Origin of the sequence: Aliivibrio logei (assembly GCF_001691055.1) — a bacterium.
Taxonomy (GTDB): domain Bacteria; phylum Pseudomonadota; class Gammaproteobacteria; order Enterobacterales; family Vibrionaceae; genus Aliivibrio; species Aliivibrio salmonicida.
The window spans coordinates 415,932-646,617 of the sequence record NZ_MAJU01000008.1; the positions used below are offsets into that span (position 1 = coordinate 415,932).

The 230,686-nt window shown below is 38.2% G+C and carries 196 protein-coding genes, 1 tRNA gene and 3 pseudogenes (1 of these 200 running past the window's edge); 81 read left to right on the plus strand and 119 right to left on the minus strand.

Annotated features, from left to right (window positions below; genetic code table 11):
• Positions 1-498: pseudogene (locus A6E04_RS20920) on the plus strand (transposase); the annotation flags it as partial.
• Positions 499-698: 200 nt separating this feature from the next.
• Here A6E04_RS20920 and A6E04_RS06100 read toward each other — a convergent pair.
• From A6E04_RS06100 to A6E04_RS06115, 4 genes are read right to left on the minus strand one after another with little or no spacing between them, the layout of a single operon-like run.
• The gene (locus tag A6E04_RS06100) at positions 699-2,510 is read right to left on the minus strand and encodes a hypothetical protein (RefSeq protein WP_065610500.1); all 1,812 of its coding nucleotides are present in this window, start codon (positions 2,508-2,510) and stop codon (positions 699-701) included.
• Positions 2,497-4,866: a polysaccharide lyase 8 family protein gene (locus tag A6E04_RS06105; RefSeq protein WP_065610502.1), complete on the minus strand. Its 2,370-nt coding sequence runs from the start codon at positions 4,864-4,866 to the stop codon at positions 2,497-2,499. The genes A6E04_RS06100 and A6E04_RS06105 overlap by 14 nt, the downstream gene beginning before the upstream one ends.
• A gap of 8 nt (positions 4,867-4,874) precedes the next feature.
• On the minus strand, positions 4,875-7,262 hold the full coding sequence (locus A6E04_RS06110; protein WP_065610504.1) for a polysaccharide lyase 8 family protein: 2,388 nt from the start codon (positions 7,260-7,262) through the stop codon (positions 4,875-4,877).
• Positions 7,263-7,271: 9 nt separating this feature from the next.
• The gene (locus A6E04_RS06115) at positions 7,272-8,228 is read right to left on the minus strand and encodes a hypothetical protein (RefSeq protein WP_065610506.1); all 957 of its coding nucleotides are present in this window, start codon (positions 8,226-8,228) and stop codon (positions 7,272-7,274) included.
• 421 nt (positions 8,229-8,649) lie between these two features.
• On the opposite strand from A6E04_RS06115, the gene A6E04_RS06120 reads away from it, so the two are divergent.
• From A6E04_RS06120 to A6E04_RS06195, 16 genes are all read left to right on the plus strand, one after another.
• Complete coding sequence (locus A6E04_RS06120) at positions 8,650-9,447, plus strand: DeoR/GlpR family DNA-binding transcription regulator (RefSeq protein WP_065610508.1); 798 nt, start codon at positions 8,650-8,652, stop codon at positions 9,445-9,447.
• A gap of 20 nt (positions 9,448-9,467) precedes the next feature.
• Positions 9,468-9,956, plus strand: a complete 489-nt coding sequence (locus A6E04_RS06125; RefSeq protein WP_065591057.1) for a PTS sugar transporter subunit IIB — start codon at positions 9,468-9,470, stop codon at positions 9,954-9,956.
• Between the two features lie 11 nt (positions 9,957-9,967).
• A complete protein-coding gene (gene agaW, locus A6E04_RS06130) occupies positions 9,968-10,738 on the plus strand; it encodes a PTS N-acetylgalactosamine transporter subunit IIC (RefSeq protein ID WP_065591056.1) in 771 nt (256 codons plus the stop codon).
• 76 nt (positions 10,739-10,814) lie between these two features.
• The gene (locus tag A6E04_RS06135; protein ID WP_422614047.1) at positions 10,815-11,630 is read left to right on the plus strand and encodes a PTS system mannose/fructose/sorbose family transporter subunit IID; all 816 of its coding nucleotides are present in this window, start codon (positions 10,815-10,817) and stop codon (positions 11,628-11,630) included.
• A 9-nt stretch (positions 11,631-11,639) separates the two neighbouring features.
• The gene (gene agaF, locus A6E04_RS06140; RefSeq protein WP_065610510.1) at positions 11,640-12,080 is read left to right on the plus strand and encodes a PTS galactosamine/N-acetylgalactosamine transporter subunit IIA; all 441 of its coding nucleotides are present in this window, start codon (positions 11,640-11,642) and stop codon (positions 12,078-12,080) included.
• Positions 12,081-12,097: 17 nt separating this feature from the next.
• Complete coding sequence (locus A6E04_RS06145) at positions 12,098-13,138, plus strand: glycoside hydrolase family 88/105 protein (RefSeq protein WP_065610512.1); 1,041 nt, start codon at positions 12,098-12,100, stop codon at positions 13,136-13,138.
• A 9-nt stretch (positions 13,139-13,147) separates the two neighbouring features.
• Positions 13,148-13,909: a 2-dehydro-3-deoxy-D-gluconate 5-dehydrogenase KduD gene (gene kduD / locus A6E04_RS06150; protein WP_065610514.1), complete on the plus strand. Its 762-nt coding sequence runs from the start codon at positions 13,148-13,150 to the stop codon at positions 13,907-13,909.
• Entirely contained in the window at positions 13,909-14,445 is a 537-nt protein-coding gene (locus A6E04_RS06155; protein WP_065610516.1) for a YgjV family protein, read from the plus strand. The genes kduD and A6E04_RS06155 overlap by 1 nt, the downstream gene beginning before the upstream one ends.
• A complete protein-coding gene (locus A6E04_RS06160; RefSeq protein ID WP_065591051.1) occupies positions 14,442-15,086 on the plus strand; it encodes an RpiB/LacA/LacB family sugar-phosphate isomerase in 645 nt (214 codons plus the stop codon). The genes A6E04_RS06155 and A6E04_RS06160 overlap by 4 nt, the downstream gene beginning before the upstream one ends.
• Positions 15,087-15,145: 59 nt before the next feature.
• The gene (gene kdgK, locus A6E04_RS06165) at positions 15,146-16,069 is read left to right on the plus strand and encodes a 2-dehydro-3-deoxygluconokinase (protein WP_065610518.1); all 924 of its coding nucleotides are present in this window, start codon (positions 15,146-15,148) and stop codon (positions 16,067-16,069) included.
• A gap of 8 nt (positions 16,070-16,077) precedes the next feature.
• A complete protein-coding gene (gene eda / locus A6E04_RS06170) occupies positions 16,078-16,692 on the plus strand; it encodes a bifunctional 4-hydroxy-2-oxoglutarate aldolase/2-dehydro-3-deoxy-phosphogluconate aldolase (protein WP_065610520.1) in 615 nt (204 codons plus the stop codon).
• Between the two features lie 85 nt (positions 16,693-16,777).
• Positions 16,778-18,295 carry a DUF2264 domain-containing protein gene (locus tag A6E04_RS06175; protein ID WP_065610522.1) on the plus strand — a complete coding sequence of 506 codons (1,518 nt, stop codon included), beginning with the start codon at positions 16,778-16,780 and terminating at the stop codon, positions 18,293-18,295.
• A 538-nt stretch (positions 18,296-18,833) separates the two neighbouring features.
• Positions 18,834-20,156, plus strand: coding sequence for a PTS cellobiose transporter subunit IIC (gene celB, locus A6E04_RS06180; protein ID WP_065610524.1), 1,323 nt, complete (start codon positions 18,834-18,836; stop codon positions 20,154-20,156).
• A 2-nt stretch (positions 20,157-20,158) separates the two neighbouring features.
• Positions 20,159-21,121 (plus strand): glycosylasparaginase, encoded by a 963-nt coding sequence (locus A6E04_RS06185; protein WP_065610526.1) that lies wholly within the window; start codon positions 20,159-20,161, stop codon positions 21,119-21,121.
• Positions 21,122-21,135: 14 nt separating this feature from the next.
• The gene (locus A6E04_RS06190) at positions 21,136-21,441 is read left to right on the plus strand and encodes a PTS sugar transporter subunit IIB (protein WP_012550287.1); all 306 of its coding nucleotides are present in this window, start codon (positions 21,136-21,138) and stop codon (positions 21,439-21,441) included.
• Between the two features lie 10 nt (positions 21,442-21,451).
• The gene (locus A6E04_RS06195) at positions 21,452-21,772 is read left to right on the plus strand and encodes a PTS lactose/cellobiose transporter subunit IIA (protein ID WP_012550288.1); all 321 of its coding nucleotides are present in this window, start codon (positions 21,452-21,454) and stop codon (positions 21,770-21,772) included.
• A 34-nt stretch (positions 21,773-21,806) separates the two neighbouring features.
• On the opposite strand, the gene A6E04_RS06200 is transcribed toward A6E04_RS06195, so the two are convergent.
• Entirely contained in the window at positions 21,807-22,619 is an 813-nt protein-coding gene (locus tag A6E04_RS06200) for a helix-turn-helix domain-containing protein (RefSeq protein ID WP_065610527.1), read from the minus strand.
• 480 nt (positions 22,620-23,099) lie between these two features.
• Here A6E04_RS06200 and A6E04_RS06205 point away from each other — a divergent pair, with 480 nt between their 5' ends.
• Positions 23,100-23,873, plus strand: a complete 774-nt coding sequence (locus A6E04_RS06205) for a helix-turn-helix domain-containing protein (RefSeq protein WP_065610529.1) — start codon at positions 23,100-23,102, stop codon at positions 23,871-23,873.
• Positions 23,874-23,915: 42 nt separating this feature from the next.
• Here the strand turns inward: A6E04_RS06205 and A6E04_RS06210 are convergent, their stop codons facing one another.
• From A6E04_RS06210 to A6E04_RS06225, 4 genes are all read right to left on the minus strand, one after another.
• The gene (locus A6E04_RS06210; protein ID WP_065610531.1) at positions 23,916-25,169 is read right to left on the minus strand and encodes a GGDEF domain-containing protein; all 1,254 of its coding nucleotides are present in this window, start codon (positions 25,167-25,169) and stop codon (positions 23,916-23,918) included.
• A 382-nt stretch (positions 25,170-25,551) separates the two neighbouring features.
• The gene (uxuA, locus tag A6E04_RS06215) at positions 25,552-26,736 is read right to left on the minus strand and encodes a mannonate dehydratase (RefSeq protein WP_065610533.1); all 1,185 of its coding nucleotides are present in this window, start codon (positions 26,734-26,736) and stop codon (positions 25,552-25,554) included.
• Positions 26,737-26,866: 130 nt separating this feature from the next.
• Positions 26,867-27,658 (minus strand): FCD domain-containing protein, encoded by a 792-nt coding sequence (locus A6E04_RS06220; RefSeq protein ID WP_023603175.1) that lies wholly within the window; start codon positions 27,656-27,658, stop codon positions 26,867-26,869.
• A gap of 95 nt (positions 27,659-27,753) precedes the next feature.
• On the minus strand, positions 27,754-28,737 hold the full coding sequence (locus A6E04_RS06225) for a TRAP transporter substrate-binding protein (protein ID WP_023603174.1): 984 nt from the start codon (positions 28,735-28,737) through the stop codon (positions 27,754-27,756).
• 285 nt (positions 28,738-29,022) lie between these two features.
• On the opposite strand from A6E04_RS06225, the gene A6E04_RS06230 reads away from it, so the two are divergent.
• From A6E04_RS06230 to A6E04_RS06255, 6 genes are all read left to right on the plus strand, one after another.
• On the plus strand, positions 29,023-29,532 hold the full coding sequence (locus A6E04_RS06230; protein WP_023603173.1) for a TRAP transporter small permease: 510 nt from the start codon (positions 29,023-29,025) through the stop codon (positions 29,530-29,532).
• 24 nt (positions 29,533-29,556) lie between these two features.
• Complete coding sequence (locus A6E04_RS06235) at positions 29,557-30,858, plus strand: TRAP transporter large permease (protein ID WP_023603172.1); 1,302 nt, start codon at positions 29,557-29,559, stop codon at positions 30,856-30,858.
• A gap of 81 nt (positions 30,859-30,939) precedes the next feature.
• Entirely contained in the window at positions 30,940-32,403 is a 1,464-nt protein-coding gene (locus tag A6E04_RS06240; protein ID WP_065610535.1) for a fructuronate reductase, read from the plus strand.
• Positions 32,404-32,462: 59 nt separating this feature from the next.
• Positions 32,463-33,887, plus strand: coding sequence for a glucuronate isomerase (gene uxaC / locus A6E04_RS06245; RefSeq protein ID WP_023603170.1), 1,425 nt, complete (start codon positions 32,463-32,465; stop codon positions 33,885-33,887).
• Positions 33,884-34,831 (plus strand): sugar kinase, encoded by a 948-nt coding sequence (locus tag A6E04_RS06250; RefSeq protein WP_065610537.1) that lies wholly within the window; start codon positions 33,884-33,886, stop codon positions 34,829-34,831. The genes uxaC and A6E04_RS06250 overlap by 4 nt, the downstream gene beginning before the upstream one ends.
• On the plus strand, positions 34,831-35,457 hold the full coding sequence (locus A6E04_RS06255) for a bifunctional 4-hydroxy-2-oxoglutarate aldolase/2-dehydro-3-deoxy-phosphogluconate aldolase (RefSeq protein ID WP_065610539.1): 627 nt from the start codon (positions 34,831-34,833) through the stop codon (positions 35,455-35,457). The genes A6E04_RS06250 and A6E04_RS06255 overlap by 1 nt, the downstream gene beginning before the upstream one ends.
• Before the next feature lie 516 nt (positions 35,458-35,973).
• Here the strand turns inward: A6E04_RS06255 and A6E04_RS06260 are convergent.
• The 10 genes and pseudogenes from A6E04_RS06260 to A6E04_RS06305 form a co-directional block, all read right to left on the minus strand.
• A complete protein-coding gene (locus A6E04_RS06260; RefSeq protein WP_083198925.1) occupies positions 35,974-39,444 on the minus strand; it encodes a type I restriction endonuclease subunit R in 3,471 nt (1,156 codons plus the stop codon).
• A complete protein-coding gene (locus A6E04_RS06265; RefSeq protein WP_065610541.1) occupies positions 39,441-40,217 on the minus strand; it encodes a hypothetical protein in 777 nt (258 codons plus the stop codon). Before A6E04_RS06265 ends, A6E04_RS06260 begins: the two co-directional genes overlap by 4 nt.
• Positions 40,218-40,223: 6 nt before the next feature.
• On the minus strand, positions 40,224-41,471 hold the full coding sequence (locus A6E04_RS06270) for a restriction endonuclease subunit S (protein ID WP_065610543.1): 1,248 nt from the start codon (positions 41,469-41,471) through the stop codon (positions 40,224-40,226).
• Complete coding sequence (locus A6E04_RS06275) at positions 41,465-43,069, minus strand: type I restriction-modification system subunit M (RefSeq protein ID WP_065610545.1); 1,605 nt, start codon at positions 43,067-43,069, stop codon at positions 41,465-41,467. Before A6E04_RS06275 ends, A6E04_RS06270 begins: the two co-directional genes overlap by 7 nt.
• A gap of 14 nt (positions 43,070-43,083) precedes the next feature.
• Positions 43,084-43,989, minus strand: coding sequence for a restriction endonuclease (locus A6E04_RS06280; protein WP_065610547.1), 906 nt, complete (start codon positions 43,987-43,989; stop codon positions 43,084-43,086).
• Positions 43,990-44,578: 589 nt separating this feature from the next.
• Positions 44,579-44,962 carry a hypothetical protein gene (locus A6E04_RS06285; RefSeq protein WP_105063114.1) on the minus strand — a complete coding sequence of 128 codons (384 nt, stop codon included), beginning with the start codon at positions 44,960-44,962 and terminating at the stop codon, positions 44,579-44,581.
• Entirely contained in the window at positions 44,959-47,208 is a 2,250-nt protein-coding gene (locus tag A6E04_RS06290) for a pesticin C-terminus-like muramidase (protein WP_065610548.1), read from the minus strand. Before A6E04_RS06290 ends, A6E04_RS06285 begins: the two co-directional genes overlap by 4 nt.
• 200 nt (positions 47,209-47,408) lie before the next feature.
• Entirely contained in the window at positions 47,409-47,744 is a 336-nt protein-coding gene (locus A6E04_RS06295) for an RNase H family protein (RefSeq protein WP_065610550.1), read from the minus strand.
• A pseudogene (locus A6E04_RS06300) lies at positions 47,699-48,679 on the minus strand (integrase arm-type DNA-binding domain-containing protein); the annotation flags it as partial. The gene A6E04_RS06295 and the pseudogene A6E04_RS06300, both read right to left, overlap by 46 nt.
• Before the next feature lie 173 nt (positions 48,680-48,852).
• Positions 48,853-48,929, minus strand: a tRNA-Val gene (locus tag A6E04_RS06305).
• A gap of 199 nt (positions 48,930-49,128) precedes the next feature.
• Here A6E04_RS06305 and A6E04_RS06310 point away from each other — a divergent pair.
• On the plus strand, positions 49,129-50,682 hold the full coding sequence (locus A6E04_RS06310; RefSeq protein WP_017021102.1) for a diguanylate cyclase: 1,554 nt from the start codon (positions 49,129-49,131) through the stop codon (positions 50,680-50,682).
• A 160-nt stretch (positions 50,683-50,842) separates the two neighbouring features.
• On the opposite strand, the gene A6E04_RS06315 is transcribed toward A6E04_RS06310, so the two are convergent.
• A complete protein-coding gene (locus A6E04_RS06315; RefSeq protein ID WP_065610552.1) occupies positions 50,843-51,676 on the minus strand; it encodes a CvfB family protein in 834 nt (277 codons plus the stop codon).
• An 89-nt stretch (positions 51,677-51,765) separates the two neighbouring features.
• Here A6E04_RS06315 and A6E04_RS06320 point away from each other — a divergent pair, with 89 nt between their 5' ends.
• Positions 51,766-53,121, plus strand: a complete 1,356-nt coding sequence (locus A6E04_RS06320; protein ID WP_012550330.1) for a hypothetical protein — start codon at positions 51,766-51,768, stop codon at positions 53,119-53,121.
• 154 nt (positions 53,122-53,275) lie between these two features.
• On the opposite strand, the gene A6E04_RS06325 is transcribed toward A6E04_RS06320, so the two are convergent.
• On the minus strand, positions 53,276-54,160 hold the full coding sequence (locus tag A6E04_RS06325) for a putative PEP-binding protein (protein ID WP_017021105.1): 885 nt from the start codon (positions 54,158-54,160) through the stop codon (positions 53,276-53,278).
• 221 nt (positions 54,161-54,381) lie between these two features.
• Between A6E04_RS06325 and A6E04_RS06330 the strand changes: the two genes are divergently transcribed.
• Complete coding sequence (locus A6E04_RS06330; RefSeq protein ID WP_012550332.1) at positions 54,382-55,434, plus strand: 3-deoxy-7-phosphoheptulonate synthase; 1,053 nt, start codon at positions 54,382-54,384, stop codon at positions 55,432-55,434.
• A gap of 15 nt (positions 55,435-55,449) precedes the next feature.
• On the plus strand, positions 55,450-55,932 hold the full coding sequence (locus A6E04_RS06335; RefSeq protein ID WP_012550333.1) for a YajQ family cyclic di-GMP-binding protein: 483 nt from the start codon (positions 55,450-55,452) through the stop codon (positions 55,930-55,932).
• Positions 55,933-56,001: 69 nt separating this feature from the next.
• On the opposite strand, the gene A6E04_RS06340 is transcribed toward A6E04_RS06335, so the two are convergent.
• From A6E04_RS06340 to pheS, 5 genes are all read right to left on the minus strand, one after another.
• Positions 56,002-57,783, minus strand: coding sequence for a M3 family oligoendopeptidase (locus A6E04_RS06340; protein WP_065610555.1), 1,782 nt, complete (start codon positions 57,781-57,783; stop codon positions 56,002-56,004).
• A 109-nt stretch (positions 57,784-57,892) separates the two neighbouring features.
• On the minus strand, positions 57,893-58,906 hold the full coding sequence (locus tag A6E04_RS06345) for a succinylglutamate desuccinylase (protein ID WP_065610557.1): 1,014 nt from the start codon (positions 58,904-58,906) through the stop codon (positions 57,893-57,895).
• Between the two features lie 203 nt (positions 58,907-59,109).
• A complete protein-coding gene (ihfA, locus tag A6E04_RS06350) occupies positions 59,110-59,406 on the minus strand; it encodes an integration host factor subunit alpha (RefSeq protein WP_012550336.1) in 297 nt (98 codons plus the stop codon).
• Between the two features lie 523 nt (positions 59,407-59,929).
• Positions 59,930-62,317, minus strand: a complete 2,388-nt coding sequence (gene pheT, locus A6E04_RS06355) for a phenylalanine--tRNA ligase subunit beta (protein ID WP_065610559.1) — start codon at positions 62,315-62,317, stop codon at positions 59,930-59,932.
• A 17-nt stretch (positions 62,318-62,334) separates the two neighbouring features.
• A complete protein-coding gene (pheS, locus tag A6E04_RS06360) occupies positions 62,335-63,318 on the minus strand; it encodes a phenylalanine--tRNA ligase subunit alpha (protein WP_017021109.1) in 984 nt (327 codons plus the stop codon).
• A gap of 331 nt (positions 63,319-63,649) precedes the next feature.
• Between pheS and A6E04_RS06365 the strand changes: the two genes are divergently transcribed.
• On the plus strand, positions 63,650-65,848 hold the full coding sequence (locus tag A6E04_RS06365; protein WP_065610561.1) for a TonB-dependent hemoglobin/transferrin/lactoferrin family receptor: 2,199 nt from the start codon (positions 63,650-63,652) through the stop codon (positions 65,846-65,848).
• Between the two features lie 85 nt (positions 65,849-65,933).
• Here A6E04_RS06365 and A6E04_RS06370 read toward each other — a convergent pair whose 3' ends face one another.
• From A6E04_RS06370 to hutW, 8 genes are all read right to left on the minus strand, one after another.
• Entirely contained in the window at positions 65,934-66,665 is a 732-nt protein-coding gene (locus A6E04_RS06370; protein WP_065610563.1) for a hypothetical protein, read from the minus strand.
• A complete protein-coding gene (locus A6E04_RS06375; protein WP_244886255.1) occupies positions 66,652-68,616 on the minus strand; it encodes a hypothetical protein in 1,965 nt (654 codons plus the stop codon). Before A6E04_RS06375 ends, A6E04_RS06370 begins: the two co-directional genes overlap by 14 nt.
• Before the next feature lie 196 nt (positions 68,617-68,812).
• Positions 68,813-69,169, minus strand: coding sequence for a toxin VasX (locus A6E04_RS21475; RefSeq protein ID WP_244886256.1), 357 nt, complete (start codon positions 69,167-69,169; stop codon positions 68,813-68,815).
• A 14-nt stretch (positions 69,170-69,183) separates the two neighbouring features.
• Complete coding sequence (locus tag A6E04_RS06380) at positions 69,184-70,023, minus strand: DUF4123 domain-containing protein (RefSeq protein WP_244886257.1); 840 nt, start codon at positions 70,021-70,023, stop codon at positions 69,184-69,186.
• Positions 70,020-72,110: a type VI secretion system tip protein TssI/VgrG gene (gene tssI, locus A6E04_RS06385; protein WP_065610565.1), complete on the minus strand. Its 2,091-nt coding sequence runs from the start codon at positions 72,108-72,110 to the stop codon at positions 70,020-70,022. The genes A6E04_RS06380 and tssI overlap by 4 nt, the downstream gene beginning before the upstream one ends.
• 274 nt (positions 72,111-72,384) lie before the next feature.
• Positions 72,385-72,915 (minus strand): heme utilization protein HutZ, encoded by a 531-nt coding sequence (gene hutZ / locus A6E04_RS06390; RefSeq protein WP_012550343.1) that lies wholly within the window; start codon positions 72,913-72,915, stop codon positions 72,385-72,387.
• A gap of 25 nt (positions 72,916-72,940) precedes the next feature.
• Entirely contained in the window at positions 72,941-73,447 is a 507-nt protein-coding gene (gene hutX / locus A6E04_RS06395) for a heme utilization cystosolic carrier protein HutX (RefSeq protein ID WP_065610567.1), read from the minus strand.
• Between the two features lie 20 nt (positions 73,448-73,467).
• Positions 73,468-74,832, minus strand: coding sequence for a heme anaerobic degradation radical SAM methyltransferase ChuW/HutW (gene hutW, locus A6E04_RS06400; protein WP_065610569.1), 1,365 nt, complete (start codon positions 74,830-74,832; stop codon positions 73,468-73,470).
• A gap of 162 nt (positions 74,833-74,994) precedes the next feature.
• Between hutW and A6E04_RS06405 the strand changes: the two genes are divergently transcribed.
• From A6E04_RS06405 to A6E04_RS06430, 6 genes are read left to right on the plus strand one after another with little or no spacing between them, the layout of a single operon-like run.
• Positions 74,995-75,729: an energy transducer TonB gene (locus A6E04_RS06405; protein ID WP_065610571.1), complete on the plus strand. Its 735-nt coding sequence runs from the start codon at positions 74,995-74,997 to the stop codon at positions 75,727-75,729.
• A gap of 9 nt (positions 75,730-75,738) precedes the next feature.
• Entirely contained in the window at positions 75,739-76,419 is a 681-nt protein-coding gene (locus tag A6E04_RS06410) for a MotA/TolQ/ExbB proton channel family protein (RefSeq protein ID WP_017020450.1), read from the plus strand.
• Positions 76,419-76,844 (plus strand): ExbD/TolR family protein, encoded by a 426-nt coding sequence (locus A6E04_RS06415; protein ID WP_017020451.1) that lies wholly within the window; start codon positions 76,419-76,421, stop codon positions 76,842-76,844. Before A6E04_RS06410 ends, A6E04_RS06415 begins: the two co-directional genes overlap by 1 nt.
• Positions 76,834-77,706: a heme/hemin ABC transporter substrate-binding protein gene (locus A6E04_RS06420; protein ID WP_017020452.1), complete on the plus strand. Its 873-nt coding sequence runs from the start codon at positions 76,834-76,836 to the stop codon at positions 77,704-77,706. Before A6E04_RS06415 ends, A6E04_RS06420 begins: the two co-directional genes overlap by 11 nt.
• A gap of 3 nt (positions 77,707-77,709) precedes the next feature.
• Complete coding sequence (locus tag A6E04_RS06425; RefSeq protein ID WP_065610573.1) at positions 77,710-78,747, plus strand: FecCD family ABC transporter permease; 1,038 nt, start codon at positions 77,710-77,712, stop codon at positions 78,745-78,747.
• Positions 78,744-79,526: a heme ABC transporter ATP-binding protein gene (locus A6E04_RS06430; protein WP_017020454.1), complete on the plus strand. Its 783-nt coding sequence runs from the start codon at positions 78,744-78,746 to the stop codon at positions 79,524-79,526. The genes A6E04_RS06425 and A6E04_RS06430 overlap by 4 nt, the downstream gene beginning before the upstream one ends.
• 90 nt (positions 79,527-79,616) lie before the next feature.
• Here A6E04_RS06430 and rplT read toward each other — a convergent pair whose 3' ends face one another.
• The 9 genes from rplT to A6E04_RS06475 form a co-directional block, all read right to left on the minus strand.
• On the minus strand, positions 79,617-79,970 hold the full coding sequence (gene rplT, locus A6E04_RS06435; RefSeq protein ID WP_012550351.1) for a 50S ribosomal protein L20: 354 nt from the start codon (positions 79,968-79,970) through the stop codon (positions 79,617-79,619).
• Between the two features lie 41 nt (positions 79,971-80,011).
• The gene (gene rpmI / locus A6E04_RS06440) at positions 80,012-80,206 is read right to left on the minus strand and encodes a 50S ribosomal protein L35 (protein WP_012550352.1); all 195 of its coding nucleotides are present in this window, start codon (positions 80,204-80,206) and stop codon (positions 80,012-80,014) included.
• 107 nt (positions 80,207-80,313) lie between these two features.
• The gene (gene infC / locus A6E04_RS06445) at positions 80,314-80,865 is read right to left on the minus strand and encodes a translation initiation factor IF-3 (RefSeq protein ID WP_012550353.1); all 552 of its coding nucleotides are present in this window, start codon (positions 80,863-80,865) and stop codon (positions 80,314-80,316) included.
• A 3-nt stretch (positions 80,866-80,868) separates the two neighbouring features.
• Positions 80,869-82,797, minus strand: coding sequence for a threonine--tRNA ligase (thrS, locus tag A6E04_RS06450; RefSeq protein WP_017020456.1), 1,929 nt, complete (start codon positions 82,795-82,797; stop codon positions 80,869-80,871).
• Between the two features lie 227 nt (positions 82,798-83,024).
• Positions 83,025-83,771, minus strand: coding sequence for a sporulation protein (locus A6E04_RS06455; protein WP_023603152.1), 747 nt, complete (start codon positions 83,769-83,771; stop codon positions 83,025-83,027).
• 66 nt (positions 83,772-83,837) lie between these two features.
• Complete coding sequence (locus tag A6E04_RS06460) at positions 83,838-84,920, minus strand: site-2 protease family protein (protein WP_017020458.1); 1,083 nt, start codon at positions 84,918-84,920, stop codon at positions 83,838-83,840.
• Between the two features lie 23 nt (positions 84,921-84,943).
• On the minus strand, positions 84,944-85,261 hold the full coding sequence (yqfB, locus tag A6E04_RS06465; RefSeq protein ID WP_017020459.1) for a N(4)-acetylcytidine aminohydrolase: 318 nt from the start codon (positions 85,259-85,261) through the stop codon (positions 84,944-84,946).
• A gap of 90 nt (positions 85,262-85,351) precedes the next feature.
• Positions 85,352-86,704: a molecular chaperone gene (gene yegD, locus A6E04_RS06470; RefSeq protein WP_017020460.1), complete on the minus strand. Its 1,353-nt coding sequence runs from the start codon at positions 86,702-86,704 to the stop codon at positions 85,352-85,354.
• Between the two features lie 63 nt (positions 86,705-86,767).
• Positions 86,768-87,331, minus strand: a complete 564-nt coding sequence (locus A6E04_RS06475) for a phosphatase PAP2 family protein (RefSeq protein ID WP_023603150.1) — start codon at positions 87,329-87,331, stop codon at positions 86,768-86,770.
• Between the two features lie 213 nt (positions 87,332-87,544).
• Here A6E04_RS06475 and A6E04_RS06480 point away from each other — a divergent pair, with 213 nt between their 5' ends.
• Together A6E04_RS06480 and A6E04_RS06485 are read left to right on the plus strand one after the other, a co-directional pair.
• Positions 87,545-88,252: a DUF3581 domain-containing protein gene (locus A6E04_RS06480; protein ID WP_017020462.1), complete on the plus strand. Its 708-nt coding sequence runs from the start codon at positions 87,545-87,547 to the stop codon at positions 88,250-88,252.
• A gap of 178 nt (positions 88,253-88,430) precedes the next feature.
• A complete protein-coding gene (locus A6E04_RS06485; protein WP_241802830.1) occupies positions 88,431-88,655 on the plus strand; it encodes a hypothetical protein in 225 nt (74 codons plus the stop codon).
• Positions 88,656-88,735: 80 nt separating this feature from the next.
• On the opposite strand, the gene gyrA is transcribed toward A6E04_RS06485, so the two are convergent.
• Positions 88,736-91,375, minus strand: a complete 2,640-nt coding sequence (gyrA, locus tag A6E04_RS06490) for a DNA topoisomerase (ATP-hydrolyzing) subunit A (RefSeq protein WP_026025273.1) — start codon at positions 91,373-91,375, stop codon at positions 88,736-88,738.
• A gap of 322 nt (positions 91,376-91,697) precedes the next feature.
• Between gyrA and ubiG the strand changes: the two genes are divergently transcribed.
• The 5 genes from ubiG to yfaE all read left to right on the plus strand — a co-directional run bounded on the left by ubiG (position 91,698) and on the right by yfaE (position 99,072).
• Positions 91,698-92,402, plus strand: coding sequence for a bifunctional 2-polyprenyl-6-hydroxyphenol methylase/3-demethylubiquinol 3-O-methyltransferase UbiG (ubiG, locus tag A6E04_RS06495; RefSeq protein ID WP_017020465.1), 705 nt, complete (start codon positions 91,698-91,700; stop codon positions 92,400-92,402).
• Between the two features lie 483 nt (positions 92,403-92,885).
• Entirely contained in the window at positions 92,886-95,162 is a 2,277-nt protein-coding gene (nrdA, locus tag A6E04_RS06500; RefSeq protein ID WP_012550363.1) for a class 1a ribonucleoside-diphosphate reductase subunit alpha, read from the plus strand.
• Positions 95,163-95,330: 168 nt separating this feature from the next.
• On the plus strand, positions 95,331-96,464 hold the full coding sequence (nrdB, locus tag A6E04_RS06505; RefSeq protein WP_012550364.1) for a class Ia ribonucleoside-diphosphate reductase subunit beta: 1,134 nt from the start codon (positions 95,331-95,333) through the stop codon (positions 96,462-96,464).
• 184 nt (positions 96,465-96,648) lie between these two features.
• Positions 96,649-98,739: a sensor domain-containing diguanylate cyclase gene (locus A6E04_RS06510; protein WP_065610575.1), complete on the plus strand. Its 2,091-nt coding sequence runs from the start codon at positions 96,649-96,651 to the stop codon at positions 98,737-98,739.
• A 57-nt stretch (positions 98,740-98,796) separates the two neighbouring features.
• The gene (gene yfaE / locus A6E04_RS20925; RefSeq protein WP_017020468.1) at positions 98,797-99,072 is read left to right on the plus strand and encodes a class I ribonucleotide reductase maintenance protein YfaE; all 276 of its coding nucleotides are present in this window, start codon (positions 98,797-98,799) and stop codon (positions 99,070-99,072) included.
• A gap of 58 nt (positions 99,073-99,130) precedes the next feature.
• On the opposite strand, the gene A6E04_RS06515 is transcribed toward yfaE, so the two are convergent.
• A complete protein-coding gene (locus A6E04_RS06515) occupies positions 99,131-100,363 on the minus strand; it encodes a CinA family nicotinamide mononucleotide deamidase-related protein (protein WP_017020469.1) in 1,233 nt (410 codons plus the stop codon).
• 227 nt (positions 100,364-100,590) lie between these two features.
• Here A6E04_RS06515 and A6E04_RS06520 point away from each other — a divergent pair, with 227 nt between their 5' ends.
• On the plus strand, positions 100,591-101,763 hold the full coding sequence (locus A6E04_RS06520) for an aromatic amino acid transport family protein (RefSeq protein WP_065610577.1): 1,173 nt from the start codon (positions 100,591-100,593) through the stop codon (positions 101,761-101,763).
• A gap of 161 nt (positions 101,764-101,924) precedes the next feature.
• On the plus strand, positions 101,925-102,839 hold the full coding sequence (locus tag A6E04_RS06525) for a DUF3943 domain-containing protein (RefSeq protein WP_012550368.1): 915 nt from the start codon (positions 101,925-101,927) through the stop codon (positions 102,837-102,839).
• Positions 102,840-103,134: 295 nt separating this feature from the next.
• On the opposite strand, the gene A6E04_RS06530 is transcribed toward A6E04_RS06525, so the two are convergent.
• The 9 genes from A6E04_RS06530 to A6E04_RS06570 form a co-directional block, all read right to left on the minus strand.
• Positions 103,135-103,521 (minus strand): hypothetical protein, encoded by a 387-nt coding sequence (locus A6E04_RS06530; protein WP_012550369.1) that lies wholly within the window; start codon positions 103,519-103,521, stop codon positions 103,135-103,137.
• Positions 103,522-103,723: 202 nt separating this feature from the next.
• Positions 103,724-104,377, minus strand: coding sequence for an MBL fold metallo-hydrolase (locus tag A6E04_RS06535; RefSeq protein WP_012550370.1), 654 nt, complete (start codon positions 104,375-104,377; stop codon positions 103,724-103,726).
• Between the two features lie 59 nt (positions 104,378-104,436).
• Positions 104,437-105,558 (minus strand): DUF1513 domain-containing protein, encoded by a 1,122-nt coding sequence (locus A6E04_RS06540; protein ID WP_035470301.1) that lies wholly within the window; start codon positions 105,556-105,558, stop codon positions 104,437-104,439.
• Positions 105,539-106,552: an imelysin family protein gene (locus A6E04_RS06545; protein ID WP_065610579.1), complete on the minus strand. Its 1,014-nt coding sequence runs from the start codon at positions 106,550-106,552 to the stop codon at positions 105,539-105,541. Before A6E04_RS06545 ends, A6E04_RS06540 begins: the two co-directional genes overlap by 20 nt.
• 9 nt (positions 106,553-106,561) lie before the next feature.
• Positions 106,562-107,950 (minus strand): di-heme oxidoreductase family protein, encoded by a 1,389-nt coding sequence (locus A6E04_RS06550; protein ID WP_065610580.1) that lies wholly within the window; start codon positions 107,948-107,950, stop codon positions 106,562-106,564.
• Positions 107,951-108,079: 129 nt separating this feature from the next.
• A complete protein-coding gene (locus tag A6E04_RS06555; RefSeq protein WP_065610582.1) occupies positions 108,080-109,333 on the minus strand; it encodes an imelysin family protein in 1,254 nt (417 codons plus the stop codon).
• A gap of 207 nt (positions 109,334-109,540) precedes the next feature.
• Positions 109,541-110,140 carry a GTP cyclohydrolase II gene (locus A6E04_RS06560; protein ID WP_017020478.1) on the minus strand — a complete coding sequence of 200 codons (600 nt, stop codon included), beginning with the start codon at positions 110,138-110,140 and terminating at the stop codon, positions 109,541-109,543.
• A 307-nt stretch (positions 110,141-110,447) separates the two neighbouring features.
• Positions 110,448-111,593: an L-threonine dehydrogenase gene (yiaY, locus tag A6E04_RS06565; RefSeq protein WP_065610584.1), complete on the minus strand. Its 1,146-nt coding sequence runs from the start codon at positions 111,591-111,593 to the stop codon at positions 110,448-110,450.
• A gap of 510 nt (positions 111,594-112,103) precedes the next feature.
• On the minus strand, positions 112,104-112,454 hold the full coding sequence (locus A6E04_RS06570) for a hypothetical protein (RefSeq protein ID WP_017020480.1): 351 nt from the start codon (positions 112,452-112,454) through the stop codon (positions 112,104-112,106).
• A gap of 253 nt (positions 112,455-112,707) precedes the next feature.
• Between A6E04_RS06570 and A6E04_RS06575 the strand changes: the two genes are divergently transcribed.
• Positions 112,708-113,898, plus strand: a complete 1,191-nt coding sequence (locus A6E04_RS06575; protein WP_065610586.1) for a cystathionine beta-lyase — start codon at positions 112,708-112,710, stop codon at positions 113,896-113,898.
• Positions 113,899-113,992: 94 nt separating this feature from the next.
• On the opposite strand, the gene A6E04_RS06580 is transcribed toward A6E04_RS06575, so the two are convergent.
• From A6E04_RS06580 to A6E04_RS06605, 6 genes are all read right to left on the minus strand, one after another.
• Positions 113,993-114,379 (minus strand): DUF2750 domain-containing protein, encoded by a 387-nt coding sequence (locus A6E04_RS06580; RefSeq protein WP_023603139.1) that lies wholly within the window; start codon positions 114,377-114,379, stop codon positions 113,993-113,995.
• 289 nt (positions 114,380-114,668) lie between these two features.
• Positions 114,669-117,746 (minus strand): efflux RND transporter permease subunit, encoded by a 3,078-nt coding sequence (locus tag A6E04_RS06585; RefSeq protein WP_065610590.1) that lies wholly within the window; start codon positions 117,744-117,746, stop codon positions 114,669-114,671.
• Positions 117,746-118,825, minus strand: coding sequence for an efflux RND transporter periplasmic adaptor subunit (locus A6E04_RS06590; RefSeq protein ID WP_017020483.1), 1,080 nt, complete (start codon positions 118,823-118,825; stop codon positions 117,746-117,748). Before A6E04_RS06590 ends, A6E04_RS06585 begins: the two co-directional genes overlap by 1 nt.
• A 2-nt stretch (positions 118,826-118,827) precedes the next feature.
• The gene (locus A6E04_RS06595) at positions 118,828-119,862 is read right to left on the minus strand and encodes an efflux RND transporter periplasmic adaptor subunit (RefSeq protein ID WP_026025275.1); all 1,035 of its coding nucleotides are present in this window, start codon (positions 119,860-119,862) and stop codon (positions 118,828-118,830) included.
• A gap of 92 nt (positions 119,863-119,954) precedes the next feature.
• Positions 119,955-120,317 (minus strand): DUF2799 domain-containing protein, encoded by a 363-nt coding sequence (locus tag A6E04_RS06600; protein WP_023603136.1) that lies wholly within the window; start codon positions 120,315-120,317, stop codon positions 119,955-119,957.
• A gap of 152 nt (positions 120,318-120,469) precedes the next feature.
• Positions 120,470-122,014 (minus strand): fumarate hydratase, encoded by a 1,545-nt coding sequence (locus A6E04_RS06605; protein WP_065610592.1) that lies wholly within the window; start codon positions 122,012-122,014, stop codon positions 120,470-120,472.
• Positions 122,015-122,184: 170 nt separating this feature from the next.
• On the opposite strand from A6E04_RS06605, the gene pabB reads away from it, so the two are divergent.
• The 5 genes from pabB to A6E04_RS06630 all read left to right on the plus strand — a co-directional run bounded on the left by pabB (position 122,185) and on the right by A6E04_RS06630 (position 127,818).
• The gene (gene pabB / locus A6E04_RS06610; RefSeq protein WP_065610594.1) at positions 122,185-123,555 is read left to right on the plus strand and encodes an aminodeoxychorismate synthase component I; all 1,371 of its coding nucleotides are present in this window, start codon (positions 122,185-122,187) and stop codon (positions 123,553-123,555) included.
• Between the two features lie 26 nt (positions 123,556-123,581).
• Positions 123,582-124,163: a CoA pyrophosphatase gene (locus A6E04_RS06615; RefSeq protein ID WP_065610596.1), complete on the plus strand. Its 582-nt coding sequence runs from the start codon at positions 123,582-123,584 to the stop codon at positions 124,161-124,163.
• Positions 124,164-124,354: 191 nt separating this feature from the next.
• Positions 124,355-125,605, plus strand: a complete 1,251-nt coding sequence (locus A6E04_RS06620; RefSeq protein WP_017020489.1) for an aromatic amino acid transport family protein — start codon at positions 124,355-124,357, stop codon at positions 125,603-125,605.
• 97 nt (positions 125,606-125,702) lie between these two features.
• Entirely contained in the window at positions 125,703-127,064 is a 1,362-nt protein-coding gene (locus A6E04_RS06625) for an L-serine ammonia-lyase (RefSeq protein ID WP_017020490.1), read from the plus strand.
• 211 nt (positions 127,065-127,275) lie between these two features.
• Entirely contained in the window at positions 127,276-127,818 is a 543-nt protein-coding gene (locus A6E04_RS06630; RefSeq protein ID WP_017020492.1) for a hypothetical protein, read from the plus strand.
• A gap of 62 nt (positions 127,819-127,880) precedes the next feature.
• On the opposite strand, the gene A6E04_RS06635 is transcribed toward A6E04_RS06630, so the two are convergent.
• The 8 genes and pseudogenes from A6E04_RS06635 to sbcD form a co-directional block, all read right to left on the minus strand.
• Positions 127,881-128,240, minus strand: coding sequence for a DUF2799 domain-containing protein (locus A6E04_RS06635; RefSeq protein ID WP_065610598.1), 360 nt, complete (start codon positions 128,238-128,240; stop codon positions 127,881-127,883).
• A 49-nt stretch (positions 128,241-128,289) separates the two neighbouring features.
• Positions 128,290-128,649 carry a DUF2799 domain-containing protein gene (locus A6E04_RS06640; RefSeq protein ID WP_023603131.1) on the minus strand — a complete coding sequence of 120 codons (360 nt, stop codon included), beginning with the start codon at positions 128,647-128,649 and terminating at the stop codon, positions 128,290-128,292.
• 65 nt (positions 128,650-128,714) lie between these two features.
• Positions 128,715-129,884 (minus strand): amino acid permease, encoded by a 1,170-nt coding sequence (locus tag A6E04_RS06645; RefSeq protein ID WP_017020495.1) that lies wholly within the window; start codon positions 129,882-129,884, stop codon positions 128,715-128,717.
• An 82-nt stretch (positions 129,885-129,966) separates the two neighbouring features.
• On the minus strand, positions 129,967-131,121 hold the full coding sequence (locus A6E04_RS06650; protein ID WP_017020496.1) for an amino acid permease: 1,155 nt from the start codon (positions 131,119-131,121) through the stop codon (positions 129,967-129,969).
• Positions 131,122-131,650: 529 nt separating this feature from the next.
• Positions 131,651-131,827, minus strand: a pseudogene (locus A6E04_RS06655) (MATE family efflux transporter); the annotation flags it as partial.
• A gap of 477 nt (positions 131,828-132,304) precedes the next feature.
• Complete coding sequence (locus tag A6E04_RS06660) at positions 132,305-132,790, minus strand: acyl-CoA thioesterase (protein WP_012550040.1); 486 nt, start codon at positions 132,788-132,790, stop codon at positions 132,305-132,307.
• A 56-nt stretch (positions 132,791-132,846) separates the two neighbouring features.
• Positions 132,847-136,527: an AAA family ATPase gene (locus tag A6E04_RS06665; protein ID WP_065610602.1), complete on the minus strand. Its 3,681-nt coding sequence runs from the start codon at positions 136,525-136,527 to the stop codon at positions 132,847-132,849.
• Positions 136,524-137,768, minus strand: a complete 1,245-nt coding sequence (sbcD, locus tag A6E04_RS06670; protein ID WP_065610604.1) for an exonuclease subunit SbcD — start codon at positions 137,766-137,768, stop codon at positions 136,524-136,526. The genes A6E04_RS06665 and sbcD overlap by 4 nt, the downstream gene beginning before the upstream one ends.
• Before the next feature lie 231 nt (positions 137,769-137,999).
• Between sbcD and A6E04_RS06675 the strand changes: the two genes are divergently transcribed.
• Positions 138,000-138,977 carry an endonuclease/exonuclease/phosphatase family protein gene (locus tag A6E04_RS06675; RefSeq protein WP_096325302.1) on the plus strand — a complete coding sequence of 326 codons (978 nt, stop codon included), beginning with the start codon at positions 138,000-138,002 and terminating at the stop codon, positions 138,975-138,977.
• A gap of 54 nt (positions 138,978-139,031) precedes the next feature.
• Here the strand turns inward: A6E04_RS06675 and queD are convergent, their stop codons facing one another.
• A complete protein-coding gene (gene queD / locus A6E04_RS06680; protein ID WP_012550036.1) occupies positions 139,032-139,394 on the minus strand; it encodes a 6-carboxytetrahydropterin synthase QueD in 363 nt (120 codons plus the stop codon).
• Positions 139,395-139,650: 256 nt separating this feature from the next.
• Between queD and asnS the strand changes: the two genes are divergently transcribed.
• Positions 139,651-141,051, plus strand: coding sequence for an asparagine--tRNA ligase (gene asnS / locus A6E04_RS06685; protein ID WP_012550035.1), 1,401 nt, complete (start codon positions 139,651-139,653; stop codon positions 141,049-141,051).
• Positions 141,052-141,173: 122 nt separating this feature from the next.
• On the opposite strand, the gene mepK is transcribed toward asnS, so the two are convergent.
• The 3 genes from mepK to A6E04_RS06700 all read right to left on the minus strand — a co-directional run bounded on the left by mepK (position 141,174) and on the right by A6E04_RS06700 (position 145,041).
• Complete coding sequence (mepK, locus tag A6E04_RS06690; protein WP_017020501.1) at positions 141,174-141,725, minus strand: peptidoglycan L,D-endopeptidase MepK; 552 nt, start codon at positions 141,723-141,725, stop codon at positions 141,174-141,176.
• A gap of 165 nt (positions 141,726-141,890) precedes the next feature.
• Complete coding sequence (locus tag A6E04_RS06695) at positions 141,891-143,429, minus strand: L,D-transpeptidase family protein (protein ID WP_017020502.1); 1,539 nt, start codon at positions 143,427-143,429, stop codon at positions 141,891-141,893.
• A 202-nt stretch (positions 143,430-143,631) separates the two neighbouring features.
• On the minus strand, positions 143,632-145,041 hold the full coding sequence (locus A6E04_RS06700) for an amidohydrolase (RefSeq protein WP_023603126.1): 1,410 nt from the start codon (positions 145,039-145,041) through the stop codon (positions 143,632-143,634).
• A gap of 430 nt (positions 145,042-145,471) precedes the next feature.
• Here A6E04_RS06700 and A6E04_RS06705 point away from each other — a divergent pair, with 430 nt between their 5' ends.
• Positions 145,472-146,755: a dicarboxylate/amino acid:cation symporter gene (locus tag A6E04_RS06705; RefSeq protein WP_017020504.1), complete on the plus strand. Its 1,284-nt coding sequence runs from the start codon at positions 145,472-145,474 to the stop codon at positions 146,753-146,755.
• A gap of 197 nt (positions 146,756-146,952) precedes the next feature.
• Complete coding sequence (locus A6E04_RS06710; RefSeq protein WP_231850897.1) at positions 146,953-147,381, plus strand: hypothetical protein; 429 nt, start codon at positions 146,953-146,955, stop codon at positions 147,379-147,381.
• A 90-nt stretch (positions 147,382-147,471) separates the two neighbouring features.
• Here the strand turns inward: A6E04_RS06710 and A6E04_RS06715 are convergent, their stop codons facing one another.
• The gene (locus A6E04_RS06715; protein WP_065610606.1) at positions 147,472-147,969 is read right to left on the minus strand and encodes a YehS family protein; all 498 of its coding nucleotides are present in this window, start codon (positions 147,967-147,969) and stop codon (positions 147,472-147,474) included.
• A gap of 143 nt (positions 147,970-148,112) precedes the next feature.
• On the minus strand, positions 148,113-148,988 hold the full coding sequence (htpX, locus tag A6E04_RS06720) for a protease HtpX (protein WP_012550028.1): 876 nt from the start codon (positions 148,986-148,988) through the stop codon (positions 148,113-148,115).
• Positions 148,989-149,295: 307 nt separating this feature from the next.
• Between htpX and A6E04_RS20930 the strand changes: the two genes are divergently transcribed.
• A complete protein-coding gene (locus A6E04_RS20930) occupies positions 149,296-149,457 on the plus strand; it encodes a hypothetical protein (RefSeq protein WP_012550027.1) in 162 nt (53 codons plus the stop codon).
• Between the two features lie 89 nt (positions 149,458-149,546).
• Here A6E04_RS20930 and A6E04_RS06725 read toward each other — a convergent pair whose 3' ends face one another.
• Positions 149,547-150,137, minus strand: a complete 591-nt coding sequence (locus A6E04_RS06725) for an acetate uptake transporter (protein ID WP_017020505.1) — start codon at positions 150,135-150,137, stop codon at positions 149,547-149,549.
• Positions 150,138-150,379: 242 nt separating this feature from the next.
• Between A6E04_RS06725 and A6E04_RS06730 the strand changes: the two genes are divergently transcribed.
• The 3 genes from A6E04_RS06730 (at position 150,380) to A6E04_RS06740 (ending at position 154,421) form a co-directional block, all read left to right on the plus strand.
• Positions 150,380-152,062, plus strand: coding sequence for a sensor histidine kinase (locus tag A6E04_RS06730; RefSeq protein WP_017020506.1), 1,683 nt, complete (start codon positions 150,380-150,382; stop codon positions 152,060-152,062).
• Positions 152,055-152,771: a two-component system response regulator BtsR gene (btsR, locus tag A6E04_RS06735; RefSeq protein WP_023603123.1), complete on the plus strand. Its 717-nt coding sequence runs from the start codon at positions 152,055-152,057 to the stop codon at positions 152,769-152,771. Before A6E04_RS06730 ends, btsR begins: the two co-directional genes overlap by 8 nt.
• A 183-nt stretch (positions 152,772-152,954) precedes the next feature.
• Positions 152,955-154,421, plus strand: a complete 1,467-nt coding sequence (locus tag A6E04_RS06740; RefSeq protein ID WP_017020508.1) for a carbon starvation CstA family protein — start codon at positions 152,955-152,957, stop codon at positions 154,419-154,421.
• Positions 154,422-154,594: 173 nt separating this feature from the next.
• On the opposite strand, the gene A6E04_RS06745 is transcribed toward A6E04_RS06740, so the two are convergent.
• From A6E04_RS06745 to A6E04_RS06770, 6 genes are all read right to left on the minus strand, one after another.
• The gene (locus tag A6E04_RS06745; protein WP_012550023.1) at positions 154,595-155,041 is read right to left on the minus strand and encodes a hypothetical protein; all 447 of its coding nucleotides are present in this window, start codon (positions 155,039-155,041) and stop codon (positions 154,595-154,597) included.
• Positions 155,042-155,050: 9 nt separating this feature from the next.
• On the minus strand, positions 155,051-156,373 hold the full coding sequence (locus A6E04_RS06750) for a DEAD/DEAH box helicase (protein WP_065610609.1): 1,323 nt from the start codon (positions 156,371-156,373) through the stop codon (positions 155,051-155,053).
• A gap of 173 nt (positions 156,374-156,546) precedes the next feature.
• On the minus strand, positions 156,547-157,836 hold the full coding sequence (locus A6E04_RS06755; RefSeq protein WP_017020510.1) for an NAD(P)/FAD-dependent oxidoreductase: 1,290 nt from the start codon (positions 157,834-157,836) through the stop codon (positions 156,547-156,549).
• A gap of 355 nt (positions 157,837-158,191) precedes the next feature.
• A complete protein-coding gene (ycfP, locus tag A6E04_RS06760) occupies positions 158,192-158,743 on the minus strand; it encodes an alpha/beta hydrolase YcfP (RefSeq protein ID WP_012550020.1) in 552 nt (183 codons plus the stop codon).
• Between the two features lie 128 nt (positions 158,744-158,871).
• Complete coding sequence (locus tag A6E04_RS06765; protein WP_065610612.1) at positions 158,872-159,702, minus strand: phosphotransferase; 831 nt, start codon at positions 159,700-159,702, stop codon at positions 158,872-158,874.
• Positions 159,703-159,718: 16 nt separating this feature from the next.
• Positions 159,719-161,059, minus strand: coding sequence for an aminotransferase-like domain-containing protein (locus A6E04_RS06770; protein ID WP_023603120.1), 1,341 nt, complete (start codon positions 161,057-161,059; stop codon positions 159,719-159,721).
• A 160-nt stretch (positions 161,060-161,219) separates the two neighbouring features.
• Here A6E04_RS06770 and A6E04_RS06775 point away from each other — a divergent pair, with 160 nt between their 5' ends.
• The 4 genes from A6E04_RS06775 to A6E04_RS06790 all read left to right on the plus strand — a co-directional run bounded on the left by A6E04_RS06775 (position 161,220) and on the right by A6E04_RS06790 (position 164,947).
• The gene (locus A6E04_RS06775) at positions 161,220-162,242 is read left to right on the plus strand and encodes a TauD/TfdA family dioxygenase (RefSeq protein ID WP_065610614.1); all 1,023 of its coding nucleotides are present in this window, start codon (positions 161,220-161,222) and stop codon (positions 162,240-162,242) included.
• A 9-nt stretch (positions 162,243-162,251) separates the two neighbouring features.
• Positions 162,252-163,148, plus strand: a complete 897-nt coding sequence (locus A6E04_RS06780; RefSeq protein ID WP_065610616.1) for an NAD(P)-dependent oxidoreductase — start codon at positions 162,252-162,254, stop codon at positions 163,146-163,148.
• Positions 163,149-163,158: 10 nt separating this feature from the next.
• Positions 163,159-163,941 (plus strand): sulfite exporter TauE/SafE family protein, encoded by a 783-nt coding sequence (locus A6E04_RS06785; protein ID WP_012550014.1) that lies wholly within the window; start codon positions 163,159-163,161, stop codon positions 163,939-163,941.
• 262 nt (positions 163,942-164,203) lie between these two features.
• Complete coding sequence (locus tag A6E04_RS06790; RefSeq protein ID WP_065610618.1) at positions 164,204-164,947, plus strand: class I SAM-dependent DNA methyltransferase; 744 nt, start codon at positions 164,204-164,206, stop codon at positions 164,945-164,947.
• Positions 164,948-165,030: 83 nt separating this feature from the next.
• Here the strand turns inward: A6E04_RS06790 and A6E04_RS06795 are convergent, their stop codons facing one another.
• The 7 genes from A6E04_RS06795 to hinT form a co-directional block, all read right to left on the minus strand.
• A complete protein-coding gene (locus A6E04_RS06795; RefSeq protein ID WP_017020519.1) occupies positions 165,031-165,369 on the minus strand; it encodes a YggL 50S ribosome-binding family protein in 339 nt (112 codons plus the stop codon).
• A 152-nt stretch (positions 165,370-165,521) separates the two neighbouring features.
• Complete coding sequence (locus tag A6E04_RS06800; RefSeq protein ID WP_065610620.1) at positions 165,522-166,409, minus strand: hypothetical protein; 888 nt, start codon at positions 166,407-166,409, stop codon at positions 165,522-165,524.
• A 2-nt stretch (positions 166,410-166,411) separates the two neighbouring features.
• Positions 166,412-169,993: a T6SS effector BTH_I2691 family protein gene (locus A6E04_RS06805; protein WP_065610622.1), complete on the minus strand. Its 3,582-nt coding sequence runs from the start codon at positions 169,991-169,993 to the stop codon at positions 166,412-166,414.
• Between the two features lie 213 nt (positions 169,994-170,206).
• Positions 170,207-170,797: a penicillin-binding protein activator LpoB gene (gene lpoB, locus A6E04_RS06810; protein WP_012550009.1), complete on the minus strand. Its 591-nt coding sequence runs from the start codon at positions 170,795-170,797 to the stop codon at positions 170,207-170,209.
• 46 nt (positions 170,798-170,843) lie between these two features.
• Positions 170,844-171,233 (minus strand): YcfL family putative periplasmic lipoprotein, encoded by a 390-nt coding sequence (locus tag A6E04_RS06815; protein ID WP_012550008.1) that lies wholly within the window; start codon positions 171,231-171,233, stop codon positions 170,844-170,846.
• Positions 171,233-172,630 carry a COG3014 family protein gene (locus A6E04_RS06820; protein ID WP_065610624.1) on the minus strand — a complete coding sequence of 466 codons (1,398 nt, stop codon included), beginning with the start codon at positions 172,628-172,630 and terminating at the stop codon, positions 171,233-171,235. Before A6E04_RS06820 ends, A6E04_RS06815 begins: the two co-directional genes overlap by 1 nt.
• Before the next feature lie 67 nt (positions 172,631-172,697).
• Entirely contained in the window at positions 172,698-173,048 is a 351-nt protein-coding gene (gene hinT / locus A6E04_RS06825) for a purine nucleoside phosphoramidase (protein WP_012550006.1), read from the minus strand.
• Between the two features lie 297 nt (positions 173,049-173,345).
• Here hinT and A6E04_RS06830 point away from each other — a divergent pair, with 297 nt between their 5' ends.
• On the plus strand, positions 173,346-175,337 hold the full coding sequence (locus tag A6E04_RS06830; RefSeq protein WP_065610626.1) for a methyl-accepting chemotaxis protein: 1,992 nt from the start codon (positions 173,346-173,348) through the stop codon (positions 175,335-175,337).
• Between the two features lie 135 nt (positions 175,338-175,472).
• A complete protein-coding gene (locus A6E04_RS06835) occupies positions 175,473-176,501 on the plus strand; it encodes an OmpA family protein (RefSeq protein ID WP_065610628.1) in 1,029 nt (342 codons plus the stop codon).
• A gap of 111 nt (positions 176,502-176,612) precedes the next feature.
• On the opposite strand, the gene A6E04_RS06840 is transcribed toward A6E04_RS06835, so the two are convergent.
• Positions 176,613-177,989, minus strand: coding sequence for an alpha-amylase family protein (locus tag A6E04_RS06840; protein WP_065610630.1), 1,377 nt, complete (start codon positions 177,987-177,989; stop codon positions 176,613-176,615).
• Positions 177,990-178,151: 162 nt separating this feature from the next.
• A complete protein-coding gene (locus A6E04_RS06845; protein ID WP_012550002.1) occupies positions 178,152-178,625 on the minus strand; it encodes a LabA-like NYN domain-containing protein in 474 nt (157 codons plus the stop codon).
• 95 nt (positions 178,626-178,720) lie between these two features.
• Here A6E04_RS06845 and A6E04_RS06850 point away from each other — a divergent pair, with 95 nt between their 5' ends.
• Both A6E04_RS06850 and A6E04_RS06855 read left to right on the plus strand, forming a co-directional pair.
• Positions 178,721-179,179 carry an RNA methyltransferase gene (locus A6E04_RS06850; protein WP_012550001.1) on the plus strand — a complete coding sequence of 153 codons (459 nt, stop codon included), beginning with the start codon at positions 178,721-178,723 and terminating at the stop codon, positions 179,177-179,179.
• A gap of 32 nt (positions 179,180-179,211) precedes the next feature.
• Positions 179,212-180,189: a phosphotransferase gene (locus A6E04_RS06855; protein ID WP_065610632.1), complete on the plus strand. Its 978-nt coding sequence runs from the start codon at positions 179,212-179,214 to the stop codon at positions 180,187-180,189.
• Between the two features lie 131 nt (positions 180,190-180,320).
• Here the strand turns inward: A6E04_RS06855 and A6E04_RS06860 are convergent, their stop codons facing one another.
• The 5 genes from A6E04_RS06860 to A6E04_RS06880 form a co-directional block, all read right to left on the minus strand.
• Positions 180,321-181,217 carry an HNH endonuclease gene (locus A6E04_RS06860; RefSeq protein WP_065610635.1) on the minus strand — a complete coding sequence of 299 codons (897 nt, stop codon included), beginning with the start codon at positions 181,215-181,217 and terminating at the stop codon, positions 180,321-180,323.
• A gap of 83 nt (positions 181,218-181,300) precedes the next feature.
• Positions 181,301-183,151: a UvrD-helicase domain-containing protein gene (locus A6E04_RS06865; protein ID WP_065610636.1), complete on the minus strand. Its 1,851-nt coding sequence runs from the start codon at positions 183,149-183,151 to the stop codon at positions 181,301-181,303.
• Positions 183,138-184,895, minus strand: coding sequence for an ATP-dependent nuclease (locus A6E04_RS06870; protein WP_065610638.1), 1,758 nt, complete (start codon positions 184,893-184,895; stop codon positions 183,138-183,140). Before A6E04_RS06870 ends, A6E04_RS06865 begins: the two co-directional genes overlap by 14 nt.
• 613 nt (positions 184,896-185,508) lie before the next feature.
• Positions 185,509-185,637, minus strand: a complete 129-nt coding sequence (locus tag A6E04_RS21555) for a hypothetical protein (protein WP_280513400.1) — start codon at positions 185,635-185,637, stop codon at positions 185,509-185,511.
• 167 nt (positions 185,638-185,804) lie between these two features.
• A complete protein-coding gene (locus tag A6E04_RS06880; RefSeq protein ID WP_065610640.1) occupies positions 185,805-187,409 on the minus strand; it encodes a BCCT family transporter in 1,605 nt (534 codons plus the stop codon).
• A 649-nt stretch (positions 187,410-188,058) separates the two neighbouring features.
• Between A6E04_RS06880 and A6E04_RS06885 the strand changes: the two genes are divergently transcribed.
• Positions 188,059-189,363, plus strand: coding sequence for a dicarboxylate/amino acid:cation symporter (locus tag A6E04_RS06885; RefSeq protein WP_012549995.1), 1,305 nt, complete (start codon positions 188,059-188,061; stop codon positions 189,361-189,363).
• Positions 189,364-189,443: 80 nt separating this feature from the next.
• On the opposite strand, the gene A6E04_RS06890 is transcribed toward A6E04_RS06885, so the two are convergent.
• On the minus strand, positions 189,444-191,480 hold the full coding sequence (locus A6E04_RS06890) for a prolyl oligopeptidase family serine peptidase (RefSeq protein WP_065610643.1): 2,037 nt from the start codon (positions 191,478-191,480) through the stop codon (positions 189,444-189,446).
• Between the two features lie 448 nt (positions 191,481-191,928).
• On the opposite strand from A6E04_RS06890, the gene A6E04_RS06895 reads away from it, so the two are divergent.
• Positions 191,929-193,881, plus strand: coding sequence for a BCCT family transporter (locus tag A6E04_RS06895; protein WP_017020533.1), 1,953 nt, complete (start codon positions 191,929-191,931; stop codon positions 193,879-193,881).
• Between the two features lie 149 nt (positions 193,882-194,030).
• Here the strand turns inward: A6E04_RS06895 and A6E04_RS06900 are convergent, their stop codons facing one another.
• The gene (locus tag A6E04_RS06900) at positions 194,031-194,888 is read right to left on the minus strand and encodes a Vmh family MBL fold metallo-hydrolase (RefSeq protein WP_065610644.1); all 858 of its coding nucleotides are present in this window, start codon (positions 194,886-194,888) and stop codon (positions 194,031-194,033) included.
• A gap of 142 nt (positions 194,889-195,030) precedes the next feature.
• Here A6E04_RS06900 and A6E04_RS06905 point away from each other — a divergent pair, with 142 nt between their 5' ends.
• The gene (locus A6E04_RS06905) at positions 195,031-195,924 is read left to right on the plus strand and encodes a LysR family transcriptional regulator (RefSeq protein ID WP_065610647.1); all 894 of its coding nucleotides are present in this window, start codon (positions 195,031-195,033) and stop codon (positions 195,922-195,924) included.
• A gap of 7 nt (positions 195,925-195,931) precedes the next feature.
• Here A6E04_RS06905 and A6E04_RS06910 read toward each other — a convergent pair whose 3' ends face one another.
• From A6E04_RS06910 to murQ, 4 genes are all read right to left on the minus strand, one after another.
• The gene (locus A6E04_RS06910; protein WP_039798246.1) at positions 195,932-196,645 is read right to left on the minus strand and encodes a sulfite exporter TauE/SafE family protein; all 714 of its coding nucleotides are present in this window, start codon (positions 196,643-196,645) and stop codon (positions 195,932-195,934) included.
• Positions 196,646-196,756: 111 nt separating this feature from the next.
• On the minus strand, positions 196,757-197,296 hold the full coding sequence (locus A6E04_RS06915) for a YaeQ family protein (RefSeq protein ID WP_012549986.1): 540 nt from the start codon (positions 197,294-197,296) through the stop codon (positions 196,757-196,759).
• A 152-nt stretch (positions 197,297-197,448) separates the two neighbouring features.
• Positions 197,449-198,903, minus strand: coding sequence for a PTS N-acetylmuramic acid transporter subunit IIBC (gene murP / locus A6E04_RS06920; protein ID WP_065610649.1), 1,455 nt, complete (start codon positions 198,901-198,903; stop codon positions 197,449-197,451).
• A 59-nt stretch (positions 198,904-198,962) separates the two neighbouring features.
• On the minus strand, positions 198,963-199,865 hold the full coding sequence (murQ, locus tag A6E04_RS06925) for an N-acetylmuramic acid 6-phosphate etherase (protein ID WP_023603099.1): 903 nt from the start codon (positions 199,863-199,865) through the stop codon (positions 198,963-198,965).
• 261 nt (positions 199,866-200,126) lie between these two features.
• On the opposite strand from murQ, the gene A6E04_RS06930 reads away from it, so the two are divergent.
• A complete protein-coding gene (locus tag A6E04_RS06930) occupies positions 200,127-200,981 on the plus strand; it encodes an SIS domain-containing protein (RefSeq protein ID WP_065610651.1) in 855 nt (284 codons plus the stop codon).
• Positions 200,982-201,123: 142 nt separating this feature from the next.
• Positions 201,124-201,483 carry a DUF805 domain-containing protein gene (locus A6E04_RS06935; protein ID WP_065610652.1) on the plus strand — a complete coding sequence of 120 codons (360 nt, stop codon included), beginning with the start codon at positions 201,124-201,126 and terminating at the stop codon, positions 201,481-201,483.
• A 245-nt stretch (positions 201,484-201,728) separates the two neighbouring features.
• On the opposite strand, the gene A6E04_RS06940 is transcribed toward A6E04_RS06935, so the two are convergent.
• Complete coding sequence (locus A6E04_RS06940) at positions 201,729-202,628, minus strand: DnaJ C-terminal domain-containing protein (protein WP_023603096.1); 900 nt, start codon at positions 202,626-202,628, stop codon at positions 201,729-201,731.
• Positions 202,629-202,911: 283 nt separating this feature from the next.
• Here A6E04_RS06940 and A6E04_RS06945 point away from each other — a divergent pair, with 283 nt between their 5' ends.
• Complete coding sequence (locus A6E04_RS06945) at positions 202,912-203,190, plus strand: LysR substrate-binding domain-containing protein (protein WP_065610654.1); 279 nt, start codon at positions 202,912-202,914, stop codon at positions 203,188-203,190.
• A gap of 75 nt (positions 203,191-203,265) precedes the next feature.
• Here the strand turns inward: A6E04_RS06945 and A6E04_RS06950 are convergent, their stop codons facing one another.
• The 3 genes from A6E04_RS06950 to A6E04_RS06960 all read right to left on the minus strand — a co-directional run bounded on the left by A6E04_RS06950 (position 203,266) and on the right by A6E04_RS06960 (position 205,682).
• Complete coding sequence (locus A6E04_RS06950) at positions 203,266-204,042, minus strand: outer membrane lipoprotein-sorting protein (protein ID WP_026025282.1); 777 nt, start codon at positions 204,040-204,042, stop codon at positions 203,266-203,268.
• Positions 204,043-204,156: 114 nt separating this feature from the next.
• On the minus strand, positions 204,157-205,020 hold the full coding sequence (locus tag A6E04_RS06955) for a LysR family transcriptional regulator (RefSeq protein ID WP_017020544.1): 864 nt from the start codon (positions 205,018-205,020) through the stop codon (positions 204,157-204,159).
• Between the two features lie 194 nt (positions 205,021-205,214).
• Positions 205,215-205,682 (minus strand): methyltransferase family protein, encoded by a 468-nt coding sequence (locus A6E04_RS06960; protein ID WP_017020545.1) that lies wholly within the window; start codon positions 205,680-205,682, stop codon positions 205,215-205,217.
• 274 nt (positions 205,683-205,956) lie between these two features.
• Here A6E04_RS06960 and A6E04_RS06965 point away from each other — a divergent pair, with 274 nt between their 5' ends.
• The 7 genes from A6E04_RS06965 to A6E04_RS06995 all read left to right on the plus strand — a co-directional run bounded on the left by A6E04_RS06965 (position 205,957) and on the right by A6E04_RS06995 (position 211,196).
• Positions 205,957-206,400: a hypothetical protein gene (locus tag A6E04_RS06965; RefSeq protein ID WP_023603092.1), complete on the plus strand. Its 444-nt coding sequence runs from the start codon at positions 205,957-205,959 to the stop codon at positions 206,398-206,400.
• A 170-nt stretch (positions 206,401-206,570) separates the two neighbouring features.
• Complete coding sequence (locus A6E04_RS06970) at positions 206,571-206,915, plus strand: YajD family HNH nuclease (RefSeq protein ID WP_017020547.1); 345 nt, start codon at positions 206,571-206,573, stop codon at positions 206,913-206,915.
• Positions 206,916-207,005: 90 nt separating this feature from the next.
• The gene (locus A6E04_RS06975) at positions 207,006-207,926 is read left to right on the plus strand and encodes a 1-aminocyclopropane-1-carboxylate deaminase/D-cysteine desulfhydrase (RefSeq protein WP_065610656.1); all 921 of its coding nucleotides are present in this window, start codon (positions 207,006-207,008) and stop codon (positions 207,924-207,926) included.
• A 4-nt stretch (positions 207,927-207,930) separates the two neighbouring features.
• Positions 207,931-208,794 (plus strand): class A beta-lactamase, encoded by an 864-nt coding sequence (bla, locus tag A6E04_RS06980; protein ID WP_065610980.1) that lies wholly within the window; start codon positions 207,931-207,933, stop codon positions 208,792-208,794.
• 142 nt (positions 208,795-208,936) lie between these two features.
• Positions 208,937-209,434, plus strand: a complete 498-nt coding sequence (locus tag A6E04_RS06985; RefSeq protein WP_065610658.1) for a peptidylprolyl isomerase — start codon at positions 208,937-208,939, stop codon at positions 209,432-209,434.
• Between the two features lie 151 nt (positions 209,435-209,585).
• A complete protein-coding gene (locus A6E04_RS06990; protein WP_017020551.1) occupies positions 209,586-210,494 on the plus strand; it encodes a glucosaminidase domain-containing protein in 909 nt (302 codons plus the stop codon).
• A 129-nt stretch (positions 210,495-210,623) separates the two neighbouring features.
• Positions 210,624-211,196 carry a TetR/AcrR family transcriptional regulator gene (locus tag A6E04_RS06995; RefSeq protein ID WP_017020552.1) on the plus strand — a complete coding sequence of 191 codons (573 nt, stop codon included), beginning with the start codon at positions 210,624-210,626 and terminating at the stop codon, positions 211,194-211,196.
• A 233-nt stretch (positions 211,197-211,429) separates the two neighbouring features.
• Here the strand turns inward: A6E04_RS06995 and A6E04_RS07000 are convergent, their stop codons facing one another.
• The 7 genes from A6E04_RS07000 to A6E04_RS07030 all read right to left on the minus strand — a co-directional run bounded on the left by A6E04_RS07000 (position 211,430) and on the right by A6E04_RS07030 (position 220,662).
• Entirely contained in the window at positions 211,430-212,998 is a 1,569-nt protein-coding gene (locus A6E04_RS07000) for a S8 family serine peptidase (RefSeq protein ID WP_065610660.1), read from the minus strand.
• 589 nt (positions 212,999-213,587) lie between these two features.
• The gene (locus tag A6E04_RS07005) at positions 213,588-214,823 is read right to left on the minus strand and encodes an anaerobic sulfatase maturase (protein ID WP_065610662.1); all 1,236 of its coding nucleotides are present in this window, start codon (positions 214,821-214,823) and stop codon (positions 213,588-213,590) included.
• A 105-nt stretch (positions 214,824-214,928) separates the two neighbouring features.
• Positions 214,929-216,677 carry an arylsulfatase gene (locus A6E04_RS07010; protein WP_065610664.1) on the minus strand — a complete coding sequence of 583 codons (1,749 nt, stop codon included), beginning with the start codon at positions 216,675-216,677 and terminating at the stop codon, positions 214,929-214,931.
• A gap of 63 nt (positions 216,678-216,740) precedes the next feature.
• A complete protein-coding gene (locus A6E04_RS07015; RefSeq protein ID WP_065610666.1) occupies positions 216,741-217,169 on the minus strand; it encodes a tetratricopeptide repeat protein in 429 nt (142 codons plus the stop codon).
• A gap of 162 nt (positions 217,170-217,331) precedes the next feature.
• Positions 217,332-218,513: an iron-containing alcohol dehydrogenase gene (locus tag A6E04_RS07020; RefSeq protein WP_065610668.1), complete on the minus strand. Its 1,182-nt coding sequence runs from the start codon at positions 218,511-218,513 to the stop codon at positions 217,332-217,334.
• 248 nt (positions 218,514-218,761) lie between these two features.
• A complete protein-coding gene (locus A6E04_RS07025; protein WP_017020558.1) occupies positions 218,762-219,205 on the minus strand; it encodes a hypothetical protein in 444 nt (147 codons plus the stop codon).
• Between the two features lie 41 nt (positions 219,206-219,246).
• Positions 219,247-220,662, minus strand: coding sequence for a coniferyl aldehyde dehydrogenase (locus tag A6E04_RS07030; RefSeq protein ID WP_065610670.1), 1,416 nt, complete (start codon positions 220,660-220,662; stop codon positions 219,247-219,249).
• 185 nt (positions 220,663-220,847) lie between these two features.
• Here A6E04_RS07030 and A6E04_RS07035 point away from each other — a divergent pair, with 185 nt between their 5' ends.
• A complete protein-coding gene (locus tag A6E04_RS07035; RefSeq protein WP_065610671.1) occupies positions 220,848-221,621 on the plus strand; it encodes a hypothetical protein in 774 nt (257 codons plus the stop codon).
• 96 nt (positions 221,622-221,717) lie between these two features.
• Here A6E04_RS07035 and A6E04_RS07040 read toward each other — a convergent pair whose 3' ends face one another.
• From A6E04_RS07040 to A6E04_RS21285, 3 genes are all read right to left on the minus strand, one after another.
• Positions 221,718-222,923 carry a NupC/NupG family nucleoside CNT transporter gene (locus A6E04_RS07040; protein WP_017020561.1) on the minus strand — a complete coding sequence of 402 codons (1,206 nt, stop codon included), beginning with the start codon at positions 222,921-222,923 and terminating at the stop codon, positions 221,718-221,720.
• 286 nt (positions 222,924-223,209) lie between these two features.
• Positions 223,210-224,145 (minus strand): LysR family transcriptional regulator, encoded by a 936-nt coding sequence (locus A6E04_RS07045; protein ID WP_017020562.1) that lies wholly within the window; start codon positions 224,143-224,145, stop codon positions 223,210-223,212.
• Between the two features lie 134 nt (positions 224,146-224,279).
• A complete protein-coding gene (locus A6E04_RS21285; protein WP_175286796.1) occupies positions 224,280-224,453 on the minus strand; it encodes a hypothetical protein in 174 nt (57 codons plus the stop codon).
• A 96-nt stretch (positions 224,454-224,549) separates the two neighbouring features.
• On the opposite strand from A6E04_RS21285, the gene A6E04_RS07055 reads away from it, so the two are divergent.
• Positions 224,550-225,413, plus strand: a complete 864-nt coding sequence (locus A6E04_RS07055) for a LysR family transcriptional regulator (protein ID WP_065610673.1) — start codon at positions 224,550-224,552, stop codon at positions 225,411-225,413.
• Positions 225,414-225,429: 16 nt separating this feature from the next.
• Here the strand turns inward: A6E04_RS07055 and A6E04_RS07060 are convergent, their stop codons facing one another.
• The 4 genes from A6E04_RS07060 to A6E04_RS07075 form a co-directional block, all read right to left on the minus strand.
• A complete protein-coding gene (locus tag A6E04_RS07060; RefSeq protein WP_017020565.1) occupies positions 225,430-226,530 on the minus strand; it encodes a transporter substrate-binding domain-containing protein in 1,101 nt (366 codons plus the stop codon).
• Positions 226,531-226,712: 182 nt separating this feature from the next.
• Positions 226,713-228,626: a TRAP transporter permease gene (locus tag A6E04_RS07065; protein ID WP_065610675.1), complete on the minus strand. Its 1,914-nt coding sequence runs from the start codon at positions 228,624-228,626 to the stop codon at positions 226,713-226,715.
• 83 nt (positions 228,627-228,709) lie between these two features.
• The gene (locus A6E04_RS07070) at positions 228,710-229,642 is read right to left on the minus strand and encodes a TAXI family TRAP transporter solute-binding subunit (RefSeq protein ID WP_017020567.1); all 933 of its coding nucleotides are present in this window, start codon (positions 229,640-229,642) and stop codon (positions 228,710-228,712) included.
• Between the two features lie 233 nt (positions 229,643-229,875).
• Positions 229,876-230,686, minus strand: the final stretch of a protein-coding gene (locus tag A6E04_RS07075; protein WP_065610677.1) for a choice-of-anchor I family protein. The gene runs 995 nt beyond the window's last position; the window shows 811 of its 1,806 coding nt (coding positions 996-1,806); its start codon lies off the right edge, out of view; its stop codon occupies positions 229,876-229,878.

Here is a 230,686-nt window from a genome sequence, read left to right on the forward strand (position 1 = left end):
CCCTTTATCATCATGCGTTTCAGAGCTTTATTAACTCGATTTTCAAACTAATGGAAGTACCGTTAACATCCCTTGACTATACTTGTATTAGCAAGCGTTCAAAGATGGTAGAAGTAAAATATCGTAATAAGTCTCGAGGCAGAATTTGTCATTTAACAAGTCTGAAATATTTGGGGATGGATCTTATGATACAAAAAAGTGCTATGACGTACTGTAACGAAAAAGTATAACTCCACTGATACCTCCTCATAAAAACGCTCGTTTCTGGGACCCAGAACATCCAAAAAATAAAGCAGTTAAAGCGCTAAAATCTAACTAATTAATCCAATAGAAAATCGATTCGAGTTACCATACTCGATAATTCTCTAAGACAGTAATATCTCAATACAAAAAACTATCAAATAAGCTTGAGTAATTATGACACTCAAGTGGTCAGGTGCTGGCTAATGTGAAACCATAAATAAAGTCATAAGGCTAGGTATACCAGTTAGAAATTAATGGGTGGCTACTGGACTCAACTATACAATCTATCAATTTAACTAGTAACAAATTTAAATCCGCTACTGCTTAATTAGTTCACTATTACATGATACTTATATCATTAACTAGATATTTTAATTCACTCAGATCTAAAACTAGGTTTAACGTCAATAGAAATGAGTAAGATGTACTTCCTAAGAAAGAAGTACAACCCACAACTATTTCCAACCAATCGCAATATTTTTAAAGCGAATAATCTGATTTTCTTTACCACCAACAGTATGACGGTAAGAATCAAAGTTAGCAGTAAAACTAACAGTATCTAAGAATTCAGGTTCAACAATTTGATGCTGCACCACATTAAACGCCTCTCCACCAAATTTATTGGGGTCAGTTTTAAAATATGTATTTCCGCTTAAAATATAATCAATATTACCTAGCCCTTCCTCATCGAACAATAATGTTTGAATGGTTGGATGCCAAGTACCTTTACTTGTATATGATTTACCGATATCTAACCAGCCTAAATCTTTATGTGGTGGGTTGTTAAATTTAGCTGAAAAACGCTTATATTTACTGGTTGAATAACGATGATCTGAAAGCATATTCATGCCATTATTCAATGTAATGTTAGGCAAGAAAATCAAGTCATTATTAGTTGATGAATCCTTATCTAAAAACACATCATAAGCAATACAGGCTCCGGAAAGAGAGGTATCCGGCATAGGGAATGGAACTTTCAAGCTAGAACCATTTTCTGCATCATTAACTGAACCTTGCCCTGCCATATACGTTACTTCAAGAGCCAGCTCTCCACCAAAATCAACAACAGCCATGTTATTACGATTCGTATCATAATCAGAAGGTAAACCATTATTATCACCTATCTGCTTTGCAATACCATCAATAAGCGCCTGTCCAGTTAATCCCTTAAGTTTAGAAAGATCTAGATTTCTTGCTTGATTAAACCCTTTCTCAGTACAAGCATTTACTGGTGTAGGTTCAACAGGAACATCTGGCAACGTCACTATTTCATCATTCCAGGCAATGGCTAAATCTTTAATTTGAATGACTTGCTCTTGTAGATCACTATCTTGATCTGCACCATGTTTATAATGACGGTAGAATTCAAATAACGTTGCTAATTTATAATTATGAGTACTATTGATTAACGTTCGATCATTAAACGATCCTGCTTTAGGTGCAATTTGTACTGTATCATGCAGAACGACAATTGAACCATTATCTAAGGGCACCCCTGCAAAAAAATCATTCGTTTTAATATTTAATTGGACAATATTCCATGTTTGATTATTTGCTTTTAATGGCTTATTAAGCTTTTGAAACTGTTGATTAAATAGATCTTTATTTCCATCCATGAATCTTGTATTTAAATAACCATAACGATCGGTAGAGAATTTATAAGTGAAACCTACGCCTTCAGCACTTGGTTTGTTTTCAACTAATGGGTCACCACTTGTAAAACCTCCTAAGAAAATATAATCCGGTGATTTAGAAAGACTACCAAAACCAAGAGATGTACTTAATTTAAACTGATAAGACATTGATGCTTCTTTAACTAAACCATTTGGTAATTCAATCAGTAAACTAAATCCATTAGCAACAGCATTAGAGCTTGATGGCGCACCCATTACACCTTTATCTATTTTAGTTTCAAGTACATACTTATCACCATTTTGAACTACATTTAAATTTGTTACATCCCATGCATTAGCTCCTCCCATCCCCCATTTTGGGATGATTTTAAATTGGCCTGATTTCGCAGTTAAGTCCGAATTTAATTGCTTTTCAATTCCTGAAATAAGTTCGGTTCCACTAAGGCCTGCAAGCTCTTCTAGGTTAGGTACTATTATATTTTTAAAATCACCAATAATAGGTTTGCTACTATCAATCGGAGGTAACGTTGGTGCTGTTGGTTTACGGGGTTTATCTGCACTTTCATTACCGCAACCAGCTAGAGTAAAAGATATAACCATAGCTAAAATATATTTAGTCTTATTCGAGTTCATTAGTTTTTCCCTTTAATGAAAAAGTATAGGTATCGCCATGTAAATCATTAAGATCAACAGTTAAGTTTCTGTCATCTATATAAACGCGATCATGTACATCATCACTTATTACAAATGATGCATTTAACGCAAACTTTATTGGTTGTTGCGAATGCATAGGGTCTGAAACTGAAATTTTCATTTCATCTCCAGTTGTCTTTATCATAATAGATAAAGGGGTTAACGCATTAACAATTCCCACTGAACCTGGTTTCCAAAAATTAGAAGTTAATATATTTAATCTTTTATGATTAACGGCATGTGCCACCGAATCATTTCGTATGATTTCAATTGCAACCTCAGAGCCCTCTTTATTATTAGAGTTTGGAATAATCATATATTGATAAGAATCATCCATTATTTCATGTTTTATAGAAGCAGTAACAAAACAATTAGATAATGTCCCATAACCAGTACCAATATCAGACCAATTTCCTTTATTTTCTTTAATTTCAACCGTTGTATTATTACTACCAAATACAATATAAGAAATTGGATTAATTTGATTTTGAATTTTTATATCTAACTCTTTAAGTTCCCCTACAAAATTAGGATTACTAGTATAATTAATATTATTTATTCCAATTTCAGAACCACATTCTATTTTTCTATTTTCAATAATAGTCCTTGCATTACTACTGCTATTATTTTGAATACTAGATCCTAAGGCAACAATTTCATTATCAAACATAAACCATGATTTTTTCGCTCTTAAAAGATCGTTGTGGTTTGTAAAATCAAAACCCGCAACACCGTAACCTTCTAAAGAAGTACCTCCTGACCATTCAATTAGATCTTGTCGTCCATCACGTTGTTCACTTCTTTGCCCCGAACAGTTATCTCTAACTTCATCAAGAACTGTTGTTCCTGCTAATTGATAGGGATCTACAATCGCAAAGTAACCCGTATAGTGATCACGTTGACCATTATATAAATAGTTCATTCCATCAGATGTATACCACCCCTTTAAATTTTCACCATTAACGCATTCATAGTTACCGACACGATTTGAGTGCATTGCAATCCCAAATGACCAAGTATCACGATGGTGTACAACTCTATCCATTGCTGGGAATTGATGATGCTCTTTTTGCTGATCCAACAATAAAACGCTATCATCACTCACAATGTTCTGTGCTAATTGATATGTATTAATTGAAGTAACAGAACTAAAATAATCAAGGAAGGTATCATTCAATATTTGAGTTTTAATTAAGGATTTCAGTTTATCTTTATCATCCCCTTTTGCTGATCCGACATACAACAGCATTGACTCAATAACAGAGTGCCCAACCTTATGATTTTGTCCAGAAACCCTTGAGATTGCCCGACCGTTAACAAAATCCATCATTCGACCATCAATCATTAAAGGTGTAAATGAATTAAAGATAATAGGATAAATATTAGAAAACTCATCTGTAAGAGAAACATCAGTCTCTCGAATCGATCCTAATATCATCCCTAACCCTTTGATTAATTCATTTCCATACGTCCCTGTATATGGAATATCTTTGTGTTGAACAAATGAATTATCAATATAAAAACCGTCACTATTATCAACATAATTGATAACAGGCATAATGGCATCGATAGCAGCTTTAAATTCATTTTCATTATTTTCTAAAACACTACGAATTAATACAACTCGTGCATTATCAATTCTATTTGCTCCAGTTGTTTCAAAAGGTTTTGGACTACTTGAACTTCCAGCACCAAGTCCTTCACTAAAATGTGTCGGGTTTGGAACAAAATATCGAGTGGCATTAATGTATTGTTTTAGTAGTTTACTATTAACATTACTTCCCATTAGCAATAAAATATCATTTATATTTTTAGGAACACCAACTTGCCAATGCCACCAATTACCAAACTCTTGTACATCAGTTTTGTAATATTGTTGATTTAATAATTCTAAACTTTCAATAATGATTCTATTTAAATCAGCATTTCCTTTAAATTCGCCTCCAGGTAAATTATACACACGAGCCATAGACAACAATCGTTGGTATGTTTTGTGTAATTGATTACCCAATTCATTATTAGGAACATCAAGACGTATATCAGACCACAAACCAGTTCTAGATAAAGTGTGGTTTGCCAACCACACTTTAGTTTGAGAATTAAGCTTGTTAACTACTGCATGTAGATCGTCATCAAACGGTAGTGATGAATCGCCAATAAAATAACTATTCCACTGTGTACGAAAATCAATAAATTGAATTTCAGATTTTAATGGTTCATTTTTTTCATCTGAACCACCACAACCAGTTAACACTCCAACAATTAATGCTATGGTAGTATATTTAAACGATTTCATCACTTATCTTACTTAATGCGTTTTAATGTAAACGTATAACTTGAACCAGCTAAATCAGATAGATCCGCCGAAATTTTATTACTATTTAACGCTATACGACTTTCAATATCAGTCATCATTTCAAACTGACCATCAATAACAAACTTAGTGTTAAACCAGCTACGAGTAGGGTCCGATACTGAAATAGTAATTAACCCATTACTCTCTTTAGTTATAATAGACATGGAAGAGTCAGATTTAATATGACCTGCTTTACCATCATCAAAAAAGTTAGCTGCAAAAATACCCAGTTTGTTATGCATTACTGCTTGAACATCGCTTGTATTAGACACTATGGTTATTGCAGGTATAGCTATTGTTTCTTGTTCTGGAATAATTGCATAAGCATATGTACCAAGATCCCCTTTATGCTCGATTGTAGCTTCAACAAAACATGCCTCTACAGAACCTTTATTATTACCAATATCAGACCAATCACCAGAACGACATTTTTTAGAAATTGTTATTGGTTGCTCATCTAAACTCACGTATTGCAGCGGAGCTTTTGAATCACTGTATTTAATTGATAATCGATCTAATTTACCAACAAACTCATTATCTAGGCCTAACACGCTACCATTAACTTTAACGACTGACTCTAAATCAATTTTACGGTTTTCAATCGTAGTAATCGCTTTATTATCGCTTGAATTTTCAATAGCAGACCCTAAAGCAATAATTTCATCATCAAACATGAACCAGGATTTCTTAGCCTTCAGATCACGATTAAAATTAACAAAATCCATACCAGTGACACCGTAACCTTCTAATACCGCACCACCAGTCCATCCCATTGAACGGTTACGTCCATCTCGCTGAGTTGAAAGCTGACCAGTACAAATATCCCTTTCAACTAAAAGAGTCGTCGTACCTGCCAACTTATATGGGTCAACTGTTACCCAATAGCCATTTTGATAATGATCTTGTTCATTATACAAATACGTCATTCCATCTGCTGTATGCCAACCTTTTAGGTTTTCATTATTTATACATTCGTAGTTACCAACACGTTTTGAATGCATTGCAATACCAAAAGACCAATTATTGCGGTGGTGAACAGCTCGATCCATTTCTGCAAATTGTTTATGGAATACAGGCTTATTCACCGTTATATCTTTGGACTTCATCAATGCATGAGCAATTTGATATGAGCTTAAAATGCCAGATCTTTCTAGTCCATTATTTGAATTCACTAATTGAGATTTAATAAAAACTTCGAGTTGCTGTTTATATTCTGGTGGTGCGCCATCTAAATAGAGCATCATTGCACTTAGAATCGACTGACCAACTTTATCATTTTGACCATATAAACGAGAAATAGCACGGCCATTAACCATATCCATCATGCGGCCATCAACCATTAATGGGGCGAAAGATTCTAGTAACAGCGGGTATATTTTTTGCAAATTAGGATCTGTTGCTTGGTATGGTGTATTCGATACCACACCTAGTAACATGCCTAGCCCTTCAATCATTACCTGTCCATACGTACCACTATAAGGTAAATCTTTATGTTGAATATAAGATCCGTCCTTATAAAAACCATCCCCTTCTTTTACATAAGGAATGACACTTGATAATGCTTCAATTGCCTCTTTTATTTCACTTTCATTATTTTCAAGCAACCCTCGGATCAGTACAACCTGAGCATTATCAGTACGATTTCCCCCTGTAGATTCCCACATTAAAGGCGCACTCGAATACGGAGCCCCATAACCTTCACTTAGATGGGTTGCTCGAGGTACAAAATAACGAGTCGCATCAATATAATTGGCTATAATTTCATAGGGGATATCATCATATAGAATGACTAGTGTATTATTAACAACACGGCTAATTCCTAGCTCCCATTGCCACCAATTACCATACTCTGCAGTACCTACCTGATAATAATGCTCGTTTAGAAACGCCAAACTATCAATGACCATTTCACGTAATTTTGAATCACCTTCAAGCTCTCCGCCTTTTAACTTATATGCACGAGCAAGCGTAAAAATGCGTTGATAAGTCTTATATAACTGAGCTCCTAATTGTAAACGACCTTCTGAACTGTCATTATCAAGAGAAACATCTGTCCATAATCCTTCTTTATTAAGTTGCAAGGTTTTAAGTAACTCTAATGCTTCATTATTAATCGCTGTAACTTCAGCACTTAACTTTGCATTCATTGGTAAATTAGGATCACCTAAGAAGTACGAAGCCCAACGAATTCGCATCGCAGAAAATGTCTCTTCTTGTGAAGATATTTTTATTTGTTGATCCGTGTCATGTGATGTAATTGCCAAAACTGGAGTACTTAACGCACCAAAAATGATAGACATTGACACAGCAAGAACGGATAGATTTAAATTTTCCAAAATATGTCCTTAAAATACGTATTGCATACCAAGCTTTGCAAAGAATTTATTGCGATAAGGCAATGCTTTTACAGTGCCACTTCCACCATCGTAATAACTGTTTTTTTCTTCTTGCCAATACGTTTCATAAACCAAATTCAACTTACCGGAAATCCCAACATTTCCGAAAACACCTGCTCGTGAGTAGTTTTTATCAAGTTCTATCCCCCAACGTTCAGGGTCATAATGAGAACGTTCTATAATATTTCGACCCAGACCAATCCGCACAAATGGATTTATGGTTACACGCCCAACCTTTTGGGTATAAACCAAACGAAATTGCCAATAATCAATGTCATAGTTATTTTCAAAGCTATCGAACTCAGTATAAAAGTGTGGCTTTATTGATGAGGTAGTATTAATACGATGAATTAAACCAAATTCATATTCATAACCCCAATCAACATAGTCTTCTGCTTGTGAATCCATCGAACGTTTACCGCGAGCTTGTCCAAGATAGACATGACCATTAGTAAATAATTGATTTGTCGGATTAATAAAATAATCTACTTGTGGATAGACACGATATTCAACCTCATAACGATCAATATCATATCCGTTGTAGCGAACGCCTACACCAGAACGAAAACGCCATGCACCAAATCTGTCTGATTGCGTGTAATGCATTTCTGCACGCTCTGTCATTGATGTAATTTCGTTAGGAAATAAATCAGCATTTATGTATTCTTTTTTAAAATATCTCCCCCAAATATTCCATTCATTACTATTTGGTGAATGTGAAAATCGAATATATGGTACATAAGCAGTTAATTGTTCGTATAAATGTTCCTTACCCGACTCATCAATTTCATTGAAATATTCTTCATATTCCGATCCGACCTCAACCCATGTTCGAGCTGATAACGGCAATGCAATTGCGGTAGCTGCCAATCCAAGAATGACAACAGTGCAAGCATTAATTCTCATAGTGTTTTACCTCTAAATAATACGATCAAGTAAAAATCCCCAACGCTTTCTTTTTTCATTATATTCATAAAATTTTTACTTTCTTTCACTTTGATCACAATTTGAGAAACTAAAAGAAAAAAGAATTAAATTGCTGTATCATTAAATAATGCTGTATATAGTTTGCTCTATAGCAGTAAATATTATAATTGCTCAACCATAATTACGTTTTTACACAAAATATTGAGTCTCACTTCAACCATTAATACTCATTTGGTATTAGTAAAAGTGTATTACTGCTATATATCACGCAAGTAAATCATCAATTGTATGATGTATGTCACGTATCAATAATGAGAATGTGAGCTTCATCATGCTTATTGTAAAAATCAATTGCCGAAATTATCGTCCTACGCCAGACTACAAATGAAAGTGAAAACAAATGAAAATTACATTAAACAGCGATACCACTAAACCGTCATTAGAAAGACGATTAGAAATAGTAAACCTTGTCGGATTAAGAGGAAAATTACATGTTGATGAACTATCAACAATTTTTCATGTGACAGGAGCAACAATTAGAGCTGATTTAAGATTTCTTGAAAAGAATGGATTTCTAATCAGAGCTCATGGATATGCACTAGTTAACAAAGCTGTACTTTCTCAACTATCTGATAGTAATAAGAAGGCTCAGCAAACCGTTGATTCAAGACTAGATTTCTTTGGCCAAACGGTCGCGAAGTTACTACAAGAAAATGATTCTATTTTCATTGATAGCAATAAGTTAATTAGACAGTCAATGAGAGCAGTAAAAGACTGGCGTCATTCAAAGGTAGTTAGTAATGATTTGAACTTAGTAAGAACCTTACATATTCAAAATATACACTTATTTATGACGGGTGGTCGCGTTAACCTTGATCTAATGAAGTTCACAGGTTCACAAATGATAAAAAATGTGAAAAGTCATCGATTTAGTAAATCATTCATCTTTATTGATGGATTTAGCTCTTCACAAGGTGTGTTTGCTAATAGTGAATCAGACGCTGAGTTAATCAAAACACTACGTGACATATCTGAACAAATTATTGTGATTGCCACTTCAGAATGTTTTGAAAACCATAGTCAATTTTGGGTTTTTGACACGAGTTCAATTGATGCGGTTATCACTGATGAAAATGTGTCGATGGAAGTTTTAGATAATTTAAAATCTAACAACGTAACAATTTTTAAACCAACTTAACTTACTTAAAGGAAAAACAAATGGCTAATATCGTTTTAGCTCGTATTGATGAACGCCTAATTCACGGTCAAATCCGATTACAATGGGGCAAACATTCAGGTGCGAATACTATAATTGTTGCAAATGACGAAATTGCAGGGCTTGAGCCGCTTCAAGGTCCATTCAAAGCTTCTGCCGGTAGTGATTTTGCTGTTCTATTTCGAACTATTCAGCAAACAATAGATAACCTACCTAAAGCAGGGCCAGATCGTAAAATTTTAGTTCTTTGTAAAGATCCAATAGATTTTGCCCGCATCGTTCAAGGTGGTATCAAACTACCTCATATTAACATTGGTAATATGCATTTTCATGAAGGTCGCATTCAAGTTAACAAATATATAAATGTTAACGAAAAAGACATGGAAGCATTTGAAATCCTTAAAGAACATGGTAGCTCGTGCACTGTTCAACACATGCCAGAAAGTGAAAAAGAATGTATTTTCTCACTAACTAAAAACCTAAATATTTAAGGCGAATTAAAATGTTAATGGAAGCTATTTTAGTCGGTATATGGGCCGCATTATGTGGTATTGATAAATTTGATATCTTTACTGGTATTCACAGACCGCTCGTCACAGGTACTGTTGTTGGTTTAATTCTTGGGGACTTACAAACAGGATTAATTGCGGGTGCTACATTTGAACTCGCTTGGTTAGGTCTAGTATCAAATGCTGGCGTTCAACCACCAGATACAACCATCGGCGCAATCGTTGGTACCATGTTCGCAATTAAATTAAACATGACACCTGAAGCTGCTATTGGTATGTCGATCCCTTTTGCTCTTGCAATGCAAACTGCCGTTATTTTCTTATTCACATCTTGTGCACCAATGATGCAAAAAGCGGATCAGTACGCATCTGAACTTAACTTAAAAGGATTAGACAAACTACTTTATTTAGGATTAAGCGCTCGAGCTTTGCTTTACGGCATTGTTGGTTTTAGTGCGATTTTCTTTGGCGTGTCAGGTGCTGAGTTTATTCAAGAATATCTACCAGAAAGTATTGTTAAAGGTATGGCGATTGCCGGTGGCATGATGCCAGCAGTAGGTTTCGCGATGCTACTTCGAACCATGTTCAACATTCAAATATTACCTTACTTCTTTTTAGGATTTATTTGTGCAACTTATTTCGATCTTCCAATTTTAGCTGTCGCTGTAATCTTCACATGTATTGCAGTCCTTGATTATTTAAATAGTAATAAATCAGATTCAAACAATGCTTCTAACACAAAAGGATTTGACGATGAGCTCTAATATTAATATGGATTTGAACGATAACTTCTACCAAGGTCAATCACCTAATAAAGTAAACACTGATACCGAAGTAGATATGAACCATGACACTTATCATGACCAGACAACTAAAAAAGTCATCACTAAGAATGACTTATGGAAAATTGGTTTTCGTGGATTATTAATGGAAGGTAACTTTAACTATAACCGTATGCAAGCGGGTGGTTTCTGTTATTCAATAAGCCCAGCATTAAAAAAGATCCACTCTAACCCTGAGGATCTTAAAAAAGCATTGAAGAACAATTTACAATTTTACAATGCTAATCCAAAAATGTTTACCCTTCCCCTTGGCTTAGCTATTGCAATGGAAGAGAACAAAGAAAAGCCATCAACTATTGCTTCAGTTAAAGCGGCAACTATGGGCTCAGTGTCTGGTGTAGGTGATGCACTGGACCACTCTGTTATGCTCCCTCTAACATTAGCTATCGGTTGTTCTATTGCTCTACAAGGCAATCCTTTAGGTGTTTTAGTATTCTTTGTTTTATACCAAGCGTACCGTATTCCTATGTATTTCTGGTTACTGTTCTTAGGCTATAACGCTGGTGTTTCAGCATTAGAAAAATTATCAGACCAAGCAGAGAAATTAGGCCGTGCAGCTAACATCGTTGGTTTAGGTGTTATTGGTTCAATGGTAGCAAAATTCGTTAAAGTGAAAACGGATATTGTTCTTGAGGCTGGTGCTGCATCTATCAGCTTACAAACTGGTATGTTCGATAAGATAATGCCAAACATATTACCAATGCTACTGGTTTGGTTAATGTACTACTTTGTTAAAAAAGGTAAATCTCCAACAGTTTTAATTTTTGGTACTTTATTTGCCGGTGTTGGCGGTCATTTACTTGGTATTTTTTAAGGATTAAAAATGATTGGTATTATTGTTTCTGGACACATAAATTTCGCGTCGGGTATGAAATCAGCAGTTGATGCCATTGTTGGTGAACAAAGTTCTATCGAGTTCATTGACTTTGTTCCATCAATTACCACTGAAGAGCTTGAACATAAAATGATCAACGCTGTTGAGAGAGTAAATAATGGTCAAGGCGTTTTATTTCTGACTGATGTTATCGGGGGTTCTCCTTGTAACCGAGCAGTAGCTATCATGCTCTCTCGAAATGACGTTAAGGTTATTGGGGGTTGTAATCTGCCAATGATTACAAATGCATGTTTTGAACGTGATGATGTGTCATTAGAAGAACTGTCTGAGATCGTTTTAGAGATAGGTCGATCAACAATGAATGATATGCACCTTGTCATCCAAGAACAAGAAGCAAATACAAGTGACGAATTTGAAGACGCTCTTTAATTACTCAAGGATTGGAAATGAACAAGCAACACATTCAAGACTTAATGAAAAAAGTCTATCAATGGCAGCATACGAACCGTACTCGCTTTGTTATTCGAAGCACTGGTAAAAAACGTTTTCTACGTGCAACAGATTGGGAACGTGGCGTATTTTGGTTATCCGTGGCTGATGCCTGGAAAGAAACCAATGATCAAGACTACCTTGATGGTTTAATGGACTACACACTCAATACAGGATTTAGACCCGGTCATTTACCTCGTTTTGCTGATGACCATGTCTGTATTCAAGCCTATTTACCACTCTACCCTTTGATGGATACGCCTGAAATCATTGAGTATGCAACAAATGCATTCGATATCATGACCAATGACCCTAAAAATGGTCGTAACGACTGGTGGTGGTGTGACTCATTATTTATGGCACCTCCTGCATTTGCTGGTATTTCTGCGATTACAGGTGATAAAAAATACATCGATTATATGGATACTGCATTCTGGGATGCAGTTGATAATCTGTATGACCCTGAAACTGGTTTGTATTATCGAGATCATCGATATATTCCAAATGATGAACAAACCGAGCTTCGAGAAAAGAACGGTGAAAAAATATTTTGGTCACGGGGTGTTGGTTGGGTTCTAACAGCAATCCCTAGAATTCTAGAACATATGCCACAAGACTACCCTACTCGCGGGCAATACATTGCAATGTTCACTGCGCTAGCTGAAGAAGTCATTAAATATCAGCAAGAGGATGGATTCTGGCGCACAAGTTTACTTGACCCAGAGAATTACCCATCGCCAGAAAGCAGTGCAACCTCTTTGTTTGTCTGCGGCCTAGCATGGGGTGTTGAAAAAGGTTTATTAGATAAATCTATTTACTTACCAATCATCACTAAATCGTGGGAAGCATTAAAAACCTGTGTTCACGACAACGGCATGATTGGATGGGTTCAACTACCCGCTTACAACCCACGTGATGTTGAATTTGAACACAACATTGATTATGGCGCAGGTGCATTTTTACTTGCAGCTACACAAGTTATGAAAATTTTAAAATAAGGTTATCCCATGATTCTTGATTCATTTAATTTAAGCGGCAAAGTAGCAATAGTAACGGGTTGTGATACTGGCCTTGGTCAAGGTATGGCTCTAGGTCTTGCTGAAGCTGGTTGTGATATTATCGGTGTTAACATCACTGAACCAACTGATACTATTAGTAAAATCGAAGCTATCGGCCGTAAGTTTTTTGATATTCGTGCTAATTTAATGGCAATGGACTCTATTGATTCTATCGTAGAACAAGCGGTTGCTGAGTTCGGCCGCATTGATATTCTAGTAAACAATGCTGGCATTATTCGCCGTAATGATGCAATTGATTTCACAGAAAGCGATTGGGATGATGTAATGAACATCAACATTAAGACGACTTTCTTCTTATCTCAAGCAGTTGCAAAACAATTCATCGCTCAAGGTGAAGGTGGCAAAATTATTAACATCGCATCAATGCTATCTTTCCAAGGTGGGGTTCGTGTTCCATCATATACAGCATCAAAAAGTGCGGTTATGGGTGTCACTCGTGCGATAGCTAATGAATGGGGTCAATACGGTGTCAATGTTAACGCTATTGCCCCTGGATATATGGCGACCAATAATACACAAGCATTACGTGAAGATGCAGAACGCAACAAGGCTATCCTTGAACGCATCCCAGCAAATCGTTGGGGAACACCTGAAGATCTACAAGGAGCTTGTGTATTCCTAGCCTCAAAAGCATCTGATTATATCAATGGCTATACAATTGCTGTAGATGGCGGTTGGCTGTCTCGTTGATGGATCCCAGTTTGGTTGATATTTTCTCATTTGCACAACTATTAGGTCTTCTTAGTTTCATTTTAGGCATTGCTGCATTCTATCAAAAAAATGATAAACGATTGAAGATCCTTATGTTGGCTTTAAACATCAACCATATGTTTCATTATCTATTACTAGGCTCGACAGTATCGGCTCTCAGCTCCTTGCTATCGGCAATGAGAACCACAACAGCGATTTTTATTCGAAATGGTTATATCGCATTTGCTTTTGTATGTACCAGCTTGCTATTTGGCATTTTAACGACCGATTACATGTGGCAACTATTCCCTATAATAGGAACTGCAATTGGTAGTTACGCGATATTTATGCTCGACGGAATAAAAATGCGCTGTTGGTTTTTTATCGGCGCTACATGTTGGCTAATTAACAATCTTTTAATTGGTTCAATTGGTGGTGTTCTTTTAGAAACTACGGCGATGTCAGTAAACATAATCACCATCATTCGATTGTATAAAGACGATCGAATTTTAAACAAAAATTTGGAATTAAAATGAAAATTGCATTAACTATGGAAAATAGCCAAGCGGCTAAAAACTCAATCGTTTTAAATGAATTACTTACAGTAACAGCACAAAGTAACGATGAAGTATTTAACGTCGGCATGTCTGATGATCAAGATCACCACCTGACTTATATTCACCTTGGCATCCAAGCTTCTATTCTTTTAGCTTCTAAAGCGGTTGATTTTGTATTTACTGGCTGTGGTACTGGTCAAGGTGCAATGATGAGTTGTAATGCTCATCATAACGTTGTTTGTGGCCTTGCTATTGAACCATCTGATGCGTTCTTATTTACTCAAATCAACAATGGTAATGCACTTGCTCTTGCATTTGCTAAAGGATTTGGTTGGGCTGCAGAATTAAACATCCGTAATATTTTTGAAAAAGTATTATTATCTGGCTGTGAACGTGGCCAAGGCTACCCTATTGAACGCGCACTTCCACAACAACAAAATGCAGCTATTTTGAATCAAGTTAAACTTGCTGTCGCTAAAGACAATTATATTGACGCACTAAAGTCGATGGATCCTGAATTAGTTAAAACTGCAGTTATGGGTGAACGTTTTCAAGCGTGTTTATTTAACAATGCTGAAAACCAAGAAATCGTTGATTATGTTCGTTCTATCCTAAACTAATATCAATTAGCAACCTAGGCCGATCTTAATGATCGGTCTTTTGTATAAATAGGAATTTTATGGATATTACAAACATAGCCATTATTGGTGAATGCATGGTTGAGTTAAAAGAAATCAATGGTGTTGTTACTCAAGGTTTTGGTGGTGATACTCTCAATACGGCAATCTACCTTTCTCGTGCACTAGAAACACATAATACGACAATCTCTTATCTCACTTGTGTTGGTAAAGATAATTTTACCGAAAGAATGGTAGATAATTGGAAGAAAGAAAACATCTGCACAGATATGGTAAGAAGTTCTACAGATAAAAATAACGGTATTTACTCAATCAAAACAGACAGTGAAGGAGAACGAACCTTTAATTACTGGCGTAATGATTCCGCTGCAAAATATTGGATCACTAGTGAAAACGCCTCTCAAATCACGGCTGATTTATTGACTCATCAACTTATTTATTTAAGTGGAATTAGTCTTGCAATCCTTACTTCTGAATGTAGAGATACACTGTTTTCTATCCTTGAAAATTGTAAATATAAAGGTATAAAAATTGCCTTTGATAATAACTACCGCCCTACTCTTTGGAATAACCAATCAGAAGCCCAGTCTGCTTATACAAAAATGTTATCTTTAACTGATATCGCCTTCTTAACTTTTGATGATGAGCAGTTATTATGGGGAGACGATACCGCAGACCAAGCAATGCATCGTACAATCGATTTAGGTGTGTCTGAGATCATTATCAAACGTGGTAAGGATGATTGTATTGTTTACTCTTCTGATAACACCTCTTTTATTCCATCCGTAAAAGTAAACAATATCATTGATACTACGGCTGCTGGTGACTCCTTTAGTGCAGGTTACCTATCTAAGCGAGTATTAGGCTGTAGCGGCTCTGAATCGGCGGTTGCTGGTCATAAACTTGCAAGCACAGTTATTCAATACCACGGGGCCATTATCCCTAAATCTGTTATGCCAATCTGAGGTTCAAAATGAATTTAAACGAAAAACTAGCAAAAATTAAAGTGGTTCCTGTTGTGACAATCAAAGATGCATCTAAAGCAGCAATGATTGCAAAAGTTCTCGTCGAAAATGATTTACCTTGTGCAGAAGTTACTTTTAGAACAGAAGACGCTGCACAAGCGATTAAGAATATGCGTAAAGCTTATCCTGATATGCTAATCGGAGCTGGTACTGTTATTCGTAAAGAGCACGTTGATTTAGCGATTGAATCTGGCGTTGATTTTCTAGTTAGTCCTAGCATTAACCCTGAAATAGTGAAATACAGTCAAGAGCGTAATATCGAAATAATTGCAGGTGTAAACTCTCCTTATCTAGTAGAGAAAGCAATGCAATTAGGTTTACACACCGTTAAATTCTTTCCTGCTGAGCCATCAGGTGGTGTGGAAATGCTAAAAGCATTATCCGCGGTATACCCTGTTCAGTTTATGCCAACGGGAGGGATTAATCTTAATAATATTAATAACTATTTATCCATTCCTAGTGTTATTGCTTGTGGTGGTAGTTGGATGATACCAAATGAGTTAATAGATAATAATGAATGGGACAAATTAGCAGTTCTTGTAAAATCTGTCTCGGAGCTTTAATTATTTATGAAAAGCCGTTCATTGATTGAATGGCTTTTTAATTCATAGAGTAAATAACTAGAACAATAAAAAGGCTGTACTAATCATGTCCCCTATTCCCCAAAGAAAGCCGTTTTCATTTGAGCCTAAACAAATACAAGAAACAGAACGACCATTTATCGCTTATGAACATCCAACCATAATAACTTACGCTAACTCAATTAAAGAAAATATTATTAGATATAAAAATAAGAAATCAAAATATACGAAACACGATAATTATATAAAAGATCTATTTTCAAACGACACCATTGATTTAAAGACGCAATGTAATGCCATAGTAAGTTATATATCAGAATCATTCATACATTATTCTGTGTGGGATTTCAGTCATGCCTACTATCCAGGAAGACCTAGCCAACAAACTGCAAAAATTGATGCCATAGAAGGTACAAGTAGAACATTACCAACGCTTGCTGCATGGCTATACGCAAATGGTAAAGAAAATACTAATATTATAGGACTTAATAAAAAACCAATTAATGTACCAGACGTTCTTCGCCACGCTTTTCTTGCAGGAACAAACCCACACCACAAAGGGTTCTGGGGACAACTTCATGATTACGATCAAAGAACCTGTGAAAGTGCAGATTTAGCTCTAGCTTTATGGATGAGCAAAGAATGGGTATGGAACTATTTTTCTAATGCTGAAAAGGAACAAATCACGACTTGGTTTAAACAAGTTAATCACTGTAAAACAGTCGATAACAATTGGCATTTATTTATTCTAACAGTACAACTTGTTCTAAAAAACCTTACGGATGATAATCATATCCAATATCAAAAATATGAACGAATAAAAGAGTTCTATGTGGGTGATGGGTGGTTTCGTGATGGTGCTAAAGGCAATTATGATTACTATAATGCATGGGCCTTTCATTACAGTTTGTATTGGTTTACAAAAATAGACCCAGAATTTGATGCTGATTTTATTCGAAGTTCGTTATCAGGTTTAGTGGCTAATTATCGCTATTTCTTTACGGCCAAAGGGCTTCCATTTTTTGGCAGAAGCGCTTGTTATAGGTTAGCAGCAACCGCTCCTTTATTAGCTGCTGTAGATTTACAAAGTTCAGCGATACCAATTGGAGAAGCAAAGAGAGCCTTTGGCACCAATTTGAGATATTTCATTTCCAACGGAGCATTACAAGCAGGAATACCTACTCAAGGAATATTTGGTGATGACCCTAGATTAATCGATAACTACAGTGGGCCAGCAAGTAGCTTGTGGTCTTTAAGATCATTAAACATCGCTCTGTTTTGTGGAGATAAGATTAATCTTTGGCAAGCAGAAGAAACACCGCTAGCAATTGAAAAAGAAAATTTTGAATTTGATATCCCATCCATAAACATGAAAGTTATAGGGATATTTGATACCCAAGAAGTTATTACCATATTTAAAAATGAATATACACGAGAACAGTCACCATTAACTCGACGTTTACTTAAATCAGAACCATGGAGATTATGGTTTGAAACTATAACGGGTCGAGCTAATAGACCAAAAAACAACTTATTAAGAAAAGGGGTTACTTGTTATTCATCTAAAATGAATGGTTTTTTTTAACTTTTAAAATAGGTAGTGGCTAAATTTTCTTTTGAATTTTTTCAAGAGGATAATGACTTAGTAAGTACAAATTTGCAAAATTATACGCTGCTACTTTAACAATCCACTCTTCACTAAATTTAAATCGCTCTAATGAATCATTAAACTAAGAATGTTTTGGATAAATTAAATACAGCGTTCCTTACTTCTGTTATCCACATAAAAATCAATACTACCTGTCTGTATTCTGATTATTTAACGCTGCCTCATAGTTTATTCGTGATATCTCATTCCAATTCGCTAGTACTTTTGATTATAACATTTACCTCCCAATTATCATTCCTATCTCTTAAAGATCGAAAAGTATCTAATCTTTAATTAGTTAAAAGTAATATTTTGATCTTAATCACAACCGAAATAAATAAAGCAATCATGTGAAACCAATAAGATTACAAGTGTGACATATACCTTGTTTTAGCTTTTAATATGTTGATAGCATCATCGAAACAAAAAAATAGTTCCACATGATTGCAACTTAATATTACTAAAGTAGGTTCTTATGAAAAATGTCATGAGTTTTATTGAAAGTAGACTGATGCCAATCGCTGGTAAAGTCGCACAGCAACGCCATTTAGGTGCCATCCGTGATGCGTATATTTCATTTATGCCATTCATCATTGTTGGCTCAATTCTTTTAGTTATCAGTTCTTTTCCGAGTACTGCATACAAAGAATTTATGGCCTCTATATTTGGCGAAAACTGGGGAAATAACATTGAAATTCCGTTTTCAGTTATCTTCTCTGGTATGTCCATATTTATTTCATTCTTAGTCGCTTACCGTCTAGCTGAACGTTATAATTTAGACAAAATTTCGACAGGTATTCTTTCCCTATCCGCTTTTTTTATATTGACCCCTTTTGCGAACGATCCTGATATTGGTACTGTGATCCCAACAGAATGGTTAGGCTCCCGTGGCTTATTTGTTGCTATGATTGGTGCATTAGTTTGGACTGAAATATTCAAATGGTTTATTGATCGAAAAATCACAATAAAAATGCCTGACGGTGTGCCTCCTGCGGTTGAAAAATCCTTTGCTGCTTTAGTTCCTGCTACCGTAATTATGTGCTTTGCTTTAGCTATTCGATTAAGTTTTGCAACCACTGAGTATGGCACTATTCACCAATTCATTTATGACATGGTCGCAACCCCTATTCGCTCTTTTGGTACCTCTTATTTTGGGGCAATGCTTACCGGTCTGGCTATTACATTATTATGGTCTGTTGGTATTAACAGTGGTTCTATGGTTAACGGGATCATGCGTCCTATATGGGCAGAAAACCAACAAGACAACCTAACAGCTGTCGCTAATGGATTAACTCCCCCACACGTAATTACAGAGCAATTCTTTGATCTTATTTGGATGGGAGGAGCAGGCGCTACACTATCACTTATGATTGCAGTATTACTCTTTACTCGATCTCAACATGTACGCCAAGTGGGTAAGTTAGCCGTTGGTTCATCAATTTTCAACATTAATGAACCCGTTCTGTTTGGCTTACCAATCATTATGAACCCAATCATGTTGATCCCTTTTAATCTTGTTCCAATGATATTAATTACAACACAGTACATTGCAATGTCATCAGGCTTAGTTGCCACAACGACTGGCGTCTTTATCCCTTGGACTTTGCCTGCGGTCTTCTCTGGTTTTATTGTAACCGCTAGTATTTCTGGCGCTGTAATGCAGATAATTAATCTGGCGATTGGTGCCATGATTTACTTACCATTTTTACGAATTATTGATAAACAATACCGTTCTCAAGAAACCCCTATTGTTTCGGAAGAACCGACACCTTCTGAAGCTACTTTAGAGAGAGCATAATAATGAATGAATCTAAATGGGGAATAATTGCTACTTGGCGTATGGCATTTGATGGGATCAGTGATGGTGCTGCCCGTCTGAAAGAAAGAAAAACATCACAAGAAGCGGTGATTCAAGCGGTAAAAATAGTGGAAGATTATCCTTTTTATAAAAGTGTGGGTTATGGTGGTTTACCTAATGAAAACGGTGTTGTTGAATTAGACGCCGCTTTTATGAATGGGACAACAATGGCTATTGGTGCTGTTGCTAGTATACAGAACGTAGCGAATCCAATACTCGTTGCTGAAGCATTGAGTAATGAACGATTCAACAGCTTTATGGTTGGCTCAGGTGCCGAAAGTTGGGCGTTATCTCATGGCTTTGAAGAAAAAAACATGCTTACAGAGCGCGCAAAACAGCATTACGCTAAACGCTGTCAAGAAACATTAGACCGAGGATTATCCCCTTACACTGGACATGATACGGTTGGTGTCGCTGCGGTTGATCTTAATGGTGAAATATCAGTAGCAACCTCTACCAGTGGCTTATTTATGAAACGTGCTGGCCGTGTTGGTGATTCTCCAATTTCAGGCTCTGGATTCTATGCAGATAGTGATATTGGCGCAGCTACCGCGACAGGGCTAGGTGAAGACTTAATGAAAGGTTGCGTCAGCTATGAAATAGTTCGACGTATGGGCAGCGGAATGACACCACAAGAAGCGGCTGAAAGTACCGTTAATGATTTAGAAAAAAAACTAAAAGAACGTTATGGCCGTTCTGGTGACCTTTCTGTTGTTTGTATTAACAAGGAAGGTGAATTTGGAGCTGCCACAAACATTGATGGCTTCTCGTTCTCTGTAGCGACTTATAAGCAACAACCAACGATATATACGTGTGTTCGTAATGGTGAGCACACAGAACACAGCATTGCTAACCAAGAATGGTTAGATGCTTATCAAGCACGAATTACTGCACCTATTGTATAATTTTGGAGTTTAAAATGAAAAAGATCCTACTTATTTGTGATATGGGTATGTCTACTAGCTTAGTCGTTAAACGCATGCTTGAGCACGCAAAAAAAGAAAACATTGATGTGGAAATTGAAGCAAAAGGCTCTCAAGATTTTAATTCTGCTGCAACTGAATTTGATTGTTTTCTTATCGCACCTCAAATCGCTTATAAAATAAATGACTTCACCAATATTGCAAAAGAACATAATAAGCCTATCGCTCTCATCAACATGATGGATTACGGCATGACAAAAGGCGATAAGATCCTCGCTCAAGCATTAGATATGATGGACTAAGGCTAAAATTATGGATAGTGAAGAGTACGAAGAAAAAGTAATGATGCTGCTTGTTAATGCGGGATCTGCTCGTAGCCAATTAATGGAAGCAATGAGAGCCGCTCGTCAGAAGAATTTTGAACTGTCTGATAAGCATATTGAAGGTGCGCAAGCTGCATTAAAAGAAGCACACTCAATTCAAACTAGACTTATTGAATTTGATGAAGGAGAAGGAAAACTTCCCGTTCATATTGTGATGGTTCACGCTCAAGATCACCTTATGAACGCCGTTTTATTAATGGATATGGCAACAGAAATTATCTATTTGCATAAAGAACGAATGATTTCATAATAGATACATTTATAGGGGGGCAACTCCCCTATTTTCAGTAAGTTGATGCTATATAAGCGTGAGGGGTCAAATTTTTAAATTTCTTTCTTATAACTCTTTTATTTAAAATATCTTCGTATTCTAAAATTGTCGCTCCAAGACCTAATCTTCTATCAAATAGCTCTCCTACTAATAAATCAGGCATCATTTTCTCAAAATTTGCATCACTATTTATCTCTAAACCCGTGTGTATTTCGAACTCGTTTAAGACTAATGCCGAGATATCTTGTGCTATTTGATTTGATGATGAGCTTATTGATTCAATCTTATAAGGAAGTGCATTAGTTAAAAATTTAACTATTTTTTGTTTCGCTGGTTCATCATCTTTTTTAATTAGAGCAAAACTAATATGACCACTGAATTTTTCAACAAAAATCAATAAAACGCTTTGAGGGGCTATAGTTTCAGGGATAATAAAAGCGTCAATAATTATAGCGTTTTTATTTCCTTCTACTTTAGGTTTAATCAAACGCCCTACTTTATGAGAACTTAAACAGCGATTTAAGCTTGATCTTGAAACGCCTTTATTAATCAATAAACGAGTTACTTCAAGTAATTCATCCAATGAAAGATAAAGTCGTTTTCTAAGGTAAAGAATGAATACTTCCTGTTCAGGAGTTAAGGTTTTATGAATCACTTTTGGCCTATGTGATTTGTCATGAAAACAATCACGGTTACGCCATTTCTTAACAGTATCAATGGATATGCTCAATTCATTTGCTAATTCAGCATCAGTTTTATCCGAAGACTGAATATACTTTCGTGTTCTTGGCGTCGTGCTTGCATTTGAATGTAATTTAAGTTCCATACTCATGCTCTCAAAGTTGTTTGCTTAAAACAAATTTAAATTAAAAAACCAATAATATCAAGGACTACTACTCATTAGTACGTGAGTTATCTCATATAGAAAAATAAAATTAAAGGATCATAAGATCAGGCTAAAAATACATAAAGCTCACAATAATATGAGTGTTATTTAATCATAAAAAACATCACAGTTATTTTGTCTATTAACACATCAATCAACAATGATATAATCTTATTTCCCACCAAATTTAACTACTAATGACTTTTATCTATATATAACTTCACACTTTTCCTATAAATACTATCAGTCCATATAAATATATTACTTAAGGTGTATATTTTTACGTTTAAATTCATATAAATAAACTCAAGTACGATAGGTATCATCAATAAAAATTATTGACACTTTCTGTTAGTTACCTTTTTTATATGATTCATTATAATAAAAAACAAAATTAAACAGTTATAAAGGATATGATAAGTGTTTAAAAATTTTAGTCACAAAGGATATTCAATTATAAAAAGAGCCAACATTTCAATAATACGGCCAAGTTTAATATGGGTAGTTAATGGTCAGAAAAAAATATTCATGAATAAAGATATATTAACTTTAAATCCTGGTGAATTATTGTTCATTAATAATGATGACAAATTAAGCTTTGTTAACAAACCAATAAATAATATTTTCTTAGCAAAACAAATAAGTTTCTTATCTAAACCAGACAAAGAAATGATATTATTAAGTAAAGGAATAGTAAAAAAAATTGATAATTACCCTATAATAAAATTAACATCTGACTTAAAAAAAAACATAGAATTCTTTCATAGTTTAGATACTACTATTATTAGTAATAAGATTAAACTAATGATAGCAAATGTTATATATATGCAGTTAGCAGAAAAAGGATTACTTCATATACTATTTCCATTTGAAGATGATGATATCGAAATAAAATTATGTTTATTTCTTTCAAATGAACCTAACTACAAACATAGTATTATTAATTCATGTTCGTATCTAGGTGTTAGTAGGTCAACATTGATTAGACATTTAAACAAAAAAAATACAACGTTCAAACTGTTATTACGAAAAGTAAGAATGAAGCATGCCATGTTTTTAATAAAACAAGGTTGTGACGACATTGACACTATAGCTTTAGATTGTGGCTACCAATCTACACATAGATTTCAAAATTACTTTAAGGAAGAGTTTAATGTCTCATTAAAAAAATACATTTCAGACTTAATATATTAAATTTATAATAGGATGGTAACCTCATATATATGAGGTTACCTATTAAAAATCGATATTTATTTTGTTTTTTCCATCTTTCTTAGATCTATACAACATCGAATCTGATTTCAATAATGCCTCAACAAACTTAGCGTCGCCAACATATCCACCAATTGATATAGTCACCTTTAGACCATTAGTTATTTCATTCTGAACTGATTTACTTATTCTTTCTGCTACATCGATTACTAGTTTAAAATCTATCACATCAAGAACAATCAAATATTCATCTCCACCCCATCGAAATGCCTTATCTTTTCCTCTTATATTGCTTTTAATTATATTAGCGATGTCAACTATAACAGCATCACCAATATGATGACCGTATGTATCATTGATAAATTTAAAGTCATCAACATCAATATATAAAAGTGATTGTTCTCCACTTAAACAAATTCTATCTATATAATCTCTTCGATACAATCCAGTCAAAGCATCGATACTATAATATCTGGCAATAAAAAACATAATAAAATTATATGTCAAATAAACTAACGATGACAATAATAAACTTATCATAATAATTTTTGATATTTTAATATTTATCGTTAGATATTCAGATTCTGAGCAAGAAACATTTATTTTATTAGAACTAGGATCAATAACTCCATTAGATTCAATCGATATAAAATAAGAAAAAAAACCAAGATTTCTTTTAATATTATTAATGACATAATCTACATCGATATCAATAGTAAGTATAGACACCAGTTTCCTATCAATATAAATAGGATAAATTACGGTTCTTATTAATCTATTATTAAAACTGTCCTCATATACTCCAGTGATAACTAAATCACAAGAACCATACTTATCAAATATATCAATACTGTTATATTTATTCAACATTTCATTATAACTATAAACTTTGTTTTCATAGCTTTTTACTAATGGCATAAAGTAACTATAATCTATCTTACCATTTGATTTATTTAATATCGATATAATATAAATACCTTCATTTACCTTAAACGACTCTTTTAATTTATTTATACCATATTTCAAATCTAAAACATTAGAATTATGATTGACAACTAAAAAAGATCCGTCAATAAAATTATAAGTTCCCTTTTCTTTTTCTTTATATTCAGCGTTAATATAAAAATTTGAAAATCTTATTATTTTATCAAAAAAACCATCTAACACATTAGAAAATTCAGATTTAATTTGACTACTACTCATTAAAGTATTAGCCAAAAAAAACAAAGTCATAAATAAAAAAATAATACCAAAATATTTTATTTTTAAATTTAGCACTATTTTAATTCCCACATAAATTACTAAGCTTGTAATTTAAATTAACAAAACATAAATGTAAATAACCAAAAGTATCGATACTAATCGTTATAGAAATTAATCGTTAAATACGAAAATTTAAATGTCTATTAATTCCACACCATTATAATGCTGTAAAAATGTTACTAATAAATACAAGAAAAGTTAATTTTCACTCTGCTTTAGTGTTAATTCATAAATTTCATGCGATTAGGCAAGTTCAAAAAGTATCTCCAAGGACCTCAGTATACTTAGGCTTTAATCAATGAAAATAACTACTCAGTTATATGTATAAAAGGATGATTTATATGCATAAATCATCCTTAAATATTATTGGTCCACTAATTATGAACTAGAATCAGTTTTATTTTGTGAAAAATGCCCGCTTTAATGCCATCTCTAAACCTCGAACTTCAGCAAGACCTTTTAATCTACCAATTGCAGAATAACCAGGATTCGTCTTTTTCTTCAAGTCATCTAGCATCTGATGACCATGATCTGGACGCATAGGTATTAGTCTCATATCGCCAACAGCATCACGACGCTGTTCTTCTCTAAGAATTTCCATCACTACATTATACATATCAACATCACCATCAAGATGTGCCGCTTCGTGAAAGCTAAGCTGATTATCTTCACGTTGCGTTGAACGCAAATGAGTGAAATAGATACGATCACCATGCTGTCTAATCATATTAACTAAATCATTATCACCACGTACTCCATATGAGCCTGTACACATTGTTATTCCATTCATTTGGCTTGGTACTTCCGCTGTTAACCAATTAATATCTTCAATCGTGGAAACAATACGCGGTAAACCAAGAATCGGACGTGGTGGATCATCTGGATGTACTGCCATTTTCAGACCGTTAGCATCACAGATAGGCATTAACTCTCTCAAGAAGTACACCATATGCTCACGAAGTTTATCTTTCGTAATACCTTTATAGCGATCTAATTGGGCTTGGAACTCTTGTAATGTATACCCTTCTTCCGCTCCAGGTAATCCAGCAATTATATTACCTGTTAATTTAGCAATATCGATATCAGACATATTATTAAAATAGATTTGAGCTTGCGCTTTATCTTCTATTGAATACGCATCTTCGGCATTTGGACGTTTTAAAATATGTAATTCAAAAGCAGCAAATGCAATTTGATCAAAACGTAAGGCTTTAGATCCATCTTCCATTTCAAATTCAAGATCTGTACGAGTCCAATCCAAGACTGGCATAAAGTTATAGCATACAGTATCAATGCCACACTCTGCTAAATTGCGTAATGTTTGTTTATAGTTATCAATCCACAATTGGTAATTACCCGTTTGTGTTTTAATCTCTTCATGTACAGGGACACTCTCAACGACTGACCAGGTTAAACCTTTATCTTCAATCAAAGCTTTACGAATAAGAATTTCTTCTTTCGTCCACACCTCACCATTAGGGATATGATGTAATGCGTTTACAATACCAGTAGCTCCCGCCTGACGAATATCATTTAGAGATACAGGGTCACTAGGACCATACCAACGCCAAGTTTGTTCCATGACAATCACCTTTTATACAGACACACTTAACCCGCTCGGAAAATATTAACGAGAGAAGTATTTAAAAATTTAAATTAATTGCTACTTTAAAAGTAGCAATTCCAAATAAAAATCAACAGAACGTTGATCTTTATTTATCTTCCTCAAGGAAGACAACAGGGTTTGAGCTAAACAAATATCCATCGAAATTAGGATCATCAATATCAGATAGCTCAAGTAGTCGTTGTTTTACATTTTCAAGGTGTTGCCACATTGCATTTTTCGCTGCAATAGGATCTTTTCGCTGCATAGCTAAAAGAATTTTAGCGTGATCACCTAACCATTCTTCACGATAATTCTGATTATTAATGCGTAAATGAAGCTTTCTCCACATTGGACTTTGTTCGCGACGGGCCCAAGAATGTTTCAGCATATCTACTAACACAGAGTTCTGCGTTGCCTCGGCTATACAAAGATGGAATTGTTCATCTCCATTACAATCTGAAGATTCATTTGCCACTTCATGGTGCTCAAGTTCAAGTGCGGCTCTCATTTTAGCAATATCACCAGGTGTAACTTGAATTGCAGCAAACTCAGCAATATTGCTTTCTAGCAACTGCCTTGCTTGTAACATTTCAAATGGACCAGCCTCATCGAAAATCACGCGCTCTCGGCTATTAGCAGTTTCACTCGGAATATTAAGTACATATACCCCAGAGCCTTTTTTAACTTCAACTAGGTTTTCAAGTTCAAGCATAATGATCGCTTCACGTACCACCGTCCGACTTACATTTAATCGTTCTGCGATATCACGCTCGGGAGGAAGACGATCTCCCACACTATACTGACTGTTCATTAACTCTTGTCTTAGTACTAACCCTAACTCTTGATAAGGTCTTTTTGCTTCAAAAGGCATCATATTGATATTGTCGCTATATTCCATTGCATTCTATATATCATAATAAAGATATGACAAAATTGGTCAACCTATTTATGGCAAATAGTTACAACACCTTGTTATATTATCTTTACAGTTAATTATTGAACCGCTTTAATACGATTAACAATTTCTGCTAATTCAGGATTTGTCGTATTTAAAGCTTCATACATTGGTTGTACAGCATCGACAAAAGCTTGTTTGTTTGGCGTTATAAATGTCACTCCCAACTTCTCTGCTTTAGCTCGTTCTGTTGCTTCTGATTCCGCCCATAATTTTTTCATTAATTCCATAGAATTATTTGCTGCTTTTTTTAACGCTATACGATTTTCTTCTGACAAACTATCGTAAGCTTTATTTGAAATAACGAGAACATCAGGCACCATTGTGTGTTCATCTAAACTAAAAAATTTAGATACTTCACTATGACGACTCAAACTATATGACGGTATATTGTTTTCAGCAGCATCTACGACACCTTGTTGAAGAGCTGTATATAACTCTCCATAAGCTAGAGGGGTTGCATTTCCACCTAATGCTTTGACCATGCTGATCGCAGAAGGACTTGGCTGTACTCTAATTTTTAAGCCTTTAAGATCTTCAGGTGTATTAATAGGTTTAGATGCATAGAAACTACGAGCCCCAGCATCATAATAGGTTATTCCAATGAAACCACTATCCCGAGAAGAAGCCAAAATCTCCTCACCTACTTCCCCTTTCTGTACATCATAGTAATGTGATTTATTACGAAATAAATAAGGCAGATTAAATGCAGCATAAGCAGGTGCAAAAGCTTCTAATTCAGCTGCATTTGTTTTAACCATATCAAGTGCACCATTCTGCATAAGCTCCATTGATTCACGCTGAGTTCCCAATTGAGCATCAGGGTAAATACGTATACGAACTTCGCCATTAGTTAATTCACGTACTTCTTTTGCCATTGAATCCATAGCCTTATGGACAGCGTAATCACGCGACTGGTTATGACTAAGTTTTAATATGGTTGCAGAAACAGCTGAAGTACTAACGCTTAGACTTAACGCAGTACCAATCAGTACCGTCAATATACTTTTACGTATCATTATTGTATCTCCATTAAGTAATTATCCATTTTTTTAAGATGTATTTGAATACAGGTGAATCTTGAGTCCAAATCAATACACCGTCAAAACAAAAATACAAATTGGTTGACCCAAATCACAATAATAACCGTCAAATTGGCCAACCAATTCATTTGGGACATAGCTCACAGGATTATAATTAGCTGTTATCTATAATCATCCTCAGAAAAATAGGATGTTAAAAGTAACAATAACTAATATTGGTTAACCAGCGTTAACTATATGCTCCCACACACAAAGGAATTAAAAGTGAATAAATTGGTTAATTATATAAATAGAGGGTTAGCTGCATTTACTATCTCACTCTCTACCTTTTTAGTTTTCTGTGTCATCTGGCAAGTGATATCACGATATGTGATTGGTAAACCAAGCACTATCACAGATGAATTAGCTCGCTATTTATTTATGTGGGTTGCACTTATTGGTGCAGCGTATACCACTGGCCAAAAGCGCCATCTTGCTATCGACTTATTAACTATGAAATTGACCGGTAAACGAAAATTGATTAACGAGATTTTCATTCAAGCCGCCATAGCAGTATTTGCTTTTATCGTATTAATTTACGGAGGTATTAGTCTCGCGCTTAAAACATTAGCCACCGGGCAAGTAACACCTGCGTTAGGTTGGGAGATGGGTTACATCTATTTTTGTTTACCATTAAGTGGGGCATTAATGATTTTTTATTCTTTTATCTTCAGCCGTGAAAAAGTAAAAGAATTAATATCTAGCCGCTCTTTACCTACATCAAAATCCCAATAACACTAATTAAAAAGGAATTAAATTATGGAATGGCTAGTCATTCTTACTCTATTTGGTAGCTTTGCAGTTTTATTAACATTAGGCATACCCGTTTCATTTGCGATTGGTTTATCTTCTTTAGCCACAATTATGATGAGTCTCCCCCTTGAGCCTGCAATTGCCGTAGTTGCACAACGTATGGCAGCAGGTCTTGATAATTTTGCATTACTTGCAATCCCGTTCTTTATTTTAGCGGGAAATATTATGAATCAGGGTGGTATCGCGATCCGCCTTATCAATTTTGCAAAAGTATTATGTGGCCGCTTACCGGGTTCATTAGCTCATGTAAATATAATGGCAAACATGATGTTTGGTTCTATTTCAGGATCAGCGGTAGCTTCTGCAGCTGCAGTTGGTGGCACAATGTCTCCTTTACAAAAAAAAGAGGGTTATGATGAGCATTTTTCTGCTGCAGTTAATATTACATCATGCCCTACAGGTCTATTGATCCCACCGAGTAATACCCTAATTGTTTTCTCTCTTGTTTCTGGTGGGACATCGGTTGCAGCATTGTTTCTTGCCGGTTATATCCCTGGTCTAATTATGGGCGTAAGTTTAATGTGTGTAGCAGGTTTTATTGCTAAGCGCCGAGGCTATCCTGTCGCACCAAAACCAAGTATTGCTGATGTATGGGATACATTATTAAAAGCCTTACCTTCTCTAATGCTTATCGTCTTAATCATGGGTGGAATAATTGGAGGTATTTTTACCGCAACCGAAGCCTCCGCGATTGCCGTTGTATACACATTTATACTTGCAGTGATCGTTTACCGTGAAGTTAAGATAAAACAACTTCCCGCCATCATCTTAGAATCAGCAGTAACCACCTCTATCGTTCTACTATTAGTAGGGGCATCAATGGGGATGTCATGGGCAATGGCTAACGCTGATATCCCGTATATGATTGCCGATGCATTATTGGCCGTTTCTGATAACCCACTCATTGTCTTATTAATTATTAATATAATTTTACTCATCGTTGGTATCTTTATGGATATGACTCCAGCAGTGCTTATTTTTACGCCTATCTTTTTGCCTATCGTATTAGACCTAGGTATCGACCCAGTACACTTTGGGATCATGATGACGTTTAACCTTGCGATTGGTATATGTACTCCTCCAGTAGGTAGTGCATTATTTATCGGCTGCTCAGTTGCAAATGTCTCTATTGATAAAGTTATTAAACCATTATTACCTTTTTATGCAGCACTGTTCATTGCTCTTATGGCTGTTACCTTTATTCCACAATTAAGCTTATTTTTGCCTGGTTTAATTTTAGGCTACTAAATCCTTATCCATTAATTAAAACACTCCAATTATTATATTTCTCATCGGTAATATACCGATGAGAAAATCAAGGAACACAACATGTTGAATATTGCGAATACCAAAGTAAGTCCCCACATCATCCTTCCTAGTTATGATAGATCAACTCTTAAAAGTCGTATTGTTCATTTAGGATTCGGAGCATTTCATCGTGCTCACCAAGCGTTATTTACTAGCGAAATGTTAGACAAAATCAATAGTGATTGGGGGATTTGTGAAATTAACCTGTTTGGTGGTGAAGATCTTATCAAACAACTGCGTGAACAAAACCATTTATATACAGTGGCAGAAAAAGGTGAACACACAACAACAGTAAAAATGGTCGGTTCTGTTACGGAATCTCTACACCCTGCCCTTGATGGGCAACGAGCCATACTAGAAAAAATGGCTGAAGAGCAAGTTGCTATCGTCTCTATGACAATTACAGAAAAAGGTTATTGTACGGATCCTGCCACTGGCCGTTTAGATCACAATAATGTTCTAATCAAAGCAGATTTAACTCACCCACAAGAACCTAATTCTGCCATTGGTTATATTGTTGAAGCATTACGCATTCGTCGAGAACTTGACATCAAACCATTCACCGTAATGTCTTGTGATAACGTGCAAGAAAATGGTCATGTTGCTCGTGCAGCGGTACTCGATTTTGCAATGTTAGTCGATAAGGATCTTGCGATCTGGATTGAAAATAACGTAACTTTCCCATGTACTATGGTCGATCGTATTGTGCCCGCGGCAACTGCTGAAACATTAGCAGAAATAACAACTTTAGTCGGTGTTGAAGATCTATGTGGTATCGCTTGTGAACCATTCAGACAGTGGGTTATTGAAGATAACTTCGTAAATGACCGCCCTGACTGGAACATCGTAGGTGCAGAGTTTGTCTCTGATGTTGTTCCTTTTGAAGAAATGAAACTGCGTATGCTTAATGGCAGCCACTCTTTCTTAGCCTATCTTGGCTATTTAGGTGGCTACGCACACATCTCTGATACGATGACCAATGACAACTATCGTAAAGCTGCTTTCGATATGATGATGAAAGCACAAGCTCCAACGTTAAACATGCCAAAAGGCACAGATCTAGAAACCTACGCAAAACTACTAATTAATCGTTTTACCAACCCAAGTCTTAAACACCAAACATGGCAGATAGCAATGGATGGAAGCCAAAAAATCCCTCAACGTATGGGAGATTCACTACGCTTCCATTTAGAAAAAGGCACTAATTACAAATGGCTAGCAATGGGTATTGCAGGTTGGATGATGTATATAAGTGGCTCTGATGAAAAAGCTAACCCTATTGATATTAGAGATCCAATGGTTGAACTATTTAAAGAAATCTACCAACAACACGGTGTTAATACCTCCGTGGTTAAAGCACTTTTAGGTATTAAAGCAATCTTCGGCACTGATCTAATTAAGAACGAAGCATTCGTTACCGAAGTAACCGACGCTTATCAGTTAATAATGACTAACGGTGCTCGCGCAGCTGTTGCATCACTTTAATTCATTTATATCCCTTCAGCTAAAACTCTTTTTGAAGGGATACTTTTTTGGAGTTACCAATGAAAGATTTTCTATGTGAAGATTTTCTTCTAACCAATGAGATTGCACGCCGTTTATACCACGACTTCGCGAAAGACATGCCTATCTATGATTACCATTGCCATCTCAACGCACAAGAAATCGCAGATAACCGCCGTTTCGACAACCTTGGTCAAATGTGGTTAGAAGGTGACCATTATAAGTGGCGCGGTATGCGTGCCGCAGGTATTAGCGAGTCGCTCATTACGGGCAAGGAAACCTCTGATTTTGAAAAATACATGGCATGGGCAAAAACAGTACCACAGACGCTCGGCAATCCGTTATACCACTGGACTCATCTAGAACTACGTCGTCCATTTGGGATCACAGGTAAACTATTCAGCCCTGAAACAGCCGAAGATATCTGGCACGAATGTAATGATATGCTAACAAGTCCAGAGTTTTCTGCGCGTGGCATCATGAAACAAATGAATGTAGTTATGGCCGGCACAACAGATGATCCTATTCACACATTAGAACACCATAAAGCCATTGCTAAAGATGATACTTGTGACATTGAAATTGCACCAAGCTGGCGTCCTGATCGAGCCTTCAAGATCGAGCTAAATGACTTTACAGAATACATGCAGATTTTAGGCGAAGTTGCAAATATTGAGATTACCCGTTTCGCTGATTTACTCACGGCATTGGATCGTCGTCTTGATCATTTCTCAGCGCATGGTTGCCGTGCCGCCGACCATGGCATTGAGATTGTTCGATACAGCAGAGTACCGGAAGAATCAGTATTAGATGCCATGCTAGTACGACGTCTTAATAATGAAATACTAACAGAACAAGAAATCGACCAATTCAGTACTGCCGTTCAGGTGTGGCTAGGAACTCAATATGCGAAGCGTAGCTGGGTAATGCAACTTCATATTGGCGCACAACGGAATAATAGTACTCGCATGTTCAAGCTATTAGGCGCTGACAGTGGCTTTGATTCTGTTGGTGACCGTCCGTTTGCGTTAGAGCTAGCCTCATTACTTAATGCTATGGATATCACTAATGAGCTACCAAAGACCATTCTTTATTGTCTGAATCCCCGCGATAACGAAATGATGGCAACAATGATTGGTAACTTCCAAGGAGGTGGCATTGCAGGAAAAGTACAATTTGGTTCAGGTTGGTGGTTCAACGATCAAAAAGACGGTATGCAACGCCAGATGGAACAATTATCTCAACTGGGTCTGTTAAGCCAGTTTGTGGGAATGTTAACAGATTCTCGTAGCTTCTTATCTTATACCCGTCATGAGTATTTTCGTCGTATTCTGTGTAATATGATTGGTCAATGGGTACAAAATGGTGAAGCACCTCACGACATGGCAATGCTAGGCAAGCTTGTGCAAGATATCGCTTTCAACAATGCAAAAACCTACTTCAAACTACCAGGAGAATATGCATGAAACGTATCGCAATTATCGGCGAATGCATGATAGAACTTAATGGAGCTCCTTTTCGCACCATGCAACAAGCTTATGGTGGCGATTCATTGAACACGGCAATATATATGGCACGTACTGCAGGCCAATCTATCGAGATTGATTACGTCAGTGCTCTTGGTGTAGATACGATCAGTGAAGGTATGATTTCACGCTGGAAACTAGAAGGTATCAATACTGATTATGTACTTCGTGATCCTACTCGCCAACCAGGATTGTACCTCATCCAGTTAGACGAACAAGGTGAAAGAACCTTCCTTTATTGGAGAAATCAATCAGCTGCCCGCTACTTACTACAACATCCTGGTTTTCCTAATGTTGAGCATCATTTAGCTAATGTCGACATGGTCTACCTGAGTGGTATTAGTCTTGCCATTTTACCACCAACAGATAGACAAAAATTAATCAACTTATTACATAATATAAAAGCTAAAGGTGTCGAAATTGCCTTTGACTCCAATTACCGCCCCGCTCTTTGGGACACCAAATTAGAAGCACAAGCGTGTTATAAACAAATACTAACATTGACTGATCTTGCACTTGTTACTGATGATGACGAGGAATGCTTATGGGGAGATAGCTCACAACAAGATACTTTACATCGTTTACGTAATCATGGTGTAAGAAATGTAATATTGAAACAAGGTGCTAAAGGGTGTTTATATACCGACTTTACTACCGATATACCTGAACTTATTGCAACTACACCAATAGATACTGTTATTGATACAACCTCAGCTGGTGACTCATTTAATGCAGGATTTCTAGCTGGATATCTAACTAATAAAACCCCACGAGAAGCAGCCTTGCAAGGACACCAACTTGCAGGAATAGTGATTCAACATAAAGGGGCCATTGTCCCAAGATCTGCGACTGAATCAATCAATTTTAATAAGGAAATAAAATAATGAGTACTATCTCTGAACAACTAGCAGCAATAAAAATCATTCCCGTTATTGCACTTGAACGTGCTGAAGATATTATTCCATTAGGCAAAGCATTAGCTGAAAATGGATTACCTGCGGCTGAAATCACCTTCCGTTCAGACTCCGCAGCAGAAGCAATTCGATTACTACGTAAAGCACAACCAGATATGCTCATAGGCGCAGGTACCGTATTAAATCGTGAACAAGTTATCGCAGCAAAAGATGCAGGTGCAACTTTTATTGTATCACCAGGGTTTAATCCTAATACCGTAAGAGCTTGCCAAGAGTTAGGCATCGACATTATTCCTGGAGTGAACAATCCCTCAACGGTTGAAGCAGCACTTGAAATGGGACTGACAACATTGAAGTTTTTCCCTGCTGAAGCTTCAGGTGGTATTAATATGCTTAAATCACTACTAGCACCTTATACAAAAATACAATTTATGCCAACAGGCGGTATTAACACCAAAAATGTGAATGACTATCTTGCCATTGAACGAGTATTAGCTTGTGGTGGAACATGGATGGTTGACCCAAAACTAATCAATGCAGGTCGATGGAATGAAATCGGTCGTTTAGCGCGAGAAGCGGCTGATTTAGTAAAATAATTTATGTTACTTTATTATTATATTAATGAGTTCAACTATAAAACCTATCAATATGGCAGATGAAGTCATCCAACTTAGTACTTAACGTTTGTATATAACGATCACTGATAATAGCTACTATTGAGTATTACTAGTTAAAAATTGATAACAAAAGAAATTACAGGCACAAAAAAGCCCACACTAGGTGGGCTCTTTCATTCGCTACTGGACTCGATTACACACCCTACCTGATTGATTATAAACAAATAATTTAAAGTAGACTTTTAAAGTGTTACTTCTGGTGTTACTTTAATAAAAACTAACCTAAGTTACTCCAGCGACCAAGTTACCACACACTGACCCTATGAGTTTTCAGCTCAAGATGCCTGATATTTCATTGAACTTAAACATTATAAGAGTGAGGGGGTTGAACAATTAACCTATATCATTGAAAATTAATGAGTTATGCCAAGTCGACTTTCAAGGTTATACAGAAGGGCCGCTTATGCAGCCTTTCTGTTACAAGAGTAAAGAAGACTAGCTATTCTTAGAGATCTTTTTCAATTCCTCAGCTAAATTTTCAGTAATAATCATAGGTTCAGGCTTATCATCAGATTTACCAAACCGCTTATTAATATCGGATTTTAATCTTTCCAATCCATCAGCAGCTTTCGGATAAGCAATTAAAAACGCCATGACAGGTCCACCAATGGCCAAGCTATAATCTCTAACATTCAAAATAAACTCGAGTACTGTACTGCCTTCTCGCGCTTCACTAAGCGACCACAGCAGCGTGCCTTCTTGATTATCGTTCGTATTAAAGAAATCTAAATCATACTCGCATAATCTATTTTGAAACTCTCCGGTCAACTGTAAATAATCGGTTAATATATCTTCATTGATAACGCCTCGACCTAATAAATCACTTCCTGAACCATAGGCACTCAAACTGGCAAGTCCTTGTTTATAAGGTTTATCCAACTTAATATTAAATCGCGCTAATTCTACTGCTTGCCTAGAATGTTTAATTTCATTACTAAAGAATATAGTGGCGTCCCCAATGCGGTGGGTAATACTCTCAAGACTAGCGCCTTCGTATTTAGCAGGATCTTCACCTACACCTAAGCTTCCAGTGTCATCTTCATACTGATGAATAATATCCTTAAAGTCTTTTATAATTCGACCGTAGATAGTTTTTCGTTCAAGTAATTTAGGTTTGTAAGCTAATGCAGAAAATACTTGCTCACGAAGTGGATCTTTACCGGTAAAATTGTATTCATCCATCATTCTATAAACAGAGTCTTTGTTTAACCCTTCCCTTTCACTGAATGCATGAATAGCTTTACGTTTCTCTTTGTGCCAGTAGCCTATAAATATTTCTTGTAAGTCTTGCTCTGGTGTAATATTAGGCATGTAGTCGTACATGAATTTTTCAATTAACTCACGCTTACTACGCAATTGCACTTCTTTTCCTAACATATCGAGCACATCACTAATGGTTTTTTGAGTATCGCCATTTGCTCCTTTATTTTTTTGACCTTTTTGAATCTGACCAAGTATATTTAAGATGTAGGCGACATTAACTTCATCCCTATGGATAAGCTCTAGTTCAAAATCCACCTCTTCTAAAATCGAAGATCCTGGCTCTTTGTCATGGGAACGGTCATAAATATCTAAATATTTACTCTTAAAGTCTTCAAAGGTCTGTTCATCTAAATTTAAATCAAACCAAGTGAAGTCAGTAAAAGGTTTTAATTTATTAAGTGTCCGTATTAATTGACGAAAGGCTTTCACGAACGCCAACTGTGCATCTTCACTTTGTAAATCATTGACCGCATTTGGAGTTTCAGTCAATGCTAATACTTGTTCTAATCTTTGATTAAACTGCTCTACATAAAACTCGTAAGGCTCCATTAAAATATCTTCGTTCGCGTCGGTATCACAAAATAACTTAATTGCTTCATCGGTATTTTCTTTAAGGTTGCGAAAACAAACAATGTTACCTTGTGATTTCAGTTCACCTAATATACGGTTGGTACGCGAGTACGCTTGAATCAAGCCATGGAATTTGAGATTTTTATCCACGTATATTGTATTAAGCTTTTTAGCGTCAAATCCCGTGAGGAACATATTCACTACTAATAAAATATCGGCACGCTCTGTATCCTGAAAGTTTTCTTTGTCCCTCTCTTTCATACGCTTAGCAATATCTTTGTAGTACGTATAAAACGCTTTACCGTCTTTTACTGAGTGCTGAGTGCGATACAGCGCATTGTAATCGTTAACAAAGGTTTCCAGCTTCTCACGGCTGTGCTGACTTTTGGGATCGTCTGTTTTAATCTCAAAGTCTGGCTCACCGATTAAACCATTAGCGTCTTCATCTTCTTCATTAGCGGCATAAGTGAAAATGGTAACCACGCGCAAGTCGTGTTCTCCGGCTTCCTTTTTGGCTTTAAAGGCTTCGTAATATTTTATGAGCATATCTTTATTGCTCACACACATCATGGCCGAAAACTGCTTATTGTGGGTTTTTCGATTATGGTTAGCAATAACCCAGTCCACTACGCCATTAATTCGATCGTCACTTTCGAAAAACTCTTTCTTGTTGATGTTATGCACTTGTTCATCAATCAAGCTGCCATCTTTACGTTTAAGCTTACCCCAATATTCTACAGAGAATTTTAATACATTCTCATCCGCAATAGCATTAGTGATAAGATATTTATGTAGTACTTTATCTCCGCCAAATAACATGGCGGTAGTACGTTTACCATGTTGATTAGCAGTAGCGTTTTTATCAAAGATCGGCGTACCAGTAAAACCAAACATTTGAGCATTCGTAAAAAAATTGACGATATTTTTGTGTGCGTCGCCAAACTGAGAACGGTGGCACTCATCAAAAATAAACACTATACGCTTATCGCGTAAGGCATCCATAGTGGCTTCGTGTTTAGTTTTCGTAATTGCTGTGTTGAGTTTTTGAATAGTGGTAACAATCAAAGAGTTATCACCGGCCATTTGTTTTACTAGTGAGGCAGTATTATTAGTTCCATCCACACTACCTTCGCTAAAGTAATTAAATTCGCGAGTGGTTTGATAGTCCAAGTCAGCACGATCGACCACAAAAACTACTTTATGTACTTTTGGTAATTCGGTAAGAATTTGCGCAGCTTTAAAGCTAGTTAACGTTTTTCCACTACCTGTAGAATGCCAAATGTAACCATGCTTACGGCCAGCCATGACTCGCTCAACAATAGCTTCTACTGCATAGTATTGATAGGGACGCAGTACCATCAAGATCTTGTCAGATTCATGTAGAACGATGTATTTACTGATCATTTTAGATACATGACATTTTTCTAAAAATACATCTGTAAAATCATCCAGCTGAGTGATCAGACTATTTCCTTCATCCGCCCAGTAAAAGGTTTGCTTAAAATCTTGTTTACGGTTATTGGCATAGTACTTAGTATTTACGCCATTAGAAATAACGAATAATTGCACATAATTAAATAAACCGCTCTCCGACCAAAAGCTATGACGTTGGTAGCGATTAATTTGATTAAAGGCTTCTTTTAATTCAATGCCACGCTTTTTTAATTCTATTTGAACTAAAGGCAAGCCGTTGATTAACAGAGTTACATCGTAGCGATTTTCGTACTTACCTACTTGCGTAATCTGGTGTGTCACCTGATATTGATTTTGACACCAATGTACGCAGTTCATGAACTGGATATAACAACTAGAACCGTTATCTAGAGTTAACTGGTAACGCTCTCGCAGGGTTTTAGCTCGCTGAAATACATTACCTTTATCCAGATGGTTAAGAATCTTATTAAATTCACCTTGACTTAGTTCAATTTTATTGTGAATTTCCAACTGCTGTTTTAAGTTGGCACGTAACTCATCCGCACTATTAACGGCAACACGCGTGTACCCTAAACCAGTCAATCGTTGAATTAAGCTTTCTTCCAACTGCGTTTCGCTTTGAGTGTTTGGCGTGTTCATTCCATTAATTCCTGTTCTTTATTATCGATAAATTCTTGCAGCTGGATTTCATAGTCTTCTAAATACTGCTCAAATAGCGCACGACTATAGCGAAGTTTACCCTTTAAGGGATATTGTTCGTCTAGTGATTCATTAAACTCTCGAATAACACGCTCTTCATCTAAAATAACTTCAAGTTCAAAAGATTGTTTTTGTCTAAAGGACTCAGTAATTAGAGTTTCTTGGCTAGGTCTATCAACTTGCTGAAAATCAATAAGTGATAAAGTTTCAAGCATGTGAAATGCAATGATATCAGTTACACTTTCGATCATGAAAGCCAAATTCATTGGGCTTTTTATTATTTTTGGAGCTTCCCTACCATGGGCGATATCACCTTTTTTATCTCTTATTTTTGCAATATAGGTACAAAACTTATTGCCTATAGCCTGTAATAACCCCTTTTCACAAGAATGATGAAATGCAGCAAGAACAACAACAGCCTGTTGGTAAAGTACGTGGAAGTCTTCATTGTCGTTGCGCATTTTCTCTAACGAGGTTTCGAGGTTTTTTATCTCGAGTTTATTAAATCTATCTCTAGTTTCTTGCGTGCGCACATCCACTTGTGCCAATACTGTTTTGGAGATACCTTCAATTAGCGACTTACAAGCCTCAATACAATGATCGCTAGATGTTTTTTTTTCAATAGCCTCGAACAATACATCATAATCTTTAAAGCTTGCATAACGTTGAAAGCTTTCTTTATTTTGTGTTAGAAATTCTTTTGTTCTAATCATAGTATTTTACGCAAACATCTTTTGTAGTAAGCCTTCTTTAAAAGATTCCAGCTTAGACACCTGTAGGGAAATGGCTTCTATTTTTTTATCAAAAGCTGTTAAACAACTGACGATCTTATCCTGCTCATCAACATGTGGACATGGTAGAGTCATATTCATAAAATCTGCTGTGGATATATTCATACGATCATATCGAGCACCATAGTTAGCTACACTACACATATAACGATGCCAAAGAGTAGTTTTAAAATACTGTTCATAAAACTCGTTGTTATCGCTCTTAAAATGAAATATGGAGTACAACGGTGACATTACTCCCCTACCAATTTTATTTTTATTAATAGGTCCTACAGGTGCATGTGCTGATATTCTTGGATTATATACATAGTCGCCTTTCTCTAAAACGTAATAACCTTCCAAATTATTAGCATTCGCAATATTTTTATCAAAATAATCTTGCTGATTAACAACTCCTTGCACCGCTGAATTAGTTAACACACGAGCAATTAAATTATCTTTATTCTTTACTGTTCTACGTTCAGCAAGTTTATTTAAAGGTTCTTCGTTCCAAGCAGGAAAATCAGAGTCATCATCTTGCTTAAAACGAATATCTTGAGAGAAAAGGTTTTGCATTAAGCCGCGTTTATAGACTTCTAATAGTTCATGCTTTCGATGAAGATTACTTATTCTCTCACCCAATACGCTCAGAAAATCAGCAATCTTTTGTTGCTCTTCCAGATTTGTTGTTATCGTGATTTTCACAGAGCTCAGAGACCCCTGACCTACATTAAATCGAGTACTACCACCACTTTTAGTTGTAATTTCTTTTCGAGAGGAACTAGTTTTAAGCAATAAATCCAAATATATTGGATTGAACTCAGCTGTAGGCCGTCCCCGAATTACGAAACCACCAAATGTAGCTGATTTATCCTTATCTAGGTATATATTTGATTGTCCGGCATCTTCTCTTGTCTCGGAGCTGCGCTGGAAAAGTACATCGCCGAATACTACTTCATTTTTTTCAAATTCCTTATCAAAAACCGAGACAGAGCCAATGATATCATCGTGATATATAGGTCTATCCGCAATGATATCTAATACATTGATAAACTTACGCCCATGACCATATTGTTCTTTATCGGCATTTATTCCATTTTTAAAACTCATGAATTGCCCAAGTGACTTTTCTTCCCATTCTTCTTGAAAACCAGGAAATCTTAACTTTGGGGCAATTTTCTTTTTATTAATCAACATACCGGCGATTCAACCTCCAATTCTTCGCAAAATCTGCGAATAGTTTCATCGATACCCTTCATGTCTTTATCCAAAAGTTTTAACTCCGCAGTAATTGCAGCTAAGTCCACTACAGCCTTTTCCTCAAAAGTGTCCACATAACGGGGAATATTGAGATTATATCCATTTTCAATAACCTCACTCAATGAAGCAATATAGCTGTATTTTTCATCTTCTTTGCGTTCACGGTAAGTACTTACAATTTTTTCTATATCCTGTTGGCGTAAGTAATTTTGATTTTTAGCTTTGCCAACATTATCTTTATTTGAAGCATCAATAAAAATAATATTGTCTGGATTTTCGCGACATTTTTTCAGAACTAAAATACAGGTAGGAATACTGGTTCCATAGAAAATATTAGCAGGTAAACCAATCACCGCATCTAACCAATTACCTTCTTCGATGATATAACGTCGAATATGTCCTTCGGCTGCACCGCGAAACAGAACTCCATGAGGGAGCACAACAGCCATAGTACCGTTATCATCTAACTGATAAAGCATATGCTGAACAAAGGCAAAGTCCGCTTTAGAGCTCGGAGCCAACTTACCGTATTGGGCAAAGCGATCATCACTTTCAAATATTTTGTTGGCGCTCCATTTAGCCGAAAACGGAGGGTTTGCGACAATTGCTTCAAATTTTTTATCTACATGTTGCGGATACTCTAGCGTATCTTCCTGTTTTAAATCAAAATTACGATAATGTACGCCATGCAAGATCATATTCATACGGGCAAGGTTAAATGTTGTTCGATTCATTTCTTGACCGTAAAAATCCCCCACATGCTCAACTTCTTTTTGTACTCGCAATAGTAAGGAACCAGAACCACAGGTCGGATCGTATACTGATTTCAAACGACTTTTACCGTTAGTAACCAGCTTAGCCAAAATAGTAGATACAGCCTGTGGCGTATAAAACTCACCAGCTTTTTTACCTGCTCCTGCGGCAAATTGACCAATGAGATATTCATAAGCATCCCCTAACACATCGCTTTCACTATCACTGATAGCAAAATCTATACTATCTAAATGCACTAAGATCTTAGTTATTAATTTATTTTTGGCCTCACTAGTTCGTCCAAGCTTAGTTGATGTTAGATCAAGATCTTCAAACAAGTGATCGAAATCATCTTCACTTTCAGCGCCCATTGTTGAGCGTTCTATATTGTCTAACACTTTTTGCAGATCATCGAGAATAAAATTATCTACGACCACATCATCTTGCGCATCAGGATCATCTATTTTGTGAGCACCTCGTTTGGTAATACTGCTGAATAACTCTGAGGGTTTAAGAAAGTAACCCAGCTCTTCGATTGATTCTTCTCTGATGACTTTGAGCATCTCTTGCCCGTCTTCACTAGATTCATCTATAGTGATGAAATCTATACCGTCTTCGGCAAGTATTGTATTTGCAAATACGTGTAGTTGTTCTGAAAGGTATTTAAAGAAGATAAAACCTAGACAATAGTCGCGGAACTCGTCAGCATCCATTTTACCGCGCAGCTCGTTGGCTATATTCCAAAGTTTTTGTTCAAGTTTCTTTTTTTGTTCTTCACTCATGTAATACCTATTTCTTAATTCTCAAAAAATTCTTCGTCAATTTTCTTCAGGCTTAATACCTGCTCATCTCGGCTACCAATATTATAGCGTAGCATCAATTTTGCTAACTCTTTACCATTGATAAGCACAATACGCATACCTAAGTCTTTCGCTGTTTGAGTCGCTGATGAGGTAAATTCCGATGTAGTGATGAAGATGCCTTTCTGCGCTTTCTTCAGATTAAGTGCACCAAAGAAATCTCGGATCTCACCTGCACCAACGTTATTGCCATCAGTATAACGCTTTGCCTGAATGTAGACTTGATCAACACCAAGTGGATCTTGATTAATCACACCATCTACGCCGTTATCACCACTTTTACCAAGGGTATGAGCCATACCCTCATCACTTCCGCCATAGCCCATAGCTAGTAGCAGGTCGATAAGTAGTTGCTCAAAGAAGGCTGGGGACACTTTACGAGTACGTGACAAAATATCTGAGGCTAAGGCATCGTTAATTTGTTTGTACGCAGCTCTTAGCACTTCATCGGGTGTCGCATCGTTATTAACGATTTCTATAGCTTCAGCTTTATCTACGTCACCATTTTTTTGCTTAGTGAATACATTGAAGTCATCAAAACGTTTTAAATAATGGTTATTGATCTCTTCACCACTATTTAGTGCCTCTTTCCCCAAATCTGTGATCACGAAATGACCACGCCTTGTTGAATCCAACAATCCTGCTTTAGTTAGGTAGGTTTTGGCCCATCCAACTCGGTTAGTAAATGCAGCTTGTCGTCCACTAGGAAGAAGTTCTGTTCTTTCTTCTTCTGAAAGATTGAATTGCTCTGCTAGCAAGTCAGTGACATTGCTAAGCTTTACTTCTTCATTCTTCGCGGTCTCTAACACTGGCTTCATTAAATCTTGATAACTTGGAAGCATTTACTCACCTATACACTTACTGTTCAATCCACTCACCGCAGCTCTTCATGCTTAATATTCTATATAATCATCAAGCTAATCTTCTGCTAAATTTATGCAAACTGTTACTTCTTTTAAAGTTAAAATTTAGCCTATTATTTTATAGTAAGGCTCTTTATGGCAATAGCTCTGGAAGGATATGAGAAAATTGAGGAAAGGACAACGATATTCATCATTAGAATCAGATAAATGAGCGTTTGTAGCACATTGTATAATCAAGTGTTACTCTCGTTTTAAAGTAATCTACGATCTAATAACTTTAGTGGGATTTTTAAAGCTAAAAGACATAAAGCACACACCTTTCGATATGGGCTTTATGTCTTCAGTGGTAGAAAGTTAGAATTAACCTGAAACCATACAGTTCAACTCTAATAGATCTTATTTAAATAACGCAATCACTGATTGTGATCTCCAATAGCGAGTAATCTCACAACATGACATTCGGCGATTGTTTTTTGGATTAACACATGAGTCATTAATGCAACTCCAATCTATTAAATATAAAAAACCGCTCAAGTGAGCGGTTTCTGATAGTTAGGCTCTATCATCATTAGAGAGCAAAATTATCGCATGCGTTACTTTTCATAGATATCGCTACATACTCATTACCATACTTACGTAAAATCATTGATGATTGTGCGTTATAAGAACCTTTCAATGCTTTATCAATAAAACAAACATGTAAGTTTTGTTCATCTTTTTCAACAATGTTTAATTGGTAATGCCATCTCTCACTCTCAATCAAAATTGATGAGTCTGTAATGACTGGCTTAGGTAAATTTAGTTCTGAAAAATGTTTTTCATTTCCCACACGTTTAGGCATTAATGAACTACTAAACGACGTAATATCTAATGTTTTATATATATCATCCATTGGGTATGCGAATGATAACGAACTAAAAATAATAGCTAATATACTAATGATTGTTTTCATAATAATCCTTTTAATAAGGTTGCTTCTGTCTTTCGTCTAGTTGAGTAATCATCATAAAAATTAAGTAAATTCTTATGCATTCCAGTCCAATTTTGTTGTATTGCCTGTTTCCAAAACTTTGGAGTCTCTGTCGATAAGTTACCATACTGATAAGCCACTGATGCTATTACAGTTTGAGCCTGACTTGGTAAGCACTCAAATTTAACTTTACTACTCGACTTATTATATAACGTCACTAATTTATCTGTTTCTGACTGTTTAACAAGTAAACTCAATGTATTAAGTTCCTCATTAGTAATTGTCAGTGGTATTTCTTCTAATTTATTCACAGCATCATACTTTTTCAAAGATAAATATGGTGTAAATTTATCAATTAATGATTTACTTAACCCCATTTTCTTTAAATCCGATAATGTTCTAGCACCCAAATCAAAACCTGTACCTATAGTAACTCCGCTTTGGCTTTTATCCGGAAAAGGAACGTAGCCTTTGGTCTCTACACCCTCTAATTTTTGGATGAAATGATGATCTATTTGTAATTCACATTGCGTCTCATAAACCCATATACCAACAACAGTTTCATCTAACGCCAACAGAGTATTCTTCCCCACCACTCCATCAGCACTGCCAACTTTGTAATCTGGATGAACCTCATTCGTTGGTGTATACGTACTTTGAAATGTTTTTATCGCGCTTTCTGTTCCTGAGCCAAAATCACCATCAGCCCCTGCACTACCTAAATCAAACTTCATTTTCAGCAACGCTTCTTGAATAAGTTTAACCTCATCCCCTTTAGCGCCTTTTTTAATGACCTCTTTCTTTCCTTGAGCAATAGATTCTAGTATCTCAGATTGTGCTAATAATTTTGATTGAAGCAATACCGATTTCACATTCACAATAGCCGTATTATTCTTAATTGCCTTCTCTTCTTGAACTGGCACATAAGCAAGCTCTGTATGATTTTTCTCGATCACACTCCATACATTGCAAAAAGGAAACGTTAGTTTATCTTCAGTTAAATCCGCTGGACTCTGCGCATTTCGATAAGATTCGTCGACACCTACTGTTTGCTGTTGATTAAGCAGTAATTCATCCCCTAATGCCAATGCGCCATTTTTGTGCTCGGGGTTATTTGAGTTTAAATCAAACAATTCTTTTGCTGTCATTCCATGCTGAACAGCAATATTTTCCCACGTTTCACACTGTCCTGTCTTTGGGTTAATTTTACAAATATGAGACGTTACCTCATCATGATTTTGATTCTCTTCTTTTATGAGAATCTCATCACCCACCTGTATTAAATCAGGATTAATAATTTGAGGATTTAAAGTAAGAAGAGAGTCATATTCTACACCTTGCTTACGAGCGATAAGCCCAAGCTCATCTCCCGATTGAACGATATAAGTTACTCGTCCATTTTCTTTTTTTTCTCGCTCTAACGCTTTCTCTGAACGAGCATTAACTATCTCATCTGGATTTAAGCATCTTGCGTTATCATCAAGCCATGCTGCATTAATTTCACTCAATTGCTCTTGGGTTATTTTTTCTTTGGTATAAAGCAAATGCTGACGAGCGACAACGGTATTGTTAATTTTCCAAGGTAGCAAAATAAAACCGTATTCATGCTCTGATAGCAATTCATTAGATAACACTTTACCTTTGGACTGAGTAACCTTAAATGACCACTTATCACCACCAGCAAGCTGATACTCGTTAATCAACTCATCATCGATAAAATGATAAAAGAACCCCACTTTAGGCCATGACAAACGCTCATACACTTGAATCGATGGTTTGATAGGAACGAATGATTCGGTAGCATGAGCAACGCCTTGCTTAACAGGCTTTACGTCATCAAATACCATGGCACTGCCACTTGAGATAAAGAACTCTCGACTGAGTACCTTTGGTTCATCAACATCCACACTAGCAGTAAATAACGTAAAGCCTTTCTCATTTTGAGTTTTATTCCATGTGGATATATTGCCTTCTTCTTTGGTTTTCCCTAAAGAGAATACACCAACTTGATAGGTGTTTAATTCATCCTGAGCACATGCTATTTCAATTGAATACTCAAACACTGCGGCTTTAGCTTGTTTCTCTTTTACTGGCTCATAATGCGGTACATCGACTTTAGTGGCTTTTGCTAATTCTTCATTCCACGGAAAGTAGGCATTCACAAATTTTGATTTAGTATCATCAACTGGCTCAACAAACTTTTCTAATTTTTCATCCCAGGCTTTCATTCGTTATTCTTCATTTATTTTAAATCACTTGCGAATGTTAATCTAAAATGCAAGTTCGTTTTAACTGAATGAATAGGTAGAATAACTAAAGTAACCTCTTCTAACTGCATGTCACAGTTTAAGTATCAAATCATGAACAGATCAAAAAATAATAAGATGGCAAGAGACCTAATTGGTCTCTTGCCATCTTATTAATACCTTTATTTACGAGCTGCCATTGATGCTAAAGAGTCAGCTTTTTCATTTCCTTCTATCCCACTGTGAGCTCTCACTTTAACTACTTCTACATACTTATCTTTACGCAATGTATCTACTTGTTGCCATAGCTCACGATAAGCTACAGGCTTCTTATCAGCTTTGCGCCACCCTTTCGCTTTCCAACCATCAAGCCATTCGTTGTAGCCCTTTACACAGAACTCACTATCCGAATAAATGATATCGCCATCAGCGGCGTATTCTAATCCTTCTACTAATGCCATGAGTTCTAGCTCCGCATTATCCGTTGATCTATTGATTGTGATTGAACATGTATCCAATTACTTTTATCAGCAGGGAAAAGGTATTCACTCTCACCTGTAATAAAATCAATCGTTTCTAATAAATCTAAGGTTTGCTTTGTTAATGGGACGGTATGTACCCTTCCCTTTTTCATTCGTTCAGCAGGGATAACCCAAAGCATTTTTTCTTTGTCTATTTCATCCCAGCGAGCACCAGCAGTCTCGGTAGGTCTTGTCATTGTATGAAGTTGCCATTCTAACAAACAGCGCGTGATAGGCTTAATAGAGGCGTAATTAATCGTTTTTAACAGCTCCGGTAGATCTTTAGGATCTAGCGATGCCTGGTTAGTAACTTTGGCTGTTTCAAACGCTTTCCCAATACCAGCAAGTCTATTGTGTTCTATAACACCAGTATTCACAGCAAAGGTCATGATCTCATTTAAACTACGACACAATCGCCCTACCGTTTCTAGCTTACCTTGATTTGCAATTGGCTTAATGGTTTTAATAGCTTGTGGTGCAGTAATATCACCAAGCAGGAATTTACCAAGATCAGGTAAAAGGTACTTCTCTATTCGTTGTTTTAATTTCTTGGCTGTTTGTTCTTTAATGCTTGTTTTCTTTACTTCAAGCCAATCATCAAATACCGCTTGTAAGGTATTCGATAACTCTAGTTGTTTTTCACGAAGTGTATTATCTCGATGCTCTTTTGGATCAATACCATCAGCCAGAAGCTCTCTTGCTTCAATTGCTTTGGTTCTTGCTTTAGCAAGAGATAAATCAGGGAATTTACCTAGGGTAAGATTAGCTCGCTTTTTAGTGATTGGTCGCTGGTAATTAAATATCCAAAATTTACTACCGATTGGCTTTATTCGAAGAGCAAGGCCATAGCCATCACTTAAATTATATTCCTTCAACTTAGGCTTTGCTTGTTGAACTTGTGTCGCAGTAAGAGGTTGAGTTTTATTCGCCATTGTAACACTCCAAATCACGTTTCAACTTCGTGTTACATAGAGTGTTACAATAAACCGTGGATTTTACAAGACACTAATGGACGTCTACGGACACTGAAAAGGCTAAATGATTGATAAAACAAGGAATTACAGGCACAAAAAAGCCCACACTAGGTGGGCTCTTTCGTATAATGTGGTGCCCGCTACTGGACTCGAACCAGTGACACCTTGCATGTCATGCAAGTACTCTAACCAACTGAGCTAAGCGGGCAAATCGTTAACCGGGAAGTAATTAACTTCGCCTTGAGAACGAGAGAGATAGTATCTACTTCAGTAAAAATCCGCAAGCAATATTTTCAAAAAAAACGCCAACTGGTTAGTAAATAATCGATGCGATTAAAATCAGAACACCTTGATACATAACTACTTTTAAAATACAATCGCAAATACCGTTAAAAGGACATTTACTCATGCCAACCAGTCGATTTCATCGCTTTGCATTTTTACAACCTATTGCGATCTTACTCCTTGTTGGTATCGCCATCATCTCTTTAACTTTTAGTGTGCAAAGTTTTCAATCAGTCGAGAAGACTATCCGTACATCCTCATTTCAAGCCTTTAATAACTCCATTGAAGCCAGTTACGATATTATTGATACCGCATTAAACGAATCTATTCGACGCTACTTAAAAGGTATTGTGACAACCTCTGCTGAATTTATTAATGAAATAGAATCGTCATCCTCTTTAACTCAGCAACAAAAAAATGAGCTAATCCAGACTTACATTAATAAAAGCAAAATTGGCGCAAGTGGCTACCCTTACATTTTAAACTCAAAGGGTAAATTATTGTTCCACCCTATTTTTCAAGGGCGAGACGTTAAACAGTACATTCATATTCAAGAACAAATTAGCAAAAGTGATAACTTTGTTGAGTACTTATGGACAAATCCTGGTGAAGAAAAACCACGAAAAAAAGTAACCTATTCTGTTTATTTAAAAAACATTGATTTTATTGTCTCTGCCAGTGCTTACAAAGACGAACTACTTCATTTTATTAATAAAGACATCTTAAAAACTAAACTCGATAAATACCAATATGGCAGCACTGGGTACGTCTATGTCATAGACTTAGACGGTAAGCTGATCCTTCACCCTAATTATGAAGGTGAAAACATTGAAAGCCTCATTGGATCTCATGCAAAAGGGTTACTAAAAAAGATCCAGCAATCAGTACATAGTTATAATTTACAAATGAATCAAGTGCCTAATACTTCATCCATCTCTCAACGAACGACTTACGTTGAAAGTTATTCTTATCAAATTAAGATGGATGGCAAATCTTATAAAAAAGATGTCCTATTCATTTACTACCCACATCTTGATTGGGCTATTGTCTCGGGGATATCTCGAGATGAATTAAACCGCCCAACAAACACGCTTCTATACAGCTTACTTACCTTAGTATTAAGCTTAATTACGATTATTGGAACCCTACTCTTACTTCTGAGTAAGCGTCACAAGAAACTCATTAACATACTGAATCGTGATTATTTAACTGGCTTATATAACCGTGGTACCTTCCATAATAAAGTATCGCCATTAATAAAATTAAATAAGAAAAATAATAAATTCACGCCCTATTCAATTGTGTTGTTAGACATCGACTTCTTTAAACGTATTAATGACACTTATGGTCATATTGTCGGTGATAAAGTGATCAGCATTGTCGGAAAAATTATCTTGCAGCATACCCACATTATCTCCTCTCGTTATGGTGGTGAAGAATTTATTTTCTTTATTCGAGAGAATGATGAAGCGAAGGTAATGGCGTTTACTGACAAAATCCGACAACAAATTAATAACTATAATACGTTACAAGCGAACATTACATTAAGCGCGGGGATAACAACCATAAATAAACCGGATGTATTGTTAGATGATGTTATAGAACAAGCAGATAAAGCGTTGTATTACTCGAAGAATACCGGACGTGATAAAATCACTCATTACAAAGACATATAAAAAAGAATAGATTGAAGTGGACAAATGATTGGCTTGTACTAATCTCAATAATGTAATGTTCTCCATTAATTAGCGCAAGGCTCTCACTAGAGCTCTTCCCCTAAGCCCGTGACTAGGAATCGTCTCGGGCTCTTTTTTTAGGGAAGCTACTCAACTAACGTTAAGCTAAGCGAATACCATCTTTTTCAATAGTAATTTTACCTGCTTTATATAGGCCGCCTATCGTCTTCTTGAATGTACCTTTACTTGTTCTGAACTCAGCAAAGATAGCTTCTGGTGTTGACTTATCACTTAGAGGTAAGAAACCTTCTTTTTTCTCTAGTGTTGCGATTACTTTTTCACTTAACTCATCCATACGAGCCACACCTGGACGCTGTAGAGATAATGAAATTTTACCGTCTTCACGCATTTCTGTAATAAAGGCTTTTAGTTGTTTACCAATGAAAAGCTTACCAAATACATCAGAGTGGAAAATCAACCCCCAATGCTCGCCATTGATTACGGCTTTGTAGCCAAGATCAGTGCGTTCTGCAATTAAGATATCAACCTGTTGGCCTTTCTCATAATTAGCAGGCGTATTATCTAACCATTTGTTAAAACGAGTAGTACCGACAATACGGCTAGATGCTTTATCGATATATACGTAAACAAGGATGGTTTGACCTTCATCTAAACGGCCACGTTGCTCACTGAATGGCACCAATAAGTCTTTTTTAGCGATACCCCAATCCACAAACGCACCAATGCTGTTGGTGCCAATCACGTTCATTAAACCAAATTGGCCTACTTGCGCTTTTGGTGTTTCTGTAGAGGCAACCACTTCATTTTCTGAATCAAGATAAATAAACACATCAAGCGCTTCACCGGTTGCTGTGCCTTCTGGAACAAAACGACTTGGAAGAAGAATCGAACCGTAATCTCCGCCATCTAAAAAGACACCAAAATCTACCGTTTTTGTTACTTCTAATTTGTTGATTTGACCAATTTTAATCATTACTTCAATTCCTAAATAAAATACTCGGCGATTATACCCGAACTCTGATATGCTTGCTGTATGAATTACCATTTTTATAGGAATTTCCTGTGATTACAGTTGGTAAGAAAGATGGCTTATCACTAAAAATATCCCACATCGTTGAAGAATCTAAGCAGCATGAGCTTGAGATGTATCTTTTTATTCCTGGAGAGTTAGGTTTAAACAAAGACATGGTTTCTGAATCTGAATTTTATTTCAGCTCAATTCAAAGCCAGCGTACCTATTTCAGTGATAAAAACCATCTTCCCCTTGTCCACTCTCGCTTAGCTCAACGTGGACGCTTATCAACTGAACAATATCGTTTAAGTTTGAGTTTGTATGCTTATCAATATGCACTTGCCTTAGAAAAAGCCGTACAGCAACTGAATGAAACTTCCCGTGAAAACATTACGCATAAAGAAGTGGATGATGCAATTGATCTCGCCATCGACATCCTTAGAAAGTTACGACGTAACGTACCTTATGAAGATAATTTAAAACGTTACTATGCCAATATCGATAATTATTTATCTTGGTACACTGAGCAACGTTTTCTTTCATTACTTGCTCATATGCCAAGAAATGAAGAATATAAACTTGTAAAAGAACGCTTAATTGATATCTGTGAAAAAGAAGTATTACACCGTTTAGATAAAAGCTATAACTCACGAAAAGCACGTGATGACATTACTCGAATGTCGAATAAAATGCGTTTATTACGTCGTTTAATCGAGTTCCCTATTGTATTAAAAGAGAAAAACTTTGCACTAGGTAAGCACATTAAACGAATGGTGAAAGGCGGCGCAACCGCTGTTGTTATGATTTTTGTTTCATTGATGGTAATTCAAGCGCGCGGTTTCTTAGGTGAAATTACCGCCTCCTTTATTTTTGCGATCTCTTTTATCTACGCGATGCGTGAGGTATTTAAAGATGACTTACGTGATGTAATGTGGCGCTGGATACGTAAAGGCCAACCAAAATGGCGTAAACGTTATTTTGATCCTACAACCAACAGTTACGTTGGTAGAAAATTAGAATGGCTAGATTACATGACATTTGTCGAGCTCGATTCTGAAATTCAAAAACTGCGTAAACATCGAGTCGTTCAACGTGAAGAAGTGGTTTTAAGTTATAAAAGCCAAACAAAAATGGCAATCACTAAATTTATGACTGGGTATGAACAAACCCGTGAAACCATGCTCATTGATCTTCGCCCTATTGCACGTTTAATGGAAAAAGGGTCTGAAAAGATCTATCAGTTAAATGAAGGGCAAGTCAGTAAAGAATCGGTTGAAAAACGTCATCTGATTAACTTAATCATTCGAGAAACGATGGATGACTACAGTACTCAACTTCACCGTTGGAAGATTGTCGTTAACCGCTCTAAAATTGTCGATATCGAAAAAATATCAGATAACAACTAAATCGCTTCATCTCTGAATGAGTTCGTTGTTTTTTATTAAAAAGAACCTGAAATTAAAAAAGCCTCCACTCATTGTTTTTTTGAGTTGGAGGCTTTTTACTATCAATCGTCAACGTGCTCTAAAACGAGACAAATACAATTGTAAATCGTATTAATTACGCAGTAACAACCACATCGGTTGCATTCAATTGATCTAACAGCTCTTGAACTCGTGTATTTTGAGCCAATTCATCAATGGTTATCATTACGGGTTTATTGGCTTTATTCGCAGCTTGAATTGCACAACCGATCAAATGTAATACGGCTTCATTCTGTGGTTCAAAATGATGCTCTAACGCTTCATTTTGTTTATCTACACCCAGCGTAAACTGCGTTAACGTATCAACATTAACAACCAAACCATCAAAATATTGCAATAATTTCTCAGCCATTAATGATGCAGCAGGTACATCACACACAAAGTGTACTTTTAGACCATTCAGTCCACGAGGCAAACCATAAATCGCTAAACGGTCAATAATCGTAGCTGCGTCACTTAAGTTGCGAACAAATGGAACGACAATCTGAACCACTGCCGAAGTTGAAGCAATGACTTTTTTAATTACGGCACACTCTAATGCAAATTGCTCAGAACTTTCATCCGATGCATAACGTGTTACACCACGAACGCCCATCATTGGGTTCATTTCTTTTGGCTCTAATTGACCAACAAGTAAGCCTGAAAACGCACTGCTGTCTGCATCAGAAAAAGCAATTTTCACTTCTTTTGTTTCGTCAGTAATATTGTCAAGAATCACAGTAGATAACGTATCAACAAAATGGGTTTTACCATCAGATGCGCTTTCTATTATTGCCGCAAGACTTTGTGCATCAATGTCACTCATCTTTGGCGTATTAATCACGGCCTTTGGATGATAAAACAAATGCTCTTGAATAAGCCCTGCGATAGACACATACAAAGATGCATTTGAATCGGTGCTTGATTGATAAGACGGTAAACTAGCTACGCGAGTTAACGTTGGTAAAATAGTATTAGTCATGCTTGCTCCAATGAACTCATTGATTCAGTTTAATTATATTTATGAATGATTACATGTTATTTATGTTGAACATACCGATACATTAACAACAACTCAAGCCTAAAAGATACAATAGCTTAACTTTTCCTTATCTATACACCTATCAATCAATTTTTGGGTTTCATCCCTCTTGATTTTCCGTTATCTTACCCTAGTGTATTAAAAGAATTACAGGCGAAACTATGCCATTGCAAACAGATGAACTTCGTACTCAGCCTTTAGGCCCAATGCCTACTCCAGCTGAATTAACTGCTGCCTATCCTCTTACTGATGATGTTGCCGAACACATTGAGCAATCTAGAGCTCAAGTTGAAGCAATTTTAACGGGTGAAGACAAACGACTTTTAGTCATTGTTGGCCCGTGCTCAGTACATGATACTAAAGCCGCAATGGACTACGCTGAACGTTTAGCTAAGATCCAAGAATCGTATAAAAATGAGCTTTTCATTGTTATGCGTACGTACTTTGAAAAACCGCGTACGATTGTAGGTTGGAAAGGTCTTATTACCGATCCAAACCTTGATGGTAGTTATGCTCTTGAGGCCGGTCTTCATAAAGCACGTAAACTATTACTGAACATAAATAAACTGGGTTTAGCTACAGCGACTGAGTTTTTAGATATGATCACTGGCCAATATATTTCTGACTTGATCACGTGGGGTGCCATTGGCGCTCGTACTACTGAGTCTCAAATACACCGTGAAATGGCATCTGCCCTTTCTTGTCCTGTTGGATTTAAAAACGGTACCAATGGTAATACTCAGATTGCGATGGATGCTATCCGCGCTTCTAAGGCTTCTCATTACTTCTACTCTCCAGATAAACAAGGCCGCATGACGGTATACCGCACTGCTGGTAACCCTTTTGGTCATGTTATCTTACGTGGTGGTAGCGACAAACCAAACTATGATATTGATTCTGTAACAGATGCCTGCAAACGGTTAGAAGAAGTAAACTTACCTCCTCATCTGATCGTTGATTTTAGCCACGCTAACTGTGAGAAACAACACCGTCGTCAACTTGATGTTGCAAAAGATATTTGTAATCAAATTGAATCTGGCAGCAATCAAGTTGTTGGTATTATGGCTGAAAGCTTTTTAATTGAAGGCAATCAACCAATGACGGATTTAAATAACCTAACTTATGGCCAATCGATCACTGATCCATGCCTAAGCTGGGAAGATACTGTGACTATGTTAGACATGCTATCAAACTCTATTAAAACCTCTCGTTAATTTAAAGGATAAACTATGCCTGCTTTTGATATCGTTTCTGAAGTTGATAATGTTGAACTAAAAAATGCAGTAGATAATGCTACTCGTGAATTAGCTACTCGTTTCGATTTCCGTGGTGTTGATGCTAGCTTTGAATTGAAAGGCGAAAACATCAAGATTAAAGCGGAAGATGACTTTCAGCTAACGCAACTTGTTGATATTTTACGTGGTAACCTTGCGAAACGTGGCGTTGATGCTCGTTCAATGGATGTAAAAGACGCGGTTCATTCTGGTAAAAACTTTTACCAAGACATCGACTTTAAACAAGGCATTGATCCTCTTATCTCTAAGAAATTAGTGAAAGAAATCAAAGCATCAAAAGTTAAAGTTCAAGCCGCTATCCAAGGTGAACAATTACGTATTACGGGTAAAAACCGTGACGACCTTCAAGCTGCAATGGCTATAGTTCGTGAAGGTGACTTTGGTCAACCATTCCAATTCACTAACTTCCGTGACTAATATTAAATCAACACCATTTTGATTTAATCAAAATAAAGCGTCTACATGTAGACGCTTTATTATTTTCTACTATCCAATCAATCGCTCAAATTCATCAATTTGTTTACTTACCCTATCCAAACTCTGCTGCCAAAAAAACTCTTTCGTTAAATCCATTTGCAAATGCTTATTCACGACGTCTTCTGCACGCATTGAGCCAGTATCACGCAATAAATTAACATAATCACGATAAAAGCTATCCCCTTTTGCTTCTCGTTGTGCGTATACACCGATGCTAAATAGATAACCAAATAAATACGGGTAATTATAAAAACTCACCTCAGGAATGCTGAAATGTAATTTACTTGCCCAGAATAATGAATCAGGTTCTGACATTGAATCACCATACCAATCATTCCACGTTTTACTCATTAACTCTGACAGTTGCTCTGGCCCTAACTCCTGAGTTGAGCGTTGTTCATAAAATGATTTTTCAAATTCATAACGTACTGGAATATTTATCGTTAATGCTAAAGCGGAAGATAACTCCTCCCATAACATTTCTATTTTATCTTCTTTTGTTTTCGCCTTTGCCAATAACGCATCACGAACTGCATTTTCTGCAAAAATAGAGGCGGTTTCCGCTAATGTCATTGGGTACTTTGTTTTACATAAAGGCATGTCTCGCATTACCCAATTATGGAATGCATGACCTAATTCATGAGCAAGCGTTAATACATCCGACATACTGTCACCCCATGTCATAAAGACTAGAGGTGTGCGTGAATCTGCAAACTTAGTACAATACGCACCAAGACGTTTGGTCGATTGCGGTGCTGCATCAATCCAACCATTAGTTACCATCAGGGCCACAAAATCGGCCATTTCTTGAGATACGCTGCCAAATGCCTCTTTAATGATATCTATCGCTTCATCAAAAGAATAAGTAGAAGCACTCCCACTCAATGGAGGCATTGAAGCAAGCTGATCCCAAGGTGTTAGCTTCTCAGTACCAAACATTTTAGCCATTAAACGTGCTGCTTTTTGTCCTACAGCACGATTTTTCTTTGCTACTGACATCATGCTATCTAATGTTGCTTGTTCTATACGGCTACCATGTAAACTTGACTCTAAAAAATGTACTGACGCTGTTGCGCTTCGTTTTTCATATTCAGCTAACCGCCACCCCGATAACGCATTTAAAATGGCAGAAAAACTCTCTTGATTTTGTTTCATTGCTAATTGAATTGCTCGCCATGCTGGTTCTCTACGGTTTTCATCACTTCCGTATAAAATACTTGCAGCTTGCGATAAACCAATGGTTTCTTGATCTCCATTAGACAGCGCTAACGTCACGGTCATAGAACCGGTAATATTATCGTATAAACGGCCCCATGCATTTTTACCATCAACACTCATAGCAGAGAGAAGCTGCTCTTCTTTAACACTCAAACGTGTCGAAATAAGCTTCCTTTCTTCTTCTAATAAGAAACGTTGGGCTTCTAATTCTTCACTGTATGATAGAACCTCTTCAAATAAAGCGGTTGGTGAATTCACTATCGCATCAAGATAAGGGCTAAAAGCTTGTGATAATTCGGATGACAATTTATTCATCTTATTCACAAGCGCTTTTGCTTGGTTATCAGACGCATCAACAGAAGCAATACAATTACCATAACCCGCCACTGTTGCAAGTAACACTGAAATGGATTCTCTGTCTAAAATCGCTTGTTGTAATGCACTAGCATGTAATTCAGCAGTCGAACTGAAAAGCGTCTTTATTTTTTGTTCAATAGTAATGATTGTCGCATCTAATTTTGGATCATTTAATGATTCAAAAGCAACGGAAAGATCCCAGCTAGGAGCTGTCATAATACGGTCCTTTATTCGCGTTTTATTATATAAAGCCAATAGTACCCATTAAGTACTCAATATCTTCAGCTCTCTTTTTTTCGTTATTTACTGCATTATTTACATCATATTAATTATCTATTTTTTGGACTAATAGACAAGCTCGATGCCCAATTTCAACATTAGAATTAGGGAAAACAACATTTTCTCCACCACCGTTAGCATAACATTTTTGACTCCCCTCAGAAGAAAGTAACTGCCCTTCATTAAACAACGTAAAATTAGCTAAATCCACAGGGAAGTGAAATTCAAAGTCATTACTTTTCTTTATGATGCTTCGAGTTACTTGATACTCAATTAAGGATGAACTGTGTTTGTCTATATCAACATTCAATTCGTTAGTCGCTGTTTCAGAAGCACTAATAAACCCTCTTAATCCATGAATGAAATCAGCCAACGGTTCAAAATCATTCTCGCCCAGTTTCGCTACTTTTCCTAATTCGATGGTGGCCGCATGCGCTCCATGATATTCAGCACTGTACCAACTGAAAGTGGATGCCGGTGCTTCAGAGAATAAACACGCTTCAATCTGACTGTCATTTAGAAAAGAAAGTAATTTATCAGAACGTTGATAATGACGATTAAAAGGATGTATCGCGAAGGTGTAATGCATTGAACGACGAATTGCACAGTGTAAATCTAAATGCCACATGTCGTCTGCATTATGCTTCTGATAAAAAGTATCGACTTGATTCATCAGAGAATTCGCTAATGCGACCTCTTTAATTTCTGAATTATCATTATGATAACCAGTAAATAAACGATTTAAATTGGTGTCTAAAAAACGCTGCTCTTCTAAGGTCGCTTGAGGGTGACCATAAATAAATAAACATGGGTCATTTAAACACAGTTTTCCGGATTGAATATCAATAAGGATGGAGTCTAGAATTTCGATAGGTGAGGTTTCATTACCATGAATACCAGAAGAAAGGATAATGGCTCTATTTGAACATTTAGGTGGAACAACTTCAACGACACCCCTGATGTGCTGAATCACCACCGTTCCGTTCGCTAATTCCCATGAACGTGAAGATATTGATTTAGTAAGATCTAAAGTATCTTTAATAAATGACGTATATTCCATCTGAATTACTCTTCCTTGGTAAAATATTCAACCAAGAAACAGTACCATTAATGAAACATAAAATTAACAACATCTATTCCAGAATGTGAGTCTACCCTTTTGGTTTCTAGTATAAGATGAGTATTATTAATTCTTAGTGGCATAAAAAAAGCCGTATGATTTATCATACAGCTTCATTTATTCTACGGCCAAAGCCGGCATTATTATTTTTCTACAGGCAGATCTTCAACACGTGCTTTCAATTTCTGGCCTGGTTTGAACGTTACTACTCGGCGTGCTGAAATTGGAATGTCTTCACCCGTTTTTGGGTTACGTCCTGGTCGCTCGCTCTTTTCGCGTAAGTCAAAATTACCAAAACCAGATAATTTCACTTGTTCGCCACTCTCTAGAGCTTGCTTAATCTCTTCGAAAAATACTTCTACCGTTTCCTTGGCGTCGCGTTTACTTAATCCAACTTTTTCAAATAAGGTCTCAGCCAAATCAGCTTTAGTGAGTGCCATAAAAACTACCCTCAGGTTACGTTAGGACAGAGTTACAGTATTTACTGTAACCGGAAAACTTAATAGTTAGAACAATGACATAAGATTAAACTAACTAATCACAGTGTATGCCAACTGACTGATTTTCGCCAACTTTTTTATGTGATAAAGCGCTACATTTATAAGACAAAAAATAAATTATCGCTTTATTTCAATCATGAACTTTCAGTTATTGCTTAAACACATCACTATAGCAGTTAATCTAACTGCTTTTTTACAAAAACTCAATATATATATCTACTTTCAATAAGTGTGACATGATGCCGAAATTTATTAATAATTTTAATATTAATCCATCCATTTGATTGTGAAAGAGATTAGTTTCCTTTTTATATCGATAAAAAACACATGCTATTGTCGATTCACATTCATGAACAGGATTAAATACTCCCCTATTATTTATAGGTTCGATTATAAAAAAAATCCAGTATCAACCTTCATTGATACTGGATTCATTGTATTTATATTTAGCTAAAAGAGCTAATTAGTCACGCAGTGTTGCTGAGAACTTCTCACCAATTGCCGCAACAATAGCGTCAACAGCTGAAGTGATATCAGCCTCTTCTAATGTACGCTCAACAGATTGAAGTGTCAGTGCGATTGCCAGACTCTTCTTACCGTCGTCAACACCTTGACCACGGTATACATCAAACAATTTCGCGCTAGTTAATAACTCGCCACCTGATGCTAAACACTCAGCAACGATGTCACCAGAAGCAATGGCTTCATCTGCAACAATCGCGATATCACGACGGTTTGCAGGGAACTTCGATACTGCTGCAGCTTCTGGGATAACGCGAGTGTTGATTGCGTCCCACTCGATTTCAAACATGATTGTACGACCGTTCAAGCCAAACTTACGCTCTAGCTCTGGGTGTACTGTACCGATGAAACCCACTTCTTTTCCGCCAACAACGATAGCCGCTGTTTGACCTGGGTGAAGTGCTGGGTGTTGTGCTGCTTTAAACTCGTACGCTAATTCGTTAGCAGTTAGTTCAAGTACAGCTTCTAAATCGCCTTTAAGGTCGAAAAAGTCAACGGTGTTTGTTGCGATATCCCAGTGCTCTTCACCACGAGTACCAGCGATGATACCAGCAAGCATCATTTCTTGACGCATGCCGTTTTCTGCTGATTCTTCAGGAATAAAACGTAAACCAGATTCGAATAAACGAACGCGTGGTTGTTGACGTTTTTGGTTATGAACAACGGTGTTGATCAAACCAGTCCATAGGCTTAGACGCATTGCTGACATGTCTGCTGAAATTGGAAATGGCAGAATTAACGGCTCAATCTCAGGCACGATCAGTTTTTGTTGCTCAGGTTCTACGAAGCTGTAGGTAATTGCTTCGTGGTAACCGCGGTCAACAAGAAGATCACGAACACGCTTAAGCGGCTGGTTTGCTTCTTTATGATCGTTCATGTTTAGTGCAGCAACAGGTGCTTGGTTTGGAATATTATTGTAACCGTAAATACGACCTACTTCTTCAATTAGGTCTTGCTCGATTGCAATATCAAAACGCCATGATGGAGATGTTGCTGTCCAACCTGTATCCGTTGTTTCAACAACACAACCTAAACGCGTTAAGATCTCAACCACATCTGTTGATGGGATGTGATGACCTAAAAGACCGTCTAGTTTGCTGCGACGTAACGCAACTGTGCTTTCTTTTGGAAGATCTGCTTCAGATTCAGCCGCAGAAATAGGCGCAACTTCACCACCACAAAGTTCAACAAGAAGCTGTGTTGCACGCTCCATCGCTGTTGCTTGTAATGTAGAGTCAACACCACGTTCAAAACGTAGAGATGAATCAGTGTGTAGACCGTATGCACGAGCACGACCACGGATGTGATCTGGTGCGAAGAACGCACACTCAAGCATAATATCTGTTGTTTCAGACGTTACGCCTGATTCTTTACCACCAAAGATACCAGCAATTGCTAGTGCTTTGTTTTGATCAGCGATAACAAGTGTATTGCTGTTTAGTTTTGCTTCGTTGCCATCAAGAAGAGTTAATTTCTCATCTTGCTCAGCCATACGAACCACAATGCCGCCGTCGATCTTAGCAAGATCAAACGCATGCATTGGTTGGCCTTGCTCAAGCATTACGTAGTTTGTGATATCTACAATCGCATCGATTGAACGAATACCACAACGACGCAGTTTCTCTTGCATCCAAATTGGCGTTTCCGCTTTTGCGTTTACGTTCTTGATAACACGACCAAGGTAACGTGGACACGCTTCAGTTGCTTTAACGTCAATAGAAACGGTATCTTCGATGCTTGTTGTTACTGCTTCGATAGTTGGTTCTGTTACGTCTGCACGGTTAAGAACACCGACTTCACGAGCTAAACCACGAATGCTGAAACAGTCAGCGCGGTTTGCTGTTAGGTCAACATCGATAGCAACATCGTTAAGCTCAAGAAGCTCACGAACGTCCATACCTAATGTAGAGCCTTCAGGTAATTCTAAAATACCGTCAGATTCAACATCAATACCTAGCTCAGAGAAAGAACAAAGCATGCCGTGTGATGGAACACCACGTAGTTTTGCTTTCTTAATTTTAAAGTCACCAGGAAGTACAGCACCAACCGTTGCAACTGCAACCGTTAAGCCAAGACGACAGTTAGATGCACCACATACGATGTCTAAAAGCTCTTCTTCGCCGATATCAATTTTAGTTACACGAAGTTTGTCTGCGTCTGGGTGTTGACCACACTCAACCACTTTACCTACTTTAACGCCGGTGAACTCACCAGCAACAGGTGCAACTTCATCAACTTCCAAACCAGCCATTGTGATTTGGTGAGCTAGCTCTTCGCTGTTAATAGCAGGTTTAACCCACTCGCGTAGCCAAGATTCACTGAATTTCATAAATTTCTAGCCCCGAATTACTTGAATTGTTTAAGGAAACGAAGGTCGTTCTCGAAGAACGCACGAAGATCATTTACGCCGTAACGAAGCATAGTTAGACGCTCAACACCCATACCAAACGCAAAGCCTGAGTATTTTTCAGGGTCGATGCCAACAGAGCGAAGTACGTTAGGGTGAACCATGCCACAACCTAATACTTCTAACCATTTGCCATCTTTACGCTTCACATCAACTTCAGCAGAAGGTTCTGTGAATGGGAAAAATGAAGGACGGAAACGCACTTCAACTTCTTCTTCAAAGAAATTACAAAGGAAATCGTGAAGAATACCTTTAAGCTGTGCAAAGTTAACGTTCTCATCAACTAACATACCTTCCACTTGATGGAACATTGGTGTGTGAGTTTGATCGTAATCGTTACGGTAAACACGGCCCGGAGCGATGAAACGGAATGGTGGTTTGCCATTTTCCATTGTACGGATCTGAACACCTGAAGTGTGCGTACGCAGCATTAAATCAGGGTTAAAGAAGAACGTATCGTGATCAGTACGCGCTGGGTGATCATCAGCAATGTTCAATGCATCGAAGTTATGGAATGCATCTTCGATTTCAGGGCCAGATTCTGTGCTGAAACCTAATTCACCAAAGAATTGCTCAATACGCTCAACGGTACGAGTAACTGGGTGTAAACCACCGTTCTCGATACGACGGCCCGGAAGGCTTACATCGATAGTTTCAGCAGCAAGTTTCGCTTCAAGCTCTGCAGTTTGAAGAGAGTCTTTACGCTCAACTAATAACGTTTGAACAGTCTGCTTCGCTTTATTGATCAATTGACCCGCTTCACGACGTTCTGTCGGATCTAGTTTTCCTAGACCTTGAAGCTGAAGTGTCAAATGCCCTTTTTTACCTAAATATTGAACACGGACTTCGTCCAGAGCGACTAAAGAGCCTGCTTGTTCAATTTCTGCCGTTGCATTGGCAATGATCTCGTCTAGATGTTGCATCGTTTCCTCATCCACTTACTAGTGGTATCCGTTGCGAGTAAAATACATATTACTGTACATACTAATGAATCAGAGCGCTAAATCCAAATTGAATTGAAGTAAAAGATTCAATCTTATACAAAAAAGCGATTTTACTTTATCAAAAGCGTTATCTTTCACCAGTTTGTTACCTCTTTTCTCTATTTATTTTTCTATTTTAACCTCCTGTACTCATGACAATCCCCCTCATAGAAGAAAAAAACAAAAGATCAAATGAAAATGATAGTAATTATCATTCGCACTATGTATCATTCTTCCAAATTATGAGAATAGACAACTTCAAGGAATTATCATGTCTAATAAAAAAACGCTTTTAGCAGCCTCTATTTTAATCGCAATAGCCCCCTCACTTCATGCTGAAACCTCTCCAAACAAAAATACGACGATGTTTGATGAGGTTGTTGTTTCTGCTACCCGTACAGAACAAAACATTAAAGATGTTTCCAGTTCTATTTCGAAAATAACGTCTGATGACATTGAAAATACAATGGCAACAGATATTCAAGATGCATTAAAATATACCCCAGGAGTTAGCGCTAACGGTGGCGGTCGTTTTGGTTTATCAGGGTTTACAATTCGCGGCATGAGCGATAGCCGAATTAAAGTACTCGTGGATGGTGTCCAACAACCTACCTCTTACAACCCCGGTTCAAACGAACAGCGTAAATACCCTAGTACTATTGAAATTGACACGTTAAGAGCCATTGAAGTAAATAAAGGCCCCTCTTCAACTCTTTATGGCTCTGATGCACTTGGTGGCACTGTTCTAATGGAGACTAAAAATCCTGACGATATTTTAAGAACCGAGGGAGATGAAAACGCTTTTGAAGTAAAAACAGGCTATAACAGCGTAGACTCAAGCACAAAGACAACGGGTACTTGGGCAATACGTGCCGCTGAACTAGAAACTCTAGTTATGTTAACGTATAAAAAAGGCAGTGAATCACAAACTCATTCTAATGGTGCTAATATTGAAGGACCAAATCGTGGAGCGGCAAACCCAGCGGATGCACAAATTGGTAACCTTCTCGCTAAAGCTTTCTACCAATTAAATGATTCACACCGCATCGGCACAACAGTTGAATATTACACCTCTCAATATGATGAAGATGAGCTTTCCCAAAATGGTTATTCCATGATGAGTAGAGGTGTCCCTATCATTACTTATTATGATAATTACAATAAAGACACAACAACTCGATTACGCGTTGGGTTAGAGCACGAATGGACAGCCAATAATGCGTTGTTTGATACGCTAGAATCAAAATTAAACGTACAACAAACTGAATCATTATCTGAAAACTACGATACTTCCACTGGTCCTTATGGCAGCGGTCGCCGAATGCGTGAGCGTATCGCCAACGACGATTCAATCCAATTTGATGCTCAATTTGATAAGATCGCGGAATTTGGGGAAGGCTTTCATCAAATCACTTACGGCCTGAGCTTTAGACAAAACAAATTTGCGACAGAAAATACCGATTATAAATACGACCAAGGCACATCTGGCCCCGGACATACAGATATGCCCGATGCAACGATGACTCAATATGGTATTTTTGCACAAGATCAAGCTTTCTTACTTGATGAACAGTTAGTGCTAACCGCTGGTTTACGCTATGACTCATTTGAAGCGAAACCAGAAACCAATGACGGCTTTAAAACAGAATATCCTGACAGTAAAAATGACGCTTTTACGGCTAAATTAGGTTCGGTTTATCATATAAACAATAACTTCAGTGTACTTGCTCAAGTCAGCCAAGGCTTTAAAGCCCCTACTCTACAAGACATGTATTATTTCTATGACAGTGGCGCTGTTATAGATGCTAACCCAGATCTTAAAGCCGAAAGCAGCATCTCTTATGAAACAGGGATTCGAGCACAATCAAATGCCGCACAGGTTGAATTAATTGCTTTCTATAATGATTATTCTGATTTCATCAATCAACAGTATATAGGTAAAGTTGTTGGTGGTCCTAATGATGGTAAAGATCATTACACTAAAGAAAATATCGACTCTGTAGAAATTTACGGTGTTGAATTTAGTTCTACCTACCTATTAGATGAAGCCTTTGATGCGCCTCAAGGTACGTACTCTAAGTTAAGTATTGCGTATGCTGAAGGCCGAGATAAAAAGACGGGAGCATCAATAGACAGCGTTGCTCCACTCACATCAAATCTAGGTTTAGGTTATGACTCTGTCGGCTATACTTACGGTGCTTTATTAAATGTAAATATGGTTGCAGCAAAAAATAAATGGTCAAACGTTGGCCATGAAAACATCAATGTTTCAGGCTATACCTTGGTTGATTTAACCGCTTACTACAAACCAATGCAAGATTTAACGCTTCGTGGTGGCTTATTCAATGCGCTTGATAAACAGTACTGGTTATATAACGACATGATTGGTACTGAAGCCGGTGAAGATGGGATTGACCGTCAAGCTCAAGCAGGTCGTAACTGGGGTGTTGAGTTAGATTATAAATTCTAAATTTATAACTCAACACTAATAAAAGCGGCTTCGTTGCCGCTTGTTTATTTCAGTTACTATTATGATTCAACAATACCATTTCACATCAATCCAGATCCATTGGATGTAAGAACTCTTTAAACTTTTCATGCTCATAAATATCATCTTCTCTCTCAACCTCATAAAAATGACCATTTGGATAGAATTCTTTTAAAATATTAAAAATATCATCTACATTTTCTTTATTACAAAAAAATCCCATTCTAGAGGCTGATATTTTTCCATTAGGTATCACAGATATATAACTCACATCCGACGCTTTAATTAATACTGTTTCATCAAAATACAAAGTTTCAAACAACATAGGTTTCAACCTAAAGTTAACCAGTTTGAATGAGAGTAACGCACTTGCCCCAGCTCCAATGAACGCCATAGGGCCAACAAAAACAACTGCAATCAAACATACAACAACACCCACTCGACCTATCATTCGTATGCATTGATAAGCATACTCTGGCACAACATCTGCCTGCTCGGTTAATATTCCGTTTTTAGTGAACTTGTAAATCCGCTTTATATCGGCTGATGCAAAAAAAATAAAAACCAAATTAAGTAAAAGCCCACCTCCTACGTAAATAATAATCTCTCCAACATCAAGCCCATCATGACTAGAATCATACGACATCCAAAAAATAAATAATGAACATAACAGTGCCACAAAATACCCCAAATATTGATGCTCTATGGTTTCATACTCATAGAGTACTTCTTCGTTGTATAAATCCATTCTCATGGTTTCTATTTTGTCTGTATTATCTATATCTTTATGAGTTAGCATTATTTAACCTCACAATCTCCATACCTAAGTTTTCTTTTTTTGAATAATCATTAAATGAAGTAACCTTATTTACATTTAGCTTTATATCCCCGCTACCACCTTGAAAACCTGAATAAGAAATAACATGAGGTGTTCTATTGGCTAAAACATCTAAATAAATGGTTATATTAGAAATATCTTCTGAATGGTTTCGTTCAATTTTCATTTCATAACAATTATCATTACTTACTTTAGTGAAATTGACTTCTACTTCTGATTGACTCATCTCTTTATTTCCAATGAAATTATAATGTTTTATTGCTTTTTTAGATGCGCTTTTAATTACTTTAATTCCAAACCATTTATTGGATAAGTAATCAGGTAACTCAATCGTTAACGTCCATTGTTTGTCTGAATACGTACTTGCCTGATACGTTCTAACTATTCCAGTGTCTATCTGGGCTACTGGTTTATTTAATATGTTTTGCAAGTTAACTAGTTCAATTTCTGGTGACCACTTAGCCGTCTTTACTCCCCATATGGATTGCACTAACCACAACTCCATATCGGTTCGTTTAAACATATTAATGAATACCGTTGCTGCAATATAAGCAATACCAAATACACTTAACCAAATAACCATCCAAGGAGCAAAAATAGCGCCTATTGAACCATTCATAAAACATGAAATTAGTTGAGTTGTAAAAATACCAGCTTGCCCAATTAACGAAATAACTTTCAATTTTTCAGCTAGCACTTCCTCTTTTGATAAGAGAGGGCTATCTAAGCGTTGATAGATATAATAAATTTCAGACACACTGGCGATTAACCCAGTAACAGCAACGAGCTTAGTTAAGTTAATAAATTTAGTAATTAGTTCTTTGTTTGATTTCAGAGCAATATATCTGTTTTTATTCAATAGTTTTTTATCTTTCATTACCTCTGCCCATACAGCATCTCTTGATACCAAAGCGCACGCATTTACAGTCCAAGAAGCCGTATAAACAACCTCTGCGGCGACTGATTTATATTCATCTGTCGTCTTACTCTCTTGGTTTCTTTGGAGTAAATTTGAAAAGACGGTTATTGAGTTCCAAATATTTAATGCTGCAACAACCCCATTCCAACTTGCAGATCCTTTCCACTTCCTTTCCGAAAAACTAACAAGATCTGCTTTTGTATTGCTATAAGCCGCCCAACTGTCTGCAACACCTTTACTGATTGCTCCTTTTATATTTAACATTGATCCATTTTGCGAAACCTTAAGCATTTGAGGCATGTTCTCTGAAATAAACTCAGACGCTTTTTGTACTAGCGCTGATGCAAATTGTTCTTTCCGAATAATAGCAGCCATTGTTTTACTATTAGATAGTAAGAATTGATCATATTTTTTATTAAATGCCGCCAGTTCTTTAGGGTAATTAGGGTTTACAGAAACAATAAAACTGCTATCTGCTAGATTTTCCATGATGAGAACTCTGAAGCGAGCCATAAAGCTAAGTGCACTGAATTGATTAGCACGAGGCTGGATTGCATTGAGCATCTCCATCGAAGGTCGAAATTGCAATATCGGATTGGTTTTATTACTGGCAATAAATGCGGCAAACACGGCTTTAATATCGATATGAAGCAGCTTGTACCAATCAGAATCTTGAATTCTTACGTCACCTGTTAATGTATCGAATTCTGATAATCGAGTATGCAGTGCGATCATGTCACTAGGACTGCTCATATTAAGTGCAGCGCCACCTTCAGAGTAAGTGGTTAACTCATCCACCACTTCTTTTGAGTAAGCAAACGGGGCTAATGCTAATAAATTGTTGGGATTACTCAGATCTAACATTTTTTCTAAATAATGCTTAATTTCCGGAACATTAAAACCCGATTGAACAAGCTCGACGGTTATTGGTGAAAATAACTCAGATAAATAACGTTGACCAACCTCTGTTTGGTTATCAATCCCGAAATACATAGGGTCGATACCCATCTGCTCAATGGCATCTGTTACCTCTTTATGCTGATAAACTAACTTACTGTTTAATGCTTCTAATTCTGATAATTTATCGTATTGTTCAAATAGGTATTCATTCAGTTCATTCCATCGAATTTCATCAAAATTTCGATATTGCCTTTTCCATTGAGAAGTATGTTCCTTTTTGATTTCAAAATTAAACCTCTCTTTTCTGGTGCTTTATCGGCTTCATTTGAGCCCCAATCCACTTTAATAAATTGAGTCCTTTCACCTGATATTCATGAAAAGTTTTGTCTTTATTGCTATAAACGTAAAGCCAACCGTCTCTTAATTGTCTTAATGTATATTTTGAATGAACAACATCAAAAAAGCCGTGACCTTTATGGGTATCAAGTAATGGGTGTTTCTGCTCTTTTTCTTCATTATCCATATCATCAATCGCATAACGAACCGGAATGATATCAATAACGCCAAACTTTACAGGGCAGGCCCCAACTGGGTTCTTCGCATCTTTTTTACTGCCACACATGGCTGCATTGTTTGCTTCGCTCATTCTTGTAAATCCTTTTACATAGAGTGACGATATTGATAGGCTAAATCCGCCGCTTGTTTGATTCTTTGTTCTGGGGTTTGCTGCGATGTTTGATAGATCAATTTGGTGATTTTTGGGTATTTATCGGTTGTGATCGCTTCTTTTCCTAAATATCCCATCACATTCATAAATAGACAGACTTCAGTCTCATTTTGAAAGCCTCTGCTATAAGCGGCATCGAACCAATACTGAATCCATTTTTGTTTATCTATCACGCCCTCTAAACAATGTGGGAAGAAATATTCCACATGATTAAGTACATAGGCATAGGCATTTTCAGTCGCTAACTCTCCTAACGCTTGCCATTGTTCGTCCGTTAAACGATAAGGTTTCTCGCTTTTCATCTCAGTGCAAGGCGATAAGTAATGGACCCATCCCTTTTTATATGGAAGCCAAACTTCATTAATGTGTTGCCAATACCAATCTGTTCCTGTTGAGAATAAAACATTGGCACAACCTGAATGCGCTAATTTCAATATGATGGATGAACCGTAAGGCGATTGAACCTTAATCAAACCTCTAAAATGTTCTGCAAGGCTTTCTAGATCTAACGCCGAACTGAATAAGAAACCGTCTAGCTGACCACGTTGGCTTTCAAACCACTGTGCAATATCCGGAGTTGCTTTGACTAAATAGGGAGAGACAGATATCAAATCATCCCAAGGGTCATACAAATACAGCGGTTCTTGCTCTACTACTGTATCTAATTGATATAATTCTTTTAATACGTCAACACTCTGACTTGTGTCTAGCATCAAATAAAAGGAGGTGAAGTCATCAATATTCAAAGTATCAAAGAACGTAGATTTCATCATTCTTGCCCCTGCTCTTGTTCGCACTCCTCACACACCGGATCCGATGTTTTAAATGCCTCTATCTGATGAGGCGTATCAATTTTACTTCTTGTATGTTCAGAGGTTGTTGCGGTTTCAGCCACACTGCCTGTCATTTCATTCTGCTTCATGACGGGTTGGGTTGCTGTAATACCCGCATATCCACTGCCGCTTCCTGCACTTCCTCCTGCGTTTAAATTAATAGCAGCCCCAAGTAAATGAACTCCGGCAGGATCTACTTTTAATGTACTTCCACCGGCAGAGATCGTGAACTCTGTCCCTGCCTCTAAAATGATTTTATTACCAACATCAATATGTAACTCGCTGCCTATGTCTATCAGCTTTTTTTCTCTCACTTTACCGTATTCAGATCCTAATATTTGCTGATGTGTGTCTTTTTTTATCGAAGTAAATTGGTCACCATTAACGGTACGATGGCTGTCTTTTTTGATTTCAACGAATTGATTTTGATGTATGACTTTATGATCATCCTTGAAGACTTCTGTGGTTTGATTATTTTTAATTTGAATATCTAGATCTTTTGCAGCGTGAATATAAATATGTTCGTTATCTTTTTTATCTTCAAAACGTAATTCATTAAAGTTATCGCCACCGATAGAACTCGATGTCTTAAACGTACTTCTTGTTTTATGCTCAGGTAATGCATACGGTGGCTTATTGTCTCCGTTATAAAGAGAGCCCGTAATTAATGGTTTGTCTGGATCTCCTTGTAAAAAAGTAACGAGCACTTCGTGCCCAACTCTAGGCAATACAAATTGGCCATACTGATTTCCAGCCCAACCTTGAGATGTCCTTACCCAGCAACTTGTGGTCTCATTCCTTTGTCCATTTCGATCCCAATGGAATTGCACTTTAACTCGACCAAATTCATCACAATAAATCTCTTCATTCTTTGGACCAGTAACAATAGCAGTATCAATGTTTTTAATGCGAGGCTTAGCTTGTGCAGTCAATTTAAAAGACGTCATCCAAGGAATACACGTAAATTCGGCCTTATAATTTGAGACCCCATCGGCCAATTCTTCTAATACCTGAGGTTGTTTACCCTCATGCTTTACTGTTATTAATAACCATGTGCTATTCCATGATTCATTCGTATAAGATTGAATTGGCTGAAAATAACCGACACGTAATTGAGCGCTATCACTGATACCTATTAACTCTAAAGACGTCGATCTTTGTTGATCTAATTTTAGTTTTATTTGTTCTTTGATAGCATGCTTTCTATCATCGAGAGAAAAGGCATGAATTGGTTGGTAAGAGTACTGCTCTAATGGTGATTCACTCGTTTCGTCAGTTCCATTAATGTGGTCTACCGTTTCTGATAACGAGTACTTCGGTCTTTCAAATACATAATCACGTATTGAGACCTTACCAGTATTTACTTTCTGCTTTTTAACAAGAGACATAATTGTGTCTCTCTCTTTGGCCATACCACTTTCAGAAACCACACGTAATGGAGGAAGTTCTGTATAAACTTCAGAACCATCAGAAATAATAAGTGTTGAATTCACTTCCAAGTGTTCAAAAAATGAAACCAAGCCCTCTTCAGCCATAAGACGCTTAATAAAAGCATGATCTGTTTCACCATATTGCACACAGTATTCTCGGGATAAATGCGGACTAAAAAGCTCCATAGAAAAATGATTGTTTTGTATCCCTGCATCTTGATATACAGCGGTAATAATATCTGGGATAGTTTGTTTCTGAAAGATTCGAAAATGCGTTCTATAACTTAATAAGTTAAAAATGGGCGTTAATTTAAGTTTGTAGGTACTGTAACGAAACGAAGTGGCTAACTGCTCTATGAACTCAATGATGCCATGAACATACCTTGGGGTTTTATCATTATTATGATGCAACGAAAGTCGTGCTGGTAGTTGTAGCCATGCTGCAAGATCTACATCAGGATCTTCACAAATAAAGGTAATATCAAAATAATAATCCTCCCCTAGTTTTTCTTCTCCAGAGAATTCATAAACTTGCAGCGGTAAATCTATTGTTGCTATATCAAGTTCAAATTTTTCTTGGTTAGCATTTTGTTTCATGACTCTTAACCTTCACCCATAAATAACAAAATAATCAATAACTTATTGAATTTATGGCTAAATAATATCAGTAATACATAAGGTTTCTATTTTGGTTAAAGAATATGCGATCAGATCCAACCTCGCGCTTGAAAACGAATCAAACTAAAAAGTATGCCAATATTACTCATGCGAAAAGTATGTTTTATTTTCTAGAGTTACCTCACTTTTCTATAATAAAAAAGCCCGAGTACGAATACTTGGGCTGATGTTCATTCTATATATTGGAGGCCAATTACGCTTTTTCGTGCTTTTTATGACCTTGTTCTAAATGGACAAAATCCACTAAGTCATCACCACTTACTTGAAATGCCTGACCAAAACCTTTTACAAACAAGCCCTTAATTGGCTTAAGACGAAACATTTTAAAGTCCTCTAGTGAGCTAAGCCCGTCAATTATTTCACCAAAACGAAGTCTCATTTGAGTTACGGCTTCTTGCCATTTATCTTCATCACGATCAATTAAAATGGCTGTCGCATCAAAAGTTAAACGCTTACGAGCAAAAAGTAATTTTGACGATTCTTCATCTTCAATAAGCATTAAAGATACGTCTGTATTTTGCATTAAATTACGAGCGTGACGCGCTATTTCTGAAATTAACACGTAGTAACCATCATTAAGTAATACGAAAGGTGCATAACTCACGTTTGGCTTTCCTTCGCTATCAACCGTAGCAAGTTGAAGTGTTTTTTTGGAATCACGAAACTCTTGAATTTCTGGTTCTAAACGATTTTGTAAACGTTCTTTTTTGATGTCTTGGTTCATCTGACTTTCCTTTCTATAATTATTTTTATGCGTATTTTTCTTTTAAGACACAAAAAGCACGGACTTGTTCAGGAAGTAATTGACGTTTTTTATCTCGTCCTAAATATATCTTAAATATAGAATTTCCTTCTTTATCAAAAAATCCAAAATAATGACTTTCAGATCCTCTAAATGGTTTACTCACTAGAGCAATATCAATAATTAAGTCTATTTTTAAGTGACCGTGTAACTCGCCATTACGTCCCATTAAGTTATAGTAACCATGAGCTAGTTTTCCTTTCGGGAATGGGGCTTTAACCTCAAAAATAGAGCCAAAAGAATGAACAATCGTCGTTACATCCCCAAAACCAACTAACCCTTCCAAAATAGTTTGAGCTTCTTCTCCTGCAACTAACGTTACAATATGATGAGGTAATGCTTTAATCACTTCCCCTTCAGAAACTAATCGATTCTCTGTTGAGAGTTGTTTTGCCATCTCACTAGGTAATAAAGATGGATCATTTTCAAATAGCGCTAGTATTTCTGTTTTCACAATATCTCTCTTTCTTTATTTTAAGCGGCTTGAATGTGTCGTTGAGCATGTTGAAGTGCGGTAATAACACTTTGTGCCAACGTTACTGACCAAAACTGTCCTGCTAACGTTAGACTTAAATAATCGTTTTCAACAATAACCAAGCCGTTATTTTCCCAATGCATAAATAATGGCATAAGAAAACCAAAGACATCTTTATTGTTGTATTGCAGTAAGGTATGACGAGATAAAACACCATGATCAAAACCCGCTTTAATCATCGCATTTAATGCTGAATTCTTAGACGAACGAGTCATCATGGCGATTGGAAGTGTCTTTTGTTGAATAGCATCAATATAAGCATTTAATGTTCGATGTTGCATCATTCCGATCCCGCCAACATTCCCCCCTGCGCCACACCCAATAGGAAGAACTTCTGCCGTTGTTTTAGCTAGGCTGTTATAGATACTTCGCTCTCTATTACTGCTCGCCCAATGATTAACACTCAGTCGGTTTAAATGGTGTTTACTCATAAATTCAACACCATATTTATACATATACGCTTTTTCTTCTGTGCTCGCAGGTTGTGGCAATTTCCCTTGTTCGATCATTCCCTTCATTGGTGTCCCACCCATCTCAATTAATTGATATAAGTCGACACCATGAGCCCCTGTTTCAAGAAAATCATTTAAGTCTTGTTGCCAAATATCACTTGTTTGAAAAGGAAGCCCATATAATAGATCAAGTACGATAGGCGCTTGATTACTATTACTTAATTCTTGAATTCGGCGTAATACATATTCTTTATCATCAAGCCTTTTGGCTGATCTTCTTACTTGAGTATTAAAACTTTGAACACCAAAAGAAAATCGATTAAAACCACCTTCAAGAGAGCGCTCAAACATCTCTTCATCAAATCGATTAATACGCCCTTCTAAAGTAATTTCACAATCCGTGGTTAGTGGGAAATAAGTACGAACCGCCTTTCCTAATAATTCAATTTGTTGGGTAGACAAATCTGTTGGGGTTCCCCCACCAACATAGACGGCATGAAAAGGAGCAGCTTGCGTCCAAGCCTGTTGGGCTTTCCATTTAATTTCAATCATTAAGGCATCAAAATAACTCTCCACTAATGATTTACTTGAGGCGTGTTGGAAAAAATTACAATAAGTACAACGAACTCGGCAAAAAGGAATATGAATATATAAACATCTCGTTGCGGCTAATCCTTCCGTATTTGAGAGAACTTCCTTCGCTTTTTCTTCATATAAATCACTTGAAATTGGCGTATTTTCTCCACCTGCATGCGCTGATGATTTACGTTGGAATGCGTAAAGTAAAGGCTCAGGTGTAGACTCACCCAATATTAAAGTATCTAAACTTGATATATCTATTTGATTTTTCATGCTTTCATTCTAATTTCTCAGCCCCTTAACTACTAAGAGCTTCGTCTCTGGAATGAATGATAAATTATTTCTTATTGAGAATGCAATTGATAATTGATCTCATTTCGATTTTGATTGATAATAAACATATTATTAATACAACATCACTGCGTGGAGTTTATTGTGCTTAATTGTCGTTATTTCATTGCTGTTGGGCTCTCCCTTGCTGTACATATTGCAGTTATCTGGTCTGTTCCTAGCAAACAAGCTTTTGCCATGCCTACCGGTAGTCAATCTTCTCAGGTAAATATTCAGTTTGTTACGCCAAGCTCACCTTCAATGTCAAAAGCGAAAACGGATTTGAAACCCAAAAAATCTAAATCCATTGAAAAAAAACCAGTTCAAAAACCGCTCCCAAAAAAAACAATAAAAAAGAAAACAAAACCAACCCCAAAAAAAGCAGTAATTAATAAACCAAACATCACTAAAAAATCAGAATCTCTCGCGAAACAAGAAAACGTAAAATTGAAACAAGACACGGCATTAAAAGAGGTCAATAAAGAAGATAACACCTCAAAGAACACACCAGACCAAACGGCGTCTGTGTCTAAATCAGGGGTAACTGAAAAACCACAACTTATTCAAAAACCCAGTTTTGTAACTAAGCCTGATGCACCAAGGTATCCAAGAATAGCCCAACGCCGTGGAATAGAAGGCACTGCGCTTTATGAAATTTGGCTAAATGAAAAAGGTAAGCAAATAAAACAAGAATTAATTACGTCATCAGGTACTGGAATTCTTGATGACGCTGCTCTAAAAGCGATTCAAAATTGGCAATTTTCCCCTCAAATTATTGACGGTCAGGCCATTGCACATCGTGTGCAGATCCCTGTTCGTTTTTCTTTAAATAAGTCATAGGAAGTTATCATGACTGGTTTTATCAACCTTTATTCACAACTTGGAATGATGGCATTACCATTGTTTATCTGCTCCGTTCTTACCCTCATATTATTGGCCGAACGTATTCTCCATTTGCTTTTTTCTTCTGGATGTAGCCACCGAAAAATTGCACTTTCTTATAAAAAGTTAAATAAAAACGATGATAAAGAGATCAATAATATTATCGCTACTTTGAATTCACAACGAGCGTTATCGGCCAAAGGCAACGCAATGTTGTTAGCCCATCGTCATTTTGATAAAGCGTTACGAGAAGACGTCGCAGGATTATGGCTACAAGAAAAGCGACATCAGCTTCGTTCAGGTTTAAGACTTCTTTCTCTTATCGGCGTAATAACTCCCCTACTTGGTCTACTTGGAACCGTTCTTGGACTTATTGATATGTTTAAAGAAGTAGCGGCAACGACGGGATCCATCACTCCTAATATTCTTGCTGATGGGTTGGGCTTTGCAATGAGAACAACAGCGATAGGGCTAATCATTGCAGTGCCTGCTATTTCAGGTTCACAACTTCTTGGACTATGGGCAGATAACATTCTATCTAAACTAGAGTATTCATTAAATGTCACAAATCTGTGGATTGAGGGGGTGGCACCCATGAAAAATAAAAATGAACAAGAGGCATCATTACGTTCAATAGAGGCTATCTAATGATTCAATCCAATAGACAAGAAGAGTTAGATAATCTTCAACCTGACCTCACACCATTACTCGATATCATTTTTATTGTCATGGTATTTTTATTATTAACCGCAACAGTAAAATTGCAATCATTAGAAGTCAGCTTACCTTCTGCAGAAAGTGAATCTATCTCTAATGTTGATAGTAAGTCTTTTACTATCAACATATTAGAAAATCCACCTTATTGGGGGCTTGATGGTACACCTTATCCTTCTTGGGAACATTTCACTCAAGCCCTGTTAAAGAAAGTAACTCAAAAACCAGATTTTCAAGTTGTTATTGCTTCAGATAAAACGGCGGAAATACAACATATGATTAAGTTACTCGCCTTTTTACAAGACAATAAAATTAAAGCGACTCAAATTTTAATGGATGAAAAAACACATGCAAACTAAACCTTATACCTCATTGCTAGCAAGCAAAAATCTCTTCGCAATCAGTCTGTTATTTTTCTCTTCTTACTCGATGGCACAAGAACGCATTATTAGTGCAGGAAGCAGCGTAACTGAACTCATTTACGCCTTACATGCTCAAGATAAATTAATCGCTGTTGATGTCACAAGTCGTAACTCGCAAACCGAAGCATTGCCTAAAATCGGTTACCACCGACAACTTTCAGCTGAAGGGCTGTTAGCATTACAACCCACACGAATTATCGGTTCTGATGAAATGGGGCCAAAATCAACATTGGATCTTCTCAGTCAATCTGGGACTAACGTCAATATTGTAAATACAACACCGACAATAGAAGGATTATTGGAACGCATTGATGAAATTGCAGAATTAACACAAACAGAATCTCAAGCAGACATTATTAAACAGAAAGTACACCAACAAGTTAATCAGTTAGAAAAAACGATTCCAAATAAAGCACAACAAAAAAAAGTGTTATTTCTATTACTGCATGAAGGAAGAGCGCCTTATGTTGCAGGAAAAGAAACCACGGTTGATGAGATAATCAAATTAGCGGGTGCCATTAACCCTGCAAGCAAATCATTATCCTCATTCAAGCCTTTATCCATTGAGGCCATGATAGCAATGCAGCCTGATGTGATTTTAGTGAGCAACCGTAGTTTTAAAAAATTAAAAGGCATCGATAATATTTTAAAATCAATACCGACATTAGCATCAACGCCTGCTGGCATTAATAAAGCAATTATAACCATTAATGGATCTGCACTTGTTGGTGGACTCGGTCTTGCCAGTTTAGATGAAGCCGCTCGCTTAAATTCTCTTCTTTATCCCCTGCAGAATTAAATTATGTTTTTAAAATATCTCTCATTTTCAAAATTAATGCTCATTGGTTTTAGCATTTTATTTTTAACCACATTATCCTCTATCGCCGTTGGACCAATGAATATTACGTTGGCTGATAGCTTTAGTAGCTTATTACCGGGCACCAGAAATATCCCTGCTCATATTGATTTAATCATTCATCAAGTTAGGTTACCAAGAACATTATTATGTATGTTGGTCGGCGCTATTTTGGCGATTTCTGGCGTAGTAATGCAGGGCTTGTTCCGTAATCCATTAGCGGAACCTGGCATTATTGGAGTCTCTGCAGGCGCAGCCCTTGGAGCGGCATTAGCCATTGTTTCTTTTTCATCAATCAGTACCAACTACCCTATTTTTATGAACTTTGCTGCTATCCCAATGTTTGCTTTCTTAGGGGGGGCATTAACAACCGTTATCGTTTATCGATTAGGTACGAGTCAGTTTGGAACCTCGATTACGGTTATGCTATTGGCTGGGGTTGCTATTAGTGCATTATCTGGTGCGGGGATTGGCTATTTGAATTTTATCGCTGATGACCAAATGCTGCGAGATTTGTCATTATGGTCAATGGGATCATTGGCAGGTGCATCTTGGCAAGATCTACTCCTCGCCTTTTTGGGCTTAGTCATATTACTCACTATTTTCATGAAAAATGCAGCGGGATTAAATGCGCTATTACTCGGTGAAGCTGAAGCAAAACATTTAGGTATTAATGTACAGTCTTTAAAAAAGCGAATGATAATTTTAAGCGCTATCGGTATTGGTATTACGGTTAGCTTATCTGGCATGATTGGCTTTATTGGTTTAATCATTCCGCATTTAGGTCGTATGATGACAGGCCCTAATCATCGTACTTTGTTACCATTATCAGCTCTATTAGGCGGATTATTACTTACCTGTGCTGATATGTTCGCTCGTGTTGCTGTCAGCCCTGCAGAGTTACCTGTCGGCATTGTAACCGCTATTATTGGTGCTCCTTTCTTTTTATATTTACTGTTTACTCAGCGCGGAAAGTTCTCATGAATCCCATCTCTACCGCTATTTCAGCAAAAAACATTACCTGCTATTTAAATAATAAATTAATTCTAGATGATCTTAATCTTGATCTTCATTGTGGAGAGGTAACCACACTACTTGGGCCTAATGGTGCAGGTAAAAGTACTCTTTTAAAAATCTTATGCAATGAAATGAGTTCAACTAACAATATTTCGTATTTTGGGAAAGAGAAAGGAAGATGGGAGCCTTCTTTATTAGCAAAAAGACTCGGCGTATTACCTCAGCAGAGTTCTCTCTCTTTTGCTTTTACCGTCAGTGAAGTTGTTGAGCTTGGTGGATTACCATTGGCGTTGTCAAATAAAGATCTCAGGGTCATTACTCAAACAATGATGGAAAAAACAGGAATACATCATTTAGCAGATAGACTATACCCTTCTCTTTCAGGGGGAGAGAAACAGCGCGTTCATTTTGCTAGGGTTTTAACTCAAATCAGCCAATCTCAACAGCAAAAAATTGTTATGCTTGATGAACCAACTTCTGCATTAGATTTGTCACACCAACATAATACGTTACGTTTAGCTAAAGAGCTTGCAAATGAAGGTGCTGCAGTGATTATTGTATTACACGATTTGAACTTAGCAGCTCAATACTCAGATAGAGTTATTGTGTTGCAAGATGGTACATTACAAGCTGATGGGACGCCATGGGAAGCTATTACACCAACCATGATTGAACACGTTTATGGGCACAAGACATTCGTTCAAGCACACCCTACCCTTAATTTCCCCGTTGTTTATGCGGCTTAATCTCTTATGCATTAAAGTCAAATAACAGGCATAAAAAAAGGAGAGCTAGTGCTCTCCTCAATTAGTCTTAAAGCCTTATTACTGTTCTAATTAAAGAGCAGCATTCGCCTTAGCAACAAGAGCAGCGAATGCTACTTTGTCGAATACAGCGATGTCAGCTAGGATCTTACGATCGATTTCAATAGATGCTTTCTTAAGACCGTTAATGAAACGGCTGTAAGATAGGCCGTTCTGACGAGCAGCAGCATTGATACGAGCGATCCAAAGTTGACGGAAAACACGCTTTTTGTTACGACGGTCACGGTAAGCATATTGTCCTGCTTTAGTAACTGCCTGGAAAGCTACACGATAAACACGTGAACGTGCTCCGTAATAACCTTTAGCTTGTTTCAGTACTTTCTTATGACGTGCACGAGCTTGTACACCACGTTTTACGCGAGGCATTGTGTCTCTCCTAAACTAAATATAATAAATTAACTAAAAAATTATGCGTATGGAAGCATACGTAAAACTGCTGCTACTTCACACTTTGCAAGTAGAGAGTTTGGACGAAGCTGACGCTTGTTTTTAGTCGTACGTTTAGTCAGGATGTGACGTTTCGTAGCGTGCTTAAATTTGATACCACCAGCAGTTTTCTTAAAACGCTTAGAAGCACCTTTGTTTGATTTCATCTTAGGCATGATGAATATAACTCCGCATTGTTGCGTGATTAAACATATAGTAATTAGGCGAATAAAACAGGATAACTGCGAGCAGCTACCCCACTTTACTACTTGAATGCACTAAATTACTTCTTTTTAGGGGCTAACACCATAATCATCTGGCGACCTTCAATTCTCGTTGGAAATGATTCGACTACTGCAAATTCTTCAGTATCCGCTTTCAAACGATTAAGAACGTCAACACCGATGTTTTGGTGAGCCATCTCTCGGCCACGGAAGCGAATTGTTACCTTCACTTTGTTGCCTTCTTCCAGGAAACCAGTCAGGTTGCGTAGTTTTACCTGATAGTCTCCAATATCTGTCCCAGGTCTAAATTTAATTTCTTTAGTTTGGACCTGTTTCTGTTTTTTCTTCTGTTCTTTAGCAGCCTTGGCCTTTTCGAAGAGGAATTTGCCATAGTCCATCACACGACAGACTGGTGGCTCGGCATTCGGGCTGATTTCAACTAGATCGACACCTGCTGTAAGTGCAACGTCTAACGCTTCATTTAGTGAAACGACGCCAACTGACTCGCCATCTAGACCTGTAAGGCGCACTTCTTTAACGCCAATAATTTCACCGTTTAGACGATGAGCATTTTGTTTTGCCGGCTGTTGGGCTCTTTTTCCGCCTTTAATACCTTATTCCTCCACAGTATTGAGCGTTCGGGTACTAACTTCTTGCTGCAGGAATGCAACAAAATCATCAATTTTAAATTTACCCAAATCTTTACCTTTACGCGTACGTACTGCAATTTCGCCAGCTTCCATTTCTTGGTCACCACAAACAAGCATATACGGAACACGTTTCAAAGTATGTTCCCTGATTTTAAAGCCAATCTTCTCATTTCTCAAGTCCGCTTTGACTCTAAATCCATTTTTTTGCAGTTTTTTTGCAATTTCTTGTACATAATCAGCTTGTTTGTCTGTAATGCCCATCACAATCGCTTGTTCTGGCGCCAACCATGTAGGGAAAAAGCCTGCGTAGTCTTCAATTAGGATACCGATGAAGCGCTCAAGTGAACCTAAAATCGCGCGGTGAATCATCACTGGTGTGTGACGTTCGTTATCTTCACCTACGTAAGTTGCTCCTAAACGCTCTGGTAATGCAAAATCGAGCTGCACTGTACCACATTGCCACGCACGGTCCAGACAATCATGCAAAGTAAATTCAATTTTCGGTCCGTAGAACGCACCCTCACCTTCTTGAATCTCATAAGCAATGTTCATTGACTCTAGAGCAAGCTGTAAATCGGCCTCTGCTTTGTCCCACATTTCGTCAGAACCAACACGTTGTTCAGGACGCGTAGACAATTTAACAACAATGTTTTCAAAACCAAATGTCGTGTATGTATCGTAAACCATCTCAATACATGATTTTACTTCATCTTGTACTTGAGCTTCAGTACAGAAGATATGAGCATCATCTTGAGTAAAGCCACGAACACGCATGATGCCGTGTAGTGCGCCTGATGGTTCGTTACGATGACACGCACCGAACTCAGCCATACGCAGTGGTAAATCACGATATGACTTCAGACCTTGGTTAAAGATTTGAACATGACCTGGGCAGTTCATTGGCTTAATCGCGTATTCACGGTTCTCAGAGCTTGTTGTGAACATCGCTTCTGCATATTTGTCCCAGTGTCCTGAACGCTCCCAAAGTACACGGTCCATCATTAATGGGCCTTTTACTTCTTGATAATCGTATTCAGTTAGTTTTTCACGAACAAAAACTTCTAGCTCACGGAAAATAGTCCAACCGTTGTGGTGCCAGAAAACCATACCTGGCGCTTCTTGCTGCATGTGGAACAAGTCAAGATGCTTACCAATTTTACGGTGATCACGCTTTGCCGCTTCTTCTAGGCGGATAAGGTGTGCTTTAAGCAGTTTCTTATCTTGGAATGCAGTGCCGTAGATACGTTGCAGCATTTTGTTGTCGCTGTTACCACGCCAGTATGCACCCGCTACGCTCAGAATTTTAAAGTTCTGGCAAAAGCTCATGTTAGGGACGTGAGGACCGCGACACATGTCGATGTATTCTTCATGATGATATAAACCTGGACGGTCGTCTTTAGAAACGTTCTCGTCAAGGATTGCAATTTTGTAAGTTTCGCCACGAGCATCGAATGCATCGCGAGCTTCTTGCCAGCTTACGTTCTTCTTAATTACTTGGTACTTAGTTTTCGCAAGCTCTTTCATGCGCTTTTCAATCTTATCAAGATCGTCTTGCGTTAAAGAGTGCTCCATATCGATGTCGTAGTAGAAACCGTTATCGATAGTTGGACCAATCGCCATTTTCGCTTCTGGGAAAAGTTGCTTAACTGCGTGACCTAAAAGGTGCGCACAAGAGTGACGAATGATTTCTAAACCGTCTTCATCTTTTGCTGTGATGATTTCAAGTTGTGCGTCATTTTCAATTAAATCACACGCATCAACACGAACACCATCAACACGGCCAGCGATACAAGCTTTCGCAAGACCTGGACCGATGTCAGCAGCAACATCCATAGTAGAAACAGCATTATCGAATTGACGTTGAGAACCGTCTGGAAGAGTAATTACAGGCATGTTTTATCCTTTACAGTGGTGTCGCACACGAAGCGACACATGCTAAAAATTAATGAAACGAAATAATAGATTGTCTATATATGATGTAAGGATCAATCAACCACACAAAGGTCGGGACACTTACAAGCCGATTATTGTACGATTCTTGAGTGCCTAATGCAAAAAAGAATCGAGATCACAAAAATGACATCGATTCTTTTTTATGGTAAAAATACAATCGTGCTTAGCTACACACGTAATATCTTCTGTACAGCATGATGGATATCAGCACTTGACGCATTGACGTTTAATGAAAAAGAAGCATATTGGTCACCACGATTAAAGCCCATCGAACGATCCACTTCAGCTAAACAGTGAAGAACTTGACCATCCAGAACAAATGATAGTTCTATTTCTTTCTTGTTGATGAAACCATTACTTTTAAATTCGATCTCTTGGTAACCACCAGAATGTGACTTAAAGTGCCCTCCATTTAGGAACCCCTGCTCTACATCCGCTTTTACCATACTAAACCCAGCCTGTTCGATTTGGCTGATAATAGCTGCAGCAACTCGCATTGGCTTAACAACTAATAAATCACGATCCGTAGGATCAATAGCAAAATCAATGTCTAATACGGTTTCAACCCAAACATCACAATGGTTATTGTTCACATTAAGCGCTGTAATCGGAGTTTCATCTGGCAACTTAATTGTAAATTTCATTTCCTGAGTCTCCCCAGCTTGAATCACAAATGGATTCACGGCTTGAGTATGAAACAGGGTTAATGTTTGATAGCTAGTTCCATTGTCATTTTCTACTTTGATTTCAGTATTCAGCTTCAAATGGATTGCATCAATTTTTTGCTCAATATCTCCCCCTTGAATATGAACCGTACCTATTAATGTATCACCTTGGAACAATTCAGGGTTTTCTAAAATGGTATCTACCTTTGCGGCACCTATACCTAATGACGCCTTTAATTTCTTAAACATCCTTTTATCCTTTCTATGCGCCCTTCTTGGGCTTCTCATTTATATTCTAAAATAGGCTTCTTACTATTACGTTCCTAAAATCTGCATTGGCAGTTGTAATAAAGCATCTCCGCTACTTGCAAAATACCAAATAATACCAACTAACGAACTGACAAGCCCGACATACCAAGCTGATGAAACAATTTGTCCATATTTATCTAAAGGCAACAAATGACTATGATGACGTTGCTTCCACTCAAAAACGATTTCTAAACTCCCCATAATAAGTAGGAAACCAAAAAGAGCGAGGCCTAATTGGTAACTTAATATTATCCCACCAATGGCAGCTAAAGCACACAATGCAATACCAACTTTGCTGTTCATAGAGAAGCTAACACTTTTTAATACGTGTCCACCGTCTAAGGGTAAAATGGGCAGTAAATTAAAGAGGTTTAAGAATGCATTAAATACAGCAAGACCCGCAAAGAACATCTCTCCTGTTATCCAATATACGACAATTAAAATCAGCGACAGTATCAAACCAAAAAATGGTCCCATAATCGAAATAACAACATCTTGCCAACGTGTATTTATTTTCTCATCGCTGAGTGCTAATCCCCCTAAAAATGGGATCAAATAAATCCCTTTCGTCTTCATTCCAAAGTATTTCATCGCACGAATATGACCGTATTCATGAAACACTAGGCAAGCTATCAGTGATAATGCAAATTCAATAGAAAATAACCATGAGTAAGCTGCAATACTGGCTGACGCTAATACAACTTTAACCAGTTTAACGCTTTTTAATGCTTTCATGCCTAATGACACAAGCCCGATCAAACTAAACCGGCGCTCTGCTTTTATTGGCTCATGTGGTACTTGTTGCTCAATGTCTTTTGTATTACGAGAGCCTTCTGCGATCAACTGGTCATCAACGCTTGCACGATACTCGATCAAAAATGGTTGCCAAGTGACTTTCGCTTCTAAACGACACGTTACTATCGTCTCACCTTGATTCAATTTAAATTCGTGTATAAATAGATCTTGATGATCCGCGGATGCCGCCTGTTGAGCAACTAATGTATTACTCCAAAACACTTGCTGCCAGCCAGCCATTGAGCCTTCTAAACGCAATGGCTGTCCAAGAAAATCAATGGATAACAGTTCCATTATTTATCCTATATAAGTAATCGTTAAACTAAATGGTAAGAAACTACGTAAAGTTGACCTTTGTTTGGATAAATCTCTTCGATAATTTGTTTTAACTCATCTAATGTCATATTTTCTTGATCGGCATGATATTGGTTTAATTCATCAAACGTAATGGGAGTAACGCTATCAATTGCTAAACGACAAAAATAACGATTGTCTTCATACGTGCTGACTGAAACCTCAGAACCTACCGCATAATCTTTTTCTGATTCATCTCGAATTGTAATTACTTTTTTGCCCGACATAATATCTGATTCAAAACGCTCAAAAAAAGTCATCGTTGTTGGTATGTTTGTCATTTAATTTTACCTAAAATTTATTTAATATTTCACAAAACCAAGCGACTTTATCAGCCGCTTGATACTCGAATTTATTGTGAATCACTGAATTTATGCGAAGCAGTAATTTGCCCAGTGAGCCAAGCCCGCTGTCACTGAACCAAAGTAATTACCACCTACAATTTCAATATTTGGTAATTGTTTCTGCAATGCTGCTTGTAAAATTGGTGAACGAGCAGAACCACCAGTAACATAAATAATATCAGGCGTTTTACCCGCTTGTTGAATGGCTTCTTTAACAAGTCTATTGATGTTCTCTTGCGGTTTCGCAATTGCCTCAGTAAGACTTTGTTGATCAATAGATAATGATAAACCTTCATCAAGATAGCTGAGATCAACCGAATGCTCTAAATGCTCTGATAGCGCAATTTTTGTTTGTTCAGCGTCACGAAGTAATTTATAGCTTAATTTTTCATCGTACAGTTTAATCAATCGAGCTAGTTTTTCTGGCTCTTGTGTCTCATTCATCATTTGCAATAAATGTTTACGGTTAGCAAAACCAAAGAAATCCAATTGTGCCACAATATTATTAATAGCAATTGGATTCCAAAATTGAGTCATTGGTAACTCTAAGCCTTTATGAGTTCGACTTTGAGATCCCAGCATTGGCATAAATTTACGGTGTGCTAAATGAATATCTAAATCATTACCACCAATACGAGACCCACTGTGAGCTAAGATCCCTTTTGTGCGGTCATGATTACCTTTCCAAGATGGTCCCATCTCGATCATCGAGCAATCAGTCGTACCACCGCCAATATCAACAATAAGAACCGTTTTGTCTTCAGTTAATGTTTGCTCATAGTCTAGACCCGCGGCCACTGGTTCAAATTGAAATTCAATATTTTTAAAACCAACACGCATCGCTGCACGTGACAAAATAGAGATGGCTTGGCTGTTTGCCTCATCACTTTCTGCCCCTTGGAAGTTAACAGGACGTCCAATAACGGTAGATGTAATATCAGCCTGTAATTCTTGCTCTGCATTATTTTTGATGTTTTTCATCATGGCAGTTACAAGATCTTCAAACAAGCTAACTTGTACATCACGTAAACCAGAAACACCTAAGAAAGATTTAGGTGACTTTACGTAATATACGTCTTCTGGATCATCAATATAAACATTTAAAGCCGCTTGACCAAACGTCAGAGATCCTGCATCAACATCAATATCCTCTTCACGGTTATAAGCAATGGCCGTATGAAGTAAACGTTCATTAATATTCGTACTTGGTTGAACACCCCAAATACGAAATAGATATTCAGAAACCGCTTCTCGAGTAGGTGCGCATAACGCGGAAGGTATAAAAGTACTATCCCCTTCTAGTTTAAGCAGTTTAGCTTGATTATTTTGAATGGTTGCCACTGAGCAATTTGCCGTTCCGTAGTCAAATCCAATAAACATTGTTGTACACCTAGCATCGAATAAAAGGGAGCTGATTTTACTCGCTTGCTACCCATTTGCCAATCAAAATGAAAAAGATGCTGCAATTCCGACATGATCTTGGTTAATAACAGGGGTAATCATGACCTTATTTGAATCTATATATGCATCTGTCACTAAATATTGAATGGTTGTTGCTAAAACTGCACCCGCAATCACATCACGCCAATAATGGTGATCATTCTCAACTCGCGAATAACCAACTAATCCTGCACTAATATAAGCAGGTAAACCATACTTCCAGCCATAACGAAATTGTAAATAAGATGCCCCCTGAAAAGCCGATGATGAATGACCTGATGGAAAACTTAAATCATCTTCTCCATTCGGCCTTTCTTCTCTTACTGTATACTTAAGAGCTTGAGTGGCAGCGAGTGTATATGCCGCTCCTTTTGCAAACATCCAAAACCCATCGTAATCTTCTTTAAATAAGGCAACCGAACCAGCAACAACAGGAATACCTACCGCACCTATGTTTGCGGCTATATCGCCTGGCTGATCCTCAGAAGCTTCTGCGTCATGACTAAAAAGAATAATACTTGAAAAAATAGCACCGCTAATAAGCCCTACTTTGACGAACGATTTCATTTGTGACCTTTACTACAAAATGTTGGAAGTACGCAATTATACCCGACGATATGTAAACTCTTCGTCACCTTTCTAGGTGTTTTAGCTCAAAAATAGGTTTATTCTTTTATTTCTATCCTTTTTTTACTATCTTGACTGGATAGACCATTAAAGGATTAGAGATTAGGTATACTAGCGTGGTTATTTCATTAGCTAGGTTTTACCAAATATATTATGCAGTTAAATCAATATTTTTCGGAAACAGATAATTCATTTGAATTTACACGCCAACAAGCAAGTGATTTTGCGAAAAAAGTGGCAGGTGATTTCAACCCTATTCATGACGTAATCTCAAAGCGTTTCTGTGTTCCTGGTGATTTACTGTTTGCTGTTTTACTTTCAAAAACAGGCATCAGTAATAAAATGCATTTTAATTTTGCTGGTATGGTATCGGACAGTACGTCACTTCATATCAATCATGCAGAACAAGGTGAATACTCTTTATCTGATCAAAACAATAAAGAATATTTACACGTTAGCCGCAGTGGTGATAAAAATATCGATCCTGAATTCATTGAAAACGTTGTAAAACAATATGTTCAATTCTCAGGCATGAACTTCCCACATATAATGGTCCCTCTAATGGAAGAGAAGCAGTTAATGATCAACTGCCAACGTCCATTAGTGATTTATGAAAGTATGGACATCGAGTTTACTCGCCTTGATATTGTTAAACCTAGCGTTGAATTTACGGGTGCAACAATGGATATAGAAGGAAAACGAGGACTTGTTAAGTTAAACTTCAAATTCACTGAAAACGGTGAAGAAGTCGGTCATGGTACTAAACGCATGATTGCTACCGGTTTAAAAACATACGATCAAGAAGCTATTGATGATCTAGTTGAACGCTTTACTGCTTTAAAAACGGCATATAACAACTAAAGTTTATAAGTCCCTCAAACATCCTATAAAAAGAGCGCTTTTGTGCTCTTTTTATTTGCCATAAGGCAAGGTAAATCACAAAACGTCCTATTGTTTTACGATCAATATCATACCATACTTATTCATAACTATAATGAATGTGAAGGCCATGACTTTCACGACACTTTAAAAGTTGGCGATGATGAAAACAGTAATAAAACCTGAAGAGCAGGAAAAATTTGGACGATCTGAATTAGATTCTCTGTCAGAAAAATCAACCTCCTTCCCTATAAACAGTCACTATACTTGTTGTGAGTGTTATGCAGCATGGTTCGGACAACCTATTTGTATCGCATGTGGCAAAGAAAAATTTGTCATCACAACCGATCTCTATTCTGAACAGCGTAAATTTGATATTTGCTAAAACTACTTCAAATTTGTCAAATTACAGAGACAAAAAAGCCCGCTTAAAAATAAGCGGGCTTTTTAATACGCTAAGAAAAATTACTCTTCTGTCGTATCTTCATCTGATTCAGCGTCAGGAGTTTCAGTTGCTTCAGTAATTACTGTCGCCTCTTCTTCACCTTCTACTACATCACCTTCAATGATTTCAAGCTCTTCTGGTTCATCAATGCGTTGTAAACCAACTACATTTTCATCTTCAGCAGTACGGATCAGTGTAACACCTTGGGTATTACGACCCACTTGGCTTACTTCCGATACGCGTGTACGAACTAACGTACCTGCATCCGTGATCATCATGAACTCATCACCATCTTCAGCTTGAACTGCACCGACAACACTGCCGTTACGATCTGAAACCTTGATAGAAACAACACCTTGTGTTGCACGGCTCTTCGTTGGGTATTCAGAAATCTTAGTACGTTTACCGTACCCATTTTCTGTCACCGTTAGAATGTCGCCTTCATTAGAAGGAACAATCAATGAAACAACCTGATCTTCACCAGTCAGTTTCATACCACGAACACCTGAAGCAGTACGACCCATTCCACGAACATGTTCTTCGCTGAAACGAACGACTTTACCTGCTTTAGAGAACAGCATGATTTCATTTGAACCCGTCGTAATATCGACGCCGATTAATGAATCATCTTCACGTAGATTAACTGCAATCAGGCCGTTTGCACGAACTTTAGCAAATTGATCCAGAGATGTTTTCTTAACCGTACCATCACCTGTTGCCATGAAGATGAACTTATCTTCAGAGTATTCAGATACTGGTAGAATCGCAGTAATACGCTCACCTTCTTCTAGAGGAAGAATGTTCACGATAGGCTTACCACGAGCGGTGCGGCTTGCTTGAGGAAGTTGGAATACTTTCAAGCTGTATGCTTTACCACGTGTAGAGAAGCAAAGAATATTATCATGAGTGTTAGCAACAAGTAGACGCTCGATATAATCGGTGTCCTTCATCTTAGTTGCACTCTTACCTTTACCACCACGACGTTGCGCTTCGTAATCACCTAGAATTTGGTACTTAACATAACCTTCACGAGAAAGTGTTACTACAACATCTTCTTGTGTGATTAAGTCTTCGATATCGATATCGTGAATAGCAGCACCAATTTCAGTGCGACGCTCATCACCATAAGTATCACGAACCGTAATTAATTCATCACGAATGATTTCCATTAGACGTTCAGTGCTTGCAAGGATATGCATTAGCTCTGCGATTTCATCTAATAGTGCTTTGTATTCATCTAGAATTTTTTCATGTTCTAAACCAGTTAAACGGTGTAGACGTAATTCTAGAATTGCTTGAGCTTGTTGTTCCGTTAAGAAGTATTGACCTTCACGAATACCAAACTCTGGCTCTAACCAATCAGGACGAGCAGCATCTGTACCAGCACGCTCTAGCATGTCGGCAACATTACCAAGATCCCAACCGCGAGCGACTAGGCCTTGCTTTGCTTCTGCTGGTGATGGCGCATTTTTGATTAGATCAATGATCTCATCAATGTTTGCTAATGCCAGCGCCAAACCTTCAAGGATATGAGCACGATCACGCGCTTTGCGTAATTCAAAAATTGTACGGCGAGTTACCACTTCACGACGGTGATCAACAAAACACTTCAACATTTCTTTTAAGTTGAACAGTTTTGGTTGGCCATTATCAAGTGCCACCATATTTACGCCGAATGTAGTTTGAAGCTGAGTTAATGAGAATAAGTTATTAAGAACCACCTCACCCACTGCATCACGCTTACATTCGATAACAATACGCATACCATCTTTATCAGATTCGTCACGCAGTGCTGAAATGCCTTCTACTTTCTTATCTTTAACAAGCTCAGCGATCTTTTCGATCACACGTGCTTTGTTAACTTGATAAGGGATCTCAGTAACAATAATGGTTTCTTTACCATTTTTGTCCGCTTCGATATTTGCTTTAGAACGCATGTAAACTTTACCGCGGCCTGTTTTATATGCATCAACGATGCCTTTACGACCACTGATTAATGCAGCTGTCGGAAAGTCAGGACCTGGAATGTAGTTTATTAGCTCATCGATAGTAATATCTTCATTCTCGATGAATGCTAAACAACCATTAACCACTTCAGTTAAGTTATGAGGAGGTATATTAGTTGCCATACCAACTGCGATACCTGATGAACCATTAACTAATAAGTTAGGCACACGAGTAGGTAATACCGCAGGGATCTGTTCTGTACCATCATAGTTAGGAACGTAATCGACGGTTTCTTTGTCTAAATCGGCCAACAATTCGTGGGCAATTTTCGACATACGAACTTCGGTATAACGCATTGCCGCAGCAGAGTCACCATCGATAGAACCAAAGTTACCTTGGCCATCAACAAGCATATAGCGTAGTGAGAACGGCTGCGCCATACGTACTATCGTGTCGTATACAGCACTATCACCATGTGGGTGATACTTACCAATTACGTCGCCGACTACACGGGCAGATTTTTTATATGGTTTATTCCAATCATTACCTAATACATCCATCGCGAATAAAACACGGCGGTGTACAGGTTTTAGACCATCACGCACATCTGGAAGAGCACGACCAACGATTACTGACATCGCGTAGTCTAGGTATGAACCTCGAAGCTCATCTTCAATATTTACGGGCGTGATCCCTTTAGCAAGATCGCTCATAGAGCCAATATCCCTCAATTAGTTCTGTCGTATCAATATCAATTACTTTACCAATCATACTATCTATAAAGATAAAGTAATTGATACTGATAAACGTGCAAGATTGCAAAATATAGCACATAACGCTTCTATTTCGCATCGTTTTAATTCGCAAAATCACTCTTAAGCTTAAGAATCCTACGAAATCGGGAGCAAGTCACAAATCAACCCATCATATTCTTGAAAAACCTAAACAAATTGATGAAAAAAGCACCATTTTAAAGGCTCTCTTTCTTATTTTTTTTGTATATAATGAAAGGAAGATAAAAAAGGAATGTGAATTATGACTCAGCAGTTAAATGTCGATCCAGCAGAAATCAAAAAATTTGAAGATATGGCCTCCCGTTGGTGGGATTTTGAAGGTGAATTTAAACCTCTACATCAAATCAATCCATTACGCCTTAATTATGTGTTGACCAACGCCAATGGTCTATTTGGTAAAAAAGTATTAGATGTTGGTTGTGGCGGCGGTATTTTAGCTGAGAGTATGGCGAAGCAAGGTGCAGAAGTTATTGGATTGGACATGGGGAAAGAGCCTCTAACTGTCGCTCGTCTTCATGCATTAGAAACGGGTACTACGTTAGAATACATTCAATCTACTGCCGAGCAGCACGCAGAAGAATACCCTGAAACATACGATGTAATAACCTGCATGGAAATGCTAGAGCATGTACCAGACCCTTTATCTGTGATTCGTGCTTGCGCTAAAATGGTAAAACCGGGTGGGCATGTATTCTTCTCTACCTTAAACCGCAATATCAAATCCTATCTATTTGCTATTGTTGGCGCAGAACACGTTCTTAAATTGGTCCCAAAAGGCACTCATGATCATGATAAGTTCATCCGCCCTTCTGAATTATTAAAAATGCTCGATCAAACGGCATTACAAGAGCGTGGGATCACTGGCCTTCATTACAATCCATTAACAGACGCTTATTCATTAGGCACAAATGTTGATGTTAATTACATCATTCATACAACACTGTAAAATTCAGGCTCTTTATTTATTCTTAATGTAAATAAAGAGCTTTTTCTTTCTACGCCGCTCCTATCATTTTATCCCCTACTCTTTTTCTCACGACATCACATTTTAGAACAACAAATCAGCAATTTTTTTCGATAAACAGAGATCCACCAAAACCACAAAAATCAAGAGAAATATTTTTTCAGCTGCTTACTTCTCAACCATTATTAAATCCACTATTTCTGATAGCTTGATATAGCTAATCTGACTCGGTTAGTAGTTACTTACTGTTTTTTTTTATTAAGAGGTTATTCACAAGACTGTCTCATTTCCTGACTTGATCCTTTTGCAAATAATCACTATCTTGTATCTAACTAATGATTACCCCCTATATGTAGTGTTTATTCTAATTTTCACTAAAATAGAGTTTGATCACAAAACAACAACGAAAATTACAAAAATTACATATTTCGTTGTTTATTCTTCATTTTAAGGAAAAGTAGACAAATGACCCCACAGCTTACCGTTACTAAGCGAAATGGCACCACAGAAAAGATCAATTTAGAAAAGATCCATAAAGTGATCACCTGGGCTGCTGAAAATCTGGATAATGTTTCTGTTTCACAAGTTGAAATGAAATCCCACATCCAGTTTTATGAAGGCATGAAGACATCTGACATTCATGAAACCATCATCAAAGCAGCGGCCGACCTTATCTCTGAAGAAACGCCAGATTACCAATACCTCGCTGCTCGTTTGTCTGTTTTCCATCTTCGTAAAAAAGCGTATGGCCAATTTGAGCCACCAACGCTATTTAAGCACGTCAATAACCTGATCGAATTAGGTAAATACGACAAGCACATTACAGAAGATTACACAGAAGCCGAATTCGACTTGATGGATCAAATGATCGATCACAGCCGTGATATGGATTTCTCTTACGCTGCTGTTAAACAACTAGAAGGGAAATACTTCGTACAAAACCGCGTAACGGGCGCGATCTACGAAAGTGCTCAATTCCTTTATATTTTAGTTGCGGCGTGCTTATTTGCTAAATATCCAAAAGATACTCGTCTGGATTACATTCAACGTTTCTACGACGCAACCTCTAAATTTAAAATATCGTTACCAACACCGATTATGTCTGGTGTTCGTACGCCAACACGTCAATTTAGTTCATGCGTTCTAATTGAATGTGATGATAGCCTTGATTCAATCAATGCAACGGCTGGCTCTATTGTACGCTACGTATCACAACGTGCAGGTATTGGCATCAATGCCGGTCGTATTCGTGCACTTGGCTCTGAAATTCGTGACGGTGAAGCATTCCATACTGGTTGTATTCCATTCTATAAATACTTCCAAACAGCGGTAAAATGTTGTTCTCAAGGTGGTGTTCGTGGCGGCGCTGCAACCTTGTTTTACCCTATTTGGCACCGCGAAGTAGAATCATTATTGGTTCTTAAAAATAACCGTGGCGTTGAAGAAAACCGTGTTCGTCATATGGATTACGGCGTTCAAATTAACAAGCTTATGTATACTCGCCTAATTAAAGGGGAACACATCAGCTTATTTTCACCTTCTGATGTTCCTGGTATGTACGAGGCTTTCTTTGCTGACCAAGTAGAGTTCGAGCGCCTGTATCTTAAATACGAACAAGACACATCAATTAAGCGTGAAACAATTAAAGCGATTGAGTTGTTCTCGTTACTAATGCAAGAACGTGCTTCAACAGGCCGTATCTACATTCAAAACGTCGATCACTGTAATACACACAGCCCATTCGACCCAAGTGTTGCTCCAATTCGCCAATCTAACTTATGTTTAGAAATTGCTCTACCAACTAAGCCACTAACACACGTTAATGACGAAGAAGGTGAAATTGCATTATGTACTCTGTCTGCATTTAACCTAGGTGCAATAGAGAAATTAGAAGAGCTTGAAGAATTAGCTGAATTAGCGGTACGTGCTCTTGATGCACTTCTTGATTACCAAGACTACCCATTACCAGCAGCTTACAAATCAACAATGAACCGTCGTACGTTAGGTGTAGGGGTTATTAACTACGCTTATTACCTAGCAAAAAATGGCGTTAAGTACTCTGATGGCAGTGCAAACGGATTAACGCATAAAACGTTTGAAGCAATTCAATTCTATCTTCTAAAAGCATCTGTAAATTTAGCGAAAGAACAAGGCGCTTGTCCTGCTTTCAATGAAACTACCTATGCTCAAGGTATCTTACCTATCGATTCTTACAAAAAAGACATCGATAATATATGTAGTGAAGAATTACATTTAGATTGGGAAGAATTACGTTCAGACATTAAAACTCACGGTTTACGCAACTCAACGTTATCTGCATTGATGCCGTCTGAAACCTCTTCACAAATCTCAAATGCTACGAATGGCATTGAACCACCACGTGGTTTTGTATCAATCAAAGCATCAAAAGATGGCATTTTAAAGCAAGTTGTTCCTGATTATTTGAACTTAAAAGATAATTATGAGCTACTTTGGAACATCGGCTCTAATGATGGCTACTTGCAATTAGTCGGTATCATGCAGAAATTTGTCGACCAAGCAATTTCAGCGAATACAAACTATGATCCAAACAGTCAGCCAAATGGCAAAGTACCAATGAAGCTATTGCTTAAAGACTTGTTAACGGCTTATAAGCTAGGTCTAAAAACATTGTACTACCATAACACCCGTGATGGCGCGAGCGATTCACAAGGCGATTTAGCTCAAGATGATGATTGTGAAGGCGGCGGCTGTAAAATATAAATAGCCCCTTCAATATTTAGCCCGCTTTCATTGCGGGCTTATTCATTTTTTAATCATTCATATCAACGCCCATAAATACGAATCTATGTATTGATAGGCATTGCTATTATAATAGTAAGAAACAGAAAGCCCTTGCATTCTTTTGGCTTTCATAAGATTGAGGTTTACATGGCGTACAGTACTTTTCGACAAGAAAAAAACGATCAATTAAAAGAACCAATGTTTTTGGGTAATTCTGTAAACGTTGCTCGATATGATCAACAAAAATTTCAAGTATTTGAAAAACTGATCGAAAAGCAACTTTCCTTTTTCTGGCGTCCTGAAGAAGTTGATGTTTCTGGTGATCGCATTGATTACAATAATTTACCTGAACATGAACAACATATATTCATCAGTAACCTTAAATACCAAACACTGCTTGATTCAATTCAAGGTCGTAGCCCTAATGTTGCCCTACTTCCTTTAGTTTCTCTTCCTGAACTAGAAACATGGATCGAAACATGGTCTTTTTCTGAAACGATTCACTCACGTTCATACACACATATTGTTCGTAATATAGTGAATGACCCAGCCATTATCTTTGATGATATTGTTGAAAATGAAGAAATCCTAAAGCGCGCAAAAGACATTGCTCATTATTACGATAACCTGATTCAAGCCACTAACGATTACCACCGCTTTGGCGAAGGCACTCATACTGTCAACGGTGAAGAAATTATCGTTTCAAAACGTGAATTAAAGAAAACGTTGTATCTTTGCTTGATGTCGGTAAATGCACTCGAAGCCATTCGTTTCTACGTAAGTTTTGCTTGTTCTTTTGCTTTTGCAGAACGCAAATTAATGGAAGGAAATGCAAAAATAATCAAACTGATTGCTCGTGATGAAGCCCTTCATCTAACCAGTACTCAGCATATGGTAAATCTACTTCGTACCGGTCAAGATGATCCTGAATTTGTAGAAATCGCGGCAGAATGTGAACAAGACTGTTTCGACTTATTTAAAGCCGCAGCAGAGCAAGAAAAAGAATGGGCTAATTACCTATTTAAAGACGGCTCTATGATTGGTTTAAACAAGGATATTCTATGCCAATACGTAGAATATATTACAAATTTACGTATGAAGGCTGTTGGACTATCAGGCGCTTACGATGGTGCAACTCAGAATCCTATTCCTTGGATTAACTCATGGTTAAGCTCTGATAATGTACAGGTTGCGCCACAAGAAACAGAAATCAGTTCATACCTTGTTGGACAAATTGATAATGACGTGAGTGCCGATGATTTAGGGGATTTCGAACTCTAATTTGAAATCTTTCATCTGCATATTAGCCGAGTTAATTAACTCGGCTTTTTTATATCTTATTTACAACAATGATAAAGCGCACAAAAATCATACTAACCCCACCAAAAAATGAGACATCACTTCATGTAACCCTACCCTTATGACATAATATCTTGTAATTATACAAGGACTATAGATTGAAATTATGGCTATTAATCAATGGAATGGTTACTTACTTGAGCAAGTACGCCAACTGCCAATGGCATCATCAAAGCAACAATTGCAATTTCAACTCAACACGATTGAAGTGGAAGCATCGAAGCTAAATCGATTGATTCCTCAGGAATTTGAATTAATTTTCACAGCCTATATGCAAGCTAGAACAGGTAAACTCATCGCCGCTATCAGTACTTTTTTTGATGCGATCAGTCTTGCTCAACAAACCAACCAAGAATTTTTGATCTGCTTTTGCCATTATAATATTGGCACCCTTTATGGCATGCTCGGTAATTATTTCTATGCGAATAAATTTTTAACGAAAGCAGAAAAATCACAACAATTTTGCGATCATTATATCTGCGCTATTATTAAAAATAATATTGGGGATATTTTTCGTCAGCTTGGTAACTTCACTGAAGCACTCACTTATTTATCTTCCGCCGCAGAGACCTTAAAACAATATGGTCCTCAAGGATCAGCCGCGCTCCCTCTGTTTAATATTGCAGAAATTAAAGCCAAACAATTCCACTTTTCAGAAGCCGAAATAATTTTATCTTCTTTGTACCCAGTAATAAAAAATGAAGCCAGATACTTAGGTTTTTATTATAAAATTAATGCAGAGATTGCAGGCAGCCAAGAAGACGGTGACAAAGCAGAAGAGTACCACCTACTTTCAATTGAAAATATGAAAGCATCTAACAACGATTATTATCTATCAGAAATGATTTTAGAATATTGCCATTTTCTTACGAGTAACAATAAATTTGATGCCCTTGATGATTATATTCAACAGGGGTTAGTCATTGCTAAATCGTTAGAGAGTGATAAATTAATTGATGGTTTCAACGATATCATTCTACTTAGAATTCAAGATATTAAAGATATTACAATTAGAGAGGAGCACTATAAAACACTCACCTCCTCTCTTCTTAATTCAAGACGTGAACTCCTAAAACGCGAAAATGAGTACCTACAACAATTATATCGTTTAAACACCACTAAACTTGAATTAAGTACAATGAAAGCCTTATCAGACAATCTGGCGGTTATTAATAAAATTGGCCAATATATTAGTACCTCGACTGATATACAAAGTATCTTACCAAAGATACAACATGACCTTTCTTCATTATTTCAAACAGACACTCTCGCATTGGGGTTTTACGAACAACATAGAAATGAGATAGTCATTCATTATTTAGATGACTCTACTATTGTAGACGCTCCTTATGTCACTCATTGTGATAAAGAAGCAACTTACATGAGCTATTGTATTAGTACCGCGACCCCATTTTATTTTAATCACATGACTTGTGAAGAAAAAATAGCCTTACTGGGAGATAGCTGCAATAAAAAAGTTAACTTTCACTCTGCGATGTTTGCCCCTATTTTTATTAATAATGAAGTAAATGCGGTATTTACAATTCAAGCAAAAGAGAGCTACCAATACCAAGCCTTTCATTTTGAGTTATTTTCTCAACTGATTAGCTACATCTCTATATCACTTGAAAATCAACAAAACAGACAACAACTTTTAGCGTTATCTCAAACCGATCACCTTACGCAAGTTTGGAATAGAAAATCCCTAGACATTCATTTTCATCAATTAATGTCTCAAAAAATAAAATACTTCACAGGGGTAATGATTGATATCGACCATTATAAAGAATACAACGATACTTATGGGCACGTTGCTGGCGACGAGGTATTAATTCAAGTCAGTAATATCATCAAAAAATATTTTTACAGCTTAACCACAAATGTCTACCGCTATGGTGGGGATGAGTTTTTTGCTTTATTAGAAGGTATTGATCAAGAAAAAACACAGCATAAACTATCTTGTATGCTTGAAGAGCTTACATCTCTGCAAATTCCACATAAAAACTCAACGTGCTCAACCTACGTTTCAGCGTCAGTTGGCATTGCTTATTTATCTGATAATGAAAAAAATATCACGCTAAATCAATTGATTGATGAATCAGATAAAGCGCTTTACCATGCAAAGCGAAACGGCCGAAATCAGTTTTGTGAGCGGTCTCAATTTACCAAATTAAACGCTGAAACCTTAAGGCATTAATTCATTTTTAAACTATGTTATAGTCACTAATCTATTTTTATCATCCTTAATCAAACAATGAAAATACATATAAATAAAACTATAACGATCACCAACCAACCAAATATTTCGTTGCTAGAAGTGATGGAACAACAAGGCATGGTCGTCGAATCACACTGCCGTAACGGTGATTGTGGCACTTGCCGGTGCACGTTAGTGTCTGGAGAAGTCAGTTACTCTACGTTCCCACTTGCTTTTTTAGCCCCTAATGAAATATTGCCTTGCGTTTGTACAGCAAAAACAGATCTTGTTATCGACGATCTTACGTTCCAAACTCTCGCAAAAAAAGCATAAAAAAAGCGACCCTTCTAGGATCGCATTATTAGGTTATCAAGCACACCAATACGTTAAGCTATAACGCACTCTGTGGTACGTAAATTTCTGATTCACGATTTATCGATTCATATTGACCAAACATCGGTTTCTTTTCTAAACAACGACGCAGCATATCTAACATAAGTGTCGAGACTAATGAACGCATATCATTATAATTATAATCACGCTTTAGGCTGATTAACTGTCCCCATTCGCCATAAGCCGTTGACAATGCAACAGCAACTTTGCCATTAAACATAGGACCAGAAGCTAAACCTATTGACGTTTGAGTTCTCTCTCGTGTTGCCGCCGCCAGTGCTAAAGCAGCAGCCAGTGGATCTTGCCCTGCCATTTGCTGATCAATTTTAGAAGATAAAATCCAACCCTGCTTCATGCAAGAACGAATTTGTTCATCTTCTTGCAACCAATTGGTTAACCACCCACCCGTCGCCTGCTCCGCAACCGTAAAGTTCAGCATAAATTCAGACAGTAATGCACCTACATTAGGGAGCATTGACTCATCAACACTAACAACATTGTCCCCTAGAAGATGATATATCGTCTCTAACGTAGGGAACCGTCCATCATGATTTGCCGGACCAAATAATTTCACTTCAATAAAAGGTAACGAAGATCGGTATCCAATTTCAAAACCATACGGAAGTCGTACACTTTGAAGCTTATCCTGAATACCCGATTCTGATAAACCAAACGTAAACAATCGGCTGCATTCAGACGCTTCAGTCATTGGATGCCATTGTTTCATACGTGGCAAGATTTGATGCTCAACCATTACTTTAAACTCCGATGGGACGCCTGGAGTAAAAATAACGATTGTTTTATTTAATTCAATGAAGAAACCACACGCAGTACCAACAGGGTTCTCAATCAACTGAGCACCTTCAGGTAACATTGCTTGTTTAATGTTACTCCGTGGCATCTCTTTACCCTGCTCTAAATAACGAGCCTGCATACGATCTAGCCAATATTGTGACATCACAAGTGGGCAATTCATTACTTTCGCTGCCGCTTCACCAGAAATATCATCAGAGGTAGGGCCTAAACCCCCATTTACAATCACAATAGAGGCATTTTGGCTTTGATGCTGAATTTCAGAAACCAATGAATCTATGTTATCCCCAACCGTTGAGCGGTTAGATAACTTAAACCCATGCTGATAAAATAACTGAGACATCCATGCTGCATTGGTGTCAACAATGTCGCCATGTAAGACTTCCTCTCCTGTGCTGATCATTGCAATTTGCAACATGCACTTTTCCTCTTTGATATTTCTATAATTGTCTCTAATTTATCACATTAGGCTATTCAAAAACTATGATGTTGAGTAAATATTAACGTTATTAAAGCCAACCCAACACTTTGTAATTAAAAGTTTACACCTAGTGTATTCTTATTTTTACAATAATTTGAATTAGAGATAAATAGGCAGTACATTCGCATCACTAACAAAGTATTACAGAAGAAAAGAGACAGTCTATGAAGTCAAAAGTATTCGGAAGTTCACTTATAATTGCAGGAACGACTATCGGTGCAGGCATGCTAGCCTTGCCATTAGTCTCCGCAAGTCTTGGATTCTTTACAGCAAGTGTATTAATGATAGCCATTTGGGCAGTGATGAGCTATACGAGTTTGCTGATGCTAGAAGTTCATCAGCACAGTGATCGTTCAGCAACATTGCACAGTTTAGCTTTGCAGTTTCTGGGAAAGAATGGACAACGACTGGCTACCTTTTCGATGCTTTTTCTTTTTTACGCTTTATGTGCCGCTTACATTGCCGGAGGCAGTGAGCAATTTCACACCAAAATTAATCAACTTTCTTTTATTTCATTATCGAAAACGAGCTCAACGATTCTATTCACCCTTATTATCGCGTTCATTATTTCACTAGGCACAAAAACCGTCGATTTTATTAATCGTGGGTTATTTAGCTTAAAAATCGTAATGCTAATTGCAATACTCTTCTTCTTAACCCCGAATATTAGTGGCGAGTACTTATTAGCATTACCGGTTGAACAAGGCGTCTTCATTACGGCCTTACCTGTTGTGTTTACCTCTTTTGGTTTCCACGGAAGTATTCCTTCGATAGTGAAATACTTAGAACTTGATATTAAGAAAATTAAAATCAGTTTATTGGTTGGATCATCAATTCCACTTGTCATTTACCTTTTTTGGCAAGGCATTACACTTGGTCTATTGTCGCAAAGTGAATTCTCAACAATAAATAGCTTAACAGCCTTCATAACGACGATTCAAAACTCGATAGATAAAGCTTACATTCAACAAGCCTTGTCCTTATTTGCCGATCTCGCTTTGATCACGTCATTTATAGGAGTCAGTCTTGGATTGTTTGACTTTTTACGTGACTCATCTAAAAAATGGCAACAATCTACCATTATTACGGCATTACTAACTTACACACCTCCCTTGTTATTTGCTTTGTTTTATCCACAAGGATTTATTATGGCACTAGGGTATGCCGCTATTGCACTTGTTATTTTAGCGTTATTCTTGCCTGTTGCTTTGGTTCTTTCTGCACGAAAAGTACATACAGGTACTCATTACCAAGTAGCAAGCAAGAACTTAGGGTTAATCGTAGCGGTCATCCTTGGAGTAACAATAATTGGCTGCCAAATAATGGTATCACTCTAAATATAATACCTAATAATAGTTTTATTAACCGAAGTCTGAACTATCATTAAAAGTTATAAACACTCGTTTTTATGAGTGTTTTTACTTTTATGTTTTGCATTTTATTTCTAATAGTAGATAATTGTGACCTAGCTCGTATTTAATATAGTTAAGGACTTTCAGTGAAAAAACAAGCAATAGCCAGTTTGCTTTTAGGGTGCACTGCGTCAACACAAGCATTTGCACTTGATACTAACAGCGCTTATGACATCGATTATAAAAGTGATTGTTCTAGCAACATTTATTCAAGCTATTGCTCTGCGGCTTCATTTGATTTCTCCCCGGTACGATTAGCGGGTGATGTGACGCCATCAAAAAAAGCGGATAATAACGATTTCGCGACAGAACAAGTCCCCCATTATCTACGCGTATCTGATCAAAGAGATTGGGATTACTTACTCGCGCAATCCTATACAATCCTTGGCTTAAGTGTCGCCACTGTTGGTTTAATGACATTTCTACCAGAAAGTATCACTAAATGGGATTCTGAAGATTCAAGTCTTAAAGGTCTTGGCTCTAAATGGAAAGATAATGTCACTGCGGGTCCGGTTTGGGATAAAGATGAGCATTTCTTAAACTATGTAATGCACCCTTATTTTGGTGGTGTGTACTATACCGCAGCTCGACATGCCGGTTTTAATGAATTTGAATCATTCCTATACTCAACAACGATGTCTACTTTTTTCTGGGAATATGGTGTAGAAGCATTTGCTGAAGTCCCATCAATTCAAGATTTATTTGTAACGCCTTTCTTTGGTGCCGTTGTTGGTGAACTAATGCTGCAACAAGAGCTTAGTATCACTGCAAATGGTGGCGAAGTATTAGGATCAGACACATTAGGTAGCGTCAGCTTATTCTTCTTAAACCCAGTGGGTCATATTCATTATTGGGTAACCGATGCATGGGGTGGAGATACTGAAGTTAACCTTGCTTATAATGCTTGGTTTAGTAATGGTGATGCTGCACAATTTGCTTATGATGCAGGCATGCCTTACACCGACCAATTTGTCGGCCTTGAAGTTAAATTAAAATTCTAAGCGTATCGACACTCAAAAGAAGACATCCTAAGCGGTGTCTTTTTTTATATCTAAAATTCGCCCTAACCTAATCCTGATTCCAGTCGTTATCTTTTCATTTTTAATGATTAATCGCGACAGAATAAATCGCTCATCTAATTAATGTCATATGAGTCTGATTTTAACAAAGAAAATAATCTGGTGTTTATGTTAATTAGAATGCTTAGCTTAGTTAGATTACAAACACAAAGTTACAGACACAAAAAAGCCGAGGCAATCTCGGCTTTTTTGTGTCTTAAAGCTACTTACTAAAACATTACGCTGCTTTGTAAATTACTTTATTACCAGCAAGTTGTTCACGTACAACAAGGTTTTCTTCAACTAGCTTTTTCAAGCCACCTGTCGCCCATGCTGCCGCTTTTGCTTCTTCTTGACCAGCTGCTACGCCAATCTCTTTTGAATTGATACCTTCAGGATTCTGGCAAACAATATCAAATACAGCCTTTTGCTTTGGCGTTAGAGCGATGTCCGTCGCTACTGCTGCCACTGTAGGTGCTGCAACAACTACTGCTTCCACTTTTTTCTCAACTGGTTTAGCTACTTTTGCAGGTTTAACTGCTTTTTTCACTTCAGTTTTTGGTGTAGTTGCTTTAATGCGTTTATGCAGCTTTGACTGTACTTTACGTTTGTGAGCAATTTTCATGAAACTTAAACTCCGTTGCGCTATATCTATTTTAAAGCAATAAAGCTCGAAAACGATAGCGGAAAAAAGATGTCAATCCCTAAAATGAAACTCAAATAGTTGTATCGGAATTGGCGAAGCGCGTTTTATACCAAAAAACGCGCAATATTTATAGGCATGGCTGCACTGTATGGCGAAAAGTGCGGCACTTTTGCCAAAATACTTACCAAAGAGGCAATTCATCCGCTACAAATGGATTTGTTTTACGTTCATAACCAAACGTAGACTCAGGTCCATGTCCCGGTACAAATTTCATCTCATTACCTAAAGGCCACAGTTTTGTTTTAATTGATGCAATTAATGTTTCGTAATCACCTTTAGGGAAATCAGAACGACCAATCGCACCTTTAAACAATACATCACCAACAAATGCCATCTTAGCTTCTTGATTAAACAGTATTACATGACCGGGAGTATGACCCGGAGTATGCAGCACATGCAGTGCTTGATTACCAAATTCAACAATATCGCCTTCCTCTAACCATTGATTGGGTTCAAACGCATCAGTATGTGGAAAACCAAATCGTTGACTTTGACTTGGAAGCCCTTGTAACCAAAATTCATCTTCTTTATGCGGACCAATAATTGGAGCACCCGTTAATGCAGCTAAAGGCTCTGTGCCACCAACATGGTCTAGGTGACCATGAGTTAATACCAAACTAACCACATCGATATTCAATGCGTCTATCGCTTGTTTTAGAAGGTCTACATCACCACCAGGATCAACCACCACACCTTTCATTGTTTCATCACACCAAACAATAGAGCAGTTTTGCTCATAAGCCGTAACCGGAATAATTTGATATTGTAAGCTCATGTTTATCTCTTCTTAAATAAATTATCCTAAGAATAACATGACTATTATTTAAGTGGTATTCAGACCAGAATTTTACTCCAATGATTATCCCACATCACCGTTGTTTGATGGCTTTCAACCTCGCCACTTTCGGTTCGCCCAACCACCTTTCCGGCACCTGAACTAATATACCACCGTGGAATATCTTTATAATTACGACTTACCACCACCCCAGAGGCATCAACTAAAGTCACAATCTCAACCAAAGCATTTTGTTTTAAATCCCATACACCATAGCAATTCCCTCTAGGAGACGTTGCAATCACGTGCTCACCCAATACGGCGATACTGGCAATGTAATGATTAAATCTAAGCCATTCTTCTGGTTCTGCATTTAATTGAACTAACGGTTTACCACGTTCATGGATGGCCACTAACGGCATACCATCTTCGGGTTCCCCACGATATTGTTGTCCGCACAATACTCGCCCATCATCCGCTAATGATAAATGACGAATACTTAACTTATGATCTGGAAGCCCTACGCTTTCAAGGACCTCCCCTGTAACCGTCGACAGATACACCAATGCAGGAATCATCGTTTCAATATTCATAGGCTCTCTGTCTTTGGTATGCACACCACCAACCCCAATGGCCAATGTGGTGTCATCGACTTTTATAATTTCGTGAGGACCAATTCCAAAATCGGTAAATTCATGCACTTTCGTTAATTGGTTATTTGAAAGGTGGTAAACACCTACAATTCCCTTACTGGTCTCTTTCTCTCCCTCAGTGACATACAACGTCTTACCATCAGAAGAAAACACACCGTGACCATAAAAATAGCGATTAGGCATCGCCGCGGTAATTGAAAAACTCTCACCCGTTTTAACAGTAAACAATTGCATATAACTGCCGGGCCTACGAGCAAACGCAACCGCGAGCGAACCATCAGGGCTTATCGCAACACCATGCCCTCTTTCAGGTAAAGAAATAGCATGAATAGGAAGTCCCTCGCTGTCAGCCACAATCGCATTAAAGTGCCCATTAGCAGTACGAGCACAAGAGATCAGTGATGGCGAACCATTTTTCTCATGAGTATTGATTCCAGAGCAAGCGGCTAACCAAGGGGACAACGTAACCACCCCAACACCACCTTTCAATAAGCTCCGTCTTTGCTTATTAATCTCCATCAGTGGCATTAAATCCTATTGCGATGTTCAATTCGATGGCGACTTCTTCGTGGATTAAGTATTTCAAATACTCTAACTTATTGTATAAAGAGAGGGTTTGTTGGTATCCAGGTTTACTTTGTAATGTCGTAAATAAAGAAGGACTTTCAGGCCACGTTTCTAACGTAGATGAAAAATGATCAACAATACGATCCGCTAAATCTACATGCCCTTCCATTCTCAAATGATGATCTAATCCGAAACCATTTGCTAAATACAACGCCTGCATTGCTTCAACATTTTTTTCCAGCATAAATAATGAGGTTTCTGAACGCCATGCCTCAGAAAAATAAGGTCTCGGTTGACCTATTTTGGCTAACGGTCTGCTTATTTTTTTCATACTGTAATCAAGTTGATTCGCAAGCAACGCAACGTATTCATTTAACCACATGGTTTCATCTACTTCGTCCCACGGGTTAGTTTGCCACGCTTGTGCTATTTTCTGAGCGTTTAATGAAAAGTTACTCGTTATTGCACTGCCTAATTCGCACGAACCTTCACTTGGTAACGTTGAGGCATCATCAAATAACAACCACTCTATCGCCCCTAATCCTTGAGTTGTCACACTTTGCTGTTGGATCTCCGGGATATTCCACTCTTGATCTTTAGTCAGCAATTGGCTCATTTTTCTACCTGTGGTGTTTTTCTTATCAGGCCAGAATTGCATATTCCAATTTAATGATAATGCTGACTCAGGACCTCTCTCTTGTCCTTGTAAAGCCATCCACGCTTCCATTGTTTGTTGCCATTGTTCAGTTAACTCACCTTTATGCTGTCCACTAGTGCAATAAGCCGCAAACTTAACCGCCAATCGTTGGCTTGAAGCCGCTAAACGCTCAGCCGATTGTTTTTCAATAAAATAAACATGATCGACCATTTGAATGGAATCTGGTTGCTCACTCGTTGTACTTTGACAAGCCGTTAAAAAAACCACGGAGACGAATAATAAATAAAGAGGTTTCATAGCTAATCCCTATAGCGACGCTAAAAACGCTAATAATGCGTTACGATCTTGGGTTGATAGTTTGACGACATCATCACGGCTTTGCTGCGCTTCACCACCGTGCCATAGAATGGCTTCAAGGGCGTTTCTAGCACGCCCATCATGCAACATCTCTGTATGCCCATTCACTTCTTGTAAGTAACCTAACCCCCATAACGGTGGCGTTCTCCACTCTTGTCCATCCGCTAAAAATTCGGGACGATTATCAGAGAGCCCTTCCCCCATATCATGCAATAACATATCGGTGTAAGGATGAATGGTTTGATTCGACAATGCAGGTCTGTTCGTAATATTGGCTGTTTTAATATTCGACTGATGGCAACTTTCACATCCAATGTCTTTAAAGATTCTTTGACCGGCGATCACTTGAGGATCCTTTACATTACGACGAATAGGAACAGCAAGATGTTGTGAATAAAATTCAACAAAGTTTAGGATCTTATCACTCACTTCTGGCGTACCGCCATGGGGTAGCTTTTCACAAATAGTTTGAGCTTGAGTGCAATCATCTTTCGGGAATAAATTACTGGTTAATCCAAGATCACCATTAAATGCCGCCGCATTTTGTTGCATTAAACTCGGTTGGCCGGCTTTCCAGCCAAATCGACCTAAAACCAATGCTTCGTTTTTTACATCCCATACACGATTCGCTTTCCCTGAGATGCCGTTATTGTCCTGCTGCTGTTTCTTTGCAAACTCTAGGATCGTTGATTCAGGAATTGACTCTAGTAATCCTAAGCCAATCATGGGTGGTGCAACCCGTGCAGACATCAGCACATTTTTATCCATCTCCCCATAAGCTAACTCTTTAATAGATAAGTTCGGTTTACGAAGAGTGACAACGTCACCATCAGACAGCTGCACTTTCTTTTCACTGTAAGTAATGTGTATCTGGCCCTCAGGCTTTGCACCAGACAACGAAAAATCTTGTAACTGTCCGCCATAGATAGGTTCAGGAATAACACCCTCAATAATTACGCGTTTTTTCTGCTCCGGTGTTAATGCAGGAATACTTAAACGCACCAGCATTGAAACGGCATTAGTATCCCCTTCTCTTGGTGCATGACCTCGACCATCTTTAATATGGCAATTTTGACAACCGTTAGTATTGAATAATGGACCTAATCCATCTCTAGCATCCGTTGATGCAGGGGCTTGCACCCAAGGGTTACGAAAAAAGCTGTTGCCCACACTAAAATCTAAACGCTTACTCATTGGAAGATTGGCGGCAGGTAAAGAAAACGCATTTGCCCCTTCTTTTCGCACACTGGTTTTTCCTCCAGAAGCAACATCAGAAGAATGCACAGAAAAAGAAGTAACGATAAGCAGAAGAAGCGTTCCAGCGACTGAAGATTTCATGATATCTAAGATCCTGATATTCATTAGCAATAATTAACCAATGGTTAAACGAAAAACGGCTCAATCACTTTCTCGGGGAAGAAAAGTAATTGAGCCTAGGTACAACGTTACCGAATAAAGAGTCGTAAATTAAAACTCATGATCCGCGGTATCAGGATTTAAGCTTGTAATGCCAATGATATTAGCCGCACGCTCAATCGACGCCGTTTGAGTCACTAATGCCATAATCGATTGATTAACCAATGCATTCCCTGCCGCATTATTTGCAGCAATGAGTTGATCAAAATGTTGATTGTTTTCTTCTGCAGAAATCACCAATGTTTTCACTTGCTCGCGAGCTTGATCAAACTGTTGTTGGATCTCTTTGGCCGCTTTTTTGTCTTTTTGAGCCACCAATTCATGAATACTTGGGCCTGCTAATGTTGTTCCATCCGTACGTTTGTATGTACCGGTATAAACATTGTAGATGCCTTGTTCATTATAATAATGAGAGTTATGCGTGTTATCAGAAAAACAATCATGCTCATCTTCTGTCGAGTTAGCCTCTAATGCTACCTTCATACGCTCACCAGCAAGCTCACCTAAAGACAAAGAGCCCATACCAAATAGCATTTTACGAAGACCTTGCTTTGAAGACTCTGCCAGTAGTTCTGCTCGGTAATTTGTCTCGCCTTCTTTCCACTGTTTTTCCATCCAAGACAAATCACTGATCAATAATTCAGACGCCGCTTTTAAATATTCAGCACGACGCTCACAATTACCGTTCGTACATGCCGAACCGATGGCATAATCCGTATAAGGACGCTCACCAGCTCCGGCATTCGTTCCATTGAGATCTTGACCCCATAGAAGAAATTCAATCGCATGGTAACCAGTTGCTACATTCGCTTCAGATCCACCTAACTCATTAAGAGCAGCTAAGTGATCGGCTTTAATGTCGGTAACATCAATTGTTTCTGCTCCGATTTTAATGCTTTCAGAAGAGACAATATTTGCTTTGGCGCCATCATTACCTAATTCGTATTGGTAATCATCAGCCACATAATCAATCAACCCTTCATCAAGTGGCCATGCATTTAATTGCCCTTCCCAATCATCAACCACTGGGTTACCAAAACGAAAAACTTCGGATTGTTGGTAAGGAACACGAGCGGCTTTCCATGCGATTTTTGCTTGCTCTAGTGTTTTCTCTGAAGGGTTCGCTAAAAAAGCATTTAACGTGGTATCAAGCGATTGTGCTGTGGTTAATGCATCGCTATAAACCGCATGAGCGATATCTGCGTAATGTTCGACTACTTCAGATTGAGTTGCTGCATAGGAAAAAGTAGGTAAAACAAATAGTGATGCAGTAAGTAAATTCCGAGTAATGTTGACGTGATTCATGAATCATCCTTGTTGAGCAAATGAATTTTAGTCATTAACCTGCCTTTCTTGTTAGGAAGTATTAATGATAATTATTTTTATTTGCGTAATATACTAAAAACAAATATAAATGCAAATATTTATCATTAAGATTAACAATTATTACTTAGATATAAAAAAGCCCCATTAATTAATGAGGCTTCAACGTTTTTCTAACCACTCAATTGATCATTTATCTAAATCTAACTGATGTCCATGATCTACTTTTGATTGCAGATAATTCTCATTGCCTTTTTTTATATGAGCATGAGTATGAACCACTTCATCTAGCGTAATACCATAATCTTGAATATCTTTAATTTTCTTTGGATTGTTCGTCACAAGCTTAATTGTGGTGATATTTAACGCTCCTAGCATTTGAGCCGCTTCTTTGAAATCACGTAAATCATCACCAAAGCCTAGATGATTATTTGCCTCGTACGTGTTCATGCCTTTACTTTGAAGCTCATAAGCATCTAACTTATTATACAAACCAATACCACGACCTTCTTGGCGGAGATATAAGATAATGCCGCCACTTATCGCCATTTTATTGATACTTTCTTCTAACTGTTCACCACAATCACATCGTGAAGAGTGAAAAACATCGCCTGTTAAGCATTCTGAATGCATACGAACCAAAGGCGTTTTTTGTGTTTTATCTGCTTGATTAAAAACAATAGCAACGTGCTCTTTTTCTGTTTCTAACCCTTCAAATGAAAGCATTTCCGCAGGGATATTACTGTGTTGCCCTACACTTAACTCGATACGAGCTCTTACCTTTGTCATGCTGATTTACTGCCTTTTTCAATGAGAAGATGACTCTTCTACGATTTAATCAGATAAAAAGATCATAAGCATATCTAGTAAAAATGCAAGAATCAAAAAAAAGACCTAATAAATATTAGGCCTTTATTAATAAATTACTTATTTATACCAATAACATTAATTAAATGCTCAATTATTACGCAGGAAAGTCATTTAAGAGCAAGACAAAAATTATGATAAGTAGTTATTCTACCATCCTAATTTTTAACGCCGCTATTAAGTGAGTTAACCAGTAAGAATGAGCAAATAATTACTAAAATGGGTATTCTTACATTGCCGCTTTAAAAATGCTCACAATTTCGTCATGCGTTGCTTGTTTAGGGTTAGTAAATCCACACGCATCTTTAAGCGCATTTTCCGCCAAGGTATCAAAATCTTCTTCTTTTGCATTTAATGCAGTTAAACCAGAAGGAATACCTACGTCTTTTGATAAGACCTTAATAGCATCAAGAGCCGCTTGTGCGCCCTCTTCGTTCGTCATACCTTCTACATTTACGCCCATTGCTTTTGCCACGTCTTTTAGACGCTCTGAACATACTTTTGCGTTGTAGCTTTGTACATGAGGAAGAAGAATGGCATTACATACGCCATGTGGAAGGTCGTAAAAACCACCCAATTGGTGCGCCATTGCATGAACATAACCTAAAGAAGCGTTGTTGAATGCCATGCCAGCCATGAACTGTGCGTACGCCATTTGCTCACGGGCTTCAAGGTTTTGACCATCGGCTACTGCGGTGCGTAAATGCGCTTGAATTAGTTCCATCGCTTTAATCGCTACGGCATCTGTGATTGGTGTTGCCGCAATAGACACATACGCTTCAATTGCATGCGTTAATGCATCCATACCTGTAGCTGCCGTTAATGAGGCCGGTTTAGCAAGCATTAGCTCTGGATCGTTCACTGACATTAACGGCGTTGTGTGCTTATCCACAATCGCCATTTTAATGTGACGTGCTTCATCAGTAATAATACAGAAACGGGTCATTTCTGATGCCGTGCCTGCGGTTGTATTGATAGCAACTAAAGGCATTTGAGGTTTTGGCGATTGGTCTACGCCTTCATAATCTGCAATTTCACCACCATTCGCCGCAACTAAAGCAATACCTTTAGCGCAATCATGTGGAGAACCGCCACCTAAAGATATAACTAAGTCACACTGATTTTCTTGTAGGATTTTAAGACCTGCGTTTACGTTACCAATGGTTGGATTTGGCTGAGTGCCGTCAAACACCGCAACTTCTACACCGCGCTCAGCTAATAAATCAGAAACTTGCTTTACCATGCCGATAGCGACTAATACATTATCAGTCACGATTAACGCTTTTTTGTAGCCTTGAGATTTGATGCTGTCCATTGCTTCTGTAAGACAACCCGCACCCATTAGATTTATGCTAGGGATAAAAAATGCACTCATAACTTACTCCAATCTTATTTAAATAAATTTAATCGTTAGTTATGTTTTAACATTGATGCGGTTAATAACTTTTTGATCTAAAACAACTTCTGTAACGGGTTTATTTTGTTACAGTAAAAACGTGAACTAGAGCATTAGCACTACTGCGTTAAATCACATAAAAACACACTAATTTATTGATAATAAAAACAATAAAAGAAACACTTAAATGGTGATGCGTCGGTATACTGGCTTTCATTAGCGAGAGGGTGACAGTGACGGCGGGTTATCATTTTTTGATATAACAATTTTATATGCAGTATTAATAAAGAAGACTGGGACAAGTTAAATGCTGGCGACCGTTTAATTCTGCGAGGAGAATATTCGTTTATTGGTTTTAGCTATCAAAGTTACCAACTGGTTAGTGATGAACTAATACAAAAAATCATGACAAAAGAAACACAATAAAAAACCGAGCACTCATTGGCTCGGTTTTATTACATTCACTTTATGTAAATATAAGGTCTAGAACTAAGAACGCTTTGGCTGTTGGTACGTTTTTCCTGCCGCTTGGTACGTTTCTTTTTGCTTCATATCAAACATTGCATAGAAGAACCAAGCGATGAATTTAATTACATCATCGCCTTCGTTCATGATCCACTCTGCAAGTTCTTGAGTTTCGCCATTTTCGTCTTCATCATTAAATACATGATAAATACGTTGCTCGCCTTCTACTTCTGCAAGACGGAATTGACCTGCCAGTGACTCAGCCGCTTCAACGATATCTTGGTCTTCACATGCTTTTAATGCTTCTAGCACTTGAGGAAGGTTTTCTTTTTGACACAGTTCTTTAACCAGTATTTCAAATTCATTCTGTTGCATTTTTTAGTCAACTCTTATGTTGATACCAATTCACATAAGTATTTGGTCATTTTTGCTTGTTAAGATCGATGATAACTACGCAATTATCTGAACAACGACTTATCCGGGTTGGTATTATTCAATATTTAATGTAGATAAGCTGATTTTAACAGTAATACAAATTTATTCGACCTGAATTCCTTTTAATCCTTGATATTTTGGCTTCAATTTGGCTTTATGGAGGTATTGCTTACTTATAATTGAATGGATTCAGATGTCAGATAAATTAGATACTAAATATGTTACGGCAGGTCGCAGTAAGAAATGGACAAAAGGCGTGGTTAACCCACCCGTTCAACGTGCTTCTACCGTGGTGTTTACTACCGTTGCTGAAAAAAATCATGCGATGGCTAATCGTGCTAAACAAACTCTTTTCTATGGTCGTCGCGGCACTGAAACCCATTTTGCCTTGCAAGATGCGATGGTTGAGTTAGAGGGTGGCGCAGGTTGTGCCCTATACCCTTGTGGTACCGCTGCGATTGCGAATGCGATTTTGTGTTTTGTAAAAACGGGCGATCATATTTTAATGGTCGATGGCTGTTATGAACCGACTCGTGATTACTGTGACACCATCTTGAAGAAAATGGGCATTGAAACTACGTATTACGATCCAATGATTGGCGAAGGCATTCGTGATCTAATCAAACCAAATACCACAGTGCTATTCACTGAATCGCCTTGTTCTATCACGATGGAAGTGCAAGATGTTCCACTGCTTGCTCGTATCGCGCACGAATCAGACATTGTGGTTATGCTTGATAATACATGGGCTGCAGGTGTGAATTTCTCTCCTTTTGAACATGGTGTTGATATCTCGATTCAAGCGGCGACCAAATACATTGTCGGACACTCCGATGTGATGCTTGGTACGGCGGTTGCTAATGAAAAACATTGGGACCAACTGCGTGAACAAAGCTATTTAATGGGCCAATGCATCTCTCCTGATGATGCTTACCTTGCCATGCGCGGTTTACGCACCATGGGCGTTCGTCTGAAGCAACATGAGAAAAGCAGCATTAAAATCGCCAATTGGTTGGCTGAGCATCCGCTTGTTGATCACGTCCGTCACCCTGCCCTTGAAAGCTGTCCGGGTCACGAATTTTATCAACGTGACTTTACAGGCTGTAATGGCTTGTTCTCTTTTGTATTGAAGCAGTCTGATAGCAAAGCGACAACGGCATTGCTTGATGGCATGACACATTTTAGTATGGGATATTCTTGGGGCGGATTTGAAAGTTTGATCCTAGCTAATGAACCAAAAAGCTTTAATGCATTAAGAACAGTGGCTCATCCTAAATTTGAAGGCACATTGATACGTCTTCATATTGGATTAGAAGACATTGATGATTTGATTGAAGATTTAGAATCAGGTTTAGCTCGCTACCAAGAAACCTTGTCAGCTTAACTTTATGCTGTTTAGCGAAAATATAAAAATGGCGACTCTATTTGAGTCGCCATTTTTATATGTCTCTGTATTTAATATCTAGGTTGATAAAAAATTAACGCTTTCTTTCTTGCTTTGTTAATTCAAAATCAAATTCATCAGGGAAAAGTACTTGCCCTTCTTCATTTTGATTTGGGAAAACAACAACGGCCAATTCGTCATCTTCAAGACCAGTAGTCCAACGGCTGTGCCATTTATTTAGAGAGATAGATTCTGCTTTACAGACATCCCACTCGCCTGTTGCCCATGCTTCTGCAAATTCTTTGTTTGGCCATACAGGAACGCAATCTTCTTCTTCGGTATTCAACATCACACAACCGTGTTCATCAGTCAAAATCCAAATTTCACGATTAGCGACAACTTCTTTCATAAAGTAAGTAAAACGCTCTTCTTCATGAGAATTTACGATTTTGTCCATTGCTTGTTGATCTAGTTGGCTCATTACCAATTCCTATCAGTGGGAAAGATTATATTATACCAATCTGGATAAGTAGTTGAGCAGATAATTGCGTAAGAAAAATCGATTAGAGCAAGGCATAAATTGTAATAACTAGTGGATCTAATTATTGCGTAATTCTTGTAATAGAAAAGCATAACGCAGCTATAATCGATTTTAACAAGCAAGAATGATCAAATATTTATGTAGATTGGTATTTGGATAATAACAAAAAAAGCCCACACTGCGTATGGCAATGTGGACTTGATATCGGATTTAATGACTTAATCCTTAATTAATACTCTACAACCTTAATTTTATGGAACATACGATACAGCACCGGAACCACAATCAACGTAAGTACGGTTGCAAAACCTAAACCAAACATAATGGTCACGGCCATTGGTTTGAAGAAGGTATCCGGCAATAACGGGATCATACCTAGAATCGTAGTGATCGCCGCCATACATACAGGACGAACACGACTTAACGCCGCATCAACCACCGCATGATAGGGTTCTTTACCTGAATGTATCTCTATCTCTATCTGGTCGAGTAAGACGATGCCATTTTTCAATAACATGCCACTTAAGCTCAAGAAACCTAATAGCGCCATAAAGCCAAAGGGAGTATTAAGTGCTAATAAGCCAGTAGTTACACCGATGAGAGCTAATGGAACAGTTAACCACACAATAACGGACTCTTTCACACTATTAAAGAGGAACACCGTCACTAGGAACATGAACAAATACCCCATTGGCATGGTTTGGAACAGAGACGCTTGTGCATCACGTGATGATTCATATTCACCACCCCATTCTAAGCTGTAGCCTGTAGGGAAATCGATCGCTTCTATTTGTGGTTGCAAACGTTTTTGCAGTGTCGCCGCTGTTTCTTCACCTAGAATATCTGGATCTGCCATTACGGTTAACATACGTTTACGATTCTTACGTACTATCAGTGGATCTTCCCAAATGACATCGTAGCCTAATACCACTTGCTGTAATGGAATATACAATGATAATGCCGGGCTCCAGATCTTCATTCCTTCAATCGTACTGATATCAACACGTTCATTTTCAGGTAAACGCGTCACAATAGGCATTAACGTTGTACCATCACGGTACACACCAATCGCTTTACCCGCAAAGGCCATCTCAAGCAGTTCGTTCACATCAGTTTTAGAGATGCCGTAACGACGAGCCTGACTCTCATTAAACTGAGGCTCTAATACCTTAGTTCGCTCACGCCAATCATGACGAATGTTCGTCGCTGATGGGTCATTGTGCATAACTTCAATAACTTGCGCGGCTAAACTGCGAAGAACGGTTGGATCGGCACCCACAATGCGAGCTTCAACTTTAGCTCCACCACCGGGTCCTAATTCAATCTGCTTCAGTTTGTATTGGATCTGCGGATAATTAGTTTCAATATGCTGACGGAATTTAGCCATTAATGCCGGCAATTCGTTGTAATCATCAACACGAGTCATTATCTCGCCATACGCGGCGTAGCTCTTTTCTGGTGCATAGGTCAACATGAACCGCTGCAGACCTTTACCCGCCGTGGTTGTGACATGATCAATATGTTTCTGCTCTAGGATCCAATCTTCTAATTCTTTTAGCGTCTTGTTGGTTGAGCGAATGTCCGTTCCTTCTGGCATCCATACATCCACCAAGAAAATTGGCGTTGTTGATGACGGGAAGAACGACTGCTTCACTTTAGTAAAACCGTAGACACTACCACCAAGTGCAACAACAAGGATCAGCATCGTTGCGATTGAGTAGCGCATACAGAACTCAAGAAAACGCTTATAAATAACAAAGATCATGCCATTATACGGATCTTTCTCTTCGTTATTTTCCCCTTCAACCTGAACCGTTTCTTTAAAGAATAAAGACGCAAAGAATGGCGTAAGAGAAATGGCAGTAAACCAACTCAGCATCAATGAAATCAATAGAACCGTAAACAAGGTTCCACAGTATTCCCCCGTTGCATCATCAGATAAACCAATTGGAGCAAAGGCTGTCACGGCAATAACCGTAGCGCCCAATAAGGGCCACTTGGTTTGCGTAACAATATCGGTGGCCGCTTGCATCCTCGTTCGGCCTTTTTGCATACCAATGAGGATCCCTTCAACCACCACAATGGCATTATCGACCAACATCCCTAGTGCAATAACGAGCGCACCTAATGAGATTCGTTGTAAATCGATGGCCAAGTACTTCATGAAAACAAACGTACCGCAGACGGTGATTAACAGAATTAATCCGATCAATAAGCCTGAACGCACCCCCATAAAGAAAAGTAAAACGATAATCACGATGGCAACGGCTTGGGCTAAACTCACCACAAAACCACTCACCGATTTATCAACTTCTTTTGGCTGGCTGTATATTTCAGAAATATCAATACCAATGGGCTGTTGGTTTTTTAACTCCAACATTCGTTGATCAACCAATTTACCGATTTCAACAACGTTTACCCCCGCACTAAATGAGATCCCCATATTGAGTGCAAAATTACCATTGAAGTTAATTAAATTACTTGGTACTTCAACATAACCTCGTTTTACGGTCGCAATATCTTTTAAATAAATAAGACCTTGCGCTCCACCTTCAGTAATAATTAAATCACCAAGTTGCGACACATCTTGAAACTCGCCCGTTGGGTGGATCTGTATGTATTCAGAACCAATTTTTACGGCACCCGCACTTGAAACGGTATTTTGCTCAGAAAGTAAACTGTAGAGTGTTTGAGGTGAAATACCTAAGCTTGTCATGCGTTTTAGTGACGCTTCAATAAAGACTTGCTCTTGTTGAACACCAGAGACTGAGACTTTACTTACCCCATCAACAAGTTCTAATTCACGACGTAAATAATCAACATAATCAAGAAGTTCTTTATACGAATACCCTTGTCCTGTAACGGCAAGAAGTACACCGTATACATCACCAAAATCATCAATAACGGATGGTTCTCCGACTCCCGGTGGTAACTGACGTTTTAAGTCATTTACCTTTCGGCGCAGTTCATCCCAAATTTGTGGTAAATCATCAGGGCCATAATTATTCTTCATGGTTACCGTAATTTGAGATAAACCACGACTCGATAATGAATTCACTTCATCAACATAGGTAAGTTGTTGAATCGCTTTTTCAAGCGGATACGTCACTTCCTCTTCAACTTGCTCTGGTGTGGCACCCGGATAGTTCGTCACAACCATTGCATCTTTGATGGTAAACGCAGGATCTTCTAATCGCCCTAAGCCAAAGAAAGCAGAGGTTCCACCAATAATGAAAATCAAAGTCAACATCCAGCTGATCACTTTATTTTGAATAAAGTACGCTGCAATTCCCTTTTCTTGACTCATTATTTCTCCTCCGTATTGATGATATTCACTTCTATGCCATCACGTAAGCGAGAAACACCCGCAATAACAATACGATCTCCCGTTGTGACACCTTCTACGACTCGTAAACCCGAAGATGTGGCCTTGGTTGTGATTATTTTTTGCTTTTTCACTTTATTGTCAGAGCCAACAAGCCAAACGTATTTTTCATCTCTATCAATGTTGTCCCCATCTTCATTAAAAACGGCTTCGATCGGAATAACCATACCAAATTGACTCGATGCACCTAGCGAACTTTGCTCAGTAGTGACTTCAACCGCCATACCATCCAAAATAAATTGATCTTTTGGCATTGGCATCGTCAACGTCACTAAGTACGCACCCGATTCAGGATCTGGCTCTGTGGTGAATTCTTTAACTGTCGCTTGGTACGATGAACCATCATCTAAACGAACAGAAGCTTTGATTTTATCGACTAATCCTTTATTTGGTTGTTTAGCATATAACTTATCAGGCACCTGAACCGTAATATCAACCGCGCTACGATTATGAATATTAAAGATTTGCTGCCCAACTTGAATGTTTTCAAATTGCTCGACACTCACTCGGGAAATGATCCCATCAATTGGGGCTTTTAATTCAGTAAAACTTAAACGTAATTTTGCCAATTCTAAATCAGCCAATGCAATCTGACGTTGGGCGGCTAATTCATCAAATTGCGATTTAGCAAGTAATCCTTTATCGACTAACGGTTTCGAACGTCGATACTGGCTGTTTGCCACGTTGTATCTTGCTCTCGCATTATCTACATCAATGTTGTAATCCGTCTTATCTAAAATCGCTAAAACTTGACCTGCTTTAACGGTTTCTCCCGAGCGAACATTTAACTCTTTAATCTCACCAGATAAACGAAAACTTAGATGGGAGCGATCAGCCGCTGTAGCGACTGCAGGAAGATAAAGATGATCACTCACTAAGCCGGAATTAATCGTTTTAATAATGACATCAGGTGCTTCTAACACCGTATCAATAGGCGCTGGTTTACAAGCCGTAAGTAATAAGGCAGTCGACAATAAAGAAAATCTCATTAATTTCTGCATAATTATAATCCTCTCTCCTTAACCCACTTACGTACTTTCATGCCTTCTTCTAATCCAGCAATTCCTGAAGAGACGATTTGGTCTGAATCATTAATGCCAGAAAGAATTTGACGCTTATCACTAAGCTCTACCTCTACTTTTTCGACTCTGCCATCTTCGGCCACTCGCCACACATACGTTTTATCACCTTCCGTGTCAATCGCCCCTATTGGTAATTTTTCACTTTCACCACTTGGGATCGTGACTTTTACTTGACCAGACATTCCTGGCAAAATACCTAATTCTGTTGGTCGAGCCATGCTCATTTTAACGGTGTAACTTGATGTTTTACTGTCCGCTTCGGTATCAATTTCTTCAAATTCAAGAGGGAATTGAAAATTAGGAAATGAATCAAACGTTACCGTTGCTTCGACTTCAGTAAAACTAAACCGTTGTAATAAATAATCAGGAAGTTGAAAAACCACATAAAAAATATCATTGGTTTGAATATGCATGATCGATTGCTTGGCACTTACGTACTCAAAGTTTTCACTTGGTAACAAGGAAATGGTACCCTCGTAGGGAGCAATTAATTTGGTATAGCTGAGATTGGCTTTTGCTTGATCCAAGGTCGCCTTGGCGGTTTTTCGGTTTGCTACTGCGGTATCGTAATCTTGCTCTGAAACAACTTGGTCTTTACGCAACTTCTTGGTTCGTTGGTATTGAACATCAATCAAGCGATATTGTGCTTGTGCTTGCTTTTGCAATAAACGGTATTCATCTGGATTTATCGTGGCAAGTTGCTGTCCTTTTGATACCATTTCACCCGCATGCACTTCTAAGGTATTTAATTGCCCCGGAACCCTAAACGCTAATACCGCTTTATCTCCGGCTTCTGCTTGGGCAGGGAATAAGCGTGAGGTGGCTTGATTACCGATAGATACAACCATTGTTTTCGCAGGTCTCGATTCTGGCTCTGCAATCTGTGGAGCCTTACTATCACACCCCATTAATAAAACAGAACTAAGTAGCGTTGCCACCGCTGTTTTTTTAAACATAAACAATTCCTTGTAATGATAATTTTTTATATAAAAGCATTATTACCTATAAATTCGTTCGTCCAGAAAATCTGAAATAAAATTAATAAACGTTATTTTTTATTTTTCTTATGGTTAACACCTTTCTCATATTCTTCTTTAAACTTTGGATGAGATTGGTCACACAAACCAAAGTAAGGTTCTTCACTTAACCCTAAGATATAAGGAACTTGGGTACAGTACACAATAGTACCTTCCTCATGACCCGAAAAATAGGCATTGTAAAATTCACCCGTAATCACCTCTTTAGGATTCATCGCCTCTAATTGCTCTTGAGTCTGAACCACAAATCCTTTCTTTGCTCTAAACTCGCCATAATTAAACCAATCATCTGCATTTTTTTCTTTTTCTGCTTGAGATGATGACGAGCATCCAACCAATAACAATGCCAATATCGCTGAAATAAATAATTTCATAAAATCTCCAAATAAATAACGTACTTTGCTTCAATCATAATAAAGAACCATAGTACACTCAATTAGTTAACATTAAAGATACACGCATAAAAAAGCACTCAATAATTGAGTGCTTCTCATAAATTATAGAAACTATTTAGTAAATTACTAACTTATTCCATTTCTGCTATTTTTACTTTCCACGTATCGGGACCAATTTGGTGTGCATTTGCGCCCGTTGAATCAACCGCAACAGTCACTGGCATGTCTTCCACATCAAATTCATAAATCGCTTCCATTCCTAGCTCTTCAAAAGCAACCACTCTTGCTTTTTTAATCGCTTTAGATACGAGATATGCGGCACCACCGACGGCCATTAAGTACACTGCTTTTTTGGCTTTAATAGACGCTACGGTTGCAGGGCCACGCTCTGCTTTACCGATCATTCCCATTAGACCCGTTTCTAACATCATGTCAGTAAACTTGTCCATACGAGTTGATGTCGTTGGACCCGCAGGACCAACGGCTTCGCCACGCACTGCGTCAACAGGGCCAACGTAATAAATGAATTTACCATTAAAATCGACACCTTCAGGTAAACCTTCGCCGCTTTCAATCATGCTTTGTAGACGTTTATGAGCTGCATCACGACCGGTTAAAATCTTGCCAGTTAGTAGAACCGTTTCACCTGTGCGCCATTCTTGTACGTCAGCTTTGGTCAGTCCATCAAGATTCACACGACGTGTATTCGCGCCCGCTTCCCATGTGATGTCTGGCCACTCTTCTAGTTTTGGCGGCTGAAGATCAGCAGGGCCTGAACCATCAAGGGTAAAATGAACGTGACGTGTTGCAGCACAGTTAGGGATCATGCACACAGGCTTAGAAGCGGCATGTGTCGGTGCAGATTTTATTTTCACATCAACAACCGTGGTTAATCCGCCAAGACCTTGTGCACCAATGCCCAGCTTATTCACACGATTAAAAATATCAAGACGCAGTTCTTCTTCTGCATTCTCTGGACCACGGTCAATCAATTCTTGAATATCAATGTGACCCATTAACGATTCTTTCGCTAATACCGCCGCTTTTTCTGCGGTTCCGCCAATGCCTATACCTAGCATGCCTGGTGGACACCAACCCGCGCCCATTAACGGCAAGGTTTTTTCTACCCATTCCGCAATATCATCTGATGGGTTTAGCATCACCATTTTGGTTTTATTTTCAGAACCGCCGCCTTTTGCTGCGATTTGAATCTCAACGGTATTACCCGGAACCATATTGATGTGCACGACCGATGGCGTATTGTCTTTCGTATTAATACGTTTGCCAGCAGGATCAGACAGTATTGATGCACGTAGTGGATTATCTGGGTTAAGGTACGCTTGACGAGTACCTTCATCGATCATTTGTTGAACGGTTAAATCCCCTTCCCACTGTACGTTCATACCAATATTAACGAAGCAAGTCACAATCCCCGTATCCTGACAAATAGGACGACGCCCTTCTGCTGACATACGTGAATTAATTAATATTTGAGCAATTGCGTCTTTAGCCGCTTGACTCTGTTCTCTATGGTAGGCTTTTTCAAGCGCTTGAACGAAATCAAGTGGGTGGTAGTAAGAAATATACTGCAGTGCATCAGCAACAGAGCTGATCACATCTTCATTACGAATAGTTGTTCTCGTTTGAGCAACCATTTCTTTATTAACGTTCGTCATAGGGCCCTCTTAAAATATATGCTTCCATGGCAATAATGTAATGTCGTTCTTTTTAGTAATGACGTGAGCAATCGTCATCTATTATTTTCTTTTAGAACTCTCAGTATGATACTCTTGCTCTCTATTCAAGGCTATCGTTGCTCATCACATTCTGGTCATAAAAACTCAAAATGAACAATCAATTAGACGCAAAATTACAAATGACATCCCTTGATTATCAATCCAACTCTTTGGTTGATTTGTTTTCTGCAATTGAATCTCAACCATGGTCGATGTTATTGCATTCCTCTGCGGTTGGTCATGTCGATAATCGTTATGACATCGTCGTTTCTGATCCAATAGCAACGTTACAAACTCACGATAAAATCACTTCTATTAATATAAAAGGAAGAGATCTTATAACCAGTGAGGATTGCCCCTTTGAATTGTTAGCTCACTATCAAGAATTCCTAACACCAAGCTGCGATTCCATCACTGATCTTCCTTTTATTGGCGGCGCTTTAGGCTACTTTAGTTATGATCTGGGCCGCCGAGTTGAATCGATACCTGATATTTCAGAAAAAGACATCCCCACCGCAGAGATGGCGATAGGGATTTATGATTGGGCACTGGTTGCTGATCATAAAAAGAAAACATTAACGTTAATTCAGCCAAACAACAGTGATCGCCTAGCATGGTTGCAACCGTTCACCGCCATTCAAGAAGAGAAACTGTCGTTCCAATTAACGACACCTTGGTCATCAAACATGACAAAAATTGAATACTCTGAAAAATTTGACGTTATTTCTGAGTATCTTCAATCGGGTGATTGCTACCAAATAAATCTTGCCCAGCGCTTTAGTGCACACTATGAAGGTTCTGAATGGTTGGCTTATCAAAAACTCGCGATAAATAACGGAGCCCCTTTTTCGGCGTTCATTAGAACACCTGAATTAACCATTATTTCCGTATCGCCTGAACGTTTTTTACACGTTAAAGACAAGCAGATAGAAACCAAACCAATCAAAGGCACTCGTCCTCGCTCAAAAGATCCAATAATAGATGCGAAAGAAGCTGAAATATTACGTAATAGCGCAAAAGATCGCTCAGAGAACTTAATGATTGTGGATTTATTACGTAACGATATTGGTCGAGTAGCAAAACCGGGATCGGTTAACGTACCGAGCCTCTTTGCGATTGAATCATTTCCTGCTGTCCATCACCTTGTTAGCACCATCACAGGTGAACTTAATACTGGTTACAGCGCTTTTGATTTATTAAAAGCCTCTTTTCCTGGAGGCTCTATCACTGGAGCGCCAAAAATTAGAGCAATGGAAATTATTGAAGAGTTAGAACCACATCGTCGTAATTTATATTGTGGCAGTATTGGTTATATCAGTCGCTGTGGTGCGATGGACACCAGTATTACCATTCGAACATTAATAGCTTATGACGATACTTTATATGCTTCCGCTGGTGGTGGCATTGTTGCTGATAGCGAAGTTGAACTAGAATATGAAGAGACATTACATAAGTTAAGTAAAATTCTACCGATATTATAACGTCACCTAAACTAAGGATCCGGCTTATGGATACACATTTATTTTCTCATTTATTACTCAATAAGCCGAATTCATACAGTGAAGATTTATTGCTGCACCCTCGCTTTAAAAACACAAATTTTAAGCAAGCCGCCGTTCTTGTTCCTCTCGTAAAAAGACCCTCTGGATTGCATTTAATTTTGACTCAAAGAGCCGCTCATTTACGTCATCATCCAAGTCAAATTAGCTTCCCTGGAGGCAAGGCCGAACCCTCTGATTTATCCTTAATTCATACTGCAATTCGTGAGACAAATGAAGAGATCGGTATTCAATTTGAGCACATACACCCATTAGTAAAACTTAACACAATACCAACAATATCCGGTTATAAAGTAACCCCTATCGTTGCACTTATTGATGAAAGTTATACCACCGCAATCGATTACGGTGAGGTTAGTAGCACATTTGAAGCACCACTCTCCCACCTTCTTAACCCAATAAATACGACAAAGCACAAAGTTTTTAACAAAAAACATACGTATGAGTTAATTTTCATTCCTTTTAATAAAAAACTCATTTGGGGAATTACCGCGGAAATCATTCATTCAATGAATCACATTTCAAATTAGAAAAACTAGCCTTCATTAATAAGTTTTCCTAATCCGAACTCAATACCTACTGTGATCATTATCAATAATCTTCAGATCTCCATTCATATTTTTTCATTTGTCGATCTGGGTCAAGGTTTTTCTTGTCAAAATAACGACAATAGCGCCGTTCCCAAAATTCCTGTTCTAAAAAAATTAAGAGTATAATTACTATGCAAACAACAACGACTGCATCGACAGGTGCAAAAAAAGCAAAGTGGACTTATAAAGATTTCACTTGGTGTCTTTCTCTATTCGGTACAGCCGTAGGTGCTGGTGTTTTATTCCTTCCAATTAAAGCGGGTGCGGGTGGTTTTTGGCCTCTTGTTATTCTTGCTCTAATCGCTGCACCAATGACTTGGTTTGCACACAAAAGTTTGGCTCGTTTTGTTCTTTCTGCTAAGAACCCAGACGCTGATATTACCGATACGGTAGAAGAGCATTTTGGTAAAACTGGCGCAAACCTAATCACTTTTGCTTACTTTTTTGCGATTTACCCAATTGTATTAATTTACGGTGTTGGTATTACCAATACAGTCGATTCTTTCATGGTTAACCAAATGGGTATGGAATCCATTCCTCGTTGGTTACTATCAGGTGTTCTTATCACTCTGATGACATGTGGCGTTGTATTTGGTAAAGAACTTATGCTGAAAGCAACATCAGCAATGGTTTACCCTCTTGTTTTCATCTTGATGGTTCTTTCTGTATACCTAATCCCTGAGTGGAACACATCAATGGCGTCTGTAGCACCAGATTGGAGCGCAATGCCTTCTGTTGTTTGGTTAGCGATTCCAATCATCGTTTTCTCTTTCAACCACAGCCCAGTGATCAGCCAGTTCTCTAAAGAACAACGTCGTGTTTACGGTGAAAATGCAGTAGCAAAAACTGACATGATCACTGGCGGTGCAGCAATGATGCTAATGAGCTTTGTAATGTTCTTCGTATTCTCTGTGGTTCTTTCTCTATCTCCAGAGCAACTTGCGCAAGCACAAGCACAGAACATCTCTGTTCTTTCTTACCTAGCTAACGTTCATGAATCTCCAATGATTTCTATCATGGGCCCTATCGTTGCTTTTGCTGCGATTACTTCAAGCTACTTCGGTCACTTCCTTGGTGCTCATGAAGGTCTTGTTGGTTTAACTAAGTCTCACACAAAAGCCTCTCTTGCTACTGTTGAGAAAGCGTCTTTAATCTTCATCGTTGTGACTACTTGGATCGTTTCTATCGTTAACCCAAGCATCTTAGGAATGATTGAGACAATGGGTGCGCCAATGATTGCCGCTATCCTATTCCTAATGCCTGTATTCGCAATGCGTAAAGTACCAGCAATGGCGAAGTACAAAACTTCAGCACCTGTGCAAATCTTCACAGCATTATGTGGTGTTGCTGCGATTACTTCTGTAATCTACGGCGCTCTTTAATCGTCATTCTATATTTTGATATAGACATCGATTATTCGAAGTAAAAATAATGATAATAAAAGCCCCCTATTAATGGGGGCTTATTCGAGGTAACAACATGATTAGTGTTTTTGATATCTACAAAATTGGGGTTGGTCCATCTAGCTCCCACACTGTTGGTCCAATGAAAGCGGGTAAAGAGTTTATCGACGATTTACGTGGCATGGGCAAACTGCGTGATATCACTAAAATCACTGTTGATGTTTACGGTTCGTTATCACTGACAGGGAAAGGTCACCATACTGATATAGCTATTATTATGGGTCTGGCAGGCAACACGCCAGAACACGTAGATATTGACTCAATTCCAGGCTTTATTGCTCGCGTTGAAGAAACAGAACGCCTACCCGTTGGTATGCATTGCCATACGGTAGAGTTTCCGAAAGATGGTGGGATGAATTTCCACAAAACCAATCTTGAATTGCATGAAAATGGTATGCAGATCCATGCGTGGATAGATGGTGAAATCGTTTACTCTAAAACATATTACTCTATCGGTGGTGGTTTTATTGTTGATGAAGAACATTTTGGTAAAGAAGTAGAATCATCAATCAAGGTACCTTATGCCTTTAATAGTGCAGAAGAGCTCGTTAATCTATGTAAAGAACATGGATTATCTATTAGTGCCTTAGTTATGAAGAACGAACACGCAATTCTTGCAGAAGATGAAGTTCGTACTTATTTTGCAAAAATTTGGAAAACCATGCGTGATTGCATGGAAAAAGGCATGAATACCGAAGGGCTCCTTCCTGGACCTCTACGTGTTCCTCGTCGTGCTGCGGCACTTCGTCAACAGTTGCTTACATCAGAAAAAACATCAACTGATCCTATGGAAGTTCTGGATTGGGTGAATATGTTTGCATTCGCAGTTAATGAAGAGAACGCTGCTGGTGGACGTGTTGTTACAGCACCAACAAACGGCGCATGTGGCATCATCCCTGCTGTATTGGCTTATTACGACAAGTTTATCCAAACAGTAACAGAGAAAGATTACATTCGTTATTTCGCAGCATCTGGTGCGATCGGTGGTCTATACAAACAAAATGCATCTATCTCTGGTGCTGAAGTGGGTTGTCAGGGTGAAGTAGGTGTTGCTTGTTCAATGGCTGCTGCTGGTCTTGCTGAATTAATGGGTGGAAGCCCTGAGCAGGTCTGTATGGCTGCTGAAATTGGCATGGAACATAATCTTGGATTAACGTGTGATCCTGTTGCAGGACAAGTACAAGTCCCTTGTATTGAACGTAATGGTATTGCTTCTGTAAAAGCAATCAACTCTACTCGTATGGCACTTCGTCGTTCGTCGGATCCTCGTGTTTCTTTAGACAAAGTTATTGAAACAATGCTTGAAACAGGCAAGGACATGAACGCGAAATACCGTGAGACATCTCAAGGTGGCCTCGCGATTAAAGTTATCTGCTAGACTATTCATTGATACTATTAAGGGACGTTAATTCGTCCCTTTTTTATTTTTTATTCATTCACACAACTAATTCCTTTCAATTGAACTATACTAATCATACTAAATCCTTCTTTTTTACAGAAAATTAACAATATAATCAGCATTCACTATTAACAATAAACTCAATTGCTGTAATATTACTATTAATACGTTTTCCGATAATATAATTATTATGAATAAGAAAAAACATACCCTATCTCCTAGAGCGCAAGAATTAAGAGCTGAATGGACTGGAATGAAAAGTGATTATCGCTTTATTTCTCATTCATTCAACTGTGTGAAAGTTCATATCCATACACCTGATGATGGAATGTATAACCGCTCTGTCGGCTGTTTAAAGCAAGGGCGAGATAAAGCCCTTAAAGAAGCAGTAAAACAGCGTAACCAAGTTGGTCGAGAACTCTGGGGCAACTGTTGGCATGCGGTTTTAAATACCCCAAGTCTATTTGAGCGCTTACCACACAGCCTTGAACCTGATGTCATAGAAAAGAAGCGTACCCTTCTTTCTGGTGAAGTCAGAGGTACGAAATACTATATTGTTCGCTGGAAAGAATTAGTTGGTGACGAATATAAACCGAAAAGTAGACTCTTCATACACGGAGACGACCGATTAGGTGCATACACCAAAGCGAAGAAACTAATGATAGAAGTACATAAAGAATTCATCCCAATTTTGAAAAAGATGGGACGCTTTAATATTATTAAAGTGAGCTAGTTTTTATACATACAAAAATGGCGGAATTCTATTCCGCCATTTCTATTTAGTGCTAAGTAACGTTACATTTTATCAGCGACTGAATGATAACCTCGTAGATAATCATACTTAAAGTTTTTATCGATGCCGTCACAAACACCGGTATAAACTCCATCTTTAGTGCCTAACTCGAACGCATCTTGCCCACAATATTCTTGAAGACCTTTTTTATAGCCGCTTACGTAAGCATCATAGTTAGACGCTTTTAACTCCGTACCATCTAATAGATCGGTGATTTGTTCTTTAGATTCAACGCTCCATCCTTTGACACCTCTATCTAACCCATAACTGTTCCAATCACTATCTAGTGTTGATGTCAGTGGAGCTAAACTTGAACAAGCCATCAGCGAAAGAGCAAACACAGTAATCAATAACGCTCTCATATCAGTACCCTCTTATTATAAATATACTTACTAATAGGAAACTCTACAGTTACATCTCGCCAGCAGTCGAATGTCTACCGCTACTGTAATCTTCCCTGAATGTCCAATCTATCACATCACAGATACCATTATAAGGTTCGCCTTTCACGCCTAATATGTAAGCATCTTTCTGACAATATTCAGCTTGCCCTTCTTTATATCCGGCAAGGTAGGATTGGTAATTTGTATCTTTAAGCGCTTCACCATTCAGTTTTTTGATCAGTGTAGATTCTGATTGAATAACTAAGCCTTTTAGAGCTCGTTCATACCCAAAATCTTTCCAATCCTTATCCATCATCGATGTTGGAACTGGCGTTGATGAGCAAGCCGCTATCATTAATGTGATAGCAAGAACAACTAACCTTTTCATAATCATGACCCTCAAAGAAAACACATTAAGTACTACGTTAACTGTATCAGGTCAGATCATTTCTGCTATAAAATTTGGCTAATTAATAAAAATAAACCAAAAAGAAGCGTTAAAACTAATGCTGGTTTGCCACCTTCAGCTTGATAAGTATGGCAGTCTAACTCGGTATTTCCTGCGGCTTTCTTTCTTACCGTAACCACCATGGCTAATGGGATAAACACAGCAAGGAAAACTAAAATAACACCAGCGTATCCCAATACAGATAAGAATTGATCAGCGGCAAGGCTTGCGCCCAACAATGGTAAGATAAAAGTACACACGTATGTAACTACTTTATTGTGTGAAATCATATCTTTATTCTGATTGTACAACGCCATCGCCACGCCTAAAAATGAAGTCAACAAGGCTAATGATGTAAATACTGACAATATAAATTCGATGTATTCACTTTTAGAACTGAAAGTTTGAATTAAATCAGAAATATTTGAGAAGTGTGTAATTTCTTCTGCATTGAGATTTCCAACAACAGCATATAGCCAGACAAGGTAACAGATAAGTGGGATCACCGATCCTAAGATAACCATGTTTCTAAGTTGTTTACTGGTTGCTTCTTTATTATAAGCGACTAAAGATGGGATCACTGGCATAGAAGCAAAACTAGTAAATAAAATCGTACTGGTATCAAATAACATCCCTTTATCGGTATTCGTTACTTGCATCAAGTTGTCTGTCGAGATTCCTGGAACCAATATGATCAACGTAATAAAGAGCATAGAAACCATAAATAGGAACAACACACGATTTAACTTATCGATAATTTGAGTTCCACAGACAACAAAAGCACTCGCAATTAATGTAAAACCAATCTGAGAAGCTTCAATGCTCATCTCAATGTTCGCCATTGAAAATATGCGTTTAATTAGATCGGCAGCTCCTAAAATGTAGGCAATAAGCATACAAATCAACAACAAATAAAATAAGCTGTTAGTGACTATTTGCCCCCCTTTACCCATCGTTTTATTTGCAACGGTATTGATGCCGAACGCTAATTCAGTTTTTGAACACGCTTCTGTGAGCAGTAAAGCGGAATAGGTAGTACCGGCACAAATAACAAGCATTAATAAGGTGCTATAAAAAAGACCAAATTGCGCTAAAACCATAGGAATAGCTAACATTCCAGCACCAAGAGCAGTTCCTGAAAGGATTAATGCACTACCAAATAATTTAAAATTCATTGTGTATTCTTAATATATAAAATGGAAAAACAGTCACAGTATAAATGAATGCCCTAATACCATGATTAGGGCATTAAAAGAGTTATAACACTTGAGAAACGAGTAAGAAGCTACCGAATGCAAAAGAGAATGCAAGCATTGCTACTCCACCTTCAGCTTTATATCCCTGTTCGTTCGTTGCTTTCTGTCTTAATTTAACAACCATCGCTAACGGTACAAAGACAGCAAGGAACACAAGGATGATCCCTGCATAACTTAATACGGCTAAGAACTTATCTGCCGCTAAAATGGCACCCGCTAATGGGAAAATAAAACTAATCACATAAGTGATCACTTTATTTTGCTTGAAAGTATCTTGGTTTTGAGTAAACAAAGCCATTGCCACCCCTAAGAATGACGTTAATAAAGCAAGACCAGTAAAGCTCGACAATACAACATTAATGAAAGCATGTTCTGCACTGAAAACCGAAATCAATTCAGAGACATTAGAAAACTCCACTAATTGCTTAGGAGTTAAATTACCAACAACCGCATATAACCAAACTAAGTAACACACAAGCGGAATAAGAGAGCCAACAATGACCATATTTCTCAATTGCTTATGCGTCGCTTCATGGTTATAAGAAACTAATGACGGGATCACAACCATAAAACCAAAACTGGTGAAGATAATTGAGCTGGTCTTAATAAGATCGGGCATATTAGAATTAGACACTTGCACCATGTTTTCAGCAGAAATACCAGGCACTAAGAAAACTAACGTCAATAGCAGCATACCTAACATCACCGCAAATAAAACTCGGTTCAATTTATCAATAACCGCAGTACCTGAAGCAACAATCGCCCCCGCGATTAAAGTAAATGCAATTTGACTTTGAACAAGGCTCAAGTCCATCCCAATACTACGAACAAGTTTATTGAGTAAATCACCTGCACCTAAGATGTACGCCATTAATAAGCAAATCAGTAATGCATACAGCAAACCATTCGTTACAACTTGCCCACCTTTACCTAAGGTTTTACGCGCAATCGTGTTCATTCCTAACCCACCGCCGGCATTAATACTTGCTTCAAGTAATAATAGTGCCGCATAGGTTGTACCGATACAGATAAACAGCATTAACGCTGTTCCCCACAAGAGCCCAAATTGAGCCAGTACCATAGGTATAGCAAGCATGCCTGCGCCTAGCGCAGTACCTGAAATAATAAGCGAGCTGCCGATTAATTTTAAATTCATTGTGTTTATTTCCTATATTTAATTCGAGTAAATTTATTTTATTTTTTATAAATTCAACGCATACAAAACAGCACCTTTACCAGGTGACAGCGTTAAAATTAAGCTTATTGATTACGAATAAAAACGAGGAAATCGAAAATACGAGAGAAGGAGAAAAGCGAGACGTTGAGACGAGAAAAAACGCGAAGACAAAACAACCGTGGATTTGATACGAGTTAAATGTGGTGAACCTTCTGTTGGCTCCAATAAAGGGCCTGTCGTTGCTTGAAATATCATGTGTACATCCTAATTAGTCACATTCCATTAAAATAATCCGTATAGTAATTCCTTTACTAATCGGAGCCACTTATTTAGCAGCTCACTCCATTTTATATAACAAGTCCCCTATTGCAACCCTTAACACGATTACTTTTACAGCAGTTAGTTCACCTCAACTAAATTATTTATCCATTTCTTACTTTTCAAACGGTATAAACAAGCAAACCACTGAGTCAGCACATCTTGATACAAGCAGAATTTCACATCAAAACGCCAACAACACCTCTTCAGAGAGTTGACCAAGCATAAAAACATCAATCAGGCTTTTACTCGATAAAAGGATACTTTGTAATGTGATAGGAAGAGCAATAATAATAAGTCGATAAAAGAAGTCACCCCTTGAATGAACCATGACTTGACGGAAAAATGATGCACTTTGACTCTTCATAACCAGAGATCACTAACTAATTTCAACAATAGAATTAAGTATACCGTAAGTTATTTTTCGTCTAATAAATAGTGAAGAAAACAGTTAAGCAGATTGCAATTATTAATAGACTGACATTGTCATTACTTTTCATGCGGTCTTTTGACGAAAAAATGACAACGTTATATTTATGCTAAAAAGGTATTTAAAAACGAGAGGATAAACAATAAGAAAGAGGAAACTGAAGAGAAGAAAAAGAAAAGCCACACGTCTCAGAATGTGGCTAGTTTGTAACTGTACGGGGTCATAACCGGACAAACACACTATCTAATATCACGAGATTAAATTCAACACTTCAATGCTCAATTAATCAAAATGATGTGTAAATTTTGAAGTAGATCTACACTTTTAATAAATAACGTTCACTTATTAATCAGAACATTAGAAGTATTCTCTCGGTGAATCACATCATTTAAAATGAATCACAAAGAAATTAGCTTACTTCAAATATTTTACATGTGCTTCCATCTCTTCACCAATCTGCTTTCTCATATTCATTAATGTAATTGCAGATTCACGTAATTTAATGTCTTCTTCTGTTTGTGGTACCCATTCAGTGACTTCAGTTGGTTTTCCATGTTCATCAACCGCAACCATAATCACAATACAATGAGTCGTCAGTCTATTTTCTAGTTCTTTCGGATCACTCGCTTGAACATCAATCGCAATATGCATTGATGACTTTCCGGTATAAATCACCTTACCCGTCACTTCAACAAGATTACCCACATGAATGGGTTGAACAAATCGAATTCCCCCAGCGTAAGCGGTAATGCAATATTTACCACTCCACCCGGCAGAACACGCATAGGCCGCTAAATCGACCCATTTCATTACGGCACCACCGTGAACTTTACCGCCAAAATTCACATCACTAGGTTCAGCAAGAAAACGTAAGGTTACTTCGCGTTTGTTCTTTCCCATTATTACTTCCTTTTAATCTGTATTATCATTTTTATTATGATGTTATGAGTAACAAGTTAACTGACTTTTTTATACTGTTTTTCTAGTTCACTCACGCCTAATCCACTGCGTTTGGTGACTTTTATTTGAACGGGTATGCGCTCTTTCATCGCCTCAATATGGCTGATCACCCCTATCATTTTCCCTGATGCATTTAGGTTATCTAGCGCATCAAGCGCCATATCTAACGTTTCACTGTCCAGAGTACCAAAACCTTCATCTAAGAACAGTGAATCGATACTTGTTTTATGGCTCACTAAATCAGAAAGTGCAAGTGCCAACGCCAAACTTACAAGGAAGCTCTCACCCCCCGACAAGGTTTTGGTATCACGAACCACATCCCCTTGCCATGTATCGAGTACTTGTAATTCGAGGCCATCACTGGCTTTGCGTTTTAATTCATAACGTCCGTGCAATCGAGTCAGTTGCTTATTTGCTAAATACACTAAATTTTCTAGTGTTAACCCTTGCGCAAACTTACGGAATTTATCCCCTTTCTGTGAACCAATTAATGAGTGTAAATATTGAATATCATCGTACTCAAATTGATACGATTCAATCTCATCAAACAAGCTTTTTTGATTCAGTTTACGTTCACCGTCTGAGCGTAGCGCTTGGGCGATTTCACCTTCGCGCTTCACTAATGTTTCAGATTGAAATTTCACTTGGGCTAATTCAGTCTCAACGGTTTCTTTTGGCATTAATTGCCACTCAGCGGCTTTGGGCTCTTGGTAATGTTGTTCTTTGGTTTGCTGTGCACTCTCTAGTAGAGCAATAGTTCGCTCAATCGCTTGTTGTATTTCAGTTTTTAAGCTTAATAGTTGTTGGCGATCTTCTTCTGAAATCAATGCAGCCTGAAACAGCTCAAGTGTTTCAAATGGACTGTGCGATAGTGCTTCCTTCCATACATCAGAACGCTCTACCGATAGCTTTTTACTGCTTACATGATTCTCTTTAAGGTTATTTAGTTTGCCATCTAAAGCCGCAAGCTCTTGTACTATAACGTGCAATTTCTGCTGTTCAACATCATAAGTTTGTTCTGAGGCATTCAACTTATCTGTCATTACAAAGCGTGCTGTTTTGATCTCTTGGGTACCAAATAGCTCAATACGTTTTGCTTGTTGCTTTGCTAACTCTGTAGTTAATACTGATATTTCAGTTTGAAATTGTTGTTGTTGGACATTAAATTCAACCAATTGCTCGGTTAAATGAGCATGATCACTTTGCACATTTTGCTGCTGTTGAATTAGCATTTGTTGCTGTTGAATTTTGTGCTGAATTTGTTGTAAGTCTTGCTCTTTTTGTACAAACCACGATTCTATTTGAGTCAACTCTGGTGCATTAAATCCTGCGTGCTCTATTTCTGTAATTAACTGCTGTTTAAGTTCCGTTTGACGTAATTGCAACTGTTCTAATTTTTGATTGTCATCTTGTCGCTGTTGAAGCGCTGCTTGATGTGATTTTCGGTCAAAGTTTAACGCGGTAGTAACAGTTTCAAGGCGATGCTGAACTTGTTGTAATTGGTTTTGTTGTACTCGAACCTTATCATCCGCTTGGCGTAATTGCTTTGCTTGCTCATTCAGCGCAGATAAAGAGGCTTCAGACTCACTAATGAATTGATTAATCGAATCAGTATCACCCAAAGGTAGAGTGAGTTGCGTTGTATTTAGTAACGTAGCCCACTGCTTTTGCGTGGCTTCAACCGTTTGTTGCCACTGCACTAATTGAGATTGGCAATGATCTTGTTTTACTTTGAGCGAATCTAATTGTTCGCGTACTGATTTACCTTGTTCGATAATCTCTACACGTTTCTGATCGGCTTCTTTTTTACGTTGTATTGTCGCACTCAAATCAAGCAATTTAGTTTGCTCTAATAGTGGATGATGCGTTGATCCACACAACGGACAATCTTGATCTTTTACTAATTCCGCTCGATATTTTGCAAGCTCGCCTTCTTGCTCAATTAAGGTGGTTAAATCGATAACTTGCTGCTCTTGTTGCTTAAACTGAGTCGCTAGTTCAGTACGCTGCACATCCAATTTTTCAATGTCATTAGCTTGTGTTTTCTGCACAGCGGCAAGCATTTGCTGCTCTTTTGTCGCACGTAAATACTCATTATTGGTATGAGTTAATTCAACACGATATTGATAACGAATCATTAGCGTGTTTATCTGCTCTGTCAGTTGTGCTTCTGACCCTTTATCTTGCCATTGTTGTAATGCAAGCTCTGCACACTTCGTCGTTTCCACTTCGTTATTAACAATAATTTGAGCTTGATTTAATTCTGCTTCTTTTTTATTTATACCATCAAGCAGAGTCTCTAGCGCTGCATTCGCTGAACCCAATTGACTATTTAAAGAGGAAATATCTTTATCTTGTTGTAAAATATGGCTAACTTGGCTCTTCCATTGACCTAAATAACGTTCAAGCTGCAGATCAGCTTTGTGTTCTTCAACATAACTTGCTAATAAAGAAAGTTTCTCTTTTATGTCAGATAATGTTGTTGTTAGACCTTGTTGCTTTTTATTACCATCCTCAAGACGCGCAGTAAGGTTTACGATTTGGTGCTGCTTCTCTTGAGATTGTTGAGTCAGTTGAGCAATCGCAGTATCTAACGGTTGCACTGAATCATTAATCAATACTTCTAACGCTTTATTCTCAACCTTAATCGAATCAAACTCTTGTTTTAACTGCGTAACATGAGACTCAAGTGTTTTTTTATCACTGGTCTTTTGTTGGTGAGATTGCTCTGTCGTCTTTAATTCTTTAACCAACTCATCAAAGCGAGTTTGCGCTTCTTGCCATAATTGATACGGCGCACGCAGTTTTTCTGCCGGTTCGCTTTGCGCTAAACGGTGCAGTTGAACACTTGCTGATTTTTGCTTATCCAACGCGAGTTGATTATTTTCGCTCGCTTGCTGCCATTGTTGTTGATTTTTAGTATCAGAGATCCACCACTCTAAATGAGCTTGCCACTCTGCAACTTGAGCTTGCTGTTGCTTTTGATTGGTTTGTAATTCAGTTTGTTCGTCGATTAATGCTTGCTTATCTTCTTCAGAAAGTAACTCCACACCTTCAGCCTTGGCTTTAAGCTCTGCTAACTTCTGCTTTGACGCACTGTAATGCTCATGCACTTTTTCGGAGATCTGCCCGTAGATCTCTGTACCTGTTAGCTCTTCTAATAAACCGGCACGATCATTGGCATCAGCATTTAAAAACGCCGCAAACTGACCTTGAGAAAGCATCATCGATTTTGTAAAGCGAGAGAAATCTAACCCTGTGATTGAGTTAATCAGCTCATCTTTTTTCTTCACTTGAGTTGCTAGTACTTTTTCAGAATCAACTTCTGCAAGCTCAACCGTCGCCGCTTGTAAGTTTCCGTCTACCTTGCCACGAGAACGACGTTGGCTCCAAAACGCACGATACGCTTTGCCTTTTACTTCAAATTCCACTTCAGCAGAACACTCCGCTGTACCACGCGTCATGATTTCATTGCTTGAGGTTGAGATGCCACCAAGACGCGGAGTTTTATGATAAAGGGCTAAACAAATCGCATCTAAAATTGTCGTTTTACCTGCACCTGTTGGACCGGTAATCGCAAATAGTCCATTTTCAGCAAAGGTAGACGCTGAGAAGTCAATTTTCCACTCACCTTTTAATGAGTTCAAATTTGAAAAACTTAGGCTTAAAATTCTCATGCATCACCTTCTTGTGAATCCGTATCTTTATGTTCTACTTCTGACAAGATCTGTTTAAATTTCATTGTCATTCGCTCTGCGCGTTGCTGCTCTTTTTCGGTTTCAAACGTCTCTTGTTCTATGCGTTTAGTAAACACATCAAAAGGCGTTAACTCCGCTAGCGTTTCTGTTTTTTCTTGCGCCAATGTTTGTTCGTTTCGGTTTCTCGCTCGACGCAATTGCAACACTTCCACATTCAAATCTTGAGTTAATATTTGAATACGTTGCTGTAGATCGGACAAGTAATCTTGAACTTCTACTTCAATACACAGCCATGTGGTTTCTTCGCACTCTTTAAATTGCGCTAACTCTTGTTCAATCGTTTCTAAATCGCCTTTTAATGCTTTCATCGCCTGAAACATTGGCACATTGATTGGGGTGATTTGACTTACTTTATCTTTATTAAACTCAACCATCACCACTTGTTTTTGCGATTTCAATTCATCAAAGCTTAATGGAATTGGTGAGCCTGAATAACGAATGTGTTCAGATTTAGCCACAAGTTGAGGGCGGTGAATATGACCAAGCGCGATGTAATCAGCAGGCGGAAAACCATCGGCAGCAAAGCCATCCAATGTGCCAATGTAGATATCACGCACAGAATCGGATTGTTTAACACCTAATGCCGTCAAATGACCCGTTGCGATAATAGGCACATTAAGATCTAACTCAGATCTTAGTTCGACCGCTTTTTGATACAACTGGTGATAGTGTTGTTTAATCGCTTCGCCAAGCGCTTGCTGTTTCTCAACTCCAGTTGACCCTGCCACACTAGTGACAACGTCACGAGGGCGAATAAAAGGCACTGCACATAGAATGGCACCCACTGTGCCATTTGAATTAGGCAGCGTTAATAATTGAGTTGATAAATCATCATTAGTATTCGCAATTACTCGTGCGTTTAAATGTGCTAACAGTTGTTTCGATTCATTTAGCGTCGATACCGAATCATGGTTACCGCCAAGAACAATTAATTCGCAGTTTACTTTGTTCATCTCCACCACAAATTGATTGTACATTTCACGGGCATAACTTGGTGGCGCGCCCGTATCAAATACATCTCCGGCAATGATCACGGCATTAATGGCATTTTCTTGAACTTGCTCAAGTAACCAAGCAATGAATTTTTGATGTTCATTACGACGGCTTTTTGTAAAGAAATTTTGACCGAGATGCCAATCAGAAGTATGTAAAATACGCATAAATATCAACTTGTTTGATGGATAAGAAACACAATAGTTCTTTTATACCATTTGAAGCATTCTAGTGGCAGTATTAATGGCAAATTCCGTCCCTAATATTCAATAGACAAACATAACGAACTAATTTGCGTATACTTATCAATATTGTCTTCAGTATTCATCCTGATTAAACCTTTCTATGAGATCTTAAATTTGTTAACGATTGAGAGCATCACTTTTACGACAATCAATATGTTCAACTTTGTTGAGCCGCCCAATGCGTATTACGATTTTGAAAACATCCTTACCCAAGAAGAGTGGCAGAAGAAGCAAGGTTGGTTTAAAAATAAAATTACAGCATTAAACTCTGATGTCATTGGTTTTCAAGAAGTGTTTAGCCCTGAAGCCCTTGAAGCATTAGTTAACTCATTAGGCTATCCGTATTTTTGTACGGTAGACACCCCAAAATCAGAAGATGGCTATGTATTCCATTCACCTGTTGTGGCGTTTGCTTCTCGCTACCCAATTGTGAGTTCTCAGCCTGTTATTGCGGAACCGACGCAATTGGCTAGATTTGGAATTGACTTCGAATTTAACCGCGTTCCTGTTCACGCCAGTATTGAATTGCCTCATCTTGGGATCACCGATTGCTACGTGGTGCACTTTAAATCTCAACGACCTAAAGATCCGATAGAGATAGATGGTATTAATGAACCAGAGGCGACCCCGCTTACTCAACTGCATGATGAGCAATTAGGTTCATGGCTTTCGTCTGCTCAACGTGGGTTGGAAGCAAATACCCTTCATCAGTACATTACGACTCAAAGAAAGAAATCGTCTCAACCCGTTGTGTTAATGGGCGATTTTAATAAACCTTTATTCCATAATGAATTTATCGGCTTACTCTCTCATCAACTAAGATACGATAAATTTAGTACTGATTATCTCACCACCTTTCAGTTAAAAGACAGCTGGGATATATACAGCCAGTTAAAGGGAACGGATTTATTAGAAGAACGCGTCAGTACTCATTATTATGGCGCGAAAGGTTCAGTATTGGACTACATTCTATTATCGAATGAGTTTGATAGCTCTTACTCTGGCAGTTTGTTAGAAGTCACTGAGTATCGTGTTGTCGACCTGCATATAGTGAACCCTAAATTCGACATCGACCAATTCAGTACCGATCATGCTTTGGTTTCTATTACTGCCCGTATTCGACAGGCATAAAAAAGGCGTCTAATAATAGACGCCTTCTAATTACTGGCTTAAAACCACATTCGATTACTGACCGCGGTAAGTACAACCCGCCGTACAGGTTTCTTTAATCTCAATCTTGCTTAATAAAGGCAAGCTTGGTTTTACTTCATTCCAAATCCATTTTGCCAAAACTTCACTTGTTGGGTTTTCTAACCCTTTAATATCGTTTAGATAGTAGTGATCAAGACGGTCATACGTTGGTTTGAATGCCGCTTTGATTTCTGAAAAGTCGATCACCCAACCGGTGTGTTGATCAACTTCACCTTCAACGTACAAGCGAACTAAAAAAGAGTGACCATGAAGGCGACCACATTTATGACCTTCTGGGACATGTGGTAAATGGTGTGCTGCTTCAAACATGAAGTCTTTATATAGTTCAGTTGTCATTAGTTAAAATCTCTATTACCTATATTATGAAGAGAGGGATATTACTCTACTTCACTATTAAGGAACAAGTAAGTTCCCAACAAGTCGTTATTATTGATGTTTTTTTCGCCTTTTTTATCGTAAAAATTGATTCTTATACTGAATTTTTACCTTTATAGAGTAACAACACTTGAAGCTATTAATAAGAAAGGTAATATGTCTTCTTGAAATAAAAAATATTCGTGCATGTAGCACAACAATGGAGAATGTAATTAACATGACTTACGCGCCTGTAACAGACGTATTAAGCGGCAAACTAGCGGTTGACAGTGAAGTAACTGTTCGCGGTTGGATCCGTTCGCGTCGCGATTCTAAAGCGGGAATTTCATTCCTAGCTATTTATGACGGTTCTTGTTTCGATCCGATTCAGGCCGTGGTTCCTAATGACTTAAATAATTACAATGAAGAAGTCCTAAAACTAACAACAGGTTGTTCTGTTGAAGTTACGGGGACTATCGTTGCATCTCCTGCTAAAGGTCAAGATTTCGAACTTGCTGCAACAGCAGTAAAAGTCGTTGGTTTAGTTGAAGACCCAGATACATACCCAATGGCGAAAACTCGTCACTCTATTGAGTATTTACGAGAAGTTGCTCACCTTCGCCCACGTACTAACGTGATTGGCGCGGTTGCACGTGTTCGTAACTGTTTGTCTCAAGCGATTCACCGTTTTTACCACGAGCAAGGTTACTTATGGATGTCTGCACCACTAATCACATCATCTGATGCTGAAGGTGCTGGTGAGATGTTCCGCGTTTCTACATTAGATCACGCGAACGTGCCTCTTGATGACAAAGGCAATGTTGATTATGACAAAGACTTCTTTGGTAAAGAAACATTCCTTACAGTATCTGGTCAATTAAATGCAGAAACTTACGCTTGTGCATTAAGCAAAGTGTACACATTTGGCCCGACTTTCCGTGCTGAAAACTCACACACAAGCCGCCACCTAGCTGAATTCTGGATGGTTGAACCTGAAGTTGCTTTTGCTGATCTAGATGATGTAGCAAAACTGGCTGAAGACATGCTTAAGTATGTATTCGAAGCGGTTCTTGCTGAGCGTCGTGATGATCTTGAATTCTTTGCATCTCGCATTGATAAAGAAGCAATCACTCGTCTAGAGCAATTTGTAAGTTCTGATTTTGCACAAGTAGATTACACTGACGCTATCCAAATCCTTATCGACTCTGGTAAGAAATTTGAATTCGACGTTGAGTGGGGCATCGATATGTCTTCTGAGCATGAGCGTTTCCTTGCTGAAGAACATTTCAAAGCACCTGTTATCGTTAAAAACTACCCGAAAGACATCAAAGCATTCTACATGCGTCAAAATGACGATGGTAAGACAGTTGCTGCGATGGATGTTCTTGCACCAGGCATTGGTGAGATCATCGGTGGTTCTCAACGTGAAGAGCGTTTAGACGTTCTTGATGCACGTATGATTGAAATGGGTATCGACCCTGAACACATGACTTGGTACCGCGATTTACGTCGTTACGGTACTGTACCTCACGCTGGCTTCGGTCTTGGCTTTGAGCGTCTAGTGTCTTACGTTACTGGCATGGGCAACGTTCGTGACGTTATCCCGTTCCCACGTACTCCACGTTCAGCTAACTTCTAATTGGCTTTTTCTTATAGGGCACCAGCTCTGTAAAAATTCGTTCAATAGAAAGCAATGAATACAAAAATGGCGACCATAATGGTCGCCATTTTTTATGTTTGTTATTTTTAAATACCGAGGAATTACCAGAAACGAACTCGTCCCGTGTCGATATGAACAAAGTTACTGCCAGGATAATACCCTACTCCGCCCGCTTTTAATGATAAGGCTGCTTTTCTTACTTCGATTAATGGCACGTCTTCTAAACGAAAATCCATGGCTTTACCTAGCATATGCAAGCTTTTCTTCGCTACACCACCATGTGATTTACCACGCAACATTTCATTGGTTGCTGGTGAGCGATAACCAGAAATGATTTGCACTTGGGTATCACAACCAATTACTTTTTGAATAGCCGATAATTGATCAAATAAACCAGTATCCATATCTATCGTTTCATTTCGACGAAAATCACGACATAAATGATTTAATTTAAGTAACTCAGAATTTGAATATTGTTGTCCATTAAAATATTCGCTTTGCAGTTTCTCACCAGTATGTAAATTCTTAAACGCCAATTCTCTAGGAGATTCAGCAAACTGTGACGCAAAAGAAATCGATGGGAATAAACTTAAACCAGCAGTGGCAACGCCACCAAGAAGAATTTTACGGCGTAACGAATCAAATTCAGGCATGTAAAAACAACTCACTTATAGATAGATGAATCAATAACTGAGCGCAAAGATACACACTTACGTTAACTTGGTCAAATAATGAACAATGCTAATTTGGCTTATTACCCCATTCAATCATGCTTACTTATTGAGCAACAAGGTTTTTATTGTTATGTAAAAAGTAGGTCAATTTTTACTCTTACTCCATTCATCATATCGATATACGTCATTTCTAAATTGAATGGTGTCCGCTTCATCTACCCACGCTGTTTGATAAATGGTATATACCGCTATTTTTTGCGATAACCCTACCGTATTTGTTTTTGGTAATCGATGATAGCCTGCATAATCTTTCGCAGTAAAATGCGATTCTTTCATTAAAAGTTGTGCAAATTCTGACGCTTTCTCTACCCGTATACACCCTGAACTGTAAGCACGATGTTGTTTATTAAATAAAGATCGTGACGGAGTATCATGCAGATAGATAGCATTACGGTTTGGTGTATTAAATTTATAGCGACCTAATGCATTTGCGTTGCCCGACTTTTGTCTTAATTTATAAGGAAAGTTATCAACGGTCATTTCCTCCCATTCAATACTTTCAAAAGGAATCACCTCATCACTTAACCAAGATGGAAGCACTTCGTAATTATGCGTTAATAAATAGTCTTGATTCTCAAGGGCTTTTGGTAGGATATCCTCCTTCATTATCTTTGTTGGCACTTTCCAATTAGGGTTAAATACGATGGAGTCTAATCGAGTAGTAAAGAGCGGGGTTTTTCTTGCGGGCTTACCTACGATCACTTTACTTTTAAAAACAAGCTCACCTTTCGACCAATACCCCATTTCATAAGAAGGTATATTTACGAGAACAAATCGAGCGTTCTTATTTTCCCATAAACGTAAACGCTGAATATTTAATGCCATAATTCGTACACGTTCATTTGTACTCATATTTAGCCAATACAATGTCCTCTTACCGACAATACCATCTACGACTAAACCATGTCGTTTTTGAAATGATTTCACCACATTTACTAATTCATTATTATATTTATCCCCTTCTTGGTTCAAAAAATAGTGGGTTTGTTCTTCATTTAATTCCCCTGATATTTGCAATCTATATACAAGTGATTTATATGGAATGTCTTGATTCGGTTTCAATAATCGTGAGGAATATAGTTTTGGGGCTTCTTGATGATAAGGATCATAATAACGATATAGTCGTGTGTATAAATCTTGATATTGTTTCGATTGAGGTTTTAACTGACTCACTAACGCCGTTAATGTATCGTCTTCAAAATGTTGATTTACTTTTTCAGTAAGAAATAAAGACGGCTTTCCAAAATCATTATTTAATCGTCCACCAAATAGCCACCGAGTACCGTACTTTGGTATTAATGATTGATAAGTAAGCATATATAGTAACGTATCTGTTGCTAAAACATCGTATTCAAGCCCTTCTGTATTCTGTAAATTTTCGTATCTTTTAGCTAAAGAATTATTCACGTCAGCAAGAATAAGAAGTGCGAATTGATTCTCTATTTCTTTTCTATCCTCGGCACGATTCCATTTACGTTGAGAGTTTGGATATAAACGAGACACATCTGAAGCATAATACAGCGAACCTTGATGTTTTCTTATGTAAGTATCAGCGTCTTCTGTTTGAGCAGATAAGGGAAAATAACAAAAAAGAAGTGTAAAAAATACAATATATCGGCTCATTTATCACCCCTTAAATATTAAGTCCTCTTTATGAGAGTAGACTCAAGGTGATGAATAGCAAGTTTCACTCTTAATATAAAAGCATTAGATATAATACTTATAAATAAGAACTAAAGAGCACCCTTTTTATTTAAATTAGCGGGCATAAAAAAGAGAACTGCCGAAGCTAACTCTCTATTTTAATTGGATTATAGGTTAAATATTATTGAACAATTTCACCACTTTCAATAACCGTTTTACGCACAATTTTGGTAAAATCGAGCACTTCCTGCCTGATCTGCTCTTCATCAACCGTCAGCATTTCACGATCTTTCATCAATATTTTACCATCCACAATAGTATGACGAACGTTGCCTGAATTCGCAGAGTATACAAGCGCTGAATAAGGATTATACACAGGCATCATGTTCGGTGCTTTTGTATCAACAACAATGATATCCGCTAATTTTCCGACTTCGATAGAACCAATTTTATCTTCCATATGAAGCGCTTTCGCCGCGCCCATTGTCGCCATATCAATCACTTTGATTGGAGGCATTGCGGCACGATCTTTATTCACTAATTTGTGTACTTTAGCGACTTGGTTGAACTCATCAATAATACTTAGCGTATTGCCTGACATTGGCCCATCCGTTCCTAAACCAATACGAACACCTTCGTCATACATTTTAAGCGCAGGAGATACCCCTTTTGCTGATTTGATGTTTGCACTCATATTATGAGCAACACCCATGTCTGATTCTTTTACTAGTTCAATGTCTTTATCATCAATCAAAATCATATGCGCACCAATAAGGTTTTTATTAAGCGCTCCGATGCTGTGCATGTATTCTACTGGAGACAGTCCGTTCGCACGTTCTGCAATGACTTCTTCTTCACGATGAGATTCAGCTAGGTGGATCATTACCGGAACATCCAACTCTAACGATAATTTAGCAATTTTTTGTAGCGTTTCAGTTGTATTTGTATATGGAGCATGAGGGGCAAATGCTGGTGTGATACGAGGATGATCTTTATATTCTTCAATAAAGTTTAGTGCGTACTGAATACCCTCGTCTGCATTTGCTGCATCTGCAACTGGGAATTTAATGACGCTTTCACCTAGAATTGCACGCATACCGATCTTATCAACGGTTTTAGCTACTTCGTCTTCAAAATAGTACATATCAGCATAAGTGGTTACCCCACCCTTAACCATTTCTACATTACCTAAGTTAGCACCAATACGAACCATATCGCGTGACACTAACTTTTTCTCTAGAGGGAAGATATAGCGGTGTAAACGATCTGGAACGTCATCACCTAATGAACGAAAGACGGTCATAGAAGCGTGAGTATGTGTGTTAATTAACCCCGGTAAAACAATATCACCATCGACGTCTAATAGCGTTTTTGCGACATATTTAGAGGCAATGCTTTTATCGCCAACAGCAATAATTTTATTACCAGAAATAACAACAACACCATTCTCAAATATCTCTTTCGAATCGTTCATTGTTAGTAACGTTGCATCGGTAATCATCAAGTCAACTTGTTGCGCCGAACTTGCCGAAAACGAAAATAATGAGCTTGCAGCAATCGCAACAGCAAGCAGTGATTTTCTTAAATACATGAATAAACTCATCAATAGTAAAATATTGGCGTGAATGGTATACGCTATTATTTTTATATCAAGCATATTGTCAATAATATATATGGCACCCTTCACATTTCCCTTTCAAATGGTGACTCTATAGCAACAAAAACAAACCAAATAACGACAGCTGTCACATAACCAAGAGTTTATTCCCATATAAATCAAAATACATACAGTCTATCGAACCATAAAAAACACTCGTTAAGTGATTGGTTTTACAACCGCTAATTATTAATTCTCTCAATAAAAATAGTTCACATGCTCTTTTTGATGAATTAAACACCATTTTTATCACTTTTAATTACGTTAACGATATGTAAACATCCTGTTGATTTCTCAATTAATAGAGAAACATTACAAGGACTCACCTATTAGTGAGCACAATATTCCGGAGAAAAAGTACATAATGAAAAAATCACTTTCAAGTAGAATTTTTATAGGTTTATTCGCTGGCCTATTAATTGGTACCGCGATTCAATACATGTTTAATGGGGTTGCGTTTTTTGATTCGTTCCTACTAGGAGCAGCAGAAGGCGTTGGTGGGATGTTTGTTTCACTCATCAAATTACTTGTTGTTCCTCTCGTTTATGTCTCTATTGTTTGCGGTATCGTTGAACTAAAAGACATTGCTTCATTTGGTCGTCTTGGTGGGAAAACTTTTGCTCTTTACCTTATTAACACCATCATCGCGATAGCCGCAGCATTAACTGTCGGTATGATCTTTGCCCCTGGTGCTGATGCGAACTTAGCGGGAACCGTTGTCGCAGGCTCTGTGGAACTGAAAGCAACGGAAACACCGGACATCTTCTCACTCATTACGAATATCGTTCCTAGTAACCCTGTAGAGGCTTTTGCTAGCGGTAATATGCTACAAATCATCTTTATGGCAATTTTAACGGGGCTTGCCATTCAAGCGCTTGATCATCGTGGCGGTCCTGCGATTAAAACGTTTAAAGTTGCCAATGAAATCATGATGAAGCTAATTAGCCTAGTAATGAGCCTAGCTCCTTATGGTGTGTTTGCTCTGATGATTCAATTAGGTGCGACGTTAGATGCAAATACCTTAATGTCAGTTGCAGGTTACGTGGCTCTTGTTGTTTCGATGCTTGTTTTCTGGATTTTTGTTTTTTATCCAATCATGGTTGGTTTATCAACTGGGATTTCACCTAAAACATTTTTACGTGCAGTACGTGAGCAAATTTTATTCTCACTTTCAACAGCAAGTTCAAATGCGACCATCCCTGTAACGATGCGAACATTAACTGAAAAATTAAACGTATCTAAATCTGTGGCCGGTTTTGGTGTTCCATTAGGCGCAACCATGAATATGTCTGGTGTCTCTATTTATATTGCCCTTGCCGCTATCTTTGTTGCTAATGCTTTTGGTCAACCTATCGACTCTGCAGATCTATTTACATTAGGCTTCACTATTCTATTACTTTCCATTGGTGCTGGTGGTGTTCCGGGTGGTGGTGTTGTCATGGTCGGCGTTATTTTACACCAACTTGGTCTTCCGCCTGAAGGTCTTGCTATTGTGGCCGCGGTTGACCGTATTAACGATATGTTCTGTACTTCGTCTAATGTTGTTGGTGATACCGCAGTAAATACCATTGTTGCCAAATCAGAAGGTGAAATAGGTAAAGCAGAATCAACCACTGATGAAGTATTTACTGAAAAAGTAAACGGCTAGTTCTATATTTAGTATAAATATCAATAAAAAGAGAGAGCTAGTTATGCCCTCTCTTTATATTCAGACATAAAGCATTTATAATGTGACTACATTTTTTTTACATCTTTTGAGCTATGAAGCCTTATTTTCTGACCACTTTACTTTTTCTTTTCTTATCATCTTTTAAAAGTAACGCTGAATCCCTTTCTCTTTACTCTATGAATACAGGTTCATTCCTTTATCACCTCGTTCCTTACGATCCTGATTCACATCAATACTTTGGTAATCAATACTTTTCTGTCGAACGTAAGTTTTCTGAAGATTCAGATTACAGCTTTATGGTGGGCACCTTTCTAAATAGCCAAGCCAATCGCTGTATGCTAATCGGCGTCAGAAAAGACTGGTATCGTGTTAACGACAAATTAGTCATCAAAGGAATGTATTCATACGCTGGAGAGTTCTTCGTTGATGCTTTTGAAAATTGTGGTGACGGAGGGATCTATGAAACCGCAAAAGAAAAAGTAGGGATAGCTTTCGCCCCTTATATTTACCATGCCGCACAATACAATCTAACCGATTATTTTGGTGTTGAAGCTGGTTTTATTCTGCCGGGTATCATTGTGATGAGTATGCAGTGGAGTTTCTAATGTAGAAACGAAACTAAAATAACGCACATAAAAAAACCACGATTCAGTAAATGAAATCGTGGTTTTTATTATAGTGAGAAGAAAAAACGCTTATTCGCTTTCGTTTTCTTCATCTTCTTCTTCTGTTACTTCACCACGTAAATCAAATTGAACGCCTTGTAGGAAGTTACGTAAAACTTGATCTTTACAAATACGGTAGTGTTTATGATCGGCTTTACGGAAGAATGCACTCAATTCATGCTTACTTAGACGGAAGTTAACTAACTTCATTAAGTCTAATACTTCATCCGCTTTTAAATTCAAAGCAATCTGTAATTTTTTAAGAATAATGTTGTTCGTTAGTTTTTGCTCTGGCTTTGGTTGCTCGCCTTCACGCTTACCACGTCGATCATTGATGAAACCATTTAGAAACGTTGCTAATTGAACATCTTGACAGCTTTTGTAATCTTTATCTTCGTCTGATTTTAACCAGTTACATACTTCTTCACGAGTTACTTTAAGATCTGCTGCACCAAATAGGGCGATCATTTTTGTATCGTCGAAATCAAAAGTATAGCGAATGCGTCGTAGAACGTCGTTATTAGTCAAGGTAAATCCTAAATGTCTTAATATAAATTAGAGGCAGACTATAACTCGTAATGTAGATAGGTAAAAGATTTATGTCGTTTCTGGATATAAAAAACCCGAGAATAATCTCGGGTTTCATCACAATCACATAAACGTTAACAGTATTATAACTGACGCAGTGCGTTAATACGTTTTTCTAGTGGTGGATGGCTCATTAATAGCTCAGTCAGTGACTTTTTACCATTAATACCAAATGCCATCATAGAGCCTTCAAGTTGAGATTCTTGTCCCATTCGTAGGCGCTCAAGAGCCGCTATCATTTTATCTTTACCGACTAAATTAGCTGCACCTGCATCCGCATAAAACTCACGATGACGGCTGAACCACATCGTTAAGAAACTGGCTAAGAAACCAAACGCAATTTCTAATACCGTTGAGACAATAAAGTAAGTCATAAAGCTACCGCCTTCGCCCTCACCTTCTTCATCATTAGAAGTAAACCCACTCACTGCATTCGCGATCATACGAGATAAGAAGATAACGAAGGTATTCACGACACCTTGCATTAATGTCATCGTAATCATATCACCGTTAGCAATGTGGCTCACTTCATGCGCTAAAACAGCCTCTGCCTCATCACGAGTCATGTTATGTAATAAACCAGTAGATACAGCGACTAGAGAGTCATCACGTTTTGCACCCGTTGCAAACGCATTCATATCTGGTGAATCGTAAATCGCTACAGTCGGCATACCAATGCCCACTTGTTGTGCTTGGCGAGAAACGGTTTCCATTAACCAATGTTCAGTTTCATTACGTGGTTGTTCAATAACTTCACCACCCACTGAACGTAATGCCATTTTTTTGGACATTAATAAAGAAACTAATGAACCACCAAAACCAAATAATACGGCCATAACCAGTAAGCCAGATAGGCTACCTTGCTGAATCCCCGTGACTGCATAAACAATATTCAATACAATACTGAATACGATCATTACCGCTAAGTTTGTTGCTAAAAACAGCGCAATACGCTTCATTTATTCTTTCTCCGATTAATAATTTAATTCTACTCATTGATTTTGTTTTTTTGAGCAGACACCAAACGCATCTAGCACGTTTAATAGGTATATGCATAAGATAGTGTCATTTCCCACAAATACAAGGGTTTGACGCACTTTGATACACTTTCTTTTATCTATTCACCTTTCTATTCTCTTTCCGTTTCTCTTCACTCAAATAACCGAGAATAAAATCACTTTAGACTTTGGTCGTATTGTCAAAGCAAGTAATTCAACTTACTTTGTGATCAAGAAAAATCATGAGTAATAACATCAAGGATTGAACATGGCAGAACAACAAACTTACCTAATGGCAATTGATATGCTTTGCTGTCACCTAGGATTATCTAAAGAAGAAGCGAAAGCACAACTAGGTATTGAATCCACGAATGATATTGAAAGTAAGATAGCTGACACTCAAGAGGCATTATTGAGCCTATATCAATAACTAAAGCATCACATACAAAAAAGGCAGCTTACTAATTATTAGCAAGCTGCCTTTTACTATTCTATAAACGGTTATTTATAAGTTAACACTTATGCAGTAACAGTCGCTGCTTCTTTCGCTTTCATTTCACCAACAGGCAACACAGTACGACCGTACTCACCGTTAATGACTTGAGCCATAGAGAAGTACATTGCACTGAAACCACAGAATAGACCTACATAACCAGCCATATGGCCAATTACTACGCTACCTGTGAAATCGCGAGCTGAAAGCAATGCGAACAAAATAGTTAAGCTACCAAATACCACTTGCTTAGCACGTGGGTAATTAAATGAACCCAAGAACAAGAAGAATGTTAGAACACCCCACATTGCAAGATACCAACCCATGAAAGCAGGTGATGTTGCTTGGCCTAGGCCCATTTCAGGCATAAGAATTAGACCAACTAACGACAACCAGAAGAAACCGTAAGAAGTAAATGCAGTCGTACCAAACGTGTTACCTTTTTTATACTCCATGATGCCTGCAATTACTTGCGCGATGCCACCGTAAAAAAGACCCATTGATAAGATCGCAGTATTTAAAGGAAAGAAACCAGCGTTATGCAGGTTTAATAACACAGTTGTCATACCAAAAGCCATTAAGCCTAATGGTGCTGGATTCGCAAGTTTATTTGACATGCTGGAGCCTCAAAAAAAAAGTGTAATGATTAAAAAAGTATTTAGCGTGCGCATTCTATTTACGAGTGATGAACATCACAACTACCAATTATGGAATCTTATATTCCACTTATGCAATTCTTATAAGTAAACCTTCTTTTTACGACTCCGTAACAATAAAATAAATTTCTCCCTCTTCTATTTAGACTCTCTGCACATTTCCGATTACACTAACTATCCTGCTTTATATATAGAGACCCATCATGGAATTGGTGTTTTCCCTTTTACAGCAATTAAGCGTTTATCTTGTTCTTGCTTACCTATTAAGTAAAACGCCTTTATTTCTTCCTATTACGACGATTTCTGGTCGTTGGAGTCACCGCTTCCTTTGTTACATCATTTTTTCTGGCTTCTGCATTTTAGGCACGTATTTTGGACTCGCTATTCAAGATGCCATCGCAAACACCCGTGCGATTGGTGCCGTTATGGGCGGTGTATTAGGTGGGCCTTTAGTTGGTTTTTTAGTTGGACTCACAGGAGGATTACATCGCTATTCTATGGGTGGATTTACCGATTTAGCCTGTGCAATATCAACGACGGCAGAAGGACTATTAGGTGGTTTGTTTCATTTATACTTTCTGAGAAAGAATCAAATAGACCAGTTGTTTAGACCAAGAACGGTCTTAATGATCGCCTTTATCGCTGAATTACTTCAAATGGCGATCATTCTCATCGTTGCGAAGCCATTTGACCAAGCTTATGTACTCGTTTCATCTATCGTTTTACCGATGATTGTTGCTAACTCTATTGGTGCAGCCATGTTCATGAGTATTATCCAAGATAGAAAAGCAATTTACGAAAAATATTCTGCCGCTTTCTCTAATAAAGCACTGAATATTGCACAACGTTCAGTGGGTATTTTAAGCCAAGGCTTTAACCAAGAAAACAGCGAACAAATTGCTAAAATAATTTATGAAGAAACAGGGGTTGGTGCTGTTTCGATTACCGATAAAGAAAAAATATTGGCTTTTATTGGTATCGGTGATGATCACCATTTACCGGGAACCCCTATTGCCTCGGATTACACACGAAAAGCAATTATACAAAGCAAAGTGATGTACATTGATGGGGATGAGCATCCTTACCAATGCTCAATTAATGACAAATGCAAGTTAGGTTCAGCCTTAGTTATCCCACTCATTGGTGTAAATAATGAGGTAATTGGAACCATTAAACTGTATGAACCGAAACGTAAATTATTTTCCTATATCAACCTTACGCTGGGAGAAGGTATTGCTAAACTGCTCTCAAACCAAATTCTTGCGGGGCGATATTTACAACAACAGACCTTATTAACTCAAGCTGAATTACGGTTATTGCAAGCTCAAGTGAACCCCCACTTCCTATTTAATGCATTAAATACCATCAGTGCTGTTATTCGTCGCGACCCAAATAGAGCAAGAGAACTTATTCAGCATTTATCTCAATTTTTCCGCCGAAATTTAAAACAGAACTTTGAGCAAGTCACCTTAAAAGAAGAGTTACATCACGTACAATCTTATCTAGAGATTGAGCTCGCCCGTTTTGCTGACCGATTAACCGTAAATATGGACATTGATGAACGTTTATATTCATTAAAGCTGCCCACTTTTACGTTGCAGCCGCTAGTTGAAAATGCCATCAAGCATGGAACGTCAAATATGTTTGAAGAGGGAGAAATTACAATTAAAGCCTATCTTTCTCATCACCAAGTCATTTTAGAAGTTATCGATAATGCCGGGTTATACATAGAACAAGAAAACAGCGATGGATTAGGAACGAACATTGTTGATAAACGTTTAAAAAATCAATTTGGTGATGCTTTTGGGTTAACAATGTCCTGCATTGAAAACCAACAAACCAAAGCCACTATTCATTTGCCAGTAGAGACTATTACTCATGCTTAAAGCCATTGTGATTGACGACGAATTGTTTGCTCGTGAAGAGTTAATTGAACAACTGAATGAAATTGGTCACATTGAGATCATAGCGGAGTGCGGTAATGCCATTGATGGCTTAAAGCAAATTAACCAACGTAAACCTGACGTTGTATTTTTGGATATTCAGATGCCTAAGATCACAGGAATGGATCTTATTAGTATGCTTGATCCTGATACGATGCCTAATATTGTCTTTGTTACCGCTTATGATGAATTTGCAGTAAAAGCCTTTGAGGACAATGCCTTTGATTATCTCTTAAAACCCATCGACCCATGCCGTCTTAAAAAAACAGTCAAACGTTTATTAGCCGCAGAGACAAAACAAGATCTATCCCCTATCGCTCAAACAGAGATTGAATTGATCCCCTGCTCTGGTCATAACCGCATTCTTCTTTTGCCCTCTCATGATATTGAAGTGGCTAGCATTCAAGCATCTGGGGTTGAGTTGCTGACAAAAACAGAAAAAGCATGCACTCAACTGACTCTAAAAGTCCTTGAAGAAAAAACGCCATTGATCCGCTGTCACCGCCAGTTTTTAATTAATCCCCATTTCATTAGAGAGATTAAATTGCATGACAATGGCACAAGTGACATTGTAACGCAAAGTGGTCACGTGGCCCAAGTAAGTCGTCGGCATCTTAAAGAAATTAAAGAACGTCTTGGCATACAATGCTAAATTTATTTTTTATAACGTCATCGTTACACGAACAAAAACCACTTAACATTAAATAACACCACTTAACCTCTAATCTTAACCACTCACCTTTTTTGGGCGTGAACTCTTTACGCCCATCAGTATGATAACCAACATATTAATTTACCTATTATTACATTAGATAACTTTTACAAGGAATGAATTATGGTTTGGTTTCTAACTTGCGTTGCTGCACTGATTGGTGGCTACTTTATTTACGGCGCATTTATTGAAAAAATCTTCGGCATTAAAGAAGACCGAAAAACCCCCGCTTACACAAAAACAGACGGCGTTGATTTTGTACCAATGTCGACACCACGAGTCTATCTGGTTCAACTTCTAAACATTGCAGGTGTCGGTCCAATTTTTGGCCCAATCATGGGTGCCCTTTACGGCCCTGCAGCTATGTTATGGATTGTACTTGGCTGTATTTTTGCCGGTGCAGTACACGATTATTTCTCAGGTATGTTATCTATTCGTAATGGTGGGGCTTCGGTACCAACGATTACCGGAAAATACTTAGGCAATGGCGCAAAACACTTTATGAATGTGTTCGCGATTGTTCTACTTCTTCTTGTTGGTGTTGTCTTTGTATCGGCTCCAGCAAGTATGCTAACAAACCTAATGAATGACCAATTTGATTTAGGTGTCACGATGACATCAATGGTTGTTATCATTTTTGGTTACTATATCTTGGCGACGATCGTGCCGGTAGATAAAATCATCGGTCGCTTCTATCCATTATTTGGCGCTCTATTGATTTTCATGTCTGTTGGTCTAATTTCAGCCATTGCATTATCAAGTGATCACTCAGTTCTTGGTAGCTACGAACCGAGCCAAATGTTCACAAACATGAATCCAAATGATTTACCGCTATGGCCTGCTCTATTCATCACGATTGCTTGTGGTGCAATCTCAGGTTTCCACGCAACGCAATCACCATTAATGGCGCGCTGTATGGAAAATGAAAAAAATGGCCGTTTTGTGTTTTACGGCGCAATGATCGGTGAAGGTATTATCGCGCTTATCTGGTGTGCCATTGCTCTGTCTTTCTTTGATAGCATGGAAACACTTCAAGCTGCTGTCGCAAATGGTGGTCCTGGAAACGTCGTTTATGCCTCTTCATTTGGTCTTTTAGGTACTTTTGGTGGCATCCTCGCTTTCTTAGGTGTTGTTATCCTACCAATCACATCGGGTGACACAGCATTCCGCTCAAGCCGTTTAATCCTTGCTGAATACTTCAACATGGAACAAAAAACACTTCGTAACCGTCTATTAATGGCGCTTCCACTGTTTGTTCTTGGTGCAGTATTAACACAAGTTGACTTCGGTATTATCTGGCGCTACTTCGGTTTTGCTAACCAAACCACCGCAGTAATGATGTTATGGACAGCCTCAGCTTACCTACTTCGTCACAATAAACTGCATTGGGTAAGTACCGTCCCTGCTATCTTTATGACAAGTGTTTGTATTACGTTTATTTTAAGTAATCATCAACTTGGCTTTGGCTTACCAATGACGCTATCAACCATTACTGGTGTTGTTTCTTCGTTTGTTATTGCGGGCTTGGTCATTGTAAAATCAAAAGGAAAAGGCGAGATTGATTCTGAAGACGAGAGTTTGCAGTCTTAATCAATAAATAAAGCGAGTGTTATAATCGCTTTATTTCGTACATAAAAAACCGAATCACATTCATGATTCGGTTTTTTATTGGGTGTAATATCTCCAAAAAATGGAAACAAATAAAAACGGCAGTGATACTGCTATCACTGCCGTTTTATCAAAGATAATTAGATTAACTTAATTTATTTCTTTGCCGCGATGCTCGCGTAATCACCTAATAATTTAGACAAAATAGGCAACCAATTCAATGCATCTGTTGGCGGTTTCATCAAAATGGTTTCGACCAATTCACAGTGCTGCTCAAGAGTGACGGCTTCTTCTAAATTAAACAACATCGCATAAGCATGCCATAAAATAAGACGCATCATACGTAAACTATTCTGTTGTGAATTATCCGACTCAGAGAACGCGTGAGTCACCTCACCAAGAGCCACAGCAGCAAGACGAAGCATGGCATCAAGTTGAGCCGTTTGCATTCTGTCTTCATTCACTGTTTCTTCTTGATCAAAGGTAAAAATCTCTTTCATCGTTTCTTCTGGAACCATACGACTAACAACGCGATGACTGAATTCTTCTAAGTCATGTCGTGGCATCGTCACTAGGCATTCAAAAGTATAATCACGTTCCATTTTATAACCTTACTTTTTTAGCTTAGTAATGCCAGCTTTCTTCTGGATTGCATTTTTTAGACGCATACGACGTTCAGCAGATGACTGATCTTGGTTCGCATTAGTCGCATTAGTCGCATTAGTCGCATTATTTGTACGACCTTTACGATCTTTAAATCCTGCTTTCGTATTCACTTTTTCAATGTAAGATTCACGGCTTTTTGGTTCATAGCCAGGTTGCTCAACACGGTGAATTCGTTGTTGGATAAGTGTTTCCACTTGAACAACCGTTAACTCTTCTTCACGGCTAACAAAAGAAATCGCATGACCTTTTTTACCAGCACGGCCTGTACGACCAATACGGTGAACGTAATCTTCAGCCAAGAAAGGCATATCGTAATTAATTACGTGTGGTAAGTCAGCAATATCAAGACCACGAGCAGCAACATCCGTTGCAACCATGACACGAGCTTTACCTTCTTTAAACTCTTCTAGAGCACGACGACGAGCACTTTGTGCTTTATCACCATGACAAATCACCGCTTTAATACCATCAAGCTTAAGCTCTTTAACGATGTTGTTTGCGGTTTCTTTATAGTTAACAAAAACCAATACTTGTTGCCAGTTTTTACGACCAATTAATTCTGATAGTAATTCAGTTTTACGTTCTTCATCTACCGGATAAACAACGTGTGATATTGTTGTTGCCGTCATGTTTTCACGGTCAACTGAAATACGTTTTGGTTTACGTAAAATATCACTCGCTAACTTATTCATTTGCGCTGAAGACGTCGCAGAGAACAACATAATTTGCGGCGCTGAATTAACTTCCATCATGATATTACGGATTGCGTTAACAAAGCCCATGTCTAACATACGGTCAGCTTCATCGAATACTAAAAATTCAAGGTTAGCGATTGATACATTGCCTTCTTCTATATGTTCTTGAAGACGACCAGGTGTCGCTACTAAGATATCAACACCAGGATCAAGCGCTCGTTCTTGAGAAGACATCTTTTTGCCACCAAATACAGCCGTCACTTTTAATGACGTGTATTTCGTGTAGCTAATAATATTTACTGCAATTTGCTCTGCAAGCTCACGAGTTGGAGCCAGAATTAACGCACGAGCTGAACGACGAGTCGCCGATTTTTTGGTATCTAATAATCGTTGAATTACAGGCAATGCAAACGCAGCAGTTTTACCTGTACCCGTTTGTGCATTAGCCAGAATATCATGACCTTTACGCGCCAAAGGAATAGCTTTCTGCTGAATTGGGGTTAATTTTTGATAACCACATTCAGTTAATGCTTTTACGACTTCAGGTGCAAGACCTTGAGATGAAAATGACATAAAGTGGATTCCTTAAGCGAACAGTCTATCTATTCAGTGATATATAATTTAGCCGCGCATTATAGATGATTTATGGTGAGTTAGCGCACATTTTTTGTTACTCAATCATAAAAAAAGGCAGAAATACCAAAGTACTTCTGCCTTTTTACTCATTTATTTTTAAAACGACCGAATTAGTGAAGTTTTAGGTTTGGACGTAATACTCGATTAATACGACCAACAAGCACGATCAGTGCTGTTTTAAAGACACCATGTAAGGCAACTTGGTGCATGCGATAAAGTGAAATATACACAATACGAGCAATACGACCTTCAATCATCATTGAGCCTTTAGTTAGGTTACCCATTAAGCTACCAACCGTTGAGAAGTTGCTTAATGACACTAAAGAACCATGATCTTTATAAACGTATGGTTTCATTTCACGATCAGTCATCTTAGCGATGATATTCTTAAACGCATGGCTTGCCATTTGATGAGCAGATTGAGCACGAGGTGGAACAAAACTACCGTCCGCTTGTTGGCATGATGCCAAGTCACCAATAACAAAAATACAATCATCACGTGTTGTTTGTAATGTTGGTTTAACAACAAGTTGATTGATTCGATTCGTTTCAAGACCTGCGATGTCTTTCATGAAATCAGGCGCTTTAATACCCGCAGCCCATACCATGATTTGTGCAGGAATAACGTCACCATCTTTAGTATGTAAACCTTCTGAATCGGCTTTTGTTACCATCGTTGCCGTACGTACATTCACACCAAGTTTCGTTAATTCACTGTGTGCAGAAGCCGAAATACGAGGAGGAAGAGCAGGAAGAATACGTTCACCCGCTTCCACTAGGCTTACATTCAATTTACTTGAATCTAAATCACCAAATCCGTAAGAACGAAGTTCTTTAACCGCATTATGCAATTCAGCAGAAAGCTCAACACCTGTCGCACCCGCGCCAACGATCGCAATATCTACCGTTTTTTGTGTTGGATGCGAATGTAACTTCAAGAATTGATTATTCATTTCAGTACGGAAACGATTCGCTTGTTCAGGACTGTCTAAGAAAATACAATTATCGCGAACGCCCGGTGTATTAAAATCATTTGATGTTGAACCAATAGCAAGGATCAAGAAATCATAATCAATATGACGAACAGGAACAATAACTTCACCATGCTCATCTTTAATGACAGCTAACTTGATTTGTTTTTTCTCACGGTCAATATCGCACAAGCTGCCCATTTGAAAATCAAATGAATGGTTTTTAGCATGTGCACGGTAACTGATTGCATCAACACCTTCATCCAAAGACCCTGTAGCTACTTCATGCAGTAATGGTTTCCATAAATGGCTCGTTTTACGATCAACCAACGTCACTTCAGCACGGCCTTTGCGACCCAGTGTACGACCAAACTTAGTAGCAAGCTCTAAACCACCAGCTCCACCACCAACAATAACAATCTTAGTCATTGCAATCTTCCTCTAAAAAATAAAAAAGTGTATTAACCCGAATACTCAGATTAAAAAATTGATGCTCTCAACATGTTTTATTACATAGAGTAAAAGAGAGTCTTGAGGAAACGGCGTTCACGTCACACTAACTTAGAGCAATTTATGCTTCTTATCGTTCTATTTTTTCATTATATCTTTCTATTTCTGATGTTATCAAGCAGATATAGATGTTATGGAGAAGATTTTTTTTGAGGTGTAAAATAAATGACTAAATTGAAAGTTTTTGTAACAGAAATGAGTTTCTTTGGTTTAGATCAAAAAACCCCACGAAATAGTGAGGTTTTGATTATGTTACTAAAATAAGTTTTTGTCTTTAAATCAATGTTTCTTCGTCTTTAAATACTTTCATCGCTTGGAGATGTTGTGAGATTTTTTTAAATTTATGCCCCTCACTTTCATCCCAAATCACTTGGTAGTAAGGTTCAAGTTCTGCCGCCGTTTCAGCATTATCTCTGATTTCATCACTTCTTGATAAAATACATAAGCAATGCTCTTTATTCTTTTGACGGAACTTCTCAATGCACTTAGTTGCAATATCAGCGTATTCTTCAGGTCGATCAATTCGCCCTTCCATGTTCACTTCAGGATGCAAATTAGGATTAAACATCACTTGGCGAATACCACATAAGAAACCAATACGCTCCGCCCAGAACCCACCGAGGCCGACACCGCAAATAATTGGGTTTGGATCACCCGCTTGCTCTATCACTTTAGACACTTCTTTTAATAAGTGCTGCATATCATGTTTAGGATGCAGAGTGCTGTAATTAATAAAACGTACATCTTCATCAATGAATTGAAGCTGCATCACTTTTTCATGATTACCTGGGCTGGTTGAGTCGAAGCCGTGAAGATAAATAATCATGTATTCCCCCTGTTTCTTGAATAAGAACTTTCCATATAGTAAATTTAATCTACCATGAAAAATAAGGTTTTAAAGCCCTTAGCTTGAGCAATAATGAGAACAGTGATCTACCTTAGATTATTACTTATTTATTTCTGAATTAAAGATAATAATTTTTTTAGCTTGTTCATTTCTCGCTCAGCCAACTCTTGATAACAGTGATCTTTAAGTAATTGATGGCCTAGCGTGAACCATAGCGCCCCCATAAAGCACACCCAAGGTGTCCAATAGGCCACCGCTTTTTGCCAAGGTTCGATGTCAACGTTACGCTGCTGACAATAATCAGAAATAACCTCATCAGCATCAAACTGATTAGCAATAATCATCGTTGTTAAATCTTGACTCGGATCACCGATAGAAGCGTACTCCCAATCAATTAAACCATAGCCTTCTTCCTTTACAATTATATTATAAGCCCCAATATCATAATGACATAAACAGGTAGTGAACAAAGCCTGTTCTTCTTTTGTAGAAAAATAGTCAACGTAAGTTTGCATTTCTCTTGTTTGATTTTCTGTTTTTAACGCTGACCAGTAATCCAAAATCCGTGATTTCAAACTCATCACATCATTTTTAAGCTCATCAGTGAACCTATCTATTGTCAGTTGGTGGACGGAGACTAATAGTTCGATCGCAACACCTTGAGCTTTATCAAGAGCAATCACTTCCCCATCAAACCATTCAACTAACAAACCATGTTCATTTGAGTCATGTACTCTTGGGGTTGAAGGGACTGCATGTAACGCTGTTAAAATGTCACGTTCTTTATCTCGATCAGCACCAAGTAACTTCGCTTGCTCTGAAACAGGACGCCAAACAAAAGTCCCCTCTTTCGCTTCTACTTTTAAACAGGCATTAGTTAATCCCCCCGTAAGTGGCTCAACATGAATAAGATCTAATTTTAGCGTATTTAAACTCATAGGTATCCTAGACTCTTTAAAATGGAAACATGGTTTTATTGTTTGAATTTAGAAGTTCAAATAATGCTTTTAAACCCTTTTTAAATTTCTCATCTGAATTAATTGACATTAAAGATAAACGAACATGGTTCAAGTGCGTATCTGTAGCATTAAAATAGCTACCACTACTTACAATTAATCCTCGATTTTTTGCCTCTAAAACAAATTGATCTTGTTGCCAATGCGCCATAAGCGGTAACCAAACATGATAACCATCTGTTTTTAAATAACTATTGCCAAAAACTTCATATACCATCTCTTGTCGGCGTAAAGCTATCTCACGTTGATAGTTTGCTAGTTGATAAGCGACTCCTGTTTCAATCATATCACTCGCAGCAATGTAATTAATTGGAGAAGATAGCCAAATACTGGCTCGAATTTGAGCACCAACATTTGAAATATATATATCAGGAACCTTAACAAAACCACATCGAATTGCAGGGCTTATTGCTTTAGATAAACTTGTAATATGAAAGCCTTGTTCCGGTAACCAATTACAAATAGCAGGAATAACTTTTTCATTCAAAAAACCATAAATATCATCTTCAATTAGATAAATATTATTCTTAATAATGACGTCTGCAATTTCTTTACGACGAGCTGTGGGCATCGTTATACCAGTTGGATTTTGAAAGCTAGGAATAACGATGACTAATTTAGGTTTATGCTGTTTAATAACTCTAGTTAAATCTGTTGGGGACATCCCTTTGTCATCAAGCGCTACACCCACGATTTGCCTACCAAGCAAACTCGCAATAGCAATAATTCCGGGATAAACCAACGCTTCAATAGCAATGGTATCACCGGGCTTAGTCAATACCTCAATCAATAAAGAAAGAGCATGTTGTGCGCCATTTGTCAGTAAAGTGTTATTGGCATTACCGCCAACTAAACCATATTCTTTCGCCCAATTCACACCTGCTAAACGGTGAGTTTCATGCCCTGAGTGCTCCGTATATCCAATGAGATCTGAGGTTAATTGACTAGCTGCTTTTTCTAATGCTTCTTTTAACGGTTGAACATTATGGCTCAAGCAAGGTTGTAATATTGAAAAATTATAGTCTCCATTGTCTTCAGAAGATTGAATCACTTGATCTAAACGTGACTCACCACATACAAAGGTTCCTCTGCCTACAAATGGCTCAACTCTCTTTTTATCAGCAAGCAATTTATAAGCTTTCGCGATAGTAGCAGGTGTTGTCGATAACTCATTAGCTAGCTCTCTATGAGGAGGAAGTTTAAAGTTTGGGGGATATATACCGTCAATAATTCGTGACTCAATAGTCTCCGCTATTTGCTTAAATTTATTTTCACTCATCTACTCACCGGCACTAAATCCAAATATGACAACATTATGACCTAGTTTATTACTAGCAGATTATGAATGAAATACTTTAATACAATTTAATTGACATATGTCACTAGGTTGTTTTATAGTCAAATCTCAGTTGGCAATTAACATATAGGACATACGGAAAGTGTTCAATTTAAAAAAAGAAAGCAGCCAAGAGCTGCTAAAAATAATAGAAATTCATATTCCTTACGATTCAGCAAGGAAATTAAGCAGCGCATTTTCTCACTTGAGATTAGGAGATGACAAATCATGGCTAAGAACTAGCCACTGGTTCGGAACTACAATAAGGCATTGTTTAACAAAAGAACTTAATTATACAATTTCTAATTTCAAAGAAAATAAAGATCAACAGGCATTAATTATTAGAGGCTTACCTATTGATCAAAACCTTTGTAAAACACCATATAATGGCTATGTTTCACCAAGTAAATTACCCATCATCAGCGCCATTAACATTGGCATATATCAATTAGCTAAAATTGAACCAACTTCATATCAAAGTGAAAACGATGGACTGCTATTTAGACATGTCGTTCCATCACTAAAAGGGCGAAATGATAAATCCTCACACGGTTCAAAACATACTTTTGGTCATCATGTCGATAATCCTGATCTTCCCCTTACTAATGAAAAAATAACAGATAAAAGTGGCTGTCCAGAGTTCCTATCTCTAATGTCACTACGCTCAGATCTAAAAGTTAAATCTAATTTCATACTCGTTGATGACGTACTTAATCAATTAAGTAGCGGAGTTATTGAACAGTTGAGTAAACCTCACTTTGAAATTTCAAGACCGGATTCATTTAAACAATCTGTTAAAACGATTCTCCCACTTATCAGCTTTGATAATGATGGATTGGCCTACTGCCGTTACGACAAAGAAAATACAACACCACTCACAACAGAAGCTGCAGCCTCTCTTGCTATGTGGGAAGCACAACTCAAAAATACAGAGTTAAATAATGCCATTACTTATCAACCTGGCGATTTCTTAATCATAAAAAATCAACGCTTAATGCATAGCAGAGAAGGATTTTCACCACGAGATGACGGAACAGATCGCTGGTTAATTCGCTTATTCGGCATGAGCTCATTAGAACGAATTATCCCTATTAATGAAGAAAATAAACATATTGCACAAGACTAGGAGCATAGAATGGAAGCACAAAAAGTAGCATTTATTGGATTAGGTGTAATGGGATACCCAATGGCTGGGCACTTACAACACTCGGGACTAGAGACAACTGTTTATAACCGTTCTTTAGATAAAGCCCTTCAATGGTGTACTGAATACAAAGGTTTTTTAGCCTCAAGCCCTGCTGAAGCAGCTAAGAACTGTGACATTGTATTTATTTGCGTAGGAAATGACGATGATGTCCGAAGCGTTGTTTATGGGCCAGAAGGCGTACTGGAAGAAATGAAAGAAAATGCCATTCTTGTTGATCATACAACAGTTTCAGCTGACTTAGCGATAGAGCTTGCGCAACAGTGCAAACAAAAAAAGATCAACTTTATTGATGCTCCTGTTTCTGGGGGGCAAGCTGGTGCAGAAAATGGAACTCTTACTATTATGTGCGGCGGAGCAAAAGAAACCTTCGACCAAATTGTTACTACAATAGATTGCTATGCAAAACAAGCAACACTATTAGGAGATAATGGGCAAGGACAACGATGCAAAATGGTTAATCAGATTTGTATCGCTGGTGTATTAAAAGGACTAAGCGAAGCTCTACTTTTAGCAGAAAAATCAAATCTTGATATTGAACAAGTAGTTAACGTACTTAAGCACGGTGCTGCTGGCTCATGGCAAATGGAAAACCGAGCAGTGACTATGGCTGAGCGTAAATTTGATTTCGGCTTTGCTATTGATTGGATGAGAAAAGATCTCTCTATTTGCTTAAATGAAGCTAAGCAACACAATTTATCTCTACCTATGACACAAGAGATTGATAGGTCATACGCGATCTTACAAGATCTCAATCTTGGTCGTATGGATACCTCAATTTTGATTAAAAGTTATGATCAACCTACTACAAATGAATTAGCAATTTAAGGAGGCAATAATGGAATGGATAAGTAATGACATCACACTATGGATTTTAATCGCGTTAATGTTATCTGCATTTGCAGCTGGATTCATTGACAGTGTTGCAGGCGGAGGAGGTTTGATCTTAGTGCCCTCTTTTATTCTTGCTGGACTTCCACCTCAAGTCGCTTTAGGTCAAGAAAAAATAGTCAGTACATTAGGGACTATCGCTGCTATTCGTAATTTTATTCGAAACAAAAAAGTGGTATGGGCAGCAGTAACAACAGGGATCCCCGCAGGATTATTAGGCGCATACATTGGCGCAGAAGCCATCTTGTATTTTGATCCAGATACGATAGGCAAAATAATTATGGGCATGCTACCTATCGGTATTGTTCTATCTTTTATACCTAAAAAAGCCAAAGAAGTTAACCAAAGTGACATTAACCCTAAAATTATTCTTTTTGGTGTCCCTACTGCTGTTTTTGTAATTGGTTTTTATGATGGATTTTTTGGACCAGGAACTGGTAGCTTTCTTATCCTAGCTTTACACTATTTACTTCGCTTTGATCTTGTATCTGCATCTGCCACATCGAAACTGTTTAACTTTGCATCAAACATAGGCGCTTTAATTGCATTTACATTATCTGGCCATGTTCTGTACTTATTAGCAATACCTTTAGTTATCATGAATCTATTAGGAAATCATATAGGAAGCTCATCAGCTCTCAAATATGGACCTAATCTAGTAAAGAGAACATTAACCTTATCACTCACTTTGTTGATGGGTTCCTTAGCTTACAAATTCATTGTCCTTTAAAAACTCAGCCAGGATCTTCCTTTTGATTCTGGCTTCACTTCTTCATTTTTATCTTTACTAAAATACCAAAAAGTACAAATGACCCCCATCATAAGATTTTAGTATTCTTATTTCCTTTTTTGAATTACTATCCGCGCGCAATGAGCCTCTTCTGGATAAGTTCTTACAAAGTTACTTATCTAACGCACTTCTTTTATACCTCTCAAAATAAGCAGTTAATTAAACACTTAAAAGAGATTGGTATTGTTATGGATAAGTACAAATGTCCTCTAACGCTTTATATACTGATCTGTCTGGTTACTACGATTTAATGTGTGCAGACATCGATTATCATGAGCAAAGTAATTATGTACGCCGAATTCATCAGATTTTCGGTAATCAAGGAAGAAACTACCTTGATTTAGCTTGTGGGACAGGACCACACGTTAAACACTTTATTAACTATGGTTATCAAGCAAAAGGCTTAGACATTAATCAACCGATGCTTGATCTTGCAAAGCTGCGTAACCCTGATGCTGAATTTATTTTGCATGACATGAGTAACTTTACCGTTGATGAACCTTTAGATTTAATCACCTGTTTTCTTTATTCAATTCATTACAATGCAAATATTGAAAAGTTAACAGAGTGTATTGCAAGCGTTCATGCCGCATTAAAAACCGACGGCGTATTCTGCTTTAACTCGGTAGCAAGAAATAAGATTGATAATCGCTCATTTGTAAAGCACCCAGCAGAACATGAAGGCAGCCAATTTACGTTTCAATCAGGTTGGAATTACAGTGGCCAAGGGGATGGGCAGCATTTATTGTTGAAGATCGAGAAAACAACAGATGGCGTAACCGAAATTTGGAATGATAAGCATCCAATGGTTGCGGTAGATTTTGAACAACTGCAAGCGCTGTTAGAACCGTACTTTGAGGTTCACTTGTTTGAGCATAATTACGAAAAGATAACGTCTCTTGAGACATCGTCAGGCAATGCCATTGTTGTTTGTATCAAAAAGTAGCAACGCAATAACCATATTTAGAACATAAAAAACCCGCCTATCTAAGGCGGATTTTTATTAAACCTAAATACAGAAATAAAGGCTTATAAGTAGTTTGCATCAACCAGTTCACTGATCTCAACTTTACTAACTTCAGGACGACTGTCCAACCAGTTAGCAACTAATAGTTGTTGTTCAGCCGTTGCTGAGTCATAACGCTCAGTTGAACAAACAAAACCTTCAAATAACTCAAGGCCACCACCACAAAAACATAAATCAATGCTGTTGATGTAATCAATAAATTCATCGACGAATACATCATACTGATCAAAGTCTTTAAACTCAGTCTTACAGCTTAGTTCAAAACCAAGAATCGCAAACTCACCTAAGTAAAGTTTCTTACGAATACGACGATTTTTGTTTTCTAACTTTTTAACTTTCATGGCATTTCTCTCTTTGATTTATCTACCTCTATTTATACTCCTTTCCATCACTTTTCCCAAGCTTTGATTGAAAGAAATCAAGAAATTCAAATACAAAAATGCCAGAGCAGTTACCTACTCTGGCATTCAACGATTAAATAACAAAAAGTGAATTATCTGTCACTCATAACCGGTGCAGGCTCACCTCTGCGACTTGTTGCTTCATCGACAGGGTATTGCTCACCGATAACGTTTATATCTAAGACAAACTTTGGATAATAATCAAAATCAAAAAAACCTTTAATATCGGTAATTTCCTCAATTTTGATATTTGTATTTTGTTTTAAAAGATCGAGTACTTTGGCCATATCGTCATCTGAATTAAAAAACACATAACTTCGTGAACGAGTTTGATCTCTTGAAATTATAGTATGCGCTGTATCACCGTAATCACACATATCAAATCGATGATATAGTGCTATTACGTTTCTTTTACGATTAAATTGCGCATAAAGAAACTGCTCTGTTGAAGAAAAACGATGATCAACATATACGGTTTGTTTCTTCGTCATTCCAAATGCAAGCAACAATGAGCCCCCAGCACCAACTAATGCCATCGGGCCAATAACAATAACGGCAAGGACACAGAATACACAAGCGACATAAGCGACTTTTTGAGCTATAGAATTAATGATTTTTGGTTGATCGAGTTGTTTTGAATAAGAGAATCCTTCGCTAGAAAAAGAATATTCATAGCGGTCATCTAATGCAAATACGAAATAATATATATAATTTATTATTATAAGTATCGGGATAAAGCCATACCCTAACTCGTTTTCAAGAGTCCATACTTCAATATCAAACCCAGTAACAAAAGCGATAAGTAATATACTAAAAGCAACGCAACCTGACCAAAACAACTTACGGTCATAGCGGTTTTTATGTTCAATATTTTTAGCTATCCACTGCATTGAACCTACAGAATGTTCAATTTTTTCTTTATTCTTAAAGCACTCTTGTTCAAACTCTTCAGGTGTAATGTAAAAAGGAAGATACGACATCCTTAATCCTCTAATTTTGTATGATCGATGACAATATCTGCCGATTTATTTAGCAATTGAGTTCCCCATTTATTCAATTTCTCACTATCACTAATCGCGGTATAGACAGCTTTTTGCGTTACAGCATACTGGAATTGATAGCTGTATTGGATCTCTTCTTCACTATTTTGACTTAACATCAAATAATCAATTTGAACGGCAAGATAATTCATCTCACTGCTTATTGGTAAAGTGACTTGATAAACATCACGTTGTTCACTCAGTATTGGTTTTTTATTATCTATTTGAATTTTTTCTAATGTCACTAAATCAACATTAGATAGCCATTCACCACTTTCCAACTCTTCCATGCTTGCATTGCTATTAGTGGTAATGCGCAATGATTGACTTCCCATCCCACGAGGTACCGAAAACCTCACATCAATCGCATGGCATAGTGCAACGGCTGCAGGGTAACTCTGTTCCGATTTAACATACGTCAATTGCGGTTCTTGGTAGATAACAGGTTGTAACTGTATACGTTTTAAATCATTCAATGCCGTATTCAATATATTGGTATTCTCTTCTAAACGTAGAGAAACATCTTTTGATTCACTCCATTTCACCCGCTTAGGGTTGGTTCCCCATGGGAGTAATGCCAACCATTTTTGGTATTCATCTTGTTTGAATTTATCCAATTGATACCCAAATGCGATATAAAAAATAGTGAGTACTAGTAAGGCAGCCATGACTCCAGGGCCAAACATTACTCCAATAGCAAACCTTCCAGAAATAGCACCAATAGCTTGAAAAGCACCAATAGTTGATAATCCGCCTAATGAGTAAACTTTGCCATACTGCATCGTTTTTTCTATGCCATACATATCCTCTAATTTATCGGCTTCCCTTAACAGTTCAGTAACAGATGCAATCGTTCCTAATACAGCGGTCACACCTAACCATCGTGTAAATATTTTTGCGCTTTCCAATGGTAATTTGGCTATTGAGGATGATTGCCTAAGTACATCTCCCTTTGCTTTCTCTATAGCGCTAACGGTAGACTTTAGTAGTTCTGGGTTTCCTTGAATCTTAGCCCATGCAGTTCCAGTTCTAATACCCGCCCATGCAGATGCTGTATAAGCGACTTTTTGTCCTATTTCTGCATAATTATCTGCTGTGGCTAGGCCATCTTGCCTTATCGTTCTCAAAGAATCATTCAAGCTAATTAGATTAAATACCAAAGCAAGGAAACCTAAACCACCGACATCAGCAAAATGATTTTTAGCACTTACCACAACGCCTTTTAAACGCTCTTCACTCATACTGTGAATAGCACCTTTAATATCTGATGGCCATTCAAAACGTTGAGGAAAACCAACGACATTAGCCGCTTTAACTTTTTGCAGGCGAGTTATTTCTTTTAACGCCGCTTGCTTTTGTTTTACTGATATCGATTTATTTTCCACTATTGTCGTTGAAGTCTTTATATCGACATCAACCTGAGCCATTCTCTTCTGCCACTTATCGAAATTTTGTGCAAAGCCTTCAGCAACATTGATGCCTATTTTATGAGCTAATTTCTCAGCAAACGTAATTCGATAAAGAGAGGTTGTTCGTGATGCATACCCAGTAGGCATAGCAGGTAAAAGTAAAACAGAGGCTTGCGCGATGGGGCTAACGCCTAATTTAGCTACATATTGAATTAATCCACCAGAAGCAGCGATAAGAACGTGATTCAATTTCTGAATCGTTTCCCCAAGCTTTTTAAAAATTTCAGTTTCACTTACACTTGCGTGCGCCATAAAATCCACAATTTTACTGTACATCGTCGTGGTATTACTCAAACCCGCGACTTCGATATAAAACCCATCTTGAATTGTTTGTGGTGTGTCTACACCCTCAATTATCGATTCATGATTTGATTTATTTTCCCCATCATTATCATCATGCTTAGGGAGTAACTCTTCTAATTTCTTAAATAACGTATGACTAAAACCTGCGGTGTATAACGGAATAATACTGGTTGGTTTTTCACATTGTGCGGTTAGCCACTCTTTATCTTCTACGGAGGCTAAAAATGTAAAGGCTTCTATGAAATGCAAATTAGCGTCTTGGAGTTCTGTCTGGGTTTCTTCTCCCCACAGATCGCATTGTCGTTCGATCATAAAAGGAGTGAATGCGTTAAGAAAATGTTTAAAATCTTTTTTAGCCTCAAAAGCCTCTTTTTCTAACTCATCCCTTTCTTTTTGAAGTTCATCCATTTCTGTTAGCATCACCTCCCAATCAAGCTGTTTACGCCATTTACTTTGAGCTAACCAGTTTTCGTATTTATTTAAATGGCTCGCAGGAATGCTGTATTTTGATTGGATGGATTTGGCTATTTCTGACTGTTCGCCCTTATAAATGCGAGCTATTGCATCACTTGATGGACTTTGTGATTTATAGGCGTTACTTGTTTTCTCTCCTGCATCATAGAAACGAGACATATCAAGGTAAAATTCAAGCTCCTTATTGTTTCTTGTGACTGATGGTGGAAATTTAATGTCATCCATAGACCCGAACAATGTCATTTGCATTGCCGCCTGCATTAATGTCCATTGATTAGAGAAATTTTCATCAAAGAAACGATATGGTGTGGCAGCCCCAACAAACTGCGTAGCAAGATCACGACAATCAACCAAGTGGTCATTAACGGCAACAACGTAAGCCACCTCTTCTTCTGGTATCTCTGAAATGAAATCAGACACAGAGGCGACTGGCTTTATTTCAGAGTACTCATGTTCATCGCCTTGTGAATCAAAAGTACCAACATAACTCGCAGAAAAACGACCATCATCAATCGCAGATTCTTCGATATCGGCAACTTTAGACAACAATTCAATGTCTCCCACATGCGCAGGACAACCGTCTCGGCTTAATACCACCGTTTGCATATAACTTGAGTAGCGACCAATATTTTCAAGTACGTCTTGAAACATGATCCAACTCCAACGGTGCTTAGAATAGAGTAATGAAAGCACACTGTTGTTGGGATAGCTTAAAAAGCCCGTAGACGCTTGCTTTTGACCTCTTTCTTTGTTGCTTGGGTCTTCACTATCACTTAATTTAAAATGAGTGAATTGAGTCCCTTCGACTTGATATTCATCAATGGTTTTTTGTTCATAGTTATAAACGTATAACCAACCATCCCTTAACTGGCGAAGTGTGTATTGATTAGAGGTTAATCGCCTTGCCGCCAAACCATTGCCATTCCATCCTTCAGGCAAGCCAAATGGAGTAATCGACCCATCGTTATTACGTTGTTGATCTATGGCATAACGAACTGGTACAAAATGAGCATCAGCATTTGATGCCTCCTCTTTAGAGGTGAAATCAATCACTTCAGGTTCATTAGAAACGACGTCTGTTTTATTCGTCTCTCCTGTCCAATACATGCTTTTTTCATTAGGTAAGCCATTCGTATCATCAGCGGGTGCTGTCGACATGGTTTTCAAAGAGAGTAAATTACCATCCTTATCGAAAGCTTGAGCGGCCTCTTCATAAGAGAATTCTTCAGTGTTCCAGCACATAGAATTTTTAGGTTGAAATGGGTAATTGTGACTCATGGACAGATCCTTTGATAACCAAACATCTACATAAGCAAAAATAAAGCCACAATTAAATCATTTAAAATCAACGCATTACCTAATGCGTAATTTTCAAAAAGACAACAACTTGTGATTTTAACCAACTTATTGTTTTTATTTCTCATACAAAAATGCCAGAGCAGTTACCCGCTCTGGCATTTATTACAAACTCAAGTTAGCTATTGGGTGGTATTACCAACCTAATAGGCTTTTCTCTTGTTGCTTACGGATTTCAGTTTCATCAGCCCATTCGATCAGACCTGTTTCTAAATCCATTAAACGCATTGTCATTTTGTAATATACGTCTTTATCGCTACCTGCATTTTTCACGATGCTAGAAAGGTTACCGTAAAGCATGTATTGAGCACCAACCATTTTACCGAATTGAATCGCAGTATTTTGATTTACTAGCTCATCCGTATTTTGGAAATTCAGTTGCGTACGAACCGCTTCTACACGATCCATATCAACAAAACGGAATTTACCCGAGTTAAGCAATTTAGTACTGATTGAGTCAGTTACTGATTCTGTATCAATGTGCTCGCTTGTTTTGTTTTTAATGCTTTCAACAAAAACAATTGGACGATTACCTTGAGTGATTTGTGCTACAGAGCCAGATGAAAGCATGCTTTCTGTCATTTCACCGGCAATTTTTTGCAAATCAGTCGAACCAAAGTCAACCGTTGTTGTTTCAACAGCTTGAGCATCACCGTAACTTACTTTATTAGAACAACCACCAAGTAGTACAGCTAAGCCTAATAATGCAACAACACTTTTTTTCATTTTATTTTCCTCTAAATAAGTGGTTTCTATCTTCAATAAAGAAAGATTATTCTAATGTACGAATTTGAATACGGAATTGCGTCGCTTCTGGTTTCATTGCAACACCTTGAACGCTCATCGTGTCTAAACCACGAACGATAAATGTACGCCACGGTGAATCAGAACCATTCACTTCTAGGCCTTGATCGTCATACCAATAAAAACGGTATTGAAGTTGTTGATCGCCACTGAATTTACTCGTTAGAGAAACAATGCCGCGAACTAAACCGTTATTGTCTTGAGTGCTGATCTGATCAACAGACAGTCGGCCACCCAATACGTTATCACCAAAGACAACCTTCTGAGTGCTACTATCAACACTTATGCCTGATGTTTGACCAGAACTACATGCTGCAAGTACCAACGGTAGCAACAATGCAATAAACCATTTTTTCATTATATTTCTCCTAATTGTTTATGCCACCAGGTGACAGCATTTCCTTGTCTAGATACCCAAACCACCACGGTGTGACCTTCTTTTACACTAAAGTTTAGTTCATTACCTTGATACTCAAGTGTATTATTTCCTGCTTCAACGCTCATATTTGTTACGCTGATGATTGCTGGCAGTGTTTGCCAACTTCGAGTGTCTGGTTGCTCGGTTAATGAATTGAATATCGTAAATAACGCATTGGCTAACTCTTCTTCCTTTGTATTACGCGATGTTTTACGTAATTCATCTTTAGCAACAACACGTAGCGCTTGGCGGATCACCATCGCTGGGATACGTTCACTCAAATCATTTTCGGCCATTAACGTCACATCAGCCAGTTGATCGGAAGGCAAGGCTTTATCATTCACTCGTAATGGAGGGAAAGTTTGTCGCTGCATTTTCTTATAATAAGGCAGCGATAAGTTATATTGAACAAAGTTGCCATGGCTATCCCACATTGGTAACCTTAAACGCCAATCATCTAGCTGTGGCAAAATACCTTGTTCATCGATGATAATTACTCGACTATCAGTGCGATTTGGTACTTTATAGGCGCCGTATTGTTTTTCTAGTGTTTGGATATCATTTTTCATACCCAATCGACGAGCTAGCCGCTGAACGGATTCAATCACCGTTTTATTATTTGGTGCCACCGCTAACGCTCGCTTGTAATCAATGTAAGCGTCACTAAAATTTCGGTTTGTTTCAAATAATAAGCCAGAATAGTAAAACAAATACCCATTTTGCACGGCTTTAAGTGTTTTGCCTGCATCTGGATAATTCGCTAATATTGCACCTACATTTGCGTTTACACCCTTTTTCTTCGCCTCTTTCTCGGCTGATTTCAGCTCTTTCTCTCGGTCTTTTCTGGCTTGTTCTTGGATGTAGTTAGCTTTTCTGACTTCAACCAACGCCCCTTCTAGATCATTATTTTTTAAATAGTTTAGCGAAAGGTATAAATGCAAATAACCCAGTTCATAATCCGCTGGTTTATAATCGATAAGGTTATCGTTAGTTACTAAAGAACCAACTTGGTTCGCAGAGCCTGATATTGTGATAGTCGCTTCATCACTTTGTACTCGAGCAGCTTGCTCTGCAATTTCAAAATCGGATTTACTCTCAGCGTATTGCTCACTTAATAAAGCAATACGACCTAACTCTAAATTATCTAGAATTGGCCCTCCGGTATCCTCTGCTGCGTCTTGATAAGCCAGCTTAGCTTCCCCATTCTTAACTAACTCATACGTATCTTGAGTTTGAGCAGAATAATGACTAAACAGATTTCCAACCGATAAGTTGGCACACCCTGACAATATCAAGGTAAAAGAAAGGATAACTGATTTTTTTAAGACTGATTTCATCAAAATTAAAGAAACTCGTAGTAAGAAAAAAGTAAGGCTCCGATCATGGGAGCCTTAATATTGTCTATTAACTTAATAGCATCGGACCTAATGGACGCCCGCCCACAAGGTGCATGTGAATGTGGTATACCTCTTGTCCACCATGGGGGTTACAATTGACGATTAAGCGGTAGCCCTCTTTTGCGATGCCTTCTTCTTGAGCGATTTTCTTAGCTACAGTAAACAAACGTCCCATCACTAACTCATCTTCTTGCTCAAGATCATTGGTTGTTGGGATGAGTTTATTCGGAATGATCAACACATGACTTGGTGCTCTAGGGTTAATATCACGAAATGCAGTCACCAAATCATCTTGATACACCACATCTGCTGGGATTTCTTTACGAATAATTTTGCTAAAAATAGTTTCTTCAGCCATGACTCATCTCCAATAAAACACAGTTTTTTATCTCTAATTCTCTCTAGTATGCGTTACAAATTTCTCGAAAACAATCACTTGAATGATAACTTAACGACAAATTAACCCTTCACATACAAAAAACCATTAAATAAATGAGAGTGATCTCTCTTTATATATTATTAATTTTATAGATATGGTCACAGCAGGCGTTAACTAATAATCATAATATGAATAATTGTTGTCATAATTTTGAGACTTTTCTTATTTACTTTCTAAATTCTAAGTCTTGCATTACTTTTAAAGAGAGAAGAGAACATGAATAGTTCGGTTGTACGTCGCATGTATGCAGGTTTTTCACTCATTGTTATCCTGTTTATTACGACAGTCATTTTGATGCTCAATGGAACGAGCAACATCCACAAACAAATGCAATCGGTCTCAACAGAGTCCATGCCCCTTGTCAGTTTATCAAACGAAACGAGTGTTGCCTTACTTGCCGCCGACAAATCCTTTAAAGATTTCCTAACCACTCGTGATCCAGTTCAGATGCAACAAGCTCGTCAGCAATTCTCTGTTGCAGAAACAACATTTAAAAATACCTTTCAACGCTTAACCGCCGCCGCACAGAAAAACAGTACCACCGCACAACAAAGCGCAGAGTTAGCATCAATCGAAAGCCAATATTTCACCGAAGCGCTCGTCGCAATGGACAACTACCAAGATTTATTAGTCGCAGAAGACAGCAAACAAAAAGCAACCCGTAACTTTCAACGTTTGTATACTGAGCTTAGTGTACGAATGAAAGAATACATTGACGGCCAAGAAAGCATTGCCGTAAAAATGATGGCAAAAAGCTACTTTGTAAAACTAGAAGATGCTGAGTTAATCACATCAGATGCACTAGCAAGTAATGACGTTGAGTTCGTTAAAAAAGCCGTAAACAAAAACAAGAAAGCCGTGACTCATTTAAACTACGCTTACCGTGGGTTAAACAATCAACTGCCAGAATTAAAACCTATTTTTGATGATTCAGTGAACAAATTCAGTCTTGAAGTCGGTAAAAAAGAAGGCATTCTTAATACGCATTTCATTTATTTAAACGCCAAAGAAACCTTATACACCAACATCTCAAATTTAGCTCATCAAATTGATGCAGGGCTAACGCTTCTTAACTCATTCAATAAATCAGCCAATCAAGGTTTACAACATTCACTAGAACAGGCTGACGTCATTTATCAACAGAGTTTTTATAAAGCGGTTGTTCTCGGTGTGGTTGTCTCGCTACTTGCAACGGCTATTGGTTTTCATCTTGCTTCATCAGTACGAACGCCACTCAATAATATGCTGCGTATTTTAGAATCATTAACCTCTGGGGATATGACACAACGAATTGCAACAAAGCATAACTCTGAGTTTAGTCGTGTATCTCGCCATATTAATACGTTAGCGGATAATTTACAGAAAGTCTTATTACAGCTAAGTGCGGCTTCTGATGAACTTACGACGGTTGCACAAAATAACAGTTCTACCGCAGAAAAAGCCAAACAGCAGCTACTAGAACAACGTGAAAAAACCACCAGTGTCGCGGCCGCAATGACAGAAATGGAACACTCTGTAGTTGAAGTTGCATCAAGCTCAGAAAGCTCCCTGCTTAAAGTACAAGAAGTTGAAGCGGCTTCAGAGCACGGTCAACAAGTAATGACAAATAACATTGCAACGATAGAGCAACTATCAAGTCGCTTAGATGAATCTGTACATGCCGTTGCAAACTTACAAAAAGTCAGCAGTGAAATTGGTTCTATTCTCGATGTGATCAATAAAATTGCAGCACAAACTAACTTACTCGCTTTAAATGCCGCCATTGAAGCCGCTCGTGCTGGAGAGCAAGGTCGTGGATTTGCCGTTGTTGCCGATGAAGTTCGAGTGTTAGCAAAACGCACCGCAGAATCAACCTCTGAAATTGAAACGATGATTGGTAACCTTCAATCCAGTTCAAAAACCACCACCCTCGTCATTGAAAGTTGTGTCGAAGATATGCAACAAAGCGTAACTCAAACCAATGAAGCCAATAATGCCATGGTGATGATTCAAAACTTAATTGAAGAAATAAGTCACATGAGTAACCATATTTCTCAAGCAGCAAATGAGCAGAGTGCAACAACCACTGAAATTGCACGCAGTTTGGAAGACATTAGTCACATTGCAGAAGAGAATCAAACCGCAATGAATGATATCGCCAATGTCAGTTCAACGCTGAATGAGTTAGCCCATCAGCAAAGTGATATTGTGCATCAATTTAAAGTGTAGATTGAAAGGTAATTCCGTTATTCAATATGAGATAGCATAAAAATATAAGCCAATACCTACAGAAGTTTTAATTACTGTCCTACTATTTAAACATACCGTTAACAATGATGTGTTTATATAATTAAAGGACTGAATATGAAAAAATCATCTTTGCTCGTTGCTGTAGCTCTAACTTCTGTCGGTTTTTCTTCGCCTCTCCTAGCTGAGGCTTATTTTGGGGGGAAAATAGGTTTAGGGCTCATTGATGATGCTTGTTCTGCCTCAGGTCCTTGTGACGATGATGCTTTTGGCTTTGGTGCATACGGTGGTTACCATTTCACTGAGCGATGGGGGCTAGAGCTTGGGTTTGATTCTATTGGTGAGTTTGAATCGAGTCATTATTACAACAACACAACAAAATATGTTGATAGCCGTCTTACTGCCCTTTCATTAGCGCCTCGCTATACTTTTAACGCTACCGATACCATCGATGTATTCCTCAAAGCGGGTGCCGCTTACATGGATTACAGTCGCGCAAATGATGTTGTATTTACAGCGGGTTTAGGCAGTGAATTAGCCATTAGTGAAAGCTTAGCTTTGCGTCTAGAATACCAATACTTTGATGATATCGATGATAGTTATATCTATGATCTATCATCCCATTTCATCTCTTTTGGTCTTACTTATACCTTTGGGAATGCTTCAAACTCAGAACCCCAAGCGGCCTTAATTGAAGAAGAAGAAGAAATTGAAGTTGTCGCAGAGCCAGAAAAACAAATGGCAGAACCAATGGAAGAGAAAGTCGTCGCGCCAGTAGAGCCTGTCGCTGCAAAACAACAACAATCTAAATCACATCAAAACCTATTCAAAAACAATGGTTCTAAGCTTGCGCCAGAAAGCCACGCAGAACTTGATACGATTGCACAAACACTCATTGATCATCCACAAGCTACCGTCAACATTGTAGGACACACGGATTCATCAGGATCAGCCGCTTATAACCAAAAAATATCTGAAGCCCGAGCGGAATCAGTCTCTGCTTATTTAAAAACAAAAGGCGTTAAAGAGAGTCAAATTAATGCCAGTGGTGAAGGTGAATCTAATCCTATTGCTACAAATAAAACAGCCGAAGGAAGAAGCGAAAACCGTCGAGTTGATATCGACATTCCTAACTTCGAATATTAATTAATCGATATTCCTAACTCAAAGGGTTGAATGCATATTCACACATTCAACCCTTTTTCTTTCTAATCAACGACTCATTTTTTAGCCATACTGTCATTGTTTACACATCGATTAATGACACAATAAAAGATAAGAATATTTAGGAATACTAAACACAAGCACGCCTTCTTTTTTCTGACACAATTGATTGGATGAAAACTCTCTCCACTCACTGTCCGATGACATACTCACTTCAATATTCTTGTTCGATTTATTTAACGCCACGATACCTCGATCTCCTCGTGCAAAAACAAGATGATCGTCACTCGCTTCAATCAAAGTTTGCCCTTCTCCATACATACGATGATGAAAATGAATCAATTCTGACATTTTTTCTTCTTTCCATGCATTTTTCCAGCGTGGGGAACCAAATGAATTAGTGATACCACTGGTATCTAAATCCGAATAAACCAACGGGATCCCCCCTTCTCTTCCAAATAAATACGCATAAGCTAACCACTCGTTATGCTCACTCATCACCAAACTTTTAAATACTTGGTTATTCGGAATATCATGAGTAATGGCAAAAGTAATCGCACGTAAAGGAGACAAAGCTAAGCCATAGCAATAAGGATCGATTAATGACGTTAACGACCCTTTTTTCTCAAACGCTTGATAGAGAATATTAAATAAAGGGAAGTCGTAAGCACCTAACGTGGTTCCCATTAAATAGGGACTTAAAAACGTCTCGTACTCTTCTTTTGTTGCTCCACCGTCAGTAATTATTTCACCAAAGATATGTACATCATTGGTTATATCGTCAGTCCATACTTTATTTAGGTGTTCAAGGCTCATGTGCTTTGCTGCATCAATACGAAAACCTTTTACTCCCATCGACTTCAATGCAAACAAATAAGCACGCTGTTGCTCAACAACATGTTCATTATCAATTAAGGTAGGTAAACCTGGATCATGAGGTCCCCCGGATATGCGGCCATTTTGAACTTCCCATTTATCATTCCAATTCTCGATACCAAAAGCATCAACAAAATCAGGTTCAGTAAAAAGAGGTTCAGAGAGATCACCAAACAGCGTTAACGCATTATATTTTGTCGGGTCTTTTTCGTAATCCTCTCTATCCCATCGATTTGGGTATTGAAGATCCGCTCGAATGTCTGATTCGTTTGCCATGTGATTAAACACAACATCGACATAAACCCATAAATTAAATTCAGCAAGACGCTCTATCATATGTTTAAAATCAGAGGTATTGCCTAATGGGTTATCAATCAAACGATAATCTTGAGGCTGATAGCGCTGCCACCACTGAGTACCCGAGGGTAATTGAAGTGATTTCATTGCAGGGGAAACCAACACAGAACGATACCCTAGTGCGGCAATCTGCTCTGCTTGTTCAGCAATGCTTTGATAGGTCCAGTCGAACGCATGAAGAATGACATTACTTACTGCGGGTATATTATGTAATTGTCCCGCCATTCCCTGACTCATTTGTGTATCCCTTTTTGTATAACGTCATTCTATTATAAAAAAGCCGTTCACCTTACTCCTCCTCCCTTACTCTATAAAATACAGTAGGAGCAGTAAGGCGTAGAAAACAAATTCAGAGAAAAAATACGACGGCGAACCCCATAAAACATCCCTGAATTTCTTTTATAACAATAGATTACCTTCGATTGGAATAAAGCGGTCAGCGGCATCAATTAATGCATTTGCGGTTAAATCTGCAACGCCATACACTTCAACTTCTTTGTTAAAACGTGACTGAATTCGCTGAACGAGTAATTCAAAATCACCATCGCCCGACAGAATAACCACGATATCCGCCTGCTCAGCAAGCTCGATAGCATCTAACGCAATGCCTACATCCCAATCGCCTTTCGCTGAACCGTCACGACGTTGAATAAACGGTTTTAACTTTACATCAAATCCAATGCCACGAAGAATATTATGAAACTGCTTTTGCTTATCATCACTACGAGCAATGGCATACGCGTTTGCACCGACAACCTTACGGCCATCAGTCACTTTTGCCCATAATGCATTGTAGTCAAAATGACGTTGGTATACGTCACGCGTAGTGTAGTAGATGTTTTGCACATCGACGAGGATCGCAACTGTTTTCATATTTCACCTTCCTAGGAAATTATCTAATGAGTCTATATGAATCCCTTTAATTTAGGTATACTTCGCCCAAATTTTGTATTGGAAAGACAGTAATAATGACGAAAGGTTACTCTTGTATTGGATTGGTAAACCCAAAAACACCTGAAAATGTAGGCTCAGTAATGCGAGCGGCAGGTTGCTATGGCGTAAACTCGGTATTTTACACGGGAAGACGTTACGATATTGCCAAGAAATTTTGTACTGATACAAAAAGTCAGCACCTAAATGTGCCACTTATTGGTGTTGAAGATCTTAAAGACATCATTCCTTTAGATTGTGTTCCTGTTGCTGTCGATCTTATCGAAGGCGCAAAGCCGTTACCAGATTACAAGCACCCACCTCGTGCGTTTTATATTTTTGGCCCTGAAGACGGTACATTGAAAAAAGAAATCACTGATTTCTGCCGTGAAACCATTTATGTACCTACCAATGGCTGCATGAACTTAGCGGCTGCTGTGAATGTGATCATGTATGATCGCATGGCGAAAGGCGAAAACTTCTCAAACCATAAGTAGCCTACGTTTAAACTAAATAAAGGAACTCGAACATGTTTGATTTATCACGTATTTCGGGTTTCGAAAACGCATCAATTCGCCAGACTGACACCTTACAAACCTTGTGGGGTGGTTATGGTGAATTGGTGCGTTTGCATTTAACACAAGCTCCAACCTCTTCTATCATCATCAAACAGATCACGTTACCAAAACCTAAAGTACATCCTAAAGGGTGGAATACTGATCTCTCACACCAACGTAAACTCGACTCCTATCAAGTTGAACTCAATTGGTATCAAACTTACGCCAATTCGGTTTCTACCCATTGTCCTGTGCCGCGCTGTTTATACGTAGAGCAGCGTGATAATGAGCTGATCTTAGTATTGGAAGATTTAGCGACCTGCGGATTTCCAATCGTAAAAACTGGATCATTACAAACTAGCGCCTCAATAAATGAAACCAAAGCCTGCTTAACGTGGCTTGCAAACTTTCACGCCGAACATCTTAATGTTGAACCTACAGGATTATGGAAAACAGGTACGTATTGGCATTTAGAGACTCGCCCTGATGAGCTTCAAGCCTTAACGGATTTACCCTTAAAGCAAGCGGCAGTTAAGATTGATGAAACACTAAAAAACACCCGTTACCAAACCTTAGTGCATGGCGATGCCAAGTTAGCGAACTTCTGTTTTTCTGAAGGTGGTAATCAGGTAGCTGCGGTTGATTTCCAATACGTAGGTAAAGGCTGCGGGATGAAGGATGTGATCTTGTTTATCAGCAGTGCGGTTATGCCAGAACAATGTGCAGAGCTTGAGAACGAATTATTGGATAATTACTTTAGCCAACTTAAAGCCTCCCTATTGCGTTTAGGGCGCACCGAGGCAAGTGACGATATTGAGCAAGAATGGCGACCACTGTTTTGTATAGCTTGGGCTGATTTTCAACGCTTTGTAAAAGGCTGGAGTCCAGAGCATTGGAAGATTAATGGGTATACGGAAGGGCTTAAAGAAAGAGCCCTTGGGATTTTGTAGGGAAAGGTCGCAATAAGCGACCTTTTTGTGTGAGAACTTTAGTGAGCAATTTGCTTTGAACAGATACGAGTTTCGGAAATCAAACATTAGCAAATCACGGATAATGTCAGGTATGGAAAATCTATATTCTATTAAACGTCATTACACTTTAGCGAAAACTGGTTATTATGTTCTACCATATATTTTTCAAATCGCTCACGATGCTCAATGCTCAAATTGCTGGTACAAAGCTCGTCACCGTTTTGAACTCCCATCCCCTTTAATAGTGCTAAGTCGAGCATAGGCGATAACTTAGAGATAAATTTTGCTTTCTTCTTTACGAAAGTTAATAAGTGAGCATCAAATAATTTATCGATATGGGCGCAAAGCAAAATGCCATTTGCACCATCTAACCTTTTTTCATTACTGTCACATTGTGACCAAGGTATAATGTGTGATGCAATTAGAATCTCTCGTACATTAGTTAGAGTTAGCGCACAACACTCACCATTACCCCAATAATTAATTACATTTTGTCTGAACTTTCCTTGTCCAATCCGCGAGAGAACTAAGCTCTCGCGTTCAGTTTGTTCAATTGCAGAGTCGAATATGTCAGTCACATCTTGAGCTATACTGGAACTGTTTTTTTTCGAGTGTTGCACGCTATGTGTTCCGACTCCATAATAATTGCCATCTATATGCTCTAGGGACATTTCTGAGAGTGCTGCAACATAGTCCTTTATCTTAGCTCTTCCCGTACCTAAGTTGTTGTCATACTCTTCATCTAAAATGATGGGGAAGGTTTGAAGTGAGTAACCTTCGTTTTCAACAAGCTTGATATACTCCATAGCTTCGCCAAATGCATTTTGCTTACGCCCTAACTCATTTCGCTCCCAATCCATTGATAATATTAAAGCTCTGTCAGGCTCCGTATTTACATCCCAAGCACCAAAAATAACTACTTTGTTTTCATGATTTACAAATGCCCAACCATAGCGATCGTTGCGATTTGTTGCTCCATGGGATGCCATAAATTTTTTTCGGGACATTTATCACCCTAATTATTAGTTAAATAATCAATTCAGGCTTGAATTGATGCGTCACCCGCTCTTGGCTACTAGTTGCGTTATCTTCACAATAGCAAACCGGAAGCATCTATTCTGTGTTGAAGTTCATCTAAAAAGATACTTTGTCCATAACTTAGGGCGCGTCCTCCTTTAGTCAAGAAAAACTCAGATTTATAGAAGTGAACGTCATATTTTGCTCTGGTTAATGCCACAAAAAACAGCCGTCGGCTTTCTTGTAAAGCTTTAGGGACTGGATAAAACCATTGTTTTTCTGGGTACTTCCATACTAATTTGGGGAAAACTCCATTGTCTAACCCTAGTGCTATAACAACATCATATTCACAACCTTTACATGAATGGTAGGTGATTAGATTCAGTTTATCTGACTTAGATCGATTATTGCCGAATACCTCGATGCTTAGACTCGCTAACACCCCATGACTAGACAACGCTGATTTCATTTTTAATATTTCTTTGAAATCATTAGATAATTCGGGAGGAACTGAATTTGAAGGGAAGCATAAGCTCATCAGCTCAGTCAAAAACTCGAGTGGTGCAATTTCAATATGAGTATTTTTTGAAGCCCACAAATAATCTACGAACCTCAAAACGTTGTGGTGAGTATCGTCTAAATTAGATTGACTCAGAAAACTATTAAATGTTGATATCAAATCACCCAAATAGATCGTTTTTTTAGCTTGAACCCAATCATGAGTAACCCAAGATGCACAATTCTCGACAAAAATAGTTAACGGGTTTTTCCTATAAGGCGCTCTACTGTCAGTCCTACTATAATGTAAACCTAGCTCGTGAGCCTTCTTCGCTACAAGGTCCCCAATTTCCGCTGTGGGATATAAGATCGCAACATCACTCAGTGTACGATTTTCAGATAGTGAAACATAACTCAGAGCTTTGTTTAAAGCTTGCTCTACTTGTTCATTGAGCCCTGAAGAGCAAAGATGGTAAGCGATAGTAGCGATTCGTTCATTGTTATGAGCCAAGATACCTCGTTGTTCACCTGCAAACCCATCAGATAGTGATACGACATTTTGAGCTGAACGGTAGTTTAAGTTCATTGTTACGCTGTCGAAATCAACGCGAGCGCTCAAACTATTCAATAACTCAGGGTGGGCACCAGTAAACCCGTAAATTGACTGATCAATATCTCCAACTGCGATAACCCTAACACCATGTTCAGCTAAAGCGATAACCATATCATGCAGAGGTTTACCAAGGTCTTGGTACTCATCGATAACGATGACGGGAAACTTAGCTAGTAAAACGTCGCGAACCCAACTGTGTTCCAAGATCAATCTTCGAGAAATTAAAATTAGGTCATCAAAGTCAACCAAACTACGTTGTCGCAATTCTTGCTCGTAAAAATTAATCAAAGCTGCAAGTGTGGGATTTGTCTCAGTGAACGCTTCCCCTCGTTCTAAATAAGTCATTCTGTACTTAGTCATCGCGGGCATTCCAAGATACTGAGTATCTTGTCCAACATTTTGCTTTGCTAAGTTGAAAACTTCATTTTGTTGGGACTCACTAGCGATTGAATAAGTTTCAGGTAAGTCCGTGTCGACTAGATGGGACAATGAAGAAACGATTTGGCTTAAACAAAAGCTATGAACTGTGCCGATGAAAAGTTGATCTGAGGAGGATAATCCCAACTTATGAAACCTAAGCTCTAGTTCTTTACAGCATTGTCGACTATAGGTAATACAAGCTACTTTCCCATTGTGTGAAAGGTCTTCATCAATGATACGAGCTACTTTCAAAACTAGAGTTTTGGTTTTGCCGCTACCGGGACCGGCTATGACTGCACAATTGCCGGTAGAGCTATACGTTTGCATTTGTCCGTTTTGGTTTAGTTCTAATGCTTCGATTCTGTATCTGCTCGGTATACTACGTTCTTTCATAAACATACTCGATTGCAGAGGTGATGTACTGAGGGCAAGAGTTCGATGGTAGGGCATTAGCAAGTTTTTTTGCGAATCGACCTTTTCCAATTTCGCCTATATAACGAAGTAAAGCTGCGTTATCTACTGGAGAAATATTGTCACGCCATAATCTGATTGTGTTGCCAACGCGAGGTCTATCGCCGTGCTTTTCTAATAGAATCTGGCAAACAGCAGCCTTTAAAGGTGCAGATGACATAAGCTCAGTCTCTAACGTCTCGTTGTTCGTAAAAATACCTTTAGTTTGACCAATTGTAATAATTGATGCTTCAGATTGTAGAATAGTATGAGTTGAATCTATCAGCTTTAACAATTCATCGATTCTAGTTATACCCAGAGGGGTATCTCTGTCTAATGGGTCTCTGTCAGTGATAATGACAAATGGAGTTCCTATACATCTTAGAAATTTTACATATGGAGCGAAATTGGTACCCGCTACAGAGCAAACCGAAATTCCTTTTTTATCCAGATCGTAATTAAGCTTTCGCGCTAATTCAGGAATAAGGAACTCTTCCGCATCTCCTTCTACAAGAATTACACCTCTGGCAAAGAGTACCTCCCCCCGTGTAACTGTTAAATAACGACTCATATCGTCAACGTCGTCAGAACTAAGCGGAGAATTAACTAAAGAATACCCCTGTGTGGAAACTAACCCGCTAGTTTGATTATGTTGCTCTTTTAGGACTATTAGTGACTCAATAGGTGCGCTACTCGCAATATGTGGTGAATGTGTTGTGAGTAATGTATTGAGATTAGCAGATGAATTATAGAAGTATTCAAACAATAAGCGCTGAACGTGGGGGTGTAGATGAGCTTCTGGCTCTTCAATACCAAGGAAGGTAAAGTCTTGTTCACCTACGTTCATCGAGTGTTGAAGGTTAAGTAGCTTGAGAGTTAGGAATAATATGTTAGAACTACCGGTGCTAGATTGACTGATAGTACGTACACCAGAGTCAATCAGTAACTGTAAAGATTTAACAAGCTTGTTGATATCTTGAGGGGCTAGCTTAAGTTGAACTGGTGAAACGTGACTGCTTCCTACTATAGTGTCAAGCATTGAGTTAATGTTCTGCTCAATATCAGTAAGGCTAGATACTGCACTTAATGCACTTTGAGTCTGTTCGAAGCCAGTCAAAATGGAAATCTTTTCTGACTCTGTCAATGTATCACTAACTGAATCCAAGAAGGCTTTAATTGGTGTTCTATTCGTATTCTTTAATTCTCTTTCACAATCACGTAACGCATGAAAGAGTTCCATTTGAATAGATCTTCTAAAACTTCTATTGATAGACCTTTCAGTATCATTGCCTAAGTATATGTAGAATTCATAGTCGTTTATTGAATGAATAGAAACATTATCTTTAGGTTTAAATACATACGTAATTTTAGCTGTATGGGTTGCTACATCTATTAGTCCATCGGCAAGTATTGATAGCGTGGTACTCGAATGATCTATGTTTTGCAATTCCAAAGATACTTCAATCGAGCTTCCTAACTTACTATTACCAAGTCCATCCCAAAAATCATCAAGACTCAAAAATCGGTCTAGATCTGATAAAGATGGATCGAGTAACAAGCGGAGAGCAAATAGAAAATTACTTTTCCCAACTTTGTTTTCACCAACGATAACCATGTTACGACCAGTTTCAATTTCTAATCGCTCAAAGTTTCGAAAGTTTGTTATATGGATTTTTGATATATGCACGAAAGGCTCCCAATGGCAATTAAATGTTATATTTATCAATAAGTAAAGCAGTAGATTTAGAGAATTCAGAATACAAGACAAAAGTTGAAATGAATAAGATTTTCATTCAGTATTTTTATTTAATATGATTTAGAATAAATAAATCAGTTCTTTGTGCTTTGGTACAAGGGTTCGGTCGAGTTTGTCTCCGTGATATATAACTAAGCTTTACAAAAAACTGCATAGTAAGAGTAGATAACTTTTGGTAGGGAAACGCACTTAACACAATATAAACGAGTACTAAATCTAGCGTGTTTGGGATAGAAACAAGCTAGATAACCCTGAAATAACTCAGTATGGTAATAAATATGTATTATAAAAATAAAGAGCCCTCCTTCCACTATTGCTGTGATTCATTCAAGAAAATTATCTCCTAGTTTTACTTAACGTCAAACGCCCCCAAATAGGAGGATTTAAAGTTGCAATCACCAAGAGTTAGCTGATTACTTAGCAAGTTGATATTCGCAAATAAGACTCTCAAGTGGGATGTTCAACTTATGATTTAAGTTTCTAATCATGGTGAGTAAACGTCGTCTCTTTCTCTTTAAGCTCTCTGTAACTCAGCTACGCTGCCCTAGGCTTCAATTTTATAATAAAAGTTTTCATATGCTTCAGCTAAAATGGTTAAAACTTCTAATTCATCAAATTCAATATCTGGTAATGCATCAGAATCGCCGCTAGTAAGTTCGCTGATACGAGTCATCGCTGCTTTGTAATCATCTTTCGCTTAATATTCATAATTTATTACCTCCGCATTGTTATTGCATATTTAGTGTTCGAGACTCTCTAAAAAGCAAAAGCTCCCTAGCACAAAGTACCAGAGAGCTTTACTGTAAATCTAATTCTTAATCTAATGATTAGCTAACGCAATTACTTAACTTGGTCAGTTGCTACTTTTGGTTTATCAACTTCCGTCAATAGCCCTTTAAACAGACTCACACTGCCCAATAAAAGAATTATCGTAAACGGCATTGCGGCAATAATGGTAATTGATTGCAAAGATTCAATAGATTGAGTACCACCAATCCACAACATAACCATTGCGATAACACCAGAGATAACCGCCCAAACTACTTTCTGTTTAACGGGTACTTCTAACTTACCACCGGCGGTCATGCCATCAATAACAATAGAGCCTGAATCTAACGTTGTCACAAAGAAAACGATAATCAGTGCCACGGCAATAAAGGATAGAATATCCCCAAATGGGTAAGCGTCTAACATATGGAACAAGCTTAAAGAAACATCGCTAATACCTTGTTGAGCGCCCAATAATCCAACTTTATCGATAACTTGTTGAATAGCCACACCGCCGAAGATAGACATCCACGCCGTGGTTACCATTGTAGGAATAAGCATTACACAAAGAAGGAATTCGCGAACGGTGCGTCCTCTAGAGATACGAGCAACAAACATACCAAAGAAAGGAGCATACGCAACCCACCACGCCCAATAGAACACAGTCCAACCGTGCAACCACGCTGTATCTTCACGACCCGAGGTTTGACTCAATGGAATAATATTTTTCACATAACCCGTTAGAGCCGTAACCAAAGAATCCAATACGGTAGTGAAATTCAAAACAGCAATAAGGCCAAGGAAGACAAACGCAATAACCATATTAAGGTTACTAAGAAACTTAACGCCACCATCCATACCACGGAGAACAGAAATGATCGCCAGACCCATAATCAATACGATAACGGCCTGTTGAAGATAGATGTTATTGTCTATTCCGAAAACATGGCTGATACCACTAGCCGCTTGTGTGCCTCCTAAACCAAGGGAAGTCGCTAGGCCAAACAAGGTAACCAATACGGTTAAGATATCAATCACATCACCTGTTCGCCCCCAAACTCGATCACCCAATAATGGGTAAAACACCGAGCGCATTGAGAGTGGTAACCCTTTATTGTAAACAAAATAGGCAAGACAAAGTGCTGTCATGCCATAGATAGCCCATGCGTGTAAGCCCCAGTGGAAGACCGTTGCACCCAGTGCAAGTTCACGCCCTGCTTCTGTAAAAGGTTCTACATTAAGCGGAGTTCCAAACCAGTTGGTAAAGAACGCGGTTGGCTCGGCAACACCCCAAAAAATAAGCCCAATACCCATACCGGCAGCGAATAACATCGAGATCCAAGATGCTTTTGAATAATCTGGTTTCGCGTCATCACCACCTAAGCGAATTTTACCCAAAGGCGAAAATGCTAAAATAATGGCGAAGATTAATAAGATGTTAGCGCCCCACATAAAGAGGAAGTCAAAATTTGACAACACAGAACCTTTAAGTGAATCAATGGCTGCTTTTGCGTCTGCGGGAGGTAATGCGAGAAGAGTGATGATGAAGAGAAGAGATAAGCCGACTGAGGCTACAAAAACGGTGTTGTGGACATCCATGCCCCATTTACTGATGTTATCTTGACCGACTTCATAATCCGTCGATTCAATACTGTACTTTTCTGATTTAAAACTCATAAACGATAATGTTCACATATCCGGCTAAGCGAACAGCTAGACGAATATAAGGACAACTCCTTATCCAATTACTATTTGATTGAGTAGCGGTACCATATAAATAAACATGATAAGAATCACCACGGTAGGTGATTAATTGCTCTTTTTCTCAATCCCAAGTGTCGTATTGTAACACAAAATAGCACTCCTCCGTTGAATACTAGGGTTTCTCCGTATATAACCGTCACTCATAGCTGAAACTTAAGTCAGTATCAAAGCAATTAAAAATAAGAGAATCTGACCGATATTGTATCGAAAAAGGATCGAGCCCTGACTATTTGAAGATTCATGGTTACACCGATAACCTCATACAAAAACCATCCGATTAATTAACTTCAAACCAACAATCTATCGAGCAAGTGTAAATAAAAACAGTGCAACCCCCTACCTATAAAGTTGTATTTTTACAATAATTCCTTTCCAACATTAGTGACAACATCCTAAGTATGACTGACCTATTCGATTATTTTCATAGCACTCGCTTATAGGTTACGTGACATAAAACACACTAATGGACAAATTATAAATGTAACGAACAAGTTTCATTTTAGATCTGCTAACCTGCTCGCACTTTGAAAGTTGTACAAAGTAATTTAATGGAGATTAGTTCATGACGAACGACAATAAAAAAATTAAAAGCTCTTTAACTGCTCGCATCATTACCGGCATGGTTGCTGGTATTTTATGTGGATTTTTGATCCGTACTTTTTTAGGCGACAATAGTTTTATTAACGAGTACCTAGTCAATGGTTTGTTTGATGTTGGTGGGAAAATTTTCATTGCCAGCTTAAAAATGCTCGTAATTCCCCTTGTCTTTGTTTCCCTTGTTTGCGGTACAAGTTCTTTAAAAGACATGACAACATTAGGTCGATTAGGCGGTAAGACTCTCGCTTTCTATATCGGAACCACTGCGTTAGCCATCTCTTTAGCGCTCATCATGGGTATCTTCTTACACCCAGGAGCCGGTGCCGATCTAACCTCTGCGGCTTCTTTTAGCACAGCAGAAGCACCTTCATTAGGCCAAGTTATTGTTGGCATGTTCCCAAGCAACCCGATGGCTGCAATGTCTCAAGGTAATACGTTACAAGTTATCGTATTTGCGGTGCTATTTGGTATCGCCATCAGCCTTGCTGGAGAAGCAGGACAACGTGTTTCTGATTTCTTTAGCGACGTAAATGAAGTAATCATGAAGCTGGTTACGCTGCTAATGAAAGTAGCGCCTTACGGTATTTTCTTTTTAATGGCGAAACTGTTTACTGGTTTAGGTTTAGATTCAATCGCAAACCTAGCGGCATACTTCTTAGTTCTCGTTGCGGCACTGCTTATTCATGCCTTTGTCACTTACAGTATTCTTCTTAAAGTTCTTTCAGGCCTAAGCCCTATCGTGTTTTGGAAGAAGATGAAAGATGCCATCATGTTTGCCTTTTCTACCGCCTCTTCTAATGCCACTATTCCAGTGACCATGGAAACGGCAACACATCGATTAGGTGTCAGTAATAAAGTCGCTTCATTTACCATTCCTCTTGGTGCCACCATTAATATGGATGGTACGGCTATCATGCAAGGTGTCGCAACGGCCTTTATTGCTCAAGCATTTGGCGTAGATCTAAGCATTGGGGATTACATGACAGTGATCCTAACAGCAACGCTTGCATCTGTGGGTACCGCTGGTGTCCCTGGTGTTGGTTTGATCATGTTAGCGATGGTATTAAACCAAGTAGGCTTACCTTTAGAAGGTATTGCACTCATCATGGGTGTTGACCGCTTACTTGATATGATCCGTACTGCGGTAAATATTACCGGTGACAGTGTGGTGACTTGTATTGTGGCTAAATCAGAAAATGAGTTAGACATTGATGCCTTTAATGATCCAAAAGCAGGTGAAGCTGAACTCGCACTAAAAAGAAGTGCTTAATTAAATACGCATCACTCGCTTAACCATAAAGGCCTCAACATCATGTTAAGGCCTTTATTTTTCAACTCATTTATTTATGTTTAAGCAAACGGATCTACTTTCATATTCGCGAGTGTAAACGCGTAGATGTCGGCCATTAAATCAATCGATTTAGATATTGGCATTCCGGCACCATGCCCTGCATTCACATCAATACGGATCAACACGGGATTCTCACCAGTTTGTTTTTTCTGTAATTCAGCAATGAACTTATAAGAATGCGCAGGTACAACGCGATCATCATGATCCGCCGTCGTCACTAACGTTGCAGGGTATTCAACGCCCTCTTTAACATTATGAACCGGTGAATAGTCTAGTAAGTAATGAAACATCTCCTCACTTTGTGCTGAGGTGCCAAAATCGTACGCCCAACCTTCACCCGACGTAAACGTGTGGTAGCGCAGCATATCCAACACTCCGACAGCTGGTAATGCGACTTTAAATAACTCAGGTCGCTGAGTCATACACGCTCCTACGAGTAATCCACCGTTTGAACCACCACGAAGTGCCAAGTGTTCTGAATCGGTATAACCCATTTCAATTAAGCACTCAGCTGCCGCAATAAAGTCATCAAACACGTTCTGTTTTTTCTGTTGAGTCCCTGCGTTATGCCATGCTTTTCCATATTCACCGCCACCACGAATATTTGGTACGGCGTATACCCCACCTAATTCTAACCAGCTAGCCATCATGCCGCTAAAACTTGGGGTTAGGCTGACATTAAATCCGCCGTAGCCATAAAGAATCGTCGGATTTTTACCATCTAATACAATCCCTTTTTTATGCGAGATAATCATCGGAATTCGAGTGCCATCTTTTGATGTGTAGAACACTTGAGTCGACTCGAACCCTTCACTGTCAAACGGAGATTCAGAGGCTAAATACAGTTCTACCTCTCCTGTATTTGCATCACATTGATAAATTGTTGGTGGCGTGACGTAATTGGTAAACGTAAAGAACAAATTGGTTTGCTCTCGTTTACCTGAAAAGCCAGATACTTGCCCTTCTCCCGGTAGCTCAATCTCTCTTAACAAATTACCGGAGAAGTCATATTGCTTCACTTGGCTTAATACATCGACCATATAACTCGCAAACAACGTACCACCACCCACACTGATCTCAAGCGGTTGTGGCTGCTCTGGAATAACATCAATCCATTCACTCGTTACCGCATTATAAGACACAATTTTACCGTTTGGTGCCTCTAAATTAGTGAACATCAGTAAACGAGAATCTTCGTTCTCAATCACATACGTATCAGAATCAGTATGAGCTAACACCGTAATTCGTGTTGGATTATTAACGTCTAATCGTTCGATAAATAGCTTATTACCCGAGGTCGAGGTCGCCGCAGAGATCACCAAATACGCATCATCTTCTGTGGTGTAGCCGCTAACATAACGATGTTTCTCTTCTTCTGTCGCACCAAATACAATCACATCGTCAGATTGCGGTTTACCCACTTCATGATAATACAATTTATGCTGATCAGTTCTTGCCGACAATTCACTGCCTGTTGGCTTGTCGTAACTCGAATAATAAAACCCTTTATTTCCTAACCAAGAAATACCCGTGAATTTTGCATCAACAATCGGCGCTTCTACTTGCTCTTTGGTTTCTGTATTTAATACAAAAATTTTACGCCAATCACTGCCCGCTTCTGAAATAGAATAAGCAACAAGAGACGTATCTTTAGAAAAACTTACCGAGCCTAATGACGTTGTGCCTTCTTCAGAGAACGTATTTGGATCAAGAAAAACCTCAACCGCTCCACCTTCTTTTGAACGATACACTACGCTTTGGTTTTGTAAGCCGTCATTCTGATAAAAGTAGGTGTAATCGCCACGCTTAAATGGCTGTGAGGTCTTTTTGTAATCTTGCCCTGTCGCAATTAAATCACGAATAGCGTCGCGATTATCAATGTGAGAAAGGGTGTCAAACGTCACTGTATTCTGTTCTGTCACCCACGCTTCTGTTTCTGCACTGGTATCGTTTTCTAACCAGCGATATGGGTCAGCAATGTTATGAGAAAAGTACTGGTCAACCGTTGAGTCTTGCTTTGTGAAAGGATAAATCATGGTACATCCCTATTTATAATTAGTTATCTATTTGTAGAATACGCTCATTAAAAATAGGAATACAACGGTTTGATGGTTTAAGGCTAGTTATTGACGCGTTGGGTATTAATATTCAGTCTATGGTGGATTCATTAAGGGTTTTGGTCAGTTTAGGATGGTTATTAAACAGCTGATTTTTCTGGTTAAATCTTTATGATACCTTGATCACACTTTTTATAAATTCAAGAAATAAGTTTGTCGACAGACAGGCCAATTAGCACTATTTTATCTTGAATCCAGATTAATCGTGATTTGGATAATTTTCGAGCACTAAATTACTCACAAAAAACCGTCCGCCTACAATATTTTATACTCTACTAATTTAAGTTAAACCTGTCTGATCTCCTCAGTACGGGGAGTTATTTGTGCGCGCACTTAATTAAATCTGTTTTTATTACGGACAATAAAAATGAAAAAGCACTTCGAGCTTATCGATAAACCAACATTCTTCGGCGCACTATTACTACTTTTTTCAGTTGTTACTCCCTTACTGGTATTTCCAGTTCAGGGCGCTGAATGGATTGCCGTTGCTAAAACATTTATGACCGACAAATTAGGTTTTGCTTATTTAGGTCTAGGTTTAGCGGCATTTTTCTTCATGATCTATATCGTTTTCTCTGATATCGGCCAAATCAAACTGGGTGATCCAGATGAGAAGCCAGAATTTGCATTGGCGTCTTGGGCGGCCATGCTATTTTGTGGCGGCATCGGCGCTAGTATTTTGTACTGGGGCACCATCGAGTGGGCATATTACTATCAAAACCCTCCGTTTCAACTAGAAGCGGGCAGTGAAGAAGCGGTACGTTGGGCTGCCACTTATGGTCTGTTCCACTGGGGTCCAATTGCTTGGTGTATCTATATGATCCCTGCAATTCCTATCGCTTACTTCTTCTATGTACGTAAACAGCCTGTACTAAAAGTATCTGCTGCTTTAATGCCTGTTATTGGTGAAGCTAACAGCTTTGGTAAATTAGGCAAAATCATTGATGTTCTGTTTATCTTTGGTTTATTAGGTGGCGCAGCAACAACGTTAGGTTTAGCCGCACCACTGATTAACGAAGGTATTAGCTATCTATTTGGTATTCCAGCAACAACGGGCAGCCAGATCTTAGTATTGATGGTATGTACCGCGATCTTTGCTTACTCGTCGTACATGGGCATGGATAAAGGCATTAAGATTTTAAGTAATATTAACTTCTGGGGTGCGTTAGGTTTACTGCTGTTTGTCTTAGTTTGTGGTCCAACAATCTTTATGTTGGAAACAGGTTTAGATTCAATCGGCCGTATGTTATCTAACTTTTTTATTATGGCGACTTGGGCTGAACCTTTCGGTGGTATGGGGACTTTTGAAGATACTCACTTCCCACAAGATTGGACCATTTTCTACTGGGCATGGTGGTTAGTATTTGCACCAAGCATGGGCCTATTTGTTGCTCGTATTTCACGCGGTAGAACGATTAAGCAGATGGTCTCTGGTGCGGTATTCTTCGGCTCTCTAGGCTGTTCAATGTACTTCATCATTCTTGGTAACTACGGTTTATCACTGCAATTATCGGGTGAGTTAGATGTAGTGAACATTCTTAATGTAGAAGGGCCAACTCGCGCCATCTTCTCTATCTTAGAAACACTGCCATTTAGTACCTTCGTCATTGCTGTATTTACCTTGTTGTGTGTGATTTTCACCGCGACAACATTTGACTCTATCTCTTATATTTTAGCGTCAGTGGTACAAACGAATGTGACTGAAGAACCAATGCGTTGGAACCGCCTATTCTGGGCTTTCACCCTTTCATTCATGCCATCGACATTGATGTTTATGGGCGGCTTAGCAACACTACAGACAGCGGCAATTGTGGGTGGTTTACCGCTATTAGTTATCGCAGTAATGCTAATGATTTCAGGCGTTAAAGCAGCGATGCTAGACTTGGCACACCAAGATGATTACGTAGATCCAGTAATCAACATATCTAACCTGCCAGATGTTGACCCGTGGAGTAAAGAAGGTCAAGCATTGGCTCGCTTTGAACAACTACGTGACAACGCAATTGAAGCCGCAGATCTTGAGCGTGAAGCGAACGATGCAATTTGGATGCTGAAAAAACAATTACGTAAAGAAGCGTTAGCACGTGGAGAATCAAGCGTTGATTTAGGCGATGCGCCTGATGATATTATTGAAAATTTACGTCAATTAACGGATGACTCAATGAATGCTAAAGAAGCTAAATTGGCGGCGTCAGTACTTGCTCAAGAAGCGCGTGTTTCCTTTGATGCATTAATGTCTCAAAAGGTCGAAGACGAAGCTTTGCAAGCAAACGAAGACGCTAAATTGGCGATTAAAACAAGATTGAATTCACCAAGCTAACTTAACTTTGTGGTTGATGTCTGCTGAAAATACGCAGGCATTAACTCACATACTAAATACAAAAACCTCTCAATCTAAGAGCGGTTTTTTTGTTTATTAATTCAGTCGTTATCGATAAAAATAACGACTCAAACTCAATATGATTAGTGTTACCACTCCATCTCGCCCGTATTCACTTTCGCACTTAATGATAAATCCTCTTCACCTGCTAATGATGGGTAAAGATCTTTCATCATTTTGATGACATCTTCGGACTTGTTTGATTGAGATAACGCCTCTTCAAAATGCTTTAAATAATTAATCACAAACGAAACTGCCTCCGTTTTTTTCGGTATATCACCAAGATAATGTCCCGGAATAATGACTTCTGGATCTAATTTAATCATTCGCTCTAATGATTGTGACCATTCATGTCTTGCTTCTTTTGTTTGTGAGTCCGCAGTCCACACGTGCATTCCAGAAGACACCGATATACCACCAAATACAACCTTCGTTGATGGTATCCACAAATAAGCTTGATGTGTATTTATCTCTTTTACTTCTATTTTTTTGCCATCAAGAATCAGCGTCTTATCATTGAAAACCTCAGGAACGATGAGCTTTGTTGGCGCTCCATCGCCTAAAATTGGTCCCCAATAAGCGAGTTTAGCATCCATTGTTTTCTTGATATGCTTTACCACCGCTTCACTTGCTACCACTTTGACATCAGGAAACGCGTTAACTAATGGTTGTAACCCAAAGTAATAATCTGGATCACCACCGCTGATGTAAATCATACTGAGCTTCTTATTCCCTTTTTTAATCTTGTGAACTAATGCCTCACCATCCTTAATGCTAAATTGCGCGTCAAACAAAATGGCTTCTTTTTCACCACTAACAAGCACTGACGTCGTTGGAAAAACGCCATCTTTACCTGGATTGTACGGTGAAATATTAAGATCTGCTGCGGATGCATAGCTGGTCAATATCAGTGCGCTCGTTAAAGTGATTGCAGAAAATGTAGTCATAATTTACCTATATAAGTAGAAACAGTCAGTGAATACGTCACGATTAAAAGACTATGTTATTAGATTGTATTTCGTTGAAATACCCGATAATCTGACTTTCACCGTTTCATTTTTCGAGCATATAGATTTTAGGTACAAAGTGATGGATAGACTGACCGCGTTACATGTTTTTGTCACAATCGTTGAACAGAAAAGTTTGAGTGCAGCAGCTGATCATCTCGACATGTCACGAGCAAAAGTGTCTCGTTATTTGGCTGAGTTAGAAAATTGGATGGACGTTAGATTACTGCATAGAACCACAAGAAGCCTCAGTCTAACCACGCCTGGGGAAGAAACGCTTGAGGCCGCACGAAACCTATTAGCGTTAGCGGGTACTTTGGATGGCATTCGAAATCAAAATACAGTAAAGCTGAAAGGACAACTACGAATAACGGCAAGCTATTCATTAATAGACAGTTGTTTAATTGATGTGATTGATGAATTTGTGACGATGTGGCCAGAAACCTCGATAGATATCCTTTCTACTGACGAATCGGTAAATATTATTGAATCTCGTATTGATCTGGCTATTCGCATCACGAATGACGTTGAACCAAATGTTGTGGCTAAGCGTCTAGGCGAATGCCGCTCTATTATTTGTGCTTCACCCACCTATCTAGCCAAAAATGGCACGCCTCAAAATGTACAAGAACTCAGTCAACATAACTGCCTTTCTTACACTTATTTTGGCCGTTCTGCATGGGTGTTTGATGGTCCTAATGGGCCAGAGTCTGTTCCAATTACGGGGAATATTAGCGCAAACCTGTCAGAAGTATTACTTGCCGCGACATTACGAGGAAATGGCATTAGTCAACAACCCTTACCTACCGTTCAACCCTTGATTGATCGTGGTGACTTAGTGCCATTACTGCCTGAATGGCAGCCAAAAATCTTAAACGTTTATGCGATTTACGCGACACGAAAACAAGTAACACCTTTACAGAGAGCCTTCATTGATTTTCTAACCGAAAGAATGAAAACGTCACGGTATTGGTAAGTTAGCGTTATCTTAACGCTAACACAATCGCTGCGACACCAGAGATCGAACACATCACTAAAGACACTTTTCGAATCGTCTCTTTGTCTATTCTATCCACCACTTTCATTGCGACTAAATAACCAACGTATGACGCTGGTAATAACGGTAAAGTAAGATACAAATGCGACATGCTCATATAACCAGCAGGGACTTGCACCGCTAGCGATATAAGGCTACTCACAACAAAGAAAGCGGATAAATTAGCGCGGATTAAATTCGCCTCTTGGTGCTGTAATAACAACGCCATTGGCGGACCACCAATACCAGAACTCGTACCGAACAAACCAGAGAAAAAACCAGCAATTGTCATTCTTGAATTATTTGGTTCAATGCGAAAAGGCAACAAACTCACCACAACCGCAAGCAATACGACAACCCCAATCCAAAGTGACAAGAGTTTTGCGTCAACATAATAAAGCAGCAAACCTCCAAGAATCGATCCCGGAATTCGACCTAAAAATGCATAGCCTAAGCCACGAAAAGAGACATTCGCTTTGTATTTATACGCATTAATAATGGATAAAAACAAACCAACAATCACAATAGGCGCAGGAACGTAACTCGGCGAGATAAGAAATAAAAGAGGTGCCGTGACAATCGCTAAACCAAAACCAATCGCACTTTGTACAAATGACCCGATAAAAATCAAAATCATCGCAAACAACAAACCTAAATCCATTAGAGGAAGCTCCATAAAAAATGCCTTCTATTATGATAGTCATATCAGAAGGCATTATGAACTAGATGTTAGAAAGGAAACAGCAGTATTACACGCTTTACCCTTTCGAATTTATTCAACCGATTGCAAGGTTTCCCATGTCACTTCGCAGTCACCTTTCGCAGCTGAAATAAACGCTGAATCGCCTGTGATCATCACTGACATTTCCATCGTTCTTTCTAACAATGCAGAAAATGAGTGTATTTGAACAGAATCAAAACGAACCACATCAACAGGATACTGTTTGAATTTACTTTGGTTTTGCTTCCACCACACTTCAGATTTTGAGTTAAAGCTGTACACCTTAGTCACTTTAGACTGGCGTGACGCTTTTTTCATACGCTCAGGATCTGGCTCACCTGCATCAATCCAAAGAGAAATCGTATCATCGTATTCACGAACCCAAATATCCGGCTCATCAATCGCAGACAATCCTTTCGTAAACGTTAAACGCTCTTCAGCATTCAAACAAAATGCCAATACACGAGCCATCATACGCTCTTCACTTTCTGATGGGTGCTGAGCAATGGTTAAGCTTACTGAATCATAATGATCACGATTCAAGTCTGTTAACGCGATACGAAATTTGTAGATGGTTGGTTTGATAGCCACTGGCTTTCCTAACTATTGAGAATTGAAGGCATTGTACGCGATTCTTGTTGCTTAGCTAGGCATAAAAAAAGACCTCACAGTGGTACCTGCGAGGCCTTAACGTACTTATAGGGGAAAGTACTTATTCGTTCTTTATTTTTCCAATACTAAGCTTAGCTCAAATCTACATTTTTTGTGCCAAAGAACCACGTTGCAATAAAGCCAACCGCATAAGAAATCACTAAGCCGGCAGCAAACACAAGCATACCTGCAAAAATACCCGCGCTTGATGTCATTAATGGTAATGCGACAATACCTGATGGACCAAATACCGTATTCAAACCTACTGGTAATCCCATGTAAGACACTAATCCGATAAAGAAACCACCGGCAGACCCACCAATACACGCCGTAATAAACGGTTTTACTCGTGGTAATGTCACACCATAAATCAGCGGCTCACCTATACCTAAGAAACCAGGAATAATGGCACCCTTAACTTGAGTTCGAAGTAAGGCGTCTTTTCCTGCTTTAGCGTACAAAGCTAATGATGCACCGACTTGCCCTGCTCCTGCCATTGCTAGAATTGGGAATAATGAGTTGAAACCTTGCGCATCCATCAGTGCAAAATAAACCGGAACGAAACCTTGGTGAATACCAAACATCACTGAGATTAAAAACAACCCAGCTAAGATGGCACTACCAAACGGATTGCCATTTAAGTTGATAAACAACCATGACATGCCTTGGAATAACACGCCACCTAGCGGCATAATCACCACAAAAGTAACCGCACCCATTATCAGCAGAGTCACTACCGAGGTTAAGATCATGTCTAGGTTATCAGGCATATATTGACGAACTTTACGCTCAACACCCGCGCCAACAATAGCGGCGATTAATACGCCAATGATGTTACCTCTCGGGTCGATACCATGCCCAAAGAAATCGGTCATGCCCGCATAAATTCCCGTCATTGCTTCAGGATCGTAACCCAGAACAAACAAAGAAGCTAAAATCGCACCATTAACCCCAGAACCGCCAAACGCCTGTTGTGCGTTATAACCAATCAGGATACTTAAAAAGCTAAATAAGCCTTTACTGAACACTTTCATATACAGGATCAAATCAACCAAATTGGCATTTGGAGATTCATTTCCCATGATATAGAGTTGGTCTAATAGCGTAGCAAAACCCAATAGCAAACCAGCGGCAATGAAACCCGGAATTAACGGAGTAAAGATGGTCGCAAATTTACTTAAAAATCGCTGTGTCGCACTCGTTTGTTTCTTTTTTAATTTCTGTTTATGCTCAGAAGCAACGTCTTTCAACTCTTTTTGTTTTGACGAATCAGGCGTGTCGCTATTGTCTTCTCCCTCCATCATTTCATTCATCATTTCAGCGGCAGTTTGTGCTTTGCCTGGGCCTAAAACGATTTGAAATTGATCATCACTTTCAACCAAACCCATCACGCCTGCAATGCGTTTAATCGTATCTCGATTCGCTAAGCTGTCATCATGCAAAGTAAGACGTAAACGCGTCATACAGTTGCCACATTTAATGACATTATTTTTGCCACCAATTGCGTTTAAGATCTCTTGTACCATTGATGTCGTTATCTTGGCCATGCCATTTTCCTTTCTCAATCTAGAGGCTATTGCAGACCATATTGATCTGCATAGTCTGGTTAGCTATTAGCGAGTGCATCGCGAATAAATCCATTATATTCCGTCAATTTGTCTGTCGCACTTTTCGCATCGAGCCCAGACAACACCATAAGAATCGCTGTCTTACAATGGTTATTACATTGAGATAACGACTCTGCGGCTTCCGTTTCTGAACAGCCCGTAGCCTCAATAACAATATTCTTTTGTCTCTGTACTAATTTTGCATTGGTTGCTTCGACATCAACCATCAAGTTACCAAATACTTTACCAGTGCGGATCATCGCTCCGGTTGTTAACATGTTCAGAACCAATTTTTGAGCGGTTCCGGCTTTCATACGAGAAGAGCCAGTTACGATTTCAGGGCCAACAACTGGTGTCATATTGATGTCTGCCAGCTCTGTCATTGGGCTATTTGGGTTACAACTCAGCGTTGCTACGGTTGCACCCACTGATTTTGCGTATGCCATCGCACCAAGAACATAAGGAGTACGTCCACTCGCGGCAATACCCACTAGCACGTCTTTCTCGTTCAATCCCAAATCTTGCAGATCTGATGCGCCTAATTCACGGTTGTCTTCTGCATTCTCTACTGCTTTTAAAATCGCTTTATGACCGCCAGCAATTAAACCCACAACCAGATCAGGATTAGAACCGTAGGTTGGAGGGCATTCACTTGCATCCAAAATACCTAAGCGGCCAGATGTGCCTGCACCGGTATAAATCAAACGCCCACCACATTGAAACGCCACAGCAATTGCATCTACAACTTCTGCGATTTGAGGCAAAATAGCTTCAACGGCTAACGCCACTTTCTGGTCTTCTTTATTAATAACCGTCAACATTTCTACGGTTGATAACACATCTATTTGCTCACTTGCTTGATTACGGCTTTCTGTTACCAATGTGGTTAGATCAATTTTCATAATGGCGTTCTCTTCAAAAGATAAATTCTCAATTTCAATGATTGCCATCATAAAGAATAAAAAATTCCATTTAGTGACCAAAATCACAACAAAAGTTATTCTAAACTCTCAAAATAAGTGGAATAAACAAAATTAACAATAAGATAGAACACGTTAAACAACAGAAACAAACCATTAATTTTCAATAAGATAAAAACAAAAAACCAATCAAGAATAATAAGAGTAAATTTGGAATAATTAATTCAAAAAAAGATAGGCATTATGAGTATTTTAGAAAAGATACAAAATCAAAGAAGCAATTTGTCAGCCAATGGCATTAAAATTTTAGATTTTATACTAGAACAGCCCACGGCAATCGGTGCCTACTCTAGCCAAGAATTGGCAAATAGAGTTCAAGTTTCTCAATCTAGCATCATTAAGCTAACGCAAAAATTGGGCTTTAAAGGATTCACTGCTTTTAAATTGGCAATAATCGAAGACATAGGAAGAAAGCACGCCATCCTAGAACCAGAAAAGCCAATCCACAATAAAATCCACAGTGATGATTCTTCATTAACAATGGCCCAAAAATTGGTTCAAGAAAAACACCACGCCTTAGTTGCTACCACCAACGCCATTGATTACCAAGAGTTTGAACACATTATCTCGTTATTAAACAATGCCAACCGAATTCAAATTATTGGTATTGGAGGATCCGCATTAACCGCAAAAGATCTGTCCTTTAAATTATTAAAGATTGGAATGACGGCGTTATCAGAGCAAGACAGTCATGTTCAAATCGCTACCGCGAATACGCTATCAAACACAGATGTACAAATTGTGATTTCTTATTCAGGAAACAGAAAGGAAGTATTAGTCGCTGCGCAAATGGCAATAGAAAAAGGAGCGACGGTTATTGCCCTTACCTCTACGAAGAAAAGTCCATTAAGGAAAGTCGCAAGCTATTGTATTGATACCATTGCAGATGAACGTCAGTTTCGCAGTTCATCCATTTCATCTCGTACGGCACAAAACGTCATTACCGATTTAATTTTTATGACCTTATTTCAACTAAGAAGTGACAGTGCCAAATTACTTATCGATGAAATCTCATCAACTATCGACAGCATTAGATAATCTAGATCAACATAAGGTGTTTTTCTCTAGCAAATAACATTAATTGCCTATGGATTTAGGCAACATGCCTCTCTGTAATTGAGTATAATTCAGCTCCATAATAATTGCCCTGTTGGTAATTAAATAGACCGGTAATATAAAAATGAAAGACATCTTATTTTCTTTTCAAGGACGTATTAGTCGCAAGCAATTCTGGCTAGGTACATTATTCATGATCGTTCAATCATTAGTACTTTTTGGACTGTTATCAATGACATTTGATGTAGAAACTAACGCACCAAGTGCCGCTGGATTAATCGTTATTTTAATCGCATTCGTACTAAACACTTGGGAATCATGCGCGCTATATATCAAACGATTTCATGATCGTAATAAGAGCGGCTGGTGGATGTTAATTGGTCTTGTGCCATTTATTGGTGGCTTATGGTTATTGGTTGAATGTGGCTTCTTATCTGGTAATGACGGTGACAATAATTTTGGTAAAAGTCCTAAATTGAATTAAGTTTATCGCTAAACTATCACCACACCATTAATGACGAGCGTATAAAAGCGCTCGTATCTCTCTTCTCTTCTTCTCTTCTTCTCTTCTTCTCTTCTAAAACATTAAATCGTGTCTAATAAAGTGTCCGCAATTAAAATTCACCGCACTCTCGCTTATAGCATCAAAAATACAGAGACAAAAAAGGCACGAACAATCTGAATAATGTATTCATTGTTCATGCCTTCAAATTTAGAAATATTGGTTCTTTATGCCGTCGCTAGATCTCTAAACGCCATCAATAATTCTTTTTGCTTATCCGTTAGATTTGTCGGAGTCGCTACGATAATCTCTACCATTAGATCCCCTGTAATTCCTTTACGGCCTTTCACGCCTTTATCTTTCATTCGGAATTTACGACCACTTTGAGTACCTGCAGGCACTTTCAATTTAAAGCGGCTTTCTAACGTTTGGATCTCAACTTCACCACCAAGGGCTGCGGTTGCAAAATCCATTGTAACAGGGCAAATTAAATCGTTACCATCACGTTTTAAAATCTCATGAGGACGAGTATTAATTTGAATTAATAAATCCCCAGCCGGACCACCATTGGCTCCAGATTCGCCTTTACCAGAAAAGCGAATTTTCTCACCATCATCAATACCCGCAGGTACTTTGACGTTGATTTTTTTATTCTCACCATTAATTGGTAATTCGATGACTTGCTCACACCCATTAATGGCATCCGCAAATTCAACTGTTAAGTTAAACTGACGATCTTGGCCTTTTTGTGGACGAGGACGACGTTGTTGAGAGAACATGTCTTCAAACCCACCACGACTGCGCCCGCCGCCACCAAATGCACCACCAAAAATATCTTCAAATCCGCCGTAGCCTTGGCTCTGACCACCAAAGCCAGCACCACCGCCACCTGAGCCACCATTTTGGAATGCAGCGTGACCATAATCATCGTATTGCCCGCGTTTATCGGCATCCGTTAAAATTTCATACGCTTCTTTGATTTCTTTGAACTTGTCTGCGGCTTGTGGATCACCCTGATTCTTATCTGGGTGGTATTTCATCGCAAGACGTTTGTACGCTTTTTTAATCTCTTTTTCTGTGCTGCTTTTAGAGACACCAAGGACTTCATAATAATCACGTTTAGACATGACTTAACCTCGTCAATGAATAGAAACAGGCGTCAGAGAGAGCTCAAACGCCTGTTATAAAATAATACTAATCAATGGAGTTTATGTCCTATCAGATTAAGGTCAAGATCTATCTCACATTATGCGGTAAGTTCTTGCCATTTATCTTCTTTACATTGCCAATTTCCACACAAAATCACTCTATTTACGTATTAATAAATAGACTCAATAAATAAAAATAATCATTTACTCTTTGCTGAAAGAGACCTTATCATTTTGAGAAGATTGGCAATCGTGGGCTGATGTGTATGGAATCGAATACCAACCGCCTCAAAATGTTATTCAAGTTGAGGATCAAGTTTCCGTTATTCAAGCCGCGGTTAATGATGCGGGAATTGCACTAACTTGGGATTGGCATGTAAGGGAATTAATAGAACAAGGGAGGTTGGTTGCGTTAACCAAGCCGGTTGAATTTAACACGAATGCCTTCTTTTTATCGGTTTCAGAAGACAGTGATCATTTCGCTTCTCAACTCTTTGTAGATTGGATTATTTCTACTGAACGTATCTATTTGAATTCATAAAAAAGCCCTAATAGAGGTATTATTTCATTAGGGCTTTCGTTGTGTATGTTTGTTATTCACATCAATTTACAAGAATCAATTACGTAACGATTTCATTTGTAATTTAGAGAAAAATTCATCATCAATAATGAAATCGAAATGCGCTTTATTAATAAGAATTTCGGTTTTATAACCCGATTTATTGGCAGGGATCATATCGATACGAGTGGCAACATTGCGGCCATTAAACTCTTTAATATCATTCGTTCTCATCGTATTAACTAATTTATTAAACTCATCGTATGATTCGACTTTACGTTGAATAAACGTCTTTTGTGAAATCCATAAACGCACTTTGCTCAACATGATAGGGGCATCTGGTTTTGCAATGGCATCAATCACCCACGTTTTATCGCCGTCAATCACCTCTTCTTTGATGATTTTTTGATCATAGTCGGCCACTATCGATGATTGGTTGATCACATCATTAGTCGTAAAGTCCGATGCCAACCAAAATCGGTCTAATTTTGATGGCACAATTTTACTGACCTTCTCAGCTCTTGGATCCCAATTCCAAATCTCATTGTCACGTTTCAGAGACGCATTTCCCCGATCTTCTGCGGGAGCGGTAACAAGCACTAAAGAAAGGTCTTCTCCTTTATTCCAACTTTTCATACTCAGACTTCGTGTCGAATCAGGACGGATGACGTTCATGGTCAATTCTATGTATCTTGACTCTCCTCGCATCTGCTTATCTGATTTTTCAACAATCGCCTTTGCAGACAGCGTTTCTGCTGCAAAAACATGCCCAACGACTCCAAAAAATGCAAAAAACAGAACAATTTTAATAATCAGTTTGATTTTATTTTTCATAATACACCTAGCCATGATGCTTAATTTATGAACTTATTTTAATCCGTTTTGATGAATAATTTCGTGACCTCTAAGACGAAACAACTCAAAGAAAAGTCAGAATAATGTCAAAAATTAAGGCATTGTGGCAATGAGACGTTCAATTAAAATAGTTAATGCTTTAGGTTGAAATTTTCGTTGTTTATACACCAAAAAAGATTGTCTTGGTGGGAACTTATGATCGGAAAATATTTCGATAAGATCCATCTCAGGCATGATCAAATGATAAGGTAATGTTGCAGCACCTAGCCCTTTCACCGTGGCATGAAGCACTTGACCAATATCATTCACTTGCAAACGAGGGTGAATGTGGATCTGCTTTAATGTTTGAGTTTGATCGGTATATGTCATGGTCTTTTGATCGTCTAATCGAATCCAATCAAGTTCTTCGATTTGAGCGACTTTATGCTTATCCCAATAAGACGTTGCGACAAAGACACCATGCTGAGCTAAGAATAAAGGACGAGCAATCATGTCCTCTGCTCGGCTAATATCAAACGTAAGCACTAAGTCTCTGTCTGTTTTTGGTAACGCATCTTCGGCGCATAAATTAATTTCAATTGACGTTTGTGGGAACTCTAATAAAAAATCAGTAATTAATTCTCTAACGTAGAAATTGTAAAAACGATAAGGCAAAGACAATCGAATATTTCCAACAACCTCTTCAACCTGTTCACTCAATTGGTGGCAGTTACTTTCTAGTAGATTAAATTGGTCTTCTAATAACTGATAGTAATGTTGGCCTGTTTGAGTCGGAACAAGCTCTCGACCTTTCTTCTCTAACAATCGAACATTCAGCTTCTCTTCCATTAATGATAAACGGCGTGAGACGGTCGAAACGGGTAATCCCAATGCTTTTGCGGCTGCTTGTTGAGATCCCAGTTGCACTACTTTACAAAACAAAAACAGATCATCAATAGTTCCAAATATGGAATTCATACTTTTATATCTCGCTACTTTTTATCATTAATGAAATTAATATACTTAATCTCATTCAAACAATCACGATAACAATCAAAAATAGAGAGATGATGATGAGTAAAACACAATTCTGGGTATCTGGTACCATTTCAGCAATTAGAATGAGAGGAATAAGACCCAGACCGCACCATACTAGTGAGGATATCCCCTAGTTAAAACCAACGCTTCACCTGATTGGCATACACTTTAAAGTCCTCACCAAACAGTTTAACCAGCATTTTTTCTTCTGGTTCAATTTGAAAACGATTCATATAAAGAACAAAACCTAACGCACTCACTAAACCAAGTGGATGTTGGGTATAAGCAACACTACTCAACAAAGCCAGTAGTAACCCAAGGTACATAGGATTACGGGTGTATTGATAAATACCAGAACTGACTAATGAAGAACTGCTTTCTGGTTTAAGTGGATTAACCGTTGTTTTTGCCTCTCGAAATTCTTTTACTCCGCACAACGCAATTACCCCACCTAAAGTAATCAAACCGAGAACAAGAACGTAGCTCAACAAAGGCAAGTAAAACAGGTTAAAAGGAGCAAGGTAGTCAAAAATGAACACTGTTGCCATAAACAACAACATGACTAGCGGGGGCGGAACTCTCAGTTCTAATTTTGAGCGCATTTGTTCTCCTTTCACACGGTGATTCTCTGTCCATATAAATCCAGCGCTTACTTTAACAGTCAAGATTACAATGTCACTGGCCTTTTCTTAATTATTCAAGAAATATAGGTCAATAACGGCACAATGCTTAGTCTTAATCCTTCCTTCTCAAAATTGACCGTTCTATTTTCTAATCCCTTCACCTCAAAAAAACTCAATAAAACAATATCTTTTTTATACTTTTTTTGTATAATTTATTGATAATAGTTATCAATCGTATTTGAGTAAAGTAAAAATGAATAATGAGAATTTAAAAAACTTACGTCTTAAAGATTTAGAAACAATGATCAAATCGCATCACTTTTGGCGATATTTAGTCGCAACTACCCTTGTTGTTTTTTGCATGGATTCATTATTACAACATCGTGATTATTTCGGATTCGTTGAATTTCGTCCCCTGTTTTTACTTATCACCTTCCCTTTGTTGTTCTTATCAATTAAAAATCATAATGATTCCGTTAAAACGGACGAAGAAAAGAGCAAAGATATAAAAAGATGGGAGATAAGAAATCTTGGCCGTTACGAATTCATCATTATTCTATTAATCATATTTCTCTTCGTTCCACTGACATTTTTTGGTCAATACACTGCTTTTGTGCATATATTTAAAGCGTCTTTAATTACCTTTGCGATTCAATGTCTTTTAAAGAAAAGCAATAACAAAGTGAATCAGAAATAATTCATCAATCTACGTACATTCCTCACTTTAAAAAAATGACTGCATTGTGATGTAAAACAATACCGTTATGGGTATTTATATGTTTATATATACATAAAGCTCTTATGCTAAGTCGTTATTTTTAAAGAAAAACCTTTATAATTAAAAGGTTAGAAAGGAAATTGATTATTATGTCATCTGATTTTTATGGCTCTAGTAGCACTTATGCCCGTCAAGAAAGTGGTTACCGTGAAAAAGCATTAAAACTATACCCTTGGGTTTGTGGTAATTGTGCTCGTGAATTTGTGTATTCAAACCTACGAGAATTAACGGTTCACCATAAAGATCACGACCACACCAACAATCCAAATGATGGCAGTAATTGGGAACTATTATGTTTGTTCTGCCATGATCACGAGCACTCTAAATACACAGAGCACGATCAATATGGCTCAGAGATTAAAGCAGGTGAAGATGATCACCAATCAGCAACGCACAATCCGTTTGCGGCTTTAAAATCGATGATGAAAAAGTAATTATTAATTATCATCAGCGCCTTATATGACCTTTCTAACTAACAGAAAGGTCATTATCTTCCCCTCTTCTTTTTATATTCAAACCTCATCATGAAAATCGAAAATAGCCCAGTAACTCTACATCAATTCAATGGTGTCGATTTCTATTTAAAACGCGACGACCAACTTCATCCCCAATTCTCTGGTAACAAAGCTCGAAAGTTCATGGGACTATTAGAAGGTGACTTTCCAAATATCACGACACTGATTGGCTACGGCTCACCACAAGCAAATTCACTGTACTCATTAGCCGCATTGGCGACATTAAAAGAATGGCACCTCGATTTTTATGTTGATCATATCCCCTCTTTTTTAAAAGAGAATCCCAAAGGAAATTACCGCGCGGCGTTAGATCTTGGGGCAAATATTATTGCTCTAAATTCACTTGAAAGTGCAAAACAAGATGATGATTCAGTCTTAAGCAGTTTGGATTACATTCAACATATAAGACACCCTAAAGAACATGAATTATTTGTACCTGAAGGTGGTCGTTGTGGTCTGGCAGAAAGTGGCGTAAATCAATTAGCTCAAGAACTTATCATTTGGAAAGAAGAACAGGCACTCACCTCTCTAACGGTTGCTTTACCATCAGGTACAGGAACAACCGCACTCTTTCTTCATAAGCATTTAAAAGCACACGATATCAAAGTTATTACCTGTGCTTGCGTTGGAGGAAATCAGTATCTCACAGATCAATTTCTGGAGCTTGGTGAAACCGACCATCCTGAAATATTAACACCAACTAAAAAACATCACTTTGGTAAATTATACCGTCACGATTACGATATTTGGAAACAATTACACGACCAAACCAATGTAGAGTTTGAATTGCTGTATGACCCATTAATGTGGCGTTGTCTGGTTGATTGGCTACCCAATAATCCCAATACCACACTTCTTTATATCCACCAAGGCGGTTTGTTAGGTAATGAAAGCATGCTACCAAGATACATAAGAAAATATGAGAACTAATGACATGATACGTAAGACGGTTTTGCCCCTATTTTTTATCTTATTTATGCTATTCGCCAACACCTCAATGGCTGCATCACTTAATGACACGATAATCGCTCTTGAAAAACAAACATCCGGTGACATTGGTGTGGCCGTTTTAGATACTAAAACAAACCAAATATGGAGCTATAAAGGCAATCAACGATTTCCAATGATGAGCACCTTTAAAACACTTGCTTGTGCGAAGATGCTGCATGACGCAGACAAAAAAATCATTAATAAAAAAACAGAAACAGCCATCGCACAAAAGGATTTAATCCCTTGGTCTCCAATAACAGAAAAGTACGTAGGTAAAAGCATTTCTACAGAAAAAGCCTGTGAAGCCACAATGCTCATGAGTGATAACACCGCCGCCAATATCGTATTACAGCAAATAGGCAGCCCAAGTTCGCTAACTGCTTTTCTTCGATTAATGGGGGATAGCACGACACAACTGGATCGCATTGAACCTACATTGAATGAGGCAAAAAAAGGCGATATCAGAGACACAACAACACCTATTGCAATGGTTAATACCATTAACAAACTTCTGTTAGGTAATACACTGACCACCACCGATAAAGTGACACTGAAAAAGTGGATGATGGATAACAAGGTGTCTGATCCCCTATTACGATCTATTTTACCAATACATTGGTCTATTGCTGATCGCTCTGGGGCTGGAGGTTATGGGTCTCGTGGGATCACCGCAATTATTTGGAATGAACATCGCTTACCGTTGATCATCAGTATTTATCTAACTCAAACGGACCTTACATTGGCAGAGCGTAATGACATTATCGTTCACGTTGGCTCCGCATTATTTTCACACTTCAACGTAAAATAGAACTCGTGAAGCCAAAGTTCACTTAATTAACGCCTCGGTTCACTGATTCTCGTTTTATGAATAATGCCTTTTCTATATAGCTTGAAGAAGTAAATGCGTATACTGTCGCTCCTTAATTTTTAACTTACACGGTTACTGAAAGATGATTATTTTAACTACCAACTTTGGCGATATTCATATTGATCTTAATAAAGAAAAAGCACCTGTTAGCTCAAAGAACTTTTTAAAGTACTGCCAAGACGGTTTTTATGAAGGTACAATTTTTCATCGCGTGATTAAAGGTTTTATGATCCAAGGCGGCGGGTTTACTGCTGATATGCAAGAGAAAGAAATGCGCGCCCCTATTGTTAATGAAGCAAACCGCGGTTTAAAAAACTTAAATGGTACAATCGCGATGGCTCGTACCGATGCGCCTCACTCTGCAACTAGTGAGTTTTTTATTAACATCGCGAACAATACCTTCCTTGATCACACAGCAACCACAAACGCTGGTTGGGGCTATACCGTGTTTGGTGAAGTGACAATAGGTATGGATGTAGTTAAGAAAATTGCCAAAATAAAAACAAAATCAATGGGTGAATTTGATGATGTTCCAAAAGAGAGTATCATTATTGAAAAAGTGACTATTATTGAAGAGTAACAAACGCATTACTCTCCCTTAAATAACACTAAAAACGGTGCTAATTATAGCGCCGTTTTAGATCCCCCTAATGTAATTTTCTGGGATAAACCAATATTAACGCCATAGATAAACACCAAATGCTTATCTAACAGAAAACGGAACTCAATGAATGTCTTTATCTAAAAAGTTAAAACATATTTCGGCCTCTTTGTTATTAATTGCGTCATCAAGTGCGATCGCTAATACGTCGCTTCCCCTCTCTCCAGAGAAAATAACCCAGCCTTATCCTGAGGTTAAAGTAGAAACAATTCACTCAGCACAATCTCTTATTAGTGAGTTTAAAGAGCATCAATACCAATTAAGCAACATTAAAAAAAATAATACGGTCCCTGTTTTCTTTGTTGAAAATCTTCCTGATAATTTAAATTCGTTACCAGTAGAAGAGAAAATATCAGGATTTATTCGTTTATTACTACCAACAATTATTGATGTAAATAAGCACATTATTACCGTTAGAAATGAAGCGATTTCATTATCCAAACAACCAAAAACAGAATGGACAAAAGAAGAAAGTCTGTGGATGAGTAATTTAATGGCGTCTTATGATGTTAAAACCAACAACATCGATGAGTTACTTCTTCATCTTGATATTATCCCAGTAGGCATGGTGCTTGCTCAAGGTATCGATGAAAGTGGTTGGGGTACAAGTTACTTCGCTATCAATGGTAATAGCTTATTTGGTGAACATCTGTCATCTCAAGGCGGTAAGTATTTAAGTACCCCTGGTGGGCATGTAAAAGTGGCCGCATTTGATAACCTTTTTGAAGGTACTGCGCGCTATATGTACAACTTAAACACAACATCGGCTTACCATGATCTTTGGACGTTACGTCAACAATTACGCAAAGATAATAAGTTATCAGGCTATGAGTTGGTTGAATCACTGTCTCATTATTCAACCCGTGGGCAAGCGTACGTTGATAATTTACAAGCACTAATCAAAAATCATCATTTAGACAGTTTTGATAATGTTGAGTTTAATTACACGACACCAATACGTATTCGATTTACAAAATAAAAAGAAAAGGTTGTGACTGACTAATGTTACAACCTTTTTTATTGACACATTTTTGACCAAATTAAACTGGACGGTTGGTATACAGGCCAGTTACACTTTCTAGCTTACTTTAGTAACAGGTAAATAATGATGAAAGACATGCGACAATCTATGCTCGATGCAGGGTTTACACTGATTAATGAACATGGTTTTGCTGGCGTAGGCTTGATGAAAATCATCAATGAAGCCGAAGGAACGAAAGGTTCGTTTTATCATTACTTCAAATCTAAAGAGCATTTTGGAGAGATCTTACTGAGTGACTACTTTGAAGAACACTTAGCTACGCTAGAATCTTTTCTGAATGATGAGGCAATGACTCGCAGTGAGCGTGTAAAAGCGTATTTCGAATACTGGGCAACCTCTAAATTGACCGAAGATTTCCATATTAAATGTCTAGTCGTAAAACTGGCAGGTGAAATCTCTGGAGCGTCTGGAAAAATGCAGATGGTTATGGCTGAAGGCGCAGAAAAAGTGATTCAACGTATGGCTCAGTTCTTTGAACAAGGCAATGCTGAGAACGACTTCACTATTCAAAACCCAGAAGACACCTCTCGTATGATGTATAGCTTATGGCTTGGTAGCACATTGTTAGCCGCAATGCAGAAACGCAGAGAAATCCTTGATAATGCAATGAAAGAAACAGTAATTATTCTTGAGCGTTAATCAATGTTATTGAAACTAATGTTAATAAGAAAATCAACATCATAATTAGCAGAATCAACATTAGCTTATTAGTGTAAACATAGAATAAGTCTATTTATTATAGGCTTTATTTTCTACAGTAAAATACGCCATGTTTTTATTTAATCCATAAATAAAACCCTATAAAAATATACACAAAGCGGAATTACAACAAAAAATCCGCTTAAATTAACTATTATTTATAATGAAATATATTAATTTTTTATTTCTACCCAAGGACCCCATTCATCTTTCCCAGGGATTTCATTTATATTCCACCATTTAGATAAAAATCGAATACTGTTGTATGACACTTCATTCCCTTTTAAATATATTTTATTTTTATCCCATTCTTCTAATGATGGTTTAGGTATATCTCCGGTGTTGAACAACTTAATTGCAGCACTCGCATCCGCCAATCCAGAACCACAGCCAATACATTGATTTGGATTTGGAAATTCACGTGAAGATTGCTTAATAATTTCTTCTACTTTAGCTGGAGTGATCATAGGATCGGCTTGATATAATAAAGCAGCGAGTCCCGCAACATGAGGCGCCGCCATACTTGTTCCTTGATAATATGAGTATCCTTCAGTTGTCGGTTCTTTTTTTCCATTATTAATCGTCGATAAAATGGCCTCTTTTTTCCCTATTTTTGTGTACTCCCCTCCAGGCGCTGCGATATCAACAACATCTCCAAAATTTGAATAATAAGAACGACTACCTAAATTATTAACGGCGGCGACAGTAATGACATTAGCACAACTGGCAGGGGTATAATTATGAGCATTACGATTACTATTTCCTGCGGCAACAACAATTGTCGTCCCCTTTTCTACCGCAAGATTAATTGCATTCTGAGTAATACGAGAGCAACTCCCCTCACCACCCAAGGACATATTAATCACTTGTGCAGGATTAATATTAATATCTGCTCCCGGTACGTCTCCTCCTGATGCCCAAATAATGCCATCAGCAATATCTGAAGTGTATCCACCACAACGACCTAATACTCTAACCGGAACTATCTTGGCATCGTAGGATACCCCAGCAATTCCTTTATTATTATTGACAACGGCAGCAATGGTGCCAGCAACATGCGTGCCGTGCCATGATGAATCATTCGCTCTTGAATTCTGTCTACACTGGCTTTCTAATACCCAGTCGCCAGGATCCGAAGCATCATTATCACGACCATCGCCATCATTCGCCATCATTGGGTCGGTAATAAAGTCCCAACCTGGTAACATATTCGATTCTAGATCAGAGTGAGATACATAACCTGTATCAATGACAGCAACGACCGTATTTTTACCAGTGTAACTTGACCAAACACCCGTAGCATTTATGCCCCCATCGTTCTTACCAACTCCCCACAACTCAGAAATACGAGGGTCATTCGGCATATCTAATGGATGTAGTATCAAATCCAATTCTGCGTATTCTATTTGGGGATCACCTTCTAAACCGTTTAAAATTAAACCTAATTCTTCACTGTTTTTCCATTCATCCAGTTCGTATACTTCTTCACCGGTAGAAAGTGTTCTGATATATCGACTCTTACTCCCTGTCGCAGAGTGTAATACGCCAGCCGTATCTACTTGTCTAATTTCTTGATTATCAACATTTAACACATCAGATGTAATTGGTTTATATTTAATTATAACTCGATTTGTCTCAACGATATTATTAATATCATCATTAACTTTATTTGCCAAAACACCGTTAGAACTCAATGCGATAGTGATACCTAAGCACATGAATGAGCGTTTAATATTTTTCATTTGTTATTTACCTATTGTTGAACAATAATTCATTTTCACAATAATTAATATTGCACATAATAAAAAGATCATTTATTACTAGATCTCAATAGGAAACTTTTTAACATATGAAATAATTAATTTCACCGCACTCACATTATCAACTCGAGTGACAACCAAGTATAAACAAATAAAGGAAACAAGAACTATTCTCATGAGTTTCAGGCTCATCATCTATCTTCTTTTCTATCAACACTCCCTATTTATCACCGATAACAACTAATATCTATATGCATCAATCACGTAGATTAAATAAATAATTGCGCATATTTACATCAGATAAAAATAATAAACGTAGCCAACTTGAATTTTAAATCAGTGTAAAAAATAAACATCGCGATTACTTTTTTAATTAATGTAAATATTATGGTATTTTCGATTGTTCTAGTCTTTGGTAAATGACTACAAATATACGATTAAATAAAGAATAACAATATCATCGAAATAAAAGATTCTAATCATACTTACACGTTAACTCACGCTCTAAAATTCATCCGTAAAAAAGCTCGTCATTGTGCGAGCTTTTTGCGTTTGAAAATATATTTCCTGTCTAGATTCCCTTTCTCAATGTTAAGCCATTACTTTCAATTAACGTCGAAAGTATCGGGTCTACATGAGTGAAAAATCGCATCCAACCGCTGCATAAATAATTCAGACCAAACTCGCCTTCTTTAGTGGTGTTAATTCTATTTTTAGGGCATTCACCATGACAAGCAAACAGGTAATCACATTGCTTGCATTGACTGGGTAATGACTTTTGTTTTGCAAAACCAAAATGCTGCTGTTCTGTTGAGAATGCCATTTCAGACAATGGACGATCGGTTATATTCCCAATTTTAAATTCAGGATAAACGTAGTGATCACATGAATACACATCGCCATTGGGTTCGACTGCAATTCCTTTACCGCAAATGTCATTTAACGTACACATTGTGCTTGGTTTTCCCATCCACACGCCAACAAAATTCTCAAAATATGGGATCATGACATTCCCAAAATCATTCGCAAACCATTCATCAAATACCGTAACTAAAAAGTCTCCCCACTCGCTTGGTTCAACACTCCAAGATTCAACCGCTCCTTGAACTGGAATAATAGATTGATGACCATGCTCTAACCATTTTCCATTCGTCGAAGCCGCAACTTTATCGACCACAGGGATAAACTGCATTTGCGGTGACTTTACGTCATCTCGTAAGAATTTATATACTGCTAAAGGCTCCTTACTCGTGACATCATTCACACACGTTAAGGTCGCGAAATTCACTTGGTGTTTCTGTAGCAAACGGATCCCTCGCATGGTTTTATTAAACGTCCCACGCCCTGCTTTATTGGTTCGATGATGATTATGTAATGCTTCTGGTCCATCAATACTGATACCAACAATAAATGCATTCTCTTTAAAAAACAGACACCATTCATCCGTTAATAACGTGCCATTGGTTTGTAAATCATTACTAATGGTTGAATAATCAGGGCAGTATTTTTTTTGCAGTTCCACCACTTTTTTGAAATATTCGACGCCCAATAATGTTGGCTCTCCTCCATGCCAAGAGAAGATGATTTCTGGTGTATTTTGGCCTTCAATATATTGTGTAATATAGGTGTCTAATAATTCATCTGACATTATTGGTTTCTCTTTTGACGAATAATCCAATAACTCCTGCTTGCCTAAGTAATAACAGTACGTGCAATCAATATTACACACCGCGCCAATAGGCTTTGCTAACGCGTGAATTTTGCTGTGAGCTTTACCATTAAATTGAGGAACAGAGAGTGTTGTCATCAGATACCACCTTTATTTAAAATGAAGACGCATCCTTGTCTTTGCGTATTATGTTGAACATGGGCAACGCCATTATGTCAGCGTTGCCCTATCTAGTTAAAACCCTTATTTTACGTTTTCAAACGGGTTCCATTTCTCATCAACAGGGACGATTTTTTGCTTATTTTCATAAGCTTTATAATCGGCAAGCATCTCGTTAAATCGCTCTGGTTGCTGGTGACGTAAATCATCTTGCTCAGCAGGATCTTGTTTGGTGTTATACAAGTGCCATTCATTGTCGCCTCCCATTCCCGTTGAGATACGAATGATTTTGTAATCTCCTTTTAATAAGATACCGCTACCAAATAACTCAAACGGAATCGCATTATCATCACTATGAACTTGCTCTTTTTCACCCGCAAAGAAAGGCAATAAACTCACACCACTCATTGGCGCTACTTCACGGCCTTTGTATTCCGTTCCTGGGTGCTGAACATCGGCAATATCCAAGATGGTTGCGGCGATGTCTTTTACTTGTGACATGCTGTTAGTTTGCGTTCCTGCCGGTAAGGCACCCTGTTGTTTTTGACTATTTTTAGCTGGCTTAACAATGAAAGGAACACGAATTCCCCCTTCTGCTGTGTACGCTTTAAACCAAGATAAACCGCCAGTTGATGCACTTGCCCATTCAGGACCAAGAGAAACACTTGAATTGGCATTACCTACGTTTTCTGTTTCATTATTGAAGTGATGTTTTGTCCATGCTCGGATCAATTCACTGATGTTTTCCCCTGTAACATCCGCTGCTTCTGGGCCATTGTCCGCCAAGTAGATAACGTAGGTATTATCGTATTCACCAATCTCTTTTAGGTAATCGGTGATCTGTCCGATTTGTTGATCTTGCAATTCCATCATACCCATGGCGACGGCCATTTTTCTGCCATACCACGCTTGTTCTTTTTCCGTTAGTGAATCCCAAGGGCGACTTAATGAATTACGATCTGAGATACTGGCTTCTTTTGGAATGACGCCCATTTCTTTCATTTTATTAAAACGATCTTGGCGAACCTCATCCCAGCCATTTTCAACGTAATAATCAATTTTATCTTGATAAGCCGATTCTGGCGCTTGGAGTGGTAAATGGATTGCGGTGAAGGGAACATAAGCAAAGAAAGGTTTTCCGTCATCTTTGTTTTTATCGATCATATTAATAATTTCATTGGTGTAAACCTGATCAGAGTACTCTCCTTTATAAACATCTTTAACGACTTGTCCATTTCGATAAGTTGGTTCTACCTCAACACCTGGAATGTCACCTTTTTGTAAGGCTTTCGCCGTATTGGCATTTTTAGCGGGAAACATCATATCGCGGTTAAAGTGGTTCGATCCGCCAGCAAGAATGCCATAACTCTCTTCAAAACCACGATCATCCGGTAAAAATCCATCATCATGACCTAAGTGCCATTTACCGGCTAAGTAGGTGTGATAACCGCTGTCTTTCAGTAAGCTTGATACCGTAACGCCATTTTTAGTTAAATAGCCTTCATACCCCGGCTTACCAATGGCTTCTGGATAAACCGCATAATCAAATGTTCCTAGCCCGACTTCATGACTGTTTGCTCCAGTTAACATCATAGAACGCGTAACAGAAGACGTTGGCGAAGCGTGAAAATTAGTAAACTTGACGCCTTCTTCGGCTAACGCCATTAAATTAGGCGTATTTACTTCTGAACCATAAGGCTGAGTATCAGCAAAACCAACATCATCACCAACAATAACTAAAATATTTGGTTTATCTATTTCTTGAGCTGCATAGACACTGCCTGTTGCGGTGGCAATAGCGGTAAATAACACCGACTTTTTAAAGTTTTTCATGCGTATACCTTTAATTATTTAATAACATTAATTACGAGTAGAGCTGTGTTATGAAATGGCAAGTTAATGAGCGGCTTGTGACATCCAATGAAGTAAATCAAGCGCGTCATCGTGATCTTGTTTTGCTGCTTTTCCTAGCCACACTATCGCTTGAGAATAGTTTTGATTTACCCCTGTTCCACTTGCATATAACAGAGCCAATTGAGTTTGTGCTTCAGGGTCTCCATCCAATGCTGCAATCTCAAACCATCGCGCTGCTTTCTTTTCATCTTTCTCTACTCCATCCCCTGTTAGGTAGCGATGTCCAATTTCAATTTGAGCCGCTGAGTCACCGTAATAGGCTTCACTTAACGCCATTGTTGCTAATTGATTCTGGCTTTCGCTTTCTACTTTAGGACGCTGTTGTTTATCGAAATCACTCGCGTTCAGTTCAAACATAAATAACGATAAAGCGACAAGACTTGCAGCAGTAAAAGAGGCTCTAATATTCATTACATTCCCCTGTTTGATTAAGCAAAAAAGAACATAGGAAGAACAATCAACAGACCCGAGAACAATACGTTTTCAATTTTCATAACACACTCTCCAAAAAATGGAGCCAATCCTTAGCTATAATTCCTTCGATAACTTGTCACGCTAAATCAATAAATACCCCTACACCGCAGCGGTAATGATGCGATCAATTTTCTCTTCTGACATTGGATAAAACTGAAAACAAATGTCTTTCTTAATCGCGTCTGATATATCTGTTTTTACTTGATCAGTAATCGCCCATTGAGCAAAATTCGTTATTGCGCCAATGCGTTGTTGAAAAGACTTTAAGAAGGCAACCACACGCTCAAATACCATCTCATCAGTGCCTGTTGTCTCTAACGAAAACGCTTCAGCTAGCTTCTTCGCTTTCGGCAGATAAAACTCAGGCAGCGCTTCAATCACCAGTGGCATTAATACGGTATTTGCGTCACCGTGAGGAATGTGACTAATGGCACCAAAGGCATGAGCACAGTTATGAATAGGAATCCCCCCTAGCGATGAATAGAAAGCAGAGATAGCCATTGTGCTGGCTTGCAGTAGCTCGGCTCTGGCTGCCATGTCGTTAGGCTGCTCAATCACTTTAGGTAAATTCGCCACAATCAACGTTGCCGCTTGAATGCTGTAAGCGTCAGTAAATGCGTTGCTCATTGGCGACACAATCGCTTCAACCGCATGTGTTAAGGCATCCATCCCCGTAGAGCGCGTTAATGCCGCAGGTAATTTAGCGGTAAGTACTGGGTCTAAAATAGCGATATCTGCCTCTAGACCTGAAACCACTAAGCTTGCTTTAATATTTTCATGTTCATTAAAAAAGACAGCGATAGGTGAGGCTTCAGCGCCTGTGCCTGCGGTGGTAGGAACCGCGATGTGAGGGATGGTAATGTCTTCATTGTTAGGCCAAATTTCCATATGGCCACCGCCAGCAATAACCTCACGAATGTCCGCAATGTTTTTATGCAGTGCGTATTTTACGCCTTTTGATGCGTCAATCACGCTGCCACCACCAATAGAAAGAATCGCATCGGCTTTAACTGAACGAGTGAACTCAATGGCAGCATTGATGTTATCGCAAGTGGCGTCTGGTTCTATATCCCAATACACACCCGCAATATCTACCTCAGTTTGGGCTGAAAATACCTCAGTAAACTTTTCAACAAACCCTAAAGACTCAAGCCCTTTATCCGTAAATAGAACCACTCGCTTTGCACCTAAACGGTTAAAAAGAGCGGGGATATCTGTAATGCCATTTTCATGTGCATGAATGATGGTTTTAAGATTGAAACTAAAATTAGTGTTTGTCATTTTGGTCTTCCTCATTTGTTTTGATGAACAAACAATAGCCAATACAAACCGGTTGGTCTAGTCGTTATTTGTCATGTTTATGTCAATAAAGATCCTCCAGTCGGCACAAGTCAAATTTATAACGAACAATCAAGTGGTTATAAAACGAACAAATAAAACACAACAAAAAAAGCCTAGAAAGATTTCTCCTTCTAGGCTTTTAAATCAGACGTTACATAATAAAATCTGGTGATTATGGCTTATTTAAATTAACGCAAGTGTGCTGGCGTTTTTGATTTATCACGCGTTAAATAATAATATAGATAAACCAGTGAATAGACAGTAACAAAGCCATCTAATGCAAATACCCCACTCCATCCATAGAACCAGCTGTATTCATTAACACATACGTTATATAAGAATAATCCAACAAACATTGATTTCTCAAACGCACTGTAAATCATGGTTGAAGTACGTAATTGTTTGTATTTAGCAGAGAACATCAGCAACACACCAATACAGCCAACCATCACACCCCAGTGCTGGTAAGTAGCTTGGAGATATTCTTTATTCTCCATCATCGCTTCGTTGTAAAAAAAGAGGTTTTGCATGCTCCATTCTGGCGCTAAAAACGTCATGAATGCAGTTGCGGTTAAAAATCCTGTCCCCAATAAATAGGCTTTCATGGTTTTTTCAAAAAAACGTTCTAACATAATTCAACTCTCAAAAAGTGGTTATAAACTTAGTATAGGAATTACTTTCCAATAATACTCATTACAGCGGCTTTAAAATCGTTATTTTCAACTGAAAACAGATGTTTTATTTGGTGATCATCACCGCTTGTCATCACTGTTTTTGCGTGTGAAAAAGTAACGAACCCTTCGTGTCCATGATAATTACCTTTACCTGACTCCCCTATCCCACCAAAAGGCGCGTCATCGACCGCTAAATGGAATACACAATCATTAATACACATACCACCAGAGTGAACCGTGGTTTTAATTCGATTCTGTAACGCTTCATCAAATGACATCAAGTACAACGCCAACGGACGTGGCTTATTTAAAATAATATTAATCGCATCATCTATATGTTGGTAAGTCAAAATAGGCAGTAATGGCCCGAAGATCTCTTCCTTCATAATTGTTGATTCTAAACTTGGATTAATTACTAAGTGAGTCACTAAGCGATGTTGAGGCTCGTCAATGCTGTCACTGTGACACGCTTCGATTCGTGTGTTCGCCGTAATTTCTTCATTCAATAGCCCATTAATGCGCTCAAACTGACGTTGATTAGCAATTGAGGTTAAATTTTCCGAATGTACACCACGAGCAAATAAGGTTTGATACTGTTTTTTGTATTCAGTAATGAAGGCTTCTTTTTTATCTTCAGGCAGTAATACGTAATCTGGTGCAACGCACACTTGACCGTTATTCAAACTTTTTCCATAAATTATGCGCTCTACGGCTAATTCCATAGAAACATCGTCCGCAATAATCACTGGTGATTTACCTCCTAACTCTAAAGTCACAGGAGTTAAGTTATCTGATGCTGCTTTCATCACTAAACGTCCAACTTGGGTAGAGCCAGTAAACAATAAATGATCAAACGCTAATCCCGTAAAGTGTGCAGAGATACCCGCTTCACCTTCAATCACGTTCACTTCGTCTTTCTCAAACACGGTGCTTAATAGTGTTGAAAGTACGTGGTTGGTATTTGGCGTGAACTCACTCATCTTTATCATTGCTCGGTTACCGGCTGCAATGGCTGAGATTAATGGGCCAACCGATAACATGATAGGAAAGTTCCACGGAGTCACAATGCCAACAACACCCATTGGTTGATAGATCACTTCCACACTTGAAGACGACAATAATGGCCCTGCGTTTCTGACTGAAGGCGCCATCCATTCAACCAAATGACTGATGGTGTGATCAATATTTCCAATACAAGGCAGTAAATCTGCAATCAACGTATCTTGCTCACTGCGCTGACCATAATCACGATTCATTGACTCACAAATCTGGTCGCAATGATCGATCAAAGCCACTCTTAGCTTAGTTAGTTTTTCGATTCGTTGTTCAAGCGAAGGCATTGGGCTCTGAGAAAATGCCGCCTTCATTGTTGTCAATGAATGTTCCATACCTTCAATCATCGTTTCGTTATTCATAAGTCACCTCGTTATTGGATTGACTACAGAATACATAATACAAACCAGTCGGTCTAGCGTTTATTTGTCAGCGTATTGTTAATCGTTATGACTCATTATTTTTCTATCTCAGTCTGGATTTCACTTTTTTATACACTAGGCTTTATATGAAGAACAAAAAATAGCCTAAAAACAAGGATGTGAAAATGACCAGAATTCATGCACTTTCTACCAGTTTACTTGCTCTCTCTTTTGTTGGTACTTCTGCTATTGCAGAGGAAATGAATACAGAAAAATCCGGATGGGAACACAGTGTCGAGATCTATGCGCTTGCACTCAATATTCGAGGCGACAGTACGATTGGTAACCTTTCAACAGACGTTGATGTTGATCCTAAATTCATCATGGATCATATCGATATGGGGGCGATGCTTAGACTTGAAGGAATTTATAATAACCAATGGGGTTATTACATTGATTACAGTTACATGAACTTAAGCGCGAGTACCGATTCTGTGCTTAACAAAAATCGAGAATTACTTAAAGGCAAGGCTGAAATACGACAAGGGGTACTAGAAGCCAAAGGATTTAAACGTTATCAATACGATTTTGGCTCTATTGATTATATGTTTGGTGTACGTTGGTGGGATAACGACATTGATGCCAAGTTATATACCAGCGGTGGAAAACTTGGCACGAGTAAAAGCATAAATGAGGATTGGGTGGATTACTTAATCGGTGCTCGTTGGATAACCGACATTACCGAACAATGGCAATTTCACGCCAGTATTGATGCTGGGTTAAGTGGCGATACCAGCTTCACAAGTTCCGTATTAACTGGGGTGCGATATGAAATGAACGAATGGTCAGATTTAAACATGGCGTATAAATCCACTTGGGTTGATTATGATAATGAAGGCACATTCACTTATAACACCGCGTCTCAAGGTTTCCTTGTTGGTGTTGGATTGTATTTCTAAAGTCTCTACCCTACCTCTTAATAACGCCAAGACGAGCTAAAAAAAGAGGCACTCAATTGAGCGCCTCTGTTCTATTCTATGTGCTGCTGCGTGTTTCTATAAAGAAAGAATCACACCTGCAATCGCGGCACTCATTAAGTTCGCTAATACACCCGCAGTGATTGCTCGGAAACCCATTTTAGCAATGAACGAACGACGCTCTGGCACTAGACTTCCCAAACCACCAATCAAAATAGCCATGGTTGAAATGTTTGCAAAACCGCACAAGGCAAAAGTCACGATAGCCACTGAATGATCACTTAATTGATCTTTCACTTCCATCAATTGGATGAAGGCAACAAATTCATTCACGACGATCTTATTACCAATTAATGAACCCGCAAGGATCGCTTCGTTCCACGGCACACCAAGTAAGAAAGCCACAGGAGCAAATACATAGCCAAGGATCAATTCAAAGCTCAGATTAAACCCGAATAAATCGCCCACGTGACCTAATAAGCCATTTAGCAATGCAATCACACTCACGAACGCTAATAACGTTGTACCAACAGCGACTGCAATACGTAAACCAGACATTGCACCATCAGCCAACGCTTCAAATACATTGGTTGCGTGATCGATTTCTACCGATGTAATTTCATCGTCATTATTCTCTTCGTCACCCGGTGGCACCATCATTTTTGCCATCAATAAACCGGCAGGTGCCGACATGAATGCCGCAGAGATAAGGAAGTTAAGATCAACACCAAGTGATGCATAGCCAACCATTGTACCGCCTGCCACTGACGCCAAACCACAGGTCATTACAGCGAAGAACTGAGAATCACTCATGTGCTTCAAGTAAGGTTTAACGACAAGTGGTGCCTCAACCATACTTACAAAGATGTTAGCAGTCGCAGCAAGTGATTCTGCACGTCCTGTACCCAATAAGCGTTGTAAGCCACCCCCAATAAAGTTGATTACTTTAGGCATGATACCAAGATGGTAAAGCGCAGAAATAAGGGCAGAGAAGAAGATGATAATACCAAGAACATTAACGGCAAATACAAAGCCGACTTTACCCGTAGCTAAACCACCAAACAAAAAGGCAATGCCCTCTTGTCCATATTCAATAACGCCCGAAACGCCTGCGGTTACTGAGTTTAAAACTTCTTTACCTGCTGGAACGTAAAGTACCAACAGAGCAAATAAAATTTGTAGACCAAACGCCAAAGAAACGGTTCTCAAAGGGATATTACGGCGATCAGTCGAACATAGGTAAGCAAATAGTAAAATGGCAAAAATACCAAGAAAAGATGTCATGATAGAAACCTGTGCTATCGAAAATGAGCCTGCATTCTAATGCGCAAAGGTTTGCGTGCAAGTCGGGTTTGCTAACGCTCTGTTAATGAGACTTAGATCACGCTTTGTGTGATTTTATTAACTCGTTGATTTATAAAATAAGAAGGGAATATATAACGGGTATTGTTGCCATATGGAAAAGATATTTATTTCAAGGCTGATAATAGATTTAAGTCATTGATTAAAAAGGCATCATTGCACTGTATTTAATTTAATCAATGACAATATTGAACGCGTCATACTTTGATTATAACTTAACCCGTTTCATTAACGCTTTGTCCCAATATGGCTGTTGACCAATGTGCTCACGTAAGAAATCAATCACGGCACTTATCTTTCTTGGCAGGTGCTTACGGCTTGGATAAACCGCATAAATTGGCATTTTTTGACTCGCTTTCCAATCAGGTAATAGCTGAATCAATTTGCCATCATTAAACTCATTGGTCAGTAAGTAACTGGCTAAATACGCCACGCCCCACCCTGAAATAGCGGCATCTCTCACCGCTTCAGCTAAATCGACACGGTAATTTCCAGAGACTTTGACACACAGTGTTTCATTGCCTTTGCTGAAATCCCAATTGCTGTAATCACGATAACGACTTTGATACGTTAAACAATTATGCTCTGTTAAATCTTCAGGGTGATGAGGGACGGCTTTATCGATCAAATAATCAGGTGAAGCTGCCAGTACAAAATGCGAATCCGCTAATCGCTGCGCAACGTAACCTTCTGGTAAGTCTTCAAAATTAGTCACCCACAAATCCAAGCCCTCTTTAAGCATGTCTGCACGATGATCGAACAAACGAACTTCAACCTGAAGATCTGGATATTGATGACGTAATTTATCTATCGCAGGGATAATGTGCATAGTACCAAAAGACTGTGATAACCCTAAACGCAAGATGCCCGCGACATCATCACGTTCATTATCCATAATGGCACTGGCTTCGGTCATCGCACTGTACATCTTTTCACAATACAAATAGAACTGTTGCCCTGCATCAGTCAGTGTTAACGAGCGTGTCGTGCGCTGTACTAACTTAACGTTAAGTTCTGCTTCTAATATTCCCAGCTGTTTACTCACATGAGAGGTAGATACGCCCATTTGTTTTGCGGCAGCAGTAAAGCTACCCGCTTTGGCTAGGGCGTAAAATATCACCATTTGGCTGGCACGATCATGCATCTCTCTTGTCCTTTATTTCAAAGGGAATACGGGCGGCGGATAATAACACTTACTCGAGTAGTTAAAATAAATGATAGCAAAAATACTGCATTTAAAATGATTAGACTTAAATTAGAGGGGCTTTTAAACACATTCTAATTCTTTTCAAATGTTGCCGTACTTTTAATCATGAGTGATAAAAGCTCCGTCGATTCAGATTTATTCATCGATCCTTGCATGATGGTTTGGCGACTTTGATTTAAACGAGCTTTTAATTCTTCCATTTCCTTTTGAATCGTACTTGCTGATTTAGCTGCTGAATTTGTCATAATAATACCTATAAACTTCTCATTAAGTTCATGCATTATCATGTGAACTTTTGATACACTCTAGTTGGTTATTATCTGAATAATAGATGGTTGAGTATGTTTAATCTCCAGCAACTTGAAACTCTTGTACTTTGTGTCGAATGCGGTTCATTCTCTGCGGCTGCTCGAAAATTGGGAAAAGCACAATCAGCCGTCAGTACAGCTATCGCAAACCTAGAAATAGATGCAGGAATTGAGATCTTTGATCGTTCCACTCGTATACCCACATTAACGCCACACGGTAAGCGTTTATATCTTCAATCTCTTAATTTACTCTCGCAAGCGAAAGACATTGAAACGATGATTCATTCTTTCAGCGCAGGCGTAGAAGATACCTTAACCATCGCGATTAATGAGCTATTATTAACGCCAGCCTTTTATAAAGTAATTAATGAGTTTTATCAGCGTTTTCCACACACAGAATTACACATTAATACCGTTGAAAACCAAGAGATAAGCGAACAAGTGTCAAAAGGAAAAGCATCAATTGGGTTCATGTTGTCCGGAGATATTCTTCCAAAAGACGTTGAGTTAGGCTTAGTCGGTTATTTACCTGTTACTATTGCAGCGGCACATAACCATCCTTTACATTCTCAAAAATCGATTCAATTACAAGAGTTGAAATCGTTTCGTCAAATACTCTTTACTAATATGCATAGCCCTTGGAATACGCACTTCTCATCATCCGTCACCACCACCAATAATTTAAGCTCGTTACAATCATTATTACAGTTAGACCATTACTGGGGCTTTATTCCAAACCACATAATTCAGAATAATATCTCTTTAAAAATAGTCAATGTTGATTCAGAAGAGAAAAATTGGTTATTGCACATCGATCGTGTCGTGAGGAAAAACAAAAACGCTGGGCAAGCACACGCATGGCTTTATCAGCGTTCTGTTACGATGTTTGAAATATAAGCATCACGAATATGAATCACTTTTCTGTAAAATATTCTAACAAGATCTGATGCCACTCTGTGGTTTCACGAATTTGTAATAAAGCCCGGTTGATTTCTTCTTCGTATTCACTGTTTTCAATCAACACTAGGCCATAATTTTGTTTTTCTAACTGATAAGGAAGTACGACTAACTCGTTAAATAATTGCTTATTTTTACCTTGTTTTATCATGTACCGTAATACCGCATCATCCGCCACAATAGCATCAACCTGATCATTCTCTAATGCCAATAATAACTCATCCATGGTTTGATAATTTTCATGAGCAATACTGTGATCAGCCAACAATAGTGATGCCGTTGTGGCTTGCTTTGTTCCTGTTCTGAGCTTAGATAAATCATTCACGTTTTTCACATCAAATCTTAATTGTTCTAATGTGAGTGAACTGGTCAAAATAGCGGTGATACTGGCAATAAATACTGTGGAGAACATGGCGATCAATACCGTCATCACTCGTGCTGATAAGGTTTTAAATTCAAAGTAATTAAACGGCCCTTTTGTGATGAATAAAACCCCTAAGATCAACGCTTCCGCCAAGCGACCTTTCTTGGTTGGCATTGAATATAATTTGTCATTATTTTTTCGTTCTAACAAATAAAAGAACCCACCGACACTAATCGCCACAGTGAAAAAAATACCTATCGCTTTCCATAAGGTCGGGTTAGTGACAATGCTAATAAACGTATCGAAATAGCTACGGCTTTTCACCGCAATAGCCAGATGCGTTTCGTAGAAAGAATGAGAAAAATCGACCCGTGCCTCACGATCAGGCGTGATAGAGATACACGATATCCCAACGTCAATGTCGCCTTTTTCTGAGGCTAACAGCAAATCATCAAGTTCGTAGTTCTGTAAGGTATAAGTCGCGCCCATGATCTCAGCAATACGTTCCCACAACGTCATGCTTAGACCTTCAAACTCTTGACCTTTGTCGTGAAAGATAAACGGTGGGCAATGATATGTCCCTACTTTAAGCTCGGTATTCGCTTGGCTTTTTTCTATTCCTCCAATCATCGCCGCCACGAAAATAACCATTGAAATAACACAATGACGGAAACCCCTTTTCTCATCAAACATACCACTCTCCCATGTATCCTCAAAAACGCCCTACTGAATTGATTCTCTTATTAAAAGGTAGCAGTTGAATGGTGATTATTCGACTTATAGATCTCAATATTCAGCAATAGATACAAAAATCCCCTTTGATTCTGATAACCAAAGAGGATTCTAATTAAGATACGTTTTTTAATGATAAAAGACTAACTCTGGCTCACCCGCCCTCTGCCTTTCCATTGAATCACAATCAAACCCAGCATAATAATAATGCCGAGAAAACCGACACCAAAAGGATTAAGCATAACTAACGGGATGGTAAAAAAGGCCAATAACCTTTCAACTGCGGTTAGTGGACGTAATAAATACCCTTCAATAAAGATAGCAATCGCAATAATGATCGTCAGAGTTTGTACGATAGAAAAACCAAGATCCATCGCACTGGCATCAGAATTAACTAAATTGGTATACGCCATCATGATTGGAATAATGAATAACCCACCAGCCAATTTAAACGCCTCAACAGAAGACTTCATTGGATTAGCATTCGCAACACCGGCACCGGCAAAGGCAGCTAAAGCAATCGGAGGAGTCACATTTGAGGTTTGCGATAACCAAAACACAATAAGATGTGCTGTTAATAATGGTAAACCAAAATCACTTAACATTGGCACCGCCATTACCGCTAATACAATATAGGCCGCAGTCACGGGTAATCCCATGCCTAACACTAAAGCAACAAGGCTTATTAACCCTAAAGCTATTAGCATGTAACCGCCAGAGAAATCCATCACAAATTGAGTGAATTGCAAACCAATCCCAGTTTGTCCAACGACCCCAACTATAATACCGGCAGCACCACACGCAGCGGAAATAGGTAATGCCATTAAGGCACCGTTTTTCATGCCTTCAATGAATTTTTTCAAGCCAATTCGGCTGTGCTTACGCAATGCCGCAGTCACTAGAATAGCGGCACAACCAGCCACACCGACCAGTAATGGAGAGTAAGCCATCATAAGTAATGTTGTGATCAGTGCTAATGGAATTAAATGGTGCGCGCCATCTTTCATCACGCTCATTACGGCTTCTGTTCGACTTACGGCTTTAAGATCAAGCTTACACGCCATTAAATGCACGTATAACAAGGTACAGAAGAAATACAAAATCGCAGGTGCGATAGAGGCCAACATGATTTCGCTGTAAGGTACGCCTGTAAACTGTGCCATTACAAACGCACCTGCCCCCATGATTGGTGGCATAATTTGCCCGCCCGTTGAGGCCGCGGCTTCAATCCCTGCGGCTTGCTCTGGTTTATAACCCAACTTTTTCATCATAGGAATGGTGATTGAGCCTGTGGTTACTGTATTTGCTATTGCTGAACCTGAAATAGAGCCGAGCCCTGCCGAGGCCAATACTGCCGCTTTTGCTGGACCACCACGATATTTACCCGCAATAGAGAATGCCAAATCAATAAAGAATTTACCTGCGCCTGTGACTTCTAAAAATGCCCCGAATAACACAAAGATAAAGACCGTTGTTGCTGCAATGCCTAAGGCGGAGCCAAAAATGCCGTTAGCCGAAAATATTTGAAATTGAATGAGTTCTTGTAGAGAGTATGACTTGATTGCAAAGCCACTCGGTAATAAATCACCAAATGCGCTGTAGGATAGAAATAATACCGCGATAAGAACCATCACCCAGCCGACCGTTCGACGACATCCTTCCATTAATAAGAGAATTAACGAACACCCTGCAATCATGTCTGGCAGTTGTAGTCCATAAAATAGATGGTTGATGTCGTTATAATCAAATATCGACATGCGATAAGCTGCAAAAACAATCAAGCCACATAGCGCGAGATCAATGACTCGTCCTACAAGGTATAAATGGCTTTTTCGGTTACTAATTAATGGGTAGTGCAAAAAAATAAGAACAAGCACCCAACAAAGATGTATAGGGCGAAAATACGTCGCAGAAATGGTTGAGCTAATGCCCTGCCAAATTTGAAACATTGAGAGCGCAACAGCAATACCTAAAATGAGATACCCAAATACATTTACTGTTTTTTCATGAGGTAAATGCTCTATATCAGGTTGATTTTTATCGGTCATAATATCCATATTAATGCCTTTGGATAAAGTCAGAAAAGAAGAAAAGGCAAGCGAGACACTTACCCTTTCGTTTTGCGTGTATTTGGCGCTTATTATTTCATGATTGAATCAAGATATTTTTGAGCACCAGGATGAAGAGGGACACCTTGTAAGCGATCTGCATTTTCAGGTGTTGTCATCTCAGCCATTTTCACCACTTTACGAACATCACCGATATTTTCATACGCGGCTTTCGTTAAGTTATAGGCCATGTCATCACTCATTTTTGCGTTTACAACCAATACGTTCCATACGCTTAATGTCGATACTTCACCTACATTGTTGTATACACCAGCAGGCATATCGTACGTGCTGTATGCAGGGTATTTTTTCATGAACATTGCACTTTCTTCTGGTGTAATTGAAAGCACTTTAATTTTATGCGTTAGCGCAATTTGAGTTACCGCCCCTACGCCTTGACCGCCCACAATAAAGCCTGCATCAATTTGACCATTCGCAAGCGCATTAGTCGTTTCAGAATAATTTAAATACACGGCATCAATGTCTTTTTTCACATCAATACCTAAAGATTCAAGCAACGCAGCAGACGTCACAGCCGTACCACTGGCAGGAGCCCCTAAAGACACTCGTTTGCCTTTTAGTTGTGATAATGACGTAATGCCTGACTTTTCAAGAGTTAAGGTGTGCACCAAATTTGGATACAGTGCAAAAAGGGTGTTGACTGGCATTTTTTTCGGAAATTTACCTTCGCCATTGTAGGCATCAAGCACGACATTTCCCATTGCGATACCTGCGATCATATCGCCACGTACCACTTTGATTGTGTTCTCTACTGAAGCGGCAGTCACTTCCGCTTTCGCATTCACATCGGGTACATGTTCTGACCACACTTTTGCTAACGCACCACCAAACGGATAATAGATCCCACTCTGTCCACCCGTACCAATTGAATAGTTCTCAGCGTTCACCGCTGATGGCAATATAAATAATAAAGCCAATAGTAAGTTACGTTTAAACACAATCATCTCCTTGATTATTAATATTTATTCAGATAAAAACTCTGCACAAAATGTTTATAATAGATTCATTTATCAGCAAGCTCACATTACCCGCGGTGAAATGAAAGTCCAATAAGTTACATTGCAAATGTGAACTTAGTGTTAATTTATTGTGTCTGTCTAATTTTGTAAAAACAAAAAAGGCAACCAACACACGCTGATTGCCTTTCTCTCTGTCTTACTTTTATTATGGGGGGAAATTACATATCGATACGGTACACAGAAGTCGTCCCACTGACTTCATTACCCACAGCGATAAAATGATCACCTAAACGAGTAAAGTACTTAATGGATTCAGGCCCTAAATCCCCTGCTTTCGGATTGTAGATCCCATTTTTACATTCGCCCTCGGTATCAACTTGGGTACACACTGGTTCATCAAAATTACGATTATTCACATACGTAATAAAGCGAGATTCTTTCGGCTCTGTTACGTCGTATACCATCACGCCGCCTTGACGCTCTAGGCCAATAAACGCATATTGACGACCATTAATACTTGCTACCTCAATCGCTTCTGGCTCGGCACCTTTGTCATCACTGCGGTCATCAGCACTGCTGTTATTATCATTAGTACTATTGAAGTTTTCTTTATTCTTCTCAAACACGATACGAGCAAACTCATCGCCGCTATCAAAAACAAGTTCACCAAATTCATCCCATATAGAGAACGAACGGCTACCAAATGCTTGTACTTTTTCATCAGCGGCTAATGTACCTTGTGGCTTAACCACTTTTAAACGAGCTAACTGGTTTTTATCTTTTAATGCCGTAGCTAGCGGATGATTTTTATCAACATCCAGCTTTTTACCACGAACTTCATCACCATAAACAAGGCAAAAATCTTGTTTGGTTGCATAATCTGTCGTGCCCTTGTAGTCCTCACCATCCCATGAATACGATTCTTCATCACAACGTTGTTGGGTGGTTTGGAACCCATATTCTCTGCCGTCACCTTCATTCGCAGTGACTATATAGGCAGCGCCATTTACGCTGTAACTGGTTATACTG

Coding starts and splice junctions, on each gene's coding strand:
- A6E04_RS06100 (WP_065610500.1), bottom strand. CDS start 2,510: ATGAACTCGAATAAGACTAAATATATTTTAGCTATGGTTATATCTTTT.
- A6E04_RS06105 (WP_065610502.1), bottom strand. CDS start 4,866: ATGAAATCGTTTAAATATACTACCATAGCATTAATTGTTGGAGTGTTA.
- A6E04_RS06115 (WP_065610506.1), bottom strand. CDS start 8,228: ATGAGAATTAATGCTTGCACTGTTGTCATTCTTGGATTGGCAGCTACC.
- A6E04_RS06120 (WP_065610508.1), top strand. CDS start 8,650: ATGAAAATTACATTAAACAGCGATACCACTAAACCGTCATTAGAAAGA.
- A6E04_RS06125 (WP_065591057.1), top strand. CDS start 9,468: ATGGCTAATATCGTTTTAGCTCGTATTGATGAACGCCTAATTCACGGT.
- agaW (WP_065591056.1), top strand. CDS start 9,968: ATGTTAATGGAAGCTATTTTAGTCGGTATATGGGCCGCATTATGTGGT.
- A6E04_RS06135 (WP_422614047.1), top strand. CDS start 10,815: ATGAACCATGACACTTATCATGACCAGACAACTAAAAAAGTCATCACT.
- agaF (WP_065610510.1), top strand. CDS start 11,640: ATGATTGGTATTATTGTTTCTGGACACATAAATTTCGCGTCGGGTATG.
- A6E04_RS06145 (WP_065610512.1), top strand. CDS start 12,098: ATGAACAAGCAACACATTCAAGACTTAATGAAAAAAGTCTATCAATGG.
- kduD (WP_065610514.1), top strand. CDS start 13,148: ATGATTCTTGATTCATTTAATTTAAGCGGCAAAGTAGCAATAGTAACG.
- A6E04_RS06155 (WP_065610516.1), top strand. CDS start 13,909: ATGGATCCCAGTTTGGTTGATATTTTCTCATTTGCACAACTATTAGGT.
- A6E04_RS06160 (WP_065591051.1), top strand. CDS start 14,442: ATGAAAATTGCATTAACTATGGAAAATAGCCAAGCGGCTAAAAACTCA.
- kdgK (WP_065610518.1), top strand. CDS start 15,146: ATGGATATTACAAACATAGCCATTATTGGTGAATGCATGGTTGAGTTA.
- eda (WP_065610520.1), top strand. CDS start 16,078: ATGAATTTAAACGAAAAACTAGCAAAAATTAAAGTGGTTCCTGTTGTG.
- A6E04_RS06175 (WP_065610522.1), top strand. CDS start 16,778: ATGTCCCCTATTCCCCAAAGAAAGCCGTTTTCATTTGAGCCTAAACAA.
- celB (WP_065610524.1), top strand. CDS start 18,834: ATGAAAAATGTCATGAGTTTTATTGAAAGTAGACTGATGCCAATCGCT.
- A6E04_RS06185 (WP_065610526.1), top strand. CDS start 20,159: ATGAATGAATCTAAATGGGGAATAATTGCTACTTGGCGTATGGCATTT.
- A6E04_RS06190 (WP_012550287.1), top strand. CDS start 21,136: ATGAAAAAGATCCTACTTATTTGTGATATGGGTATGTCTACTAGCTTA.
- A6E04_RS06195 (WP_012550288.1), top strand. CDS start 21,452: ATGGATAGTGAAGAGTACGAAGAAAAAGTAATGATGCTGCTTGTTAAT.
- A6E04_RS06200 (WP_065610527.1), bottom strand. CDS start 22,619: ATGGAACTTAAATTACATTCAAATGCAAGCACGACGCCAAGAACACGA.
- uxuA (WP_065610533.1), bottom strand. CDS start 26,736: ATGGAACAAACTTGGCGTTGGTATGGTCCTAGTGACCCTGTATCTCTA.
- A6E04_RS06220 (WP_023603175.1), bottom strand. CDS start 27,658: ATGGAATATAGCGACAATATCAATATGATGCCTTTTGAAGCAAAAAGA.
- A6E04_RS06235 (WP_023603172.1), top strand. CDS start 29,557: ATGGAATGGCTAGTCATTCTTACTCTATTTGGTAGCTTTGCAGTTTTA.
- A6E04_RS06240 (WP_065610535.1), top strand. CDS start 30,940: ATGTTGAATATTGCGAATACCAAAGTAAGTCCCCACATCATCCTTCCT.
- uxaC (WP_023603170.1), top strand. CDS start 32,463: ATGAAAGATTTTCTATGTGAAGATTTTCTTCTAACCAATGAGATTGCA.
- A6E04_RS06250 (WP_065610537.1), top strand. CDS start 33,884: ATGAAACGTATCGCAATTATCGGCGAATGCATGATAGAACTTAATGGA.
- A6E04_RS06255 (WP_065610539.1), top strand. CDS start 34,831: ATGAGTACTATCTCTGAACAACTAGCAGCAATAAAAATCATTCCCGTT.
- A6E04_RS06260 (WP_083198925.1), bottom strand. CDS start 39,444: ATGAACACGCCAAACACTCAAAGCGAAACGCAGTTGGAAGAAAGCTTA.
- A6E04_RS06265 (WP_065610541.1), bottom strand. CDS start 40,217: ATGATTAGAACAAAAGAATTTCTAACACAAAATAAAGAAAGCTTTCAA.
- A6E04_RS06270 (WP_065610543.1), bottom strand. CDS start 41,471: ATGTTGATTAATAAAAAGAAAATTGCCCCAAAGTTAAGATTTCCTGGT.
- A6E04_RS06275 (WP_065610545.1), bottom strand. CDS start 43,069: ATGAGTGAAGAACAAAAAAAGAAACTTGAACAAAAACTTTGGAATATA.
- A6E04_RS06280 (WP_065610547.1), bottom strand. CDS start 43,989: ATGCTTCCAAGTTATCAAGATTTAATGAAGCCAGTGTTAGAGACCGCG.
- A6E04_RS06285 (WP_105063114.1), bottom strand. CDS start 44,962: ATGAAAACAATCATTAGTATATTAGCTATTATTTTTAGTTCGTTATCA.
- A6E04_RS06290 (WP_065610548.1), bottom strand. CDS start 47,208: ATGAAAGCCTGGGATGAAAAATTAGAAAAGTTTGTTGAGCCAGTTGAT.
- A6E04_RS06310 (WP_017021102.1), top strand. CDS start 49,129: ATGCCAACCAGTCGATTTCATCGCTTTGCATTTTTACAACCTATTGCG.
- A6E04_RS06315 (WP_065610552.1), bottom strand. CDS start 51,676: ATGATTAAAATTGGTCAAATCAACAAATTAGAAGTAACAAAAACGGTA.
- A6E04_RS06325 (WP_017021105.1), bottom strand. CDS start 54,160: ATGACTAATACTATTTTACCAACGTTAACTCGCGTAGCTAGTTTACCG.
- A6E04_RS06330 (WP_012550332.1), top strand. CDS start 54,382: ATGCCATTGCAAACAGATGAACTTCGTACTCAGCCTTTAGGCCCAATG.
- A6E04_RS06335 (WP_012550333.1), top strand. CDS start 55,450: ATGCCTGCTTTTGATATCGTTTCTGAAGTTGATAATGTTGAACTAAAA.
- A6E04_RS06340 (WP_065610555.1), bottom strand. CDS start 57,783: ATGACAGCTCCTAGCTGGGATCTTTCCGTTGCTTTTGAATCATTAAAT.
- A6E04_RS06345 (WP_065610557.1), bottom strand. CDS start 58,906: ATGGAATATACGTCATTTATTAAAGATACTTTAGATCTTACTAAATCA.
- ihfA (WP_012550336.1), bottom strand. CDS start 59,406: ATGGCACTCACTAAAGCTGATTTGGCTGAGACCTTATTTGAAAAAGTT.
- pheT (WP_065610559.1), bottom strand. CDS start 62,317: ATGAAATTCAGTGAATCTTGGCTACGCGAGTGGGTTAAACCTGCTATT.
- pheS (WP_017021109.1), bottom strand. CDS start 63,318: ATGCAACATCTAGACGAGATCATTGCCAATGCAACGGCAGAAATTGAA.
- A6E04_RS06365 (WP_065610561.1), top strand. CDS start 63,650: ATGTCTAATAAAAAAACGCTTTTAGCAGCCTCTATTTTAATCGCAATA.
- A6E04_RS06370 (WP_065610563.1), bottom strand. CDS start 66,665: ATGCTAACTCATAAAGATATAGATAATACAGACAAAATAGAAACCATG.
- A6E04_RS06375 (WP_244886255.1), bottom strand. CDS start 68,616: ATGTATTTCGGGATTGATAACCAAACAGAGGTTGGTCAACGTTATTTA.
- A6E04_RS21475 (WP_244886256.1), bottom strand. CDS start 69,169: ATGAGCGAAGCAAACAATGCAGCCATGTGTGGCAGTAAAAAAGATGCG.
- A6E04_RS06380 (WP_244886257.1), bottom strand. CDS start 70,023: ATGATGAAATCTACGTTCTTTGATACTTTGAATATTGATGACTTCACC.
- tssI (WP_065610565.1), bottom strand. CDS start 72,110: ATGAAACAAAATGCTAACCAAGAAAAATTTGAACTTGATATAGCAACA.
- hutZ (WP_012550343.1), bottom strand. CDS start 72,915: ATGAACCAAGACATCAAAAAAGAACGTTTACAAAATCGTTTAGAACCA.
- hutW (WP_065610569.1), bottom strand. CDS start 74,832: ATGAAAAATCAAATAGATATATCAAGTTTAGATACTTTAATATTGGGT.
- A6E04_RS06410 (WP_017020450.1), top strand. CDS start 75,739: ATGACTGGTTTTATCAACCTTTATTCACAACTTGGAATGATGGCATTA.
- A6E04_RS06415 (WP_017020451.1), top strand. CDS start 76,419: ATGATTCAATCCAATAGACAAGAAGAGTTAGATAATCTTCAACCTGAC.
- A6E04_RS06420 (WP_017020452.1), top strand. CDS start 76,834: ATGCAAACTAAACCTTATACCTCATTGCTAGCAAGCAAAAATCTCTTC.
- A6E04_RS06425 (WP_065610573.1), top strand. CDS start 77,710: ATGTTTTTAAAATATCTCTCATTTTCAAAATTAATGCTCATTGGTTTT.
- A6E04_RS06430 (WP_017020454.1), top strand. CDS start 78,744: ATGAATCCCATCTCTACCGCTATTTCAGCAAAAAACATTACCTGCTAT.
- rplT (WP_012550351.1), bottom strand. CDS start 79,970: ATGCCTCGCGTAAAACGTGGTGTACAAGCTCGTGCACGTCATAAGAAA.
- rpmI (WP_012550352.1), bottom strand. CDS start 80,206: ATGCCTAAGATGAAATCAAACAAAGGTGCTTCTAAGCGTTTTAAGAAA.
- thrS (WP_017020456.1), bottom strand. CDS start 82,797: ATGCCTGTAATTACTCTTCCAGACGGTTCTCAACGTCAATTCGATAAT.
- A6E04_RS06455 (WP_023603152.1), bottom strand. CDS start 83,771: ATGTTTAAGAAATTAAAGGCGTCATTAGGTATAGGTGCCGCAAAGGTA.
- A6E04_RS06460 (WP_017020458.1), bottom strand. CDS start 84,920: ATGGAACTGTTATCCATTGATTTTCTTGGACAGCCATTGCGTTTAGAA.
- yqfB (WP_017020459.1), bottom strand. CDS start 85,261: ATGACAAACATACCAACAACGATGACTTTTTTTGAGCGTTTTGAATCA.
- yegD (WP_017020460.1), bottom strand. CDS start 86,704: ATGTTTATTGGATTTGACTACGGAACGGCAAATTGCTCAGTGGCAACC.
- A6E04_RS06475 (WP_023603150.1), bottom strand. CDS start 87,331: ATGAAATCGTTCGTCAAAGTAGGGCTTATTAGCGGTGCTATTTTTTCA.
- A6E04_RS06480 (WP_017020462.1), top strand. CDS start 87,545: ATGCAGTTAAATCAATATTTTTCGGAAACAGATAATTCATTTGAATTT.
- A6E04_RS06485 (WP_241802830.1), top strand. CDS start 88,431: ATGATGAAAACAGTAATAAAACCTGAAGAGCAGGAAAAATTTGGACGA.
- gyrA (WP_026025273.1), bottom strand. CDS start 91,375: ATGAGCGATCTTGCTAAAGGGATCACGCCCGTAAATATTGAAGATGAG.
- ubiG (WP_017020465.1), top strand. CDS start 91,698: ATGACTCAGCAGTTAAATGTCGATCCAGCAGAAATCAAAAAATTTGAA.
- nrdA (WP_012550363.1), top strand. CDS start 92,886: ATGACCCCACAGCTTACCGTTACTAAGCGAAATGGCACCACAGAAAAG.
- nrdB (WP_012550364.1), top strand. CDS start 95,331: ATGGCGTACAGTACTTTTCGACAAGAAAAAAACGATCAATTAAAAGAA.
- A6E04_RS06510 (WP_065610575.1), top strand. CDS start 96,649: ATGGCTATTAATCAATGGAATGGTTACTTACTTGAGCAAGTACGCCAA.
- yfaE (WP_017020468.1), top strand. CDS start 98,797: ATGAAAATACATATAAATAAAACTATAACGATCACCAACCAACCAAAT.
- A6E04_RS06515 (WP_017020469.1), bottom strand. CDS start 100,363: ATGTTGCAAATTGCAATGATCAGCACAGGAGAGGAAGTCTTACATGGC.
- A6E04_RS06520 (WP_065610577.1), top strand. CDS start 100,591: ATGAAGTCAAAAGTATTCGGAAGTTCACTTATAATTGCAGGAACGACT.
- A6E04_RS06530 (WP_012550369.1), bottom strand. CDS start 103,521: ATGAAAATTGCTCACAAACGTAAAGTACAGTCAAAGCTGCATAAACGC.
- A6E04_RS06535 (WP_012550370.1), bottom strand. CDS start 104,377: ATGAGCTTACAATATCAAATTATTCCGGTTACGGCTTATGAGCAAAAC.
- A6E04_RS06540 (WP_035470301.1), bottom strand. CDS start 105,558: ATGCCACTGATGGAGATTAATAAGCAAAGACGGAGCTTATTGAAAGGT.
- A6E04_RS06545 (WP_065610579.1), bottom strand. CDS start 106,552: ATGAAACCTCTTTATTTATTATTCGTCTCCGTGGTTTTTTTAACGGCT.
- A6E04_RS06550 (WP_065610580.1), bottom strand. CDS start 107,950: ATGAAATCTTCAGTCGCTGGAACGCTTCTTCTGCTTATCGTTACTTCT.
- A6E04_RS06555 (WP_065610582.1), bottom strand. CDS start 109,333: ATGAATCACGTCAACATTACTCGGAATTTACTTACTGCATCACTATTT.
- A6E04_RS06560 (WP_017020478.1), bottom strand. CDS start 110,140: ATGACAAAGGTAAGAGCTCGTATCGAGTTAAGTGTAGGGCAACACAGT.
- yiaY (WP_065610584.1), bottom strand. CDS start 111,593: ATGAGTGCATTTTTTATCCCTAGCATAAATCTAATGGGTGCGGGTTGT.
- A6E04_RS06570 (WP_017020480.1), bottom strand. CDS start 112,454: ATGCAACAGAATGAATTTGAAATACTGGTTAAAGAACTGTGTCAAAAA.
- A6E04_RS06575 (WP_065610586.1), top strand. CDS start 112,708: ATGTCAGATAAATTAGATACTAAATATGTTACGGCAGGTCGCAGTAAG.
- A6E04_RS06580 (WP_023603139.1), bottom strand. CDS start 114,379: ATGAGCCAACTAGATCAACAAGCAATGGACAAAATCGTAAATTCTCAT.
- A6E04_RS06585 (WP_065610590.1), bottom strand. CDS start 117,746: ATGAGTCAAGAAAAGGGAATTGCAGCGTACTTTATTCAAAATAAAGTG.
- A6E04_RS06590 (WP_017020483.1), bottom strand. CDS start 118,825: ATGCAGAAATTAATGAGATTTTCTTTATTGTCGACTGCCTTATTACTT.
- A6E04_RS06595 (WP_026025275.1), bottom strand. CDS start 119,862: ATGTTTAAAAAAACAGCGGTGGCAACGCTACTTAGTTCTGTTTTATTA.
- A6E04_RS06600 (WP_023603136.1), bottom strand. CDS start 120,317: ATGAAATTATTTATTTCAGCGATATTGGCATTGTTATTGGTTGGATGC.
- A6E04_RS06605 (WP_065610592.1), bottom strand. CDS start 122,014: ATGACGAACGTTAATAAAGAAATGGTTGCTCAAACGAGAACAACTATT.
- pabB (WP_065610594.1), top strand. CDS start 122,185: ATGAACAATCAATTAGACGCAAAATTACAAATGACATCCCTTGATTAT.
- A6E04_RS06615 (WP_065610596.1), top strand. CDS start 123,582: ATGGATACACATTTATTTTCTCATTTATTACTCAATAAGCCGAATTCA.
- A6E04_RS06620 (WP_017020489.1), top strand. CDS start 124,355: ATGCAAACAACAACGACTGCATCGACAGGTGCAAAAAAAGCAAAGTGG.
- A6E04_RS06625 (WP_017020490.1), top strand. CDS start 125,703: ATGATTAGTGTTTTTGATATCTACAAAATTGGGGTTGGTCCATCTAGC.
- A6E04_RS06630 (WP_017020492.1), top strand. CDS start 127,276: ATGAATAAGAAAAAACATACCCTATCTCCTAGAGCGCAAGAATTAAGA.
- A6E04_RS06635 (WP_065610598.1), bottom strand. CDS start 128,240: ATGAGAGCGTTATTGATTACTGTGTTTGCTCTTTCGCTGATGGCTTGT.
- A6E04_RS06640 (WP_023603131.1), bottom strand. CDS start 128,649: ATGAAAAGGTTAGTTGTTCTTGCTATCACATTAATGATAGCGGCTTGC.
- A6E04_RS06645 (WP_017020495.1), bottom strand. CDS start 129,884: ATGAATTTTAAATTATTTGGTAGTGCATTAATCCTTTCAGGAACTGCT.
- A6E04_RS06650 (WP_017020496.1), bottom strand. CDS start 131,121: ATGAATTTAAAATTAATCGGCAGCTCGCTTATTATTTCAGGTACTGCG.
- A6E04_RS06660 (WP_012550040.1), bottom strand. CDS start 132,790: ATGGGAAAGAACAAACGCGAAGTAACCTTACGTTTTCTTGCTGAACCT.
- A6E04_RS06665 (WP_065610602.1), bottom strand. CDS start 136,527: ATGAGAATTTTAAGCCTAAGTTTTTCAAATTTGAACTCATTAAAAGGT.
- sbcD (WP_065610604.1), bottom strand. CDS start 137,768: ATGCGTATTTTACATACTTCTGATTGGCATCTCGGTCAAAATTTCTTT.
- A6E04_RS06675 (WP_096325302.1), top strand. CDS start 138,000: ATGTTCAACTTTGTTGAGCCGCCCAATGCGTATTACGATTTTGAAAAC.
- queD (WP_012550036.1), bottom strand. CDS start 139,394: ATGACAACTGAACTATATAAAGACTTCATGTTTGAAGCAGCACACCAT.
- asnS (WP_012550035.1), top strand. CDS start 139,651: ATGACTTACGCGCCTGTAACAGACGTATTAAGCGGCAAACTAGCGGTT.
- mepK (WP_017020501.1), bottom strand. CDS start 141,725: ATGCCTGAATTTGATTCGTTACGCCGTAAAATTCTTCTTGGTGGCGTT.
- A6E04_RS06695 (WP_017020502.1), bottom strand. CDS start 143,429: ATGAGCCGATATATTGTATTTTTTACACTTCTTTTTTGTTATTTTCCC.
- A6E04_RS06700 (WP_023603126.1), bottom strand. CDS start 145,041: ATGTATTTAAGAAAATCACTGCTTGCTGTTGCGATTGCTGCAAGCTCA.
- A6E04_RS06705 (WP_017020504.1), top strand. CDS start 145,472: ATGAAAAAATCACTTTCAAGTAGAATTTTTATAGGTTTATTCGCTGGC.
- A6E04_RS06710 (WP_231850897.1), top strand. CDS start 146,953: ATGAATACAGGTTCATTCCTTTATCACCTCGTTCCTTACGATCCTGAT.
- htpX (WP_012550028.1), bottom strand. CDS start 148,988: ATGAAGCGTATTGCGCTGTTTTTAGCAACAAACTTAGCGGTAATGATC.
- A6E04_RS20930 (WP_012550027.1), top strand. CDS start 149,296: ATGGCAGAACAACAAACTTACCTAATGGCAATTGATATGCTTTGCTGT.
- A6E04_RS06725 (WP_017020505.1), bottom strand. CDS start 150,137: ATGTCAAATAAACTTGCGAATCCAGCACCATTAGGCTTAATGGCTTTT.
- A6E04_RS06730 (WP_017020506.1), top strand. CDS start 150,380: ATGGAATTGGTGTTTTCCCTTTTACAGCAATTAAGCGTTTATCTTGTT.
- btsR (WP_023603123.1), top strand. CDS start 152,055: ATGCTTAAAGCCATTGTGATTGACGACGAATTGTTTGCTCGTGAAGAG.
- A6E04_RS06740 (WP_017020508.1), top strand. CDS start 152,955: ATGGTTTGGTTTCTAACTTGCGTTGCTGCACTGATTGGTGGCTACTTT.
- A6E04_RS06745 (WP_012550023.1), bottom strand. CDS start 155,041: ATGGAACGTGATTATACTTTTGAATGCCTAGTGACGATGCCACGACAT.
- A6E04_RS06750 (WP_065610609.1), bottom strand. CDS start 156,373: ATGTCATTTTCATCTCAAGGTCTTGCACCTGAAGTCGTAAAAGCATTA.
- A6E04_RS06755 (WP_017020510.1), bottom strand. CDS start 157,836: ATGACTAAGATTGTTATTGTTGGTGGTGGAGCTGGTGGTTTAGAGCTT.
- ycfP (WP_012550020.1), bottom strand. CDS start 158,743: ATGATTATTTATCTTCACGGCTTCGACTCAACCAGCCCAGGTAATCAT.
- A6E04_RS06765 (WP_065610612.1), bottom strand. CDS start 159,702: ATGAGTTTAAATACGCTAAAATTAGATCTTATTCATGTTGAGCCACTT.
- A6E04_RS06770 (WP_023603120.1), bottom strand. CDS start 161,059: ATGAGTGAAAATAAATTTAAGCAAATAGCGGAGACTATTGAGTCACGA.
- A6E04_RS06780 (WP_065610616.1), top strand. CDS start 162,252: ATGGAAGCACAAAAAGTAGCATTTATTGGATTAGGTGTAATGGGATAC.
- A6E04_RS06785 (WP_012550014.1), top strand. CDS start 163,159: ATGGAATGGATAAGTAATGACATCACACTATGGATTTTAATCGCGTTA.
- A6E04_RS06790 (WP_065610618.1), top strand. CDS start 164,204: ATGTCCTCTAACGCTTTATATACTGATCTGTCTGGTTACTACGATTTA.
- A6E04_RS06795 (WP_017020519.1), bottom strand. CDS start 165,369: ATGAAAGTTAAAAAGTTAGAAAACAAAAATCGTCGTATTCGTAAGAAA.
- A6E04_RS06800 (WP_065610620.1), bottom strand. CDS start 166,409: ATGTCGTATCTTCCTTTTTACATTACACCTGAAGAGTTTGAACAAGAG.
- A6E04_RS06805 (WP_065610622.1), bottom strand. CDS start 169,993: ATGAGTCACAATTACCCATTTCAACCTAAAAATTCTATGTGCTGGAAC.
- lpoB (WP_012550009.1), bottom strand. CDS start 170,797: ATGAAAAAAAGTGTTGTTGCATTATTAGGCTTAGCTGTACTACTTGGT.
- A6E04_RS06815 (WP_012550008.1), bottom strand. CDS start 171,233: ATGAAAAAATGGTTTATTGCATTGTTGCTACCGTTGGTACTTGCAGCA.
- A6E04_RS06820 (WP_065610624.1), bottom strand. CDS start 172,630: ATGAAATCAGTCTTAAAAAAATCAGTTATCCTTTCTTTTACCTTGATA.
- hinT (WP_012550006.1), bottom strand. CDS start 173,048: ATGGCTGAAGAAACTATTTTTAGCAAAATTATTCGTAAAGAAATCCCA.
- A6E04_RS06830 (WP_065610626.1), top strand. CDS start 173,346: ATGAATAGTTCGGTTGTACGTCGCATGTATGCAGGTTTTTCACTCATT.
- A6E04_RS06835 (WP_065610628.1), top strand. CDS start 175,473: ATGAAAAAATCATCTTTGCTCGTTGCTGTAGCTCTAACTTCTGTCGGT.
- A6E04_RS06840 (WP_065610630.1), bottom strand. CDS start 177,989: ATGAGTCAGGGAATGGCGGGACAATTACATAATATACCCGCAGTAAGT.
- A6E04_RS06845 (WP_012550002.1), bottom strand. CDS start 178,625: ATGAAAACAGTTGCGATCCTCGTCGATGTGCAAAACATCTACTACACT.
- A6E04_RS06850 (WP_012550001.1), top strand. CDS start 178,721: ATGACGAAAGGTTACTCTTGTATTGGATTGGTAAACCCAAAAACACCT.
- A6E04_RS06855 (WP_065610632.1), top strand. CDS start 179,212: ATGTTTGATTTATCACGTATTTCGGGTTTCGAAAACGCATCAATTCGC.
- A6E04_RS06860 (WP_065610635.1), bottom strand. CDS start 181,217: ATGTCCCGAAAAAAATTTATGGCATCCCATGGAGCAACAAATCGCAAC.
- A6E04_RS06865 (WP_065610636.1), bottom strand. CDS start 183,151: ATGAAAGAACGTAGTATACCGAGCAGATACAGAATCGAAGCATTAGAA.
- A6E04_RS21555 (WP_280513400.1), bottom strand. CDS start 185,637: ATGACTCGTATCAGCGAACTTACTAGCGGCGATTCTGATGCATTACCA.
- A6E04_RS06880 (WP_065610640.1), bottom strand. CDS start 187,409: ATGAGTTTTAAATCAGAAAAGTACAGTATTGAATCGACGGATTATGAA.
- A6E04_RS06885 (WP_012549995.1), top strand. CDS start 188,059: ATGACGAACGACAATAAAAAAATTAAAAGCTCTTTAACTGCTCGCATC.
- A6E04_RS06890 (WP_065610643.1), bottom strand. CDS start 191,480: ATGATTTATCCTTTCACAAAGCAAGACTCAACGGTTGACCAGTACTTT.
- A6E04_RS06895 (WP_017020533.1), top strand. CDS start 191,929: ATGAAAAAGCACTTCGAGCTTATCGATAAACCAACATTCTTCGGCGCA.
- A6E04_RS06900 (WP_065610644.1), bottom strand. CDS start 194,888: ATGACTACATTTTCTGCAATCACTTTAACGAGCGCACTGATATTGACC.
- A6E04_RS06905 (WP_065610647.1), top strand. CDS start 195,031: ATGGATAGACTGACCGCGTTACATGTTTTTGTCACAATCGTTGAACAG.
- A6E04_RS06910 (WP_039798246.1), bottom strand. CDS start 196,645: ATGGATTTAGGTTTGTTGTTTGCGATGATTTTGATTTTTATCGGGTCA.
- murP (WP_065610649.1), bottom strand. CDS start 198,903: ATGGCCAAGATAACGACATCAATGGTACAAGAGATCTTAAACGCAATT.
- murQ (WP_023603099.1), bottom strand. CDS start 199,865: ATGAAAATTGATCTAACCACATTGGTAACAGAAAGCCGTAATCAAGCA.
- A6E04_RS06930 (WP_065610651.1), top strand. CDS start 200,127: ATGAGTATTTTAGAAAAGATACAAAATCAAAGAAGCAATTTGTCAGCC.
- A6E04_RS06935 (WP_065610652.1), top strand. CDS start 201,124: ATGAAAGACATCTTATTTTCTTTTCAAGGACGTATTAGTCGCAAGCAA.
- A6E04_RS06940 (WP_023603096.1), bottom strand. CDS start 202,628: ATGTCTAAACGTGATTATTATGAAGTCCTTGGTGTCTCTAAAAGCAGC.
- A6E04_RS06950 (WP_026025282.1), bottom strand. CDS start 204,042: ATGAAAAATAAAATCAAACTGATTATTAAAATTGTTCTGTTTTTTGCA.
- A6E04_RS06955 (WP_017020544.1), bottom strand. CDS start 205,020: ATGAATTCCATATTTGGAACTATTGATGATCTGTTTTTGTTTTGTAAA.
- A6E04_RS06960 (WP_017020545.1), bottom strand. CDS start 205,682: ATGCGCTCAAAATTAGAACTGAGAGTTCCGCCCCCGCTAGTCATGTTG.
- A6E04_RS06965 (WP_023603092.1), top strand. CDS start 205,957: ATGAATAATGAGAATTTAAAAAACTTACGTCTTAAAGATTTAGAAACA.
- A6E04_RS06970 (WP_017020547.1), top strand. CDS start 206,571: ATGTCATCTGATTTTTATGGCTCTAGTAGCACTTATGCCCGTCAAGAA.
- A6E04_RS06975 (WP_065610656.1), top strand. CDS start 207,006: ATGAAAATCGAAAATAGCCCAGTAACTCTACATCAATTCAATGGTGTC.
- bla (WP_065610980.1), top strand. CDS start 207,931: ATGATACGTAAGACGGTTTTGCCCCTATTTTTTATCTTATTTATGCTA.
- A6E04_RS06985 (WP_065610658.1), top strand. CDS start 208,937: ATGATTATTTTAACTACCAACTTTGGCGATATTCATATTGATCTTAAT.
- A6E04_RS06990 (WP_017020551.1), top strand. CDS start 209,586: ATGTCTTTATCTAAAAAGTTAAAACATATTTCGGCCTCTTTGTTATTA.
- A6E04_RS06995 (WP_017020552.1), top strand. CDS start 210,624: ATGAAAGACATGCGACAATCTATGCTCGATGCAGGGTTTACACTGATT.
- A6E04_RS07000 (WP_065610660.1), bottom strand. CDS start 212,998: ATGAAAAATATTAAACGCTCATTCATGTGCTTAGGTATCACTATCGCA.
- A6E04_RS07005 (WP_065610662.1), bottom strand. CDS start 214,823: ATGACAACACTCTCTGTTCCTCAATTTAATGGTAAAGCTCACAGCAAA.
- A6E04_RS07010 (WP_065610664.1), bottom strand. CDS start 216,677: ATGAAAAACTTTAAAAAGTCGGTGTTATTTACCGCTATTGCCACCGCA.
- A6E04_RS07015 (WP_065610666.1), bottom strand. CDS start 217,169: ATGAATATTAGAGCCTCTTTTACTGCTGCAAGTCTTGTCGCTTTATCG.
- A6E04_RS07020 (WP_065610668.1), bottom strand. CDS start 218,513: ATGACAAACACTAATTTTAGTTTCAATCTTAAAACCATCATTCATGCA.
- A6E04_RS07025 (WP_017020558.1), bottom strand. CDS start 219,205: ATGTTAGAACGTTTTTTTGAAAAAACCATGAAAGCCTATTTATTGGGG.
- A6E04_RS07030 (WP_065610670.1), bottom strand. CDS start 220,662: ATGAATAACGAAACGATGATTGAAGGTATGGAACATTCATTGACAACA.
- A6E04_RS07035 (WP_065610671.1), top strand. CDS start 220,848: ATGACCAGAATTCATGCACTTTCTACCAGTTTACTTGCTCTCTCTTTT.
- A6E04_RS07040 (WP_017020561.1), bottom strand. CDS start 222,923: ATGACATCTTTTCTTGGTATTTTTGCCATTTTACTATTTGCTTACCTA.
- A6E04_RS07045 (WP_017020562.1), bottom strand. CDS start 224,145: ATGCATGATCGTGCCAGCCAAATGGTGATATTTTACGCCCTAGCCAAA.
- A6E04_RS21285 (WP_175286796.1), bottom strand. CDS start 224,453: ATGACAAATTCAGCAGCTAAATCAGCAAGTACGATTCAAAAGGAAATG.
- A6E04_RS07055 (WP_065610673.1), top strand. CDS start 224,550: ATGTTTAATCTCCAGCAACTTGAAACTCTTGTACTTTGTGTCGAATGC.
- A6E04_RS07060 (WP_017020565.1), bottom strand. CDS start 226,530: ATGTTTGATGAGAAAAGGGGTTTCCGTCATTGTGTTATTTCAATGGTT.
- A6E04_RS07065 (WP_065610675.1), bottom strand. CDS start 228,626: ATGGATATTATGACCGATAAAAATCAACCTGATATAGAGCATTTACCT.
- A6E04_RS07070 (WP_017020567.1), bottom strand. CDS start 229,642: ATGATTGTGTTTAAACGTAACTTACTATTGGCTTTATTATTTATATTG.